Here is a 223,577-nt window from a genome sequence, read left to right as displayed (position 1 = left end):
CGGGCGCTACCATCTGTACGTGTCCCTGGCCTGCCCCTGGGCCCACCGCACCCTGATCATGCGCAAGCTCAAGGGCCTGGAAAGCCTGATCGAGGTGTCGGTGGTCAGCTGGCTGATGGGCGAGAATGGCTGGACCTTCGACAAGAGTCACGGCTCCAGCGGCGATGCCCTCGATCAGTTGGACTTCATGCACCAGCGCTACACCGCCGATACCGCCGACTACACCGGCCGCGTCACGGTGCCGGTGCTCTGGGACAAACAGCAGAAACGCATCGTCAGCAATGAGTCGGCGGAAATCATCCGCATGTTCAACAGTGCCTTCGACGGCCTCACCGGCAACACCCTGGATTTTTATCCGCAGCCCCTGCGCAGCGAGATCGATGCCCTCAACGAGCGCATCTATCCGGCAGTGAACAATGGCGTGTACCGCGCCGGGTTTGCCACGTCACAACAGGCCTACGAGTCGGCTTTCGATGATGTCTTCGCCGAACTGGACCGCCTGGAGCAGCACCTGGGTACCCATCGCTACCTGGCAGGCGAGTACTTGACCGAGGCCGATGTGCGGCTGTTCACCACGCTGATTCGCTTCGATGCGGTGTACTACAGCCACTTCAAGTGCAACCTGCGGCGGATTGCCGACTACCCCAACCTGGCGAACTGGCTGCGGGAACTGTACCAGTGGCCGGGGATTGCCGAGACCGTGGACTTTACCCACATCAAGGGGCACTACTACGCCAGCCACACCACCATCAATCCGACGAGGATTGTGCCCAAGGGGCCGCAGCAGGATTTCAGCCGCGGCCATGATCGGCAACGGTTGAGTGGACTAGGGGTTTGGTGCAGGGATTGAGGACGCTCTCGCTGGCAAGCCAGCTCCTACATCGTGCCTGTAGGAGCCGGCTTGCCGGCGAAGCTTTTCAGACCTCGGACTGGGCGCCTTCGAACCAGGCCAGCTTGTCCCGCAGTTGCACCACTTCACCCACTATCACCAGGGTCGGCGCATGCACTTCATGCTCCGCCACCAGTTGCGGCAGGTTGGCCAGGGTGCCGGTGAACACCCGCTGGTTGACCGTGGTGCCCTGCTGGATCAGCGCCGCCGGGGTATCCGCGCCGCGACCGTGCTTGATCAACTGCTCGCAGATCACCGGCAGCCCCACCAGGCCCATGTAGAACACCAGGGTCTGGGCCGGGCCCACCAGATCGTGCCAAGGCAGGTTGGTGCTGCCGTCCTTGAGGTGACCGGTGACAAAACGCACGGATTGCGCGTAGTCGCGGTGGGTCAAGGGAATGCCGGCATAGGCCGAGCAGCCGCTGGCCGCGGTAATTCCCGGCACCACCTGGAAGGGAATGCCATGGGCCGCCAGTTCCTCGATCTCTTCACCACCACGACCGAAGATGAACGGGTCGCCGCCCTTGAGCCGTACCACCCGCTTGCCTTGCCGGGCCAGGTCCACCAATTGCTGGTTGATCTGGTCCTGAGGCACTGCGTGATCGGCGCGACGCTTGCCGACATAGATGCGTTCGGCATCACGCCGGCACAGTTCGAGAATCGCCGGCGCCACCAGACGGTCGTAGAGCACCACATCCGCTTGCTGCATCAGGCGCAGGGCACGGAAGGTCAACAGGTCCGGATCGCCCGGGCCTGCCCCCACCAGATACACCTCGCCCGTTGCCTCGGCCGCCTGCCCGTCGACCTTGGCCTGCAGCAGACGCTCGGCTTCGGCGCCCTGCCCGGCCAGTTGACGATCGGCGATCGGCCCCTGGAACACATCTTCCCAGAAGGCCCGACGCTGCTGCACGTTGGGCAACAGTTGCTTCACCTGAGTACGGAAACGCGCGGCCAGGCCGGCCAGTTGGCCGTAGGTGGCGGGAATCCAGGTTTCCAGCTTGGCCCGGATCAAGCGCGCCAGCACCGGCGCATCGCCGCCACTGGAGACCGCGATCACCAAAGGTGAACGGTCGACGATAGCCGGGAAGATCACGCTGCACAGGGCCGGGGCATCCACCACATTGACCGGCACGCAACGCCGATGGGCATCGGCCGAGACCTGAGCATTGAGGGCCTGGTCGTCAGTCGCTGCAATGATCAGGGTGCAACCGTCCAGATCCGCCTCGACATAGCCGCGCAGCAGCGACTCACCGCCACTGGCGACGATCAGTTGCTGCAATTGCGCTTCTATTTCAGGTGCAACCACCCGCAGCTGCGCACCGGCATCGGCCAGCAGGCGGGACTTGCGCAAAGCAATCTCCCCGCCGCCGACCACCAACACACGACTGCCGCGAAGCGTGTGAAACAGCGGCAGATATTCCATTTAGCCGATGACCTCAAGGCCAGCCATGTAAGGCTTCAGCACGTCCGGCACGCGGATCGAGCCGTCGGCCTGCTGGTAGTTTTCCAGCACGGCCACCAGGGTGCGGCCCACGGCCAGGCCGGAACCGTTGAGGGTGTGCACCAGCTCCGGCTTGCCGGTTTCCGGGTTGCGGAAACGCGCCTGCATGCGCCGGGCCTGGAAATCGCCACAGTTGGAGCACGAGGAAATCTCGCGGTACTTGTCCTGGCTCGGCACCCAGACTTCCAGATCGTAGGTCTTGACCGCGCTGAAGCCCATGTCACCGGTGCACAGGGCCAATACCCGGTACGGCAGTTGCAGCAGTTGCAGGACTTTTTCAGCGTTGGCGGTCAGGCCTTCCAGCGCTTCCATGGAAGTCGAAGGCTCGACCACCTGGACCATCTCGACCTTGTCGAACTGGTGCTGGCGGATCATGCCGCGGGTGTCGCGGCCCGAGGCACCGGCTTCACTGCGGAAGCACGGGGTGTGGGCGACGAACTTCAGCGGCAGTTGCTTGGGATCGAGAATCTCGCCGGCGACGATGTTGGTCAGGGACACCTCGGCGGTCGGGATCAGGTACAGATCGGCCTCGCCTTCGCGAGTGATCTTGAACAGGTCTTCCTCGAACTTCGGCAGCTGGCTGGTGCCCACCAGCGCCGGAGCCTGCACCAGGTACGGGGTGTAGGCCTCTTCGTAGCCGTGCTCGCCGGTGTGCAGGTTGATCATGAACTGCGCCAGGGCGCGGTGCAGACGGGCGATCGGGCCGCGCAGCAGGGCAAAACGTGCGCCAGACAGCTTGGCCGCGGTTTCAAAGTCCAGCCAGCCGTGGGTTTCACCCAGGGCCACATGGTCCTTGATCGGGAAATCGAAGGCCGTCGGCGTACCCCAGCGGCGCACTTCGACGTTGCCGTCTTCGTCTTCGCCGACCGGCACCGATTCGTGCGGCAGGTTGGGAATGCCCAGCAGGATCGAATCCAGCTCGCTCTGGATGGTTTCCAGGTCGGCCTTGCCGGAGGTCAGCTCGTTCCCCATGCGCTCGACGTCAGCCATCAACGGGGCGATGTCTTCGCCACGCTGCTTGGCCTGGCCAATGGACTTGGAGCGCGCGTTACGTTCAGCCTGCAGTTGTTCGGTGCGGGTCTGCACGGTCTTGCGCTGTTCTTCCAGCGCTTCGATGCGTGCCACATCCAGGGCAAAGCCGCGGGATGCCAGACGATCCGCTACGTCCTGGAGGTTGCTACGTAACAGTTTGGAATCGAGCATGTCGTTCTCTCGTTTATCAAAGTTTGGTCAAGGACAGGCCGGCCCAGGTAGCAAGCAGCCCGCCGAATACACTCAGTGCCGCATAGCCCAGGGCCAGCGCCACTTGTCCGCTTTCCAGCAGACGCACGGTATCCAGTGAAAAGGATGAAAAAGTCGTCAGGCCACCGAGGAAGCCCACTATCAATCCGGCACGCACTTCGATCGGCACTTCCGGACGGACCAGGAACAGCCCGTACAACACGCCGATCAGCAGGCAGCCCACGATATTAACGGCCAGCGTCGCGGTATAGAAGTGCCGCGGCCAATTGGCGTTGATCCAGTTGCCGGTGGCAAAGCGCAACAGGGTGCCGGCCACGCCGCCGGCGGAGACGGCAAGGATCAATGGGATCACGGTTTTCTCCGCTGCAGGGGGCTGGCTCGGTCTAGGGCCGCCAGGTGCTTGAGCTTCTCGCCGATCTTCAGTTCCAGGCCACGAGGCACCGGCTGGTAGAGCGGCAAGGGTTCGAGTTCTTCGGGGAAATAGTCTTCACCGGCGGCGTAGGCATCCGGCTCGTCGTGGGCGTAGCGGTATTCATCGCCATAACCCAATTGCTTCATCAGCTTGGTCGGGGCATTGCGCAGGTGGATCGGCACTTCCAGGGAACCGTGCTCGGCGGCGGCGCGCATGGCGGCCTTGAAACCCATGTACACGGCGTTGCTTTTCGGCGCGCAGGCCAGGTAGGTGATGGCCTGGGCCACTGCCAGCTCGCCTTCGGGGCTGCCCAGGCGCTCCTGCACATCCCAGGCCGCCAGGCACAAGCTCAAGGCGCGGGGGTCGGCGTTGCCGATGTCCTCGCTGGCCATGCGCACCACGCGCCGGGCCAGGTACAGCGGGTCGCAGCCGCCGTCGAGCATGCGCGCAAACCAGTACAGGGCGCCGTCGGGGTTGGAGCCGCGCACGGACTTGTGCAACGCGGAAATCTGGTCGTAGAACGCCTCGCCGCCCTTGTCGAAACGCCGACGGGTATCCTCCAGCAGGCTCTGCAACAGGTCGACGCTGATTTCGCCACCGTCTTCCGCCAGGTCCGAGGCATTTTCCAGCAGGTTGAGCATGCGCCGGCCATCGCCATCGGCCGCCGACAGCAGCATCTGGAACCCCTCATCGCTGAGGCTCAGCTGGCGCTTGCCCAGGCCCCGCTCTTCGCTCAGGGCGCGCTGCACCAGGCTGCCCAGGGCCGCTTCATCCAGGCTCTTGAGCACATAGACCCGAGCGCGGGAGAGCAAGGCGTTGTTCAGTTCGAACGAGGGGTTTTCCGTGGTGGCGCCGATGAAGATCAGCGTGCCGTCTTCCACATAGGGCAGGAAGGCGTCCTGCTGCGACTTGTTGAAGCGATGCACTTCATCGACGAAGAGAATGGTCCGCCGACCGTACTGCCCGGCCTGCTGCTTGGCGATCTCCACCGCCTGGCGGATCTCCTTGACCCCGGCCAGCACCGCCGAGACGGTTTCGAAGTGGGCGTCCGAGACTTCCGCCAGCAGCCGCGCCAGGGTGGTCTTGCCGACCCCCGGCGGGCCCCAGAAGATCATCGAATGCAGGGCGCCCTGTTCCAGGGCCTCGCGCAGCGGCTTGCCCCGGGCCAGCAGGTGCTGCTGGCCGACGTACTCGTCCAGGTTGGTGGCACGCAAGCGTGCAGCCAGGGGCTGGGCGATCGGGGCACTACGAAACAGGTCCATGGACTACCTTCGAAACCTCGCGGTTGCGGCTACTTACTCTTGGATCACATCGGCACCCTTGGGGATGTCGAACTTGAACTTGGACGCCGGGATCGATTCGTTGGCCTTGACCCCGGTGAACAGGATATTGGTGCGCTGGCCAACGCTGTCAATCAGTTGCATGTCGTTGATCATGCCGTTGCGAAACGACAGGCGCAGGCTGTCGAACAGCGTGTCCTTGGTTTTCGGCTTGAGGGTGAAGTCCATCACGCCACCGGCCTCCTTGGAGGTGATGTCGAAGCTTTCGCTGATCTTCGACACATCACCGGACAGCAGCAGCGCCGGAGTCTGGGTCAAGCGCTGGTCGAGCTTCTTGATGGTCACCTGCTCCAGGTCCGGGTCCCACAGGGAAACTTTCTGGCCATCGGAGACCATCAGTTGTTCTTGCGGTGCATCGGTGTGCCAGTAGAACAGGCCCGGACGCTGCAGGGACATCTCACCGGCGGTTTCCTGCAACTGGGTGCCGCTGCCATCCAGGGTCAGCTGGGAAAAGCGCGCGGTCAGGGTCTGGGACTTTTCCAGCAACTGGGTCAGGCGCGCCACGTCTTTCGGATCGGCGTGGGCCGACAACGTGGTCACGGCCAATACCGGCAGCAGCAACATGCGAATCAGGCGCATGGAATTCCTCATAAATGGATGGGTAGGCGAGCGGCGTGAGGTCACGCCGCGGGTGTCAAAACAGGGATCAGTCGCGCATCGGACCCGGCGCCAGCACTTCGCGTGAGCCGTTGGTGTTCATCGCGGTGACCACACCGGCCATTTCCATGGCCTCGATCATCCGCGCGGCGCGGTTGTAGCCGATCTTTAGCTTGCGCTGCACCGCCGAAATCGAAGCCCGGCGGCTTTCCAGGACGAACTGCACGGCTTCATCGTAGAGCGCGTCGGCTTCCGGATCATCGCCGTCGCCACCGCCGCTGCTGCCTTCGAAGCCGCTGCCGGCCTCTTCGACGCCGTTGAGGATGTCGTCGTTGTATTCCGGCGCGCCGCGCAGCTTCCAGGCTTCCACCACCCGGTGCACTTCATCGTCGGAGACAAAGGCGCCGTGGACACGGATCGGCAGGCTGGTGCCCGGCGGCATGTAGAGCATGTCACCGTGGCCCAGCAGCTGCTCGGCGCCCCCCTGGTCGATGATGGTCCGCGAGTCGATCTTGCTCGACACCTGGAACGCCATGCGGGTCGGGATGTTGGCCTTGATCAGGCCGGTGATCACGTCCACCGACGGCCGCTGGGTCGCGAGGATCAGGTGGATACCGGCGGCCCGGGCCTTCTGTGCGATACGGGCGATCAGCTCTTCGACTTTCTTGCCGACGATCATCATCATGTCGGCGAATTCATCCACCACCACCACGATGGTCGGCAGCTTGCTCAGCAGCGGCGCTTCGTCATGAATGCTCTCGCGGTTGTACAGCGGGTCGGTCAGCGGCGTGCCGGCGTCGATGGCTTCCTTGACCTTGGCGTTGAAACCCGAAAGGTTGCGCACGCCCATCTTGGCCATCAGTTTGTAGCGCCGCTCCATCTCCGCCACGCTCCAGCGCAGGGCGTTGGCTGCGTCCTTCATGTCGGTCACGACCGGGCACAGCAGGTGTGGAATGCCTTCGTAGATCGACAGTTCGAGCATCTTCGGGTCGATCATGATCAGCTTGGCGTCTTCCGGGCCGGACTTGAACAGGATCGACAGGATCATGGCGTTGACCCCCACCGACTTACCGGAACCGGTGGTACCGGCCACCAGCAGGTGCGGCATCTTCGCCAGGTCGGTGATGACCGGCCGGCCACCGATGTCATGGCCCAGGGCCAAGGTCACCGGGGACTTGAAGTTGTCGTATTCCGGGGTCGAGAGAACCTCGGAGAAGCGCACGATCTGCCGGTCTTCGTTGGGAATCTCGATGCCCACGGTGGTCTTGCCGGGAATCACTTCCACGACCCGCACGCTGGTCACGGCCAGGGAGCGGGCCAGGTCCTTGGCCAGGTTGGCGATACGGCTGACCTTGACCCCGGCCGCCGGCTGGATCTCGTAGCGGGTAATCACCGGGCCCGGGTGGATGGAGTCCACCGAAACCTCGACACCGAACTCCTTGAGCTTGATCTCCAGCAAGTGGCCGACGGCCGCCAGGGATTCGGGGGAATAGTTGAGCTGCTTCTTTTCTGCCGGGTCGAGGATCGAGATCGGCGGCAAGGTGCCTTCCACGGCGCTGTCGATGAACAACGGCACCTGCTTCTCTTTCTGCACGCGCTTGCTCGGCTCCGGCGCCTTGGTGGCGATCGGGGTGATCACCGGCGGCACCTGCTTCTCGCGCTCCGACATGTGCTTGCTCAGGGCCTGTTCGCGCTCGATGAGGCGTTCCTTGACCTTGGCCTGCTCACGCTTGTCGGCGACGTTGGGGGTCACCACCTCATCGACCCGGGCATCCACTTCACGCAGTTGCGCCACCAGTTGCTTGCGCTCCACGCGAGCGTCCCACCAGCGATTGGCGGCGCCCTGGAACAGTTCGAACAGGTCGAGGGTGATCTTGCCGGTGATGTCCATCACCTTGAACCAGGACAGGTCGGTGAACACCGTCAGGCCGAACAGGAACAGGGCAATGAACATCAGGGTGCTGCCCTGCACGTTCAAGGCATTCTTGGCCAGGTCGCCCAGGCTTTCGCCGAGGGCACCGCCAGCACCCGCCGGCAGCCCGGTGGCGGCATGGAAATGGATATGGGCCAGCGCAGCACCGGACAGCACCAGGAACACCAGGCCGATCAGCCGCCAGGAAAACAGCCAGCCGCTCCACTGCCAGGGCTCATGGCGCTGACGGAAGATCTGGTAGGTCTTGATCGCCAGCAGCAACGGGAAGATATAGGCGAAGTAACCCAACACCATAAACAGGATATCGGCGCTGTAGGAACCGGCGGGACCGCCGAAGTTCTGCACGTCTTCAATCTTGCTGTTATGACTCCAGCCCGGATCATCTTTCCCGTAGGTCAGAAGTGCCATCATCAGAAACAGGCACAGGGCTCCAATGGCAATCAACGCACCTTCCTTGAGTCGGTAGTGCAATTGTTGACGCCAGAGCGGAACAACAGGTTTAGGTGCTGCGGTGGATTTCTTCAAAACGCGTCTTTTCCTGCGCCATGGGCGCGTCCAACGGGTGATTGACTACAAGATACTGCTCAATCCGAGCAGGTAAATAAAGTTGACCGGCGTAACTGGGGCTACTTTTAACACTCTGCCCCTTGCTTCTGAAACAGTGCAATTCTGAATAAGCCTGGTACAGCGTCGTATTGTACGGGTTTGTTCAGGCCATGCCACTTCGCGACCGTTTGCCAAGCATAGTCAATTGCGCTGTACGGACTGTTCAATTGGAGCATGCATTCTCTTTTGTGACAAAGGCTTATGAGGTGTTTTTATGAACCAAGCGAAGCATTCACGCCTGATCATTCTGGGCTCCGGCCCTGCCGGTTACAGCGCTGCCGTTTATGCCGCTCGCGCCAACCTCAAACCGACGGTCATCACCGGCCTGCAGGCCGGCGGGCAATTGACCACCACCACTGAAGTCGACAACTGGCCCGGCGATGTCGAAGGCCTGACCGGCCCGGTGCTGATGGAGCGCATGCAAAAGCACGCCGAGCGTTTTGACACCGAGATCGCCTATGACCACATCCACACCGCACAGTTGCAGCAACGGCCGTTTGTCCTGATCGGCGACAGCGGCACTTATAGCTGCGACGCATTGATCATCGCCACCGGTGCTTCCGCCCAATACCTGGGCCTGCCCTCCGAGGAGGCCTTTGCCGGCAAGGGCGTCTCCGCCTGCGCCACCTGCGACGGTTTCTTCTATCGCAATCAAGTGGTGGCGGTGGTCGGTGGCGGCAACACCGCCGTGGAAGAAGCCCTGTACCTGTCCAATATCGCCAGGGAAGTGCACCTGGTGCACCGTCGCGACAAGCTGCGGGCAGAGAAGATTCTCCAGGACAAACTGTTCGACAAGGCCGCCAACGGCAATATCCGCCTGCACTGGAACCAGCATCTGGATGAGGTGCTCGGGGATGCCAGCGGCGTCACCGGTGCCCGCCTCAAGGACAGCCACACTGGCGCGACCACGGAGCTGGCCCTGGCCGGGGTGTTTATCGCCATCGGCCACAAACCCAATACCGACCTGTTCCAGGGCCAACTGCAGATGCGCGACGGCTACCTGCTGGTCAAGGGCGGCAGCGAAGGCAATGCCACGGCCACCGGGATCGAAGGAGTGTTTGCCGCCGGCGACGTGGCCGACCACGTCTACCGCCAGGCCATCACTTCAGCCGGCGCCGGCTGCATGGCCGCCCTGGACGCGGAAAAATTCCTCGACGACCACTGATCTCACGCCCTAGGCTTGTGGCGGGCCGCAATGCAAAGGCCTGCCACCGCCCTCCCCTGCCGTAAGTCTGGATGCCATGCTGACCTGGTTACAACGCAACTCCCTGGATTTCCCGCCACTGGAAAAAGCCATGCGCGTGCCCAATGGCCTGCTGGCTGCCGGCGGCGATCTTTCCGCCGATCGCCTGATCCGGGCCTATCGCCACGGCTGTTTTCCCTGGTTCTCCGAAGGCCAGCCGATCCTCTGGTGGTCCCCCGACCCTCGCACCGTGCTGTTTCCCGACGAGCTGCACATTTCACGCAGCCTGAACAAATTGCTGCGCCAGCAACGCTACCAGGTCACCTTCGACCAGGATTTCGCGGCGGTCATCAGCGCCTGTGCAGCCCCTCGGGCCTATGCCGATGGCACCTGGATCACCGAAGCCATGCAGCAGGCCTACCTGCAATTGCATCAACGCGGCCTCGCCCATTCGGTGGAGGTCTGGGACCAGGGCACGCTGGTGGGTGGACTGTACGGCTTGGCCATGGGCCAACTGTTTTTCGGCGAGTCGATGTTCAGTCGCGCCGACAACGCCTCAAAATTCGGTTTCGCCACCCTAGTGCAGCAGCTGCGTGACTGGGGTTTCGTGCTGATTGACTGCCAGATGCCCACCGAGCATTTGCACAGCCTGGGCGCTCGCTCCATCCCCCGCCCGGAATTTGCCGGTTACCTGGAGCGCCACCTGGACCAGCCGAGCCGCGCCATATGGGTTTCCTAGGCGGGTTTCACCGCTGTGGCTTACACTTAAACCCAAAGCTTATTCCGAGGGTTGACTCATGACCGAGTTGGCGCGCCTGAAGTTTTATGCCACTCAACCCCACGCTTGCAGCTACCTGCCCGACGAACAGGCGACCACCCTGTTTCTCGATCCTAGCCAGCCCATGGACGTGCATGTCTACGCTGATCTGTCGGAAATGGGGTTTCGTCGCAGTGGCGATCACCTGTATCGCCCCCACTGCCAGAACTGCAACGCTTGCGTCCCGGCGCGCATTCCGGCGGCGCAGTTCATCCCCAATCGCCAGCAAAAACGCATCCTCAAGCGCAACAGCGACCTGACGGTGCAGGCCGCCAAGCCTGGTTTCAGCGAAGAGTACTTCGATCTGTACCAGCGCTATATCGAGCAGCGTCACGCCGATGGCGACATGTTCCCCCCCAGCCGCGACCAGTTTTCCACCTTTCTGGTGCGCGACCTGCCGTTTTCGCGCTTCTACGAGTTCCGCCTGCACGGGCGCCTGCTGGCGGTGGCGGTCACCGACCTGCTGCCCAATGGGATTTCGGCGGTCTACACCTTCTATGAACCGGACGAAGAACGCCGCAGCCTGGGACGCTTTGCGATCCTCTGGCAGATCGGCGAGACCCTGCGCCTGGGCCTGGATGCGGTCTACCTCGGCTATTGGATCAAAAACTGCAAAAAAATGAATTACAAGACCCAATATCGCCCCATTGAGCTGCTGATAAACCAGAGATGGGTGATCCTCAACTAGAAGGCCTTGGCTTGAACCCCACTTTTCGGGCACAATGCACGCCGCTTTTGCCTGGCGCAGTTGCACCGGGCCATTCATTGGACACCGAGGGCTTTACTGCATGTCGAAAGAAGACAGCTTCGAAATGGAAGGCACTGTCGTCGACACCCTGCCCAACACCATGTTTCGCGTGGAGTTGGAAAATGGGCACGTCGTAACCGCGCATATTTCCGGCAAGATGCGCAAGAACTACATTCGTATTCTTACCGGTGACAAAGTGCGCGTCGAGCTGACGCCCTATGACTTGAGCAAAGGGCGCATCACTTACCGCGCTCGCTAAGCAAGTCAATACAAGACGCCCGGTTATGCCGGGCGTTTTTGTTCGCCTGAAGAAAACCCACAGCAGCTGGTTTGCCAGCGACTTCAAGCTCAAGAACGGTGCAAGGCGTGAAGGCCTGTTCGCCGGCAAGCCGGCTCCTGCAATCCGGCCCCTCCCTGCGAAGGTGCAAGGCTCGCAAGCCGAGCAAACCCCAGACAGCACAAAGGCACCCTCCGGTGCCTTTGGCGGTACTGCTGCGTTACGCGGCTATCAAGCCATCTCCGCCGTGGTTTCGAAATCGAAGGTCAGTTCGCCGTCCTTGATGTCGATGTGCACCACACCGCCATGGTCGGACAACTCGCCAAACAGGATCTCTTCGGCCAATGGACGCTTGATCTTGTCCTGGATCAAGCGTGCCATCGGACGCGCGCCCATGGTCACGTCGTAACCACCAGCGGCCAGCCAGCTGCGAGCGGCATCGGTCACTTCCAGCTGCACGCGCTTGTCTTCCAACTGCGCCTGAAGCTCGGTAAGGAACTTGTCCACCACGCTCTTGATCACTTCGTGGCTCAGGCGACCGAACTGGATAATGGTGTCCAGGCGGTTGCGGAACTCCGGAGTGAAACTCTTCTTGATCACTTCCATGGCATCGGAAGAGTGATCCTGATGAGTGAAACCGATGGAGGCTCGCGCCGCGGTTTCAGCACCGGCGTTGGTGGTCATGATGACGATCACGTTGCGAAAATCCGCCTTGCGCCCGTTGTTGTCGGTCAGGGTACCGTGGTCCATCACCTGCAGCAGCAGGTTGAAGACTTCCGGGTGGGCCTTCTCGATCTCATCGAGCAACAGCACACAGTGCGGCTGCTTGGTGATGGCCTCGGTCAGCAGGCCACCCTGGTCGAAACCGACATAGCCGGGAGGCGCACCGATCAGGCGCGAAACGGTGTGCCGCTCCATGTACTCGGACATGTCGAAGCGCACCAGCTCGATCCCCATGGCCTTGGCCAGTTGCCGCGCCGCCTCGGTCTTGCCGACACCGGTGGGACCGGCGAACAGGAAGGAGCCGACCGGTTTGTCCGGCGACTTGAGCCCGGCGCGAGACAGCTTGATCGCCGTCGACAGCGAATCGATCGCCGCGTCCTGACCAAACACCGTCAGCTTGAGGTCGCGCTCAAGGTTGCGCAGCAGCTCCTTGTCGGAACTGGTGACGTGCTTCGGTGGAATACGCGCGATCTTCGCCACAATGTCCTCGACCTGAGCCACCTCGATGCGCTTCACGCGCTTCTCGGCTGGTTGCAGACGCTGGTAGGCACCCGCCTCGTCGATGACGTCGATGGCCTTGTCCGGCATATGCCGGTCATTGATATAGCGCGAAGCCAGTTCCGCCGCAGCGCGCAGCGCCTCATCACTGTATTCGATGTTGTGATGGGCCTCGAAACGCCCCTTGAGTCCGCGCAGGATACCGATGGTGTCCTCGACCGAAGGTTCGGACACGTCGACTTTCTGGAAGCGTCGAGCCAGGGCCCGATCCTTCTCGAAAATGCCACGGAATTCCTGGAAGGTGGTCGAACCGATGCAACGGATATCACCCGAGGACAGCAGCGGCTTGAGCAGGTTCGAGGCATCCATCACCCCACCGGAAGCCGCACCGGCGCCGATGATGGTATGGATTTCATCGATGAACAGGATTGCCTGGGGGCGCTTCTTCAATTCGCCCAGCAGCGCCTTGAAGCGCTTCTCGAAGTCGCCGCGGTACTTGGTACCCGCCAGCAAGGCACCGAGATCCAGCGAATACACGACACTGTTGGTCAACAGGTCGGGCACCTGGTTGTCGACGATACGCTTGGCCAGGCCTTCGGCAATGGCCGTCTTGCCCACGCCCGCCTCACCCACCAGCAGCGGGTTGTTCTTGCGCCGACGAGCGAGGATCTGCGCTACGCGCTCAACCTCCTGCTCGCGCCCGACCAGCGGATCAATGCGCCCCTGACGGGCCAGTTCATTGAGGTTGCTGGCGTAGGCATCCAGTGGATTGCTCGAAGAAGACGATTCGCCGCCCTCTTCGTCCTGCATATCCTGCTCACCTTCGGAATGATCACCATGCCCCGGCACCTTGGAGATGCCATGGGCGATGTAATTGACCACGTCAATTCGGGCAACGCTCTGCTGTTTCAGCAGGAACACCGCCTGGCTCTCTTGCTCACTGAAGATGGCTACCAGCACATTGGCGCCGGTGACTTCACGCTTGCCCGAGCTCTGTACATGAAAGACAGCACGTTGCAGTACACGCTGGAAACCCAGGGTTGGCTGAGTCTCGCGATCTTCGTCATGAACGGGGATCAATGGCGTGGTGGAGTCGATGAACTCCTGCAGGTCGTGCTTGAGTTTGTCGAGGTTGGCTCCGCAGGCACGTAAAACAGTGGCGGCGGCCTCATTATCCAAAAGAGCCAACAGGAGGTGCTCGACAGTCATGAATTCATGACGCTTCGAGCGGGCCTCCTTGAAGGCGAGATTGAGGGTGACTTCGAGCTCGCGGTTTAACATAGCTTCACCTCATACCCAAGTGGTCGGCGTTAACCGTCCTTCTCGATTTCACAGAGTAGCGGATGCTGGCTTTCCCGGGCGTACTGGTTGACCTGCATGGCCTTGGTCTCGGCGATGTCGCGGGTAAACAATCCACACACTGCCCGCCCTTCGGTATGGACGGCCAGCATGACCTTGGTCGCCAGCTCGCGATTCAGGTTAAAAAACATCTCGAGCACTTCGACGACGAAATCCATCGGGGTGTAGTCATCGTTGAACAAAACCACCTTGTACATTGGCGGTGCCTGTAACGCAGGCTTGGCCTCCTGTACCGCCAAACCAGCGGAATCGTCGTCGTGCAAGTCCGGGCGATCCTGATTGAATGTTAGTCGAATCTGGCTGATTGCATGCATGGAAAGAAAGGTTCGTCAGTTGTGCAAATACAGTGGTGGGGGCGCCCTGGAAGGAATTCAACTCCGACCGCCGGGTCACCTTGACTATCGGCAAAACGGTGTTACAACCAATAGGGCCCACATTGGGTAATAAACGTCCGCGGCGTCAACCTTTTTACCAAGTTTGTCGGCGGATGAACTGGATGATACTCCAGTGATGGAGTCAGTTGCAGAGGGATATGAGTATGGCTAGCGGTAAGGTCAAGTGGTTCAACAATGCCAAGGGGTACGGCTTTATTAATGAGGAGGGCAAAAGCGATGATCTGTTTGCCCATTACTCGGCCATCGAAATGGATGGCTACAAGACCTTGAAAGCCGGACAGGCTGTGAGCTTCGAGATCATCCAGGGCCCCAAGGGCCTGCACGCGGTCAACATCAGCGCCTTGAAGGTTCCCGGCGAAATCGTGACTGCCGAGGTACAGCCTGAGGGCGCCTTGAGCTGATTGACCCAACATCCAGTCATTAAAAAACCGGCCGACTCAAGGGATTGAGTCGGCCGGTTTGCTTTGTGCGTGAATCAACCGCTTACATGTGCGAGATCAGCGCATCGCCGAACGCCGACGACGACAACAGGGTCGCACCCTGCATCAGACGCTCGAAGTCATAGGTCACGGTCTTGGCCGAGATCGCGCCGTTGGTGCCCTTGATGATCAGGTCCGCGGCTTCGGTCCAGCCCATGTGACGCAGCATCATCTCGGCCGAGAGGATCAGCGACCCCGGGTTCACCTGGTCCTTGCCAGCGTACTTCGGCGCGGTGCCGTGGGTGGCCTCGAACATGGCCACGGTGTCGGACAGGTTGGCACCCGGCGCGATACCGATGCCGCCCACTTCCGCCGCCAAGGCGTCGGACAGGTAGTCACCGTTGAGGTTGAGGGTGGCGATCACATCGTATTCGGCCGGGCGCAGCAGGATCTGCTGGAGCATGGCGTCGGCGATGGCGTCCTTGACGATGACGTTCTTGCCGGTTCTCGGGTTCTTGAACTGCATCCACGGACCGCCATCCAGCAGGGTCGCACCGAACTCTTCGGCCGCCACTTCATAGGCCCATTCCTTGAAGGCACCTTCGGTGAACTTCATGATGTTGCCTTTGTGCACGATGGTCAGCGAGTCACGGTCGTTGTCCACTACATATTGCAGCGCCTTGCGCGCCAGACGCTTGGTGCCCTGCAGGGAAACCGGCTTGACGCCGATACCGCAGTTCTCGTCGAAACGGATCTTGGTGACGCCCATTTCTTCTTTAAGGAACTTGATGACCTTGGTCGCTTCCGCCGAGCCGGCTTTCCACTCGATGCCAGCGTAAATGTCTTCGGAGTTTTCACGGAAGATGGTCATGTCCACGTCGCCAGGCTTCTTCACCGGGCTGGGCACGCCTTCGAACCAGCGCACCGGGCGCAGGCACACATAGAGATCCAGCTGCTGACGCAGGGCCACGTTCAGGGAACGGATGCCGCCACCGACCGGAGTGGTCAGCGGGCCCTTGATCGAAACCACGTAATCCTTCACTGCGTCCAGGGTTTCCTGAGGAAGCCAGGTGTCCTGGTCGTACACTTGAGTCGCCTTTTCCCCGGCATACACTTCCATCCAGGAAATCTTGCGTTCGCCGCCGTAAGCCTTCTTAACCGCAGCATCGACAACCTTGATCATGACCGGGCTGATATCAACGCCAATACCGTCGCCTTCGATGAAAGGGATAATCGGATTGTTAGGAACATTGAGAGAATGGTCTGCGTTGACGGTGATTTTGTCGCCGACTGCTGGAACCTGAATCTTCTTGTATCCCATGCTGAACTCCGTTGTGTGGATTGAACATCTGGCTGCGTTCGAGCGTAACCCAGTTGAATCTGGACGGGAACCTCATGTTCCACTCATCGACCGCAAAGCTGCGCAGTTCGCGGCCTACAAGCCTGAAAGCAAAGGGAAAAGTGCCAAAATCGAGCACCTCGAACGACTCTACGCCTGCCCCCTGCCTGCGACCTTTAGACCAATGGACGAGAACCGGTGCCCATGAAGCATCGGCGTTTTGCTAGCTACCTATGTATAATGCCGCCGCTGACCACAGAGTCACGACGGCCGAACCGCTCTGCTACCGAAAAAACTAGCCGAGACTGGCCGCCCAAAGCCGGGCTGCTACCACAGCCCACCCGCTTGACGCTCGACTGATGCACCCAACATCACCGCGAAGAAACCTCGACATTCGGCTCATGGACGACCTTTGAACGAAAGCGCTTACCCGGCGCACCTCGAGTTTCTGCGCACGCTTTAGCAAAGAAGAGAGTTAATCCGAATATGCCCACCCGCTCGAAGATCATCTATACCTTCACCGACGAAGCCCCGGCCCTCGCCACCTATTCCCTGCTGCCTATCGTAGAAGCCTTCACCGCTTCGGCTGATATCGCCGTGGAAACCCGTGACATCTCCCTTGCCGGGCGCATCCTCGCCAGCTTCCCCGAGCAGTTGGGTGCCAAAGCGGTGCCGGACCACCTCGCCGAACTGGGCGAGCTGGCGGTCACCCCAGAAGCCAACATCATCAAGCTGCCGAACATCAGCGCCTCGGCCCCACAACTGCAAGCCGCGATCAAAGAGCTGCAGGCCCTGGGCTACGCCCTGCCGGACTACCCGGAAACCGTTACCAGCGATGCCGACAAGGACGCCAAGGCGCGTTACGACAAGGTCAAGGGCAGCGCCGTGAACCCGGTCCTGCGTGAAGGCAACTCCGACCGCCGCGCTCCGCTGTCGGTGAAGAACTATGCGCGCAAGCACCCGCACAAGATGGGCGCCTGGGCCAAGGACTCCAAGTCGCACATTGCCCACATGAACAATGGCGACTTCTACGGCAGCGAGAAGGCTGCCCTGATCGACGCCGCTGACAGCGTCAAGATCGAGCTGATCGCTCAAGACGGCACTGCCACCGTACTGAAGGAAAAGACCGCCGTGCAAGCCGGCGAGATCCTCGATTGCGCCGTGATGAGCAAAAAGGCCCTGCGCGCCTTCATCGCCGCTGAAATCGAAAGCGCCAAGCAACAAGGCGTGCTGCTGTCGGTACACCTCAAAGCCACCATGATGAAGGTTTCCGACCCGATCATGTTCGGCCAGATCGTTGCCGAGTTCTATCAGGACGCCCTGACCAAGCACGCTGCCGTGCTCAAGGAAATCGGCTTCAACCTGAACAACGGCATCGGCGACCTGTACGCCCGCATCAAGGCCCTGCCGGCCGACCAGCAAGCTGCCATCGAAGCCGACATCCAGGCCGTCTACGCTGCCCGCCCGGCCCTGGCCATGGTCAACTCCGACAAAGGCATCACCAACCTGCACGTACCGAGCGACGTGATCGTCGACGCCTCGATGCCAGCCATGATCCGTGACTCCGGCAAGATGTGGGGCACCGACGGCCAGCTGCACGACACCAAGGCGGTGATCCCGGACCGTTGCTACGCCACCATCTACCAGGCCGTGATCGAAGACTGCAAAGCCAATGGCGCCTTCGATCCAACCACCATGGGCAGCGTGCCGAACGTTGGCCTGATGGCCAAGAAAGCCGAAGAGTACGGCTCCCACGACAAGACTTTCGAAATCAAGGCTGACGGCGTGGTTCGCGTCACCGACAGCAAAGGCAGCCTGCTGCTGGAGCAGAAAGTCGAAGCCGGCGACATCTTCCGCATGTGCCAGACCAAAGACGCGCCGATCCAGGACTGGGTCAAGCTGGCCGTCAACCGTGCTCGCGCCAGCAGCACCCCGGCGATCTTCTGGCTGGACCCGATGCGCGCCCATGACGGCGTGATGATCGAGAAAGTCCAGGCTTACCTGAAGGATCACGACACCAGCGGCCTGGACATCCGCATCATGTCTCCGGTCGACGCCATGAAGTTCACCCTGGCCCGCACCCGCGAAGGCAAGGACACCATCTCGGTAACCGGCAACGTCCTGCGCGACTACCTGACCGACCTGTTCCCGATCATGGAACTGGGCACCAGCGCCAAGATGCTGTCGATCGTGCCGCTGATGAACGGTGGCGGCCTGTTCGAAACCGGCGCCGGCGGTTCGGCTCCGAAACACGTGCAGCAGCTGCTGGAAGAGAACTTCCTGCGCTGGGACTCCCTGGGTGAGTTCCTGGCCCTGGCCGCTTCCCTGGAGCACCTGGGCAACACCTACAACAACGCCAAGGCCCTGGTACTGGCCAAGACCCTGGACCAGGCCACCGGCCAGTTCCTCGACAACAACAAGTCGCCATCGCGCAAGGTCGGCAACATCGACAACCGCGGCAGCCACTTCTACCTGGCGCTGTACTGGGCTCAAGCCCTGGCCGCCCAGACCGAGGACGCTGCCCTGCAAGCGCAGTTCAGCACCCTGGCCAAGACCCTGACCGAGAACGAGGCGACCATCGTTGCCGAGCTCAACGCCGTACAGGGCAAGCCCGTGGACATCGGTGGCTACTACAGCGCCAACCCGGAGCTGGTGAGCCAGGCCATGCGCCCGAGCGCCACCCTCAACGCAGCCATCGCTGCGCTGGTGTAAGCACCACCGAACACACAAACCCCGGCCCCGCGCCGGGGTTTGTGCTTATAAAGCCTGTAGCAGCCGGCTTGCCGGCGAATGCCCCCACGCCCAATATGCGGCGCTCGCTTCGCCGGCAAGCCGGCTCCTACAATGCTCTTCCTTTATGAAGGAGTGCCTTTATGGAATGGCAACCTCACATCACCGTCGCCACCATCGTCGAGGACCAGGGTCGCTTCCTGTTCGTCGAGGAGTATCAGGGCGAACAAGCCGTGCTCAACCAGCCCGCCGGGCACCTGGATGCCAATGAAAGCCTGCTTCAGGCGGCCGTGCGTGAAACCCTGGAAGAAACCGGCTGGGACGTGGAATTGACCGGCGTGGTCGGCATCTACCTCTACACCGCCCCGAGCAATGGCGTCACCTACCAGCGCGTGTGCTTTGCCGCCAAGCCATTGCGCCAGCGTCCGGACTATCAACTGGACGACGGCATCATCGGTCCGCGCTGGCTGAGCCGCAGCGAGCTGCTGGAGCAGCGGGCCAACTGGCGCAGCGAGCTGATCCTGCAGTGCCTGGACGATTACCTGGACGGCCAACTGCACAGCCTGGCGCTGATCCGTCCGTCGCTTTAACCGCAGTTTTAGCCTTGCGGGCCTCAGCCTGTTAGAATCGCGTCCTTTTTCAAGACACCCATTGAATTCCTATGCGTGATCCAGCCCCTTCTGACACCCAAAAGAAGCGCGTCATCGTCGGCATGTCCGGCGGCGTGGATTCTTCCGTTTCCGCCCTCCTGCTGATGGAGCAGGGATACCAGGTGGAAGGCCTGTTCATGAAGAACTGGGAGGAAGACGACGGAACGGAATACTGCACCGCCATGGACGACCTCGCGGACGCCCAGGCTGTGTGCGACAAGATCGGCATCAAGCTGCACACTGCCAACTTTGCCGCCGAGTACTGGGACAACGTGTTCGAGCACTTCCTGGCTGAATACAAGGCTGGGCGCACGCCGAACCCGGACATCCTGTGCAACCGCGAAATCAAGTTCAAGGCGTTCCTCGACTACGCCCTGATGCTCGGCGCCGACCTGATCGCAACCGGCCACTACGTGCGCCGCCGCGACATCGATGGCCGCACCGAACTGCTCAAGGGCCTGGACCCGAACAAGGACCAGAGCTACTTCCTGCACGCCGTTGGTGGCGAACAGATCGCCAAGACCCTGTTCCCCGTCGGCGAACTGGAAAAGCCCGAGGTGCGTGCCATCGCCGAGAAGTACGAACTGGCCACCGCGAAGAAGAAGGACTCCACCGGCATCTGCTTTATCGGTGAGCGGCGCTTCAGCGACTTCCTCAAGCAGTACCTGCCGGCCCAGCCTGGCGAGATCAAGACCACTGAAGGTGAAGTCATCGGCCGCCACCACGGCCTGATGTACCACACCATCGGCCAGCGCCAGGGCCTGGGCATCGGCGGCCTGAAGGACGCCAGCGACGAGCCGTGGTACGTGCTGATCAAGGACCTGGAGCACAACGAGCTGATCGTTGGCCAAGGCAATGATCACCCCTGGCTGTTCTCCCGCGCCCTGCTGGCTTCGGAAATCTACTGGGTCAACCCGATCGACCTCGACCAGCCACGCCGCCTGACCGCCAAGGTGCGCTACCGCCAGAGCGATCAGCCCTGCACCCTGGAACGGACCGCCAGCGGCTACCGCGCCACCTTCGACGACCCGCAGCGGGCGGTGACCCCCGGCCAGTCCGTGGTGTTCTACGACGGCGAAGTCTGTCTCGGCGGCGGTGTGATCGAAGTGGCCGAGCCCTGGAGCAGCAAGGACGTGCGTCCATGAGCCCGATTCAGGAGCAACTGACGGCGCTGGGCGGGGTATTTTTGGCCGCAGTCCTGGTGGACCGCATCGCCAAGACCGGCCAGGTCAGCGAGGCAGCCCTGAGCTGCATGCTCGGCAGCCTGCTGATCCGCGATCCGAAGGACACCCTGGAAGTCTACGGCGGTGACGACATCAACCTGCGCGAAGGCTACCGGGCCCTGATCGGCGCCTTGGAACGCGACCCCAGCACCCTGCAACGCGAGCCACTGCGCTACGCCCTGTCGATGCTCGGCCTGGAGCGCCAACTGGCCAAGCGCGAGGACCTGCTGGAGACCATCGGCAAGCGCCTGCCGCAGATCCAATCCCAGGTGGAACACTTCGGCCCCGCCCATGAAAATGTGATCGCGGCCTGTGGCGGCCTATACCAGGACACCCTGAGCACCCTGCGCCAACGCATCCAGGTGCACGGCGACATGCGCAACCTGCAGCAGCCGAGCAACGCGTCGAAGATCCGCGCCCTGCTCTTGGCCGGCATCCGCTCGGCACGCCTGTGGCGCCAGCTGGGCGGGCATCGCTGGCAACTGGTGATCAGCCGGCGCAAATTGCTCAAAGAACTCTATCCATTGATGCGCAGCAGCTGAGCTGCGCTGGCTCTACCTGCTTTTTTCAAGAGCTGCGCGTAAGACGCTGGTCAGTTGGCAACGGACCGGCGGATATTTTCATGTATGATACGCGCCCCATTTCGTTGCCCGACTGTCCGAGAACACCCCATGCAGCTCTCTTCGCTCACTGCGGTTTCCCCTGTTGACGGCCGCTACGCCGGCAAAACCCAGGCCCTGCGCCCTATTTTCAGCGAGTACGGCCTGATCCGTGCCCGCGTTCTGGTTGAAGTGCGCTGGCTCCAGCGCCTGGCCGCCCACAGCGCCATCAGCGAAGTGCCGGCGTTTTCCGCCGAAGCCAACGCCGTCCTCAATGCCCTGGCGGAGAACTTCTCCCTGGAGCACGCCGAGCGCGTCAAAGAGATCGAGCGCACCACCAACCACGACGTCAAGGCCATCGAGTACCTGCTCAAGGAACAAGCTGCCAAGCTGCCTGAGCTGGCCAACGTCAGTGAATTCATCCACTTTGCCTGCACCAGCGAGGACATCAACAACCTGTCCCACGCCCTGATGCTGCGCGAAGGCCGTGATGAGGTGATGCTGCCCCTGATGCGCCAGACCGCCAACGCCATCCGCGAACTGGCGATCCGCTTCGCCGAAGTGCCGATGCTCTCGCGCACCCACGGCCAGCCGGCTTCGCCGACCACCCTGGGCAAAGAGCTGGCCAACGTGGTTTATCGTCTTGAGCGCCAGATCGCCCAGGTGGCCGCCGTGCCGCTGCTGGGCAAGATCAACGGCGCCGTGGGCAACTACAACGCCCACCTGTCGGCCTACCCGCAGATCGACTGGGAAGCCAACGCCCGCGCCTTCATCGAAGACGAGCTGGGCCTGGCCTTCAACCCCTACACCACCCAGATCGAACCTCACGACTACATCGCCGAGCTGTTCGATGCCATCGCCCGCTTCAACACCATCCTGATCGACTTCGATCGCGATATCTGGGGCTACATCTCCCTGGGCTATTTCAAGCAGCGCACCATTGCCGGCGAGATCGGTTCCTCGACCATGCCGCACAAGGTCAACCCGATCGACTTCGAAAACTCCGAAGGCAACCTGGGTATCGCCAACGCGCTGTTCCAGCACCTGGCGAGCAAACTGCCGATCTCCCGCTGGCAGCGCGACCTGACCGACTCCACCGTGCTGCGCAATCTGGGCGTTGGTTTCGCCCACAGCGTCATCGCCTACGAGGCCAGCCTCAAGGGCATCAGCAAGCTGGAACTGAACGAGCAGAAAATCGCTGCCGACCTGGACGCCTGCTGGGAAGTGCTGGCCGAGCCGATCCAGACCGTGATGCGCCGCTACAACATCGAAAACCCCTACGAGAAACTCAAGGAACTGACCCGCGGCAAGGGCATCAGCCCTGAAGCGCTGCAGACTTTCATCGACGGGCTGGACATGCCTGCCGAGGCCAAGGCCGAGCTCAAGCAACTGACCCCGGCCAGCTACATCGGCAACGCCGTGGCCCAGGCCAAGCGCATCTGACCGATTGCTCGACCTTTTGACGCCCGGCCGCGCCGGGCGTTTTTATTCCTGCTAGAAAAGTACACTTTTTCAATAGGTTACACATGAATCCTGATACTCCTCTGCAACTTCTGGGTGGCCTCACCGCGCGAGAATTCCTGCGTGACTATTGGCAGAAGAAACCCTTGCTGGTCCGCCAGGCGATGCCCGACTTCGAAAGCCCGATCGATGCCGACGAACTGGCCGGCCTGGCCCTGGAAGAAGAAGTCGAATCACGCCTGGTGATCGAGAACGGTGAACGCCCCTGGGAGCTGCGCCGCGGCCCGTTCGCCGAAGACGAGTTCAGCAAGCTGCCGGAACGCGACTGGACCCTGCTGGTGCAGGCCGTGGACCAGTTCGTCCCGGAAGTCGCCGAGCTGCTGGAGCACTTCCGCTTCCTGCCGAGCTGGCGCGTCGACGATGTGATGATCAGCTTCGCCGCCCCTGGTGGCAGCGTCGGCCCGCACTTCGACAACTACGACGTGTTCCTGCTGCAGGGCCATGGCAAGCGCAACTGGAAGATCGGCCAGATGTGCGATTCCGAGAGCCCGCTGCTGCAGCACGCGGACCTGCGCATTCTCGCCGAGTTCGAAGAAACCGAAGGCTGGGTCCTGGAGCCGGGTGACATGCTCTACCTGCCTCCGCGCCTGGCCCACTGTGGCGTTGCGGTTAACGACTGCATGACTTACTCGGTGGGCTTCCGTGCCCCAAGCGCCTCTGAGGTGCTGACCCACTTCACCGACTTCCTCAGCCAGTTCCTGTCCGACGAAGAGCGCTACACCGACGCCGACGCCCAGCCGGTCAGCGATCCGCACCAGATCCAGCACGATGCCCTGGACCGCCTCAAGGCTCTGCTGGCCGAGCACATGAGCGACGAGCGCCTGCTGCTGACCTGGTTTGGCCAGTTCATGACCGAGCCGCGCTACCCGGAGCTGGTGGTAGGGCCGGAACTGGAAGAGGAAGACCTGCTGGCCGGCCTGGAACAGGGTGCGGTGCTGATCCGCAACCCGAGCGCGCGCCTGGCCTGGTCCGAGGTCGATGACGACCTGTTGCTGTTCGCCAGCGGCCAAAGTCGCCTGCTTCCCGGTAAACTGCGTGAACTGTTGAAAATGGTTTGCGCGGCCGATGCCCTGCATGTCGACAACCTCGGCTCCTGGCTGGCGGATGACGATGGGCGCAGCCTGCTGTGTGAACTGGTCAAGCAAGGGAGCCTGGGGTTTGCCGATGAATAAGATTCGCGTACGTGTCGCAGACTGGCAAAAGGACAACGCCGAGATCCGGCGCATTCGTGAAGCGGTGTTCATTGCCGAGCAGGCAGTACCGCCCGAACTGGAATGGGATGCCGACGACGACAGCGCCGTGCACTTCCTGGCCTTCGAGGGTGATTTCCCTATCGGTACCGCGCGCCTGCTGCCCGACGGGCATATCGGCCGGGTCTCGGTACTCAAGGACTGGCGCGGCCTCAAGGTTGGCGACGCACTGATGCGTGCGGTGATCGACGAAGCCGAGAAGCGCGGCCTGCAGCAACAGATGCTCAGCGCCCAGGTTCAGGCCACGCCGTTCTACGAGCGCCTGGGCTTCTCGATTGTCAGCCAGGAATTCCTCGAAGCCGGGATTCCTCACGTCGACATGGTGCGCGGCGCCTGACCCGAGTGCCCGAGCCACGCGTTGGATAAAACGCCCCAGCGCCCTGGACCTCAGCCAACTAGGCTGGAGTTCAGGGCGCTGGGGCGTTTTGCCATCCGCCATTCAACTTGCCCCACTGCGCGCCGACAAAGTGTCAAACTCAAGGCTTTACCCCAGCTATTCGCGGAGATAACGGATATGTCCCTACGCACCTTGCTCACGACGCTGCTGCTGACTTTCAGCTGCGCGGTCATGGCCGCCACCGAGATCGTGCCCCTCAACAACCGCACCAGTGCCGATCTGCTGCCGGTGGCGCAGAACTTCCTTGGCAAGGACGGCAAGGTCAGCGCCTACGGCAACCAACTGATCGTCAACGCCGAACCGGAGAAGATCGCCGAACTGCGAGCCTTCATCGCCCAGCTGGACACCGCCGCCAAACGCCTGCTGATCACTGTCGACACCAATGAAAACAATTTCCAGGACAACCAGGGCTACTCGGTCAATGGCGCGCCTCAGACCCGCATCATCAATCGCAGCACCGAAAGCCGCGACGGCGGCATTCAGCAGATCCAGGCCAGCGAGGGCGTGCCGGCACTGATCCAGGTCGGCCAGAGCGTGCCGCTCACCACCACCCAGACCGATCCCTACGGGCGGCTGCAGAACCAGACCCAGTACCGCAACGTCACCCAGGGCTTCTACGTCACTGCCAGCGTGACCGGCGAGACCGTGCACCTGAGCATCAGTACCAACCGTGACCGGATGAGCCAGGAACGTCCCGATGTAGTGAACGTGCAAAGCACCGACACAAGCGTCAGCGGCCGCCTCGGCGAGTGGATTACCCTGGCCGGTGTCAATCGCCAGACCCAGGCCGATAAACAGGGGCTTGGCCGCAGTTACTCGACCCAGGGCCGGGATGACATGACCTTGCGGGTCAAGGTCGACACCCTGGACTAAAGCACCAAAAACTGACTGATAAGTCGTATTAGACCAAAGATGTAGTGCTGCAAAAAAAGCACTACAAAACATTTGACGAGCCAAAAAACCGCGGGCATGATGGCCTCGCTCCCGCTAATCAGGGGCCCTGGCAAGGGCCTTCGGATCGCGCTCTAACCTACCCGCCTGAGCCGATTCGTGTCTGTACCGCCCACAAGGTGTGTTTGACGAGATTGCGACTGGAACGAAGTTGTCCCGAGGGACGGAAGCGTAATTAGGTCGATCGGCAACACACTGATGGAACGTATGAAGGCCCACGACGCCGGAATGCGCCCGCAGCTCGCCTTCACCTGCTCACTCTCCTCCTCGAGCCCATCGTTCACCCGTCGCCATCCCCGCCAAACCCGACTTGGCCGCCTAAGCTTCCTGGTCAGCGAGCAGCCTTCTACGCACTTTTCACCTGCGTAAGTGGCGAGCCGGAATTTTCCGCCCAAGAACGACTTTTTACACAAGACGCGACGAGGTTTATCTCCATGGCACTGACACGCGAACAGCAAATTGCAGCCCTTGAAAAAGACTGGGCTGAAAACCCGCGCTGGAAAGGCGTGACTCGCACTTATTCCGCTGCCGACGTGGTTCGTCTGCGTGGCTCGGTTCAGCCCGAGCACACCCTGGCACGCATGGGCGCCGAGAAGCTCTGGAACCTGGTCACCCAAGGCGCCAAGCCGTCCTTCCGTCCTGAGAAAGACTTCGTCAACTGCATGGGCGCCCTGACCGGCGGCCAGGCTGTGCAACAGGTCAAAGCCGGCATCCAGGCAATCTACCTGTCCGGCTGGCAAGTGGCTGCGGACAACAACTCCGCCGAATCCATGTACCCAGACCAGTCGCTGTACCCGGTGGACTCGGTTCCAACCGTGGTCAAGCGCATCAACAACTCGTTCCGTCGCGCCGACCAGATCCAGTGGAAAGCCGGCAAGAACCCGGGCGACGACGGCTACATCGATTACTTCGCGCCAATCGTGGCTGACGCCGAAGCCGGCTTCGGCGGCGTGCTGAACGCCTACGAGCTGATGAAGAGCATGATCGAGGCAGGCGCCGCCGGCGTTCACTTCGAAGACCAACTGGCTTCGGTGAAAAAATGCGGCCACATGGGCGGCAAGGTGCTGGTTCCGACCCAGGAAGCCGTACAGAAGCTCACCGCTGCTCGTCTGGCGGCCGACGTTGCCGGTGTACCGACCATCATCCTGGCCCGTACCGACGCCAACGCTGCGGACCTGCTGACTTCCGACTGCGACCCGTACGACCAGCCATTCGTGACTGGCACCCGTACCCAGGAAGGCTTCTACAAAGTCAAAGCCGGCCTGGACCAGGCAATTGCCCGCGGCCTGGCTTACGCTCCGTACGCCGACCTGATCTGGTGCGAAACCGCCAAGCCGGACCTGGACGAAGCCCGCCGCTTTGCCGAAGCGATCAAGAAGGAATACCCGGACCAGATCCTGTCGTACAACTGCTCGCCTTCCTTCAACTGGAAGAAGAACCTGGACGACGCGACCATCGCCAAGTTCCAGCGCGAACTGTCCGCCATGGGCTACAAGCACCAGTTCATCACCCTGGCTGGCATCCACAACATGTGGCACAGCATGTTCAACCTGGCGCACGACTACGCCCGCAACGACATGACCGCCTACGTGAAGCTGCAGGAGCAGGAGTTCGCTGACGCTGCCAAGGGCTACACCTTCGTGGCTCACCAGCAGGAAGTGGGCACCGGCTACTTCGACGACATGACCACCGTGATCCAGGGTGGTTCGTCCTCGGTAACCGCCCTGACCGGCTCCACCGAAGAAGAGCAGTTCCATTGATTCTAGGCCTCGCGCCTTGATCGAGCGGCCAATGCAGACCCGGTAAAAACAACTGCATTGCTGTAAAGCTGACGCCCCGACTGGTTCGGGGCGTTTTTTTTTGCCCCACCCCACCCCATCGACGGGATCGACCTGTCGACAACCTGACAGGCCTACCCCCTCGCGCAGCACAAACGTACGCCTGGCAGCCGGCACCTGCAGAAAATCGGCAAAACATTGATCCAGGGCGGTGTCATCGAAGACCAAACCGGTTAAAAGGTGCGCCCCTGCTACTTGCAGTAACAGCCATGTAAGAAGCAACTTTCCCACTTACCAGAGGAAAGCAGTTTAAAAAGCCGTCCAAACAATATTGATTATCATTTAGCTAATGTAACTTTCGTTACAGCCGCAACAAAACATAATTAACAAAACCCTCGCTAATGCCCGCAGGCCGCGGCTTACGGGGCTGAGCAGGTGAGCTATGTCCTTATTACGATAAACAATTTCGCTTTAGAAATTTTACTTGCCCGGTGTTTAGCCATAAAATCAGCGCGATTGATTGCGCTGCGACATATCGTCACTGCTTTATTTCTTTATCAAGCTCAGAGACTCTTGCTCTCTGTTAAGGATTACCAGCATGCCCGAAGCGACAGGACTCATGGCCCACAACTGGGGCTTTGCCATTTTCCTTCTGGGTGTTGTCGGCCTTTGCGCCTTCATGCTCGGCGTCTCCAGCCTCCTCGGGTCAAAAGCCTGGGGCCGCAGCAAAAACGAACCGTTCGAGTCCGGCATGCTACCTACCGGTGGCGCCCGCTTGCGGCTCTCAGCCAAATTCTATCTGGTCGCGATGCTCTTCGTGATCTTCGATATCGAAGCCCTCTTTCTCTTTGCCTGGTCTGTGTCCGTCCGCGAAAGCGGCTGGACCGGATTCGTCGAAGCTCTCGTTTTCATAGCAATTCTGTTGGCAGGTCTTGTCTACCTTTGGCGGGTGGGGGCTCTTGATTGGGCTCCGGAAGGTCGTCGTAAGCGGCAGGCGAAGCTAAAACAATGAGGCTTTGGCGATGCAATACAATCTCACCAGGATCGACCCCGATGCTCCTAACGATCAGTACCCGATCGGCGAACGGGAAACCGTTTCCGATCCGTTAGAGGATCAGGTCCACAAAAACATCTTCATGGGCAAGCTCGAAGACGTGCTGAGCGGCGCGGTCAACTGGGGGCGTAAGAACTCCCTGTGGCCGTACAACTTCGGCCTGTCCTGCTGCTACGTGGAAATGACCACTGCTTTCACGGCGCCCCACGACATCGCGCGCTTCGGCGCCGAGGTGATCCGGGCATCGCCGCGTCAGGCAGACTTCATGGTTATTGCCGGTACCTGCTTCATCAAGATGGCGCCGATCATCCAGCGTCTCTACGAGCAAATGCTCGAGCCCAAGTGGGTCATCTCCATGGGTTCGTGCGCCAACTCCGGCGGCATGTACGACATCTACTCCGTGGTTCAGGGGGTGGACAAGTTCCTGCCCGTGGACGTCTACGTACCTGGCTGCCCGCCCCGCCCTGAAGCGTTCCTGCAAGGCCTGATGCTTTTGCAGGAGTCGATTGGCAAGGAGCGTCGCCCACTTTCCTGGGTCGTCGGTGATCAAGGCGTGTATCGCGCCGAGATGCCGTCGCAAAAGGAGGCGCGCCGCGAACAGCGAATTCAGGTCACCAACCTGCGCAGCCCTGACGAAGTCTGATCCAGCTCCGTTCTCGAAACGACACTGGCTTCACTCTTTACGTTGACCGAAAGCGATAAAAAATCATGACTACAGGCAGTGCTCTGTACATCCCGCCTTATAAGGCTGACGACCAGGATGTGGTTGTCGAACTCAATAACCGTTTTGGCCCTGAGGCGTTCACCGCCCAGGCCACCCGCACCGGCATGCCGGTGCTTTGGGTTACCCGCGCCAAACTTGTCGAAGTCCTGACCTTCCTGCGCAACCTGCCCAAGCCGTACGTCATGCTCTATGACCTGCACGGTGTGGACGAGCGCCTGCGCACCAAGCGCCAGGGCCTGCCAGGTGCCGACTTCAGCGTCTTCTATCACCTGCTGTCGATCGAACGTAACAGCGACGTGATGATCAAGGTTGCATTGTCCGAAGGTGATCTCAGCCTGCCGACCGTGACCGGTATCTGGCCCAACGCCAACTGGTACGAGCGTGAAGTCTGGGACATGTTCGGCATCGACTTTGCCGGCCACCCTCACCTGTCGCGCATCATGATGCCGCCGACCTGGGAAGGTCACCCGCTGCGCAAGGACTTCCCGGCCCGTGCCACGGAATTCGATCCGTTCACCCTGAGTCTGGCCAAGCAACAGCTGGAAGAAGAAGCCGCGCGCTTCCGTCCGGAAGACTGGGGCATGAAGCGTTCCGGCGCCAACGAGGACTATATGTTCCTCAACCTGGGGCCAAACCACCCTTCGGCTCACGGTGCGTTCCGTATCGTCATGCAGCTGGACGGTGAAGAGATCGTCGACTGCGTCCCGGACATCGGTTACCACCACCGTGGCGCCGAGAAGATGGCCGAGCGTCAGTCGTGGCACAGCTTCATTCCCTACACCGACCGTATCGACTACCTCGGCGGGGTGATGAACAACCTGCCGTACGTGCTCTCGGTCGAGAAGCTGGCGGGCATCAAGGTGCCGGAGAAGGTCGACGTCATCCGCATCATGATGGCCGAGTTCTTCCGGATCACCAGCCACCTGCTGTTCCTGGGTACCTACATCCAGGACGTCGGCGCCATGACCCCGGTGTTCTTCACCTTCACCGACCGCCAGAAGGCCTACACGGTGATCGAAGCCATCACCGGCTTCCGCCTGCACCCGGCCTGGTACCGCATCGGTGGCGTCGCCCACGACCTGCCACGGGGCTGGGACAAGCTGGTGAAGGACTTCGTCGAATGGCTGCCCAAGCGCCTCGACGAATACACCAAGGCTGCCCTGCAGAACAGCATCCTCAAGGGACGTACCATCGGCGTCGCGGCCTACAACACCAAGGAAGCCCTGGAATGGGGCGTCACCGGTGCCGGCCTGCGTTCTACCGGTTGCGATTTCGACCTGCGCAAGGCCCGCCCGTACTCCGGCTACGAGAACTTCGAGTTCGAAGTGCCGCTGGCGGCCAATGGCGATGCCTACGACCGTTGCATGGTTCGCGTCGAAGAAATGCGCCAGAGCATCAAGATCATCGACCAGTGCCTGCGCAACATGCCGGAAGGCCCGTACAAGGCGGATCACCCGCTGACCACGCCGCCGCCGAAAGAGCGCACCCTGCAGCACATCGAAACCTTGATCACGCACTTCCTGCAGGTTTCGTGGGGCCCGGTCATGCCGGCCAACGAATCCTTCCAGATGATCGAAGCGACCAAGGGCATCAACAGTTATTACCTGACGAGCGATGGCGGCACCATGAGCTACCGCACCCGGATCCGCACTCCAAGCTTCGCCCACCTGCAGCAGATCCCTTCGGTGATCCGTGGCAGCATGGTCGCGGACTTGATCGCGTACCTGGGTAGTATCGACTTCGTTATGGCCGACGTGGACCGCTAAGCATGAACAGCACGCTTATCCAGACAGACCGTTTCGCCCTGAGCGAAACCGAGCGCTCGGCCATCGAGCACGAGATGCATCACTACGAAGACCCGCGCGCGGCGTCGATCGAGGCCCTGAAGATCGTCCAGAAGGAACGTGGCTGGGTGCCTGACGGCGCGGTCTACGCCATCGGCGAGATCCTCGGCATCCCCGCCAGCGACGTGGAAGGCGTGGCGACGTTCTACAGCCAGATCTTCCGCCAGCCCGTGGGCCGCCACATCATTCGCGTCTGCGACAGCATGGTCTGCTACATCGGCGGCCATGAGTCCGTGGTCAGCCAGATCCAGAGCGAGCTGGGCATCGGCCTCGGCCAGACCACCGCCGACGGCCGCTTCACCCTGCTGCCGGTGTGCTGCCTGGGCAACTGCGACAAGGCCCCGGCGCTGATGATCGACGACGACACTTTCGGCGACGTGCAGCCTGCTGGCGTGGCCAAACTGTTGGAGGGCTACGTATGACCCTGACCTCTTTCGGTCCTGCAAACCGCATCCAGCGCAGCGCAGAAACCCACCCCCTGACCTGGCGCCTGCGCGACGACGGCGAGCCGGTATGGCTCGACGAGTACCAGGCCAAGAACGGCTACGCGGCAGCCCGCAAGGCTTTCGCCGACCTGTCCCAGGACGACATCGTGCAGACCGTCAAGGATGCCGGCCTCAAGGGTCGCGGCGGTGCGGGCTTCCCCACCGGCGTGAAGTGGGGCCTGATGCCCAAAGACGAATCCATGAACATCCGCTACCTGCTGTGCAACGCGGATGAAATGGAGCCCAACACCTGGAAAGACCGCATGCTGATGGAGCAACTGCCCCATCTGCTGATCGAAGGCATGCTGATCAGTGCCCGCGCACTGAAGACCTACCGTGGCTACATCTTCCTGCGGGGCGAGTACACCACCGCTGCCAAGCACCTGCGCCGGGCCGTGGAAGAAGCCAAGGCCGCCGGCCTGCTGGGCAAGAACATCCTGGGCAGCGGCTTCGATTTCGAGCTGTTCGTCCACACCGGTGCCGGGCGTTACATCTGCGGTGAAGAAACCGCGCTGATCAACTCCCTGGAAGGCCGTCGCGCCAACCCGCGCTCCAAGCCGCCCTTCCCTGCCGCCGTCGGCGTGTGGGGCAAGCCGACCTGCGTGAACAACGTCGAGACCCTGTGCAACGTGCCGGCGATCATCGGCGACGGCGTGGAGTGGTACAAATCCCTGGCCCGCGAAGGCAGCGAGGACCACGGCACCAAGCTGATGGGCTTCTCCGGCAAGGTGAAGAACCCTGGCCTGTGGGAACTGCCCTTCGGCGTGACCGCCCGTGAGCTGTTCGAGGACTACGCCGGCGGCATGCGCGACGGCTACAAGCTCAAGTGCTGGCAACCAGGCGGCGCCGGCACCGGCTTCCTGCTGCCGGAGCACCTGGACGCCCAGATGTATGCCGGCGGCATCGCCAAAGTGGGCACCCGCATGGGTACCGGCCTGGCCATGGCGGTGGACGACAGCATCAACATGGTGTCGCTGCTGCGCAACATGGAGCAGTTCTTCGCCCGTGAGTCCTGCGGTTTCTGCACCCCGTGCCGTGACGGTCTGCCCTGGAGCGTCAAGCTGCTGATGGCGATCGAAAAAGGTCAAGGCCAGCCCGGCGACATCGAGACCCTGCTGGGTCTGGTGGGATTCCTCGGCCCAGGCAAGACCTTCTGTGCTCACGCACCGGGCGCCGTGGAACCATTGGGCAGTGCCATCAAGTATTTCCGTCCAGAGTTCGAAGCCGGCATCGCGCCCATCAGCGCCGCCGTCCCGCCTCTGGCGCGTCCGATCGTAGTCGGCGCGTAACACCGATAAAGGCGCCGGGCCCGTGCCCTGCGCCTGACGTGCGATGACGCCGTGAACGGCTGTGTTGACTCGTACGGATAACAAGATTCCATTAGCCACGCCCGCTGACACCGGGCCAACGAAGAACTTTGAACCATGGCCACTATCCACGTAGACGGCAAAGCGCTCGAAGTCGATGGGGCGGACAACCTGTTACAGGCATGTCTGTCACTAGGCCTCGACATCCCGTATTTCTGCTGGCACCCCGCTCTCGGTAGCGTCGGTGCCTGTCGCCAGTGCGCGGTCAAGCAGTACACCGACGAGAACGACACCCGTGGTCGCATCGTCATGTCCTGCATGACCCCAGCCACCGACAACACCTGGATCTCCATCGACGATGAAGAGTCCAAGGCCTTCCGTGCCAGTGTTGTGGAATGGCTGATGACCAACCACCCCCACGACTGCCCGGTCTGTGAGGAAGGCGGTCACTGCCACCTGCAAGACATGACGGTGATGACCGGCCACAACGAGCGCCGTTATCGCTTCACCAAGCGTACCCACCAGAACCAGGACCTCGGCCCGTTCATCTCCCACGAGATGAACCGCTGCATCGCCTGCTATCGCTGCGTGCGTTTCTACAAGGACTACGCCGGCGGCACCGACCTGGGTGTCTACGGCGCCCACGACAACGTGTACTTCGGTCGCGTTGAAGACGGCACCCTGGAAAGCGAATTCTCCGGCAACCTCACCGAGGTCTGCCCGACCGGTGTGTTCACCGACAAGACGCACTCCGAGCGCTACAACCGCAAGTGGGACATGCAGTTCTCGCCGAGCATCTGCCATGGCTGCTCCAGCGGTTGCAACATCTCCCCGGGCGAGCGCTACGGCGAGCTGCGCCGCATCGAGAACCGCTACAACGGCTCGGTCAACCAGTACTTCCTCTGCGACCGTGGCCGCTTCGGCTATGGCTACGTCAACCGCGAAGACCGTCCACGCCAGCCACTGCTCAACGACGGCACCAAGCTGAGCCTGGACCAGGCGCTGGACAATGCTGCCGACCTGCTGCGCGGACGCAACATCGTCGGTATCGGTTCGCCTCGCGCCAGCCTCGAAAGCAACCACGCGCTGCGTGAACTGGTTGGCGCCGAGCACTTCTACTCTGGGATCGAAGCCTCCGAACTCGAGCGTATCCGCCTGGTGCTGCAAGTACTCAAGGACAGCCCGCTGCCCGTACCGACCATGCGTGACATCGAAGACCACGATGCGGTCTTCGTCCTCGGTGAAGACCTGACCCAGACCGCTGCACGCATGGCCCTGGCCCTGCGCCAGTCGGTCAAGGGCAAGGCCGAGGAAATGGCCGACGCCATGCGCGTTCAGCCGTGGCTCGACGCTGCAGTGAAGAACATCGGCCAGCACGCGCTGAACCCGCTGTTCATTGCCAGCCTGGCTGAAACCAAGCTCGACGACGTCGCCGAGGAGTGTGTACACGCCGCTCCCGACGACCTGGCACGCATCGGCTTCGCCGTGGCCCACGCCATCGACGCCAGCGCACCCGCCGTCGAAGGCCTGGACAGCGAAGCCCTGGAGCTGGCCAAGCGCATCGCCGATGCCCTGGTTGCCGCCAAGCGCCCACTGGTGATCGCCGGCACGTCCCTGGGCTCCAAGGCCCTGATCGAAGCCGCGGCGAACATTGCCAAGGCCCTGAAGCTGCGCGAAAAGAACGGCTCCATCAGCCTGATCGTGCCGGAAGCCAACAGCCTCGGCCTGGCCATGCTCGGCGGCGAGTCCCTGGACGCCGCCCTGCAAGCGGTGACCGACGGCCGCGCCGACGCCATCGTGGTGCTGGAAAACGATCTGTACACCCGCACTGATGCCGCCAAGGTCGATGCGGCCCTGAACACCGCGAAAGTGGTGATCGTTGCCGACCATCAGAAGACCGCCACCAGCGAACGCGCCCACCTGGTTCTGCCAGCGGCCAGCTTCGCCGAAGGCGACGGCACCCTGGTCAGCCAGGAAGGCCGCGCCCAGCGCTTCTTCCAGGTCTTCGACCCGCAGTACCTGGACGCCAGCATCCTGGTTCACGAAGGCTGGCGCTGGCTGCACGCCCTGCGCGCGACCTTGCTGAACAAGCCGGTGGACTGGACCCAACTGGACCATGTGACCGCCGCTTGCGCCGCCAGCAACCCGCAGTTGGCCGCCATCGTCGATGCCGCCCCGTCCGCCGCGTTCCGCATCAAGGGCCTGAAACTGGCTCGCGAACCGCTGCGCTACAGTGGCCGTACCGCCATGCGCGCCAATATCAGCGTGCACGAACCGCGTACCCCGCAAGACAAGGACACCGCGTTCTCCTTCTCCATGGAAGGCTACTCGGGCTCTGCCGAACCGCGTTCGCAAGTGCCGTTTGCCTGGTCGCCAGGCTGGAACTCGCCGCAGGCCTGGAACAAGTTCCAGGACGAAGTCGGTGGTCACCTGCGTGCCGGCGATCCGGGCGCCCGCCTGATCGAAAGCCAGGGCGACCGGCTCGGCTGGTTCGCCAGCGTTCCCCGCGCCTTCTCCCCTGCTCAAGGAACCTGGCAGGCCGTGCCGTTCTACCACCTGTTCGGCAGCGAGGAGAACTCCTCCAAGGCTGGCCCGGTACAGGAACGCATCCCGGCGGCCTATGTGGCCCTGGCCAAGTCCGAAGCCGATCGCCTGGGTGTCAACGAGGGCGCCCTGCTCGCGGTGAGCCTGGCCGGCCAGACCCTGCGTCTGCCGCTGCGCATCAACGAAGAACTGGGTGCCGGCCTGGTAGGCCTGCCTGCTGGCCTGGCCGGTATTCCTCCGGTGTTCGCAGGCTTTTCCGTTGACGGTCTGCAGGAGGCGGCGCAATGAGTTGGTTTACCCCTGAAGTGATCGACGTGATCCTGACAGTCGTCAAGGCCATCGTCATCCTCCTGGCCGTGGTGATCGCCGGCGCGCTCTTGAGCTTCGTCGAACGTCGCCTGCTGGGCTGGTGGCAGGACCGTTACGGTCCGAACCGCGTTGGCCCGTTCGGCATGTTCCAGATCGCCGCCGACATGCTGAAGATGTTCTTCAAGGAAGACTGGACCCCGCCGTTCGCCGACAAGGTGATCTTCACCCTGGCGCCGGTGGTGGCCATGAGTGCCTTGCTGATCGCCTTCGCGATCATCCCGATCACCCCGACCTGGGGCGTGGCAGACCTGAACATCGGCCTGCTGTTCTTCTTCGCCATGGCCGGCCTTTCGGTGTATGCGGTGCTGTTCGCCGGCTGGTCGAGCAACAACAAGTTCGCCCTGCTGGGTGCCCTGCGGGCTTCGGCCCAGACCGTGTCCTATGAAGTGTTCATGGGCCTGGCGCTGATGGGCATCGTGGTGCAGGTCGGTTCGTTCAACATGCGCGACATCGTCGAGTACCAGGCGCAGAACCTGTGGTTCATCATTCCGCAGTTCTTCGGCTTCTGTACCTTCTTCATCGCTGGCGTGGCCGTGACTCACCGTCACCCCTTCGACCAGCCGGAAGCGGAACAGGAACTGGCCGACGGTTACCACATTGAATACGCCGGCATGAAATGGGGCATGTTCTTCGTTGGCGAGTACATCGGCATCATCCTGATCTCGGCACTGCTGGTCACCCTGTTCTTCGGTGGCTGGCACGGTCCGTTCGGCATCCTGCCGCAACTGTCCTTTGTCTGGTTCGCCCTGAAGACCGCGTTCTTCATCATGCTGTTCATCCTGCTGCGTGCCTCCATCCCGCGCCCGCGCTATGACCAGGTGATGGACTTCAGCTGGAAATTCTGCCTGCCGCTGACCCTGATCAATTTGCTGGTGACCGCTGCGGTTGTGTTGTTGAACACGCCTGCGGGCGCGGTTCAGTGAGGATTTGACCCATGTTCAAATATATTGGCGACATCGTTAAGGGTACTGGTACCCAGTTGCGCAGCCTGGTGATGGTCTTCGGCCATGGCTTTCGCAAGCGCGACACCCTGCAATACCCCGAAGAGCCGGTGTACCTGCCACCGCGCTACCGTGGCCGCATCGTGCTGACCCGCGACCCCGATGGCGAAGAGCGTTGCGTAGCCTGCAACCTGTGCGCCGTAGCCTGCCCCGTAGGCTGCATTTCGCTGCAGAAAGCTGAAACCGAAGACGGTCGCTGGTACCCGGACTTCTTCCGCATCAACTTCTCGCGCTGCATTTTCTGCGGCCTCTGCGAGGAAGCCTGCCCGACCACCGCGATCCAGCTGACACCGGATTTCGAGATGGCCGAGTTCAAACGTCAGGACCTGGTTTACGAGAAAGAAGATCTGTTGATCTCCGGTCCCGGAAAGAACCCTGACTACAACTTCTATCGTGTTGCAGGTATGGCCATTGCCGGTAAGCCAAAAGGCTCCGCGCAGAACGAAGCCGAGCCGATCAACGTGAAGAGCTTGCTGCCTTAAGGAAGAACGATGGAATTCGCTTTCTATTTCGCGTCAGGTGTTGCGGTGGTCTCCACGCTTCGAGTGGTCACCAATACCAACCCTGTGCACGCCCTGCTCTACCTGATCATTTCGCTGATCGCCGTGGCGATGACCTTCTTCAGCCTCGGCGCACCGTTCGCCGGTGCCCTGGAAGTGATCGCCTACGCCGGCGCCATCATGGTGCTGTTCGTGTTCGTGGTGATGATGCTGAACCTGGGTCCTGCCGCCGTCCAGCAAGAGCGCATCTGGCTCAAGCCGGGCATCTGGATCGGCCCGGTGATTCTCGGCGCCCTGCTGCTGGTTGAACTGCTGTACGTACTGTTCAGCCATCAGAGCGGTGCCGGCATCGGTCAAACCACCGTCAGCGCCAAGGCCGTGGGCATCAGCCTGTTCGGCCCTTACCTGCTGGTGGTCGAACTCGCCTCGATGCTGCTGCTCGCTGCAGCCGTCACGGCGTTCCACCTGGGCCGCAACGAGGCGAAGGAGCAACCCCATGCCTGATATCTCTCTGGGTACTATCCCAATGGAACATGGCCTGGCAGTTGCCGGCATCCTGTTCTGCCTCGGTCTGGTCGGCCTGATGGTCCGCCGCAACATTCTCTTCGTATTGATGAGCCTGGAAGTGATGATGAACGCCGCAGCGCTGGCGTTCATCGTTGCAGGCGCCCGCTGGGCGCAGCCGGATGGACAAGTGATGTTCATCCTGGTGATCAGCCTGGCAGCCGCCGAGGCCAGTATTGGCCTGGCAATCCTGCTGCAGCTGTATCGCCGCTTCCACACTCTCGATATCGACGCTGCCAGCGAGATGCGCGGATGAACCTTATCTTTCTGACCTTCGTGTTTCCCCTGATCGGTTTCCTGCTGCTGTCGTTCTCCCGTGGACGTCTCTCGGAAAACCTCTCGGCCCTGATCGGCGTCGGCTCCATTGGCCTGTCGGCCATCGTGGCGGCCTACGTGATCTGGCAATTCAACGTCGCACCGCCTGAAGGCGGCCACTACACCCTGGTGCTGTGGCAGTGGATGGCGGTAGAAGGCTTCACTCCCAACTTCGCCCTGTACATCGACGGCCTGTCGATCACCATGCTGGGCGTCGTGGTCGGTGTCGGCTTCCTGATCCACCTGTTCGCGTCCTGGTACATGCGCGGTGAAGCCGGCTATTCGCGGTTCTTCTCCTACACCAACCTGTTTATCGCCAGCATGCTGTTCCTGGTCCTGGGCGACAACCTGTTGTTCCTGTACTTCGGCTGGGAAGGCGTGGGCCTGTGCTCCTACCTGTTGATCGGTTTCTACTACAGCAACCGCAACAACGGTAACGCGGCGCTCAAGGCCTTTATCGTCACCCGTATCGGCGACGTGTTCATGGCCATCGGCCTGTTCATCCTGTTCCAACAACTGGGCACGCTGAACATCCAGGAACTGCTGGTGCTGGCACCGCAGAAATTCCAGGCCGGCGACTTCTGGATCACCCTGGCGACCCTGATGCTGCTGGGCGGCGCTGTCGGTAAATCCGCGCAACTGCCCCTGCAGACCTGGCTGGCGGACGCCATGGCCGGTCCAACCCCGGTATCGGCATTGATCCACGCCGCCACCATGGTCACCGCCGGTGTCTACCTGATCGCCCGTACCCACGGCCTGTTCACCCTGGCGCCGGAAATCCTCCACCTGGTGGGCCTGGTCGGCGGCGTGACCCTGGTACTGGCCGGCTTTGCTGCGCTGGTGCAGACCGACATCAAGCGCATCCTCGCCTACTCCACCATGAGCCAGATCGGCTACATGTTCCTGGCCTTGGGCGTTGGCGCCTGGGATGGCGCGATCTTCCACCTGATGACCCACGCCTTCTTCAAGGCCCTGCTGTTCCTTGCGTCCGGTGCGGTGATCGTTGCCTGCCACCACGAGCAGAACATCTTCAAGATGGGCGGCCTGTGGAAGAAGCTGCCACTGGCCTACGCCAGCTTCATCGTCGGTGGTGCGGCCCTGGCGGCCCTGCCGCTGGTGACCGCGGGCTTCTACTCCAAGGACGAAATCCTCTGGGAAGCCTTCGCCAGCGGCAACCATGGCCTGCTGTACGCCGGCCTGGTGGGTGCGTTCATGACCTCGCTGTACACCTTCCGCCTGATCTTCATCACCTTCCACGGTGAAGCCAAGACTGAAGCCCACGCCGGTCACGGGATTTCCCACTGGCTGCCCCTGTCGGTGCTGATCATCCTCTCCACCGCCATCGGCGCCATGATCACCCCTCCGCTGCACGGCGTACTGCCGCAAAGCATTGGGCATGCCGGTGGCGAAGCCAAGCACAGCCTGGAAATCGCCTCGGGTGCCATCGCCCTGGCCGGTATCCTGCTGGCCGCCCTGTTGTTCCTTGGCAAGCGTCGCGTTGTGACCGCCATCGCCAACAGCGGCATCGGGCGTCTGCTCTCGGCCTGGTGGTTCGCCGCCTGGGGCTTCGACTGGATCTACGACAAACTGTTCGTCAAGCCATACCTGGCCATCAGCCATGTACTGCGCAAGGACCCGCTCGATCAGACCATCGGTTTGATCCCGCGTATGGCCAAGGGGGGCCACAACTCCCTGAGCCGTACCGAGACCGGTCAACTGCGTTGGTACGCCGCCTCGATGGCAGCCGGTGCCGTGCTGGTCATCGGCGCCATTGTGCTGGTAGCGGTCTGATATGAACCTTGCGAACTTGCGAAAGGAATTGAGCCCGTCATGATTCTGCCTTGGCTAATCCTGATCCCCTTCATCGGCGGCCTGCTGTGCTGGCTGGGTGAGCGCTTCGGCGCCACCCTGCCACGCTGGATTGCGCTGTTGACCATGACCCTGGAACTCGCTCTCGGCCTCTGGCTGTGGGCCCACGGTAACTATTCATTTGCTCCGGCGCCCGGCGCCGATCCAACTTGGGCCATCGAGTTCAAGCATGTCTGGATCGAGCGCTTCGGCATCAACGTGCACCTGGCCCTCGACGGCCTGTCGCTGTTGATGATCCTGCTGACCGGCCTGCTGGGTATCCTCTCGGTACTCTGCTCCTGGAAAGAGATCCAGCGCCACGTGGGCTTCTTCCACCTGAACCTGATGTGGATCCTGGGCGGCGTGGTCGGCGTGTTCCTCGCCCTCGACCTGTTCATGTTCTTCTTCTTCTGGGAAATGATGCTGGTGCCGATGTACTTCCTCATCGCGCTCTGGGGTCACAGTTCGGCAGACGGCAAGAAAACCCGGATCTACGCGGCAACCAAGTTCTTCATCTTCACTCAGGCTTCCGGCCTGATCATGCTGGTGGCGATCCTTGGCCTGGTGCTGGTGAACTTCAACAACACTGGGGTCATCACCTTCGATTACGCCCAGTTGCTGAAGACCAAGATGTCCACCACAACCGAGTACATCCTGATGCTCGGCTTCTTCATCGCCTTCGCCGTGAAGCTGCCCGTGGTGCCGTTCCACTCCTGGCTGCCTGACGCTCACGCCCAGGCACCGACTGCCGGTTCCGTGGACCTGGCGGGCATCCTGCTGAAGACTGCGGCCTACGGCCTGCTGCGTTTCGCCCTGCCGCTGTTCCCCAATGCCTCGGCAGAGTTCGCACCGATCGCCATGACCCTGGGCCTGATCGGGATCTTCTACGGTGCCTTCCTGGCGTTCGCTCAGACCGACATCAAGCGCCTGATCGCCTTCTCCAGCGTGTCCCACATGGGCTTCGTGCTGATCGGCATCTACTCCGGCAGCCAACTGGCCCTGCAGGGCGCCGTGATCCAGATGCTGGCGCACGGTGTTTCGGCAGCCGCGCTGTTTATCCTCAGCGGCCAGCTGTACGAGCGCACCCATACCCGTGACATGCGGGAAATGGGCGGCCTGTGGTCGAAGATCGCCTACCTGCCGGCCATCAGCCTGTTCTTCGCGGCCGCGTCTCTAGGCCTGCCGGGCACCGGCAACTTCGTCGGCGAGTTCCTGATCCTGATCGGCACCTTCGCCAGCGCGCCATGGATCACTGCGATCGCCACCTCTGGTCTGGTGTTCGGTTCGGTCTACTCGCTGATCATGATCCACCGTGCCTACTTCGGCCCGTCCAAGTCGGACGCGGTGCTGCACGGCATGGATGCTCGCGAACTGATCATGGTGCTGGGACTGGCGGTACTGCTGATCTACATCGGCGTGTACCCGCAACCGTTCCTCGATACCTCTGCCGCCACCATGCATGGCGTGCAGCAATGGCTCGGCACCGCCTTCACTCAACTCGCTTCGGCCCGGTAAGAGCGCTATGGACTTTACCATTCAACACTTTATCGCCCTGGCGCCGCTGTTGATCACCAGCGCCACCCTTGTGGTGGTGATGTTGGCGATCGCCTGGCGTCGCAACCACGCCCAGACCTTCCTGCTTTCGGTGGCGGGTCTGAACCTGGCATTGCTGTCGATCTTCCCAGTCCTGAAAGTCGCCCCCCTGGCGGTGACTCCCCTGCTGCAGATCGACCAGTTCGCCTGCCTCTACATGGCCCTGATCCTGGTGGCCACCCTGGCCTGCGTTACCCTGGCCCACGCCTACCTGGGCGACGGCAGCAGCGGTTATCCGGGCAACCGGGAAGAGCTGTACCTGCTGATCCTGCTGGCCGCCGCCGGTGGCCTGGTACTGGTCAGCGCGCAGAACCTGGCCGGCCTGTTCATCGGCCTGGAACTGCTCTCGGTACCGGTCTATGGCCTGGTGGCCTATGCCTTCTTCAACAAGCGCTCCCTGGAAGCCGGCATCAAGTACATGGTGCTGTCGGCCGCCGGTTCGGGCTTCCTGTTGTTCGGCATGGCCCTGCTCTACGCCGAGGCCGGCAGCCTGAGCTTCAGCGGCATCGGCCACGCCCTGGCCGCCACCGGCCTGCCAAGCCCCCTGGCGCAATTGGGCCTGGGCATGATGCTGATCGGCCTGGCGTTCAAGCTGTCGCTGGTGCCCTTCCACCTCTGGACCCCGGACGTCTACGAGGGCGCTCCTGCTCCTGTAGCCGCCTTCCTGGCCACCGCCAGCAAGGTAGCGGTGTTCGCGGTGCTGGTGCGTCTGTTCCAGCTGTCGCCAGTGGCCAGCAGCGGTGTCCTGAGCAACGTGCTGACGGTCATTGCCATCGCCTCGATCCTGGTGGGCAACCTGTTGGCGCTGACCCAGAGCAACCTCAAGCGTCTGCTGGGTTACTCGTCCATCGCCCACTTCGGTTACCTGCTGATCGCCCTGGTGGCGAGCAAGGGCCTGGCCATGGAAGCCATCGGTGTGTATCTGGTCACCTACGTGATCACCAGCCTGGGCGCCTTCGGCGTGATCACCCTGATGTCCTCGCCTTACAAAGGCCGTGACGCCGACGCCCTGTACGAGTACCGCGGCCTGTTCTGGCGCCGTCCGTACCTGACCGCCGTGCTCACCGTGATGATGCTGTCCCTGGCCGGTATCCCGCTGACCGCAGGCTTCATCGGCAAGTTCTACATCATCGCCACTGGTGTCGAAGCGCACCAATGGTGGTTGGTGGGCTCGCTGGTCATGGGTAGTGCCATCGGCGTGTTCTACTACCTGCGGGTGATGGTGACCCTGTACCTGATCGAGCCGAACCTGCGTCGCGTCGATGCCCAATTGCACTGGGAACAGAAAGCCGGTGGCGTGATGCTGCTGGCCATTGCGGTCCTGGCGTTCTTCCTCGGCGTCTACCCGCAGCCGCTGCTGACCCTGGTCCAGCACTCGGGCCTGGCCGGTTGATGGCTTAGGCTTCAACGCAACAAACACAACGGCACCTTCGGGTGCCGTTTTGCATTTCAGGGCCCCGCCCTCCCCTCTTCCCGCTACAACTCGGAATTGCCCTTCCTGTCGCTGCGGCCTGGTCCGACATTCAGCCCGAGGCTGGCGGCATAAACTGTTGCCAGATCAAACGCAGCGCTCAACGGGACTTGACCACAGCTGCGGCGCCCTCCAATGTATACGCAGGAAGCGTAGGATATGCATGCTCTGTTTATTGAACTGCCGGCATTTCAGCGATACCGAAAGGACTTCCTTGATGACGAGCTGTTCTGCGAACTGCAGATCGAGTTGCTGCAACACCCCCATGCAGGTGTCCTCATTCAAGGCACCGGTGGCTTGCGCAAGATGTGTTTCGTCGATGAGCGACGCAACAAGGGCAAGCGTGGCGGGCTGAGGGTGATTTATTACTGGTGGTCCGGAGGAGCGCAGTTCTGGCTCTTTACCTTGTTCGACAAGGACCAGCTGGACGACCTGCTAGCACCGCAGCGACAACAGCTCAAACAACTGCTGGAACGTGAAATCGAGGCCAGAAGACATGACCAAACGTGACATCTTTTCCGAACTGGTAGAAGGCGTCGACGCCCTCACCCAGGAACGCCAGGGCAAGATCACCCTGCGCAGCCATAAAGTGAAGCTCGACAAGCTGCCGCCCATCACCGCCGCCGAGGTGATGAACATCCGCCAGCAACTCAACCTCTCGCGGTCGGTGTTCGCCATGTACCTGCGAACCAACACCCGCACCCTGGAAAACTGGGAACAGGGCCGGGCCACGCCCAACGCCCAGGCCACCACCCTGATCCGCCTGGTGGAGCGCTTTCCCGATACCGTGGAGCGCCTCGCCTCACTGGCCTGAGCAACCCACCCTTTTCCATGGGCAACAAAAAACCCGCACCAGGCGGGTTTTTATCTGTACGCCGAAATGCGTAACTGTGCGCTAACCCCAGTAAATACAGCGATGTAAGATGGCGTAATGTGCGTAGCGGTATGTAGCTATACGCCAAAATCCGTGTAGAAATGTGGAGCTGAGTGTGGGGCTGTTGCAATGAGGGAGCTAAATCCGAAGCAAGTCGAGCACCTAACCGAGCCGGGTAGATACTCGGACGATGACGGGCTTTATCTGGTAATTAAGGCAGGAGGAAACAAGTCTTGGCTGTTGCGCTACCAACTCAACGGCAAGCGCCGAGATATGGGCTTGGGACCGTATCCAGCGGTAAAACTCAAAACAGCAAGGCAGGCAGTCGCATTACTACAAAGCATTCCGCGCATTGCTGGCAGCCCATATCTATTTCCTGGCTCCGGCAGCAAGTCTGGCGTCATGCACATCGGTGCAACCTTCAATCTGCTTTGCTCAATGGGACTACCCGACATAACCACCCATGGTTTTCGCGCTACCTTTCGTACCAGGGCGATTGAATGCACCGACTACCCGCGTGAAGTATGTAAGTTTGTGCTAGCACACGATGAACGCGACCAGACAAAGGCTGCCTACAGTCGTAGCAACTTGCTGGAAAAACGCCGGGACCTGATGCAAGCATAGGCTGACTACGCCACCACCGCGCCATCGGAGAACGTAGTGCATGGCATTTTCGGGAGGGATGGCGCATGACTGACGCCCCAATGTGGATGATCGAGTTGATATGATTTTGGCTCAAGCCAAGTTCGCCCCCGAAGCAGCAGCGGAAGCGGTACGGTGGATGGTCATGAGTCTGCGTAAGAGCGGAATGATGTCGCAAGGGCTGGCCGATCATCTAGCCGACGCAATAGAAACCAGCATGGGCAAGGCCATCAAGTACCGCGCCAAAGCGCTCACAAACGAATTGGGACTGTGAATCGATCCGACTCACATGCCTAAAAAAAGCGACGGCGGAGCGGCCGGATATTCCGAACGCGCTGGATCGGGAGTTCACCGTGTCTGCGCCGAATGAGGTCTGGTGCCGTGATATCACTTATGTCCGGACAGAAGGTCGCTGGCACTACGTGACGGTCGTGATCGACCTTTTCACCCACCGCGTAGTGGGCTGGGCGCTTTCATCGAGGCCCGATACCTACCTGGTAATCAAGCCTTTGGACATGGCATATGAACAGCATAGTCGCCCCAGAATGTACTGTTTCACAGAGACCAAGGAAGCCAATACAGTAGCCGAAGCTTTCGCCAACGACTGTAGCGTTATCGCCTCACATAAAGCATGAGCCGGCGTGGAAACTGCTAAGACAACGCATCGATGGACCGGTTGTTTCGCAGTCTGAAAACGTAGTGGATACTGAGCGTGGGCAACATGAGCGCATCGCTGGCATAGAGGATATCGGTCGTTTTTTGATGCAGAGGTGCAACTGGCAACGGCCATATCACTTCAACAGCGGGCTGGCACCCGCCGTGGCCGAGGAAAACTTAACGCAGTATCCGGGATTAGTTGACCACTACACTTTCACCCGGGGGCTGTAGACAAAAACACTAAAGCGAGCGGTTCCCCGACAGCAAAGTTCCGAAGTATTCTACCGAAGTAGCTTGCGGTCGATATTCAGGTACCTAGCGTAACCGCGTATAGTGCTCCCGGGCGTTGGTTCTGCGCGCTAGCCGTAGCCCCTTGCGCGTAGCTGAACAACTATTTTTTGTGATCGACAAAGGGCTTGATCCGGCATTAATGTCCAGCTAGGCAGAGCCAGCCTGAGAGGGGTGGAGACCTTATTATTTCTTACGTAATTGATTACCTCTTTAAGGCTTTAGCCTATCAACATCAGTACTATTTTACTGAGGCGGCCCACTGTATCCAACAGCAGAGCGAATTCTACCAAAACTCTAGGAAGAGCCCTTGCTGCCCGAGTATCAACTATAATTATAGACCGCCACGAATTACTGAACCACCACAATACAATCCGCCTCGGAATGTACTCTAAAACAAATATTGACCACGGTAAATTCGAATGCTACCAAGCCCTAAAATCGCAGTTGTTATACCAAGCTACAAGGTAAAAAAAAACATCTTAAGCGTAATTGAGGCGATTGGCCAAGAAGTTACCAGAATCTATGTAGTCGATGATTGTTGTCCGGACGGGACAGGTGATTTTCTAGAGAATAACTGCAATGATGGGCGTCTTCTGGTAATTCGTCATATTGAAAATCAAGGCGTTGGTGGCGCAGTAATGACCGGGTACCAAGCAGCCATAGATGAGGACGTGGATATCATCATCAAAGTGGATGGTGACGGGCAGATGGATCCAAGACTAATCCCGAGTCTAATTTCCCCCATCATTGATGGCAGAGCCGACTACACTAAAGGAAATCGATTCTTTGACCTTGAAGAAATTCGTGCTATGCCAAATTTACGCTTATTCGGTAATGCCGCTCTATCGTTTATGACGAAGCTGTCATCTGGATACTGGAACTTATTCGATCCGACCAATGGGTTTACTGCCATCCACACTAATGTTGCGAAAAGCTTGCCATTTAACAAAATAAGTCGTCGTTACTTCTTTGAAACTGATATGTTATTCCGATTAAATACACTGCGTGCTGTAGTCGTGGACATACCCATGAGTGCTAAATACGGCGACGAAATCAGCAATCTAAAAATATCTAAAATTATTGGAGAATTCTCTATTAAGCATGCTAGAAATTTTGCCAAACGGATATTTTATAATTATTACTTGAGAGATATGTCTCTTGCCTCAATTGAACTTCCGCTGGGTTTGGGATTTTTATTATTTGGACTAATTTTCGGAACTTATCAGTGGGCAAATTCCGCAAGTACAGGTTTACCCTCATCAGCTGGGACCGTAATGCTTTCCGCTTTACCCGTAATTATCGGACTGCAACTTACACTAGCCTTTCTGGGTTACGATATAAACTCCGTCCCAAACAACCCACTACAAAAGTTCAAAACCAGTTCCAGCGTTAGAAAAAACAATGGAGTACAAAATGCAAAATGAAGATAAAGCCTGGATTGAATACAAGAAAAAATTCTCAGAGCTTTATGATGACTCAAACTATTCGAGCCCGCTCCAGTCGTTGGTTATGCGTGCAAGTCATAAACTTGTCGAAAAAGCATACGGCGACCAATCGCAATTTAAACGAGTTCTGGAGATTGGCGCCGGTACAGGCGAACATGTTAATTTCGTTCGTCACAAATTTGAAGAATACACGCTATCTGACCTAGACCAAAAAACGCTTGATGTCGCAAAGAACAAACTTTTAAAAAAACACAGCAATAAATTGAAATTCGAATGCCAAGAAGGTAGCGAATTAAAATATGAAGATAACAGTTTTGATAGGCTGATAGCGACTCATGTCCTAGAACATATCTACCAACCACACCTCGTATTGAAGGAGTGGACCAGAGTAGTGAAAGACGGAGGTGTGCTATCAATTTTGATTCCAACAGATCCTGGTCTTGCTTGGCGACTTGGTAGGCACCTAGGACCACGAAGGAATGCAATGTCTCAAGGCATCGCATACGACTACATTATGGCAAGAGAGCATGTAAACTCATGTCATAATCTTATTGCAATTCTGAGGCACTACTTCCCCGACGCTAAGGAATCTTGGTGGCCATTTTCCGTGTCGTCAATTGACCTGAATTTATTTTTTTCATTTCACGCCACCATTCACAAACAAGAGACTATAAAATGATTGCCTATGTTGTCGCTTTTTTCTGCGTATTAGGCTTGGCCATCGGGCAACTGCTATTCAAACTAAGCTCTACGGCGCTTGCTTTGACTGGTACTTTATTCTCATTAAGATCGGCCATACCATTAATTGCTGCTATGTTTATTTATGGCATCACATCCGTAGCATGGGTTTGGGTTTTACAGAAGGCAGAGCTTGGTCGGGTATATCCAATGATGGCATTGGCTTTCGTTTTTGTGCCACTGGGCAGCCATTTCATATTTGGTGAGCGCTTTCAGGCACAATACTTCATTGGGTTAGGAATGATCGTGGCCGGAATTATAATTACTATTCGAAGCTGAGCCACTTTGACAGTTCATGATGAGGGTACATATTTTTATATTTCTGGATTTTTAGTAATCTCTCTACTCACCACCCCATCTTGTGCTTTTTTACTCGTTAAGAATATTTTTTATTGGCCAATTTCTTATGAAAAATAACGTCTTCAAAATTGATAGCCCTCGTCAAGACCCGAGAAAAAACAGCCAAGGTCTGGGGGCAGAATCTTTCAATGATCCCTGCGAAAAGATATTACGCACCATCATTTCTGCTTTCTTAATTGCATTTGCTGGGTGGACCATCTCGGCACAAGCTTGCGTATTGCTTGGTTGGAATATAAAAGACCTTCTGATTCTCGCTCCTCTCGTAATCACTCCGTTATTTGCAATATACGTTTTTTTGCCGAAGAGACACAAGCCAGATGCTCCCAGCAGAACTGCGATATCAAAGCAGTACAAACTAAATTGCAAACATGCACTCCCACTCACTCTAACACTTCTTATTGCGTTGCCAGCAACCCTATACTGGTCATGGATAGTATTCTGGGCCCTCTCTATATTACTACTAATAGCCAGCCTTATTTCGCCAGAGTTAGAGCGGCCATCAAAAACCTTAAAAACCACTAAAACAGAAAGCAAACTCTCTCCCCTAATAATTTCACTAATTGTAATTCTTGCGATTTTAATTTCTTACTCAGTTTCGAGAAATGACTTGGATGACTCATTTTACGTAGCAATTGCAGCATTTTCATCGTCAAATCCAGAGCACAGTCTTCTTGCAGGTGACCCAATGCTTGGGGAAACTGGGCTACCTTTAATTTTTCCAAGTTATCGCTTTGCTTCTTTCGAATTACTTTCGGGCGCTTTGGCGTACTTACTTTCAGTTCCATCAATGGATTTTTATTATATTTACTTTTTGCCTGTATGGGTTATTGCAAGCATAGCTGCAACTTTTTTATTAACAAAAGAGCTAATCCCCAAGAGTTGGATTTTAGCTGGATCAATAACTTTTCTCCTGACTTTACTGCTCGGAGAGATGCATCGCAGCGCAGCAAATTTTTCATTTGTTCGTCTTTTTCAAGGGAAATCTGTTTTCTTATCTGTAGTTGTTCCAGCCATTTTCTACCTTACAGCGCGCTTTTTTTCCAAGCGAGGCACTAGTAATGATTTATTTTTATTGGCTTGCTGCCAAGTGACAGCTATCGGCTTATCTAATTTTGGAATGCTCGCAGGCCCAATCGCAGGTTTTGGAGCTTTAGCATCTAACATTCCGCTGGCGTTAAAAGGCGAGAAGAGCAAAGCCTATTATGCACTAGCTATATTATTTATCCCTCTACCTTATCTGATTAATATTGCCCTGCAACTCAAGGGATCACCAGTGATGGACTTTGGGACAGAAACAGCAGAGGACGTATGGACTTCTGTATTCGGAACCCATCAGCAATATTTGGTAGGAATTCTCCTTTTGGCCGGCCCAATTCTGGCCAAGGATAATATAACAAAATGGAGATTGGCTGTTCCTCCTTTTATATTTTTTGCGATCTACCTTAACCCGTGGCTATCCGACTTCATATCAAAGCATGTAACAACTCCTCCAGTTTATTGGCGCATTGCTTGGTCTTTCCCTATCATAATTTTTTCTGCAGTATCTTTCTGCATGATTGCAACCGAGCTATTTAAACAAAAGCCGTACCGATTGCTTCTTGCGCTACTGTCAGCAATTGTACTTGGCTTGATATTTTTATCGCTCCCATATAATACACTTCGTTCGGGTAACATCGGTACAATTGAAAATTTTGCAGCTTGGAAAATTCAAAGCTCCGATCTTATTGTTGCCCAGAAAGCCGTTGCTATAGATCAAAGGGATGGAATGTTGCTCGCACCAGATGAAATAGCTGGTGTCATTTCGAGATTTGAAGAGCATCCTCGACTCGTGAGTACCCGGGGGCTATATTTAGATCTTTTGAGACCCGCCATAGGAGATGAAAAATATAAGAGAAGGCGTGCCTTGTATGATTTTGTGACAGGTAAAATCGAAGGAAATGGTGAGTTCGTACAGACCGCCCTCCAATCTTTAGATATTTCATTAATCATATTACACTCAAATAACGCAAGCTCCTTAGCTATCAACCTTCTAAGCAAAGAAGGATACAAGAAGAAAGACTCGATTAATGGCTATTCTTTTTGGATGAAACAAAACTAATTGATAGCCGACAGCTCTATGGGGGCACATATGAAAAATAGCTGTCCTGTTTGCAATGGAATTCTTGCACCGGGAATCCAAGCCTGGCACTTCGAATGCACAACTTGCTGTTACGAGAAAGGCAATTTACAGCCAACAATTAATGACTCATCATCGCATGAGCTTATTAATGAGACTGAAAGAGAAATAGGCCTTCGTGAAATTCGGGTTAGTAATTTCAATAAATTACTTGGTGTCATCTCTAAGCTTCAGCCTACAGGGGGGAAGTTGGTGGATGTTGGCTGTGCACATGGCTGGTTTGTAGAGGCCGCCATGATGAAGTTTGATGTACTTGGCATTGAACCTGACGAGGTGGTATTTAAATCTACCGCCGCAAAAGGTCTTCCAGTTCGTAGAGGTTATTTTCCCGACGCGCTGGAACGTTTTGAAACTTTCGACGTGGTGGTTTTCAATGATGTGATTGAGCACATACCGGATATCGACAACGTGCTGACGGCATGTCATGAGCGCTTAAACGAAGGCGGCCTATTAGTCCTTAATTTGCCAAGTAGCGCCGGGATTTTTTACAGACTATCCAGGCTTTTTTGTCGGATAGGTAAGCTCGGATTTTTCGAAAGACTCTGGCAGAAGGATCTGCCCTCGCCTCACGTTCACTATTTCAACAGCAAGAATCTTTCGGACCTACTAAAAAATAGAAATTTCGCTGTGATCAAGTCCGGGACGCTCCCTACTCTTGGACTAGAAGGTCTTTACACCAGAATTTCCTATACCGGAAAGCTGGGAACAATCTCCAAGGTTTTGATTTACTGCACGATCGCCACTGCTTTGCCGATTTTGCGGCTCCTGCCGAGTGATATCATCTATGTCGTCGCAAAAAAAATTAGGCCAGGTCGCTACTGATAGAGTGTAGCTTGATGCCGATGTGCAGCTAGACGGGCACTGCTATCTGCTTGGCAAGCCATCAGCTCTTCACGCAAGTAATCCGTGTGAGCCTCAGTTTGGGGCTGACACCTAATGCATAATTTTAATTAATATAAAACAATATATTAAAATACAAAAAACCCGCACCAGGCGGGTTTCTTGTTGCAACGAAGCTAGGCTCAGTCAGCCAGGCGCCAGGTCGTACCGCCCTTGCCGTCTTCCAGGATCACGCCCATGGCGGTGATCTGGTCGCGGATCCGGTCGGACTCGGCCCAGTCCTTGTTGGCACGGGCCGCCAGGCGCGCCTGGATCAGCGCATCCACTTGTGCCGCATCCACCCGACCTTCAGCACCCGCCTGGAGGAAATCTTCGGCTTCCAGCTGCAGTACGCCCAGCACGTTGGCCAACTCCCTCAGGCGCGCCGCCAGACCGGCCGCTGCGTCGAGATCGCTCTCACGCAGGCGGTTGATCTCGCGCACCATCTCGAACAGCACGGCACAGGCTTCCGGGGTACCGAAGTCGTCGTTCATCACCTGGGTGAAACGCTCGACAAAGACTTCGCCACCGGCCGGGGCAACTTTCGGCAAGCCCTTGAGGGCGTGATAGAAACGCTCCAGGGCGCCCTTGGCGTCCTTGAGGTTGTCTTCCGAGTAGTTGATCGCGCTGCGGTAGTGGCTGGCCACCAGCAGGTAGCGCACCACTTCCGGATGGTACTTGTCGAGCACGTCGCGAATGGTGAAGAAGTTGTTCAAGGACTTGGACATCTTCTCGCCATTGATGCGAATCATGCCGCAGTGCATCCAGGCATTGGCGTAGGTCTTGCCAGTGGCCGCCTCGCTCTGGGCGATCTCGTTCTCATGGTGCGGGAACTCGAGGTCGCTGCCGCCGCCATGAATGTCGAAGGTCTCGCCCAGGCAGCAGGTGGACATCACCGAGCACTCGATGTGCCAGCCCGGACGCCCAGCGCCCCACGGCGACTCCCAGCTCGGCTCGCCCGGCTTGGTGGCCTTCCACAGCACGAAGTCCAGCGGGTCCTGCTTGGACTCGTCGACCTCGATCCGCGCACCGATGCGCAGGTCTTCGATCTTCTTGCGCGACAGCTTGCCGTAGCCCATGAACTTGGCGACGCGGTAGTAGACGTCGCCATTGCCTGGCGCATAGGCATAGCCCTTGTCGATCAGGGTCTGGATCATGCTCAACATGCCCGGGATGTGATCCGTGGCGCGCGGTTCCATATCCGGCTTGAGGATATTGAGGCGTGCCTCGTCCTCATGCATCGCCGTGATCATGCGCTCGGTCAGCGCGTCGAACGGCTCGCCGTTCTCCTTGGCCCGATTGATGATCTTGTCTTCGATGTCGGTGATGTTGCGCACATAGGTGAGGTTATAGCCGCTGAACCTCAACCAGCGGGTCACCAGGTCAAACGCCACCATGCTGCGGCCATGGCCGATGTGGCAGTAGTCGTACACGGTCATTCCGCAGACGTACATGCGCACATTGTTGCCATCGAGCGGTTTGAAGACTTCTTTGCTCTTGGTGAGCGTGTTGTAGATCGTAAGCACGTTAGTTCCTTGACTGAATCACTGACCCCAGGAGTCGCGCAGGGTCACGGTACGGTTGAATACCGGCTGACCTGGTTTCGAGTCCTTGAGATCCGCGCAGAAGTAGCCTTCGCGCTCGAACTGGAAACGGTCTTCCGGCTGTGCGTTGCCCAGGGAGGGTTCGGCACGACAACCAGTGAGCACTTGCAGGGAGTCAGGGTTGATGTTGTCCAGGAAACTGGCGCTGTCTTCGGCTTTCTCGGGGTTCGGCGAACGGAACAGGCGATCGTACAGGCGTACTTCGCACTCGACGCTGGCAGCCGCCGGCACCCAGTGGATCACGCCCTTGACCTTGCGCCCTTCAGGGTTCTTGCCCAGGGTGTCCGGGTCGTAGGAGCAGCGCAGCTCGACGATGTTGCCGTCGGCGTCCTTGATCGCTTCGTCGGCACGGATCACGTAGCTGCCGCGCAGGCGCACTTCACCGGCCGGCTCCAGGCGCTTGTAGCCTTTTGGCGGCTCTTCCATGAAGTCTTCACGGTCGATGTAGATTTCGCGAGCGAACGGCAGCACCCGCACGCCCATTTCTTCTTTCGGGTGACGCGGCAGTTCGAGGTTCTCGACCTGGCCTTCCGGATAGTTGGTGATCACCACCTTGAGCGGACGCAGCACGCACATGGCGCGCGGGGCACTGTGGTCCAGGTCGTCACGGATGCTGAATTCGAGCATGCCGAAGTCCACCACGCCGTCGGAACGGTTGGTGCCGACCATTTCGCAGAAGTTGCGGATGGACTTGGGGGTGTAGCCACGACGCCGGAAGCCCGACAGGGTCGACATGCGCGGGTCATCCCAGCCATTCACGTGCTTCTCATCCACCAGTTGCTTGAGCTTGCGCTTGCTGGTGATGGTGTAGTTCAGGTTCAGGCGGCTGAATTCGTACTGGCGCGGGTGCGCCGGCACCGGCAGGTGCTCGAGGAACCATTCGTACAGCGGACGATGGCTTTCGAACTCCAGGGTGCAGATCGAATGGGTGATGCCTTCGATGGCATCCGACTGACCGTGGGTGAAGTCGTAGTTGGGGTAGATGCACCACTTGTCACCGGTCTGGTGGTGATGAGCGTGGCGGATGCGGTACATGATCGGGTCGCGCAGGTTCATGTTCGGCGAAGCCATGTCGATCTTGGCCCGCAGCACCCGTGCGCCGTCCGGGAACTCGCCGGCCTTCATGCGTGCGAACAGGTCCAGGCTCTCTTCCACAGCGCGTTCGCGGAACGGGCTGTTCTTGCCCGGCTCGGTCAGGCTGCCGCGGTATTCCTTGGCTTGCTCAGGGGTCAGGTCGCAGACATAGGCCTTGCCCGCCTTGATCAGCTCCACTGCCCAGTCGTGCAGTTGGTCGAAGTATTGCGAGGCATAGCGCACTTCGCCGGACCATTGGAAGCCCAGCCACTTGATGTCGCGCTCGATAGCGTCGATGTATTCCTGGTCTTCCTTGGCCGGGTTGGTGTCGTCGAAGCGCAGGTGGGTAACGCCACCGAATTCCTGGGCCAGACCAAAGTTCACACAGATCGACTTGGCGTGACCGATGTGCAGGTAGCCGTTGGGCTCCGGCGGGAAGCGGGTCACGATCTGCGTGTGCTTACCCGAGTCCAGGTCCGCCTGGATGATCGGGCGCAGGAAGTTGACCGGAACGGCCGGTCCAGTCTTGGAATTCGAGGTAGGGTCGACAGTGGGCTTGCTCATAGGATCCTTGAACGTACAAGTGCGCGGCCGGGTGCGGCCTGACAAATCAAAACGGATATCATAGCCGATGCTGTCAAGTGCCTGACAGAGCGGAACTTTAAAACTGCGGCTATTAATAGCAGGCAAGTGAAAAAACAGCCTCGAATTTCGTGGCTGTCACGCTAAACTGCGCACCTTGGCTGTTGGATGGCCAAACCGGCCCGGGCCGCTTGCCAGCCCCAGAGCCCGAAGTTTTTCTTGAAAACGCTTTTCCTTATATAGAGTACCGACCATGACCCAAGTCAAACTGACCACCAACCACGGCGAGATCGTGCTGGAACTGAACGCCGAGAAAGCCCCGTTGACCGTGGCCAACTTCGTCGAATACGTGAAAGCCGGTCACTATGAAAACACCGTATTTCACCGCGTCATCGGTAACTTCATGATCCAGGGCGGCGGCTTCGAACCTGGCATGAAAGAAAAGAAAGACAAGCGTCCAAGCATCCAGAACGAAGCTGACAACGGCCTTTCCAACGACAAGTACACCGTCGCCATGGCCCGCACCATGGAGCCGCATTCGGCGTCCGCGCAGTTCTTCATCAACGTTGCCGACAACAGCTTCCTCAACCACAGCGGCAAGACCGTGCAAGGCTGGGGCTACGCAGTATTCGGCAAGGTGATCGCCGGCACTGAAATCGTCGACAAGATCAAAGGCGTGGCCACCACCATGAAGTCCGGCCACCAGGACGTACCTGCGGAAGACGTGATCATCGAGAAAGCCGAGATCATTGAGTGATACTGCTGATTTCAGATCTGCATCTGGAAGAAGAACGCCCGGACATTACCCGGGCGTTTCTGGATTTACTCGGTGGGCGCGCCCGCGCCGCCGAGGCGCTGTACATCCTCGGGGATTTCTTCGAGGTATGGATCGGCGACGATGCCATGACCCCCTACCAGCTTTCCATTTGCCAGGCATTGCGCACGCTCAGCGACAGCGGTACGCAGGTTTTCCTGATGCATGGCAATCGCGACTTCATGCTCGGCCAGGCCTTCTGCAAGGCGGCCGGTGCCACCCTGCTCAAAGACCCCAGCGTCGTCGACTTCTATGGCGAGCCGGTGCTGCTGATGCACGGTGACAGCCTGTGCACCCGCGATGAAGCCTACATGCGCATGCGCCGTTACCTGCGTAACCCGCTGAGCCTGTGGATCCTTCGCCACCTGCCCTTGCGCACCCGGCGCAAGCTCGCGCGCAAACTGCGCAACGAGAGCCGCGCTCAGACCCGCATGAAAGCCAACGACATTGTCGACGTGACCCCGGACGAAGTGCCACGGGTGATGCAGGAACACGGGGTGCATACCCTGGTTCACGGTCATACCCACCGTCCGGCGATCCACAAGCTGCAGATTGGCGAACAAGCCGCCAAGCGCATCGTGCTGGGGGATTGGGACCGTCAGGGATGGGTATTGCAGGTGGATGAGCAAGGCTTCCAGCTGACGGCGTTCGATTTCGTACCGACGCAACTGGCGTTACCCAGTTCGCCCTGAACGGATGTCTTCCCTACCGTAGGAGCCGGCTTGCCGGCGAAGGGGCCAGCAAACCTTACGCTGCCCGGTCGCACGCCAGCGCCTGCGACGAAGACTATCAATGCCCTGCCGACGCCGGCCCGGCCTTGGCGGCGAACGGCGGCTTGGCCAGCCAGACCAGCAGAATCAACCCCATGAACACCCAGCCGAGCAAGGTGAAATAGTCCACCGTCGAGAGCATGTACGCCTGGCTGGTCAGGACCTGGTCCAGCTGCGCGTAGGCCTTGGTGCTGGCACCACCGAGGTTGTTCAACGCCTCCCGGGTGACCGGATCGAAGGTGCTCATGCTTTCGCTCATGTAGGCATGATGCTGATCCGCCCGGCGAATCCAGATCCAAGTGGTCAGGGACGCCGCGAAGCTGCCCCCCAGGGTCCGCAGGAAGGTGGCAAGGCCCGCACCATCGGCAATCTGGTGCGGCGGCAGGTCGGACATCAGGATGCTCAGGGTCGGCATGAAGAACAGCGCCACGCCGATCCCCATGAACAGCTGCACCAGGGCAATGTGCTGGAAATCCACTTCATTGGTAAAGCCGGCACGCATGAAGCAGCTCAGGCCAATGGCCAGGAACGCCAGGCCGGCCAGCAGCCGCAGGTCGAACTTGTGGGCGTACTTGCCGACAAAGGGCGACATCAGCACCGGCAGGATACCGATCGGCGCCACTGCCAATCCAGCCCAGGTGGCGGTGTAGCCCATCTGGGTCTGCAGCCATTGCGGCAGGATCAGGTTGATCCCGAAGAATCCGGCGTAGCCGCCCACCAGCACGATGGTGCCGATGCGGAAGTTGCGGTGGGCGAACAGCCGCAGGTTGACCACCGGATGACGGTCGGTCATTTCCCAGATCACGAACACCGCCAGGGCGATCACCGAGATCAGGGTGCCGATGACGATGAAGTTGGATTCGAACCAGTCCAGGTCATTGCCCTTGTCGAGGACGATCTGCAACGCTCCGACGCCGACGATCAGGCTCAGCAGGCCGATGTAGTCCATGGGCTGGCGACTGGTCACCACCGGACGCGCCTTCAACTGTTGACGCACCACCCAGGCGGCGAACACCCCGATGGGCACGTTGATGAAGAAGATCCACGGCCAGCTGTAGCTGTCGGTAATCCAGCCGCCGAGGATCGGCCCGGCAATCGGCGCCACCACCGTGACCATCGCCAGCAATGCCAGGGCCATGCCCCGCTTCGCCGGTGGATAGACGGCGATCAGCAAGGTCTGGGTCATCGGGTACAGCGGGCCAGCCACCACCCCTTGCAGCACCCGGAAGCCCACCAGCTCCGGCATCGAGGTGGAGATACCACAGAGAAACGAGGCCAGCACGAACAGCAGGGTGGCCCAGATGAACAACTTGACCTCGCCGAAGCGCCGGCTCAGCCAGCCGGTCAGGGGCAAGGCGATGGCGTTGCTCACGGCGAACGAGGTGATGACCCAGGTGCCCTGCTCCGAACTCACCCCGAGATTGCCGGAAATGGTCGGCAGCGCCACGTTGGCGATGGTGGTATCGAGCACCTGCATGAAGGTCGCCAGGGACAGGCCGATGGTGCTCAGCAGTAGGCTGGGGGGCGTGAAAGACGCGTTATTGCTCATCGCGAATCCTTTGGAACAGGGCTGGCACTCCGGCCTCTAGAGGAGGCCGGAGTTGACGGATTGGCGAATCAGCGCTGGGCGGTCTTGCCGATGGCAGCACTGTTGTCATGGATCAGCCGCGCGATCAGGGCATCGGCCTCACCCAACTGACGGTCATAGACATTGGTACTGAAAGAGGCCTTTTGCGGCGGCTGCTGGGCCAGTACCGGACCACTCTGGTCCCGCAGGTTGACGTTGACCACCGTCGACAGGCCGACCCGCAGTGGGTGCTTGGCCAGCTCTTCGGCATTGACGTGGATGCGCACCGGTACCCGCTGCACGATCTTGATCCAGTTACCCGTGGCGTTCTGTGCCGGCAACAGGGCGAAAGCGCTGCCGGTGCCGGCGCCGAGGCTGTCGATGGTACCGCTGAACTTCACACCGCTGCCGTAGATGTCCGCCTCGATGTCCACCGGCTGGCCGATGCGCATGTCCCGCAGTTGGGTTTCCTTGAAGTTGGCGTCGATCCACAGCTGATCCAGGGGGATCACCGCCATCAGCGCAGTGCCCGGCTGGACCCGCTGGCCCAGTTGCACGGTGCGCTTGGCCACGTAGCCGGTCACCGGGGCGATCAGGGTGCTACGGGCATTGGTCAGGTAGGCCTGGCGCAGTTGGGCAGCGGAAGCCTGCACATCCGGATGATTGGAAACCACGGTGTCGTCCACCAGGGCGTTGGTGGTGTTGAGCTGCTGCTGGGCGTTGGCCAGGGCGTTCTGCGCCGAGGTCAGGTCATCCCGGGCATGGGACAGCTCCTCCTGGGAAATTGCCCCGCTGGCCGCCAGGTTCTTGCGTCGGTTGAAGTTGTCCAGCGCCTTCTGCACCTCGGCCTTCTGCGCCGCCACCTGGGCACGCATGCCATCGACATTGCTGTACAAGCCGCGCACCTGACGCACGGTACGAGCCAGATTGGCCTCGGCACTTTGCAGGCCGACCTGGGCATCGTTGGGGTCGAAATTGATCAGTACCTGGCCTTCATGTACCAGATCACCGTCATCGGCGCCGATGCTGACCACGGTACCGGTGACCAGCGGGGTGATTTCCACCACGTTGCCGTTCACATAGGCATCGTCGGTGTTTTCATTCCAGCGCCCATAGAGTTCGTGCCAGGCAAATACGCCCAGGCCGCCCAGGACGACAATCGCCGTCAGCCCCAGCAGCATGACTTTGCGCTTGCGGGAGTTACTGGCGTCCGGGGTGTTTTGTGTTGCTTGAGTGTCGGCAGTGGCCATGACAAATACCTCGAATTATTGGGGCTGCGGGGCTGGGGACGGGGTGGCCGAAGCCAGGTTCTGGGCATTGAAGCCGCCCCCCAGGGCCCGCATCAGTTGGATCGACAGGTCAATCTGCTGAGCATTCAGCGTGGCCAGCTGGCGCTGGGCCTGCAGCAGTTGCTGCTCGATGCTCAACACATCCAGGTAATTGCCGATACCCGAACCGAACCGCTGGACCACCGTGTTGTAGGAGTCCTGGGCGATGTCGGTGGCATGCTGCTGGGCGGTGATCTGCCGGCCGATATCACGCAGTTGGGAAATGCTGTCGCTGACGTCCCCCAGGGCTGTCACCAGCGTCTTGTTGTACTGCGCCACGGCCAGGTCATAGTCGGCGTCTCGCGCATCCAGATTGGCCCGCAGGCGACCGCCGTCGAAGATCGGCAAGGAAATCGTCGGTGCAATGCTGAAGAAGCGGCTGGCGGAGCCGAACATCGCATCCCCCAGCAACGACTCGGCACCCGCGCTGGCACTCAGGTTGAGGTTGGGGTAGAAGCGGGTCTTGCTGGCATCGATGTCCTTGCTCGCGGCCTCGACCCGCCAGCGTGCGGCGATCAGGTCCGGGCGCCGGCCCAGGAGCTCGGCAGGCAGGGTCGACGGCAAGGCCACCGCGCTGGCTTGCAGCACCTTGGGCCGGGGCAGATCGAGGGTCCGATCCGGCCCTTTGCCCAGCAACACCGCAAGGGCGATCTTGGCGCTCTGCAGTTGCTTTTCAGCGTCGATCAGGCTGGCCTGGGCAGTGGCATCGAGGCTTTCGGTCTGTTGGTACTGGTACTGGCTGTCGATCCCCGAGTTCAAGCGGCGCTGGCTCAGGTCGAGCATCTGCCGGGTGCGCTTGAGGTCTTCGGCCGCCAGATCATGGACGATGTGTGCCCGTCCCAGATCGCTGTAGGCCCGCGCCACATCGGCGGCCAGGGTCAGGCTGGCAGCCTGGCGATCGACTTCCGCCGCCCGCGCCTGGCCCAGCGCCGCTTCCCAGGCGGCACGCTGGCCGCCCCAGAGGTCGAAGTTGTAATTGAAGCTGGCGCCGATATTGCGCACGGTGGCGTAGGTTCCACCGACGCCCGAAGGGTCCTGGTCACGGGCCAGGCGCGAACGGCTGATACCGGCGCTGGCATCCAGGGTCGGCATCCGCTGCGCATCGGCGGCATAGGCCGCGGCGCTGGCCTGGTGGGCACGGGCGCTGGCAATCTGCATGTCCGGGCTGTCATGCAGGGCTTCCTGAATCAGCCCGTCGAGCTGTGGATCACCCAGGCTTTTCCACCAATCGCTTTGCGGCCAGGCCGCCGGTGACAGGCTCACCCCCGTAAGGGATTGTCCGGCCTGGAGGCTTTTCGCCTCCAGGCTGACGCCCTCGGTATTCAGACCGCTGTAGTTGGCACATCCGGCCAGGGTCATGGCCAGCAGCACCAGACTGGTCCGCGCACGCAAGGTTTTACTGCTCATTTATCACCTACCCGCAAGACGGTGATCGGGTCACCGGCTGCCAGCAAAATTTTCTTGAGAATGTGTTCCAGGGTCCGCAGTTCCTGGGGAGTAATCGCCCCGGCCAGCTCGTTCATCGCATCGGCGCCGATCTGCGGCAAGCGATCGGCGAGCTTCTGCCCTTCTTCCGTCAACACCAGTTGCACCTGGCGGCGGTCACCTTCGGAACGGCGCCGGGCGAGAAAATCCTTTTGCTCCAGGCGGTCGAGCATGCGGGTCATCGAGCCACTGTCCAGGGACAGGTGGCGGCACAGTTCGGCCGGGGTGTCGACGCCGAACTGGGCCATGATGATCAACACCTTGAACTGCGCGGCAGTGATGCCGTGAGGTTCCATGTGGGTGTCGATGATCCGGTCCTTGAGCAAGGCCGCACGGCCCAGCAGCAGGCCGAGATGGCAATTGTGAAAGTCGTCCGGTTCGAAGTGTTTCATCTGACCACCAATTAGCTGCCTAGGCAGAGAGAGTGTGTCGAGATGTTACTGCCTAGGCAGCGAATGTCAAAGTAATAATTAGCATGCTCTTTATTTTAACGATCAAAGGTCTGGCGCCGCAGGGCTGCAGCCGAAGGAGGTCGTGCTCGAGAAAGGAAAGCCTGATGCTCAGGGCCGTGGCCGGCCTCGCGGGCGCTGATTGGCAGTGCCGCAGCGACACCCACCAGGACCTCGAAGCCTTTTCATGGCGAGCCCGCCGCGACTGCTGGCGGCGGGCGGCGGTGTACTTCACCCCCCATGTGCTGGGTCAGAAATCGCGCTTGTAGAAGATGTCCAGGGAACTGGCGAAACCGCTGGCGGCTTCCAGGTAGACCTTCTTGCTCAGCTTGTAACGCAAGGCGATGGTGCTGGCCGGTTCGAAGACCCCAACGCCATAGCGCAGGCTGAGCTTTTCGGAAATCGCCCCGCTGGCCACCACACTGGTGTTGTTGCCACTGCCCTGGGTGTCCAACTGGAAGTCCTGGATGCCCAGGTTCTTGGCGATGCCGCCCGTGAGTTCCGCACTGCCCATCAGCCCCAGGCCAAGCGCCGCCTGGGCCAGCATGTTGTTGTCCTCGCCGGTGGAACTCAGCGGCCGCCCCAGCACCAGGTAGGACAAGGCCTGCTCCTGACTCATGGCCGGCTCGGAGAAGATCCGCGTCGCCGGTTGCTCGGCGCTGCCGCTCAGGCGGATGCCGGCAATCACGTCATCGGTCTGGCGCACCGCCTCGATGTCCAGGTACGGCTGGTCGATCGGGCCGGCGAACAGCAGCCGCGCACGACGCACGGTAAGTCGCTGGCCATAGGCCCGGTAACGGCCATCGTTGAGCCACAGCTCTCCACGGGTGTCCATGTTGTCGCCGATGTGCACATGCCCCTGCAGGTTGGCGGTCAGGCCGAACCCGGCAAAGCCGAGCTTGTCCTGGCCTACCTCCACGTCGATGTTCATCGCCATGGCCATGGGAGGTTTGCCCTCGTCAGTCTGCTGGCCGACGATGACCGTGTCATCGGACACCTTGACCGTCGACGGCGGCAATTCACGCACGGTGATCTGGCCCTTGGGAATCAACACTTTGCCGGCAATCGCCAGTTTGTCGTCCTGCAATGAAATCTTCAGGTCCGGCGCAACTTCCAGCGCCGCATAAGGTTCGACCGTAACCGGCAGCTGCGTGCCCTTGAGGCTGAGATCCACCAGCAAGGCGCGGCCCCAGGCGATGTGGCCGTTGAGGCTGCCCTGCCCGGCCTTGCCACTTTTCCAGCCGCCGTTGAGCTGCACGCTCTCGCCGGCAATCTGCGCGGTCAGTTGCAGGTCTTCAAGGCTGATGGGCAACTCGGAACCGGAGACCTGTCCACCACTGAGCTGCAGGTTGCCGTTGACCTGGGGCGCCAGCAAGCCGCCAGACAAGCGACCACTGCCGTTCAGGCTGCCCGTGAGTTTTTCCACCATGGGCACGAATGGCCGTGCCACCGACAGATCAAGACCGCTGAGGCGGAACTCGCCGGACAGCGGTTTGCTTTTCGGCAGCGGATTGATCTGCGCCTGGACCATCAGTTCCCCCAGCTTGCCGCCGTCGAACTGCAGTTGGCTGTCGATGCGCCGCGGGTTGAGGCTGGTGCTGAGTTTCAGGGTCTGATAGGGGAAATCCAGCCACTGCTCCTTCTCCTTGACCCGCAAGGTGCCGCCGCTGACATCCAGCATGATCTGCCCCTTGGGGCCGCTGGCCGGAAGATCCAGTTGCACATCGGCATTGAGCATGCCCTTCCAGGCGAAATCCTTGGGCAGCCACTGGGCCAGGCTTTCCATGGGGAAACGCTTGAGGTGATAGCGCAGTTTCGGATCGGGCATCAGCCGCTGGTCCTCGCCACACAGGCTGGCATCGCCGCTGGCCCAGCAATGGGCGGCAAAGTTCAGCGTGCCATTGGCCAGGCGCTCCAGCTTCGCCGGGTTCTGCAGTTTCCAGTCCTGGCCTCCGCTCTGTACCTCGCCGCTCACCAGGCGCCCACGCCAGTTGCCCTGGTCCAGGGCGCCATCGAGGGCCAGGGCCAGTTTCACCAGCGGCCCTTGCAGGTCCAGTTGCAGCGCCTGCTTCTTGATATCGCCCCGGCCGGCCAGGGTCAGGGTGCCCAACTGGGTGTCGCCCAGTTGAATACCGCTGCCCTTGAGGTCCACCTGGCCCTTTTGTGCGCCATCCAGGGTGGCATCCAGCTTGAGGTGCTGCAGGCGATTTTCGGCAAAGGCCAATTGCTGCCCGGCAAGGTCCAGCTTGCCCTGCGGCGCCTTGAGGCTGCCGGCCAGGTCGAGCCGGCCATTGAGCTGGCCGCGCAACTCGGGCCAGAGTTGACCCAGCCGCGGCATCTTGATCTCCAGCTGGCCGGCGATCTTCTGTTGCAGGCTGCCGGCACCGCTGATCCGGTTGTCCCCCAGGCGGATATCCAGCGCACTCAGGTTCCACTGCTCACCCGCGCCATCGGCCTTGGCCTGGAGTACCGCCGGTTGCCCGCGCAGGCGCCCCTTGAGGTCGAGGTTGGCATTGAGCTTGAGCTGCTGGTTCTTCATTTCACCCTGGCTGCGCAAGGGGCCGGCCAGGGTACCGGGCAACTCCGCCAGCCAATAGGCCGGGTTGATGGCCGAGAGGTCCAGGGCCGTGTCCCAGGCGATGCCGTCGGCAAACTGCAGGTTCAGGTGGCCTTCGGCCTTGCCCTGGCCCGCGGCCAGCTTGAACTGGGGCAGGAAGATTTTCGTCAGGTCGCCGCTGAAGGGGCTGCTCAGGCTGAACGCACCGGCCGGGCCGTCCAGGTCACCCTTGAAGTTGCCCAGGTAGTTGCCGTCGCGGTACGCCACTTCGGCATTGAAACTGCGGACCTTGACCGCCGGTTCCTCGATCAGCGGATACAGGCGATGCCAGGGAAAGTCCAGCCAGGCCAGCTTGGCCTCGGCCGCGAATCCGTCACTCCAGTCCAGCTGCCCACTGAGCTTGAGGCTCTGCTGGTCGCTGGCACTCAGGTCCAGGGCGGCAATCTGCGCGCCCTTGGCGTCGACCTTGCCTTGCAGCAGCAGGACCACAGGCCCCTGCTCCGCCGGCAGGCTGGCCTTGCCCTTGAGCTGATAGCCGTTTTTCAGATCACCCTCGCCGGTAAGTTCCAACTGATCCAGTTGCAGGGTGTCCGGCAGATCGGCGCTGGCCTTGAAGCCATCGGCCGTGATGCGCACCTGGGCTGGCAGGTTCTCCACCAGCGGCTGCAACTGGCCACTGAGTTGTCCTTGCAGATAGCCACTGCTGTCGGCGTGCAGCTTCAAGGTCTTGAGCAAATCACCCTCGACCTTCAGCGCCAGGGACCAGGGGCCGCCGCCCGGGGCCGGCAAGCCGAGGTTGCCCTGGGCCGTCAGGGGCCAGTCGCCACCGGGCTGCAACAGACCGGACAGCGCCAGGCTCAGGTCGTCCCGCTGCAGTCGCAGCGCATCGATCTGCAGACCCTGGGCGGTCCAGTGCGCCGCCAGTTGCAAGCCCTTGAGCTCTTCGCTGCCGTTGAACAGCAGGCTACCGACACGCACCTGCCCCAGTTCGATGGCCACGGGCAGCTTGAGGTCCGGCAGGCTGATCGGGCCGCTGCTGTCTTGCGCCTCGGCACTGGGTGGGAACAGCAGGCTGACCTGCTCGGCTTCCAGTTGTTCGATGCACAGGGTCATGCGCAGCAGGCAAGCGGGCGACCAGGCGAACTTCACGGCATCGAGTTCGACCCGGTTGCCCTCCTGCTGCCAGAGCAGATGATCGGCACCCCACTGCCCGCCTAGGCGGCCATCGAAATTGTCCAGGGTCAGCCCCGGCACCAGGCCCAGCGCCCAGCGACTGCCGGCCTGGGTCCCCAGGACCGTCGTCACGGCCAGAATGATCAGGATCACCAGCGCAAGGATCGCCAGCAGCGTTATCTTCAAACCGCGCTTCAAAGCTCTGGCCCCATGGAAAAGTGCAAACGAATACCGCCGTCATCATTCATCGCGTGGGCCAGGTCGACCCGGATCGGGCCCACCGGCGATACCCAGCGCACCCCCATCCCGACCCCGGTCTTGAGGTTCGGCAGTTCCAGCTTGTTGAAGGAGTTGCCCTGGTCGACGAAGGTCGCGATCCGCCATTTCTCGGCGATGGAGTACTGATACTCGACACTGCCGGCCACCATGTAGCGCCCACCGATACGGTCGCCTTCGGAGTTTTCCGGGGACAGGGTCTGATAGTCGTAACCGCGAACGCTCTGATCACCACCGGCGAAAAAGCGCAGGGAGGGCGGGATGGATTTATAGCCGTTGGTGGCGCTGCCACCGAACTGCACCCGCCCGAGAAAGCGGTGGTTGTCCCAGACCGTGGTCAAGCCCTTGAGCAGGACAGTGCCATACAGCAGGTTGGTGTCGGAGCCCATGCCCTCCTTGGCCAGCTTGGTGTCGAACTGGATGCGATAACCGTTGTGCGGATCGATACGGTTGTCACTACGCAGGTAGGAATAGGTCAGGCCGGGCATCAGCAGGTTACTCAGGCCGGAGTCATCCCCAAGCCGATACTCTTCGCGCTGGTACTTCAGCGACACTACCCGCTGCCACCCGCTGGGCAACTTGCTGTGCCACTCGGGTCCGATGGTGAGCAGCTTGCTCAAGGTGTCGGTGCCGGCAAGTTCTTCGTTCTGGTAGCCACCGGCAAAGCGCAGCTTGTCGGTCAGCGGCGGGTCCAGGGGAATGTCGTACCACAGGCCAACGTTCTGCCGTGGCTGCGAGACTTCCGCTTCCCAGCCGTAACTGTGGCCTTGGGGGTTGACCCAGTGGCGGGTCCAGTTGGCCTTGACCCGGGGCCCCACGTCAGTGGAGTACCCCAGGCCAAGCCCCATGGTCCGGGGCTTGCGGGTTTCCAGCTGGACCGCCACCGGAATGACCTCGTGCTCGGCGGCGGTGGGGGCGGCGTCCACCCGCACGCCTTCGAAATAGCCACTGGATTGCAGGGCCTGGTTGAGTTCGGCGATCAGTTCGGAATCATAGGGAGCACCGGTCTTGAACGGCACCATGCGCCGCAGCAGGTCTTCGTCGAACAACGAATCGCCGGTAAAGCTGACCTTGCCCAGGGCATAACGCGGACCGCTGTCATAGACCAGCTCGATATCCGCTACGCCGGCCTGGGGATCCACCGCCAGCTGCTGGCGGGTGAAGCGCCCGCTGAAGAAACCATAGCGTGAGGCCTGGTTCTGGATCAGGCGCTTGGCGTCTTCATAGTGGCCATGATTGAGCACCGCGCCGGGCTTGAGCTGGTCGCTGCTGGGGGTGCGAAAGGACTTGAGGGAGGCAGCCGGGCCTTCGACCCGGATCGTCACATTGCGCAGGTGCACCGGCTCGCCGGGATCGATGCGCAGCAGCAATCGGGGCTTCTCGCCACCGCGCACTTCGCTTTCGATATGGGCCTGGTAATAGCCCAGGGCCTGGGCAGCTTTCTTCGCCTGCTCTTCAGCTCCCCGGCTGAACCGCAGCAGGGCCTCTTCATTGCGATCACCGACACCGCCAATGTAACCCTCCACATTGGCCTTCAGCTCGTCATTGGCGGGTTTTACCCTGACATCCAATTCGCTCTGCGCCAGCGCCGCACAGCTTGTGAACAACAGCAAAAAACCGCTGGTAAATCTTCCTGGAAACTTCATAGGCGCGGATGCTATCACGAGCTTGAGAGGGCGATAGAGCGCTCATGCACAGAGAAAGTTCTATATCAGGCTGTTGCACTTTGTAAGAGCTGCGGATTCGGATGAAAAAAAACGTGTTCGCGCACTGGCCCTACCGCAATCTCACCGATCTCCTCATAACCCTGGCGTTTATAGAACTCCAGATAACGCGGATTGCCAGTGTCCAGCACCACCCCCTGGGAATGCTCGTCCACTGCGCACCAGTTGTGGACGGCCTCGAGCAACTGCTCGCCAAAGTGCTGGCCCTGGAACTGCGGGTGCACCCCCAGCAGCGGCAACACGTGCACCGCATCGCTGGGCAGGCAGGCCTGCACCGCTGCGTGGTATTCCAGGTAGCGCCGGGTGCAGCGCAAACCGGTACTCAGGACCATCCGCAGCCGCCAGGCCCAGCTTTCGGTGATTCCCAGGCGCCGTTGCGGCGGTGCGATCAGGGCGATGCCGATCAATCGATCGTTGACCAGCAAGCCGATGGCCGGCAGTTCCTGCAGAAAATGCTGTTTCACGAGTTCGCGCACCGTGGCCCGCACCCGCTGTTCGTAACCGCTGCGCTCGGACTCGAAGATGAAACCGAAGGTCGGCTCATGGCGATAAGCCTGGTAAAGCAGCGACCGCGCCTCGCGGGAATAGCCGCTGTCGAGCCTGTGGATATCGGCGATGGCGTTGGAGGTATCAGGCATGGTGGTCACTCTCCCCTGGACCCGGCTCAAATGGCCGCGTTCTTGTTAGTACGAGCCCTGCGCGCCGCTGATCGTTCCCGCGCCCAAGGGACATTAGCAGTGCATCGCCAGTGCCGCCACGCTGGTCGACCCGGGCGTAGTCAGCTAGCATCGCAGTTTTGCCAGGACCGCCGACCATGAAGATCGTCTCGTTCAATATCAACGGGCTGCGCGCCCGCCCCCATCAGTTGGCGGCACTGATCGACAAACACCAGCCGGACGTCATCGGCCTGCAGGAAACCAAAGTCTCCGACGAACAGTTCCCCCTCGCCGATATCGAGGCCCTGGGCTACCACGTGCATTACCACGGCCAGAAAGGCCATTACGGTGTCGCCCTGCTTTCGCGCCAGGCGCCGCTGGCCCTGCACAAAGGCTTCGAAGGTGACGACGAAGACGCCCAACGACGGTTTATCTGGGGCACCTTCGCCGACGCCCATGGCACGCCGGTGACCATCATGAACGGCTATTTCCCCCAGGGTGAAAGCCGCGACCACCCGACCAAGTTCCCGGCCAAGGAACGCTTCTACAGCGATTTGCAGCACCTGCTGGAAAGCCGCTTCAGCAATGATCAGCCCCTGGTGGTCATGGGCGACGTGAACATTTCCCCGGAAGACTGCGACATTGGCATCGGCGCCGAGAACGCCAAGCGCTGGCTGAAGACCGGCAAGTGCAGCTTCCTGCCGGAAGAACGCGAGTGGATGGCCCGCCTGAAGAACTGGGGCCTGGTGGACAGCTTCCGCCACCTCAACCCTGAGGTGAACGACCGCTTCAGCTGGTTCGACTACCGCAGCCGCGGCTTCGAGGATGAGCCCAAGCGCGGCCTGCGCATCGACCTGATCATGGCTTCCCAGGGGCTGCTGCCACGGGTCAAGGACGCCGGGGTCGACTATGAACTGCGGGGCATGGAAAAGCCTTCCGACCATGCGCCGATCTGGCTCGAACTGAGCTGATCGACAGGCACAAAAAAGCCCATCTGCCGATGGGCTTTTTTTGTCGCGGTTACAGCTGCACGTGCTCGACCCGGTCCGTGGTACCGGCACCGACGATGGCGCTGATGGCGCTGTCGAGGGTGGCTTCCGAATCGTACAAGTGGCTGACCAGAATCACTTCCTTACCGGACTTGAGCTTGAAAAAAGGTTTGCCGCCCGACGAAATTTTCTTGACGTAGCGTTCCGGGGAGGCGCAGTGTGCGCGGAACAGACCGAGAGCAGCCTCGGCACTGTCCCGGCAAGGGTAGCGGTCGCTTTGAAGCATGGTCTGCGCCTCCTTTGTCTTCAGCAAGAATCTGCATGCACCACTGCCATACTGCTTCAGCTCGAACCAGGCACTCATTTGTAACTCCTTTGCACACTACGAAATAGCAGCTCAACACTGCCGAGGCATCCGTGGGGGATGACGCGTTGGCAGTCGCCCCAATCCCCGCCAGACAAAGTTGCCCACTCTACGCGCCGTTCCGAGGCCGGTCTTTAGGACAAATCTCAAAAAATCTAGAGAAAACAGCTATTTATGGTGTAGGACTTTCGCCATTTATAGTCAGAAAGCTCCTAGCGTCACATCCCTGTCACCTCCCTGACTTAATCTCGCCAGCACTTACTTCTTCCCTCTATATAGAAGGCCAGTGCCGCCATGCCCCGCGCTTCCACCGTCAGCGAACGAGATCTCTGGTGCCGGACCATCAGCCTGTTTCTGATCGGCTTCGTTTGCTATGCCCTGCCCTGGTCGGTGTTCGCCGCCCTGCCCCTTACCCCAGACAACAGCGCCGTGCTGCGCATTCAGGGCTCCAACACCATCGGTGCCCAGCTCGGTCCGGCCCTGGTCAAGGGCTTGATGGAGCAACAAGGGTTGCATGACGTGCGGATCGAGGCCGGTGGCAAGGTCAACGAACAGCAGGTCGTGGGGCAGACCGCCCAGGGTCGGGAGGTGCGAGTGGAGGTTGCGGCCCATGGATCGAGCACCGGCTTCGCCGCCCTGAAAAATGCCCAGGCCGACCTTGCCGCCGCCTCGCGCCCGATCAAGGACAACGAGCTGGTGGAACTTGAAAACCTGGGGGATTTGAAGAGCCCGGACGCCGAGCAGGTGATTGCCATCGATGGCTTGGCAATCATCCTCCATCCGCACAACCCACTGAGCCAGCTGAGCACCGAACAATTGGCCAGGCTGTTCAGCGGCGAGATCAGGAACTGGGAGGAGCTGGGGGGCATGGAAGGTCCCGTGCACCTGTATGCCCGGGACGATCAGTCCGGCACCTATGACACCTTCAAGGAACTGGTCCTCAGCCGCCGCGGCAAGCCCTTGAGCCCCACGGCCCAGCGCTTCGAGTCCAGCGAGCAGTTGTCCGATGCCGTCAGCCGGGACCCTCAGGGCATCGGCTTTATCGGCCTGCCCTACGTGCGCCAGGCCAAGGCACTGGCCATCGTCGACGGCGACTCGCAACCCATGCTACCGCTCAACAGCCTGATAGCCACCGAGGACTATCCGCTGTCGCGGCGCCTGTACCTGTACCTCCCTCCCAACGGACAGAACCCCTGGGCCGACGCCCTGGTGAGCTTTGCCCAGAGCGCCAAGGGCCAGGGCATCGTTGCCGCCAATGGCTTCATCGCCCAGACCCTGCAAGCCATGCGGGTGCTACCAGGCCCGCAGATGCCTACGGACTACCAGGCCTTGACCCGCCAGGCCCAACGCCTGACGGTGAACTTCCGCTTTGAAGAAGGCAGCGCCAACCTGGACAACAAGGCCCGCCAGGACCTGAACCGGGTACTGGACTACCTTCGCCAGCACGGCAAGATGGACCGGAAAGTGACCCTGGCCGGATTCGGTGACGCCAAGAACGACCCTGCACGCGCCGCCCTGTTGTCCAAGCTGCGGGCCATGGCCGTGCGCCGGGAACTGGTGAAGAGCGGTGTGGTGTTTCGCGATATCCGTGGCTTTGGCGCCGAACTGCCTGTGGCCGCCAACAACGCCGACGAAGGCCGGATCAAGAACCGGCGGGTGGAAGTCTGGGTGTATTGAACATCACACCGCCAGCCTGCCCGGAATATCCCCCGGCAGGCCGACGGCGTGACCATCAGTGGCCGCTGCGCAACAATTCCTTGGGCACGTACTTGCCGATCTCGTACTTGCCGATGGCTGCCCGATGCACTTCATCCGGGCCATCGGCCAGGCGCAGGGTCCGCTGCATCGCGTACATGTAGGCCAGCGGGAAGTCGTTGCAAACCCCGGCGCCACCGTGCATCTGAATCGCCCGGTCGATCACCCGCAAGGCCACGTTGGGCGCGACCACCTTGATCTGGGCAATCTCGCTTTTCGCGACCTTGTTACCCACGGTGTCCATCATGTAGGCGGCCTTGAGCGTCAACAGCCGGGCCATGTCGATCTCCATCCGCGAGTCGGCGATCTTGTCGATATTGCCGCCCAGGCGTGCCAGCGGCTTGCCGAAGGCGGTGCGATTCACCGAGCGCTTGCACATCAGTTCCAGCGCACGCTCGGCCATGCCGACCGAACGCATGCAGTGGTGAATCCGTCCCGGGCCCAGGCGGCCCTGGGCGATCTCGAAACCGCGCCCCTCTCCCAGCAGCACGTTCTCGTAGGGCACGCGGACGTTGTCGAACAGCACCTCGGCGTGGCCGTGGGGCGCATCGTCGTAGCCGAACACCGGCAGCGGCCGCACGATCTTCACCCCGGGGGTGTCCACCGGCACCAGGATCATCGAATGCTGCTGGTGACGCGGGGCGTCGGGGTTGCTCAAGCCCATGAAGATCAGAATCTTGCAGCGCGGGTCACAGGCACCCGAGGTCCACCACTTCTTGCCGTTGATCACCCACTGGTCACCATCACGCACCGCCCGGGCGGCCATGTTGGTGGCATCGGACGAGGCCACGTCCGGCTCGGTCATGGCGAACGCGGAACGGATCTCGCCCCGCAGCAGCGGCTCCAGCCAGCGCTGTTTCTGCTCTTCATTGGCATAGCGCACCAGCACTTCCATGTTCCCGGTGTCCGGTGCCGAACAGTTGAACGGCTCGGGGCCCAGCAGCGAGCGCCCCATGATTTCGGCCAGCGGAGCGTATTCGAGGTTGGTCAAGCCGGCACCCAGCTCCGACTCAGGTAGAAACAAATTCCACAGGCCTTCGGCCTTGGCCTTGAGTTTGAGCTCTTCCATGATGGCGGTCGGCTGCCAGCGATCGCCCTCGGCAACCTGACGCTCGAATACCGCTTCGGCTGGATAAACATAGGTGTCCATGAACGCGGTCACGCGCTCACGCAGCTCCTGAACCTTGGGGGAATAGGCAAATTCCATGGGCAGCTCTACCTTTTTGAAGATCGGGTGTTTGGGGACTGAAATTGATGCTAGATCAGCTACGAAAATTTACCTAGCCTATTCTCGGCGTGTATTAACATTCATCACCGATATATGATCGGTTGATTTCACAGGCTTTCCAGCCCCTCCCTCACAGGCCCTAACAACACCTTCACAGGTCTTGAAAACAAGAGTGCAGCGCCATGAATCTGAGCAAGGTCGACCTCAACCTCTTCATCGTTTTCGACGCGATCTACACCGAAGCCAACCTGACCCGCGCCGGGCAGATCGTCGGCATCACACAGCCGGCGGTGTCCAACGCCCTGGCGCGTCTGCGTGAAACGTTCAACGACCCGCTGTTCGTCAGGACCGCCCAGGGCATGGTCCCCACCCCCATGGCGCAGAACATCATCGGCCCGGTGCGCAATGCACTGTCGCTGCTCAGGGTGTCGGTGCAGGAAAGCCGGATCTTCAACCCGCTGCAGGCGGTCAAGACCTACCGCATCAGCATGACCGACCTCACCGAGGCAGTGATCCTGCCCCCACTGTTCCAGCGCCTGCGCCGCCTGGCGCCTTCGGTGATCATCGAAAGTTTCCTGTCCAAGCGCCGCGAGACCACCAAGGAACTGGCGGCCGGACGCCTGGACTTTGCCGTCGACGCCCCGCTCAACACCGACCCGCAGGTGCGCCACGTCAAGCTCATGGAAGACCGTTACGTCTGCGCCATGCGCAAGGGCCATCCCTTGGCGGGCAAGGAAAAGTTCACCCTCGACGACTACCTGTCCCTGACCCACATCCATATCTCCAGCCGGCGCAGCGGCCTGGGGCATGTCGATCTGGCCCTGGGCAAGATGGGCATCCAGCGCAAGATCGCCCTGCGCTCCCAGCATTACCTGATGGCCTCGCAAGTGCTGCAGCAGACCGACATGGTGATGACCGTGCCGGAGCGCTTCGCCCGTCGCCATGAACTGCACGCCTTCAACTTGCCCGTCAACGATGTGCCGCCGGTGGAAACCCATCTCTACTGGCACGAAAGCACCGACCAGGACCCGGCCAACCGCTGGATGCGCGAACAGATGATCGAGCTCTGCCAGCAGGTCACCGCCCATGAGAAGAAGCTCGACCAGCAAGCCGGTTAACTGCTTTCACCGGCAAGCCGCTTGCTGCCGCTCCCTGCGGGAGCCGGTTTGCCGGCAACAGTGACAGCTGCAGATTGCTTGACGTATACGTCAACCTGCCATTAGCTTAGCGCCAAGCCCCTTCTTGAGCGCCTCCATGAGCAGCCAGACCTACAGTATTTCCGACCTTGCCCGCGAGCTCGACATCACCACTCGGGCCATACGTTTCTACGAGGAACAAGGCCTGCTGTCACCTGAGCGTCGAGGTCAGGAACGCATTTATTCCCCCCGCGACAAGGTCAGCCTGAAACTGATCCTGCGGGGCAAGCGCATCGGTTTTTCCCTGGCCGAGTGCCGCGAGCTGATCGAGCTCTATGACCCCACCAGCGGCAACCTGAAGCAACTGCACAGCATGCTGGCGAAAATCGCCGAACGTCGCGAACAGCTCGAACAGCAGCTACTCGATATCGAACAGATGAAGCTGGAACTGGACACTGCCGAGGAACGTTGCAGCCAGGCGCTGGAGCAAACCATCCAGAGTCAGAAACACATCGCCCAATAACACAGGTCGCCGGGCAACACGCGCCGGCATCTGCCATCACTCATAGAAGGTGAAGCTGAATGTCCCTCCCAAGTCATGTACGCCTGATCGAAGTCGGCCCGCGCGACGGCCTGCAGAACGAAGCCCAGCCCATCAGCGTCGAGGACAAGGTGCAATTGGTGGACGCCCTGACAGCGGCGGGCCTGGGCTATATAGAAGTCGGCAGTTTCGTATCGCCCAAGTGGGTGCCGCAGATGGCCGGCTCGGCAGAAGTCTTCGCCCGCATCCAGCGCAAACCCGGAGTGGTCTATGGCGCCCTGGCACCAAACCTGAGGGGGTTCGAAGATGCGGTGGCCGCCGGGGTCAAGGAGGTCGCGGTGTTTGCCGCCGCCTCAGAGGCGTTCTCGCAGCGCAACATCAATTGCTCCATCAGTGAAAGCCTGGAGCGCTTCGTGCCCATCATGGACGCCGCCAGGCAGCACGGCATCAGCGTGCGCGGTTACGTGTCCTGCGTGCTGGGCTGTCCCTATGAAGGTGATGTAGCTCCCGAGCAGGTCACCGTGGTGGCTCGCGAGCTGTACACCATGGGCTGCTATGAAGTCTCGCTGGGCGACACCATCGGCACCGGCACCGCCGGGGCCACCCGCAAGATGTTCGAGGTGGTGGGCGCCCAGGTGCCACGGGAGAAACTTGCCGGGCACTTCCACGACACCTATGGCCAGGCCCTGGCCAACGTCTACGCCAGCCTGCTGGAAGGCATCGCGGTGTTCGACAGCTCCATCGCCGGGCTCGGCGGCTGCCCCTATGCCAAGGGCGCCAGCGGTAACGTCGCCACCGAGGATGTGCTGTACCTGCTCAACGGCCTGGGCATCCACACCGGCATCGACATGGACCGCCTGATCGATGCCGGCCGGCAGATCTGCAGCGTCCTCGGGCGCCCCAGTGGCTCACGGGTAGCAAAGGCACGTAACGCCGGCTGACCCTCGTGTGCGGCCGGGTGTTACCGGCCGCTCTGATCTGAGGCACGAACGAGTAACACGGAAACAGTTTGTCGATTTTCTTGCGGTACAGATTGTCCTACAAAACCATCAAGCCATTGATTTTAAAAGGATTTAAAAAGTTGGCACGGCTCCTGCTATCTCTATGGCATAACAAGAATAAAAAGCAGCAAACCTAATAAAAATAAGACGTAACGACTCTGACATAACAAGAACAACACGGCAGAGACGCAGCTAACAGATTTTTTTGGAGAGGATGCAGTGTGCAGGAAGGCTTGCAAGAGCCACCCGCAATCAGTCAGAGAACAATAAAACTACCTTCAGGTAGCTCCCGAACTGGTTGGATCGCCCTGGCGACACATTGAATCAGCGCTCAAAAAAATACGTTTGCTCTTGATCCCGGATGGGGATCGCCAAAAACAGCGGTAAAGGGCAACGGTTGCCAAAAACAACAATAGACCGCCCCTCAATAATAAAAAAAGAGCACGCAACGACAAATTAAAGGGGAGCTTCGGCTCCCCTTTGTGCTTTCTGTGATTCACCTTTCCTGCCCTTTTGCGCCCCTCAAGCGTGCACCCGTGACGATGCACGCCTCATCAGGGTTCAGCGTTCGCGCAACTCCTCGATGCTGATTTCACGCATGCGGAACTTCTGGATCTTGCCAGTCACCGTCATCGGAAACTCTTCGACAAACCTGAAGTAGCGCGGCGTCTTGAAGTGCGCGATGCGCTCCTTGCACCAGGTCTGCAATTCCAGTTCGTTGGCCGAATGCCCGGGGTGGAATTTGATCCAGGCGACGATCTCCTCACCGTACCTGGCGCAGGGAATGCCGATCACCTGTACATCGGCCACGGCGGGATGGGTGAAGAAGAATTCTTCCAGCTCACGCGGGTAAATGTTCTCGCCACCGCGGATGATCATGTCCTTGTTGCGCCCGGCGATGCACACATAACCCTGCTCATTCATGGTGGCCAGGTCTCCGGTGTGCATCCAGCCGGCCTGATCGATGGCCTCGCTGGTGCCCTGCGGGTTGTTCCAGTAACCGAGCATGACGCTGTAGCCCCGGGTACAGAGTTCGCCAGTGGCGCCCCGTGGGGCCACATTGCCAGCCTCGTCGATGATCTTGCTTTCCAGGTGCGGCTGGGTTCGCCCCACGGTGGTAACCCGCAATTCCAGGTCATCGTCGGGGCCGGTCTGCAATGACACCGGGCTGGTCTCCGTCATGCCATAGGCGATCTGCACCTCGCTCATGTGCATTTCATTGATCACCCGGCGCATCACTTCTATCGGGCAGGTAGCACCGGCCATGATTCCGGTACGCAGGCTCGACAGGTCGAACTCGCCCCGTCGCGGCTGATCGAGCATGGCGATGAACATGGTGGGCACGCCATACAGCCCGGTCGCCCGCTCCTCGGCCACGGCACTCAAGGTCAGCAGCGGGTCGAAGGCATCGCTGGGGTAGATCATGGTGGTGCCATGGGTGATGCACCCCAGGTTGCCCATGACCATGCCGAAGCAGTGATACAGCGGCACCGGGATCACCAGGCGATCACCTGCCGTCAGGCCGAGGCTCTCTCCCACCATGTAACCGTTGTTGAGAATGTTGTGGTGGCTCAGGGTCGCCCCCTTGGGGAACCCCGTGGTGCCGGAGGTGTACTGGATGTTCACTGGCTGGTCGAAGTCCAGGCTGTCCTGGCGCGCCTGCAGTTGTTCGACCGAGGCGCCAGCGGCAAGGGCGGTCAGCTGCGACCAGGGCAGAAAGCCGGACGGCGGCTGCCCATCCAGGCTGATGACTCCGCGCAACTCTGGCAGGCGCTCGCTGCACAATTGGCCAATGGATTGCTCCGCCAGCTCCGGGATCAGCCCCTGGAGCATGCCGTGATAATCGGAAGTCTTGAAGGCACCGGCACAAACCAGCCACTGGCAACCGGATTGCTTGAGCACATATTCCAGTTCGGAACTGCGGTAGGCCGGATTGATGTTCACCAGGATCACGCCGATCTTGGCGCTGGCGAACTGGATGATGCACCACTGGGCACAGTTGGGCGCCCAGATCCCCAGGCGATCACCGGTCTTCAGACCCAGGGCAAGCAGCGCCCTGGCATGCAGGTCGACGGCTTCGCGCAATTGCTGCCAGGTGTAGCGCAACTGCTGATGACGCACTACCAGGGCCTCACCCTGGGGGTAGGCGGCGACCGTGTTGTCGAAGGCCTGGCCGATAGTCAGGGCGAGCAAGGCCCGGTCTTGCGTACCACGGGTGTAACTGCGATCCGGCTGGAAACCCGAGTGTTCCATGACGACCCCTATTGTCTTTATTAGTGGGTGTTCAAGAGCCTGGCCGATGGTGCGATAACGCCTGGCTCCAATCGAAAGCCTCGCTACTCTGGCGCAAGTTGACGTTTACGTAAAGGGTGATTGACAGCCTCCTGTCGCAGGCTTACGTTAACGTAAAGGTGAGAGCCAGGCAGCGCCGCGCTCCCCGCAAGATTCCCTCAATAAAAACAAGTTTGAAGGTGCCCCGCCATGAGTTACCCGACCCTGAACTTCGCCCTCGGTGAAACCATCGACATGCTGCGCCATCAGGTCCAGGCCTTCGTCAAGGCAGAGCTGGCACCGCGGGCCGCGCAGATCGATGTCGACAACCTGTTCCCTGCCGATATGTGGCGCAAGTTCGGTGACATGGGCCTCCTGGGCATCACTGTCCCCGAGGAGTACGGCGGCGCCGGCCTGGGCTACCTGGCCCATGTGGTGGCCATGGAGGAGATCAGCCGCGGCTCGGCCTCGGTGGCCCTGTCCTACGGTGCCCACTCTAACCTCTGCGTGAACCAGATCAATCGCAACGGTACCCATGACCAGAAGAGCCAGTACCTGCCCAAACTGATCAGCGGCGAGCATATCGGCGCCCTGGCCATGAGCGAGCCCAATGCCGGCTCCGACGTGGTGTCGATGAAGCTGCGCGCCGACAAGCGTGGCGACCATTATGTGCTCAACGGCAGCAAGACCTGGATCACCAACGGTCCCGACGCCAACACCTACGTGATCTACGCCAAGACCGACCTGGAAAAGGGCCCCCACGGCATCACCGCGTTCATTGTCGAGCGCGACTGGAAAGGCTTCAGCCGCAGCAACAAGTTCGACAAGCTGGGCATGCGCGGTTCGAACACCTGCGAGCTGTTCTTCGACGACGTTGAAGTACCGCAAGAAAACATCCTTGGCGTACTCAATGGCGGGGTCAAGGTACTGATGAGCGGCCTGGACTACGAGCGCGTGGTGCTCTCCGGCGGCCCTACCGGGATCATGCAGGCCTGCATGGACCTGATCGTGCCCTATATCCACGATCGCAAGCAGTTCGGCCAGAGCATTGGCGAGTTCCAGCTGATCCAGGGCAAGGTCGCCGACATGTACACCCAGCTCAACGCCAGCCGTGCCTATCTGTACGCCGTGGCCCAGGCCTGCGAGCGTGGCGAGACCACCCGCAAGGACGCCGCCGGGGTCATTCTCTACAGCGCCGAACGCGCCACCCAGATGGCCCTCGACGCCATCCAGATTCTGGGGGGCAACGGCTACATCAACGAATTCCCCGCAGGCCGCCTACTGCGTGACGCCAAGCTCTACGAGATCGGCGCCGGCACCAGCGAAATCCGCCGCATGCTGATCGGTCGCGAACTCTTCAACGAGACCAAGTAAGAGCAGCCGCAAGTTGCGAGCTACAAGCGGCAAGCCATAGCTGCCGTAACGCCGATTTACTCTTGCAGCTTGAAGCTTGTCGCTTCGAGCTGCGCTGGGAGCCCCAATGATTCTGAAGTCTCAGTTAAACCCAAGATCGCCGGAATTCGCGCAGAACGCCGCCAGCATGCTGGCCCAGGTCGACGCCCTGCACACCCTGCTCGCCCAGGTCCAGCAGGGTGGCGGCGCCAAGGCCCAGGAACGCCACACCTCCCGGGGCAAGCTGCTGCCGCGCGAGCGCATCAACCGCCTGCTCGATGCGGGCTCGCCGTTTCTTGAAATCAGCCCCCTGGCCGCCCATGCGGTGTACGGCGAGGATGTACCTGCCGCCGGGGTCATTGCCGGCATCGGTCGGGTAGAAGGCATCGAGTGCATGATCGTGGCCAATGACGCCACGGTGAAAGGCGGCTCCTACTACCCGCTGACCGTGAAAAAGCACCTGCGGGCGCAGACCATCGCCCAGCAGAACCGCCTGCCCTGCATCTACCTGGTGGACTCCGGCGGCGCCAACCTGCCGCGCCAGGATGAAGTGTTTCCCGATCGCGAGCACTTCGGGCGGATCTTCTTCAACCAGGCCAACATGAGCGCCCAGGGCATCCCGCAGATCGCCGTAGTCATGGGTTCCTGCACCGCTGGCGGTGCCTACGTGCCGGCCATGGCCGACGAAGCAATCATGGTCCGTGAACAGGCCACCATCTTCCTCGCCGGCCCGCCGCTGGTGAAAGCCGCCACCGGTGAAGTGGTGAGTGCCGAAGACCTCGGCGGCGCCGACGTGCACTGCAAGATCTCCGGAGTCGCCGATCACTACGCCGACAACGACGAACACGCCCTGGCGCTGGCCCGGCGCAGTGTCGCCAACCTCAACTGGCACAAGCAGGGCCAGTTGCAGAGCCGCACCCCGATTGCCCCGCTGTACCCTCGGGATGAGCTGTATGGCGTGGTTCCAGCCGATCCCAAGCAGCCTTTCGACGTTCGCGAAGTCATCGCCCGGCTGGTGGATGGCTCGGTCTTCGATGAGTTCAAGGCCCTGTTCGGCACCACCCTGGTCTGCGGCTTCGCCCATTTGCACGGCTATCCCGTCGCCATCCTCGCCAACAACGGCATCCTCTTCGCCGAAGCCGCGCAGAAAGGCGCGCACTTCATCGAACTGGCCTGCCAGCGCGGGATTCCCCTGGTGTTTCTGCAGAACATCACCGGCTTCATGGTCGGCCAGAAATATGAAGCCGGCGGCATCGCCAAGCACGGCGCCAAGCTGGTGACGGCAGTGGCCTGCGCCCAGGTGCCGAAGTTCACGGTGATCATCGGCGGCAGTTTCGGTGCCGGTAACTACGGCATGTGTGGCCGTGCCTATGACCCGCGCTTCCTGTGGATGTGGCCCAACGCGCGCATCGGTGTGATGGGGGCCGAGCAGGCCGCCGGGGTGCTGGTGCAGGTCAAGCGCGAACAGGCCGAACGCGGCGGGCAAAGCTTCGACGCCGCCCAGGAAGCGCAGATCAAGCAGCCGATCCTCGACCAGTACGAATGCCAGGGCCACCCCTACTACTCCAGCGCCCGGCTGTGGGACGACGGCGTCATCGACCCGGCGCAAACCCGTGATGTACTGGCCCTTGCGCTGTCCGCGGCCCTCAACGCCCCCATCGAACAGAGCCGCTTCGGCGTGTTCCGCATGTAATCCTGCGCGAGAAGAACATGAGCGACTTCAATACCCTGGAACTGCTGCGTGACCCTCGTGGTTTTGCCACCCTGTGGCTCAGCCGCGAAGCCAAGAACAATGCGTTCAACGCCGAAATGATCCGTGAACTGATCCTGGCCCTGGATCAGGTCCAAGGCGACCCCAGCCTGCGCTTCCTGCTGTTGCGCGGCCGCGGCAAGCATTTCAGCGCCGGCGCCGACCTGGCCTGGATGCAGCAATCGGCCGAACTCGACTATCACACCAACCTCGACGACGCCCGGGAACTGGCGGAGCTGATGTACAACCTGGCGAAGCTGAAGATCCCGACCCTGGCGGTGGTCCAGGGCGCAGCGTTCGGTGGCGCCCTGGGCCTGATCAGTTGTTGCGACATGGCGATAGCCGCCGATGACGCACAATTCTGCCTGTCGGAAGTGCGCATCGGCCTGGCCCCGGCAGTCATCAGCCCATTCGTGGTGCAGGCCATCGGCGAGCGTGCGGCCCGCCGCTATGCCCTGACCGCCGAGCGCTTCGGCGGCCAGCGTGCCCGGGAAATCGGCCTGTTGGCGGAGAGCTATCCGGCCGCCGAACTGGAGCAGCAGGTGACCCACTGGGTCGACAACCTGCTGCTCAACAGCCCCCAGGCCATGCGCGCCAGCAAGGACCTGCTGCGGGAAGTGGGCAATGGCGCACTGACCACTGCCCTGCGCCGTTACTGCGAAAATGCCATTGCGCGGATTCGTGTCAGTGCCGAAGGTCAGGAAGGCCTGCGGGCCTTTCTGGAAAAACGTCCGCCCAGCTGGCAGACCGAGACCACGACCAAGGAGTCCCGCTGATGAGCGCGCCCGTTCTAGACACCCTGCTGGTGGCCAACCGCGGCGAGATCGCCTGCCGCGTCATGCGTACCGCCAAGGCCCTGGGGCTGACCACCGTGGCCGTGCACAGCGCCACTGACCGCGACGCCCGGCACAGCCGGGAAGCGGATATTCGCGTGGACCTGGGCGGCAGCAAGGCTGCCGACAGCTACCTGCAGATCGACAAGCTGATTGCCGCCGCCCAAGCCAGCGGCGCCCAAGCCATCCACCCCGGTTATGGGTTTCTCTCGGAGAACGCCGGTTTTGCCCGGGCTATCGAAGCCGCCGGGCTGATTTTCCTTGGCCCTCCCGCCTCGGCCATCGACGCCATGGGCAGCAAGTCGGCCGCCAAGGCGCTGATGGAAACCGCCGGGGTCCCCCTGGTGCCGGGCTATCACGGCGAAGCCCAGGACCTGGAAACCTTCCGCAATGCTGCCGAGCGCATCGGCTACCCGGTGCTGCTCAAGGCCACTGCCGGCGGTGGTGGCAAGGGCATGAAGGTGGTCGAAGAGGTCAGCCAACTGGCCGAGGCCCTGGCGTCTGCCCAGCGTGAAGCCCAATCGTCCTTCGGCGACTCGCGGATGCTGGTGGAGAAATACCTGCTCAAGCCGCGTCATGTGGAGATCCAGGTGTTTGCCGACCAGCACGGCAATTGCCTGTACCTCAACGAACGCGACTGCTCGATCCAGCGCCGCCACCAGAAGGTGGTCGAGGAAGCCCCGGCCCCGGGCCTGAGCCCCGAGTTGCGCAAGGCCATGGGCGAAGCTGCGGTACGCGCGGCCCAGGCCATCGGCTACGTGGGCGCCGGCACCGTCGAGTTTCTCCTCGATGCCCGCGGCGAATTCTTCTTTATGGAGATGAACACCCGGTTGCAGGTAGAGCACCCGGTCACCGAGGCCATCACCGGCCTGGACCTGGTGGCCTGGCAGATCCGCGTGGCCCGCGGCGAAGCCCTGCCCATCAGCCAGGAGCAGGTGCCGCTGCGCGGGCATGCGATCGAGGTGCGCCTGTACGCCGAAGACCCGGCCAACGATTTTCTACCGGCCACCGGGCACCTGGAGCTCTATCGCGAATCCGCCGCCGGCCCGGGTCGGCGCGTGGACAGCGGCGTCGAGGAAGGCGATAGCGTTTCGCCCTTCTACGACCCGATGCTGGGCAAGCTGATTGCCTGGGGCGAAGATCGCGAGCAGGCACGCCTGCGCCTGCTGAGCATGCTCGATGAATTTGTCATCGGTGGCCTGAAGACCAACCTGGCCTTCCTGCGGCGCATCATTGCCCATCCGGCATTTGCCGAGGCGCAACTGGATACCGGCTTCATTCCTCGCTATCAGGAGCAGTTGCTGCCAGCCGCGAGCGAGCTTGGCACTGATTTCTGGCAGGCAGCCGCCCACGCCTTCAATCAGAGCCAGCCGCAACGGACCCGCAGCGATGATCCCGATTCACCCTGGTCTGCCGTCAACGGCTGGCGCAACGGCCTGCCGGCCCAGATCAGCCTGCACCTGAGCTGCGCCGGCCAGGACCAGGCCATCAGCCTCGGCGCCCGGACAACGGCCTTTGATCTGCAAGGTGAACACCTACGGATAGAGCAGCAGGGGCTGCGCCGCGAGCATCGGGCCATTCGTCGTGGCGATACCCTGTATCTGCACTGGCAGGGCGACACCCATGGCATCACCGCCCATGACCCGATTACCGCAGCGGCAGCCAGCCACAGCCAGCAAGGCGGCCTGACTGCGCCGATGAATGGCAGCATCGTCCGGGTATTGGTCAGCCCGGGGCAAAGTGTCGAGGCCGGCGCGCAACTGGTGGTGCTGGAGGCGATGAAGATGGAGCACAGCATTCGTGCGCCCCAGGCGGGGATCATCAAGGCGCTGTATTGCCAGGAAGGCGAGATGGTCAGCGAAGGCAGTGCATTGGTGGAGTTGGAATAAACACTGGAAAAACAGATGCCCTCTCCGGCCCTTTTCGGGCCCGGAGAGTGCTCTGCCACAGTGGTTTCAAGAGCAAGTCCAGCTAAGCCAGCGTTGGCCGCACCAATGATCGTGCCAATCGGAAACCCAGGTCTTCGATACGGAAAGTCGGATGACTGCGGCGGCGGTTGGAGGCCAGGCAACCGCGACTCTGATCACTCCAGCCTCCCCCGCGAAAAACTCGATAGCTGCCGTAAACCTGCGGATCATATTGATCCCAGCACCATTCCCAGACGTTCCCCAGCATGTCGTGCAAGCCAAAACCATTGGGCGCCTTCAGCCCCACTGGATGAGTGCGCTCGCCGGCATTCTGCGCATACCAGGCAATCTGGTCCAAGTCACCGTATTGCACAGGACCGTCCCCGGCACGGCAGGCGTACTCCCACTCGGCATCGGTTGGCAGTCGAAATCCGCAACGCTGCCGATCCCAGTGCACAGCCTCGTCAGCCCACCGAATGTCGTACACCGGCTCAAGACCCAACAGGCTGGATAAACGATTGCAGAACACCACCGCATCAAACCAGGAAACGCATTCCACCGGGGCGTCCTGGTGCTCAAAGCACGCAGGCGATGCGTGCATCACCTCAAGGTAGAGCGCCTGGGTGGTGGGAAACCGACAGAGCTGGAATCCCGCGACTTCACTGTTCCATTGGCTTTTTTTCCGGTCATCTCGCTGATTGATTCGACCGGCGGGCAGCGTAAGCATCGAGCCAAGCAGGTGCTGGACGCTCAGGCGTGGCTCCTCAATGTCAATGAACATGCATTCGGCCTGATAAAAAGGAGCAGGGACACAGGCATAAAACCTGCGCCATGCATCGACAGAAGGGGGATTGCTGCATTGGTTCAATCTGCCGCCTTTCCTACATAGGTTGTAAGAAAGAGCGTGGCAGTTAGTTAAAATTTCGCAGTTGCTTGTACGACTACACCAATAATCCGGCACTCGTCGCTGTAGAGCATCTTCGGATAGGTAGGATTGAGCGGAATCAAGTAACGCAAACCGCCCTCTTGCACCAACTTGCGGAAGATCGCCTCGTCACTGCCGGGACACTGTACGACCACCAACTTACCGGGTTCGGCGGCAATCGCCGGATCCACCAGGATCAGCATGTCCTGGCCGATGCTCAAACCGCTGGGCGCGATCATCGCGTCGCCAACCACCACCAGCCAGAATGCCGCGCCCCGAGCCTGATAGTCGGAAAGCTCGTAGCGCTCCGGCACGTAGACCGGCTGGCCGTCTTCGCGAACTTCGCCGGCCATACGCCAATCGCTTACCGGGTAACGGAAGTACGGGTTGTACTTGTTGAGCAACGCAGGCCCGTCTGCCAGAGGCTCGCCGTCGTCACCGACCAGCGGTTTCTCGCGGACCACCAGAGCCACTTCGAGAAAGCCCATGCCGATCTCTTCCAGCACGCGGTTCATGTCTTCGATCTTCGGTTGGCGACGCTTGCTCAACCAGTGACCGATACCACCTTGAGACATGCCCAGACGCTCGGCGAGCTTTTCCTGTGTGACCTTGCGGCCTTTCATGTTGGCTTTGACCAACTCGATCCATTTGTCCATGGGCCGAACAATACGTTGTGTATTTCCGCCCTCAACACACAACTTGTAGTATTTGAAATCTCGTCACAATTACAATACGTATTAATATTGTTCCACCCCTCTTTCCTTTCTCCGACAGGGCAGAACACTCCATGAACACAAGCAGCAAGGACGTGCCGGAACTCGATACAGAAACCACATTAAGCGCGCTCAAAGACAGCCAAGCCGCCCGACGCGCAATGGACTACTACCTGAAGCCGGCCATTACCGAATCAGACAAGGAAGAGAAGTTCTTCGAGATCAGGCGCAGCCTCAGCAGAGAGGAAGCCATGATTCATGCTTCCGACCTGCTGCGCTGTGCGGCGGCCACCGCCTATGACGCCGCGAACAACCTGCGGGGGGCCAATCGCGACTTGGCGTTTTCGGTGGTGCACATGATCGACATGGCCAAGGCCCTGGTGGACAGGTCCCTTGAAAGCCAGCGTTATGAGGCGAGTTGAAGCACCGCACACGGCTGGGCGGGAAATCAACGACGGAAAAAAACGGAAGTGGAAAAAAAATTTCCAAAAGGCGGGGAAAAACATTTGACTTGCAAATGATAATGATTATTATTGCAAGCAACTGGTCGCGAGATCAGTCGATAGCCCAAAGGACCTTAGGTCGGACCTTTGGATTATCTCCTCATCAGGCTAATCACGGTTTTTGACCCGGCTTTTTGCCGGGTCTTTTTTTTTGCCAGTTTTTCTGGCTTGGCTTCAGGCTAATGAAGACTGTAGGTGCCGCTAAAAATAATGGCGGCGATGATAGCAAAAGAATGTCCTTTTGCAAGAGAACGCCCGTCGTAAAGCCTCGGAAAGCAAAAAGTAGCGCTTGAGAATCAATCGCATAGCCACTAAGCTTCGTCTGCGTCAAGGACGACGCCCCCCTTCTTTTACCCCCCTTCTGTGTAGAGTAGCGCTCATAACAATCCTGATAAGGAATCGATTATGACCGTGGGCAATCACACCTCTTTTCAAATTTCCGCCGATTTCGACAGTGGCAACATCGACGTACTGGACATCAGCAACCCCTTGCAGGCACTGCTGGCGATCCGCCCGGATAGCCAGAGCCCGCACTTCCAGTGGTTTCACTTCAAGGTCAGCGGCCTGCATGTCGGCCAGGAACACTGGTTTCGCCTGACCAACGCCAGCCAGTCCTCCTACAACAAGGCCTGGACCGGCTATCAGGCCGTTGCTTCCTACGACCATGTGAACTGGTTTCGCGTACCGACCATCTTCGAAGGCGACGCCCTGCGCTTCAACCTGGAAGCCACCCAGACCCACGCCTGGTTCGCCTACTTCGAGCCCTACAGCCGCGGCCGCCACGACTGGCTGATCGACCAGGCCCTGACCAAGGCCGGCACCGAGTTGCTGGCGGTGGGCAAAAGCGTCGAAGGCCGGGACATCCAGTTGCTGCGCAAAGGCAGCGGCGCGTCGGGCCAGCGCAAGATCTGGATCATCGCCCAACAGCATCCCGGCGAGCATATGGCCGAATGGTTCATGGAGGGCGTGATCGAGCGCTTGTTCCATCGCGATGACCCGGAACTCAACGCGCTACTGGCCAAGGCCGACCTGTACCTGGTGCCGAACGTGAACCCGGACGGCGCATTCCATGGCCACCTGCGCACCAACGCCAAGGGCCAGGACCTGAATCGTGCCTGGCAGAGCGCCAACCAGGAGCTCAGCCCGGAAGTGCTGTTCGTCCAGCAGCAGATGGAAAAATACGGCGTCGACCTGTTTCTCGATGTGCACGGCGATGAAGAGATTCCCCACGTGTTCACCGCCGGCTGCGAAGGCAACCCGGGCTACACCCCGCGCCAGGAGAAGCTCGAGGAACATTTTCGCAGCCACCTGAAACGCCAGACCCGGGATTTCCAGACCACCCACGGCTACACCCGTGACAACCCCGGCCAAGCCAACATGACCCTGGCCTGCAACGCAGTCGGGGAAAAGTACGATTGCCTGGCGCTGACCCTGGAAATGCCGTTCAAGGACCACGACGACAACCCCAACCCGGTCACCGGCTGGTCCGGCAAGCGCTCCATGCAACTGGGCAAGGATGTCCTGAGCACCCTGGCCGACCTGGTGGATCACCTGCGCTGAACCCCACTGACGGCTGCGCACCCCTTTGCCCAGCCGTCACTCCTCCTCCCCGGCCGGCACTCGCCGGCAATCATCCGGCCCCAGCAAGCGGCCATCCGCCGAGCGCAGCTCCAATGCGCGTAACGGCTGCCCGGTTTCCCGGTCGACCATCCGTGAATGGGCTTCTCCCTCCTGGTAGAAAAACGCCTCGCCCCATTGGCGCAAGCCGATGATCAGGGGAAACAGCCCCCTGCCCTTTTCCGTCAGCACGTACTCCTGGTAGGCACTGCCATCAGAGGCCGGGACAACCTCCAATACCCCATGTTCCACCAGGGTACGCAGGCGCGTGGCGAGGATGTTCTTGGCCATGCCGAGGTTGCGCTGGAACTCGCCAAAACGGCGGATCCCGTCAAAGGCATCCCGCACGATCAGCAACGACCACCAGTCGCCAATGGCGTCCAGTGAACGGGCAACCGGGCACTCGGCATCTTGCAAGCTGGTGCGTTTAACCATGCTGGGCATTCTCCGATCAAGCCGCAGGAAAGTGGTTGCAATATAAAACCACGATCTTTACCGTACAACTGGTTTCATTATGAAACCTAACTCCGGAGCCCAACATGCCACACCCTTGCGCCCCACACGCGGCACCCGCCCTTCCAACAAAAGTGGTGCTGCTGTTCGCCATCGCCTGCGGCCTGGCGGTGGGTAATGTCTACTACGCCCAGCCACTGCTGGATGCCATGGCCCACACCTTCGGCCTGGCGCCAGCTACCGTGGGGATCGTCATCACCCTGACTCAGGTCGGCTATGGCCTGGGCTTGCTATTGCTGGTGCCCCTGGGAGACCTGCTCGACCGTCGACGGCTGATCGTGACCCAGACCCTGCTCTCGGTACTGGCCCTGCTCACCGTGGCCCTGGCCCCCAGCAGCGCCTGGCTGCTGCTGGGCATGGCCTGCACCGGGCTGCTGGCGGTGGTGACCCAGGTACTGGTGGCCTATGCCGCCAACCTGGCCCCGGCAGAGCAGCGCGGTCGCACGGTGGGCATGGTCACCAGCGGCGTGGTGATAGGCATCCTGCTGGCCCGCACCGTGGCCGGCACCATGGCCGACCTGGCGGGCTGGCGTTCGGTCTACCTGCTGTCCGCCGGGCTGACCTTGCTGGTGGCCCTGGCGCTGTGGAAAACCCTGCCAGCCGTCGAACACCACCGAGCCACCCAGGGTTACGGGCAATTGCTCGGTTCGTTGCTGCAGTTGTTCAAGGAGGAAAAGGTGCTGCGGGACCGGGCCGTGCTGGCGATGCTGATCTTCGCCGCCGGCACTGTGCTGTGGACCCCACTGGTGTTGCCATTGAGCGCCCCGCCGCTGTCCTTGTCCCATACCGAGATCGGCCTGTTCGGCCTCGCCGGCGCGGCGGGCGCCCTGGGCGCGGCACGGGCCGGGCACCTGGCCGACCGCGGCCTGGCGCAGTGGACCAGCGGCCTGGCCCTGGGCCTGATGCTGCTGTCCTGGCTGCCCATCGCCTTTACCCAATCGTCCCTGTGGGCCCTGCTGTTCGGGGTGATCAGCTTCGACCTGGGCCTGCAGGCCGTGCACGTCACCAGCCAGAGCCTGATCTACAGCGTGCGCCCCGAGGCCCAGAGCCGCCTGGCCGCCGGCTACATGCTGTTCTATTCCCTGGGCAGCGCCCTCGGCTCCATCGCCGCCACCGCCACCTACGCCTGGGCTGGCTGGACTGGGGTCTGCCTGCTAGGTGCCGGGATCAACGGCGTGGCGCTGCTTTACTGGCTGTGGAGCCTGGCCCCGGGCAAAGCCGCGGCCAGGGTTCGTTGCACCACTTAAGCCCGGCGGCGCAGGCGTCACTCAACTGCGGCCACGCAACATGCTCTGCAGCACACCATCGCGGCGCACCCAGCCATGGAACAGCGCCGCGGCCAGATGCAGCAGCACGGTGAGAAACAGCAGGTACGCCAGGTAACCGTGAGCCTTGCGCAGCAGGGCAAACAGCGTGGCATTGGCCGGCAGGATGGCCGGCAATTGCAACGCGCTACCGAGCATCACCGGGTCGCCGGCCGCCGAGATCATCCCCCAGCCCAGCAGCGGCAGGCTCAGCATCAAGGCGTACAGCAGCCCATGGGAGGCCTTGGCCGCCAGCGCCTGCCAGCCCGGCAGGTCTGCCGGCAGTGGCGGTTGCCGGGTGGAGAAGCGCACCCACAGGCGCACCAGCACCAACAGCAGGATGGCGATCCCCAGGGGCTTGTGCAGGTGGATCAGCCATTCATGACGCGCGGAAACCGAGGCCACCATGCCGGCGCCGATAAACAGCATGGCGATGATCATCAGCGCCATCAGCCAGTGCAGCAGGCGCGCCAGGGGCGCGAAGTGTCGGGGGTGGCTGTTCATGGACGTGGCTCCTGGGCGCCGGGCAATTGGCTGACTTCGCTGGTGCGACGCAGATAGGAACTGGCGTAGGCCGCAGAGCGCGCCGCCAGCAGGGGGTCGTCGGACGCCTGGATGCCGCTGGGCAGGATCAGCGGGTCGTAGTTGATGTCCCGACACTCGCCGCTGTTCTGCGCCTGGGTGCTTTGCAGCACCAGGGTCCCGGCGTTGATTACCGGGCGTTCTGCCGGCCAGGCCTTGCTGGCGTCGTTGGTCGGGTCGCCGGGCGCCGCCAGGGTAAGCTGCAGACGCCAGCGCAAAGGCCCGTCTGCCAGCCGTCGGGTCAGGTCCTGCTGCAGGTAGTCGGCGCCTTGCGGGGCACCGCCTGCGCCTGGCGCATCGCGGCTCTCGGGCACTACCCCCCAGCGCACCGCCTGGCGCTTGCCGTTGCCATCCACCAGGTAGAAAGCATTGATGCCGTTGTAGCTTTCGCTGGCATAGCTGGCCGAAGGCTTGGCGCCCTTGACCCATTGCAGGAACGGCGCCGCCTCGGGATGGCTGGCGAAGAATGCCGGCACTTTGCTCGGGTCCGGCTTGCCGGTGGCCGGATCGGGAGAGCCGGCCTGCTGCAACTGATAAAAGGCCTCGGGGGTGCCCACCGGGAACACCGGCATGCTGTTCATCCCGGTTCGCCACTGCTGGCCGTTGGCCTGGAGAAAGCGCAACGCCAAGCTGCGGATCGGCACGCTGCTGTCCGGCGCGTAAGGGTTACCGCTGGGCAAGGCGAAGCGCCCCACCACCGGCGTGCGTGCCTCGTTGAACACCTGCGCCGTGGAATAGGCTCGGGCCTCGCCGCTGCTCTCGAAGTAGCCGATGACGCACACCCCCTTGGCGTGGTTGCGACGGAACCCCGGGTGCACACCGTTATTGGTTTCCAGCACATCCACCAGGGCCTTGGGGGTCAGGCGCTGGGGATCGAGGCTGCCCTGCACATAGGCCATGGCCGCTGCGGCAGCGGCCACCACCAGGGCAATCGCCCCCAGGCGCAGGGTCAGGCTAACGGCGCTCAGAGGTGGGCGGTCGGGCGTTGATGAAGGATCAACCATGGGACATCTCCAGTACGCATAGCCATGAGGGCAAGGACCTGTCAGACGCAGCCCGACCAAGGTTATTCCACGGCCGGTATTTATTTTCCCGAGGCTGGAATAACCTGCACTGCGGCGCGTCTTCCTAGCCTCAAGCCTAGTGACTGGCCCAGCATCCGCAGGATTTCATGAACGATCTCGACCAACAGCTACGCCTGCTGATTCCAAGGCTCCGGCGTTTTGCTCTGTCCCTGACGCGCCAGCCCAGCAGCGCCGACGACCTGGTGCAGGCCTGCCTGGAACGCGCCCTCGCCGGCTGGGCCGAGAAACGCCCGGAAGGCGACCTGCGGGCCTGGCTGTTCGCCATTCTCTACCGGCAGTTCCTCGACGCCCACCGACGCTCCCGACGCTACGCGCGGATGCTGGAGTTCTTCACCGGCCGCGACGACAGCCAGCCCTCGGTGGAACGCACGGTGATGGCGCAATCGACCCTGCAAGCCTTCGACCGCCTGAACCCCGAACAGCGCGCCCTGCTGCTCTGGGTGTCGGTGGAAGGCCTGAGCTACAAGGACATCGCCGCAATTCTCCAGGTGCCCACCGGCACCGTGATGTCGCGTCTGTCCCGGGCCCGCCAGGCTCTGCGCCAACTCAGCGACGGCGAAATCAGCAGCCCTTCTCTACGGATACTCAAATGATCAGCCTGCCCCCCAGCGACAGCGACCTGCACGCCTATGTCGATCACCAGCTCAGTGAAGAGGACCGCCGGCTGCTGGAACACTACCTGGCCAGCCACCCGCAGGCGGCGGCCCAGGTCCAGGCCTGGCAACAGGATGCCCAGCACCTGCGGGCCGCCCTGGGTGGCGCCCTGCTGCTGCCGGCCAACCCGGCGCTGGACCCGGCGCAGATCCGCACACGCCTGAAGCAACGAAGCCTGCGCCGCCTGGCCAGTGCCGCAGTGCTGCTGATGGCCGTCGGCGTGGGCGGCCTGAGCGGCTGGCAGGCGCGGGAGCTGACCCTGGCCGGCAGCAGTGTGCTGCCCATGACCGACGCCTTGCAGGCGTACCGCCTGTTTGCCGAGCAAGGCATGCTCCCGGCGGACTTCAAGGTGCAGGACAACCGGACCATGCAGGCCTGGCTGGATCGCTACTTCACCCAGGCCAGCCCAATGCCGGATTTGCAGGGTGCCGGGTTCAAGGCCGTCAGCGGGCGCCTGCTGAGCACCGAGCAAGGGCCGGCGGCCATGGTCCTGTATGAAGACCCTGAGGGGCGCAAGGTCAGTTTCTACATTCGCCCGCCAGGCCCGCAGAACAAGCTGTTGCCCCGAGGTATCCGCCACGATGGTGCATTACAGGCGCAATACTGGTCCGACCAGGGCTACAACTACGCCATGGTCGGCCCGTCGGAAATTCCCCTGTAGCCGTCAGAAACCCACGTCCAGCACCACGTTATCGATGTAGGTACCGGCCGGCGGAGTGCTCTGGTCGGTGTAGATCTTGGCGTTGTAGTTGAAGATCTGGCTCCCGGTGCCCAGGCCGTTGCCGGGGTTGACCTCAGCATCGGTGCTGGAGCGCCGGGCGCTGCCGACACTGCCCCAGCGGGTGCTGCCGGCGCTCTTGAAGATGTCGTAGGCCAGGTAGTTGCTGCCGGAAATCATCTGCCGTCGCCCACCCGTGCTCACCGGGTGCTGGCCATCGCTCAGGCCCACGGTGTAGGCACTGCCCTTGGTACAGGCCAGATTGATGGTCTGCCCGGTCACCGTGGCAAAGGCGCTGATCACCGGTGCGCTGCCGAAGCTGATGTTCGGCGCGGTGATCAGGCAGTCGTTGGACACCGTCATGTTCACGGTCAGGCTCTGGGTGCCGCTGCCGATGTCCCGGCCCAGGCAGATCCCCAGGGCACCGATGCCGGAGCAATAGTTCCAGCTCCAGAGAATGCTCAGGTTTTCGGTGTAGACCCCTGCTGCGACGTTGCTGCCGGTGAGGGTGCCGAGGTAGATCGGCACGGTCTTGGCCACGGTCGGGCTGCCCAGCAGGCCCAGCAGGTCGATGATGGAATTGCGCGCGAAGTCGAACTGCACCCCCCGGGTGATCGGGTAGCTGGTGCTGTTGTTGGCGTACAGGGTGTAGCTGATGACATCGCCGGTGGGCCCCACCATGCCGCTGGTGGTGGAGGTGATGGTGGCGTAGAAATGGTCGTTGCTGGCCAGAATGCTCAACAGCGAGCCGGTACAGCTCAGCCCGGCATTGGTGGTGGAGGCCGGCTGCGAGGTGGTGCGCACCAGGATCGAGCTGACGGTACCAAAGCCTGCCGGCGAGGTCGGAACCGTCGTGCACAGTGCCTGGGCCGTGAACGACAGCACGCTCGCCAGCAGCCCCAGTATTGCCTGTCGCCATCCCTTGTACCCATCCACGTCCCGCGCTCCTTATCTGCTGAGACCGCCATTACTGACAAACCAGCGGGCCGATCAGCGGCACCTGCTGCTGTTGCATGTCGATGTCGAACTGCGCCCGGCAGGTCTTGCCGTCGGCCAGTTCCACGTGCAGGGTGTTTTGGGCCGCAAGGTTTTCCAGGTAGACCAGCCCATCCCAGCCGACCACCGTGCGCGCCCCGCTCTGCTCATGAGTGACATTGCTGCCCAGGGGCAGCTCACGCTGCTGGGCGTCCACCAGCACCACGCTGGCGGCGACGATCCGGGTCAGCGGAAACTCCAGCAGGTAGCCGCTGCCACGGCGCACCGCGACCCGCTGCTCGACATTCGGGCTCTGCACGTTGGCCGGCAGGTTCAGCGGGTCGATCTCGTACTTGCCGCGGTAATAGGCGCTGCTCCAGGGCACCAGCAGATGGCCGTTCTTGTCGGTCTGGCCCACCAGCTGGTTTTCATAGCGCACCGGGATGTCCTTGTAGCCATCGGTGCTGATCACCACGAAGGCATCGTCGATGCGGTTCGCGGCGAACACCTGATGGTCCATCCACACCAGCGAGCCGCTGGCATCCGCCCAGCGGGTCTCAGCGTCGCTGGTGCCATAGACCCCGGCCTGCAGGCGCACCGACTGCAGGCGCCAGGTCACGTCGGCCTGGCGGTAGTCGACGCCACTGCCGGTGGCGTAGCCGAGGTTGTAGCCAACCCCGCCCTCGATCGGCACCGAGCGGCTGAAGTTGACCCGCTGGCGGCTTTCCCCGGTCTTGCTGCGTTCGTTGCTCAGGCTCAGGCTGCCGTGCAGGTCGAAGGGGATCACCAGTTGCGCCTGCATGGCCCAGTGGCTGTCGCCGATCTCGCGGTTGGCCGACAGGTAGAAGCTGCTGCTGTGCCACAGCGGCTTGCTCCAGGTCAGGTTCAACAATCGGGTGCGGGTCGAGTCGGCGGCGCGCACGTCGAAATAGCCGGCGCCCAGGCTGCCGAAGCGCTCCAGGTTGAGGCTCAGGGTCAGTTGTTCGCTGCGCTGGCTGAGGCTGGTGTAGGGGCTGTCGACCACTGTCAGGTCGGCGTACTGGTCGCGCCGCTGCATCCGCTGGTAGGCAACGCTGTAGCGCTGGCTGCTGTACTGGTAGCCAAAACTCAGCTGCTGGCCGCCGTCACCGTCGAAACGGCTCTGGCTGACGGCGGTGTTGATGACCCCGAACTGCCCCAGCCGCAGGTTGCCGCCAAACCCGCCCAGGGTCAGGGAATCCGAGGCTTCGGCGTGGCCTTCCAGGGTCAGGCTGTCACTCAGGCCGTAGCGCAGGCTGCCGGACGTCACCCCGGGGCCATAGCCGAAGTCCCGTAGCGTGTAGTCCCGGCGCAGGGTGCCCGCGGCCACCGAGAAGTCCGTCAGGCCCTTCTGCAGCAAGGTGCTGGTGACGTAGAACGGCACCGTGGTGGAGACCTGCCGGCCCAGGGCGTCGGTGGTGACCACCACCGCTTCGCCGGCACCGTTGATAAACGGAATGTTGGTCAGGGTATAGGGGCCGGGCTGCAAGTCGGTGCTGCTGGATTTGTAGCCGTTGATGAACAGGTCCACCGAAGACGGTACCGCCGCCTCCCCGGCGAACTGCGGCAAGGGGTAAGTCACCAAGTCCGGACGTACCGAGAAATCCCGGGACAGTTGCACCCCGCCCAGGCGCACCGAATTGCTCCAGGGCAAGGCGCCACTGATCAAGTCGCCGGCTTCGTAGGTCAGCAGGCGCTCGTCGTCGGAAAAACGCCAGGTGGTGTCGTAGCGCCGGTATCCGTTGTTCAGGGAACTGCTTTGCACCCCGGACAGGGTCCGGCGGTATTGCCCGGTGTTGGACAGCGTGCCCCAGGAGTCGAACAGTCGCACTTCATTCCAGGCGGCCAGGTAAGTGCCGCCGTCATCGGTGTCGTTGAGGTACAGGTCGTAGTTGAGCAGCCCGCCAAAGCTGCTCAGGGCCGGGGTCCGCGGGTAGGCCTGGCGGCTGCCGATCAGTTGCTCCGGCAACCAGTCCGGCGGCACGTCCAGCAACAGGCGCTGGCCCTGGCTGTCGTATTCGCTGTGCAGGCCCTTGAGGCTGTCCAGGTCGACCTCGGCGCCCAGGCCCTCGGGCAGCTTGATCCCGGTTTCACGCAGGGTCTGCGCCGGCACGAACAGCCGGCCGGAGCGCTGGTCCACCGCCACCACCTTCCCTGTGTTCATCTGATTGATCACCAGTTCCAGAAACAGCTGTGCATCGGCCATCGACTCCAGGCTGCTGGGCGGCGGCGGCAGTTCGCCCGCCGGCACCTCGGCGGCCAGCATCAGGCTACACAGGCCGGTCACCAGCCCTTGCCACCTGCGAAAACGCCGAGCCGGGTCCTGGCTCATTGCGGGCTCAAGTCCATCTATGGACATCTCCATCCCAGGACGGATGCGCCACCGCGCTCACATCCGTCCGTACCTCTCCCCACCGGCGGTCCAACTGGCCGCCGCGTTGCGCCTGAGGCTCAGTGCGTAGGCGCCAGGTCCTGTACCTGCGGTGCTCCATTGACCCGCAGTTGCAGGGTCGACTCGGCCGCCAGGGTTTCCGGCACCGGCCAGCGCATCACCGCCCCGGGCAACACATAGCCCAGCAGCCCAGGCGCCACGGGCCGAGCCTGCCCGCCCTGCTTGAAGGCCACATCGGTCAGGCGGGCGTGCACCGCACCCTGGTTGCGCAGCTCGAAAAACGTCTTGCCGTCCACTGCCACCTTGCGCCAGCTCAGGTCCGGCACGCCGGCGCCCTTGGGATCGCGTGGACGGGAGGCGTCTTCCTTGCTCCACAGCCCGGCGCCATAGGCGAACAAAGGCACCGAGTAGCGCATCTGGAAGCGGATCGCCGCCGCGCTCTTGGCATCCCCTTCCGGGGTGACGGGCTTGGCCGAGGGAATCTCGTCGATGATGATCCGGTACGCCAGCTCCTGCCCCGGTGGCACCTCGCGGGTGCGGGTCAGGCGCACCAGTTGCTTCTGCCCCGGCTCGATCTTCGCCACCGGCGGGCTACCGATGACATCGCGCTGGTTCTGGTACTGGTCGGCAAAGCCGCTCTGGCTCCAGGCGAACACCCGGATCTGCAGGTTGGCCGTCTCGCTGCCGCGGTTCTCCAGCCACAACGCGCTGGCCTGCTGATCGGCCTCCAGTACCGGGTCGATCGGCCAGATCAGCACCGAACTGGCGGCCTGGACCCTGGGTACAACCGCCAACAGCCCCGCCAGGATCAGATAACCGGTCCCCCGCATGCCCTGCAAAGGTAAATGCATACTGCTACTCCTTGTCCGCCTGCCGGCTGGTTATGAATGCGCCCCATCACCACGACAGCTGCACCTGCAGCACATCGCTGTACGTCCCCCCAGGCTGATTGCCCGGCAACTGCACCTGCCCGTAGATCGGCAGGCTGATGTTATTGGCATCGCTGTAGGCCACGGCCACGCTCTGGCCTATCCCCAGGCTCTGGCTGTAGCCCGCATCGCGAAACAACTGATAGGCCACCCGCGCACTGCCGCTATTGAGCTGCATGTGCCGGCCGCTGCTGTTGTACTGGCCTCCGTCCACCGTCATGTTCAGGGTCACCCCCGGCGTGCACTGCAACTGCACGCCCCCGGTGAGCGCCACTCTGACCGTGCTGGTGGACAGCGCCGACTGGCTGCCGAAGGCCAGGCTGCCGTAGTTGCTGACGCCCCCCACCACCAGGCACCCGGCGGTGATGGTGGCGCTGACCTGGAAGCTCTGGCTGGTGGCCGCAGCGATCCACCCCGGCCAGGTACTCGCGCAGGCCAGGAGCAGCAGCGCACAAGCGTGGCTGGCCATGGCATCAGAAGGTCAGCTGCACGGACACCGTATCGGTGTAGGTGCCGGCCGGCAGCCCCGCCTTGCCCACCGCCTGGCCATAGAGGTTCACGGTCTGCGCCACCCCGGTGCTCGGCGCCAGGTTGATCACGCCGTTGATCGCCACAATCTGCGAATGCCCGGAGTCGGTGTACAGGTCATAGGGCACATAGTTGGCCACCCCGTCGAACAGCGCCCGGGTGCCACCGGTGGACTTGCCGTCGTTGGCGCCGCCCTGAATGGTCAGCGACGGCGTGGTGCCACTGGAGCAGAGGATCGACAGCGCACCGCCACCGCCGCCCAGCACCTGGCCGGTGGCGGTGGTGAACAGGCTGTTGGTGGTGCCGAAGTTCAGGGCACCGAAGTTCAGGCCGGTGCTGCCACCGACGCCGTTGACCTGGCAACTGCTGGTGAGGATCAGGGTCGAGCTGATCTGCCCGGTGACGGTAGTCGCGGCATTGGCCGTGGTGGCCATGACCAGCCCCAGCAAAGGCCAGCCGATTCTGGATACAAGCGCGTGCATGGTGTGCGTCCTCTCATGGTTTACCAATCCAGCGTGATGGTCAGGGTGTCGGTGTAGACCCCTGCCGGAACCGCGCGGGTATTCGCGACCACAGAGCCGAACACCGGAATGGGAATCCGTCTGCCGCTGCTCACTGCGAAATTGCGCTGCTGGCCGATGCTGTAGCTGTCGCTACCGGAAGCATCGACGAACAATCGATAGGGAATGGTCTGGCGGCCATTGCTCAAGCGCCGGGTGGTGCCGTCGCCGTTGAGGCCGCCATTGATGGTCACGGTAAAACCGGTGACCGAGGAATTGCAGGCCACCTGCAGCGGGCCTTCGGTGCTGTCGGTGAGGCTGGCCTTGATCGGGTTGACCCAGGTCGGTCCCTGCTGGCCGAAGTTGAGCATGCCCGGGTCGCCGATCGGGCTGGCGGACGGGTCGCCGCCGCTGCTGACCTGGCAGGCAGCGGTTATCACCAGGCGCGCCTGGATCTGCCCGCTGATCGCCGCCTGAGCGTCGTCAGCCAGCAGACACAGCGACCCCAGGGCGACAATCGTCCAGGTCCTGCCTTTCATCACAGCCATCCCAGTTCCATCAGGACTCCCACATGGGCCGTTCACCATGAACGGCCATCCCTGCTCTGCCCCGTTACTGGTGGCAGCATTCGTGCCCCCGGCCCTACCAGGTCAGGGTCACCTTCAACACATCGGAATAGCCCCCGGCCCGGGGAATCTCGGCCAGAGGTTCGATACGCCCGTACAAGGGCAGGTCCACCGTGCCGGAGTCCGGCACCCGGCCGCTGACCGGTACATTCACCGGCAGCGGAATCCGCCGGGCCGGGTCCTGGTAAAGGCGGTAGGGAATGGGTTTGCCAGCCTGAGTGTTGCTGGCCAGGTAGCGGACTTCACCGACGCCGCCGTGCAGGCCGCCATCAATGCGCATCTGATAAGGGGTATCGGGGTTGCATTCCAGGCGCGGCTGGCGGCTGCCGGGCAAGGCCGCCGACAGGGGCCCGGCCGGGTCATCCAGGCGCGCGGTGCTGCCGAAATCCAGGGTTCCGAGCTGCTCGATCCCCGCCTCGCGCTGTTGGCCGACCAATTGACAGCCACGCAGCACATCGACCCGGACCTGCACCTGCAAGTCTGCGGCCCCTGCGGTCGCGCTAAGCAACGCGCTCATGACTGCCACACCCTTATATCCATTCAAGGCCTCAATCCTTATGAGGAGCATTCGCTGAAGTCAGGTTAGCAACCCGCGGGGAAACCGCCAGTTAGCGTATTAATCGCCCGGGGCGCGGTTACTGCACTGGAACGGCCGCTGCCATGCCTTTTCGAGATGACTGGCCGGGGCATTTTCTATTGGTTAAATTGGCGCGCCGCTCTTAAGGTGAGCGGCCTGGAACCATCGGGGTAATCAACATTGGCCGCTTTACCGCCAACACCTGCACAGACTCGATCTCCCTGGCGTCGCCTGTTCGCCAGGGCCGCCCGCCGCCCGAGCGCCGCCGGCACGCTGATCCACGACTACTTTCGCCACAAGGCCCTGGAGCTGGGCTACACCCTGAGCCACGGCCAGTTGCAGGTGATCGAGCGCATGGAGCAACTGGCCGCCGCCCTGGAGCAGGCCACGCCGCAGGCGCCGAGCCTGTACCTGTACGGCGCCGTGGGCCGGGGCAAGAGCTGGCTGCTGGACGGCTTCTTCCGCGCCCTGCCGATCGCTGAAAAACAGCGCCTGCACTTCCACGATTTCTTCGCCCAGCTGCACCAGGGCATGTTTCGCCACCGGCAACAGGAAGATGCCCTGGAAACCACCCTGGACGAGCTGCTCCGTCAGTGCCGGGTCCTGTGTTTCGATGAGTTCCATGTCCACGACATCGGCGATGCGATGCTCATCACCCGGCTGTTCAAGGCCTTGTTCAAGCGCGGCATCGTGCTGCTGGTGACCTCCAACTACGCCCCCGAGGGCCTGCTGCCCAACCCGCTGTACCATGCTCGCTTCAAACCGGTAATCGAGCTGATCAACGCGCGCATGCAGGTCATGGAAGTCGGTGGTGCCGAGGATTACCGGGCCCACGCGCCAACCCACGAACAACAGGTCTTTACCCGGGGGCAATATGTCTGGCCCGGTACCGCGGCCCAGCGCCAGGCGCTCAAGCTGCCCGAACGCCATGCCCCGGCCGCACAGCTGCAAGTGGGCAGCCGCCAGCTGACCACCCGCCAGCGCCAGCAGCGCAGCATCCGCTTCGAGTTCAACGACCTGTGCGAGCAGCCCACGGCGGTCATGGACTACCTGGAACTGAGCCGCCAGTTCGACACCTGGATCATCGACGAACTGCCAGAACTGGGCGAATGCTCGATCGCCGCCCAGCAGCGCTTCATCAACCTGATCGACGTGCTCTACGACCAGGACAAGCGCCTGCTGCTGATCGGCCAGCGCCCGCTGGCCGACAGCCTGGGCGGCCACGCCATCGACCTGGCCCGCACCCGCAGCCGCCTCGGGCAGTTGCAGGAAATCGGCCCCGAGCACCCGCTTGAGCGAGTAGCCACATGAGTTCGATCAGCTTTTGCGAGCTGGTGTGCCTGCACCTGCAAGATTCAACCCTCCAGCACTCCCGGCTATTTGGCCTGGAGAGTTTCTCGGCCGCCGAACTGGCGGCCAAAGGCTATGAGCGGATCGGCGCGCCCCAGGACTTTCACCTGTACGAAAAAACCTGCACGACGCGCTACCACCAGCGAACCCTGGAGGTGCTGTTCAAGTGCTACTTCCTTGACCGGCAACTGGTCGGCAGTGGCTTCAGCCTGGCCCCCGGGGCCCGCCTGACGTCCGTGCTCAAGTACCGGAAACGCCTTGCCACCGAGCAAAACCTGCCCGCTTCGCCCTTGGCTTTCCATTTCTCGGACGACAAGCAGGAAGGCGCGGTGATTCTGGATGACCGGCACGTCATGCGTTTCAACCAATGGCGCCACCAGGGCGCCTACCTGCTTGCAACCCTGGAGAGCGACTTCGACCTGGAAAACCCGCTGGGCAGAGCGGCCACCGGGTCGGTAAAAAACACCCTGGAGCACCACAGCCTGGAGTCGATGCTGGCTGAAGCCGGGAACCCCAGGCACCCCGCAGCATTTCGTCGCTTGGCTGGAGCACTGCAAGATGCACGCATTTGACCGCAAGGAGATTTACCGACTGGCAGAGGCGCTCTTGCGCGCCATTGAAAATGCCCAGCCGGCGGCATTGGCGGCCGTTGGCGTGAGCCCGGCCATTTATGCAGAAATCCTCGAAGAGTTGCACCGCTCGGGAGAACAGCCCGGGGACCTGGCCCTGGCGCCCTATGATCGGGCCTTCCAGCCGGACCGCAGCGGCCGGGTCGCCCTGGACCTTTACCCGCTGGACAGCGAGCCATGCGCCATGAGACTGGCCTGCCAACTGTGGTGCAAAGGCCGCAAGACCGACCTCACCCTGATTGCCGACCACATCCAGGGAGCGGGCGCGCTGACCTTCAGGCTGCTGGAAACCCAATAGCACTCATCCCATGGCCGCTCAGGCAGCAAAACCGGCCGTTCTGCTTTATCCTGCCCGCCCTTCTCCTTCTTTCGAGTGTTGACGCTGTTCATGGATACCCTTGCCCAACTGCGGGCCGGCCAATTGGCCGGCATCAAGCGCCTGGACCTGTCCTGCGGGCTGACCGAGTTCCCCCGGGAGATCTTCGACCTCGCCGAGTCCCTGGAAATCCTCAACCTCAGCGGCAACGCCCTGAGCAGCCTGCCCGAGGACCTGCACCGGCTCACTCGCCTGCGCATCCTGTTCTGCTCGGACAACCAGTTCAGTGAAATGCCGGCCTGCCTCGGCCAGTGTGCGCAACTGAGCATGATCGGCTTCAAGGCCAACCGCATTGAACATGTACCGGCCGCCGCCCTGCCGCCGCAGCTGCGCTGGCTGATCCTCACCGACAACTGCATCAGCGAACTGCCGGAGGAGCTGGGCAATCGTCCGCTGCTGCAAAAACTCATGCTCGCCGGCAACCGCCTGAGCCGCCTGCCCGAGAGCCTGAGCCAGTGCCACCGCCTGGAACTGCTGCGGATCGCCGCCAACCGCCTGACCGAGCTGCCGCCGTTCCTCCTGGCCCTGCCACGCCTGACCTGGCTGGCCTACGCCGGCAACCCGCTGGAATCGGAAGCCGATGCCACGGCCCTGGAATCCACGCCGAGCATCCCCTGGAGCGAACTGACCCTGGAGCAACGCCTGGGGGAAGGCGCCTCGGGGGTGATTCACCAGGCGCAATGGCAGCCCGCCGGGCAACCGGCACGAGCGGTGGCGGTCAAGCTGTACAAGGGCGAGATGACCAGCGACGGCTCGCCGCTGCATGAAATGAACGCCTGCATCAGCGCCGGGCTGCACCCGAACCTGATCCGCGTCGAGGGCCGGATCCTCGACCATCCCCAGGGGCAGAACGGCCTGGTGATGCAGTTGATCGACAAAAGTTTTGCCAACCTCGCGGCGTTGCCGAGCCTGGATTCCTGCTCCCGGGACATCTACCCGGACCAGGCCGGCTTCAACGCGGGCGTAACCTTGGGCATCGCCCGGGGCATTGCCTCGGTGGGCGCCCACCTGCACGCCCAGGGCATTACCCATGGCGACCTCTATGGCCACAACACCTTGTGGAACGCCCAGGGTGACTGCCTGCTGGGGGATTTTGGCGCGGCGTCCTTCCATGCCCAGGACGACACCGAGCAAAGCCGGGCGCTGCAACGCCTGGAAGTGCGGGCCTTCGGTATCTTGCTGGAGGAATTGCTGGAGCGCGGGGATGGCTCGCTGAGCCTGGAACAGCGGCAGAAACTGGCGGCGCTGGTGCAACGCTGCTGCCAGCCCGAAGTGCTGGCGCGACCGGGTTTTGCTCAGGTCTGCGAGGAATTGGCGGGGCTTTGAAAAAAGCCTCAAAGGCCAGCCGGCTCCTACACCATCCGGTAGGAGCCGGCTGGCCGGCGAATCGCGGTCTTAGCCCGCCAGGCCGACGAACATGTCCTGCACGTCGTCATGGTTGTCCAGGCCTTCGAGGAACGCCTCGACTTCAGCCATCTGCTCATCGCTCAGGCCGCTGACCGGGTTCTTCGGCTGGTAGCCGAGCTTGGCCGACAGCACGGTGAAACCTTGTTCTGGCAATGCCTTCTGCACCGCATCCAGGTCCGCAGGTTCGGTCAGGAACAGGGTCGCGCCCTCTTCGCCCGGCTCGAAATCCTGGGCACCGGCCTCGATGGCCGCCAGTTCCGGATCGGCGTCCGGGCTGTCCGGCGAGGCTTCGATCATGCCCACGTGGTTGAAATCCCAGGACACCGAGCCCGAGGCACCCAGTTGGCCCTTGCGGAAGGCCACGCGGATTTCCGCCACGGTGCGGTTGATGTTGTCGGTCACGCACTCAACGATCAACGGCACCTGGTGCGGGGCGAAACCTTCGTAGGTCACGCGGTGGTACTGCACGGTCTCGCCCAGTTGGCCCGAGCCTTTCTTGATCGCGCGTTCCAGGGTCTCGCGGGGCATCGAGGCCTTTTTCGCTTGCTCGACCACCAGCCGCAGGTGGGCGTTGGTGGCGGTGTCAGCGCCGTTACGTGCGGCGATAGTGATCTCTTTCACCAGCTTGCCGAAGATCTTGCCCTTGGCATTGGCTGCTGCTTCTTTGTGTTTAACCTTCCACTGTGCGCCCATTACTCACTCTCTTGATCGATGGCGTCGAGTTGGATTTGGCCGACGCGATGGGCAAGTTTATACGTCCTCAAGGCCCTGATCGACCAAAAACTCAGTGGCCGCCAGGCTTCAGCCCTTGTCGGCCTTGCCGGCCGCCGCCGCGAAGCGCGCCAGGCGCACATCCAGACGACGCGGCCGGCGCTCCTGATCTTCGGCCCGCTCCTTGCGGCGGATAGCATTGCGCACCATCAGCGAGCCCAGGTAGCGGATCGGTTCCGGGGGGAAATAACCCAGGGGGCCGTTGACCAGCGGCGAGCGGGTCCAGGGGTTGTCCAGCCCCTGGACCAGGGACGCGAGGATCTGCCCGCCCATGTGGCAGGGGCCGACGCCGCTGCCGGAATAGCCGAACCCGTAGAACACATTGCCCGCGCGGCTCATCTGGCCGAAGAACGGCAGGCCGGTGACCGAGCGATCCGACGGGCCATTCCAGGTGGCCGCCACCGGCACCTCGGCAAAGGCCGGGAAGAACTGCCCCAGGCTGCGCTGGAGCAGCCCGGCGTAGGGCGACGGCTGGTCGAACACCGGCAGCATCCGCCCGCCGTAGGCGAAGGTATTGCCGCCCTTGCCGAGCATGATCCGGCCGTCCGGGGTGTTGTGGTAGTAGTGCACGAAAATCCGTGAGTCGAGCACCGTCACCCCGCTGGTCAGGCCGATCTGCTGCAACAGTTGCGGGCGCGGCTCGGTGATCAGCATGTCGCTGGAGACAATCGCCACGCTGCGCTCGAACTGCGGGAAGGCTCGGGCCATCCAGGCATTCATCGCCAGTACCACCCGCTCGGCGCGGATCTGCCCGGTTGCGGTACGCAGCAGCGCCGGACGGCCCTCCTCCAGGCCGGTCATGGCGCTGTTCTCGTGGATTCTCACCCCCAGTTGCAAGGCCACTCTGCGCAACCCGCGCACCAGCAATCCGGGCTGTACGCTGGCGGCGGCCGGGGAGTACCAGCCTTCCAGGTGCTGGCTGGAACCGGCCATGCGCCGAACCTCGGCCAATGGCCGTTTCTCGAAGGAGTTGATGCCCCGTCGCTCCAGCGCGGCAATCACGCCATCGGTGGAGCCGACCTGGGCCGGGTTGGTGGCCGTGTACAAAGTGCCGTCGAGGCGGTACTGGGCATCCACCCCGTAACGCTCGCAGAAGGCGCCGATGGCATAGATGCTCTGCTCGGATTCCTTGACCAGGCGCACCGCCTCCTCGACCCCGAACAGCCGCTCCAGGGTGAAGTACTTGGCCGACCAGGACAGCGCACAGCCGCCGTTGCGCCCACTGGCACCGGCGCCGCAGATATCCGCCTCGATCAGCAGTACGTCGAGCCCGGGGTTCTGCTCCTTGAGCATGATGGCGGTCCACAGCCCGGTGTAGCCGCCGCCGACAATCGCCACCTGGCAGGTGGTGTCGCCCGACAAGGGCGGGCACGCCGCTGAGGGTTGCTGTTGCAGGGCCTGTTCCAGCCAGAAAGGTCGCATGGTGAATCTCCAGGTAAAAAACGGCGAGTGGGTCCTCTGGCAAGCCAGCGCCTACAAGACTTCGCAGGAGCCGGCTTGCCGGCGAAGAGGCCCGAAAGTCAGGTACGCAGCGGTTTGATCAACAAAGGTCCATTGGGCACCAGGGCGCACACCGGCTCGAGCCCAGTGGGCCGGCTGTTCCAGTACGGCACCAGCACCAGGGCCGAGACCAGGGCGCAGGCGGCAAACACGATGAACACCGTGACCGTGTCGAAATAACCCGGCAGCAGGCCACCCAGCACCGCGCCCACCGAGCCGCAGCCATTGACGAAACCGGCCGCGGTGGCCCCGGCCTTGGCCGAGCCGAAGTCGATGGCTGCTGCGCCGCAGATCATCGAGTCCGGCCCGTACAAGGTCAGGCCCATGAAAAACAGCAGGGCCATCACCAGCACCACGCTACCGGTATGCAGAACGCCCATGAACAGCGCCAGGGACACCGTCAGCGCCAGCAGGCTGATGACACAGGCCGGCATGCGCCGGGCGCCGAACAGCTTGTCCGAGGCCAGGCCGATCATCACCGGCCCCAGCAGCCCGGCCAGTTCAAAGCTGGTGGGCACGATCGCCGCCCCCACCTTGCCCACCGACGGCATCTGTTCGTAGACGATCACCGGCCCCCACAGCAGGATCGCGTAGCGCGCCGGCTTGAGCAGGAAGTACGACAGCCCGAGGATCAGCACCGTGCGGTTGCGCAGGATCTCGCGCAGCGGTTCCCAGACGCTCATGCGCCGTTCGGCGGCGTCTTCTTCGGCGCTCTGCGGGGGCAACGGCTCCACGGCCGGCAGGCCCACGTCCTCCGGGGTATTGCGCTGGAAGATGAAGAACAGCACCGCGGTCAGGCCCACCACCACCCCACTGGAAATGAACGCCGCGTGCCAGGTGCCGATCAGCGTATAGGCCCACCAGCCGGCAAAGGGCGAGGCCACCAGGCCGCCGAAGGCATAGCAGGAGCTCCACAGCCCCAGCACCCTGCCGCGCTGCACGGCGGGAAAGAAACTGCCGATGTTCTTGCACAGCCCCGACCAGCCGGTGGATTGCGCCAGCCCCTGGATCAGCATGCAGGTGGCAAACACCGGCAAGGTGGCGAAGCTGCCCATCACCAGGGCCGCAGCGGCGGAAATCAGCAGGCCGCCGAGCACCACCACCCGCGGGCCGAAGCGGTCGGCGAAGATCCCCCAGGTGAACTGCCCCACGGCGTAGGCCGCCAGATAGATGGCGTCGAGGTTGGCCATGGCCATCTTGTCGAGGGTGAAGTCGGGATCGTCGGCGATCCCCAGTTTGGCGACGGAAAAGGCTTTGCGGGTGAAGTAGAACGCCGCGTAGGCGATCCAGGTGATGGCGAAAATCTGCACGCGCCAACGTTTGATGGTGCCGATCTGCTTGTTCATTGTGGTTCTGACCTCAGGGTGAGTGTGCCGGCAGGATGCGAAGCAAACGCCTGTGTTTTTTATTCTTGAGCACTGCAGCAAGGCCCGCGCGGCGGGCGCTGCTGGTCAGATGAGTCCTGTTGCCGGCCCGTTTCGGGACCGAAGCTGCACGCACAGGCATCAGGGCCCGGTGCCGGTCGACCGACCGGTCACGGGGCTTGCAGGGATGGAAGCAATTACTGACTAATAAATGAAATCGATTTATCGTATTTCAAATATAAGCTCAGCTTGTAAGAGGATTGGCCCATGTCGGTTTCCCACGCCCAATTGAAAGCCTTCCACGCCGTGGCGGTGCACGGCAGCTTCACCCGGGCCGCCGAACGCCTGTACCTGACGCAGCCGGCGATTTCCGACCAGGTGCGCAAGCTCGAAGAGCGCTTCGGGGTGCTGCTGTTTCATCGCAACAAGCGCTCTGTGCGCCTGACCGACCTGGGCGAGCGCCTGCTGGCCATCACCCAGCGCCTGTTCGTGGTGGAGGCCGAAGCCAAGGAGCTGCTGCAAGAGTCCCGGGCCTTGCAGACCGGCAGCCTGGTACTGGCGGTGGATGCTCCGGTGCATGTGCTGCCGCAGATCGCCCGGTTCTGCGAGCTGTACCCCGGGATCAATGTGAAGATCGAAACCGGCAACACCGATGAGTCGCTGCTGCGCCTGTTCAATTACCAGGCCGACCTGGCTCTGCTGGGGCGGGCGGTGGACGACGAGCGCCTGCTGTCTCTGACCCTGCGCAACGACCCGATGGTGGCGTTCGTCTCCCGCCACCACCCTTGGGCCGGCCGCCAGTCCATCTGCCTCGCCGACCTGGACGACACGCCCCTGGTACTGCGGGAGGTCGGCTCGGTGACCCGCCAGACCCTGGAAGAGGAAATGAACCGCGCCGGCCTGCGCATCCGCCCGACCATCCAGGTGGAAGGTCGCGAAGCCGCGCGTGAAGCGGTGGTGGTGGGCATTGGCGTGGGCGTGGTCTCGGCGGCGGAGTTCGGCGCCGATGCCCGGGTCTGCGCCCTGCCGATCGTCGACTGCCAGCGGCGCCTGACCGAAACCCTGGTGTGCCTGCGCGAACAGAGTTCACGACGGATCGTCGCCACCTTCCTCGACCTGGTACGCGAAAGCCTGGCCTCCCCCACCGCCCCGTAGGAGCCGGCTTGCCGGCGAAAGCGATCGCCCAGACACCGCCACCGCAGGAGCCTGGCTTTCCGGCGAAGGCGATCTTTCGGGCCTCTTCGCTGGCAAGCCAGCTCCTACAAGAGTGAAGCCGGGCTCAGGCTGGAGCCAGGGCGAAAAACGCCTGGATCAGGCGCAGATCACGACGCCGTTCCACGCAGCCGATCATGTGCCGGTTGACCAGCCCCGCACCGCGGATCGGCACCGTGCGCACCCGCGGGTCGTGGCCCACCTCCACCGAACTGACAATGCCAACCCCCAGGTGCGCCGCCACCGCCTCGGTCACCGCTTCGCGGCTGTCCAGCTCCAGCAGCACCCGGGGCTGGACCCTGGCCAGCACGCAGGCCTCGTCGAAGGTGCGGCGGGTAATCGAGCTCGGCTCGCGCAGCACCATGATCACCTGGTCCAGTTGCTCGATGGCAATGCCCTCGGCCAGTTCCAACCAGGGATGCCCCTGAGGCACCAGCGCGCACATCCGCGACTCCCCCAGGCTTTGCAGGTGCAGGCCCTTGCGCGGCTCGACCTCGGTCAGCACTGCCACGTCGGCATGCTCGGACAACAGCGCCGCCAGGGTTTCCTGGGCATTGCCCAGGCGCAGGTTGACCGTGACCCCCGGGTAGCGCGCCCGCAGGCTGGCAAGCATCGGCATGACCAGGTGCGGGCCGTCCGCCGCCACCTCCAGGCGCCCGGTCAATAGCTGCCGATTGGCCTCGAGCATTGCCTGGGCCTCTTCCGCCAGGCCGAACATGGCTCGGGTGATCGCCGCCAGCTTGATGCCTTCCTCGGTCAGTTCCACCCGGCGCGCGGTGCGGCGCAACAGGGTGATCTGGTAATGCTCCTCCAGGGCCTTGATGTGCCCGGTCACCGCCGGCTGGCTGATGAACAGCCGCCCGGCGGCCCGGGTAAAGCTGCCTTCCCGGGCCACGGCGTCAAATGCGCGGAGTTGAAACAGGTTCATAGCTATCGGCCTCACTGATGGCTGGCATAACAACAAACAATTTGATTGATGACAAGGCAAACTGCAATTTAGTCCCCGTAGCGTCATCCCCACCTTTTCGAGGACACAGCATGAGCATCGCCGAGCCAATCCTGCTTACCCCCGGCCCCCTGACCACGTCTGCCCGTACCCGCCAGGCGATGCTGGTCGACTGGGGTTCGTGGGATGACCGCTTCAACCAACTGACCGCCAGCCTGTGCCAACAGCTGCTGGCCATTGTCGACGGCGCCGACACTCACCACTGCGTGCCCCTGCAAGGCAGCGGCACCTTCGCCGTGGAAGCGGCGATCGGCACCCTGGTGCCCCGCGACGGCAAGGTTCTGGTTCTGATCAACGGAGCCTATGGCAAACGCCTGGCGAAGATCTGCGAAGTGCTCGGCCGCGACTTCAGCACCTTTGAAACCGCCGAGGACCAGCCAACTACCGCCGCCGATGTCGAAGGCCTGCTCAAAGCCGACAACGCCATTACCCATGTGGCACTGATCCACTGCGAAACCAGCACCGGCATCCTCAACCCGCTGCCGGAGATCGCTCAGGTCGTCGCCCGTCATGGCAAACGCCTGATCATCGATGCCATGAGCTCCTTCGGCGCCCTGCCCATCGATGCCCGGGAAATCCCCTTCGATGCGTTGATCGCCGCCTCCGGCAAATGCCTGGAAGGCGTGCCGGGCATGGGCTTCGTCTTCGCCCGCAAGGACGCCCTGGCCCAGGCGGCGGGCAACGCCCACTCCCTGGCCATGGACCTCTACGACCAGCACGCCTACATGGCCAAGACCGGCCAGTGGCGCTTCACCCCACCGACCCACGTGGTCGCCGCGCTGCATGAAGCCCTGCTGCAATACACCGAGGAAGGTGGCCTGCCGGCGCGCCATGCACGCTACGCCGACAACTGCCAGACACTGCTCGATGGCATGGGCGCACTGGGCCTGCGCAGTTTTCTGCCGCAAGCGATCCAGGCGCCGATCATCGTCACCTTCCACGCCCCGCAGGATCCGCGCTACCAGTTCAAGGATTTCTACGAGCGGGTCAAGGCCAAGGGTTTCATCCTCTACCCGGGCAAGCTGACCCAGGTCGAAACCTTTCGCGTAGGCTGCATCGGCCATGTCGACCGCCGCGGCATGCAGGCTGCCGTCACCGCCATTGCCCAGGTGCTGCAAGAGATGGAAGTCCTCGATATCTGACTCCCCACCGAGCCTGTAGGAGCGAGCTTGCTCGCGAATCAGGCGACGCGATCCCGAACCTTTTTTCGCGAGCAAGCTCGCTCCTACACAGGCATCGAAACCATGAACTACAGCAACCCTTCTCAGCTGCAAGCGGCGATCCTCGACTGGGCCGGCACCGTGGTCGACTTCGGCTCCTTCGCCCCGACCCAGATCTTTGTCGAAGCCTTCGCCGAGTTCGATGTGCAGGTGTCCATCGAAGAAGCCCGCGGCCCCATGGGCATGGGCAAGTGGGACCACATCCGCACCCTGTGCAACCTGCCGGAGGTGGCCGAGCGCTACCGCAAGGTCTTCGGCCGCACCCCGACTGACGCCGACGTGACCGCCATCTACGAACGCTTCATGCCGTTGCAGATCGAGAAGATCGCCGAGCACTCGGCACTGATCCCCGGCGCCCTGGAGGTGATCACCAAACTGCGCGAACAGGGGATCAAGATCGGCTCGTGCTCCGGCTATCCCAAGCAGGTGATGGACAAGGTGGTAGCCCTGGCTGCCTCCAACGGTTACATCGCCGATCACGTGGTGGCCACCGACGAAGTGCCCAACGGCCGCCCATGGCCGGCCCAGGCCCTGGCCAACGTGATCGCCCTGGGCATTGACGACGTGGCCGCCTGCGTGAAGATCGACGACACCGTGCCGGGCATTCTCGAAGGCCGCCGCGCCGGCATGTGGACCGTGGCGCTGACCTGCTCGGGCAACGCCCTGGGCCTGAGCTACGAAGGCTACCGGGCCCTGGCCAGCGACACCCTGGCCAGCGAGCGCAAGCGCATCCACAAGCTGTTCGAGGCGTCGCGCCCGCACTACCTGATCGACACCATCGCCGACCTGCCCCAGGTGATTGCCGACATCAACCAGCGCCTGGCCCGGGGGGAAATGCCCCAGGGCAACTGATTCAGGCCCAGGGCAACAACAAAAACGGCGGTGCCTTCGGGGCCGCCGTTTTTTTATACCCGCCCACCGCCCCAGCGCTGCGCAGGGATGCAATAAAAGCCGCCACAGCCCCAGGCAGACCGGCATAAAGCGGATTACAGTTAAAGCACTCCGTCGCTCAAGAACGGAGGCTTCAGACCTGATGACCGAGGATGTCCGGTATGCCCTGGAAAAACACTGAGTCTCGCTACAGCACCATGACGATCGCCCTGCACTGGTTGATGCTGGTGCTACTGGCCGTGGTTTATGCCTGTATCGAATTTCGCGGCATCTTTCCCAAAGGCAGCGGTGGGCGCACGCTGATTGTCGAAGCCCACTTCATGCTCGGCCTGACAGTGTTTGCGCTGGTCTGGCTGCGTCTGTTCGCTTGTGCCCAGGGCGTAGCGCCGAAGATCCTGCCCACCCCGCCCCACTGGCAACGGCTGCTGTCGACCCTGATGCACTGGGCGCTGTATCTGTTCATGATCGCCATGCCGATCCTCGGCTGGCTGACCACCAGTGCCAAAGGACATCAGGTGATGTTCTACGGGCTCGATCTGCCGCTGCTGCTGGCGGAGGACAAGGCTCTGGCCAAGCAGCTGCAGAGCTGGCACGAACTGTTGGGTACTGTCGGCTACTGGCTGATTGGCCTGCATGCCCTGGCCGGGGTCTATCACCACTACGTGATGCGCGACAACACCCTGCAGCGGATGTGGCGCAGGCGCGGTCAGGCCTGAGCCAATAACCCACGGCGGCCCTGCAGGCCGCCGGTATGGACGAAGATCCAGCGACTGCCCCGGGCAATCCGTCCGGCCAGGACCTGCTCATGCAGGGCCAGCAGCGCCTTGCCGGTGTACAGCGGCTCCAACGGCACCGCGCACTGTTGCTCGCTGCTGCGGATAAACGCCAGGAGCGGCTCGTCGACCTTGGCAAAACCGCCACGGCTGGCATCCAGCAACTGGTAACCCTGCGCCGGCCGGCCGGCGGCCCTGAGAATACTCTCAACCTGCTGGGCCACCCCATGATCGTCCGGCACCGCCAGCGCGCCATGCACCGGGTGCGCGCCGTCTTCCGCCAGCACCAGCCCGGCCAGCGTCGTGCCGGTGCCGGCGGCCAGCCACCAGCCGTGATAGTCATCCCAGCCAAGGGCCGGCAACTGCTGCTGCACCTGATCACGCAATGGCAGGCAGCCCAGGGCACCGGGCAAACCGCCACCGCCCTCGGGCACCGGATGCAAGTGCGGGTACTGCGCCTGCCAGGGCCCCCAGAATCCGGCCTCGTGGCGGGCTCGATAGCCGCCGTAACCCAGCCAGTGCAATTGCATGCCGAAGCGTTGCAGATCGAGCACGGTCGGCGTGTCCTGGGGATGGCCGCGCAACAACCCGACCGTGGGAAAGGCGAAGCGCTGGCCAGCGGCGGCCAGGGCATGCAGGTGATTGGAATGCGCCCCGCCAAGGCTGATGATGCCCTGGGCACCGGCCTGCCGCGCCGCCGCCAGGTGTTGCACCAGCTTGAACCACTTGTTGCCGGAAATCAGTGGATCGATCAGGTCCAGGCGCAACAGTGCCACCTCGACGCCGGCCTGGCACAGCCAGTCCAGCTCCAGCCGGTGCAGCGGTGCATGAGGGAGCCAAGCAAAGGAATCAGGAAAAGACATCGACACACTACTGGGGGCAAAGGAGTGCCAGTGTAACCACAGCGGCAAGGGGGCAGCCAGGAGCGGCAAGCAGCGGTGGCGGCACTGGGAACGGCAAGGCTGGAGGCCCAGGAAAGGGCAGAGCCCAGGCAGTGAAGCGAACGCCCGAAACCTGTTCAGGACCGTTCCAGCTGGCTCCTGCCAGGTCCGGAATGGTGCGCAGACGCTCATTCGACAGGCGCCTGAACGGCGCCTTTGCAGCCGTTTCCCGCCCTGTTCAGAGGATCGTGAACAGGGCGAATCAGCGCCCGATTACAACTCGGCCGCCAGGCGCGAGCCCTGGTTGATGGCCCGCTTGGCGTCCAGCTCGGCCGCCACATCGGCGCCGCCGATCAGGTGCACGTTCTGTCCTGCGGCCACCAGCCCATCCTGCAGTTCGCGCAGCGGGTCCTGCCCGGCGCAAATGACGATGTTGTCCACTGCCAGCACCTGGGGTTCGCCAGCCTCACCAATGCGAATGTGCAAACCGGCATCGTCGATCTTCAGGTATTCGACACTGTTGAGCATCTGCACCTGCTTGTTCTTCAACCCGGTGCGGTGGATCCACCCAGTGGTCTTGCCCAGGCCGTCGCCGACCTTGGTCTTCTTGCGTTGCAGCAGGAACACCTGGCGCGCCGGCGCATGGGGTTCGGCCTTGATCCCGGCCACACCGCCGCGGGCTTCAAGCTGGGTGTCGATGCCCCACTCCTTCCAGAACGCTTCGCGATCCTGGCTGGTGGCCACGCCCTGGTGTACCAGGAACTCGGATACGTCGAAGCCGATACCGCCGGCGCCGATCACCGCCACGCTCTTGCCCACCGGTTTGCGCTGCAGCAGCACGTCCAGGTAGCTCAGGACCTTGGGATTCTCCACCCCGGGAATCGCCGGCACGCGTGGCGCGATGCCGGTGGCCAGGATGATTTCATCAAAACCGCCGGCCACCAGTTGCTCCACGTCCACCCGGGTGTCGAGGCACAGTTCGACATGGCTGGTCTGCAGCTTGCGCTTGAAATAGCGCAGGGTCTCGAAGAACTCCTCCTTGCCCGGCACCCGCTTGGCAACATTGAACTGGCCGCCGATTTCACTGGCGGAGTCGAACAGGGTCACCTGGTGCCCGCGCTCGGCGGCCACGGTGGCGGCAGACAGCCCGGCCGGGCCGGCGCCGACCACGGCGATCTTCTTGATCTGCTTGACCGGCAGGTAGTTCAGCTCGGTTTCGTGGCAGGCACGGGGGTTGACCAGGCAACTGGTCAGCTTGCCGCCGAAGGTGTGGTCCAGGCACGCCTGGTTGCAGCCGATGCAGGTGTTGATCTCGTCCGCACGCCCTTCGGCGGCCTTGTTGACGAAGTCCGGGTCGGCCAGGAAGGGCCGGGCCATGGAGACCATGTCGGCATCGCCTTCAGCGAGGATCTGCTCGGCGACTTCCGGGGTGTTGATGCGGTTGGTAGTGATCAGCGGAATGCTCACCGAGCCCCGCAGCTTGGCCGTGACCTTGCTGAACGCGGCACGCGGCACCTTGGTGGCAATGGTCGGGATCCGCGCTTCGTGCCAGCCGATCCCGGTGTTGATCAGGGTCGCACCGGCCTGCTCGATGGCCTGGGCCAACTGCACGATCTCTTCCCAGGTGCTGCCGCCTTCCACCAGGTCGAGCATCGACAGGCGGAAGATGATGATGAAGTTCGGACCCACGGCCTCACGCACCCGGCGGACAATCTCCACCGGCAGGCGCATGCGGTTTTCATAGCTGCCGCCCCAACGGTCGGTACGGTGGTTGGTGTGGGCGGCCAGGAACTGGTTAATGAAATAACCTTCCGAGCCCATGATCTCGACACCGTCGTACTCGGCCTTCTGCGCCAGGGTCGAGCAGGTGACGAAATCACGGATCTGCTTCTCGATGCCTTCCTCGTCCAGCTCCTTGGGCTTGAACGGGTTGATCGGCGCCTGGATCGCGCTCGGAGCGACCTGCTTGGGGCTATAGGCGTAGCGCCCGGCATGAAGGATCTGCATGCAGATCTTGCCGCCGGCCTCGTGCACCGCGCGGGTCACGATCTGGTGCTTGAGGGCCTCTTCCTCGGTGGTCAGCTTGGCCGCGCCGGAGTAGACCCCGCCCTCGTCGTTGGGACCAATGCCGCCGGTGACCATCAGGCCCACGCCGCCCCGGGCGCGCTCGGCAAAGTACGCCGCCATGCGTTCGAAGCCGCCGGGCTTCTCTTCCAGGCCTGTGTGCATCGAGCCCATCAGGGTGCGGTTGCGCAAGGTGGTGAACCCCAGGTCGAGGGGGGCCAGCAGGTGCGGGTAAGGTGCGGCAGCCATGGTGTCACTCCAGATCGGGCAATCACGGAAAAATGCGGAAGCTCTGCGGCTTCCATCAGTAGTGCTGCAAAGACTAAGAGCACATCATCCGAGGCTCAATGACCGTAACTGACAACTTGATGACCAAAACGCACAGCCATTGACCGCAACGACCTCAGCGCCAGGGGAGGTCCAGCCAGGTTATCGGCCTCCATGCAGGACACCGATCAATGGCAGCAGAGTGCAGGCTTCAACGGTACAAACCGGGAGCCTGATGCAGCCTCGCCGCGACCGCGAAGACACCCCTCGTGGCCACGGCGCAGCACTGCAACCTCTAGAGCGCCGCGTACGCCAGTTCGGCCAGTTCCCGCGCACGAGGGTCGATCATCATGTGACGGCCCGAGGTGGTGGTGACAAAACCAAAGCTCACATCGCGATCGGGGTCGGCGAAACTGATAGGCCCCCCCAGCCCGATATGACCAAAGGTATTGGGTCCCATGCCATGGGAAGCCGCCGGGTCGTCCGGCTGCTCCATCATGCAGCCCAGCCCGTAGCGCATGGGTCGCATCCAGATGCGGTCCATGCCATTGCTGTGCTCACGGGTGAACTCACTCAGCAACTCAGGCCCGATCAGCCGCCCACCCAACAGCGCGCTGTAAAAGCCGGCCAGGCCGTGGGCTGTGCCGTATCCACTCACGCCGGGTTGCTGATAGCCCCACCAGCGAGGATCGGAGGTTCTTTTGGGCACCATGCCCGGATTGGTGAAGGCCAATGTCGCCACATGGGATGGCTGGCTGATCAGCACTTGGCGTAAATCCTCCGCATAGCGATCCCCTACCCGGCCTTTGGAATCGCCATAGTGGGCGATGCGATGAAAGTGCTGCTCATCCACTCCCAGATGCACATCCAACTCATTGGGTTGCGAGATCTCCTCATGGATAAAGGTGCAAGGATCCCGACCGTCGGCCCGACGGATCATCTCGCCAACTATCCAGCCGTAGACGGTGGTGGCATACCCCATGTCCGTCCCCGGCTCCCACCACAATGGCTCCGCCGCCAGGACTTCAGTCATGTGCTCCCAGTCATACATCTTGGCGTTATGGTTTGGCGCTCGAAGTGCGGGAATGCCCGAAGTGTGAGCCATGACCTGGCGCAGGGTGACCTGGCCTTTGCCGCCCTGAGCGAACTCAGGCCAGTAATGGGCCACCGGTTTATCCAGGTCCAGCTTGCCCTCCTCCACCAACATCAGCAGCGCTACCGCAGCAAAGGGTTTTACCGTGCAGAAGGTATTGCCCAGGGTATCGCGGTCCCAGGGTTTTTCGCCCTGCGGATCTGCCACACCGGCCCATAAGTCGACAACCGTCTCGCCGCCGACTTGTATGCAAACCGCCCCACCAAACTCATGGGAATCATCGAACATTGCTTCAAAAGCGCGTTGAACGGCTTCGAACCCATTAGCACACGTCCCTTTTGCTTCCATTACCAAGACTCCATTCGTTTAAAATACCGACCCAGGCGGTAACTCTCATCCACAATAAAACTGACTGCTGGCCTTCGAGTCATATGGATACAGGCAAATCGCGCCCAGGAATTAGCCCGCCTCCTGTATTACAAGGAAGCTCGCCCCAACCATTAATATGCTGTTGTGTATTACAAGCTGACTCAGCCTCTTGACGAGAACTGGGTAGTATTCATCGCAAAACGATTTGCGCGTCGATAAGTTCCGAGGTCATTAAACCTGACCCCCGCCTCCGCCATAACTTTATGAGCATAGGGCGCTGTCATCTGGCGCAAATAGAAAGGATCCCTCACCACAAAGTGGTGAATACTGTGAGTACTGCCAAAGTTGAAACAGAACAACTGGAACGGCCACAACAACCAATGGTTCATCACTTGAGTCTGCTGCAGCACATTTCGCGGCATGACATCACCGTAGTAGTGCATGTTGGAACTGATGAAATACAGACAGAATTGTCGAATCATATTGGGTGCAACAACAATGACCACTGCGCTATCGACTACATTCATCACCTGCAAGGTCGCGGCTGAAATATGCAAGTCCATACCCAGCAACGGCGCGGCCAAGGTGTATAAGTGATAACCCAGGAATACGTACCAGCACCCCCAGTACAAAAACCCCAGAGGCGTATTGAGGCGAATGATCTTGCCTAGCAGATGCATCTTTTGCCGCCAACCCGGGGCACGCACGGCATTCGCAAAGCCGAACAGGAAACCATCCACCAGCTTCAGCAACCGCAGCAGGCCCCAGGGGTTGCCGCTGGTGGTGATCCAGGCTTCGACATCGGTATTGGTTCCCGACTCCTTGTGATGATGAAAGTGCAGATTGCGCCGAACCCAGGGGCTGGGCATCCCCGGGCGGGCCAGCCAGCACAGCAGCATCATGAAGTTGTGCGCCAAAGGCTGCTTTCTGAAATACAACCGGTGAATCAGATCATGTTCAAGTTCATGAATGAACGATGTCATTAATGCGTTCACCAGAATACATAACCAGGCCGGTATGATGCCTTTCACATACAGACTGCCGGAGACCAGCATCCCGAGTATCGAAAAAGCCATGACACTTGAACCAATAGCATTTTGATAACTCAAGATCGGATAGCGCTTTCGCAAGTCGTTACTGTGTTCGGTGATTTTCCTGCTGACCTCTTCACTTAGTTGCTGATCGGTCATTGGATGATCACCGTCATACTCTTTTTCTAAGAGATTCATCATTTCATCCTCTTGAATAAAATGGCTGGGAACGAGCTCGATTAGGGAAGCACAGCTTAATGGCAAAAAAAATTAAAGGCCCGGAAATAAAGTTACACCTGCTAAGCGGCGGCCTGACCCGCCAGATAAAACTACATCTGTTATGAATGACCAGCCAGTCTAAACCCGCACTATAAAGTCCAGGAAAACTCGACACTTACGTCAATTAACCGAAAACTTTCAAAGCAACTTTCTCTAAAAAGTCACATCCCACACTACTTTTAAGCTCAATAAGAAAATGTGGAACAGGAATAACCCCGTAGAATCCGTAACATCACACTAGATACCGTCAGAACCCGAACCCAATGTGGAATACCTCGCTGGACGGGTTATTCGCTGCGCCTGTGCCCCCAGGAAAGACTGCCGGCATCCCAGGCCTGGTTTTCCTGCGCCGACAAACAGCAGAAAGGGCCCAGGTGGCCAGCAACACCGACCTCGATCAACCTGACGGCGAAAACCCGGCGCATTGCTGAAAAACTTGCCATTTCAGCCAAAAAACGTTCTAACATGTTGTTTTGCTGTACCTTTGGTACAGATTTCAGAGAAATGTCACGATCCAGCACTCGGCCGCTGACTGTTTTCCCATGCGCAAACTTCTCTACACCATCCTCACCCTGGCCTTGCTCGCCGCCCTCACCAGTTACGGAGTCTGGACCCGCGACCGCCCAGGGGCGCACTACCTGTCGGACCTGCGCATCCAGCTCGCCGTCGACCAGGGAGTGCCTGCCGATCACGGCAACCTGCTGGCGATTCAGCCAGAGCTGTTCCCCACCGACTACCAAAGCACCGAGCGCCTGCATCGCAAGCTCGCGGCCTACCTGCAACAGGCCCGTGACCAGGGCCTGGTGAATGACAAGACCATCGTCGTGCTGCCGGAACACGTTGGTACCTGGCTGATGGTCAGTGGCGAAAAGAACGAGCTGTACCAGGCCACCTCCCTGAAGGAAGCAATGAACTGGCTGGCGGTGAGCAACCCGCTGCCGTTCCTCAAGGCATTGCTCATGGCCAAGGGTGACAGCCGCCTGGACGACGCACACCTGCGCATGAAGGCGAAAAAGATGGCCAAGGACTACCAACAGCTGTTTGGCGGCCTGGCCAAGGAATTCCATGTAACCCTGGTGGCCGGCTCGATCATCCTGCCGGAACCCAGCGTCAGCCAGGGCAACCTGCAAATCGGCAGCGGCGCCCTGTACAACAGCAGCCTGGTATTTGGCAGCGATGGCCTGCCGATCGGCCAGCCTCAGCGCCAGATCTACCCGACCTATGCCGAAAGTGGCTACGTACAAGGGGATGCCAAGCAAACGGTGCAGGTCATCGATACCCCGGCAGGCCGCCTTGGGGTGCTGATCGGCAGCGACAGTTGGTACCCGGCCAACTACCGCAAGCTCGACGAGCAGAACGCCCAGTTGATAGCGGTACCGGCCTTTATCCTCGGCAAGGACAGCTGGGACAAACCTTGGCGCGGCTTCAAGAGCATTACCACTCCCAGCGAAGTCAGCCTCAAGCCCGAGGAAGCCAGCGAGGGCGATGCCTGGCACCGCTTGACCCTCACCAGCCGGGCTCCCAGCAGTCTTGCCGGCGCGGGAGCCAGTGTGTTCCTGCGTGGCCAGTTCTGGGACCAGCACAGCAGCGGCAACAGCTTCATCAACCGCAACGGCCAGACCTTTGCCGATGAAGATGCCCGAGGTGCCCGCTTGCTGAACATCTGGCTGTAACCGATGAAAACCCCGCCGATGCGCCTGGGGGACTTGTCGGTGGGCTTTGTCCACAGCCTGGCGGACGCGGTGCGCAGCCATGGCCTGGACCCGGACCCGCTGCTCGAGCAATACGCCCTCGACGCGGCACGGCTGGCGCAGGCTGGGGCCCGGCTGTCGATCCCCCGCTACATGCGCCTGGGGCATGCGGCGATCCTGCTCACCGACGCCCCGGCACTGGGCCTGCGCATGGGCCGCCTCAGCCGGCTGAGCCAGGCTGGGCTGGCCGGAGTCACCGCCGCACAAGCCCCCACCGTGCGCGAAGCCGCCCGCTGCCTGACCCGCTTCGAAGCCTTGTACGGCTCCAACTACCGTGGCCAATCGAGCTTTCACGAGGACGCCGACGGCGCCTGGCTGCGCTTCTACTCCATCAGCCCGTACAACGCCTACAACCGCTTTGTGGTGGACTCGATCATCTCCGGCTGGCTGCAGCAGCTGTCCAGCGTCGCCGGTCAGGTGATCCACGCTGAACAGATCGATATCGAATTCGAGCGCCCCGACTACCACGACGCCTACGCCGTGCTCGGCCCCACGCCCATCCACTTCGGCGCCGAACAGAACCAGTTGCGCCTGAGCCAGGCCAGCCTGGGCCTGCGCAACCCGGAACATTGCCCGAGCACCTGGCGGCATCTGGTGCAACTGTGCGAAAGCGAGCTGGAGCAACTGACTCGCACCCGCAGCCTGCGCGAACGCATCATTCAAATGCTGGGGCCGTTGCTCAACGGTGGCCGCGAGCCTGACCTGGAAGAAGTGGCGATGCGCCTGAAGCTGCCGACCTGGACCTTGCGGCGCAAGCTGGCGGAAGAAGGGACGCAGTTCCGGGCGATTCTCAATGACACCCGCCGCGACTTGGCCACGACCTATATTCGCGATACAGAACTGGCGTTCGGGGAGATTGCCTATCTGTTGGGCTTTGCCTCAGCCGAGGCGTTTCAACGGGCGTTCAAGCGCTGGACTGGCCAGACCCCTGGGGAATTTCGCCGCAGCCAGCGGCAGCTCGGCTAGAAAAACGGCAAAAAAAAACGCCACCGGCGTTACAGCTCGGTGGCGTCGTCTGCGGGTTCCAGAGGATCCAGCTCGAAAGCTTGATACTCCAGCAGTTCCTCTTGGTATTCGTCCATGGCGGACTCCTTTTTCCGTTATTGACTGACCTTGTTGAATAACCCTGGACCTAATGACCATCGGGATCAGCATAAAGTGCCGGGATGACAGAAAAAATACTACCCCCCAAGTCAGGATTTCTACCATTAAAACGTAACAGCCCATGAGAAATTTAACCTTCGGACACAGATGCAACTGCAATGATTGCAATTGCAATAATATTTGCCAATCCGTTAGGGTAGCCGCTCTCCCCCCTGCGGACGGCGCCAAGCATGAACCCATCCTCACTGTTCTCCACTCGCCACACGGCCCTTGCTCAACAGGCGGCCCAGGCCTGCCTGGATCTGCTCAGGAGCGTGCGCAACCCTGGCGGCTCGCCACTCAATACCGTGCTGGAGATGGCCAATACCCTGGAGCTGGACCGGCGCACCGCGCGCCAGTCCTTTGTGGTGCGCAGCCACGGCGCGCCACCGCGAAGTACCCGGATCAGCGCCTGGCCGCTGTGGTTCTGCACTGATAGCGCGGAAAAGCCGCTGCTTTATCTGCACCGTTCCAGTTCCTCGGCGCAGTTGTGTGCGGTCAGTGCCGAGACGGCAGCGCGGGGCATCCTGTGCAACGACAGCGAGACCCGGACCTCCCCATGGCCCAAGGGTGCCGACCCATCGCTGGCGTTGTGGCTGGCCCACAACCCGCACTGCCTGCCCTTCGATCCGGCCACTGGCGCGGAGGCCGAAGCGATTGTCCTGGAGGCCCTGCAACGCCTGTATGTCGAGGGCCAGCCAGGCTTCTACTACCTGGCCTTGCATGACCATGAGCTGCAACTGGAACTGACGCCCGAGCAAAAGCAGGCCGCGTTGCAGGGCATGTACAAAGTGGCGGACACCGCTGCGCATGCAGCAGGTAGGCACGTGCGCCTGCTGGGCGCCGGCCGGGCGCTTGCCCAGGTCAGGGCCGCGGCAGATCTGCTGCAGCGGGATTGGAACGTGGCCAGCCAGCTCTGGAGTTGCCCCAGCTACACCCGCCTGGCGCGGGAAGCGGCTGCGGCACAGCACTGGAACCACCTGCATCCTGGCCAGGAAAAGCGCGATTCACACCTGCAGCGCTGCCTGGCGGATGATTCGGCACCGGTGCTTGCAGTGACCGGCTACGGCCAGGCGGTGGCCGAACAACTGCGCCCTCACCTCAGGGCCGAGCTGGTGGCCCTGGGCACCGACTCCTTCGATGCTGCCCGCGACCCACGACGCGGACGCTGCCCCGAGGCACGCTGGATCGCCGTACTGGCCCTCAAGAGCCTGGCGGACGCCGGGCAACTGCCCATGCAGTGTGTGGAACAGGCGATGGCGACCTACGGCCTGCCATGACGGCGCCAGGCTCAGGCCTTGGAGCGTGCCTCGCCACCGCTGGCCGCCGCCCGGGCCAGGGCCGCGGTGCGTTCCAGTGCATCGGCAAAGGCGTGTTTGTGCTCGCTGTCCAATTGCGAGAGAAACAGCTCGGCGACTGTCGCTTCGTAGATTTTCCACATCTTCTTGCGCAGTTTTCGCCCTTCGTCGGTGATGCTGACAAAGGCCGCACGGCCATCGCCCTCACAGCGCGAGCGCTGCACCAGGCCGTCTTTTTCCAGACGGTCCACCAGGCGCGTGAGGTTGTAGCGCTCGATGGCCAGCACATCGGCCAATTCATGCATGCGCCGCGTGCCTTCGGCGCCGCTTTCCAGGCCCCACAGGGCGTCGTACCAGGCATAGGCCGGCAATCCGGCCTGGGCCAGGCGGCGCTCGATTTCCCGAATCACCGTCCTGTGAGCCCTGACAAAACGGAACCAGACATCGGGCTCTTTTGAAGACATGCCACACCATCCGCGGGTTTGAAGAAGGGTTGCAATAGTAGCGCATGCCGGGATAAATTCGCTCATGCAGTTGCAATTGCAATTACTTTTTCCGGTGCCAGAGACCCTCCGATTCCACAAGAATCCACGCGCTGGAACCCGCCCAACACGGAGCCAGGTATGACCCAGAACAACACTGCAAGCCTCGATAACGATCCCCAGGAAACCCGCGAATGGCTCGACTCCCTGGAGTCGGTGCTGACGGTGGAAGGTCGCCCGCGGGCCCATTACCTGATCGACCAGTTGCTGGATTTCGACGTGGCACGCCACGGCGACTTCCATGGGCGGGTGACCACCCCCTATATCAACACCATCGCACCTGAGCGGCAGCAGCCCTATCCCGGCGACCTGGAGACCGAGCGCAAGCTCAACGCGATGATCCGCTGGAACGCCATGGCCATGGTGCTGCGCGCCGGCCAGCATTCAGGCGTCGGCGGCCACATCGCCACCTACGCGTCGGCGGCCGTGCTCTACGATGTCGGCTTCGACCATTTCTTCCGTGGCCGCAGCGACAGCTTCGACGGGGACATGGTGTACATCCAGGGCCACTCCTCCCCCGGCATCTACGGCCGCGCCTACCTCGAAGGCCGGATCAGCGCCACCCAGCTCGACAACTTCCGCCGTGAAGCCGATGGCCAGGGGATTTCCTCCTACCCGCACCCAAGGCTGATGCCGGACTTCTGGCAATTCCCCACCGTGTCCATGGGCCTGGGGCCAATTACCGAGGCCTACCAGGCGCGCTTCATGCGCTACCTGGAACTGCGCGGGCTCAAGCAGCACCAGGGGCGCAAGGTCTGGGCCTTCCTCGGCGACGGCGAGATGGACCAGCCCGAATCCCTGGCGGCGATTTCCCTGGCCGGGCGGGAGAAACTCGACAACCTGATCTTCGTCGTCAACTGCAACCTGCAGCGCCTCGACGGCCCGGTGCGGGGCAACGCCAAGGTGATTCAGGAGTTCGAAAGCCTGTACCGTGCCGCCGGCTGGAACGTGATCAAGGTGATCTGGGGCAGCGGCTGGGACGCGCTGCTGGAAAAGGACCGCAGCGGCCTGCTGCGCCAACGCATGATGGAATGCGTGGATGGCGACTATCAGAACTACAAGTCGCAAAACGGCGCCTATGTGCGCGAGCACTTCTTCGGTAAGTACCCGCAGCTGCTGGAGCTGGTGGCCGACCTCTCCGATGAGCAGATCTGGAAGCTTTCCCGGGGCGGCCACGACCCGCTCAAGGTCTACAACGCCTACGCCGCGGCGGTACGCCACAGCGGCCGGCCAACGGTGATCCTGGCGAAAACCGTCAAGGGCTTTGGCATGGGCGAAGCCGGCGAAGGCCAGAACATCAACCACCAGCTGAAGAAGATGGGCGCCGACGCGGTCAAGGCTTTCCGTGATCGCTTCGAATTGCCGGTCAGCGATGACCAGCTAGCCGACATGCCCTACCTCAAGCCCGCTCCGGACAGCGAGGAAGCCCGCTACTTCGCTGCCCGACGCAGCCGCTTGGGCGGTTGTGTGCCAGCTCGCTTCAACGACTGCGCGCCGCTGCAGATCCCGGCTCTGGAGACCTTCGCCACCCAGCTCAAGGACACCGGCGACCGGGCGATATCCACCACCATGGCCTTTGTGCGCATTCTCGGCACCCTGCTCAAGGACCCGGAGATCGGCAAGCGGGTGGTGCCCATCGTGCCCGATGAGTCACGCACCTTCGGCATGGAAAGCCTGTTCCGCCAGATCGGCATTCACTCGGCGGTGGGCCAGCTCTATACCCCGCAGGACGCCGGGCAACTGAGCTACTACAAGGAGAGCAAGGACGGCCAGATCATGCAGGAAGGCCTGAACGAATCCGGGGCAATGTCTTCCTGGATCGCCGCCAGCACCTCCTACAGCAATCACCAGTTCATGACCTTGCCCTTCTACATCTTCTATTCGATGTTCGGCTTCCAGCGGGTCGGCGACCTGGCCTGGGCCGCCGGCGATGCGCGGGCCCGGGGCTTCCTGCTGGGCGCCACTTCCGGACGCACCACCCTGATGGGCGAAGGCCTGCAACATGACGACGGCCACAGCCATATCCTCGCGTCGGTGATCCCCTGCTGCATCTCCTACGACCCGACCTTCGCCTATGAACTGGCGGTGATCATCCACGAAGGCATGCAACGCATGTATGTGCAGCAGGAGGACGTGTATTACTACATCACCCTGCTCAACGAAAACTACCCGCAGCCGGCCATGCCCGAAGGCGCTCGCGAGGGCATTCTCAAGGGCCTGTACTGCTTCAGCTCAAGCACCGCCAAGGACGCCAAGGCGCCACGGGTGCAACTGATGGGCAGCGGTTCGATCCTGCGCGAGGTGATCGCCGCCGGGCAGTTGCTGGAACAGGACTTCGGCGTGCACTGCGACATCTGGAGCGCCACCAGCCTCACCGAACTGCGCCGCCAGGGCCAGGCGGCGGAGCGTTGGAACCTGCTGCATCCGCAGCAGCCCCGGCGAGCGGCCTATGTCGAGCAATGCCTGCAAGGCCATCAGGGCCCGCTGGTGGTGGCCACCGACTACATGAAACTGTTCGCCGACCAGATCCGCCCCTTCGTCGAGGGCCGGCGCTTCGTCGCCCTGGGCACCGATGGCTTTGGCCAGTCCGACACCCGGGAAAACCTGCGGCAGTTGTTCGAAGTGGACCGGCATTTCATCGCCGTGGCGGCGTTGAAAGCCCTGGCCGATGACGGAAAAATCCCTTACAGCCAGGTCGGCGAAGCCTTGAGCCGCTATCGGATCGACACTGAAAAAGTCGACCCGTGCTCGGTGTAGGCGCCTTAGTGCCCGCTGCTCGGCAGGGCCGGAATCGGCTCGCTGGGCGGTGGCAGATGGCTGGCCGGTGGCGGGGTGATGGTTTCAGGCGCCGGTGCCGGCTCGCTGGCCGGGGCAGGGCTTGCCGGAACGATCGGAGCGGCCTCGGCGGGCGGCGCCAGCGGCTGGGATGCCGCAGGCTCGGGCTCGCTGGCAGGAGTGGCCACAGCGGCCGGTACTGGCGTCGGCGCTACTGCTGCCGGTTCGGCCACCGGGGCCTGGGGCTTGGCCTCGGGCTTGACCTCAGGCACCCCGAGGTCGGCCTTGGGCTTCTCTTCGATATGCGCGGCCTTCTTCACTTCCTGGGGCAGGAACAGCTCCACCAAAGCGAAATAACGGTCATAGAACTTGGCCGACGACACCGTTTCGCTGGCCACCTTGACCATCGAGTCGTCGGTGGAACCGATCGGCATCGAGACCGAGCCCAGCACCCCTACCCCGAGGCTTGCCGAGTTGTTCACCTTCTTCAGCGCATAACGGTCCTGCAGGGCGTTGGCGAACATCGTCGAACGCTGATCGCCGCTGCCATCCTGGGCGCAGACCACGTTGAAGCTGATTTCCAGGTGGGTCTCGCCGGTCTGCTGGAAGCTCTTGTGGCCGCTGACCAGTTTCGGATCGTTGCTGGTGATGATGTAGCCCTGACTGAGCAGCGCACGCCGCGCGGCTTCACAGGAGGCGGCATCGCTCACCGGGTAATTGCGCGAAAACGTGCCGGAATCATCGAAGCTTTCATGTTCGTAGATGGCGGTCTTGTGCGACGAACAGCCGGCCACCGCAGACAGCAGCAACACCCCGGCCGTGGCGCGCAGATGAAATGATTTAAACATCGAAAATCCTGAGGAAAACGCTCCGGCGCGTATTGTGCAACAGATCAAGGTCCCGCAGCGCGGGTAATTGGTGCCTTAGATTGCATACCCCTCTACTGACCACCGTTTGCCGGAAAAAGTCGCTCGCTCAAGTGCGCGATCAGCACCCGCAACTTGGCCGCCGCATGCCGGCTCGAGGGCCACAGCACCCAGAAGGCACCGTTGTGCTCCAGGTATTCGTCGAGCACGGTTTGCAACTCGCCACGGCGCACTGCGGCCTGGACCATGAAGTCCGGCAGGCAGGCGATCCCCAGTCCACTGCGCGCGGCATGCTCCACCGCCTCGATGGAACTGCTGGTCAGGCGGGTCGGCAGCACCGGCTCCGGCGCATCGGCCTGGGCCTTGAACGGCCAGGCCTCAAGCTTGCCGGTGTGGTGAAAGGTATGTCGCAGGCAGGCATGGCTACGCAGATCCTGCGGGGTGTGCGGCACACCGCGCTGCTGAAAATAATCGGGGCTGCCCACCAGCACCATGCGAAAACGCCCCAACTGCCGGGCCAGCAATCGCGAATCCTTGGGGTTGCCGGTGCGCACCACCAGATCAAACCCCTCCTCCACCACATCCACCATGCGATCGGAAAGGTCCACATCCAGCTCGATCTGCGGATAGCGCTGCATGAATTCCGCCAATACCGGCATCAACAGGCCATGGACCTGTGGCGCGCTGATACGCAGCTTGCCCACCGGCGCGCTGGCGGAATCGCACAGCTGGAACTCGGCGGACTCGACCTCGGCTGCGATCCTTCGGCAGCGCTCAAGGAAGCCGGCGCCTTCGGCAGTCAGGCTGATACTGCGGGTGGTGCGATGGAACAGTCGGGTTTCGAGGCGCTCTTCCAAGCGCGCGATACTCTTGCCCACCGCCGAGGAGGACACCCCCAGAAGACGCCCCGCTTCGGTGAAGCTGCGGGTTTCCGCGACCTGCATAAACACCGGGATGCTGCCCAGCCAGTCCATAGTGCGCTCCAAGATTAAGGACATCTGTGTCCGATAAGTTCGGAACCTTAGCCTATTTTTCCGCCATGCACAGCGCCCTACCCTAGGCCCCTCACTTCTGAGCCAACCCATCGGGGCCCTTCAATGAACAACTCCGTCAATGCCTGCGAACTGTCGCAAGCGCCTGCCGAACCCTGCGAGCGACTGCCTGTCGGCGGCCTGCTGGCCCTGGCGACTGCCGGGTTCATCACCCTGATGACCGAGACTTTACCCGCCGGCCTGCTGCCGCAGATGAGCCTCGACCTCGGCGTGTCGCCGGCACTGATCGGCCAACTGGTGACCTTCTACGCCCTGGGCTCGCTGCTGGCTGCCATTCCACTGATCCTCCTCACCCAAGGCTGGCGGCGCCGGCCTCTCCTGTTGATCGCCATTGGCGGCTTCGCCGTGGTCAACAGCGTGACCGCGCTCTCCACCGAATACAGCCTGATCCTGGTGGCCCGTTTTTTTGCCGGGGTCTTCGCCGGGCTGCTCTGGGCCCTGCTGGCCGGTTATGCCAGCCGCATGGTGGCGCCGCACTTGCAGGGCCGGGCGATTACCCTGGCCATGCTCGGCGCGCCACTGGCCCTGTCGATCGGCATGCCTGCCGGGACCTGGCTGGGCAGCCTGCTGGGCTGGCGCATGAGCTTCGCGGTGATGACCCTGCTGACCCTGGGCCTGATCGGCTGGGTGCTGCTACAGGTGCCTGACTTCCCCGGGCTGCGGGCGCAGAAGCGCCTGTCGCTGGGCCGGGTCCTGGCCCTGCCGGGGATCAGGTCGGTGCTGCTCGTGACCTTCGCCTATGTGCTGGGGCACAACATTCTCTACACCTACATCGCGCCCTTTCTGGAGCCGGCCGGGCTTGGCGGGGAGATCGAGCGGGTGCTGCTGGTATTCGGCCTCGCCGCGCTCTTGAGCATCTGGCTGGTGGGCCTGTTGATCGACCGCTGGCTGCGTGAGTTGGTGCTGGCCAGCTGCCTGCTGTTTATCGCCTCGACCCTGCTGCTGGGGCTGCTCGGCGACAGGCCAGTGGCGATCTATGGGGCGGTCGCTATCTGGGGGCTGTCCTTCGGCGGCATGGCCACCTTGCTGCAGACCGCCCTGGCCAAGGCTGCCGGCGAGCACGCCGACACCGCGCAGTCGATGCTGGTGACCCTGTGGAACCTGGCGATCGCCGGCGGCGGTCTGGGCGGCGCCCTGCTGCTGCAAGGGCCAGGGGTGGCGACCTTTCCCTGGGTGATTGGCGCCCTGTTGCTGGTGACCCTGCTGGTGGCGCTGAACGCCCGGCGCCAAGGCTTTCCGGCACGAGGCTGAAACCCGGCCCCCGGCCCAGGCGGCCACGGGCCCTACCCCGCCAGGTCTCTAGCCCTCTGCCGAAGAACCTGCGGGCAAGGCCCCGTTAACCTTTGAGGGCACACTGGAGTGGGCCTTGCGGCTGCGTACCAGCGGCCAGAACAGCTCTTCCTTCCAGTTCACTGGCGCCAAGTGCTCGATGCCGTAGGTAGCGGGCCGGCGCCGGGTGATCTTGGCCGTACCAAACAGCACATCCCAGAGGAACAGCAGATTGCCGAAGTTGCCCTTGTAATGGGTCACGCCATCCTCCGCGCTCAGGCCGTGGTGCGCCGAATGGGTGGACGGGGTAGAAAAGACCCGCTCCAGCAACCACATCAGCGGCCGCAGAAAACCGATGCGATACAGCCTGTCATCCCAGGCCACGCTGCTGTGGGCGGCGAAGATCACCGTCATATTGAGGATCAGATAGCCATAGTAGACCGGCGCCAACCCCAGGTAGATCAGCACCCCGGAAAACCAGATGCCGGGCATCAGCAGGTAATAGAAGCTGTTGTTGCGGTAGACGATGCGAATGCTCATGTAAGGCGCTGAATGGTGAGCGCGGTGCAACGCATACAACGCCGGAACCCGATGGGTCAGACGGTGCCACCAGTACTGGGTCATGTCATCGAAGACCAGAAACAGCAGCAGGCCCAGCACCCAGGGTATATCCGCCAGTGCGCCCTTGGCCTGAGGCAATCCCAGGTCCATCAGCGCGCCGCTGGTCCACATCACCAGGGGAAAGGTTACACCTAGCAACAGGCTTGAGCCCACTGCCTCGATCAACACATCGCGGCGCTGGCCGCGAGGTTGGCGAAAGGCCGAGCAGGCGATTTCCAGGAGGATGAAAAACACAAAGATCGCCGAAACGATCAACAGCGGGTTGTTGGTCAGCAAGTCGTGGTTCATGGCATTCTCGCTCTTATCCTTATGGGCAACGCCCGACCATTAGAGATCAGCAAGGCAGCCCTCTCTATGCGCGAAATGGACAGAATCCAGCGAGATCCGGCCAACCGCGTGGCCCCGCGCTTCCATCGCGGGCGCCTGGGTGAAGTCCTGCAACGCTTTCTCGATGACCAGAACGCCACCCCCCGGCAGGATTACGACCTGCTGCACCTGGAGCAACTGTGGCGCGCCGCGGCAGCAGTGGAGCCGGCCATTGGCCTCAAGTTGTTCGAACGCTTCACGCCCCAGGACTGGCACGTGATCGCCCACGCCAGCCTCTATTGCGCGGATGTAGCCGCGTCCATGGCGTTCTGGGTGCGCTATGCGCCCTTGGGCTCGGATACTGACCGCGTGCAGTGGGTGGCGGATGCCAGGGGGGCGGGTGTCGAGGTGCATATCGACACGTCGGTGGAACTCGGTCGCTACCTGATCGAGCACTATGGCGTCATGTCCATCAGCCAGTTGCGCCGTGGCACCGGCGTTGCTGTGCGGCCGGTCCTAGCCTGCTTCAGCCACCCGCGCCCGGCCTATCACGCGCACTACCCTCATTGGTTCGGCGAGCGGATCGAGTTCGATTGCCCGGCCAACCGTTTCTACTTCGACCCGCACAGCCTGCAACTGCCGTTGCAAACCCGTCACGCCGGCATGCTGGAACTGCTGAGCGAGGAGCTGGATCGGCGGGTGGCCCTGCACCGACGCCTGAGCGGTTGGGCTGGCAAAGTGGCTGCGGCCTGTCGCCAGGCCCTGGCAGGCGGCCAATCACCGACCCTGGAAAGCCTGTGCGCGCGCCTGCACCAAACCCCGCGCACCCTGCGCCGGCGCCTGGAGGAACAGGGGCTGAGCTTTCGCGAGTTACTGGACCAGACCCGCGCCGAAGTGGAAATGCACCTGGAATTGCAAGGCGAGTCCCGGGCGCAGATTGCCCTGCAGTTGGGTTACAACGATCAAGCCGCCTACCTGCATGCGCGCAAGCGCTGGAAAAGCACGGCCAGCTGAGGTTTATTCGAGCCGAAAAAAAGACCCCGGCCTTGCGGACGGGGTCTTTTCAACACTGCGGATCAAGCATCAGTAACGCTTGATCTCCGCCTGGTTTTCCAGCTGCTTGCGGTAGGCGGCAAAGTCTTGCTGCCCTACACGCGAGGCCAGGAAGCGACGGTACTGGGCCTTCTCTTCCTCGGTCGGCGCAGCGGCCTCATTGACGCCATTGAGCTGCAGCACCAACAGATTGCCGTCAGGCAGGGTCACGCTGGTGAAGGTCGGCTTGTCCTTGGACTCAGGCTTGGTCATGCGGAACAGCGCCTGCAGGACCGTCGGATCGATACCGTCCTGGCCACGGGTCACGGCTTGCGAGACTTTCCAGTTCTGGCCATCCACCGGCTTGTTCAGTGGAGTCTTGCCGTCACGCAGGCTGGCGATCAGCTCTTCAGCCTTGGTCTTGGCCGCAGCACTGGCGTGCTCCTTGGCCAATTGCGTGCGAATGCTGCTGGCCACGCTTTCCAGTGGCAGCTGCTCGGGCTTGCGATGCTCTTTGGCACGCAGCACCACCACCGTTTCCGGATCCAGTTCGATGGCAGTGCTGTTGGCACCCTCATCGAGGACTTCGGTGCTGAACGCTGCCTGCACCACCGCACGATTGGCCGCGATGCCGTCTCCCCCTTCACGGCCGAACGGCGCGGAAGTGTGGACGGTCAGCTTCAGGTCCTGTGCCGGCTGTGCCAGGTCGGACGCTTCGAACGACGAGTCTTCCAGTTGCTTGGTCGCCTCGACGAAACGCTGCTCGACCTGCTGGGTTTTCAGATCACGGGTCAACTTGTCCTTGAGGCTGGCGAAGCTCGGGACTTCCGGTGCTTCAACGCCCAGCAGCTTGATCAGGTGGAAACCGAAATCGGTACGTACCGGTGCCGAGACCTGGTCCTTGTTCAAGGCATACAGGGCTTTCTCGAAGGCCGGGTCGTAAACGCCAGGACCGGCATAACCCAGGTCACCACCGTTGTTGGCCGAACCCGGATCCTGGGAGAACTCCTTGGCCAGCGCCTCGAAGCTTTCGCCTTTGGCCAGACGCGCCTGGATCTCTTCGATCTTGGCCTTGGCCTGGGCCTCGTTCACCTTGCCGTTGACTTCGATCAGGATGTGCGCAGCACGACGTTGCTCGGACAGATTGGCGATCTCTTTCTGATACAACGCTTGCAGGTCTTCGTCCTTGACGCTGACCTGGTCAAAGAAAGCCGCTTTCTTCAACTCGATGTAGTCGATCACCACCTGATCCGGAGTCATGAACTCCTTGGCGTGCTTGTCGTAGTAGGCCTTGACCTCTTCATCGGTCAGCTTGATCGCTGCCGGATCGGCCTTGATGGTCAGGGAGGCGAAATCACGGGTCTGCTTTTCCAGACGAGCGAAGGCCAGCACCTGAGCGTCGGTGACAAAACCGCTGCCAGCCAGACCGGCACGAACCTGACCGATCAGCATTTCCTGCGCCAGCATCTGGCGGAACTGCAGACGGGTGTAACCCAACTGCCGGATCACCTGGTCGAAACGTTCGGGGCTGAACTTGCCGTCAACCTGGAATTCCGGCGTCTGCAGGATCACCTGGTCCAGTGCGCCCTCGGAGAACGCGAACTTGGAATCCTCGGCGCCTTGCAGCAGCAGCTTGCGGTCGATCAGCCCTTTGAGAGCGGCTTCGCGCAGCATCTTCTCATCCAGCAGGGAGGCATCGAAGTCTTTGCCCAACTGTTGCATCAGCTGACGGCGCTGCATGTCGACGGCTTGGCTCAACTCGTTCTGAGTGATTTCCTCGCCGTTGACCTTGGCCGCGTCCTGGTTATGGGTAGTGGCCTTGAAAATGGCATCGAAACCGGTCAACGCCAGCAGCGCGACGATGACCCCGATGATGGTTTTGGCAATCCAGCCTTGTGAATTGTCCCTGATATTCTGCAGCATGCGTCCCCCAGAAACGGCTGTACTTCAATTCAAGCAGCCGTGGAGCGTGGGTAGAGTCCGGATAGAAGAAAGGCGCATCCGAGGATGCGCCTTCTCGTAACTGGCGGAGCGGACGAGAGCTGAACCTGCGACCCTCGGTATAAGCCGGTGATACACCGGCCTACTGGCGCCCCGCTGCCAGATCAGGCATGACCCCGACCCGGATGGGCAAAGACCCTGAAGAAACTTAGTTAACGGCTTCTTTCAGTGCTTTACCGGCTTTGAAACCTGGCTTTTTAGCAGCAGCGATTTCCAGAGTCTTACCGGTCTGTGGGTTGCGACCGATACGAGCTGGACGATCAGTTACGGAGAAAGTACCGAAACCAACCAGCACAACAGAGTCACCGGCCTTCAGAGCGCCAGTAACGGATTCGATTACTGCGTCCAGCGCACGGCCAGCAGCAGCTTTCGGGAGATCAGCAGATGCAGCGATAGCATCAATCAGTTCCGACTTGTTCACTCTAAGTCCCCTTATATATCTATGAGTATGATTCTAAGTTTTTTGGTGAAAGCAAAAACGAGTGCTGAATGGCCTACAGACTCTTAAGAGCCGCTTTATAACAAGGGCTCTAAAAAGCTGTCAAGGAAGCCCCCCAGGCTAATGCGTATTAATGCGTGCTAATTCTTTCCTTAGAGTCAGACTCGCGTTTTTCGTCCTTTGCAACTATCTCGGGAGCCACATCCGGCAAGGGCTCCGGCGCGTATTGCAGCGCAATTTGCAGGACTTCGTCAATCCATTTAACGGGTTTAATCTGCAGATCCTGCTTGATATTGTCAGGAATTTCTTTCAAATCGCGAACATTCTCTTCCGGAATGATCACCGTCTTGATGCCACCCCGGTGAGCGGCGAGCAATTTCTCTTTCAACCCGCCAATGGCCAGCACCTGGCCCCGCAGAGTGATCTCGCCAGTCATCGCCACATCAGCCCGCACCGGAATGCCGGTCAAGGCCGAAACCAGCGCCGTGCACATGCCTACGCCTGCGCTAGGGCCGTCCTTGGGGGTCGCCCCTTCAGGCATGTGGATATGGGTATCGCGCTTCTCATGGAAGTCCAGGGGAATGCCCAGGCTCTTCGCCCGGCTGCGCACCACGGTCAAGGCGGCAGTGATCGACTCGACCATCACATCACCCAGCGAACCGGTCTTGATCAACTGGCCCTTGCCAGGGACCACAGCCGCTTCGATGGTCAGCAACTCGCCACCGACCTGGGTCCAGGCCAGGCCTGTAACCTGACCGATCTGATCCTGCTGCTCGGCCAGGCCGTAGCGGAATTTACGCACGCCGAGGAAGTGCTCCAGCAAGTCGGGGGTGACCTTGACCGAGAAGCGTTTTTCCATCGCGTGCTCTTTCACCGCCTTGCGGCAAACCTTGGCAATCTGGCGCTCCAGGCCCCGCACACCGGCTTCCCGGGTGTAATAGCGGATGATGTCGCGGATCGCGTCCGGGTCGAATTCCAGCTCGCCTTTCTTCAGGCCGTTGGCCTGGATCTGCTTGGGCGACAGGTACTTGACCGCGATGTTGATCTTCTCGTCCTCGGTGTAGCCGGGCAGACGAATCACCTCCATCCGGTCCAGCAAGGCTGGCGGAATGTTCATCGAGTTGGAGGTGCAGAGGAACATCACATCGGACAGGTCGTAATCGACCTCCAGGTAGTGATCGTTGAAATTGTGGTTCTGCTCTGGGTCGAGAACCTCAAGCAATGCCGAGGCCGGATCACCACGCATATCGCTGCCCATCTTGTCGATTTCATCGAGCAGGAACAGCGGGTTGCGCACGCCAACCTTTGTCATTTTTTGAATCAATCTTCCCGGCATCGAACCGATGTAGGTCCGACGATGGCCGCGGATTTCCGCCTCATCACGCACGCCACCGAGGGCCATGCGGACAAATTTACGGTTGGTCGCGTTGGCGATCGACTCGGCCAGGGATGTTTTACCCACCCCGGGAGGACCGACCAGGCACAACACCGGGCCGCGAATCTTCTTCACCCGCTTCTGCACGGCGAGGTATTCAAGAATCCGCTCTTTGACTTCTTCCAGACCGTAGTGGTCGGCATCAAGGATGTCTTCGGCACGCGCGAGATCAAGGCGTACCTTGCTCTGGGCCTTCCACGGCACCTGGACCAGCCAGTCGATGTAGGAACGCACCACGGTGGCCTCGGCCGACATTGGCGACATCTGCTTGAGCTTGTTCAGCTCGGCCTGGGCCTTGGTCATTGCATCTTTTGGCAAGCCGGCGGCATCGATACGCTTTTTCAGCTCTTCGATTTCGTTGTGACCTTCGTCACCGTCACCCAATTCTTTTTGAATGGCCTTCATCTGCTCATTCAAGTAGTACTCGCGCTGGCTGCGTTCCATTTGCTTCTTAACGCGGCCACGAATGCGCTTTTCCACTTGCAGCAGATCGATCTCGGCGTCCAGCAATGCCAGGACATGCTCGACCCGCGCCGTCAGATCGATGATCTCGAGGATTTCCTGCTTCTGCTCGATTTTCAGCGCCATGTGCGCGGCCATGGTATCGACCAAGCGGCTTGGCTCATCGATGCTGTTGAGGGAGGACAACACCTCGGCGGGGACTTTCTTACCCAGTTGCACATACTGCTCGAACTGGGACAACAGACTGCGAACGAACACTTCCGACTCGCGATCAGGAGCATCCACTTCGTCAATCAGGGAAACTTCGGCACGGCAGTGCCCATCAACTTCACTGAAACGCTCTACAGCGCCACGCTGCTCGCCTTCAACCAGCACTTTGACCGTGCCATCAGGCAGTTTGAGCAACTGCAGGACAGTGGCAATGGTACCTACGCGATACAGTGCATCTTCACCGGGATCGTCATCAGCAGGGTTTCTCTGTGCCAGCAAGAGAATCTGCTTGTAGCCCGTCATCGCTGCCTCGAGGGCTTCGATCGATTTCTCGCGCCCCACGAACAGCGGGATAACCATGTGCGGATAAACCACAACATCACGCAATGGCAGGAGAGGCAATTCGATGGTTGTCTTCATGATTTCGCCTCTACGGCGGCCGTACGGCCGTAAACAGATGGAAGTAAGCTTGAAACCAAGATGGGGGCTGCCTGCAAAAAAAACAAGCTCAAAGACAGCACTTTAAAGCGCTAAAAACAAAGGGGCCCGAAGGCCCCTTCTTTCAATCCAACAGCGTGACGCTTAGGCGTCTGGCGCTGCCTTGGCCGTCGGCTCACTGTTCTCATAGATGTACAGTGGCTGAGACTTGCCTTCAATGACGCTTTCGTCGATCACTACTTTACTCACCTCGGACTGCGAGGGGATTTCATACATAGTGTCGAGCAGAACGCCCTCGAGAATCGAACGCAGGCCGCGAGCGCCGGTCTTGCGTTCCAGTGCCCGCTTGGCCACCGACTTCAATGCGTCGGTCCGGAACTCCAGATCGACACCTTCCATCTCGAACAACTTGGCGTACTGCTTGGTCAAGGCGTTCTTCGGTTCAGTAAGAATCTGAATCAGAGCGGCTTCATCCAACTCATCCAGGGTTGCAAGAACCGGCAGACGACCGACGAATTCCGGGATCAGACCGAACTTGACCAGATCGTCAGGCTCGACTTCACGCAGGGACTCACCGACTTTCTTGCCCTCTTCCTTGCTGCGCACCTCGGCATTGAAACCAATGCCGCCACGGGTGGAACGGTTTTGAATAACCTTTTCCAGACCGGAGAACGCACCACCGCAGATGAACAGAATGTTGCGAGTATCGACTTGCAGGAATTCCTGCTGCGGATGCTTACGACCACCTTGAGGTGGAACCGAAGCGACCGTGCCTTCAATCAACTTCAACAGGGCCTGCTGGACGCCTTCACCGGAAACATCCCGGGTAATCGAAGGGTTGTCAGACTTGCGGGAAATCTTGTCGATCTCATCGATGTAGACAATGCCCATCTGGGCTTTTTCCACGTCGTAGTCGCACTTCTGCAGCAACTTCTGAATGATGTTCTCGACATCCTCACCCACATAACCGGCTTCGGTCAGGGTGGTGGCGTCGGCGATAGTGAAGGGGACATTCAACAGACGAGCCAGGGTTTCCGCCAGCAGCGTCTTACCCGAACCTGTAGGGCCGATCAGCAAGATATTGCTCTTGCCAAGCTCGACTTCGTCATTCTTCTTGTCACGCTGGTTGAGGCGCTTGTAGTGGTTGTACACCGCTACGGCCAGAACCTTTTTCGCGCGCTCCTGACCAATCACATACTGATCAAGGATGCCGCTGATTTCTTTGGGCGAAGGCAATTTATGCGCGCTGCTTTCGGCCTGGGCTTCCTGCACCTCCTCACGGATGATGTCATTGCACAGGTCGACGCACTCGTCGCAGATAAAGACCGAGGGGCCGGCAATCAATTTGCGTACTTCATGCTGGCTTTTGCCACAGAAGGAGCAATAAAGCAGTTTGCCGTTGTCCTCGCCGTTGCGGGTGTCAGTCATTCGATCGATCCAAATCCGATAGGCTTGCAACACAAGATGAAGGCTATTGCGGGCTTTTTCAAGTCCGCAGGCAGCCAGTTAAACCAGCCACCTACATTTGAGTTGCTTAGGCAGGCATTTGACGCTTGTTGATCACGGAGTCGATCAGACCGTACTCCGCGGCGCGTTCGGCGCTCATGAAGTTGTCACGCTCGGTATCACGCTCAATGGTTTCAAGGCTCTGGCCAGTGTGGTGAGCCAACAGCGAGTTCAAGCGCGAACGAATGTGCAGGATTTCCTTGGCATGAATATCGATATCCGACGCCTGGCCTTGGAAACCGCCGAGCGGTTGGTGAATCATCATCCGCGAGTTAGGCAGGCAATGACGCTTGCCTGCAGCGCCACCGGCGAGCAGGAATGCGCCCATGCTGCAGGCCTGGCCGATGCAGATAGTCGAAACATCAGGCTTGATGAACTGCATGGTGTCGTAGATCGACATGCCTGCAGTCACCGAACCACCTGGCGAGTTGATGTAGAGATGGATGTCCTTGTCCGGATTCTCCGCTTCAAGGAAGAGCAGTTGCGCGGCTACCAGGTTGGCCATGTAGTCCTCTACCGGGCCAATCAGGAAGATCACCCGCTCCTTCAAAAGGCGCGAGTAGATGTCATAGGCGCGTTCGCCACGGGCGGACTGCTCGATAACCATCGGGACCAGGCCGCCTGCGGCCTGGATGTCAGAGCTCTGCTGATAATAAGAATTGCGGGACATGTCCTGCAGTCACTCCCAAATAGTCATGTCTTGAATACGCATAAGCCAGCGCGAAGGCTGGCTTATGGTGTGTGCTTCGAACGAGAAGAAAATCAGTCGGCTTGAGGTGCTTCTACCGGCTTGACCGCTTCTTCGTAAGAGACCGATTTGTCGGTCACGCTAGCTTTCTGCAGAACAGTATCCACAACTTGCTCTTCCAGCACAACAGAACGGACTTCGCTCAATTGCTGCTCGTTCTTGTAGTACCAGGACACGACCTGCTCAGGTTCCTGATAAGCCGAGGCCATTTCCTGGATCAGCTCGCGAACACGCGCTTCGTCTGGCTTGAGGTCGAATTGCTTGACCACTTCAGCAACGATCAGACCCAGCACTACACGGCGCTTGGCTTGCTCTTCGAACAGCTCGGCCGGCAATTGATCTGGCTTGATATTGCCACCAAACTGCTGAACAGCTTGAACGCGCAGGCGGTTGACTTCGTTTTCCAGCAGCGCCTTAGGCACTTCGATCGGGTTGGAGGCCAGCAGACCGTCCATTACCTGATTCTTGACTTTGGACTTGATGGCCTGGCGCAGTTCGCGCTCCATGTTCTTGCGAACTTCGGCACGGAAACCTTCCAGACCAGCTTCCTTGATACCGAATTGAGCGAAGAACTCTTCGGTCAGCTCTGGCAGCTTAGGCTCGGAAACGCTGTTGACAGTAACGGTGAACTCGGCAGCCTTGTTGGCCAGATCCAGGTTCTGGTAGTTCTCTGGGAAAGTCAGGTTCAGAACACGCTCTTCACCTGCTTTAGCACCTACCAGGCCTTCTTCGAAGCCAGGGATCATGCGACCGGAGCCCAGCACCAACTGAGTACCCTTGGCCGAACCACCGGCAAAGACTTCACCGTCAACCTTGCCCACGAAATCGATGTTCAGCTGATCATCATTCTGCGCAGCGCGATCAGTCACTTCGAAGCGAACGTTCTGCTTGCGCAGGATTTCCAGCATGTTGTCCAGATCGGCATCAGCCACTTCGGCGCTCAGGCGCTCGACAGCGATGTTTTCGAAGCCGGCAACGGTGAACTCTGGGAAAACTTCGAAAGTTGCGACGTATTCCAGATCCTTGCCCTTCTCCAGCACTTTAGGCTCGACCGAAGGAGCGCCAGCCGGGTTCAGCTTCTGCTCGACCACAGCTTCATAGAAGGAAGCCTGGATCACATCACCCACTGCTTCTTGACGTGCATCAGCCTCATAACGCTGACGGATCACGCTCATTGGAACCTTGCCCGGACGGAAGCCGGCAATCTTGGCCTTTTGGGCAGTCTGCTGCAGACGCTTGTTGACCTGGCTCTCGATGCGCTCAGCCGGCACGGTGATGCTCATGCGGCGCTCAAGAGCAGAAGTATTTTCAACAGAAACTTGCATGGATATTCCTCGTTGCACAGACGTTAGCCGGCCGTTTTCCGACCCCAGAATCAAGGGCATGCATTCTAGTGGGTCAAACTCAAGAAGTCACCCTACTGGAAACGAGTAAAAAACAGCCGGCCATGTGAAGGCGGGGACAAAGGATTGAGCCTCGCCATGAGAGCAAATACTACGAATCAAACCAGGGCCTCTACACCAACCCTTCTATATATAGAAGGAGCAGGACAGCACCCCCTGACAACCACCAGCCAATGACTACATCCCGACACCCGGCGACCAAAGGACAAATAATTTGCCACTCGGCCAACCCGCTAGATGCTGTCACACCGAAAGCATCGGGCCCGGAAACGAAAACGGCGCAGCCCTTTTCAGGTGCTGCGCCGTATTCTGCTATTAACTAGCTACTTTATTGGTGCGGACGAAGAGACTCGAACTCTTACACCTTGCGGCGCTGGAACCTAAATCCAGTGTGTCTACCAATTCCACCACGTCCGCTTGACAAGCTTTTAAAGCAAAGGCGCCAGACTATTAATCTGGCGCCTTCTTCGAATATGGGGTGGACGATGGGGATCGAACCCACGACAACAGGAGTCACAATCCTGTGCTCTACCAACTGAGCTACGCCCACCATATTGCGTTGTTGCGTTACTTGTGCCAAAGCTGCCTAATGGCGCACCCGGCAGGACTCGAACCTGCGACCATCCGCTTAGAAGGCGGATGCTCTATCCAGCTGAGCTACGGGCGCCTTATTAATCTGTATTCTTTAACGATTACAAACTAAGTGCTTTCAGTCGTTACGAGTTAACCATCAACTCTGCCCGACCTTCTTAACCAGTGCTAGGCTGTGCCCGACAAGTGCGACGAATGTTATAGACGGTCGGTTAGGTCGTCAACTCTTTTTTGAAAAAAATTCATTTAATTAAAGGAGTTAGGGGAATTCACAGACCAAGCGCCTTTGCCCTCACGTTTCGACATGCGAGAATGCGTTCTCTTTTTCTCACCCTCTCGATGGTTAATCACGCGTCATGACTGCACAACTAATCGACGGCAAAGCGATCGCCGCTAGCCTGCGCCAGCAGATCGCCAAACGTGTCGCCGAGCGTCGCCAGCAAGGTCTCCGTACTCCGGGCCTCGCGGTGATTCTGGTCGGCAGCGACCCGGCCTCTCAAGTTTATGTCTCGCACAAGCGTAAAGACTGCGAAGAGGTCGGCTTTCTTTCACAAGCCTACGACTTGCCCGCCGACACCACCCAAGAAGCCCTGGCGGGCTTGATCGACCGCCTCAACGATGACCCGAACATCGATGGCGTCCTGCTGCAACTGCCACTGCCCCAGCATCTGGATGCCTCTCTATTGCTGGAACGCATTCGTCCGGATAAAGACGTGGATGGTTTCCATCCTTATAACGTCGGCCGCCTGGCCCAGCGCATCCCTCTGCTGCGCCCTTGCACCCCCAAAGGGATCATGGCCCTGCTGGAAAGCACCGGTGCGGATCTGTACGGCATGGATGCGGTGATCGTCGGCGCTTCCAATATCGTCGGCCGCCCGATGGCCATGGAGCTGCTGTTGGCCGGCTGCACCGTGACCGTGACCCACCGCTTCACCAAGGACCTGGCCGGCCACGTCGGCCGCGCCGACCTGGTAGTGGTTGCCGCCGGCAAGCCAGGCCTGGTCAAAGGCGAGTGGATCAAGGAAGGGGCAATCGTCATCGACGTTGGCATCAATCGCCAGGATGACGGCAAACTGGTAGGCGATGTGGTGTATGAAACCGCCCTGCCCCGTGCCGGCTGGATCACACCCGTGCCTGGCGGCGTAGGCCCCATGACCCGCGCCTGCCTGCTGGAGAACACGCTGTACGCCGCTGAATCGCTGCACAACTGAGTGTTCCGCAGTGCGCCCGAAAGCCCGCCATTGGCGGGCTTTTTTTATTCCACAATGACTGACCCTTTCCCTTCTCGTTATCGCCCCTGATTCTTAGCCTTCGGCACCGCCACCGGACTATCCTGCCAGCGCCCTACCGTTCAGGAAAAATCGGTGTTTTTTCTTTGTTTTTAAGGGTTTTCGGCTGACAGCGGAAGAACAATCGACAGTTCTTCAGCCATACTCATAAGATGTTTTCTGCGGTTTCCAGCGGGCCGCAGCGGAATAAACCCCAGCGTTTACTGGGGTTCTACCCACCACCGCTACGCACCAAGCACCCACGCCCCACCCCCAGTGGTACAAAAATTGGTACAACCAGTTTTCCCGCCTACGGCGTTCTGCCGACCGCACACCGCACCCCAACACCTACAGTTCGTCGGCGCAAATCGCGCCTCGTTCAAGCCTCGATTACTGTATGTACATACAGCATTGGATTCGAGGTAGTACCGTGCACACCGAAGACACCTACGCAGCCGACGACTGGCTGGGCATCCCCACGCCCCTGGAAACTGCCCGGCAGCATGCCTTGCTGCTGGAAAATGAAGTGGCAGAGCTGAACCTGCAACTGCGCGCTGCCCGAGAGAACATCTACAAGCTTGTCCGCCTCCATGCAGCTGCTGTGCACGACAGGGACGAAGCCGTGGTGAGAGTTCGCAGCAAGGCAGCCGAAGCTACACAGCACCGTCACCGTAATAGAGTTATCGAGCTTGAGGCATCGTGCGAGTTCCTGCGGCGCACAAACGAGGATCTGCGAAGGCAGATCCCTGTTGGCGCCTGGCGCCGGTAATTACTCGCAAGCATCTACTGCGGCAGCCAACACTCGCTCATATCCGATCCACTGATCGCGCTCCGCCAGCATCGCCCGCACCTTCAGCTCCAAGCTATCGGCTTTCTTCAGGCTGCCCGTGGCCCAGGCGGGCCCTGTTATGGCTACAAATAATTGAGCGCTGGCCGAGCCTGGGATAGATTCACTCTTTGAATATGCCCGGTGCCATAACTTGTAGGAGCGATTCATGCCGCTCACCAATCCGAACCAGGAACTGCGCCACGATCTAGAAGAGGCTGCCAAACTGCTTAAGCGGTCAGGCGTCGATCTGTTCGAAGTTGCAAAACGACTTCTCGCTGCCGGAGATGAAATCAATGCGGACGAGTTGATGATGATCGCACTGAGCTACCAAAAGATTGAGGATAGGCTGGCGGGGTATGCGGAAGAGGTGAAAGCGGGCCAGATAAATCGACACAACCCCGAATAGGCGCGTGGTTTGGCGCGGCGGGATGCTTTAGGAGCCTATATGCCCCTCACTAAACCCAACCAGCAGCTGCGCCGCAACCTGAAAGAGGCTGCTGCCACCCTCAAGTGGGCAGGCGTAGATCTGTTCGGAGTGGCAAAGCGAATGCTGGCCGCCGGCGACGAGCAAGGAGCCAACGAACTGATGAAGATCGCCCTCTCCTTCCAGGAGACCGAGGACAAGCTGGCGGGGTATGCGGGTGAGGTGAAGGCGGGATGGGTTGTGCGGCAAACGTGACCCGGCAAGGTAAAATGGAAAGGTTGAACCAAACGCCAAACAGGAGGCGGGCGCGCCTAGGAATATTTTTTGGAATAATTTGACTATATTTTTGTAGTTACTCTATGATTCTCTCAAGCCTCTGAGAGAATCACTGCATGACCGCCCATTTATCCGACTCCGAAATCAGCAATCTCCTCAAACCCTACGAACAGGTCATCGCAGAAGCCGTACTAAAAGGCTGGAAGCAATGGCTGGAGGTGCCAAATCGAGCTCAGTTCTATAACAGAACTCGGGCAAACGTCGTTTGGGACTATACTGTTGGCGCTCTGGAAGAGGCGCTTGACCCGCTCCCGGGCGTCCACGTTAATAGAGCGGGAAACACTTGTATTTTCATGATTGGCCAGCAATTGGCCTTTCGCTTCAAAAAAGGCGACGAAAAGGGGTTTAGCAGCAATTACCCTACGCCTATGGCTCTTGCATTTCATGACCCCGAACAGCAGGTCCTAGGAATTCCAGAGGCAGTAAAGACCGAGATTATTTATATCCTCAACAAGCTTGAAACCGAGATTTTTCAAGTCCGCATGGTTCGCAGGGATGGGGAGTCGGTAGCTTGGTCTCACCCAATTTATGAGCGACCAGTTGCGCCCGTCAAAGCTATACCTGCTGGACTCCCCGCGGCACCATCGAAGGATTCGCAGGATACCCAGCCCGCGAAAAGGCGCCGAGCAACGGTCAAGACAGAGCTGGCACCAGCTAAACCTACTGAAATCAAAGTACCCCGGCCATCGTCATGAGCAACACATTCAACCCCGAGATGCTTCAGCTAGCCAGGCAATTTCGAGGCTTCAGCCAAAGCGCTCTATCCAAATCCATGAATATCACACAAGGCTACCTATCAAAGATTGAAAATGGATTAATGGAACCTGCCGAGGAAATGGTTGAAGCTTTTTGCAAGGGCCTTTCCTTTCCTAGGGAGTATTTTTTTAATCAGGATCGGGTCTACGGGCTGCCGGTTAGCGTTCATGCTTATCGCAAGAAGGCCACTGTCCCGCAGAAGACGCTTGACGCCATCCAGGCCGAAATGAATCTGCGGATCATGCACTACCGAAAGCTTCTTAAATCCGTCGACCTCGCAAAGGATTATGAGCTCCCTTATCTAGACATCGACCAATACGGTGATGCCGATGAAATCGCATTCTTGGTCAGAAGATCGTGGATGATCCCTGATGGACCGATCAAAAATCTCGCCGATTTCGTGGAGCGCGCCGGCGTTTTGATATTTGTTTGCGATTTTCCTGCTGGAAAGATTGACGGCGTAACCCTTGCCATCCGTGGGATGCCGCCTTGTATTTTTCTGAGCAAAAATCAATCTGCAGATAGAATGAGATTTTCACTTGCTCATGAGCTCGGCCATTTAGTGATGCATCGCCAACCCAGTCCGACGATGGAGGACGAGGCGAACAAATTTGCAGCCGCACTGCTGATGCCAGAAAAAGATATTTTCTACCAGTTGAAGAACGTCAGCATCCAGTCGCTGGCCGCGCTGAAGCCTGTATGGAAAGTATCTATGGGCGCCTTGCTCTATAGGGCAGCCACGATCGGTGCAATTACAAAGTCCCAGAGTGATTATATGTGGAGGCAAATCGGCAGTCTCGGCTATCGATTGAGGGAGCCCGCTGAACTGGACTTTCCGCATGAGAAAGCTCATCTGACCTCAGAGATTCTGGAGCTGCACATGGAAGATCTGGGGTATTCGCTTGAAGATCTAATGAGCATCCTTGGATTGGCGCCTGAAGACTTTGGTAATTTGTATAATTTCAAGCAAAAACCACGCCTTAGCATCGTGAAATAATCAGAGCCAGCCCGGCCCTGCGCCGGGCTTCTTGTACTGCCCTTCTCGATCCGAGCGTGCTACTGAACATCGCTTCTTTGCCTGGCCGATTTGCTTAGGCGCAAGATCGTTCTACAATTTTCATGCCGGGCTACTACTCTACTCCCCTCCCGGCTTTAGCCCGCTTCGGCGGGCTTTTTCATTTTCCACTCAGCGCTTGCTCTCGCTCAATAGCAGCCACCAACCAGTCTCCCGCCTGTTGGATCTGCCTATGCCACTCCTTACGGTCAACTAGCCCCAGTCGTAACATTTCATTGGCGGTGGAGATCAGTTGACAGTAGCGGTCTTCGATATATTCATCGGAGCTATCAAGCGCAGCTAGCAGATACTGCCATTCAATCAATTCTGCATTTTTCATGACCTCTACCTCATCAACTGCCGATCACTGCGTTTAGTTATAGCAATTCTCGACGAGATCAGAAGCCATCAAATAAGCATAAGCTCAGCGTCCAACTGACGTTTTCAGGCCCTCATAAGCCTGCTCGCACGTTACTCCCCTTGCCCCGCGTTGATCAGCAGTTGCTGCCAGATCTTCCGCTCTTTGATCAGCGCGCTTGAGCACGTCGGCAAGCACCAGGACGGCGCGGGAAGCTGCCGCGCTTGCGGCGGCAGTGCAGGAATTGCCGCCGACCTGACTTGCGGTACGGCTGGCGGTTCGGTCTGCCTGTTCCCGCATGCTGAGATCAGCCCGAGCAGCGGCAGCATCAGCAACAGCTTCGTCAATTGTCCGTTGTCCATCTTGCACCGCCTTATTGATTGAGTTCTGCCTCGCCTGCTCCTTGTCGCGCTCCTCAGCTTCAGCCAGGCCCCAGGCCTGTTTGTCGCCGGCGTCACGGGCATTCCAGCGCGTTTGCCACTCGGCCTTCTCGACCGCCCTGCCGTGGTCGTAGACGCTGGACAGTGCCCAGGCTTCCAGGCCGGCCAGCAGCAAGGCAGCCAGAGCAATTCCGCCAATCTTCAGTGCGAGGGCGTTCATGCCAACACCTTCGCGGCCAGGTCGCGCAGGGCCACTCGCTCGGCCTGGCCAGTCAACCCGCCGTTGATAGTCCGAGTGATCTTTGCGAACTGCCCCGAGTCGGCCAGCTCATTAAGCCCATTCGATTGCCAGAACCAGCCTGCGACCAGGGCAGCAGTCTCGGGCTGCTCCACCAGCTCAGGGTGATTGACCAGGTCCAGGCCCAAGGCAGCGCTGGCGGCGCGGTAGTTGTTCGCTCCGGTCAGTTGGATAAGGCCGCGTCCCCGATACTTCCAGCCGTCCCCTGGCAGCGCGTTACCCATCCGACCGCCATACACAATGTTTGCGATCTGCTCGGGCTTGCGGGCCACCTGAGCAGCCAGGGCAGCGTTGAAGCGATTAGGCCAGACTGCCTGGAGTCGTTCGGCGCTGTAGTTCAGGTTCTCGACCATGCGCGTCAGTTGGCCGGACTCATGTCCAACCTGGGCAATGAACGCAGCCATCCGCACAGGCGAGTTGATCTTGAATCGAGCCATCGCAGCATTCAGTGCAGGCACAAAAAAGCCCGCGACTTGGCGGGCTTGGGAGAGGATCTGCAGCAACTGCTGCTCGGTGATCGGCATTACTTTTCTCCAGGCAAAAACACCAGCTAACAGAAAGCCGGCTAGTTATTTAATTAGTATATCGGCGAGCATTTAATAACCGGTCACGTCAACTATCAAATAGGTCCCCCAGGGGGATGTATATAGAGTGTTGCCAACGTTTCCGCCCACGGCACTAGCAACTGCTCGATGTTCAATAACACACGTAGAACTGTCAGGGCTTTTCATCACTCCACTAAAAAAACCGAACAACCCTATAGGCTGGTTGGGTGGTCCGCCAGTATCAGTCTTTCGAGCGTAAGGCCTAACACTTTGAACGATTGCTATATTCCTCCCTGAATACGTTGTACTGAAAGACTGATTTGGACCGAGGGAAACCGGAGTAAAGCCTAGTATTCGAATGTACTTATTATTGGAATTGTAGACGACATTACCTGTCACCCTATTTCTCACAACCAGCCCTATACCGCCACCGGAAGTATTAACTGGGTCTGCAAAAATATAAACTTTCACAGTCCTTGTTTCGTCAAGATTATTGCCGGAGTAAATTCGAAATACGCTAGAGCTCATCTTCTTTACATACACGCCCTGACTGGATCCGCTCACAGCAACAAGAGGGTCTGTCCGGCCGCTTGGCACGCTGATCGCCGCGTAGTAGCCGAGGATGTCGTTATCCTTGGACGACATCGCGTATGTGTTTACAGACACAAGTTCCTGGCACTGGTAGCTCCCATCAATCTGTAAGATCTTGTCTTTATTCCTGACCCTGAACCCAACAACATCAGCCATCTAATACACTCCATACATAATATCGCACGGAACAACAGTTGCGCCTGTCGGCCCTGGAAAGTCCCAAGACAAGACATTCCCACTTATCGACAACCTTGGAAATTTCCACTCATTAGCAAGGTTCTGGTTCGGCGTCGGTACTTCAAGAACTGTGGCCCAACCTTCACCCAGCGAGAAATCATTGACAGTAATAGAAGACGCGAAAGACCCGCTATTAACCACCCCAATCCTTCTTGTCAGTCTATCAGTGATATCAAGAGTAACTTGCCCGGTAATCCTATCTCGCACTCTCAACCCGATTACGTCTGCCATTATGAGAGAACTCCAAGTTCTACAAGTGGAGGCGCAAGCCCATCGACATATAGCCTCCAGTACTTGTTGCTTTGAGTTATACGATACCCGTCGCCTGCGCCATTGTTCTCCATGTTTCCGCTCTTACCCATCTTCCAGCCACGCTTGCCTGGGTCGTAATCGTCAGACTGTAGGTTGTCCCCGATCTTAAGCATCGTGATGCTTGCGTTGCGGATAAACGTGGTATCGATGTAGGCGGCGTTGCCTTGAACTACGAACGGGTAGAAAACATCGGTGGTGTTCGGGTCGATAATCGCAAACCGGCTGGCAGCGATCAGCACCTGGCTGGTGATGATGCCTTCGTTGTTTTCTACTCCAACGCCTATACCTGCCAGATAGGGCTTGTTGTCGACCGTGAGCTGGGTCTTGATCGAGTACATGGCCGCGAGCTCTGTCTTGACCTGTTCGATCTCAACCGACGCGCCACCGCCGGAGTCAATCTTCTCGAGCAGGTGCTGGCTCAACTGCGTCTCTGTGATCTGGTCATTCAGGTACTCGAGGATCGGCCCAGCATCGGAGGACGACTGCCCGGTGACCGGACCGCGAAAATCCCCAACGTTGCCGATGCGGTCCACCAGGCGCGCCCAGAAGTAGAACCGAGCCCCGGAAGCCAGGCCCATGATTGTCAGGTCTGTTTGCGGATAGGCGTAGTCGCCGAACTTGGTCGCCGTGGTCACCTGGTTGGTCTGGCTGTACCAGATTTCGGTGCGCTGCACGTCTGCGGTACTGAGCCCCGCGGGGATGCCCCAGGACAACTTGATGCCGAACACGATCGAGGCCGCTGTAAAAGAGGACGGCACCGGTGGCGGTGTTGTCTTGCCGTTCAGCACGGTCTCTACCGAGGTCGCGAACACTGAGCCGATGTCCAGGGAGTTGATGGCCCGCACCTTAGCCACATACCGGCCCGCGTAGATCCCGCTCACATCGATGGACGTGGTGCCCGTGCGGCCGGCAAAGATCCAATCGCCGTCGTTCTTGCGCCAGTAGACCTCGTAGGCAATCGCCGCCTCGGGCTTCTCCCACTCAATCGTCATGACGCTGACCGCGCTGCCCTGGTCAACGAAGTGGTCATTGCTCACCGTCACGTTCGTCGGTGGCCGCTGGACGCTCGGCGGGATCACGGTTACCGGCGGCCGCTCGATGCGCGTGCCGTTGTCGATTGCTCCGTATTTACTGGCGTTGTGGCGTACCGCGCTGATGGTGAACTTGATCTCCGAGTCGGAAAAGTCCTCGGCCACGGACATGACGCGGAACAACTGGGTGGCCAGGGTCGGTGAGTCAATGGCCCACATCGAGTGCTGGGGCGGCAGCTCCTCCAGATCCTCAGTCAGCACGACCTGCTGAACCTCTGCAGGAAAGCCCGTGGTGTCCATTGTCACCCTGCCGCTGGACCACTTGATGCCCTTGGACGACCACTTGACCGGGTAGCCCACGGACTTGATCACCCGAGAGACCGCCTTGCCGGTGGGCATGATCACTGTGATGGTGTCGCCGGGGTATGCCTTCACATCGGCATCCAGCACCAGGCTGTCGAGCGTAGACGAGCGCAAACGTCCGCCGATCCTGCGCCCTGCCCTGTCGTTGTCCGCAATGCGGATAATCTGCCCGGGGCGCGCCAGGGTGCCATCAAGGCCCACGGAGAACCCCACGCTTTCGGTTTCCAGGCGGTTGGTCAGCAGCGCCCACTTGCCGATGCGCTGAGCTTGAGCCTGGGACGTGCAGCCGGTGGCGGTGATCTCGGTTTGCTGGATGCCGTAGCGGGTGATGCCGGCCTGGTCGTCGACATACTCAACCTTTTGCCGGTAGAAGTCGGCCGGATCGTTCCAGCTCACCAGAGCCACGGTGTAGCGGGTCTTCTTCGCAGAGCCGAAATAGCCAAACTTGCCGTCGATCACGTTGGCGTTCGAGTAGGTGTAAACCGGGTCCTCGGGTATGTCGGCAATAGCCATGACCGAGCCGCCGGCCCAGTAGGACATTCCGCGGAAGGTGGTGGCCAGGTCCTGCAGCACGTCGAGAGCGTTCGACCTGGTCTGCAGGAACAGATTGCAGGTGAACCGCGGCTCCATGCCGCCCTTCCCGTCCGGCACCGGCTGGTCGCAGTACTGGCCGATTCTGTACAGCTCCCAGCGGTCTACCTGGCCCTCGTTCAGCAGGTGGCCCAGGCCATAGCGGAAGTGCAGAAGCAGGTCGTAGAAGATCCAGGCCGGGTTATCAGTCCAGGCTGACTTGAACGAACCATCCCAGACGCCGGAGTACAGCCTGGTTTCCGGGTCGTAGTTGCTGGGCACGCGGATGATCCGGCCGCGCAGGTCGAAGGACCTGGTGGGGATCGACTGGAACTGGGAGGCATCGAATTGCAGGCCAACGATAGCGGAACCTGGATAGCGCAGCTTGGCGTCGATGATCTCGGTGATGGCGTCGATGTTCGTGGTGTCGGCGATCACGCTGCTGGTGCTGTTCGGAGTTAGGCGCGTCACTCGCACCTGCCAGTTGCTGCTCGCCGGCGGCAGGTCCACCCGGTGGGAGCGCTCGTACTTCGTCGAGGTCTTGCCGCTGAATGCCGCGGCCAGCACCTGGACATAGGGCCCACCATCGGTGGAAACCTCGATCTTGTACTGCACAGTGTAGCCGTTGGTGTCGCCATTCTCGGTGTTGGTCTGGGCCAGGCGCGGGGTGGACAAGCGCACACGCACGGCCGACAGCTGCAGGTTCTGCACAGCACGAACCCAGGGCTGACTTGCCCGCAGCTCAACACCCACCGCAATCTCGCTCTCGACCGCCGGAAAGCCCGGGATATGCAGCTGATCCTGGCTGCCGGTGCGGGCGTCCAGGGTGACGCCGCTGAAATTACGGATGCCGTCGGCATTGGCCAGGGGCGTCTCGTCGAGGTAGACCGAGCGCTCGCCCGCGACCAGGCCCTGGATCTCGCCTTCGCTCACCAGGTCAAGGATCCGCGCATACGCGGTACTCTGCAGGCTGTCGGGGGCCTCAACGGACGGCCGCGGCTTCGACTCGCCGCCCTTGGCGCCGGTGATGATCTGGTTGTTCATGGCTTTCCTTCAGGCAAAAAAAAGCCCGCTCATGGCGGGCCTGGTGGCGGGTTCGGTTTACATCTGGTCTTCGGAGTAGATCCCGGCGCTGATCACCGCACTGCCGACGATCATCCGGCCATAAAGCAGCGGTACTGGGTTGCCCTGGACGCTGGTGTTCACGGCACCGTTGAAGCTGTAGCTGGGCCGGTTGTTGGGGCTGTCCTGGGTGCCCAGGCCCTTGGCTTGCGGGCTAAGCATTTGGATCACGCCGCCGGCGACCAAGGCGAGTCCCGGGGCCAATGTTGCACCGCCAGTGATGTATGAAGCAGCGATCAGCACCACCCCCACAATTGTCTGCAACAGGCCGGCCCGCTTTGACCCAACGATCACAGGTACGATCCGGATCACGTCGCGGCCAGTTGGCTTCCCTAGGTCATTCTGAGAAACATTCTCCCTGCCATTGAAGACCGCATAGCGCAGCCCCTTACTGGAGCTTTCGGCCATGTGTGTTTCAAATCCTGGGAACTGCTTGAAATACCCCATGATGTCCCGCCACCCGCCGCGGGTGATCATCCTGTGCTGGCGGCCAAATAGCTTTGCCAGGGAGCCGGACAGCATCACTGTCTGCATTTTTTCAACTGATTGAGCCATTGCCATTCCTCATTGTTTTATGTACCGCCAGTAGCTGACCGTAACTTCGCGCCAGTACCCACCGTAGGGGTCGCGCTTACTGTCCCGGTTGTAGAGGTGGTGCAGGATCGAACCGGGCGCAGGGAAGTGTTCGGGCTCGGTCTTCAGGATGCCGTCGGCCAGGTATACCCCGGCATGGTTCGGCACCTTCGACCGGATCTGCATCAGCACGATATCGCCGTGTTGCGGGGCGCTTACCTGCTCGAAGCCAGCCGCCGGCAGGTTCTCCAGATACAGGTTTCCGCCCTTCTCCCACCAGCCATCCTCACGCTCGTACTGGCCCAGGTCGATGTCTAGTTCGCGCCGGTAGTAGTCGAGGATGATGCTCAGGCAGTCGTGCACACCGTGGGCGAACTTGCGGCCGATCAGCGGGGCCTGGTAGCCCTCCGGCGCGAAGCTCACAAGCTCGCCTGGGCGCACCTGCTCGTCATCGCCCTTGCGGACCTCAAGAATGTGCCAGGGAAGCTCGGAAGCCTCGCAGGAGACACGGTCGGCCTCGCTGGGTGCTGCCGGGCAGTCTGGGTGGCTGTGCACGACCGCCAGCACCTGGCCGCGATCCTCGGCTGCCGCGAAGTCCTCCGGCGCCAGGCGGAAGTGCTCGCTGGGGGTCGAGGCCGTGTTACGGCAAGGTACATAGACCTCCTTACGCCCCTCACGAATCACAAGGCCGCAGCACTCACGCGGATACTCGGCCAGCGCATGCCGCTCGATGGCGGCGCGGGTTGACTTGTTCATGATCAGCTCCGAAGCAGGCCGGCGGCCGGGAATGAACCGAAGGGCAACGGATTGTTTTCGCCGAAACGCAGCTTGCAGCTGCTCAAGCGCCCGCCGCATTTATCCTTGGCGGCATCGGTGGTGATGATGTCGTTCTCATCGGCCACGGGCCCGCCGTTGTAGCCGCAGTAGGGCCCGCGATAGCCGCCGCAGCTGAGCCACCAGCAGACGTTGGCCACGATCTGCCGGCGCGGCAGCTGAACCCCGGCGAAGTCCAGGGCCGAGGCCAGTTCGAACTGCACCGTCTCGTTGTTCTCGGCGGCCTTGCGCTCGACGTACCAGATGTCCGGCGGCAGCTCCTCGTCGGGATCCGCCTCCGGCTGGCCGTCCAGGTACTTGCCCAGGGTCCGGTGGCGGGTCAGCTTCGCCCCCACCAGATCCTCGAAGTACAGCACCAGCGCCGTGATGAACCCGCCGACGTTGCCGACAGACAGGGTCGGCATCGGCTGGGCGCCCTGCCCGGTCATTTCAAAGCCTTCAGCCTTGATCGGCCAGGGTGAATACTCGAGCCCCTGCCAGAAAATCGACGACTGCTGGGGGTAACCGTGAAAGCGGTAGAGTTCGGCGCCGAGGCTGGTGGCGTCGAGCTCGAAAAGCTCCACCCACGCGCCAGGCTCCAGGGTCTGGATATCGGCCGTGATCGGCATGGTGTTTCCTCAGGCAAAAATAAACCCGCTCGCTGGCGGGTGGGATGGGCGTGGTTGCGCTTAGACCAGGCGGCGCGCCTCGGCACGCTTCTCTGCAACATCTGCTGGGAGGTCCTTGTCGGTTTCCAACTTGCGGACTACGAGCCAGTCGGTCTGGCGCAGGTATTCCCGGGCCTCGTTGGCTTTCTGGTCCTGCTCAGTGAAGGTTTTCTTGCTCTGCGAGAAGTCCATTGTCTTCCTCGATAGTTTCGATGGTTGGAGTCTCTGGAGGTGGCGCCGGGTGATCGGTAGGAATGTCCACCAGGCCATCGGCGGTCACGGTCACAGGCTCGGGAAAGCGAATGGCGTCGGTGGCTGTGGCCTCGTCGTAAGGCATCTGGAGCGTGATCGACAGCACACCGTCAGTCGACATGACGGCTTTGTCGGCGAAAAGCTCGGAGCCGATAGCCTCAAGCGGCAGATCGTATCCGGGCTGAAGCGGCGAGAAATCAAATGACGAGCCATTGATTATGATTCGATACCCATCAACTTCGACCGATTCCAGCTGCCTCCAATTCGGAGCGTCTAACGGAGAAAATCTAACTATAACCATTAGCGCCACCTCCCGATGGCTGTATAAAAGATGAATGCAGCTCCGTTGCTGACAGGTGAATACACCGAAGCAGTGATGTAACTCAGTGCCACGTTTTGCACCGAAGACCAACTATTGACGTTCTCAGAATATGGCGCCGAGACTGAGACGGCAGGCGACCCACCAACGAACGGAGCCGCAAAGTTCAAGGTTTGCAACGAAGACTGGAAGATGCTTCCCGTCGCCAGATTTGTTTGCACACGGCCGGCTGACACACCCCGGCAAATCATCGTGCCGTCAGGGAACTTTATCGCGTCGCCGTTAGCGTTTGCGATTGCTTCTACAAACGTTCTCTGCCATGCCGTCCATGCACCGCCGGATTGGGAGCGTTCATATCCCCTGGTTGAGCCCGCCGCTCGGAATGCCTGAAGGCAAATAGAGCTATCGGACCCACCCTCAACAATTAGGAATCCAGTTGTCGGCCCACCCGGTGTTCCAGGGCCAGTAATATTGAACTGCCCTACAAAAGTCCCTCCCGCACGGAACGTATCCGGATTCAAGTTTGATCCTTGCCACGTAGCGTTATCCTTCGCCCCAACCCCGAAGTCACCGACCTTAACCAACTTGCCCCATGGACCTGGCGCCCCATCAGTCGCCCCCCTTGTGTACATTGCCGCGCCAGCTCCGATTCCTACGGCTATCTGTGACCAGTTGCCCGGGCTGTGCGGGACGTGAATCATTGATACTGAGCTATCGCCGATATTGTTAGCAGAGCCTGGTACCAGCGCGTGGAACCCGCCTTCCTTGATTAGGTTCGCATCAACAACTGGCAGGGCAGTATCCCCGGCGAGGCCGTAGTCCCCAACCTTGATACGGTTGTTCAGCTGAGCTTGCACTTTGCCGAAGGCCGCAAGAATGCTGTCAGCGGCAGTGACGGTGGAGTTGGACAAGCTCAAGCCAGCAAGTGTGACCGCTCTGACAGCCGCTGCCAGGTCACTGATGGTTGATGCAGGCTGTGTGCCCGTGTGGTTTGCACGCGCCAGAAGCTGAGCGTCCGGGCGGTTCTTAGTTGCACCTGTTTCGACCGTTGCGAGCTTGTTGTTGATGGTGTTGATTTGAGATGTCGCATCGCTGGTCCGGCTATCCAACTCCGCGAAGTTCTCGTTGATGATGATCCCGCCGTCGCGCAGCGTGTCGCCGGTTTCATCGTTCGGCTCCTCGCCGACGCCGATTGTTCGGATGGTCATGGGTGGAATGCCTGTTCGAAGGTTGCGGTCAGGGTGTAGTAGTCGCCGCCACTACCGCTGAGTCTCACGCTGTTGCCCCGGTAAAGACCTTGCGTGCCGAGCGGCGGCGTCCAAAGGAATGGGATTGCTCCTGCATGATGATCGAGGAATGCCTTGATAGCAGCGATTACGACCCCCTTGTCGCTTACCGATATGCTCCACTCGCTGGAGGCGTTATTGATGCCGTTGGCCACAACCTGCTTGTAGCCATCTCCGAACTTGGCGGATTTTGTCGCGTACTCGGCTGCCCCTGAAGACTGGGCCTGAATACACCAGGTGAATGTCTCGGTCGCCATACTCTCTCCCAAATCGTGAGCGGCACTGTTATCCGCGTCCTCTGATGGCCATGTAGATCGGGCCGCCTGGAAGAAGACCTTTACGGATTGCCATTTCCGCCTCGCCCTTGGCGGCGCTTTGAATAACCTTCCCAGTCTCGACGGCATCTCTTTCTGATCCTTGAGACTCAGAAGAGGCGCCTGAAGCGTCGACCTGCACGATGATTGGGAAGTTGTAGGTATTGCCACCTCCGCTGGTTTGAGGTCGCACCCCCTGCATGCTTTCACGCGTCAAAGGGGTCACGCTCCCGCCATTTGCGCCGGTCATCAAGAATGAGCGCCCTCCCTGATTGTAAAGCTCAGGGCCGCGCTCGTTGACCTCGTACAGAGAGTTAGGCGCAACGGGACCACCAGTGGCGCGCTGACCGGCAACCCACGACGAGAAACCGGACCCGGTGTACCCGGCCTGGGTAGCTCCGGTAGCACCGCCGAAGTACGAACTGGCAGCAGATGCCGCCATGCCGAACAACGAACTTAGCGCCGAAGAGGCTGCTTGCCGCGCAGCGATCCTGGCCATATCGGCCAGAACCGACTTTGTGAAGTCAGCGAACGACAGCTTCCCAGTCATCGCGAACTGAACAATCGCGTCTTCCATCGAACTGAAAGCGTTGCTGAATAGGCTCCGCGTCTGCCCAGCAACGTCTTTGGCGCTGTTCAGGTAGTCCTGAAACGCCCCCCGGGCGCCGTTGCTCCAATCGGCCTGCGCCTCGTCTATCTGGCGCCAGCCTTCACGCTGTGCAGCTATGCGCTTTTCCAGGTACTCGCCTTCGATGTCGATCTGAGCCTGCAGGTCTTGGCGCTGCTTCTCGGTGGTGGCGTTGGCCAACTCAGTACGCAGCTGAAGAATCCGATCATTGGATTGCTGCTCGATCTGGATTCTGTCCTGGGCCCGCTGCGCCTCCTTCTGCCCCATTCCGACCGCATCTGCTTCGTTTGCAAAGCCTTGGCGGAAGGTTCCAAGCTGCCGCTCCATCTGCGCCCGATATTGCTCGGCCTGGGTGAGACCTTGGGCGCCCTTGATAGCTGCGGCGTAGTTGGTGGACGCCTGAGCCAGCGCCTTGCCGTACTCTTCCTGGCTGATATTTACCTTGTCCAGAGCCAACTGCAGCTGGGCTTGCTCTTTAGTCAGGGCACGGGCGGCCTGGGATGCTGGATCGTACTGGGCGTAGAGGCGGGAGAAGGTGTTGAGCGACTCTGATAGCCCATTGCCGGTCGCGGCTTGAGCCTTGGCTGCCTCCGCAGCGGCTTTCTTTGACGCCTTCTCTGCTGCGGCCTTTGCATCCTTTTCTTGGGCGTATTTCAGAAGTAGCTTTTCTTGCTCGGGAAGCAGCTTCCCAAGCTCGCCAGCCTCAATTGCATACCGCACCTTTGCGGCTTCAGTGTTTTCGCCCTCGAGCGCAGCCTGTTTTTTCAGGTTGGCGAGAAGTTTCTCGTACTCAGCATTCACCTTCTTGCCTGGGTCATCCCCTTTCGGCGTCTGGAGAGATGGCTGCGCTGCAGTCTTCTGCATCTGCGCAACTACTGCCCTGACAGAGGTGGCTCGGCTCTCCAGCCCTGCAATTTCCTTGTCCAGCTCCTCGCGGTTGTAGAACTTGAACTTGAAGAAAACCGTGTCACTCGAGTCGGTAGAGGACAGCTTTGACCTCGCATTCTGCAGGTCTCGAATACCAGCCAGAGTGACGCTGAGTTCATTGTTCAGCCCGGCCACTGTCTGCTTGTCGTCCCGGAAGAAATCCAGGAACTCGCCCGAGTTGAACCTATCCATAGCCTCTGCCATGGATACGATTCCACGAGCCAGCCGGGCGCTAGCGCCGGTAGCCTCATCAAGCTTCCCGACCGTAGTCACCAGCGAGTTGTTGAATGCCGTTATCGACTGACTGACCGTGACCTGAAGGCTGCCGCTGAGCTCGTCCACTTTGTCTTTCTGGCTCTGCAGCGCCTTGACGACAGCCTCGGACGTCAGCTTGCCCTCAGCCCCCATGGCGCGCAGTTGCCCAATAGAGACGCCGAGACCACGCGCAATCGCCTGGGCGAGCGCCGGTGTTTGCTCCATTATGCTGTTTAATTCATCGCCGCGAAGGGTGCCAGAGGCTAGAGCCTGGCCAAACTGGACCATGGAGGCCTCAGCGGCCTGGGCACTGGCGCCACTCAGTGCCACGGTCTTCGATACTGTCTCGGTGACGCTCTCCACGTCAGCAAAACTAAGCCCAAGCTGCCTCGCATTCTGGGCCACCCGCTGATATACCTCAGCGGTACTTTGGAGCGACTGCCTAGAGTTCTGAGCAACCCTGTAAACGGAATCCTGAGCAAACGCTAATTGCTCCGTGCCTTCGGTCACAAGCCTCAGGCGGTTCGTAAGGTTGGTGTACTGCTCTGAATACTGCGCGATCTTGGAAACGCTGAACGCCGCTGCAAACGGGGCGGCCAGCCCACCAACCACACCGAGAAGCCTATCGGTCTCGGCAGCGAGCCCGCCGACCTTTCTCAAGCTTGCATCAGATCTTCGACCTGCACCTTCAATGGACGCCCCGGCTTTATCCATTGCCGGAGCTACACGATTTCCAGAGGACTCAAGAGACTCGAGCTCTTTTCTCATAGATGCTGCGTCACGCTGCGCGCCGCGTGAGTCGATGGTTACGGCAAGGCGCGATTCTTGGGCCATGCAATATCTCCAGGCATAAAAAAACCCGCGCAAGGCGGGTTTAGATTCGTTCGGTCTCAGATCATTCTTTGACCGGCTCTAGGTCAGACTGGCAGTGTTTGCACTTGATTGCTTCCCTTTGGACAACCTCGGCGCAGAATGGGCACTTTCGATAAAGGGAGGAGACACCAAACTTCCTGGCGATCTCGATACTCTTCTGCTCGTCCACTCCCAACGGGTTTACCAGCCATACAGCGATAAGTCCGATGACCGGTAAGACAAATCCAAGGATGAACCAACCTACAGGATTTCTGCCCTTCTGCTTTGCGAAATAGGCAGTCACGCCAGCTAACGCCAGCCAAATGATGAACAGTTCCATGAACCCTCCTTGTTTGATGGGGCAATCTACCATCGCCCGGCTCCATCACCAAACCGAGTGATTCGACAAAAAGAAAAGGCACCCAAAGGTGCCCTCTCGATGCCGTTTACGGCCCATGCCCCACCCCACCAAGCCATACCTCAGCTTGCCATACCTGAGCCCGCCCCGCCTGACCTGAGCAAACCAAGACACGCCGTGCTGGTTGGTGGCTGTCGCCACCGCAATGCCCCCTCATTGAAGGGGCATTACGCTGTTTTCAGCCCATGCCGGACCGAGGCGCCCTTGATGCTCAGGGTCAGCAATTCCATGCTCATGCTGCAGCCCTCCCCTTGGGAGTATCTACCGCGTAACGCTGAGGCTCCTCCATAGCGCGGCCCAGGCCTTTAACAAAGGAGGTAATCTCGCGCAGCTTGTTTCGGTAGGTGCGAAGCTCCCACCAGGCGCCGCGAATGTCGAACCCGGCCTTTTCAAGATCCCACAGCAGGCTTTCCAAGGGCGTAGTGCCGTCACGCGTATCGCGAATGTCGTCGAGCGTCACGTCCAGCCATGCCTGCTTGTCGTTTCGGATAGTCAGCATGCCTTCGCGCAGGGCTGCCAAAGCCTCGATTGGGTAGTGAATGTTCAGCGGAAGCTGTTGCTGCGACGGCTCCTTGGCGATGAACTCGCCTTCCAGCACGTTGTAGGCTGCGATGAAGTTGCAGGCGGCTTCGAACTGGCCAGCCGGGATCAGCTCGGTGCGCGGCACATTGAAGCGGGTATGAAGCCGGTTGTGCATGGTTAGCGCGAAGCTTTGACGCTTGTCTGCCGCTATCGCCTTACCCTTGTCCCTGATCAGGCCCTTGATCACGCTCAACTCGCTCATTCCGATCAATTCGTCAATGAGGGTTGGCATCTTGGCTTGATGGTCTTCGTAGCGGCCATGCTTACGAATCGCGGGAAGGACCTCATCGCACACCCAAGACTCGAAGCGCTGAGCCTCTTCCTTCCGGCTCTTGATGATCAGGCGGTAGAGGTTGCCCTCATTGATGAAGGTCAGGGCCTGCCTGCCTTTGGAGGTAAGGGTGTAACTGCTGGTTACACCCTTCTCGCGGCAATTGTCGGAAATGGCCTTGCTGGTATTCGCGTATCCAAGAGCCAAACACACATCGGCTGCGCAGAACCAAGGTTCGCCCAATGCATCGCTATAGACCCGGACTTCCTTGGCTTCAAAGCTAAATGGAATAACATTTGAATTTTTCATGATCAGGCTCCGTTCTTAATCGGATTGGACACCATGAAATATGGTGGCCGGGAGGTTAAGAACCGTGCCTGCACGGCGGACTTCTTTCCCTTGCGGGTCTTGTATCCGTCACCCTCCCGGCCATAAATCGGCTGGAGCTGCCCACCATCCAGACGGATTGCGGGCATAAAAAATCCACGACTTTCGGGCGCGGAGGTGTCCGGCAGGCAATTCGAGTTCTTACGCTCTTGCCGCGAATTCTCTACTGCAACGCTGATTTCGTCAATCAGCAGCGTGCGCACCTGCTGCTCGCCGAAATTGAACGGGATGACATTGGATGCTGCTGTGCTATTATTCGACATGACGATTTCTTCTCCGAAGTTGATCTCGTTTCCCAAAGCCCTGACGACTCTCACCTCGCCGGGGCTTCTTCGTTTCAGGCTGCCGCCTGCTTGCTCTGCATTTCTCGCCACTTGAAGCCGTCCTCTATCAGTAGGTCGATTTCAATGTTCATGCTGTGCCGATTTCTCTTGGCCTCACCACGAACACGGTCTTTTTTTTCGTCACCCAATCGCAATCCGAAGGGCTTGATATCGCGCACCCTGGAACTCATTACCCTCTCCTTATGACTACACGGTGTAACGATAACACCGTGTGTCTATGAGTCAAGTGGAAAAGTGACTACATTGTGTAGCTATGAAAAATGAAGAACCCATGCGCAACATCAACCCTTTTGGCCTACGCCTCCAGCCCGACCTGAAGGCAAGGATTGAGGCTGCCGCCGAGAAGAATCGCCGCTCAATTAACGCGGAAATCCATGCTCGCTTAGAGGAAAGTTTCGCCCAGGAATCAATAACTCAGCCTCTGTCGGAGCACGAAGCTGCTATGCAGGTGTTGGCCCAGATGTACCAAGAAACCCTCGACAACATTTATGAACTGAAGTCACGGTCCAGCTTGAGCCCGATGGAGCAGGTCGAACTGCAGCATGAGGAAGCTACCGCAAAGTATCTCCGCCAAGCGGCTGCGCGAGCATCGATGGCGCCAGAAGATCGTCCTGCTCGAGGTAAAAGGAAATCGATGCCTATAGGGATTGACACCAAGATCCACCTTGCTGCTTTGGCAGCAGAACACACCCCTAAAAAACCGAAGGAATAACCCTGAGGCCGGCCCAAGCACCGTGATCCTCAGGCCGCGACGAAGGACCGCCATGCCGTCAGACTTTTCCATCGACGCCCTCAATCTCCAGACCAAGGTCGGAGAGACTCCTACACATGACCTTGCTGAGTCAGGTAAGCATGACCCAGAGATCATGAAGGCTTGCTGCGAGGCAGAGGCTGCCGGCTATTGGAGGCAGCCTGAAGGCACTCGTATTTGCGCGGCACCATATTACTTTGAGCGCCTAGCCATCCTGCATCGAAAGGCTAAGGACTATGCCTCCGAAATCGCGATATGTGAGCAGTGGAAGGTCATCATCAATGACTATAAATCCCAGCCCATGGTCAAGAACGGGCGTGCAGCGCTCGTGCATAAAGGGCCCAGGTCGGAAGCCATTCTGGCCAGGCTGAAGAAAGCTCGCGAGCTTCTGAAAAAGCAGTAACCCAAGCCCGGCCCGCCCGGGCTTTTCCCGCCTGTACGAATCCCCAGTAACGCCAGAGCATCGGCTGGTAGTAGCCTCCTGCCACACGCAAGGATTCCCCAGTCCTACGCCTGCAAGCCCAAGGACTGGGGTTGCGCCAATATCGGCGCGTTTATGACCTGGAGGTCAATGTGAACGACGGAAAAATAAATCCACTTGAAGGACTGAGCTCGCCAATTGGTATGGGGACGTTGGCAGTCACGCTGGCGTTAACACGAGCAGTTCAGGCCATTGCGGGCAAGGATAGCAAGGTAATCGATACCTTTTTGCAGCAAGCTTTGACCTCAGAACTATTTGCGAACTGTAGCGAAGAAATTCAAACGAATTTTAAAGCGCCAATCGAGAAAGCGCTCAAGGCCACCGCCGAAACAAGGGAGCTGCTTGCCAAAATCAATCAGAGCTGATCAAGGTCCGCCGCAAGGCCAGATGTAGACCCAGCTGTTTCACTGATCCCGAGCGCATGCTCAATTCTCAAAAGCCGGCGCTCCAGCAGGTCGGCTTTCTCTTGAGCATCCACAGCAATCTCATCTGGTAAACCAATGCCAATGCCAGCGAACCGGCCAGCATCAATAATAACTGCGCCGCTGATGCGGGTCTCACGGTCACTTACTTCAAAAGGCTGATTCATACACTGCTCCTGCGGCCTGGCCGCGTCATGTTGAACTGCTGTTCTGCTCCGCCCAGTGAGAGCGAAACTCATCATCCAACGCGAAAATTACCGCTTCGAATTCTTCGCGGCATATCGCTGATGGGTAGTGGTTTAGATACTCGGCAATGGCTGACAGTGATATCGGGGCTGGGGCCCCGATCATTCCAACGTATTGCCTTGCCTTGCTTATGACGTTGTAGGCCCTGAGCAGCTCGGCGGTTACCGCATCAATCTCAGGGGGGCTTGGCACTGGCTCAACGCCACTTAGTCGCTCGCGCTTCCAGCGCTTTTTGCTGTTTTCTTCCCCTGCCCAGTCGCGACTCCACCGGTAGGTTTCGACGGCTTTCCCACCGTTTCCTTGGTTTTCTCCTCGACCCGAGTGGCGATGTCTGATGCCACCTGTAAGGCGGTGAAGTACACATCTGGGCGGACTGCGATAAGCAGCTTGCCGCGCTCCTGGGTGTACGGAGTGTTCACCCCCGGGGCCTCGGCCTCCTCCACCCCTTCCCAATCCAGAATCAGATGTTTGCAAACCAGATCGACCAGCATGCCATCCATGCTTTCGACCTCTGCAATTTCCGCATTAGCCGGATCAAACCCCTCGGTTCCAACACCATAGCGCGAATCGACGATCGATTGATGCCGAAGGATAAGGGCGTGGTGGGACTTGAACTTTGGGTTACCGGCCGATCCGACCTTGATCTTTACGCCGACATCAATTTCAACCCAGCGCGTACCCTCAAGATCAAGCTTTGGGGCCTGAGTAATGACGATTGCCATAAATTCCTCTTCGTTAAAAGACCCGACGCACACCTCAGGGTGCGCCGGGCAAAGGGTTAAGCGGTGACAGTGACTGTGCAGGTTCCGGTCTTGGTGCCGTCTACGGTGCTGGTCGCTGTGATCGTTGCGCTGCCAGCTGCGACACCGGTAACGACACCGGCGACGCTAACGCTGGCTTTTCCAGTGGCAGAGCTCGACCAAGTAACCGCCTGGTCGGCGCCAGACGGCGTTACGGATGCTGACAGGTTTGTTGCTTCGCCAACTGCCACGCTGACGGTCGAGGGGGTTACATTCACGCCAGTTGGTGTTGGCGATGCCGGGCGGCGGGTAATGGTCGGCGACACTCGGCGGGCGGTGTAGGCCAGCTCCACCTGGATGATGTCAGTGGCCCCGCCGTCCGGCCAGGATCCGCTGATTTCCATTTCAGGAATAAGGAAGTCGTAGGATCCGTCAGCGTTGCCGATGGTGAACTCGAAGCTGATCGCATCGCCGGTCTGCTGCCTCTTCCACAGCTCATACGCTGTTTTCGACCAGCTCAGGGTAATACTGCCCGACGGGGTGAACGTGGTCGGGATGATATTGCCGGCGAATGGGTTGCCGTTGCCGATGCAGCGCTGGGTCTGAACGGCGTTGTCGAACTGCAGGTTGAAAGTGTCGACGCAAACGTTGTTGTCACCAACCTGCACACCGTTAAGCTTCAGGCCAGAAACATCCTTGAAGCCATAGCGGCGCTGGAACTGCTCGGTCGTCGGCGTGATGATGTAACTCGCATTGTCCGCCTTGTCTTTCCAGCCAGTGGCGGCGAAGGTGGTGGTTACTTCAATCTCACCGTCGTTCGGCACCTGAATGTTCATCGTGGAAACCTGGGCGCCAGTGGCCACGCCAGCGATACCAACGTCCGAAGCGTAGTAGCCCAGGCTGAAACTAATGCGGTCGTTGCCCATGGTCAGGACGTCGTTTTCCCAATCCTTGCCGAAGCAGGAGGCCATGAACTCGTCCAGCGCGCCGTAGCGCATCTTTGTGCCGACATCACCGGCCACGTCCACCGTAGTCTGCGAAGTGCCTTGAGACATCCTGTCTTCGCCGATCTCGTTGTTTTCCGATGTGTTGTACGAAGGGATCACGCCGAAACTGGTGCGGGTAAGCACGTTCCAGGCGCCAGCCGGTGTTACACCTGGCGTGACTTCACGAATCCAGGCGGTTGAGACTTTTGCACCGCTCGACATGGGGTATATCTCCTAAAACAGGCGTAAAAAAACCGCCATTTGGCGGTGGAGTGTTCTGGCTTCGATCAGGCCGCGTCTAAGCCTAGGGTCAGTTGCAACTGGTCGCGCCAGTATTCGACCTGATGTTCAAGCGCTGGCTTGCGTCCTTTCCACTGGGCCAACTGGCGCCCAGAAATACTGGCGATCTGCTGGCCGTCGCTGAGCGCACGGCAGGCGCGGTCAAATTGCTGCTTCTCGTTCAGTTCGCCGCGCAGAAGCGCATCGATGTGCAGGTCGGCCCAGACGGCGAAGTCCACATCGAGCCAGCGTGCAAACGACACGGCCAGTTTTGGGTGAAGCCAAGTCCCGCCAGCGCGGCCTTTACTGGTCCGCACCAAATGGTGGGATTCCCCCACATTTAAATGCCGGGCCAGGGCCTCCATGTACTTGATTGATTCGGGAAGCCTGAGCCACTCGACCGGCCTTTTTCCGAATCGCTTGGCCACATCGGTCGCGTTGATCCAGCCGTCGCTGTTGAAGCGCACAGCTTTGCCTTGATAGTGAAACGGAATGACGTTGTTCTCGATCATCTGCGACACCTCGTTCATCAGTCGAATAGAAACGCAGCCGGGGCGGACGGATGAACGAACATCCACCGTTCGGCTGTACGGGCCTAGGCTGCGTGTTTGGTTGCCTTTCGGCAGAAATTGGCGGGATCAGTAGGCCCGGTACGGGATCGACACGTTCACCTGGTACCATCCTTTGCCGTCGTCGCCGATGACGCTGGCCGAGGCTGCGAAGAAGTCCAGCGGGCCTTCTGGCGCGCTGTAGTACTCGAAGTGCTGCACAAGGGTGTCGGCAGCCTTGGTGATCGCCAGCGTGCCCTTGTAGGTCGGAACAAACAGCTGAATGACGAGAATGCCGGTGCGACGCACGCTCGGCCCGTTGCCAACCTCTGGTGTGCTGCTCAGGCCTGGGATATTGGCCAAGCGCGCCCAGATGGTCTTGCCAGCCGGGTCAAAAGGTTCGTCGTTGTTGGGGTAGTCGACGTTCGCGGCCGGGATGCCGGCCCACTGCTGCATGCGACCTATGACGACGGATCGGATCTGTTCGAAGGTCATGAGCTATAGGCCTGGGAAACACCGTTGAACGACACCGCGTAGATACCACCAGGCGCCTGCTGCGAATGGCCGTCTTCAAGAGCGGTGGCGTACGGAAGGTTATTCTGGATGTAGACCACGGCATAGGGCTCGACGGACCGGAGCACGGCCCCACCATTGCTGATGGTGGTCGCGCCGGATGGGTCAACGGTGTCGAGTTGCGCGAAGCTTGGTGTGCCCACTGTAACGATGTTGTTGGCCCGGAATCTGCCGCCGACATAGCCCTGCCCTGCTGCTACCTGGTTGACAAAGAAGTTCTGCTCCCGCTCTCGCTTCGTCAGCTTCTTGTTGCCCAGTTGTGCCGCCTTGGCGTCGTAGGCATCGGCCATGGCGACGTTTCGGGACTTCAGCTCCGTGTTGGCCTTCCACAAGCTTGGATTGCCGACGGGCGAGCGCAGTACGATATCCTGCAGCATGGCCATGGCGATGACGCGCACGCGCTGCGCCAGCTGTTCCTCGACAACCCCGGCGAAAGCGCTGGGCGGTGTACTCCATCCACGATTGGCCATGGTCACTTCCTCAGTTGGATCTCGTAATGTGCCCTGGCTGGATCTATGCCTGGGCTAACGATGCGATACGTGGCCTGCTGGCCAGTGATCAGGTCAGTGACCGTGATCTGGTGGCCAACGGCCGGCCTGTCGTCTACCTCATTGGCCAGGCAGATCAGCAGAAGATCGCCAATCATGATGTTCAGGCCGTCAATGCGGCGACTGTCGTAGCTGTCGAGCACGCCGCGCCCGGTATAGGTCACCGGCTGGGCTGTGGTCGTCTCGCTTACCGGATCCCACATACCCGGACCCATGTAGGTACCGGTGAATGCCGATACCGCATCGGCCAGATCATCGTCGAAGGCCTCGGCCAGGTCGGCCTGGATGTCATCGAGCAGCCCCATACCTACCCCCGTTTCACTGCGAAGGCGAATGGATTGCTACGCCAAGGCGTGAGCAGAGACAGGGCCAGTTGCACGCAGGCCGGTTGGGCTGCCGTGCTGGTCTTGTCGATCGAGCCGAAGCTCTTGCTGGTCGATACCGAGCCGGCCTTGACCGTCTTGGCTTCGAGCGCCCCCTCGGTCTGCTGCACGTACAGCTTTCCTTGGGATGCGCACTTGGCCAGGCGGGCGCCGGCCTGCTTCACGTCGCCCGGGATGTCGTCCATGTCGATGCCAACCAGGTTGAGCGCGGTCAGGTAGGCATTCGCCTCGAACGCCGCCTCTTCCTTGTGCTCGTCAGCCGCCCAGCCAGCCCCGAGGATGCTATCCACGTCGGCCACAGTGATGTAGGTAGCCATCAGGCCTCCGCTTGAATGATTGGGGCCGAAGCCCCGGTATTACTTTGGCAGGTCGTCGACCAGCTTCTGCAGCGACTCTTTCGAGGCGTTGGCGCGGTAAGTCACGCCGGCCTTGTCCAGGGCAGCCTTCAGCGCCTCGACCTCAGGGTCTGCGGCAGCAGCTTTGAGGGCCTCGATCTGCTTCAGCAGGCCGGCCTTCTCTTGCTCCAGGTCGATTACCTTCTGGGCTTCGCCGTCGCGCTCACGCTGCAGGCTGGATACGCCGGCATTAACTGCTTCGAGCACTTCGAAGAGGCGCGATGCGGTTTCGCCCAAGTCGCCTTCTGGGCGCTCCAGACCCTGAGCGGCGAACGATTCGACGATTACGCCAACCGACGTCAGTTCAGCGTAAAGCTTGGCGACAACGTCCTGGCTGATGCCACTGTCATCAATCACCAGCTCAGGCGACAGAAGCTCTGGCCGGATGGTCACCTCGGGAACGTCCTTGGCCTCGTTCTTGCGGTTCAGAGCCACGTTTGCGTCGACGATTACCAGGCCGGCCTCCTTGGCCAGCGCTTTCACGTCTTCCTGGTACTGGTGAAACGGGCCTGGCAGGTACCAGATGTTGTTCTTGCTCATGCGCTTGTCCTCAGCGGGCCGGGCCATACGCCCAGCCCACCGTCAGGGGTTACTTGGAGGCGTCACCGATCAGAGCCACACCGGCGGTGTGCTTGATGCTGGTGGCGGTGCGATCCCAGTTGGTCCCAGTGGCCAGCTCGGCATCGGTCGGCGACTTGCCGCCGTTGGTGACGTCCCAGGTGTAGCCCTTGAGGCCGACGCCGAAGGTGTAATCCACCTGCAGGGTCGTCTCGATGCGCTCCTTGCCGTTGTTGGTCTGGACGTTGCTGATGATGTCGCGGCCGTCGTGCACCAGTGCAGCGCCCTGAGCCAGAGAGAGGATGATCTCCTTGTTCGGGGTGCCGGCCTGCATCAGGGCAGGCGAGTCGGTGACCACCGAGATCTTGCCCAGGATGTCGATCACGCGAACGTTGCCGGCTTCGAACAGCTGGTTGCTGTTGGTGAGGGCCTGGCCGATCAGCTTGTGATAGGTGGTGCCCTGCATGACCTGGGTGATCAGGGTCTGGCTGGCGTCGCCGAACTTGGCGTGGGCGTTGTTCAGCGCGCCCTGCGAGATGCCGGCGGTAGCCGAAACATCGTTGACGGCGGCAGCCTGGGCGGTGATCGCGGCAACCAGTGCGGCGATTGCGGTGTTCAGCTGGTCCTTCAGCAGGATCTCGGCGAACGCGCGGGATGCCACCTCGACGCCTTGGGCGGTCGGGCGCTCCAGCCACGTCATCTGCGATGGCTCGTAGCGGACCGGACCGAAACCGCCGGCAACCTTCACCGAGGAGTTTTTCAGCTCGGTCAGGTCGGTGATCGGCGCGGTGCCGTTGGCTGCGTAGCGGTCCACGCGGCGCTGAGCAGCGGCCAGGGTCTGGAAGAACGACTCTTGGAGGAAGTCGCCGGTGAAGCCGTCCGGGGACAGCACGATGGCGCCGCGGCTGGCGGCGTTGAACGCAACGAGCATCTGATCCAGCGTCTCGATGGTCGCCGGCATGATGTATTCGTTGAAAACCTGCATTTGCGACAGGGACATGGGTGTATTTCCTTATTTCAATGGGAGGTCTGGGAACCGGCTGGCCAGTGCCGCCGTGCGTTCCTCTTTGGTGCCGCCGATGTTGCCTCTTGCGGCCCCGCCGCCTTTTCCAGCACCCCCGGCCCCGCCGCCGGATGCCTTGCTACCAGCAATCAGCGGACCGAAGGCCGGATCGTTGGTGAATTCTGCTTTCAGCTCGTCCAGCGTTGCCGCCGAGAGCTTGCCGGCGGCGTCCAGCACGACGACGGTGGGCTTACCGTCGCGCTGCTCGACGCTCAGCCGGCGTTCGATGTGAGGAAGCAATGCCTTGGCGCTGCCAGGGACAGCCAGGGTGGTCGCGATCTCGGTAGCGGTGCGGCCCACGGTCAGATCCCGGATCTGGCCTTGCAGGGTGCTGTTGGTGCTTTCGAGCTGGCCGGTCAGCTCAGCCTCACGGCGCGCGTACTTCTCGGACCAGGATTTTTCGAGTTCTTCGACGTTTCCGGACTTGCGAGCAGCCTCCTCGGCCTCGGCGCGGGCCTTTTCTTCAGCCTCGCGACGCGCCTTTTCGGCAGCCTTCTTCTCGCCCAGGAGCTCTTCCACCTTGGCCTTAAGGCCGGTGACGTCCTCCTGCTGCGGCAGCCCGTCAATGCCGAGGATGAACTTTCCGTCCTTCTCGACATACAGTGCTGCTACCGATTCATCTACGCCTTCAAGGCTGTCCAGTTGGAATTTCAAGGTCATTGCTGTCTCCCAGAGACGTTGGGCAGGCCCAGCCTGCGGATACAAAAAAGCCCCGGCTCAGCCAGGGCTTGGAAAACGTGCTGCGGTTACTTGGCGTCGTGCAGGCGCTGCTTCAGCTCATAGCCCATCAGAGGCCAGATCTTTTGCTCGGCGTTGCGTCTGGCGACCTTGCGACCAATCTCAGCGTCGAAGTTTTCCGGGCTGGCACAGGCAGACTCACCGGTAACAGTGAAGCCATTGCGAAGCACCAATACGCAGAATGTCAGCAGGCTAAGAGCCTGCGCATTCCTTACGCCTTGCGCTTCTGGGCCGCCACGGAAGTGACCATCCACGCCATCGAGTGCGGTGAAGTAGTGCTCGCTGGAGATGTTCGACTCGATGTCAGCAGGCGTGATGCGTGGCGCAGTCATGCCCTTGTCTTCAATCATCTGGCCAATCGATTTGTCGCTCATGGTGCTCTCCAATTAATGTCGCGCCACGAAAGCGCGATGATGTGTTTTGTGGCGCTAATCAGTTCATGCCGGCCCTCTCAAAAGCCATCGGCTCACGCTTCTTGAGCTGCTCCAGAGTCAGTGTCTTGCCGTTGTCGTCGACAAACCTGTCAATGGGCAGCTCGCCCTTGCTGAACAGTTCGTAACGAGACGGCCCGAGCACGTCCTTTTGGAACGCAGCCGGCTGCCTAGCCAGCCACTCGCTGTAGCTGGTCTTGCTGCTCACCTGCTCGACGCCATCAGGACCCACCGATGGCCGGGTTGACCCAGGGATATCCCTGGCGAACTCGTCTTTCAGCACCGGGATGAGCGTGGTCCGGCACCGCCAGTGATATGGCGGCTTCGGCCCATCCAGCGGGATGATCGTCTGGTCGATGCTCATGCAAAACAGCGTGGTGCGGCTGTCCAAGGTGGCAATCCGGCGCATCCCCTTGAGGATGTCGTCGTTGTCCTTGAGGACTTCGACGCGCGCAGTGGAGGCGATGTGGTTGGTCATGGTGTTGACCAAGGCCTGCGCCTGATCGCGCTGCTGGACGCCAAGGGAGGTCAGCCGCCGGCTGATCTGCCCAGATGTCTCGCCCAGCGCGGACCCCATGCGAATCTCGCTGATGATCTCAGCGCTCTTCTTGGTGCCGTACTGGTCGAGCGCGCCATTGATGCTGATGCGCTGGCGACCCTTACCGACCTCCAGGTCGAGCGGGTCGGCTAGTGCCGCCGCGGCGACCTGCTCGATGCTTGGCCTGTTCAGTTGGACGACTGCTTTCACGACCTTGCCCAGCAGGGTCATGTTGAATTCAGCCTCGTAGCCGCCGAATTCGGTCAGGTCTAGCACGGCCTGCTGCTTCATCTCTCCATACACGCCCGCCAGCTCGCCCAGCAGCTCTTGGATCTGCCGCTCGTAGCGCTGGGTGCCGTACCGGCTCAATCCCTCCGATACGCGCGATTTGGCGATCCCAATCGCCTTTGTGATGAACTTGGCCAGCCGCTTGAGACTGCCTCCGGCATAGCGCTGCACGTGCACCTGGTGGCGAGTAGCTGCGTCGGACAGGTAGCCGTCACTGCTCATTGCCGTTATCTCCGGCGTCGTTGCCAGTCACGGGCTGCTGCTGGGCCAACTCATCGTCGATCAGCTCGTCGGTGCGATCAGCCTCCAGCACACCACCTTGGCGTAGGTTCGTGCGCAGGTCTGACTTCGCAATCAGTCCCTGCTGCCACAACTGCACTTGAGCCAGGATATCCTGGGCAGTCATCGTCTCGTCAAAGAACGACTGGTTGAGCCAGAAGACAGTGCCATCCTCGTCAGGCTCTCCCATCATGAAGCGCTCGGCGTCGAGAATGGCCATTTTCAGGGCCTCGGACACGTTGCCTGCGATGGTACCCAGCACGCTGTTGTCGGAGCTGTACCGGATGCGTACCGCTTCAGCTGTCTCGGCACCACCCGCCTTCTGGACGATGCGAGCGCCGATCATCAGCATCTGCTCTTCCTTGTCCTTCATCAGTGTGCGGGCCAGCTGGCTCTCGGTTGCCTGGACAAGCTTTGCATCCCCCGACTTCCCGAGGTTGTAGCCCCGGGTCGAGCCGATGTGCATCCCGTTCGGGTTCACCTTGGCGAACTCGTCGGCGGTGATGTCCGTAGTGATGAACAGCGTGGGCTGGCTGCTGATGAACCCGCTCTCCTCCACTGTTGCGCTGTTGCCGTAGTGCAGGATGTTCACGTCGGCCAAGTCTTCCAGCGGCGACTTGTCGATGCTGCCGTCGTTGTTCTGGGCGCCGTAGAAGCTGAACAGGATATGGTCAAAGGGGCGGCCATTCTTGTCGAGCGGCGCAACCTCGGTGTAAGAATTGCCGTCCTCGGCGTAGACGCGCTGAACGTAGCGGCCATCAACCAGCAGCAGCACGCGGTATTGGGTGCTCGTTGTGCGCTCCAGGCTGTCCGGACTGAACACGGACACGCACTCCAAAAGACAGACATAGACCAGGCGCTTCACGCCATCGACCACTTGCTCATCCCAGTCGATTATCGACTCGGCGCCGTAATGGTGAATCAGCGCGCTGCGGCCCTGCATGTCAGCCATCGATGACACGCCCTCAACCGCCGGGAAGTCAACGAGGAACCCGCCGCGACCAGCGTCCAGGCATTCGCCCACGGCGTCCTTGGAAAGCTGTTCCAGGCTCGTACCGTCGCCACTGGCGTTCTCCTTGAGGTACTCGACCCCGACGGGAAGCTCCAGCTCTGCAGTCTTGCGGAACACGGCGCCCAGCAGGCCGGTGCGCGTACGCCCAGTGATGTTCAGGAACATAGCCCGCTTCTTGTACTGCTTGTACCGCGCCTGGTTCTCGGGAGACTTGTTCTCCGGGTCAGGCATCGGCAGGTAGATATCGTGCTTGCGCACCTCGCGGGCGCCCGCCACGCAGCGCTTAACCAACTGCCATCCGGGCAAGGCCTCCGAGTACTCTGCCCGGGGAATGAAGTTCGGCATGGGTGGCCTCAGAAAGTGAACGAGATCGGCACGTGAGTGACCGGCCTGCTGATCGGATAGTCGTGATGGATGAAGTAGCCGGCTGCGTCGTTCGCGTGGTCGACGCCGGATTTCTTGTCAGGCTCACCATTGGGGGCCCACACCTGCTGCTCCAGCCCGTCTGCATAGGTCGGGCATCTCAGCGGGTTGATCAGGTAGCGGCGTTCGCCATTCGCATTGCAGAACATCGCATTCATGGCGTTGATCCGATCCTTCACCGGAGGGTTGGCATCGGGCGCGATAACGCTGAAACCGGCCTGGCGCAGGATGGCGATGTCCGTCTCGCTGGCATTCACCGACTTGCGCGACCCGCCCGAGGCGTCCGGGTAGATCCTGATCTCGCAGGTTTTCTCATACCCGTTGCCGTTGTGCCGCCAGTAGCGTTCCTTGATGCGCCGGATCATGTCCGGGGTATCAAAGCCATCAATCAGCTCATCCACCGCCCTGGGCTTGCCGTCTGCGCGCTTAACGTGCGTGATCGCCGCCATCTTGCCGACGTTGAAGTCCATGCCGATGAACAGGGGCTCTCCAGGCTCTACGGTGTCGAAGCAGGAATTCAGCTTCCGGTCGTAGGCGTGGTAGATCGACCCGGAGTTCAGGTTGACGAACTGGCCGTTCAGGTAGGCCAGGATCAACTGAGCCGGGTACGACTCCATCAGCGATGGGATGTAGTCGGGCGGCAGGTTCAGCTCGTTGTCGAACGTGCTGGCCTGCACCAGGCCGTACATTCCCTGCAGGGCTGGCTTCTCGCGCAGCTGTTTCACGAACTGCTGGTAGACGAACTTGAAACCCTCAGGGGTGGTGGTCACGTCTACGCCGTTCTTCAGCCCGGGGACGTTGTAACGCATTCGGGCAATGATCTTGCGCCAGGCATGCTCAGCCTTCAGCGCGGGCAGAACATCGAGCTCATCGACCAGGGCGTGCCCGATCTTGAAGCCGACGATGGTCTGCGGCTTCTCCATCGAGCGGCAGATGGTCGTGCTGCGGTACTGGCCGCCACTGTAGAACTCGACCTCCTTGTCGCTCTCCTTCGTCTTGACCTTAAGGCCCCAGTCGAAGGCGACTTCATCGATGGTCGGGAAGAAGATGTCGCGGATCTGCGGGTAGGTCGGAGCGAAGTAGCCGGAGTCGATCCGTGGCCATTCCCATACGTGCTTGCACAGCGCAGCACAGCCTACCCAGGTCTTGCCGGAGCCGAACCCGGCCACGAAGCCGCGGAACTTGTTCTCCATCCGCAGGAAGTTAGCCTGAGGTACGTTCAGCGATGGCATCAGGCTTCCTCGCATCCACCACGTCGACCTGCACCCGCGTGGGCGGCACGTTGTCGTGTGGATTCTCGTTCTTGGTCTGGCGGTTCACGTACACGTCGCCGACCTCTTTGGCCGCCTGCTCCAAAAGCTGGGCAGTCAGGGCCAGATTCTTCATGTGCTCGGCCTTCTCGGCCATCCTTCCCAGCGTGCGCAACCGGTAGGCTCGGTTAGCGATAGGGATCTCTGCTGTCTCCTCGCGGAAGCGCTTGCGAGTGTCTTCGAACAAGGTCACCCAACGCTTAGCCAGGTTGCGCCCCTGACGCTTGGTCGGGTCATGGCTTTCCGCGGTCTGGCGGCTGATCTCAATGCCGAATTCTTTATTGACGGCCTCGGCCACCTGAGATGGTGTATCGAAGCAGGCCAGCGCCTGAACGATGAAGGCCTTCACCTCGTTGCTCAGGACTGCCATAAGTTGGATTCCGTCAAGCGCCTGTCAAATATCAAGCCGATTTAAGCAGGCAGGTTCCGCAGGCCCTCGAAATGTTGATCTTGGCCACCTCGGGCGGCCGGCTTGCAGCGTCGATCAGCTGCTGTACGTCGTGACTGGCACCGTAACGGCGAACCACACCGACGAACTCCTCGACGTCGTGGCCACGCATCTCAAGCTTGGGCATGCCGTCATCGCCGAAGGCTGGGGCGCCGTACTTATCGGCCTTGTGAGCGATGTGATACAGCTCATGCTCAACCAAGGCGCAGAATTCAGCCTCGCTGCACTGGGCGCAGTAGTCCGCGGCCAGGGTTATGAGGAACTCAGGCTCTTCGCCAAACCATTCCCGCATCTGCTGCTCCTGGCGCGCCTTCTGCCACCCGCCTGCGCGGATCATCAGTTGCTCGGCCTGGCCAAGAACGGAACGGCCCTTCTTGTTGAAGGCAGACGATGCCCACAGCACGCCGATATTGACGTCTATGAGGTGAGCATGCTCGGGGTTATGGATGCTGCCGGTTTCGGCCAAGATCTCTTGCTGAATCCACTCCCACACCTCGGGAGCAGGTCGTAGGGTCAGCCAGACTGAATCAAGCAGATTTGCTGGGGGAGTTGGCCGACTCATGCGCGATTCTCACCGTCCTGATCTTCCCGCCAGTGCAGCTATCGCGCTTGGCAGCCATACCGACAGCCTCTTCGGCAGTTGCACCCATGTCCATGGCAGTCAAGGCGAATGGCGAACCACTTCCGATGGCATCGGCATTGCCGAGACTGAGGCGCGTCTTCCATGGGCCGGTCTTGTCGTCATGCCCGATCATCCAAAGTGATCCATTTGCAATCGCATAACCTGAAGCTTCGACTGGGCTCGGAGAGTGCTCGCCGAAGTAGCCGGCGATCAGCGCGTCGAAGTCACAGGTCGCGCCAGTGCACAGGAAGCGAACGCCCTTGCACTCTTGGAGCTTCTCGCAGTCGTCGTCAGTGATGACCGTGCCTCGGGTGGCTCGGGAGTCGTAGGCGATAACGCCATCCTTGTAGGCAATGGTGGTCATGCGGCTCTCCGCGCCACGAAGCGGCGCATATCGATTTTGTGGCGCGGATTACTCCGCCTTTCGACCAGGCAGCTTGAAGTCGGTGAACCGATCAGCGTAGGCACGGATCTTATCCACCCCCGACAGACCGATCATCCCGCCAACCAAGCCTGCGGCTGACTGGGGGATCCCGAGCAGTTCCAGGCCGGACAGTGCAGCAAGCGTAATACAGCCGCAGAGCAGACTTTCGAGGAAGGCCGCTTTCTTGGTTCCTCCCCCGTAGATGATCCGCAGGGCAGAAATCGACACGGCCAGCCCGGCAGCGTAGAAGGCCGGAGCGTGCTGGCTCAGCCACGCAAGCAGCACGAGCCAGGTGTCTGGTTTGTCTGGCATGTTGGACATACTCGATATCCCCTCTCCGGGGCAGGAATAAAAGGCCCTGTGGAGGCCCTAATTAGGGTCGGGGCAAGCGTGCGGAGCAGCACATAACGAAATTGGAGCGGATACGGGGAACCGAACCCCGATCGTCAGCTTGGAAGGCTGTCTAGCGACCTGCGCTACCCGCTTGGAGCAGACGGCCGGCACTGATCTCCGGCATTCTTTGAGCTATGGCACCCATCTAGGTCTTTAAAGCGGGGCCATCCTTCGGAAGGTTAACCCGGACCTCCCCCATCTTGCAGGGGCGCTCTACCTTGCGGAATCCCTAGTATCCGGCGCATCAGTCTGCGCATTCGTCTGCATAACGCGCGGGTCTTTCCCCGCCTGTCCGCCAAAGACTATCACGACGCTGGCACCCAACTGCACCAGTCTCGCCGATCCAGTCTCGCGCCACCCACAAGCACAGTGAGGGTATGGGTGCGCGGGCTGCCGGTGTTTTTCCGTATCACCACACTACCGGCTAGCAGTGTCCAGGCCGTCCCGTTAGGGCCTGCCCTGGCTGCAGTTGCATCAGGAAGCTGGGGAGATGTCCACGTAGTAGGCCTTGCCGACCTCAAGCTTCTCGGCAACCTCGGTGACGATCCCGGCGCGCAACGTGCCGTATGGCGTGTACTTGCCGTAGATCGAATCCTCGGTGTCGGGCTCGCTGGAGTAAACGGCGCCGAACTGGACAGTGCAGAGCTGCCCTTGGCTGTGTTCGTTCGGAGTGACTTCGTGGCAGATCATTTTGCAGCGCATGCGAGTAGGCATGATGACTCTCCTGATTGTGCAGGTGGGCCTATCAGTCTTTCGCCTGCTGGAAATGAAAAAGCCCAGCACTATGGCCGGGCTCTTGGTGATGTTTGCCAGAGGCAAAATTGTCACGATGGGGGGAAATGATGCCCCAGCCGGACATTTGTCGTCAAGCAGCATTTTTCATGATTTTTATCGCCAAAGAGACAGGCACCAAAGCCGCCTTGTCGAGGTCGTTGCAGGCGTTGAAACAGGCCTGAATGAAAGCCTCCCACTCCCTGGACCACTGTTCGGATACCAGCTTAAGGCCGTACTCCATGCGAAGCCACAAGCGGAAGGATTCAGGAGAAGGACATGGGTCGATACCCTCGCTCTGGCCGCCCTGGTGCATACGGCGGTACCGGTGCAGAACGCCACGAGCGACATCTCGCGCCTTCTCGAATTTCTTGGCGTACATGCGCGGGCCAGCGGCATAGGCCGTTGCGAATACCGCAGACTCAGCCTCGTCCTGATCATCGGCGGTAGCCATCGGGTTATACATGTGGTCACCGAAGGCCTTGAGGTGCGCCGGCAGCGTATCTACGGCCTGCTGAATGCGCCCGGCCATAGCCTGGTGCATCTGGTGGCCGCAGGTCTTCTGCTTCTCCGTGCGCTGCACCATGCGACCAAGCAAGCCCATCTCATGGATCATTGCGCCCTGGCCACCTTGAGCAGCATGGTAGGCGTCGTGCCATGCCTGTCGTGCGCTATTCAGTTGCATGGTCCGCTCTCCACGTCATCGTTACCCGGAAACAGGTTTCGCCCTGCCGCCTCGCTCAAGTCATAAGCCGATCTGGCATTTGCATGCCGGTCATTCCAGCGCTCGGCCGCTATGCGCATCAACTGCATCACTGTGAGCCCGAATTGATGCTCGAACGTGCCCAGGGTGCAGGAGTTGATGTCCGGGCCGCGTGCGCCGCAATCGTGGCACCAGACATGCGCGGAGTAATATTCATCGAGGTCTTCGGATTGAGGTCGATCCTCAGCCAACAACTCCCCGGTAATGAAGTCGAAAGCATCAATGCATGGTGGCCCCTCGCAGAATGGGCAGGGAGCCAACTTGATTTGCTCGGTCATGCTGCTGCCCTCTTGAGTTCTTTGGTCTTTGCCCGGTATTCGGCGGTAATGGCCTTGATCTCTTCCATGTCTCTAGGCCCTCAAGTGCGGCAGGTCGTGAGCTGCCAAGTAATCGTTGCGGGCTTTAACTGCGTCCTTGATGTCCTTGAAGCGGCCGAGGTGTATTTGCTTTTTCTGCCACTGGACCTTTGCCGACCACTTGCCTCGATCCCAAGAAACACCGACATGGCCGCTGGTATTCTTGTCCGTGAGGCGACGATTTGCCGCCTGGACGTTGTAATCGGCGTAACGGCAGTTACCCGGTTCATAACCCTTCGAGGACTCGATTCGGTCAAGAGTCAGGTCATCGGTGTAGCCATTCGAAAGCGACCATTTCATGAAGGGCTCGAAGCTCATCCACTCTTCACAAAGCTTCACGCCGTGGTATTTTTGGATTTCAGAACCACGAGGCCTCAGGCAGCGGCGCTTCATGTTCGCCCACGTCACATGCAGCCGGCTGTTCGAGTTATTGAGGCCGTGGGTTGCGCGCTTCTTACCCGCCGCCTTGTTTGAGCATGGAATGCAGAGCCCCGTCATGACCTTGGCACGCTCCATTCGGGTTTCGAATTCGACCAAGCACTCCGGGCACCGAAACACTCCGATCGACCTTCTTGAACCAGAAATCTCGACGAGCGTTTTTCGAACAAGAATCACATTGCTACCCATGACTGCCCCCTTTCATATCTCTGCTCTATCCGTTTCACCTTCTTCGTGAAAACAGCCTTGAGGCGCTTCAAGTAAGGGATTTCATGGCGGACCAGATCCTGATTGCACTCCAGCCAGGCAACCTTTTCCGCGCCGATCTTCTCGACCAGGCGAGGCCGGTAAACCATGATATTTCCGCTCAAGTGGGCGTTGCACTGGGAGCAGGACTTGTTCATGTTCCAGAGGTTGAAGCGCAGATGTGCGGCGGCACCGACGCTGCGGAAGTGCGAGCAGTGCCACTGACCGCCCCAGCTCGCCGGCTTGTCACAACTGATGCAGCCCAGATGAGCGTCACGCAACCGCACGTAGCGATTGATGACCGCCTGGGCTTCCTTGGCGTGATCCGCCCTGCTCTTCAACTTCTCCTTCCGCACCTTGATCTCGCGGCGTTCGATGCTAGCCAGGGACTTGCGCTGCCTGTCCTGCTTGTTCCGCGCGATGACAACGGCACAGTCCGGCGAGCACCAGGACTGAAAACTAACCTTCGGGACGAATGAGGCCCCGCACTCTGGGACTCGGCACTTCTTGGGCTTCCGCGGCTTGGCGATCATGCTGCCTCCCCGAACTGGATCCGCATCTTCATGTACTCACTGTCCTCTGGGTGAGATAGGTAGATCCCATGCTCATTGGCCCAGAGGTCTACGCAAGTCATGAAGGCGTGCATTTCCCCTTTGTCCAGATGGCTGGTGTGGCGGAGCTCATAGCGCTCAGTGACCTCGCCGGTTTTGAGGTTGATGTCGGTGATCGGCGTTTCGCCCAGGAACGTCTGCTTGAGATTTCGCTTGATGTTGGTCTCATTCATCGGGGCGCCAGTGGCGAAGGTCGTCTTGCCCATGCGGACAAAGAACTGAGCAATCTCGTCGCACCACTTGTGGAACAGGGCGTTCTGGGGGAGGCTACGGCCGGCGCCCGTGATTGCAACATTGCAGGGGAAGCCCTTCTTGCGGATCGCAGCCTGCAGCTCGGCCAGGTCGCTGATCTGGTTGAGGCGGATTTTCTCAGCCATGAGATGCCTCCAAGCCAATCGGCGCCATTGGGGTAATGCCCGGGATCATGTTGGCGCGACGAATCTTCACATTGGCGTTATCCCGATGACGATGCGTCCTGTCGTCAACCCCGTTCTCGTACCCGTGCTTGTAGGCTGCTGTTTGCATGGTTTTCCCTAATCCACGCAGCCCGTGCATGTAGCCTTGAACCATCTGCCAATCTGCATCCGTGTAGATTTCTGGCTTGGGATAGTTTGGGTAGGTCATGGCTGCTCTCCTTTGCCCAGGGCGGTGCGGTATCCGGCAAGCTCGGCCATGTCTCGGTCGTAGTCGCGGCGCGTCACTGGGTGCATGTCTTCCGGCTGCTGGCCGGCAAACTTCTGGAGCATTTCCCCGTGCAGTGAATCAGCGCACTCGGACAGCGCCTTGCGCAGCGCCTCGTTCTCGGCCTTGAGCCGGTCGATGTTTACTTCCTGCCGCCGGATACGTGATGCAGCCGCAAGGAGAACGATGGCAAACGGATCATCTTCGCCATGATCAGAGTTATTTTGGAAAGCCTGGGCGTTGTCGACTAGCTCCTTGATCAGGTCTTCAGCAAGCCAGTCATGCGGGCCTTTCAAGGCCTCAATCTCTGCGACCATTTCTGCAACCGTCTCAGGGTCGAGATGTTCGTACAGGTCGGAAATCCTGCGCCCGAAGTCTTCTTCATCTGCGCAGTTCGATTCTTTGCAGCCATCCAGCAGCCGCTTCAGTTCGCTGTAGTCAGTCATCAGAAACCCTCCTTGCCGCGCTGCGATTCCCATTCGAACGGGACAACGATCAGCCCGCCCTCCCGCAACCGGTCGACGCAGCGGTCGCCCATGGCTCGGCCCAGGTCATTCGCTTCCAAGTTGGAAATGATCACCGTCGGCGCTTCACGCTCGTATCGGCCGTTGATGATTGCGAAGAGCGTGGTCAGCTCGAAGTCGCTCGGCTGCTCCTTGCTCACGCCGATCTCGTCCAGCACCAGCAGGTCGGGATTTATCAGGCTGGCCAGGATGTCGCCCTCGGTACGTTCGCTGTGACGGTCGTACGTGCCACGGATGTCCTGCAGGACAGCCCCAACCGTGCGGTACACCGCCGACCGGGAGGTCTTGTGCAGCAGTTCATTGGCCATGGCCGCGCCGAGGTGGGTCTTGCCGGTACCGGGCTTGCCGATCAGCACCATGCAACGCCCTACTTCGCGGATCTGCTCAAACGTCGCGACGTAGTGGCGACAGAACTTCAGGGCCTTGCGCTGCTGGTCATGCTCGACCCGGTAGTTATCCAGCGTGCGAGTGAGGAAGCGTTTCGGGATCAACGCATCGCCCAGCTTGCGAGCAAGGGCCATGCGGAGCTCCATCGCCTTGTTGGCCTGCTCGGCAGCTTCGGACTTCTCGCGTGCGATGCGGCTACACTCAGGGCAATTGCTTCTCAGCTCTCGACCCAGCACCGCGAATACCTTCTGCTCGTAGGCGCCGTGGGTTTCACAGTCAGCCGGCTGGATGCGGGTTCCCGGTGGTAGTTCTGGAGTCGATTGGACTGGCTCAGAGCGCATAGCTGCCGTCCTCCCGCTGTTTCAGGCCTGCGGTGTAGTCGCGGCCAGCAAAGCCGGTGTGGCGCGATTGTGGGAACGGATGCACATTGGTCGGCACGTCAGGGATTTCGTCCTCCCAGCGCTTGCCGTTGAGCCACGTTGAAGGGTGAGGAATGAACTGGCCCTTGTCCTTGGTCCAGTCAGGTGTCAGGACCTGCTTGGCAAGGGCGGAGATCATCAGGTCGTACAGCGCCTGATTTACCTTGAGCTTCGTCCACGCCTTCTCGGCCTTGTCTTTTCCGACCTTGCGGGGATAGAGCTTCCAGAACTTCGGGAACAGATCCTCGCTCGCCACCGGAGCCTGCGACGGAGTGAGGGAATCAGGAATCAGGTTAAGGGAATCAAGAGAGAGGGAATCAGCAGGGAAAGAACCATGCTCGCCCGGTGCTTGTATGGTGCTTGCACCGTGCTCGCCTTGAATAGGTGGTTCCTGGCCCTCTGCTGGAATGGTACTGGCAGCCTCCTTGACGTGGGGATTCTGGTGCTTGGACCAGTTCACCACCTGGATTGCCTTGATACCGCTGGCCTCATAACGACGAATGAAGCCCTTCGACTCCAGAGCATCGAGCATGCCATCGATGTCGACGTTATCAGCCGGGAACAGGGCCATTTTCAGCCGCTTGGGGCGATCTTCCAGGCGCCCTTCCCTGTCCGCCTCGGTCCACATACCGATGAACAGAAGGCGTGCAGAAAAATCCAAGTCTGCCAGGTCTTCGTTCGAGAAGAATCCTGGTTTGATATTTCTCGAGCGGGCCATCATTGGACCTCCAGGTTGTACTGCGCCCACAGTCCGGCCACCCAGGTGACGCCCTTGGGAGTGAACTTGGATTGGTTGAAGGCATGCCCGTTGTCCCCGGTGCCGGTCCTGACCTCAAAGCGCCCAGCGTCGATATGGGGCTGATAGGCCTGCCATTCCCCGCCCATGCGGTACATGATCTTTTTGTCGAGAAGGAACTCGCGGAAGCGGGCTTCATTGGCCCTCAGCAGCTTGGCGGTCTGGCGGAAGCCCTTGAGGCCAGTCGATTCGACGTACTTGTCGACGAACTCAACCTTGGGAGCGGCGATGGCCAGGGCCTGCTGGGCGATCTGCTTCTGCTCCATTTCGTCGGCCCAAGCGCGAGCCGCGGCCACGGGATTGGAAAAGTCCGGAAGTGTTGCGATGACGCGAGGTGCTTCGAGGGATTTGAGCTTGGCCAGTACACTTCTGCGAACAGCCTTCGACTCACGCATGCCAACCAGCATGCATTGATCCAGCGTCAGGCTGTAGGTGGCGACCTGGTTGCCGTGAACAGGGGTGTAATATTTTTGCACCCCCTCAAGATCATCGCCTAGCTCGTCTTCTACCCGAGAGAGGAACTGGTCATTTCTGACTTTCGGCTCGCCAGCTGTAAGGCGTGCATAATTGATGAGGTCACGAAGCTCGATGCTGCTCATCGTGCGCGCCACGTTTTCATGGCTCGCATTTTGTGGCGCGGCCCTCGACAGGGCCTGTACACTTTGGGTCTGCATATGCATAATTCTCCTACAGAGTTTTGTATTGCAGAGAGCCGGGCCGCGAACCCGGCTTTTTTGTCTCTGTGATTTGGTGTTGCAGTGCTGCATTGGGTGTCCGGCGCTTCCGTGGTAGCTTTTTGCTTCCACACAACAAGGTCCAAGGAGACCGGACATGACTGAGAAATCTGTCGAGCAAATGGCTCGCGACACGCTGAACTCCCTCATTGCTGGCGGCTATTTCAAAACCGCACTCGTCAATCTCACTTCAGACGGCCTAACCCTGGATAAAGAGGCCTTGTCGACTATTGAGGGTCAGCTTCGGAACTACTACTCAACTGGCATGTACGCTCCTGTGCCGCCGGCTAATGTGACGTTCCGTCTGTGAAGTAGCGCGCCATAAAGACGAAGGCCGAGGCAAACGCTTCTCCGTGAGCCCTGGCCTTCTCCTCCTTGAGGTCGTCACGCAAGATGCCGCCGACCGACTCCTTCAGCGACTCAGCACATGCCCGCGCAAAGATCAGCTGCATTTCTTGCTTGAACTGTTCTGGTGCCATGCCCTTCTCCTGCTCTACTTAGGCCCTATCGAGGCCCTTTTTGTGTCCTACAAGCTCCAGTACCGGGGCTTTGCGGGAGTTCTGAACAACCCGTCCTGATGCAGCAATCGAGCTGGCTGCCAACAGGTACTCTTCCGTCGCCAAGCTAAGGCTCCATCCGAGTTCTCGGGCTAGTTCTCGAATCTCCTGCTGCGCCCCCTCAGGGAGCGAACTAAATTCGCAGTCAAATTCGGGCACATGACCCTCCTGAGGGCCCTCAGGCCGACTTATGATTGTCTTGGGCGCTTACACCATGAATCTCGCGAACCACTTCGGCTGCACGATGTGCGCGACCAAGCTGAGCAAGTTCGAATAGATAGGTAGCCAGCTGCATCCCGGCCATCTTTGCCTCCATCTGGAGTTGGCGCTTCGTGCGCTGTGTAAAGCGGAGCTTGCAAACGGCATCACGCTTGTTCGCTGGATCTTCGTGCATACGGGTACTGCTCCTTGTGGCTGATGGATGGGTTTAAGCGGCTTGCTGGGGGATGCTTGGGCGCAGATCGCGGGCCTTAATCGCGCCATTGGTGGCGATCTCGGCCTTGATTGCGATCTCAGCAGTGCAGCCGTGAAGGCCACGAACCCAGCCACTGACAGTCCCCTGCTTTACGCCGAGGGCCTCTGCGGTGGTCTGCTGCGAGCCGAAATGCTTAACCAGCGCGTCAAAGTATTTGTTCATGATTCTCCGCCCATATAAAGGGATGCCTTTATGTTATTTGAAAGGAACACCTTTTTGCAAGACTAAAGGCTGACCTTTAAATTGATGAGCATGGAACTCAAAGATCGCCTCAAGAAGGCAAGAAAAGATGCAGGACTAACCCAGGCTGAGCTTGCTGAACGCGTTGGCATAAAACAGGCGTCTGTATCCGAAATCGAGCGCGGACTTACCCGGACCAGTGGCTACCTTGTTCAGCTCGCCCAAGCATGCGGCGTTGACCCTGTCTGGCTGTCCGGCGGAAGTCTCTCGCAAGGTGAATCTCGACCGCTAAGCAATGCAACCATGCTTGGTCCAATCTCCCTGTGGGATGACGACACCCCGCTGGACGACGATGAGGTGTATTTGCCATTCCTGAAAGAGGTCGAATTGTCGGCTGGCTCAGGCCGCACAGCTGTCCAAGAGTCCAGCGGAAGGAAGCTCAGATTCGGTAAGCAAACGCTGCGAAATCAGAATGTCCAAGCCGGTCATGCCGTGTGCGTCACAGTTCACGGGAATAGTATGGATCCAGTATTGCCGGACGGAAGCACCGTTGGCGTTGATAGGTCAGCGACCACTGTGAAAGACGGAAAGATGTACGCAATTGATCATGGCGGTGAGTTGCGAGTTAAGACACTTTATCGAATCCCCGGAGGCGGCCTGCGCTTCCGCAGCTTCAATCTAGATGAGCACCCGGACGAAGAATATTCCGCGCAGGACTTAGCAGAAGCCGGTATCACAGTTATTGGGAAGGTGTTCTGGTATTCCGTTTTACTTTGAAGGATGCCCATTAATGCCCCTCACCAAACCCAACCAGCAGCTGCGCCGCGACCTTAAAGAGGCTGCGGCTCTACTCAAGTGGTCTGGCGTCGATCTGTTCGGAGTGGCAAAGCGCATGCTGGCCAATGGTGATGAGCAAGGAGCCAGCGAACTGATGAAGATCGCCCTCTCCTTCCAGGAAGCAGAGGTCAGGCTGGCGGGGTATGCGGAAGAGGTGGAGGTGAGGCGTACAGCGCGCTCAATGTCAAAATAGGCTATACGTAGCGATCTTAAAGCAACACCACAAGGAGGTAAGTGTTGATCCCGCAATGGAATCATCAAGGGATAATTCCCCCAATTGATGAAAACAATCCGACGGCTCTAGAGCGAGCTCCATACACGGTGACCGTTGAGCAGGTTGTTGAGCGCTTTTCTACTACTCTTGAAAGGTGCGAGATTCTTGATGGCTTTCTCTCTCACCGAGCTGAAATGCACCGTATAGGCGTTATTTCTGGTTTTCAGTGGCTGAACGGAAGCTTTATGGAGCACGTTGAGTTATTGGAAGGGAGGGCGCCGAACGACATGGATGTTGTTACTTTTGCGGAGATTCGACCAGAGGTAGAGGCCGCCCTATCGCCAGATGAAATCAAGGCGCTAACTGACAATCCCTGGATCAAGCAAACTTACAAGGTTGACTTCTACCTTCTCCCTCTGTCGGAACCTGCTGAATTTTTAGTCGAGATGTCAGCATACTGGTACAGTATGTGGTCTCACAGAAGGTCTCAGCAGTGGAAAGGCTTTTTGAGCGTCAGGCTCGAGCCGGACCATGATGATAATGCCAGACGCCTTTTGGAGAATCGCAAGCGGGAGGTCCAGAATGAACAGAACTGAATTCACCCACGCGCAGGCTGAAATCAATTTCTTGGATCGCATGTCTCGCAAGTCTGGGCTAAGCAAGCTCGCACAACTATCGATGAACTCAAGAAAGGAGCAAGTAGAATCACGTCTGCTGGATCCTGGCCGAGGAGCATTTTCCCCAGCCAAAGCAGTAGTGACCTATCGAGGTGCTCCCGTTTGGGGTGTGCATGGTGTTGTCGCTGAGTTTGGCGCCATAGCAACTGCGAAATTCTCAGAGGCCATTACTGCCGTAGCCGCGTCTATTGGCGGTGTTCTGAATGATTTTGGTCCTATACCGAACAAAGCCCAGAATCAGATACTTATAACCGGCACTGCTATCGGTTCTTTCGGCTTTGAGTTCGAAGAAGCGCCATCACTTGATGCGCAGCTACCTCTGGAGGGAACCACCTCCGTTTCGCAAGCATTTGAGTTGGTAGCTGAGTTACTAGAGGCCTCCACCAAAAGTGATGAGGAACTATCCGAGCCAGCCTCTAGAGTTGGAACGCGAGCGATCGCAACAATTTCGGATTATCTCGAAAAACTGATTTCCTACGAAGCGTACTGCTCGGTGACAACCCGTGACCACCTGTTCTCGTTTACGAGTGTTGACCAAGTCAGAATTAGCAGGTCCCGTCTCAGTCCTGAAAACATTGTAGAGAAAGACGTTGAGTTTTCTGGTGAGTTCTTGGGTGCCTTCCCCGCCGAAAGAAGATTTGAATTCAAGACCCAGGATGGGACGGTTATTCACGGGAGAATTGCCTCTGCCATTGAAGACCCGGCAGTTATCAATATGCATCTAAACAAAGCCTTTACCATCCAGGTAAGCGCTAGAACAGTCGGCAAGGGCAGGCCGCGATACACCATTTCCCAACTACCTTGGTAATCAAGCCCGGCCCAGCGCCGGGCTTCTTGTATCTGCCCTACCGCATTACCCCGGCTCTGAAGCCGCTACAGAGCCGACCTGCCCCGACATGAAGCCAAACCCCAGGCCACACTAACGAGCAATGAGCCCGCCACTGAGCGGGTTTTTTCATGCCTAACGAAAAATAAAGGATTCCCTGTTGACTCAAAATAAAGGCTAGCCTATATTTACTCCATCGAGTCACCGAACAGGTACTCGCCAGGCCCTCAAGCCGACCGCTCTTTAGCGACACCCCTTGCCGGATCACCACCGGCCCAGATTCAAAGGCAGCGATGAACCGGCCTCAACGGTTCAGAGGGTTGGCAACTGACCCGGGTGTGCAGCTTAAAGCACCGAGAACAGTTATCCAGCGGGAGAACAAGCCGAAAGGCCCGCGGCTGGAAGAACAATCAGAAGATAGCCGGAGGCCGACGCAAGCAGCGGGCCCCGACTGGAAAGTTTCAAACGATACGAATCACCGCTGACGCAACAACCCCGGTCTGACGCCAGTAGCGGGACCGGGATTAACCCAGGAGATGACCATGATCTACAAAGTTTCCGAGATCACCGCTGTAGCTTTTTTGCTTGCGCCGGTTGTTGCGGCGGCCTTGAAGATTGCGGGTGTTCTCTGACATTCGATTCAAGCCGATGACCGACGCCAGTAGCGGGTCACGGAAGATTTCCTCGATGCCCTTCTCACGAGGGGTATCAGGGAAATCAAACGCCCTGGAGGGCGAGGATATGCCCACAAAAGCTTATCAATGTGGATCGTGTTACGAGGTCCACGAGTTCTATCACGAGGCGGAAAGCTGCTGTCAGCCGGCAATCGATGAGGGCTGGCAATGCGATGTATGCGGCGATTTCCATAGCGAAAAGGAAGACGCGGCGAAGTGCTGCATCGGGCTGGTCAAGGCGAAATCCGAAGAGGCGGTCCAGTGCCCAGCATGCTTGCGTGACCAGTCACTGGTGCAGTTGGTGTCTGAGATTGAGGTAGCCGGCCACTGCTCAGAGTGCAACCCGCATTTCTCGATAGACGACGCCTTCAAGATTGCCGACCTGGTAGATCAGCAGCTCGCCGAAAATCTAGATCGCATGTTTTAGGGGTGCTGATTCACCCCTCTTCCTGGTTTTACAAATGCCTCTCAAACCCCGGGAGGCATTCGAAAGCCACTGGAGGAATACAAAATGAACAAGGTCCTTCGCATCACTCTGCGCGGCGAGCTGCAGGTGTTCTCCGATTGCAACCTGGATACCTGCATCCGCGAAGCTAATCGGCTCAACACGGAACGTGGCTATACCAACGGCGTGTACGTGGTCGAACTTGAGGACGGCCGCCGCATGACGGCAGCTGACTGCAAGGCTGCTGCATGAGCCTGCGCGACCAGGGCTTCAAGTTCTGCATCAGCCCGGACAAGAAGCAAGGCCGCTGGCTTCACCCGGCTGAGTTCAAGCAACTGCACCCCGACTGGATCAACGTCACGGAATGGCCAAGCGAGAAGCTGGTGGCATTCCTGATGCCTGTGCCAAAGCAGCAAGACCTTTTCGCAGCATGACGATTTCACTGGCTGGCCTTGGCGACAGGGCCAGACGGGAAATCAACCGGAGCAACAGCCATGAACGAAGTTCTCGTGCAACACCTACTGGCAAAGGCACGCAAGAGCCTGGCTGCCGGCGACAAGAATCAAGCAACCGTGTGGCACACCCTGGCGAAGTCGGCCCGGGGCGCTGATCACCGCATCTGAATCAATCCCGACAAGGAAAACCACCATGCAAGCAGCAGAGAAATCACAAGTCACCATCCCTGAAATCGGCACTGTATGGACCGGCCAAGGTGGTATCTACGCCGGGTTCATGCCGGCTCGTAACGGCGCTGATGGCTACCACCTGGTCCTTGGTGAAGAACTTGGCCGCTTCGAGTGGGGCCAGTATGGCGATGAGTCGCCGGCCACCAGCTTGACCGATGGTCGCGCTAACACCGAAGCGCTGGTTAATGCTGATGGCGAATACCCGGCAGCGATTGCAGCATATGAACACATCGCTGAAGGGCATGGTGATTTCTATCTGCCCGCCACTGCCGAGCTGTACGAAATCTGGCTGAACCTGAATGGCAAGCTAAGTGGTTTGGTGTGGTCGAGTTCGCAGTACTCAGCCCACAACGCCTACCTCATGGACTTCGTAGATGGCTGGCTCTACTACTACGGCAAGTACGCCGAGCGTCTTGTCCGTCCTGTCCGCAGATTCCTTCAGTAATTCATTCCTTCAATTGCTTCTGACAACCAGCGCCAAACGACAGCCTGTCGCAAACTGCCCGATCCCTGGTACTCCCCAGCACCAGGGCAGACATGCTTTGCCGCGAGGCCAATTATGAAACTGAATCGACTTGTATATGGGGTTGGCGTCAAGGACTTACCCTATAAAACGGTGAAGTCGGAAGATGGTCAACCTAGACATGACCCGTTTTATTCCAAGTGGTCCGACATGCTGATGCGCTGCTATTCGCTGCGCTACAAAGCAAAGTATCCGACCTACGAAGGTTGCCAGGTTGTAGAAGAATGGCTGTATTTCTCTGGATTCAAAGCTTGGATGGTTAAGCAGCCTTGGGAAGGCAATGCTCTAGATAAAGATATTATCATTCCAGGAAACAAGACCTATTCGCCAGACGCGTGCGCGTTCGTTCCGAGATGGCTAAATAACTTCCTTTGCGACAATGCTGCTCAGCGTGGCTCCTGGCCACTCGGGGTTTCGCTACTGCCAGGAGGAAAGTTCTCTGCGACCATTGAATCGGGAGGGAGGTCGGTGCATCTCGGTCGATTCAATAGTCCTGATCAGGCTCACAAGGCCTATCTGATCGCGAAAGCCGAAGAGACCTACAAAAGGATTCAGCGGTACATAGCTGATGGCGGTTCAGATGATCGCGTCATTTTGGCTTTATCGGATCGAGCTAAAAAAATGGTCTCGCAATAATCGAAAGCATCACCCCTGCCCATTCGTAGAGTGGGCAGAAGGATGCGGACGAGTACACACCGCGAGAGCGGCCCCCTGCATCAACGCAACACAGCAGATGAATGCGCAGGCTGATGCGCAAGCAGGTTTGATCCTGACAAGCACGTAAGGCAGGCGCTTCCGTACGCACAAACAATCGGGAGCTGTTTTGCGACTTGAAGTAATACGAATCTGGCCGGGCGGTTGTGCGCTACGGTAGAGCCCAAGGTACAAGGGCCTTCAGGTAATCGGGAATGCCGGAGATCAGCACCGGCCATCTGCACCACCGAGCAACAGCGTCTTCGGGGCGCTGACGCTCACAACCTCAACCGGAGATCACCATGCTCCTACTGTTCCTGATCGGCGCAGCGCTTCGCCATGTGCGGCCAGAACCGCCAATTGAGGCAACGCTGCCCACCGGTCCACTGCGTACCGTGCGCAAGCCCTGGCGAACGATCAGCGGGGCACCGGCGTTCTGGCGCTGACTGTCCCGCCCAAAACCTGAAACCACTGCATCTGTGAAAGCCCCGAACGTCCAACGGGGCTTTCTTTTTCCCGCCTATATCCGTCAGCACTCCCCGGCGCCCATTGGCAAACAGCCGTGCGTGAGTGTTGACGAATACAGGTGAACAACCCGCCACCTTGGAGGCGACCATGCAAACAGCAATGCAGATCTGTCAGGAGCGGCACGACCGCCGGCTGCCACCAGAGGACTACACCGAGGATCTGGTGGACGCCGAGGTTGCCCGGGTGATGTTGCTCGAGTCGAAAGTTGTGCCCTTCTTCGATCAGCGAGTAGGTGCCGGTCACATCCCAGGCTTCGCGCTCAATGCGAGTGAGACGATAGCCCAGGCCTGCGACCACGAATGCATGGACGCCCAGGTTGTGCTGGCGGTCCTGGCCGGGGAGTTCGAGCGGGCCCAGAGGATAGCCGAGAAGGCGTTCCGGCAACCCCTGGAGTCGAAAGCCCGGGCCATGGTGGTGAAGTCCATGGGCCTGGCGAGGGTCTGCCAATGATCGCCCATCACGACATGGCCCAGGGCATGCTCGAAGGATATCTGGAGAGCATGAAGGACCCGCAGTGCTCCGACATTGCAGTAAAAGCCTCTGCCATGACCGCCGTTCTGGTCTTCCGAGCTCTGGGAGTCATCAGCGCCCAGGAGGACGCCAATTACACCGAACAGCTGCACCGCCTGCATGAGCGACGCCGAGCTGGCGAATTTGGGAAACCAACTCATGAATGGTAACTGCGTGGCGATCATCGCCGCTAATCGAAAAGCTGTTATTCAAGCCCTGCAGTCGCGGGGCTTTTCTTTGGTTGCCGATCTTCCAGAGCCCATCAGGATCGAGCGGACACCTCGGGGCATGCTTAGAGCGAGGTCTTCACGATGAGCGGCGAAGGCGCAAAGAAGCGCCAGCAGGCCGCCGCCAAGCGTTGTGCTCGGCTCCGCCAGCAGGGGCTGACCCTAGGCCAGATCGCCGAGATAACCGGCGTGGAACGGGAGCGGGTCGCAACACGGATCACTCTCGGCGAAAGGCTGATCAGTCTGGAGGTTGACCAATGACCTCCCGCCAGCGCGCCCGGAGAATCCTGATCTAGCGCGGCGCCCTCCCCGTCCTGCTCCTTTTCTCACTCCTGATGCTACTCGGCGCTCTTGCTGATCGCGTCACTCAGTAATCAACGAGGCCCCCAATGAGCCAACTAGCCCGTGTCGAACAGGACCAGGCGCCCGCTGTCGTGGGCGAGTCAGCAACAATAATGCAGGTTGTTCTCCGTGCCGCATCCGACCCTCAGTGCGACATCGAGAAGATGGAACGCCTGATGGCAATGCATGAGCGGATGCAGGCGAAGACAGCTGAAACCGAGTTCAATGCCGCGCTGTCTCGCGTTCAGGGCGAGATGGGGCGCATTGCGGCTGATGCTACCAACAACCAGACCCGCAGCCAGTACGTCACGTACGGGAAGCTCGATAGCGTTTTGCGACCGAAGTACACGAACGAAGGACTTTCGCTGTCCTTCAGCACCGAGCAAGCTCCGGAAGGAATGGTGGGCATGGTGTGCTTCGTCAGTCATGTCGGCGGCCACACCCGTGAATATCGCGCCCACATTCCATCCGACGGCAAGGGCGCCAAGGGCGGCGATGTTATGACCAAGACCCACGCCTTTGGCTCCGGAACCTCCTACGGCATGCGCTACCTGCTGAAGATGATCTTCAACGTCGCTATCGGCGAAGAAGACGACGACGGTAATGGAGCCAGCGGTGACGAATTCCGCAACGCGATCCTTTGCGACCTGACATCGAAGGTGGCGGCAGCAACAGACAAGGCAGTGTTGCAGGAGGCCTGGCAGCACGGCCTGAAGGTTTTGCACGTCGCTAAGGACGCAGTAGGCGCCGAAGAGTTACGCGCCGCGGTCAATAAACGCAAGGCTGAACTGGAGAGCGCGCCATGATCCTTATCAGTTGTGAACAGGGCAGCCCTCAGTGGCATCAAGCCCGCGCAGGCTGCATCACTGCCAGCATGTTTGGCATTGCTCGGACCAAGGTCGGGGGTCTGGACGAAAAACAGCAGATGTATGTCTCTGCCATCCAGGCTGGCATGACCGAAAAGGAAGCTATGGCTGAAGCGGGCTACAAGGCCGCGCCTAAGGCAGAGTCTGTGCGCTTGGCACTCGCTGGCAAGCCTGTTGGTCAGCCATCCGAGGCTGCCATGAACTACGCCTTCAACTTGGCCGTTGAGCGGATCAGCGGCACACCAATGGACCAAGGTTTCGAGACTTGGCAGATGAAGCGCGGTCATGAGTTGGAGCCGATAGCCAGGATGGAGCATGAGCTGAAAACAGGCTTGATGGTCCAGCGGGCCGGGTTCGTCACTACGGACGATGGCGCGTTCGGGGCAAGTGCTGACGGCCTGATCGGCGACGACGGCGGCAGCGAATACAAGTGCTTCATTGCCCCTGACAAGCTCCGCACCTTCCACATCGATAACGACGCCAGCGGCGTCATGGATCAGGTCCAGGGCTGCATGTGGGTCACTGGACGGAAGTTCTGGCACGTAGGCATGTATTGCCCTGCTCTCGAGCCTGTAGGGCGTCAGCTTTGGTGGCAGGAGTTCAAGCGAGACGACGACTACATCGAAAAGCTCGAGGAAGACCTCTGGCAGTTCAAGCTGCTGGTGGACGGCTACGAGGCCAAGCTGAGGAGTAACGCAGCATGATCAGCAACCACACAACCTTGATCGAGCAGCGCCATGACAGCGCGGCAGAAATTGCCTATGCAGTTGAGCAGTTCCTTGCGGCTGGCGGAAAGCCTCAAATCATCGCCCAGGGCGTCAGTGGCGAGGTTGGCATTTCAGGTACATCCAGCCACCACGACCGCCTTCGCGCTGAGCGAGACAAGCTTGCGCCGGCGGTGCGGCCAAAAAAGGCGCTACAGCAAGCGAGGCAGCAAAGAACCTAAATATGCATATCAAGCGCGTCCTGCTGATTGCCCGGGAAAACGGGTTTCAGTTTCGGCAGCAGAAATGAAGGGATAGGCCATGGCTGCGACTCAGGAAGAACGATCGGCCAAGCTTGCCGAGAGACGGCAGGAGCTGGGCGAGCAGGAATTGCGGCACACAGTCCCGTATGGCGCCCGGCAGATGCTCGACGAGCTGATGCTCTGGCGTGAGATCCAGGAGGTCAGCGAAGCTGTGCAGTTGCTGGTGATCAATGCCGAGCCCAAGGTACTGCCGCCGGCGTCTCCAAAGGTAAAGGGACCGTCCGACATCATCAGGCACTACTTCCGCCAGGGAATGCGCGACCGCCTGGCAGCGCTCACTGCCGCCCTGGGCGAATCAAAGGACCGAAACACGATCTGGCGACTGATCGCATATGCCAATTCGCTAGGCCCAGATGGATCCGCGCCACTCTTCGAAATCAAGCGCCACGGATACGAGATAACAGAAAACGTGGCGCGCAAATTACGGCAAGCAGGCTTTGCCGAATCGCTACAGATGAACGCCGAAGACGACGGCGAAGCATAACCCACCCTACTCGCTGCATCCGGTACCCGGAGGGCGGCACACACCTGGAGAAAACCATGACTCAACATGTACAACAGACCGTCGCCGCTTCCGAACTCCCTGAGCGTGGCCAGCTATTGGCCGGGGGCACCTTCGTCACCCGCTACTGGCTCAACGGCGTTGAACGCGCCCTGATCCTGCTGCCTGACGAACTCAGCGGCGCCTGGGGCGAGTATGGCGTCGAGATAAAAGGTGCCGCCAGCTACAGCGACGGCGAAGCCAACACCCGCGCCATGGCCGAGGCTGGCAGCGTGATCGCAGTCAAGGCTCTTGAGCTTGGTGGCTTCATCCCGTCCTGCTTGGAGGGTCAGCTGCTGATGGCGGCTAAGGCTGACGGCCTGGTGGAACTCCGCGAAGACCGCTGGCACTGGCTGAGTTCGCAGTCCTCAGCCAACGGCGCCTACCTCATGTTCTTCGACGATGGCTGGCTCAGCAGCACCGACAAGACCAGCGAGCGTCTTGTCCGTCCTGTCCGCAGCCTTCCTATTCAGTGATTCATTCCTTCATTGATTTTTCAGCAGGCGTTTCCCGGGAGCGTCAGGACGAAGCCCAGACCAGAAGCACGCCGGGCAGCGCCGGCCGAGGATCTGCGCGAGACAGCCAACAGCTACTTCGGCCTGCTAAGCCAGGCCAGCCACAGCGCAAAAGACCGGGAGAAGCTTGCCCGGGTCGTGCTTAAACGCGGCCATGTCGTCAACGGCTCCCTGACCAAGACCTACCCAAAGAACGAACGTGGAGAACGACATGGTACGCACTTACCGATTCTGCGAACTGATGGATCGACTCATGAGTGACAAGGTCACCGTTGTTCAGGACGACGTAGGCCAGTTCATTTTCATTCCGGTGCAATACCTGGGAAGGCGTTTACGAGCATGTGCGACTGCAACCTGGGGCGCCTGCCCTGCACCTGTAAGCCAATTGATGGAGAAAGAGTGATGAGTAAAGATCTACGGTTTTACGCTGGCGAACTTCGTGCAAATGACTACGTGGTCAAGGCGAAGATGAGTAACGAAATGATCAGCGTGCCGCATGACTATGTGCTGCGCCTCACACCCGAAGCGCATTCGACGATGCTTGGAATGGTCGAGCACTGCCTGAATGTACGTGCCTGCATGGGCATGGATGAAGGTTTCAAGGACTTCGACACAGAAGAAGAGCATGGCTTCGTGAAAGAGCTGCGCGCCCTTCTCGCCAAGCCTGCCGAGCAGCACCAGGGTGAGCCGGTGTATATGGTCCGAACGCATGGCTCGTGCTGCTGGGTAGAAGTCGGCAGCGGGTCACTGGAGGATTTCCAGTCCATGCCGGAGGAGTACGAGTTGCGCGCGCTCTACACCCGCCCAGCCGAGCAGCCCGCGCCGGCTGCGCAGCCAGAACTGCAGCTCGACGACCCTGAGCGCCAGAGGCTGATCGCCTGGGGGCGCAACTGCGGGCTTGAGGAGGCATCGCAAGTCTGCCAGCGCATGGCTCATGAGGCGTACTACCCGCCTGGAACCAGGTTCAAACACTTCACGCCCAAAGCCCAGATGCGCCTGGGCGACATCCTGATCAAGGCGGCGAATGCAATCGGCGGCCTACCTGACGGCCCCTACGAGCGCTTTCATGCGCGCCAAGGCAACAAAACCCGCTAGGAGTACATTTGTACTCCACCCGCGAAAACATCACCCCTCCCCCACATTCAAGTCAGCCGCAGCAGCGGAATGGCGGAGCTATGCCATGAATATCGACAAAGAAAAGCTGAAGGCCCTGGCCGAGGCAGCACAGAACGACAGCGGCGATTATGCAGCACTGAACGATTACGGAATGGCTGTACCGTCAGCTGTAACGCTGGCTCTGCTCGCGGAGATCGAACACGCCCGCATGCGGATCAAGGAACTGGATCTGCTGTTCGGACGCTACATCCTCGCCATGCGCTCGGCTCTTATCGAGGAAAAGCATGGCAAAGGCCCGGCAGCGGGAATGGAGTGGATTTACAACTCGCTGGCTGGTCCTGGCGAGCTGCCTCCAGAGGGTGAGACTAACAGCCAAGCCTACTTCGACCGGGAGATTGTTGCCGTGGATCGTGCGATGACTGAAGTTTTGGCGTTCTACGATGCTCGCCGCGCCGCCCTGGCCCAGGAAGTGCAGCCATGATCCTCCCCGCCCTGCTCTACCTCGCATGGAACATCTACACGGGGCCAAGGCCATGAGCGAACCATTCAGAATCCTTACAGGCGACTGCCTGGAGCTGATGCGCCAAATGCCTGACAACTCTGTCGACAGCGTGGTGACCGATCCGCCCTACGGCCTGGGCTTTATGGGCAAGAAATGGGACGCGTCCGTACCGGGCGTTGAAGTCTGGGCTGAATGCCTTCGGGTGCTCAAACCTGGCGGCCATCTGCTGGCTTTCGCTGGTACCCGCACACAGCACCGAATGGCGGTAGCGATCGAGGATGCCGGCTTCGAGATACGCGACATGATCGCTTGGGTTTATGGCTCGGGATTCCCAAAGTCACGCAACATCGGGAATGATGTCGACGGAATGGATGGCTGGGGTACGGCGCTCAAACCATCGATAGAACCGATAACTTTTGCTCGCAAGCCACTTGCGGAGAAGACAATAGGTGCCAACGTCATAGCTTTTGGCGTCGGTGCGCTCAACATCGATGGATGCCGGATCGAGACTAACGACAACCTGAATGGAGGCGCCTATTCCGAGAATGGTCGACAGTCAGTATCCGATTCCTTGCGGCAAGGCGGAGGCATGAATGCAGTCGGCGCTACGGCTGGCGATTATATCCAGCCCTCGGGCCGATGGCCTGCCAATCTGATTCACGACGGCAGCTCTGAAGTCGTGGCGCTATTCCCTGCTGAAGCAGGCGCCTGTGCACCTGTGATGGGCACCGAACCAACGTCAAATGGATTCAGCGGCTCTGTAAAATACAGCGGCATGATGGGACGCACGAAAGGAGCTTTCCACGCAGATAGCGGAAGTGCTGCCCGGTTCTTCTACTGTGCTAAGACGAGTCGAGAAGATCGAAATGAAGGGCTCCACAGCAGCATGCAACCATCTGTTGTTACTGGAGCCACTATGCGTGATCGCGAGACTGCGGACTGGCCTGCACGCAATGGCAACCACCATCCGACAGTGAAACCGACTGACCTGATGGCCTACCTACTGCGCCTGATTACGCCCCCAGGTGGTACCGCACTCGACCCATTCATGGGTTCGGGCAGCACCGGCAAGGCAGCAATGCGCGAAGGGTTTCGGTTCATCGGCTGCGAACTCGACGAACAATACGCGGCGATCGCTCGAGCACGAATTGAGCACGAGCTCACCAAGCCGAAACAACTTCAGCTCTGAAAAGAGTCCGCCCGGCCCGGGATCGGTCGTCTTCTTCCTTGATGAGCAAGACATAGACCGGGCGAACGCAGAGACAGTGCCACGGCGCAACGCCGACGGCGATCAGCACCATCTGAAACACCCCACTCAACAATCGGAGCCTGCCGGCGATGGCGGGCGGGATAGACAAATGTCCGAGAAAGACGAACTACCCGAAACGTACCCCTTCGACAAAGTGCCCGAGAAGCGTATGGCGCAGCTTATCGGCAAAACTCAACGCGCCCTGGAAAGCAAGCGAGCCCGCGGGGGCATCCCCGAAGGCGTCTGGAACAAGATCGACAACCGCATTTTTTACAGCATCAGGAGATACGAGGCATGGCAAGAAAGCCAATGGGACTGCCCACAGGAGTTGAATTTGCTGGTGATTCAATCCGAATCCGATTCACCTGGAAGCATCGCCGGTGTGAAACCCTCGCCTACCCACAGACGGCCAAGGGGATCAAAGCGGCCGCAGATCTCCGTGCTCACGTAATCAGCCTGGCCAAGCACGGGGCCCTGACGGACGAGAAATACACCGAGCTTTTCCCTAACTCCAGCTACGTGACGACGACTGAGTCAGCCGTCGTCACTTTTGGGGAATATGCGCAGACCTGGCTCGACAGTCGGGAAGTCGTAGAGGGCACCAGGAGCAACTACAAGGGCAGCCTCAACCTGTACTGGATGCCTGCGCTTGCCGGCATCCCCATGAACGACATCACCCCAATGGCGCTGCGCAAGATCATAGCGGCCACCGAGTGGAGCAGCCCCGGGGTGAAGCGTGCGGCGATATCTCGAGTAAACGCCCTGTTCAATGTCGCAGTGCAGGACGAAGTGATTGCACGCAACCCCACAACATCGATTCAACTGCCGGCGAGGAAGAAAAAAGTAGTAGATCCGTTCACAGCGGAAGAGGCCGACGCGCTTATTGCGTGGCTGTATGCGAACTTCACTCGACCGGTGGTCAGGATCTACGCGGCCTATTTCGAGTTTGCCTTCTATACCGGCATGCGTACTGGTGAACTGCTGGCGCTGCGCTGGGACGAGATCGACCTGGAGGACAGAACAGCACACGTCTGTCGGATTGTCGTCAAGGGTAAGCTGCAGGAGCGCACTAAAACAAAGTACGCCAGAACGGTAATGCTGAACTCCCGCGCCATGAACGCCCTGGCCCAGGCAAAGGAAATTGCCCAGGTCCGCGACAGTGAGCGGCGCCGCGTGCGCAAGTCGTCGCCTTACGTGTTCCAGCCGTCCGGCAGTTCGCCGTTTATCAAGGGCCCAACGACCCCTGCCGGGCACTTTGCAACAGCTCTAGAGGCCTTGGGGATCAGGCCCCGGAACCAATATAACTGCCGTCACACCTACGCTACGATGTGCCTCATGTCTGGCATGAATCCCGCTTTCATTGCCGGCCAACTCGGGCACAGCGTGCAAGTGCTGCTCTCGACTTATGCGCGGTGGCTGAACTCGACAACGGACTGGACGGAGATAAGTAAGCTGGAAAGCAAAATTGGTACAAAAACGGTACAGGATGAAAAAAAGTTTAATTAAGAGCCCGTAGTTAAAGGCGTGTAGCAAGTTTCTGGCACATACTCATAAAATGTAACGTTTTTCCGAAAAAGCCCGTTGCCAAACGGCATATCCATCTCTATCGAGTCCGCCCGCGTGAAAATTCGTCTCTCCATCCTCAGCTTGTTGTTTGCTGTGTCCGGCACCTTGACCGCCCATAGCGTCGACGCCAGCGAAACCACCGCGGCGCCAAGAGACACGTCACAATTGCACATCGCCTCCGGCAGCGCGTTGCTGCTGGATCTGCAGACCAACAAGGTCATCTATTCGAGCAACCCGGACGTCGTGGTGCCCATCGCTTCGGTCACCAAGCTGATGACAGCCATGGTGGTACTGGATGCCAAGCTGCCCATGGACCAGTACATCGCCATCAACATCAGCGACACCCCGGAAATGAAAGGTGTGTTTTCCCGAGTCAAGCTCAACAGCGAGCTGAGCCGCCGAGAGATGCTGCTGATTGCCCTGATGTCCTCGGAAAACCGTGCCGCCGCCAGCCTCGCCCACCACTACCCGGGAGGCTACGCAGCCTTCATTGCAGCGATGAACGCCAAGGCCAAGTCCCTGGGCATGATCCACACCCGCTACGTGGAGCCCACGGGCCTGTCGATCCACAACGTTTCCACCGCGCGCGATCTGAGCAAGCTACTGGTAGCTGCCCGCAAGTACCCGCTACTGAGCGAGCTGAGTACCACCAAGGAAAAGACGGTGGCATTCCGCAAGCCCAACTACACCCTGGGCTTTCGTAACACCGATCACCTGGTCAACAAGGAAAAATGGGACATCAAGATCACCAAGACCGGGTTTACCAATCAGGCCGGCCATTGCCTGGTGCTAGTCACCAGCATGGGTAATCGTCCGGTGGCCCTGGTGATTCTCGATGCCTTCGGCAAGTACACCCATTTCGCCGATGCCAGCCGTATCCGCAATTGGGTCGAGACCGGCAAGAGCGGATCGGTGCCGGACGTCGCCTTGCGCTACAAGGCCGACAAGAACCTCAAGAATCGCCAGGTAGCTCCTCCCCAGGCTTCACACTGATACAGCAGAAACGACAACGGCGCCCGCAGGCGCCGTTGTCTTGAGCGGAGCAATCAATGGCTGTCGAGCGCCTTGCTCGCTCTGGCGGCCGCCTTCTCCTGGCCAGCCTGGGCCAAGTCGTTGACCGCTTTCAGCCAGCGCTGGCGATCAACCTTGGCCGGTAGCTGGTCGGGAGCCTGAACCAGCACCGCAAAGCTTCCGGCACTCTTCCACGACGATTCGAACTCACTGAAGCTCATCAACTGCCGGCGACTTTTCGCCCCTCGCAACAACACCGTCCGCTTGTCCCGGTTATAACCGGCCAGTACCGCGTAACGCGGCTCGGCCCAGAACGTCGAGCCCTCGGTGAAACGCACCAGCACTGGATACCCCGCAGCAACCTGGGTCAGCAAGGCAGGCAGATTGTCGTCCAGGGGATAGACCACCATCCCGTATTCCCGCGCCAGGTTCTGCATGTTCTGCTGCAACTGCGCCTCAGCGCCCGGCAGGTGCAAGGGTTTGTCCAGCAAGCCCGGAGTGATCACGACCCCTTGCTGCGAAAGCATGCTGGCCAGGGCACCAGGAGCGCTCTGATACATCTCCCCACGAAAGAACGGCACGCTATTGAGCTCCACCCGCTCTGGTAGGCGCTGGATCTCCAACGGCACGCTGCCCGCGCAACCCGCGAGGCCCAAGACACAGGCGCTGGCCAGCAGCGCTGTACGAAATCGAGAAAATACCCGCACCATCATCGCTCTCTATATTCAATCGCCGGACCGACTGACTCCCGGCTGGGGGCTTGATCATAGGGCCCTCTTGGACGAGGGTATAGCGTTAGACGGCAGTTAGTTGAAAACCATAGAGCGAAGTGTTCGAAGACTCTCGACTATTGGTCAATAGCTTGAAACACAGAGGCTACTAGACTGTCCATTGGTAAGAGTAGGTGCCCGGTATCGGGCACGAAAGGAGGCACTCATGAGCCTGACAACGACGATCCTGATGCTGATCCTGGGCTGGCTGGCGGTTGCCGCCGCCATGCTTTGGGGCGTGCTGCGCATCACTCGCCGCCACCACTATCAACCCCCGCAGTCAGCCCCTGGCCCCAAGGCAGAAAAAACCACCGGCCGGCCCGCCACTGCCCATTGATTGACCGTTTCAAATCACACCAACAATACGGCCGCCTGACTCCAACGAGTACAGGCGGCCGTTTGCTGTGGCTGTGAATCAGGCGTCGTGCTGCGTCGCCTGGTGCTTGCGCCGAGCCCGGCGGGCGAGCATGTTCAGGCTTTCAATGGCGGCCGAGAAAGCCATTGCCGCATACACGTAGCCCTTGGGTACATGGGCGCCGAAACCTTCGGCAATCAGGGTCATGCCGATCATGATCAGGAAGCCCAGGGCCAGCATCACCACGGTCGGGTTGTCGTTGATGAACTTGGCCAGGGGCTCGGCCGCCAGCAACATCACCAGCACCGACACCACCACGGCGATGATCATGATCGGCAAGTGCTCGGTCATGCCCACGGCGGTAATGATGCTGTCGATGGAAAACACCATGTCCAGTAACAGGATCTGACCGATCGCGGCGGCAAAACCGATGGCCACGCCCGGCGTCTCGGTTTTGCTCTCCTGGGGCTCGGGATCCATGCTGTGGTGGATTTCCGTGGTGGCTTTCCACACCAGGAACAAGCCACCGGCAATCAGGATCATGTCTTTCCAGGAGAAGCTCTGGCCCAGCACCTCAACCACCGGCTCGGTGAGCTGGACGATGAAAGCGATGGTGCTGAGCAACGCCAGGCGCAGGAACAACGCCATGCCGATGCCGATGCGCCGCGCCTTGGCCCGATGCTTCTCCGGCAACTTGTTGGTGAGGATGGAGATGAAGATCAGGTTATCGATGCCGAGCACGATCTCCATCACCACCAGGGTGGCCAGGGCAACCCAGGCGGTGGGGCTGGCGGCGAGCTGTAAAAGGTAATCCATGGGTCAATCCTGACTCGGTTGTATGAAAGATCAGATTTCCTGGGACGACTCAGGCTGCTTGGCAGCCTCGTCCTGGCTTTTTTCCTTGCCGGTCACGCTTTGCGTGGCGTCACTCAGAGCCTGCTCCGCAGCCTTGTGGGTGTCGTCGATGGCCTGCTTGGCCGACTGTGCGGCCTTGTCCAACGCCTGCTGAGCGCTCTTTTCCGCTTGCTCGCAACCCGCCAGGGTCAGCATAGACAGGGCCAGCAACGACGCCGCGCCCAGGGATTTGAATGACATAGTTTTTTCCTCGATAGAACGGACGGGGCCAAGCAAGGCCCCATCGATAGCGAGGCATTCTAAGGAGCCTGATACTTCAGGAAAATTCGTATTTTTAGCAGTTATACTTCGGTTTTTACGAACAGAAGCTCAGCATGCTCAACTACCGCCAACTGCATTATTTCTGGGTCGTGGCCAAGACTGGCAGCATCGTCCGCGCCTGCGAACAGCTCAATCTGACCCCCCAGACCATCAGCGGGCAGATCAGCCTGCTGGAGCAGACCTATGGCATCGAGCTGTTTCGCCGGGTCGGGCGCCAGTTGGAACTGACCGAAACCGGACGCCAGGCCCTGACCTACGCCGAACAGATGTTCCAGCTCGGCGGCGAACTGGAGGCCATGCTTCGCGCCCGCCCCGACGAGCAACAGATCCAGTTCCGGGTCGGCGTGGCGGACGTGGTGCCCAAATCCATCGTCTACCGCCTGATCGCCCCGACCATGGAACTCAGTGAGCCAATCCGCCTGACCTGCCGTGAAGACAAACTCGAACGCCTGCTGGCGGACCTGGCCATCCAGCGCCTGGACCTGGTGATTTCCGACAGCCCGATGCCCTCGCACCTGGACATCAAGGGCTACAGCCAGAAACTTGGAGAATGCGGGATCAGCTTCTTCGCCACCGCGGAGCTGGCCCGGTTGCACGGCGCGGACTTTCCCCAAGGCCTGCAAGGGGCCCCGTTATTGATCCCCGGCCAGGAAACCGTGGTCCGCAGCCGGTTGCTGCGCTGGTTTGCCGAACAGCAACTGCAGCCGCGGATCATCGGGGAATTCGACGACAGCGCCCTGATGCAGGCCTTCGGTCAATCCGGCAGCGGGATCTTCATCGCCCCCAGCGTGATCGCCGACGAGGTCCGGCAGCAGTACGGGGTGCAGCTGATTGGCCAGACCGATGCCGTGACCGAGTCCTTCTACGCCATCTCCGTGGAACGCAAGGTCAAGCATCCCGGCATCCTGGCCATCACCGAAGGCGCACGCCGGGAGCTGTTCACGGCCCTGCCCCACTGATCAGGAGGCGCAGGTATCCGGCGCCTTCAGTTTCATCAGCAACAGCGCCAGGGCGATGGACAGCAGGATGAAGCCGGACGCCGCAAGCCCCAGGCTGCCCAGGCCCAGGGTGTCGATAACCCGACCGCCGACCATCGCCCCCAGGCCGATCCCCAGATTGGCCCCGGCGATGTTCAGCGAAGCGGCAAAGGCAGGTGCCTGCGGGGCGGCCTTGATCAGCCGCACATGGCTGACCAGGAACAGCGCCGCCTGGGTCACGCCCCAGATGCCCATGGCTGCCGCCAACCCCAGGGTCGAATGAATGCTCGGCACCAGCGCCACCATGCCGCCGATCATCAGCGCGCAGAACACCATGGAGGCAATCAGCGGATGCCGGTCCACCGCCCGGCCGCCCAGGGAGTTGCCGATCAACCCCACCGCGCCAAAGCCCATCAGGCACCAGCCCACTAGCGTGCCGTTAAAGCCGGCCAGGCGCTCGAGAATGTCCGCCAGGTAGGTGTAGGCAGTGAACATGCCGCTGAACACCAGGATCGACAACAGCACATGCCCCTGCATCAGCGGGCTGCGCAGGATACCGAACTGCGAACGCAGGCTCGCCTGCTCGTTGTGCGGCTTGGTGACCGGCAAATAGATGAACAGCAGCAACGCCTTGGCAAAAGACACCAGGGCCAGAATGCCGAAGGCGCTGCGCCAGCCGAAGGCATCGGCAATCAGGGTGCCCACGGGAATCCCGAATACCGTGGCACAGACGATGCCAAAGCCGATCTTGGCAATCGCCCGTCCGGCGTAGTCCGGGCCGACGATGTCCACTGCCGTCTCGCTGGCCAGGGCCCAGAACACCGGCAAGCCCAGGGCCGGCACCAGCCGTGCCAGGGACATCACCCAGATATTCGGCGCCAACGCCGCCAGGGCATTGGCCAGGCCGAACATCACCAGCACGCTGATAAACAGCTGCTTGCGGGGGAACCGCGCGAAATAGGCGGTCAGGAAGGGCCCGAACGCGGCGACGGTAAAGGCGAACAGGGTCACCAGCAGGCCGGCCTGGGACACACTGACCTGCAAGTCCCGGGCGATCGACGGCAACAGGCCGACGATGATGAACTCCGTAGTCAGCACGGTGAACCCCGCGGCCGACAACAGCAGGATGGGCAACAACATGGGGAACTCCAGAAACGGCGACAGCAGCGACAGCCCGAAGGGCCCGCTGACTGGATAGGAAAAGGGGATGGCGAATATTAACAGAGTGAGTACGGGTCAGGGCAACCAGCATGGCAGTGACAAGTGGCAGATCGTCACATCGACGCAGGAACCGTAAACAGCTGTGATAAAGTCCGCTCCCTGCCAAAACAGGCGGTTTCGCGTGCGCTTGCCACCCAGGCCACCCGATCGCCCGTTGCCCTTTTCGAGCGTTCCAGCGCCTGTTGGTTCAACCCCGGTCATCTTTCGGCCAGGGGCTTGCGGCAGGTAGGCTTCGCCCATTAAAAAAAACAGAGATACCGTCATGAGCGCTTCACCCCCTTCCTTTCTGCAGTCCCTCAAACGTCTCAGCCTGGTCACGCAGATTGTCATCGGCCTGATTGCCGGTATCGCCCTGGCGCTGTTCGCCCCTGAACTGGCGAAATCCACCACCTTCATCGGCAAGGTGTTTGTCTCGGCGCTCAAGGCCGTGGCGCCGATCCTGGTGTTCGTGCTGGTGATGGCGTCGATCGCCAACCACAAGCACGGCCAGGAAACCCACATCCGGCCGATCCTGGTGCTCTACCTGCTGGGCACCTTTGCTGCCGCGGTAGTGGCGGTGATTGCCAGCACCCTGTTCCCCTCCTCCCTGGTACTGGCCACCCACGATGTCGCCATCAGCGCCCCGGGCGGCATCACTGAAGTGCTGCAGAGCCTGCTGCTGAGCGTGGTGGACAACCCGGTGAGCGCCCTGATGAACGCTAACTTCATCGGCATCCTGGCCTGGGCCATCGGCATGGGCGTGGCCATCCGCCATGCCGGCGAGACCACCCGCACCGTGCTCGATGACCTGTCCAACGGGGTGACCCTGATCGTGCGCGTAGTGATCCGCTTCGCGCCCCTGGGGATCTTCGGCCTGGTGGCCTCGACCCTGGCCACTTCGGGCTTCGACGCCCTGCTCGGCTACCTGCACCTGCTGGCGGTACTGATCGGTTGCATGCTGTTCGTGGCCCTGGTGATGAACCCGCTGATCGTGTTCTGGAAGATCCGCCGCAACCCGTTCCCACTGGTGCTGACCTGCTTGCGTGAAAGCGGCATCACCGCCTTCTTCACCCGCAGTTCGGCGGCCAACATCCCGGTCAACCTGGAGCTGAGCAAGCGCCTGGGCCTGCATGAAGACACCTACTCGGTGTCCATCCCCCTGGGCGCCACCATCAACATGGCCGGCGCGGCGATCACCATCACCGTGCTGACCCTGGCTGCCGTGCACACCCTGGGCATCGCTGTCGACCTGCCCACTGCAGTGCTCCTGAGTGTCGTGGCTGCGGTCTGCGCCTGCGGCGCTTCCGGTGTCGCCGGCGGCTCGCTGCTGCTGATCCCCCTGGCCTGCAGCCTGTTCGGCATTCCCAGCGAGATCGCCATGCAGGTAGTGGCCGTGGGCTTCATCATCGGCGTGTTGCAGGATTCGGCGGAAACCGCGCTGAACTCCTCCACCGACGTACTCTTCACTGCGGCGGCCTGCATGGCCCAGGAAGACAAGGCGCAAGCCAGCGCCTGATTGCCAGGCACTAAAAAGCCCGGCCAGGGTCAACCTGGCCGGGCTTTTTTTGCGCTACGAAAACTGCCTGAGCGTCGCTCGACAGTCGCTCATGTCGCTCGTAGCCGGGGTTTTAGAACGCGCCCATGTAGTCGCGCTTGCCCACTTCCACACCGTTGTGACGCAGGATCGCGTAGGTGGTGGTGACGTGGAAGAAGAACTGCGGCAGGCCGTAGGTCAGCAGGTAGGACTGGCCACTGAAGCGCTTCTCTTTCGGGGTGCCCGGGCGAGTCACGATCTCGATGCCTTCCTTGCCGTCGATCTGCGCCGGCTGAATGCCGTCGATAAAGGCCAGAACCTTGGCGATCAGCGCCTGCAGGTCGGAGAAGGTCACTTCAGCGTCGTCATACTTGGGCAGCTCGACCTCAGCCAGGCGGGCCGACACGCCCTTGGCGAAATCCACCGCGATCTGCACCTGGCGCACCAGCGGGAACATGTCCGGGTACAGGCGCGCCTGCAGCAAGGCGTTGGGCTCGATGTTCTTGGCCGTGGCATGAGCTTCGGCCTTGTGCAGCACATCGCTCAAGGCGTTGAGCATTTGCTTGAAGACAGGAACGGAAGCAGCGTACAGGGAAATAGTCATGACAGTCTCGACATGGATGGCAGGAATACAGCGAGCAGGGATTATAGCCACAGCGGCCCGGGCCGGGGCGTTTATCCCGGCGCTGGCCGGCGTGCGATGCCAGGGCGATAGGCGCTGGGGGGCACGCCGAACCAGCGCTTGAACGATTGGGAAAAACTCGACAGGTCACTGAACCCCAGTCGTTCAGCAATCTGCGTCAAGCTCAACCCGGAGTTGCCCAGCAGCTCCAGGGCCCGGGCGCTGCGCTGGCGAGCCAGCAACTGCCGATAGCTGGTGCCCTCCTCTTGCAAGCGCCGCTTCAGGGTGCGCACGCTGGTCCGGAGCAAGCGCGCCATGCCCGGCAAGTCAGGCATCGGGCCGGCCGGCAAGGCATCAAGATACTGGCGCACCTGCTCCGCCGCTCGCGGATGCGCCTGCCGGCGTTCCAGCAACTGTGCACACATCTGCTCGCACATCGACACCGTCAGCGGATTGGCCTGGGGCAGGGGCCGGTTTAGAAAGCGCCGGTCAAACGCCAGGCTATGGCAGGTGGCCCGATATTCCGGGCGTACCCCCAGAATGCACGGCGCCGGGACATCGCCAGGCACGCCGGGGGCTGCCCCGCAGCGAGTCACACGCAGCAACTGAAAGTCCTGGCCGACGATTTCCTGCATCAACACCGCTGCAGCCGCCATGTCTCGCGCCAGCAGGAACTCGCGCAACGCAGGGTCCGCCACCTGTGGCTCATCGAAGACCAGCCTCCCCACACCAGGCTCCAACCGATAGCCGATCGAGGCAAATGCGTAGGTCAGCGGCAGAAAACGCAACGCCAGGTTCAGGGCATCCGCCGGCGTCGCGCTGCTGATCAGGCCATAACCGAACAGGCCATACGTGGAGAAGTGGTAACGCGCGCCCACTTCATAACCGAGCCCCGGTGGCTGCCCGAGTAAGGCCAGCAGGTTGCTCACCAGACGCAGCTCCTGCGTGGCCGAAAGCAGACTGTTGGGGTCCTGCAACTGCTCCAGGGTCAGCCCGGCCCCCGCCAGGAGCGGCACCACCGCCAGGCCCTTTTCCCGGCCGAAGTTCACCAGCAGCAACGCACTGGACGGTCCACGGGTGAACGACTGGAAGCTCATGGGGCAGGCTCGTGAAAGGCTGAATTGGCCCAAATACTAAAACACTTGTCCCGTTGCAGCATGGGGTCCACGAAGGTTTACCTGCATGCTTCACTGATCGGGGCTGCACCGCAGTCACATGGAAGTGGCCCAAGATGAACCAACCCTGCGCCGCACAACAATAACAACGAGGTCGTCATGCCCGAATCCGCACCCGCTTCGCACCCGCAGTCCCAATCCGGCGCGCCTTTGGAGGCCATCATCATCGGCAGCGGCTTCGGCGGCCTGGGCATGGCCATCGCCCTGCGCAAGGCCGGCGTCAGCCGCTTCATCATCCTCGAGAAGGGCCAGGACGTCGGTGGCGTCTGGCGTGACAACACCTACCCCGGAGCCGCCTGCGACGTGCCCTCGCACCTGTACTCCTTCTCCTTCGAACCCAACCCGCGCTGGACCCGAGTGTTCGCGCCCCAGGCGGAAATCCACAGCTACCTGCAGCATTGCGCCCGGACCTATGAGCTGGAGCGGCATCTGCGCTATGGCGCCGAGGTGCGCCTGGCCGCGTTCGATGAGGCCAGTTCCTGCTGGCGGGTGACCTGCACTGACGGTCAGGTGTTCATGGCCCGCTTGTTGATCAGCGCCACCGGCCAGTTGAGTCGCCCTGCCCTGCCCAACCTGCCGGGCATGGAAAGCTTTCGGGGCCACGTGTTCCATTCCGCCACCTGGGATCACCAGCATTCCCTGACCCAGCAGCGGGTGGCGGTGATCGGCACCGGCGCCTCGGCCATCCAGTTCGTCCCGCAGATTGCCGACCAGGTGGCAACGCTCAAGGTTTTCCAGCGCTCGCCGGCCTACATCATGCCCAAGGCCGATAGGGCCTACAGCGCCAGGGACCTGCAACGCTTCGCCCGGCATCGGTGGTGGATGAAACTGGTCCGCGCCGGCCACTACCTGTACTTCGAATCCCGGGCGCTGGGCTTCACCCGCCTGCAGGGCCTGACCAAATGGGCGGTGGGCGCGCCCTTTCGCAAGCTGCTGGACGCCTCGGTCTCCAGCCCCGAGCTGCGCCAGCGCATGACCCCGGACTATCCCATCGGCTGCAAACGCATCCTGCTGTCCAACGACTACCTCAAGACCTTCGACAAACCCCAGGTCGAACTGCTGACCCAGGGCATCCAGCGCATCACCGAACAAGGCATCCAGACCCGGGACGGCCAGCAGCACCCGGTGGACACGATCATCTACGGCACCGGTTTCGCCGCCACCGAGTTCCTCTCGCCGATGCGCATCATCGGTCGCAACGGCCTCGAGCTGAACCAGGCCTGGCAGCAGGGCGCGGCAGCCTACCTGGGGATCAGCGTGCCGCAGTTCCCCAACTTCTTCATGCTCTACGGGCCCAACACCAACCTCGGCCACAACTCCATCATCCACATGCTCGAAAGCCAGATTTCCCATGTGCTGAAGTGCCGCCAGGCGCTACAGAAGAGCGGCGCGAGCACCCTGGAAGTGGACGAGCAGCCGCACCAGCGTTTCCAACAGCGCATCCAGCAACGCCTGGCCACTTCGGTGTGGAGCGGATGCCAGAGCTGGTATGTCGATGCCCGCGGGCACAACAGCACCAACTGGCCGGGCTTCACCTGGTCCTATCGCTGGCTCACCCGGTATGCCGGACTGCAGGCCTATCGACTGGCCAGCCCCCTGGACCAACCTTCATCGGCTCAGGACGGGCAACGTGTGGCAGCACCACAGGACTGGCTGGAGCGCAGCAACGCGGCCTTCCTGCGACTGTTCCTGCGCGCCAGCTTCAAGGCCCTGATCGGCCCGCCGCGGGCCCTCGCCAGCCAACGCCGGCTGGTCAACCGCCTGTCATGGCTGATGCCCGGCTGCCTGGGCGTCACCCGACAGCGCACACAACTGGGCCAACGGGGATTGCAGATAATCGAACCCAAGGCGACGGCGGCCAAAGGGGTCATTCTCTACCTGCACGGCGGGGCCTTCTGCCTGGGCAATCCGGACACCCACTACAGCGTCACCAGCCACCTGGCCAGGGAAAGCGGCTGCAGTGTCTGGGTCCCCGACTATCGGCTGGCACCGGAGCATCCCTACCCGGCGGCACTGGAGGATTGCCTGGCCTGCTATGACGCGATCCGCGCCCAGGGCTGCCCGGCCGAATCTCTGCTGATTGCCGGCGACTCCGCCGGGGGCGCTCTGGTACTGGCCCTGGCCCTGAGCTTGAAAGAGCGCGGGGAAACCATTGCCGCCGGGCTGGTGCTGCTGTCGCCAGTCACCGACCCCGACCTTGGCGGGGCCAGCCTGCACACTCGGGCGGGGGCCGACCCGATGATTCGCCGCGACTGGCTGGAGCAGGCACTCAAGGCCTATGCGGTGCCACCCGCAACGCTTTGCCACCGCCCCCTGGAAGCAGACCTGCGCGGCCTGCCGCCGATGCTAATCCAGGTCGGCGATGAGGAACTGCTGCTGTCCGATGCCACTCGCCTGGCGGCGCGCGCTCGGCAATCGGCGGTGCCTTGCCAACTGCAGATCCACCAGGACCGCTGGCACGTGTTCCAGCTCCAGACCTTCTACCTGCGCTCCGCCAGGGATGCCCTGCGCCAGGTGGCCCGGTTCGCTCGCCAATGCCTGGAACACCCCACCGATACCGCCGCACGCCCGGCTGCGCAACACACCCGGGAGCCGGCAGCAGACCCGCAACTGAACTGAGGTACTGGAACCGCGCCCGTCCCTGGTGGCGGGCGCGACACCCGGGTATGCCGGCAAACCCTGCGTTTGTTTCTTGCACCACCAAGTTCTGATGGTCAGAAGCGGGTTCAGCAGGTAAAACAGAGCCCCTCGACGGCGGCCGCAGCGGCCACGCAAAGCCCGAGGCAGCCATTGCACGCAATGCGCCCGGCTTTCCACGCACCCTCCATCAGTGACCAAGGGACCCGCACTCATGAGCAGCGAGCACGACACCCCCAGCGAAGCACTACGCCTGGGCAGCACCGACATCCGCGTCCTGGGATCGTTGATCGAAAAACAGGCCACCAGCCCGGAAACCTATCCCCTGACCCTCAACGCCCTGGTGATTGCCTGCAATCAGAAAACCAGCCGCGAGCCGGTGATGAACCTGACCCCGGGCCAGGTCGGCCAGAGCCTGCGGGCCCTCGAAGCCCAGGGTTTTACCCGCCTGGTAATGGGCAGCCGGGCCGACCGCTGGGAGCAGCGCCTGGACAAGGCCCTGGAACTGGTGCCGGCGCAACTGATCCTGTGCGGCCTGATGTTCCTGCGGGGCCCGCAGACGGTCAATGAACTGCTGACCCGCAGCGGGCGCATGCATGACTTCGAAGACAGCGAACAGGTCCTGCACCAGCTCGAACGCCTGATCGCCCGGGGCCTGGCCCTGCACATCCCGCGCCAGGCCGGCCAGCGCGAAGACCGCTACACCCATGCCCTGGGCGACCCGGCGGACATCGAGGCTATCCTCGCAGCTCGCGGCAACCCGGCCGAACGCAGCAGCGCCAGCGCTGTTTCGGTGGAACGCATCGAAGAACTCGAAGCGCGGATCGCCGCCCTCGAAGAACGCCTGGCCCAGCTCGAAGGCTGACCTGGCAGCGCAGCCTCCAGAGGCCGTAGCGTCACAGGCCCCTGGAGTCGCCGGCGCCAGCAAGCAAAGCGGCGTCGAGCCATCAGCGGCACACGCGCCGGAACCCGACGCCCGCCTTCTCGCCCTCCGCTCAGGCTTGCGGCTGCAGTTTTGCGCATCACCCCCGGGCGAAGGCCACGGCTTTCTGGAATTGCTCGTCGCTCGGACGCACGCCGGTGTACAGGACAAACTGCTCCAGGGCCTGGAGGGCAATCACCTCAAGCCCCGTGATGACCTGCTTGCCCTCGGCCCGCGCGCGGATGATCAGAGGGGTTTCGGCCGGCACCGCCACCACATCGAACACCCTCTGCGCGGCCTTGATCGCCTCGGGCTCAAAGGCCAAGTGTTGCGCTTCGGGGCCCCCGCTCATGCCGATCGGCGTCACGTTGATCAGCATCTGCGGCCGCAGGCTACCCAGCTCCGCCTGCCACGAATACCCCAGCGAATCGGCCAGGGCGCGCCCGGCCAGAGGATTGCGGGCCACGATCACGCCCTGGGTGTAACCACCATCGCGCAAGGCACTGGCCACCGCCTTGGCCATGCCGCCGCTGCCACGCAGGGCAAAACTCGACTCCCTGGGCACCCGGTGGCTTGCCAGCAACTGCGCTACGGCGATGTAGTCGGTGTTGTAGGCCTTGAGATGGCCGTCGGTGTTGACGATGGTGTTGATCGAGGCAATCACCCGGGCCGATGCATCCAGTTCGTCCACCAGGGCAATGCAATCTTCCTTGAACGGCATGGACACCCCGCAACCGCGAATCCCCAGTGCACGAATCCCGCGGACCGCGCCGGGCAGGTCCTGGCTGCTGAAGGCCTTGTAATAGAAGTTGAGCCCCAACTGCTCATACAGGTGGTTGTGAAAACGCAGGCCAAAGTTCCCCGGGCGCCCGGACAGCGACATGCACAGTTGCGTGTCCTTGTTGGGGTTCATGTGCATCGTCATCTCCTCGCTGGGCTCTTTCGGATAGACGGGATTGGTCAGCCACCCCGCCGTGCCTGATCATGTCGGCGTTGGTTTACAGGCCTTCGCCACCGCCCAGGGATGACGGTAAAGAGGCCGGTACAGACCTTACACAATATTTACTCAGCGGCTGTGCAGTTTTTGCCAAAAGCGCTGTCTTAGAAGTATCCCCGCGTCAGTTCTTGAGTCTGGTGCAGACCATAAACGCTGGGGTTGAACCGAGGAACAACCATGATTTCCAAAATCCCCAAGATAGCCTTGCTCATCGGTGCACTCGCTGTCGCAGGCCAGGCGTCGGCCCACGGTGGTGGCGGCTGGGTCGGACCCGCCGCGTTGGGTGCTGTTGTCGGCGCCGCCGTGGTGGGCTCGGTGATCGCCAGCCAGGCTCCTCCGGTCTACGTGCAGCAACAACCGGTGTATGTGCAACCCCAGCCGGTGTATGCGCCACCACCGCCACCGGTCTATTACCAGCCGGCACCGGTCTATGTGCAGCAACCGGTCTATTACCGTCCGGCGCCGGTCTACTACGGGCCGCCCCGTGGCTACTACGGCCACCCCCATTACTACTACGGTCCCGGCCGCTGGTAATCGGCAACAGGATCCAGACACAGGCCCCGCCCCCAAAAGGCGGGGCCTGTTGCATTTTTCCAGCAGCCAAATGTCTGAATAATTCTGCAGGATGTCGCGACTGGAACAGTATTTGCTATTTAATCGGGCAATAGTGTGTTCACCCATCGAGCGCCCAGAGCGACATGCGATTGTCATGTTTGTGTCATTCAAGGACTGCAAGATCGACACAGTCCGCTCGCCACAGGCCCATAACAACAAGGACGCCCCCACATGCCCACGCAAAACCCGCACCGCGTCGCCGGCCTCTGCACCTCCAGCCGCGTGTATGACGCCCTTACCGAGCTCAAGCACCTGGAAGGCCACCGCAGCGCCAAGTTTCTCTCGCTGCTGGCAGAAAACCTGGTGCGCAAGGGCCTGCTCAACGAGCACGAAGTGATGCACATGCTCGATCAGGTAGTGGATTGACCCCTCACCCTCGTCAATGTCCACTATCAACTTGGGTGATTTTTCGTAGCACTGGGCGCTTTGTAAGGTAACCCCTCGAATTGAGGAGGTTCCCATGCCAAAGGTTCAGATCATGTCCGTTGTCGGCAGCGCCGTTCCAGCATCGCTCAGGGCCATGGGACTGCTCGCCTGCTGGTACCTGGTACGCGATGGCGAAGCCGTCAGCGGCCCTCTGCCTTCCCTGCCGGCCGCCCAGGCCCTGTCTCGGGAAATGACGACCCGGCAGCTATACGCCTGCTAAGGCAACTGCACCCGCGGCCGGGTCTCGATGAACAGCGCCCAGCTGGACATGAACAGCGCCGCGATCAGGGGGCCGATGACAAAGCCGTTGAGGCCGAAGACCGCCAGCCCGCCCAGGGTCGAGATCAGGATCAGGTAGTCCGGCATCCGGGTGTCCTTGCCCACCAGGATCGGCCGCAGCAGGTTGTCCACCAGGCCGATCACCAGTATTCCGAACAGCGCCAGCACCACCCCTTGCCAGATCGCTCCGCTGATCAGGAAATAGGCCGCCACCGGCCCCCAGACAAGCCCCGCCCCCACGGCCGGTAGCAGCGACAAAAAGGCCATCAGCACGGCCCAGAGCAAGGCGCTGGGAATGTCCAGGACCCAGAAGATCAGCCCTCCCAAAGCCCCCTGGGTCACCGCCACCAGCACATTGCCCTTGACCGTGGCTCGCACCACCCGGTTGAACTTCAGTTGCAAGCGACGTTTCTGGTACTCGGCCAGGGGCACTGCGCTGCGGATCTTGCGCACCAGCTCGGCGCCGTCGCGCAAAAAGAAAAACAGCAGGTAGAGCATGATGAAGAAGCTCACCAGCCACTCGAAGGTGCCCTGGCCAACGCTGAAGGCCTGGGTCGCCAGGAACTGGCTGCCCTGCATCGCGCTCTTGACGATCTTCTCCTGCAGGCCATTGAGCTCGCCCAGGCCAAATCGGTCCAGCAAATGCTGGAAGTACGGTGGCAGGCTGTGCTTGAACTGCACCAGATAGCCGGCGATATCCAGCTGGCCGCTTTCGATCTTCTTGTACAGCTCGGCCCCTTCTTGGACCAGCAGCACACTGGTGATGACCACCGGCAGGATGGCGATCACCAGGCAGATGGCCAGGGTGCACAAGGACGTGAGGTTGCGCGGCCAGCCGAACTTGCCCTGCAGGCGGCGTTGCAGCGGCGCAAAGACAATGCCGAGGATCACCGCCCAGAACAGCGCGCCGTAGAACGGCAGGAGGATCCAGATAAAGGCGCAGGTCACCAGGACCAGCAACAGCAGCAGGCTTTTGTTTTGCAGGTTGTTCTGAGTCATCGTCGATCTCTGTCAATCGACGCCGGCACCGGCGTCCTGATGTTTAGTCCGCCACCGGCGCGCCGAGTGCGTTTTTTTCTGCAGTGAACATAGATCCAAATCAATGAACACCCCGCGGCACTGGCTTACCCTCGCGACCTTTTGCGATCGACAGCCCCATGACGCTCCTCGCCAAACCCGAACTCCTGGCCCCCGCCGGCACCCTGAAGAACATGCGCTACGCCTTCGCCTATGGCGCCGACGCGGTCTACGCCGGCCAGCCGCGCTACAGCCTGCGGGTGCGCAACAACGAATTCGATCACGCCAACCTGGCCCTCGGCATCCGCGAGGCCCAGGCCCAGGGCAAGCGCTTCTACGTGGTGGTCAACATTGCCCCGCACAACGCCAAGCTCAAGACCTTCCTCAAGGACCTGGCGCCGGTGATCGAGATGGCCCCGGACGCACTGATCATGTCCGACCCCGGGCTGATCATGCTGGTGCGCCGGCATTTCCCGGCCATGCCGATTCACCTCTCGGTACAGGCCAACACGGTGAACTGGGCCAGCGTCGAGTTCTGGCAGCAGCAGGGCCTGGAACGGGTCATCCTGTCCCGCGAGCTGTCGCTGGAGGAGATCGAGGAGATCCGTCAGCAGGTACCGGACATGGAGCTCGAAGTCTTCGTCCATGGCGCCCTGTGCATGGCCTACTCCGGGCGCTGCCTGCTGTCGGGCTACATGAACAAGCGCGACGCCAACCAGGGCACCTGCACCAATGCCTGTCGCTGGAAGTACAAGGCGCAGGAGGCCACCGAAAACACCCTGGGCGAGATCGTCCAGACCTTCGAGCCGGAGCCGACCCTGGGCCTGGGCGCCCCCACCGACCAGGTGTTCCTGCTCCAGGAAGCCAACCGGCCGGACGAACTGATGCCGGCCTTCGAGGACGAGCACGGCACCTACATCATGAATGCCAAGGACCTGCGCGCGGTGCAGCACGTCGACCGCCTGACCCGCATGGGCGTGCATTCGCTGAAAATCGAGGGACGGACCAAATCCCACTTCTACTGCGCGCGTACCACCCAGGTGTATCGCCGGGCCATCGATGACGCTGCTGCCGGCCGCGAGTTCGACCGCAGCCTGATGAGCGACCTGGAATCCCTGGCCCAGCGCGGCTACACCGAAGGCTTCCTGCGGCGCCATGTGCATGATGAGTACCAGAACTACCAGAACGGCAGCTCGGTGTCGGAGCGCCAGCAGTTCGTCGGCGAGCTGACCGGTGAGCGCCGCGATCGCCTGGCGGAAGTGAAGGTGAAGAACCGCTTTGCCCTGGGCGACCACATGGAACTGATGACCCCCAAGGGCAACTTCCACTTCGACCTGCATGAACTGCACAACACCAAGGGCGAGCGCATCGACGTGGCGCCGGGCGACGGCCACACCGTGTACCTGCCGATCCCCGACCAGGTGGACTTGCGCTTCGGCCTGTTGATGCGCGACGTCGGCGCCTGAGCCCTGCGGGGCATTGCCCCAGCATCCGGGTTGCGGCGGCTGTCCGGCGGGGCCGGCGCGCATCCGGAGAATCGATAGGGGCGGTATATCAACGATCCAGGCAACAGGCCTTCAGCAACTCGAAGGCTAGCTACCTGAGCCAGGCGTGCGGCAGCGGTCAGTCCACGCCCCTGCCGCCGGAAAGCCGTGCAGCACAGCCCCTCTCAGATCCGGAACTGCCCCACAAGACGCCCCAACCGCTGACCGAGGTCGGCCAGGCTGCGGGAAGTCTGGGCGCCGCGCTGGGTTTCATCGGCCACGCTGTCCACCGCCACCGCGATCTGGTGCACGCTGCGGTTGATCTCTTCGGCCACGGCGGTCTGCTCTTCCGCCGCGCTGGCGATCTGCGCGTTCATTGAATTGATGGTGCCGATCAGCTGCGCCATGGTGTCCAGGGAAGCCCCGGCCTCGTTGGCCTTGACCGAGGTGCCATCGCCGGCATCGCTGGAGCGACGCATGGCGTCCACAGCCACTCGGGTGCCCTGTTGCAGACGGTCGATCATGCCCTGGATTTCCTGGGTACTCTGCTGGGTCCGGCTGGCCAGGGCCCGCACTTCGTCCGCGACCACCGCAAAACCGCGCCCGGCTTCCCCGGCCCGCGCCGCTTCAATGGCGGCGTTCAAGGCCAGCAGGTTGGTCTGCTCGGCGATCGAGCGGATCACGTCCAGCACACTGACAATCGACGACACATCCTGCTGCAGACTGTCCAGGGAGGTGCCGCTGTCGCGGATATCACTGACCAGGGCATGGATCTGCTGGATGCTGCCATCCACCACTCGCTTGGCGGCCTGGCCTTCTTCGTCGGTCTGCTGGGCGGCGACGGCCGCGCCCTGGGCGCTGCGGGCCACTTCGTGGGCCGCCGAGGACATTTCATTGATCGCCGTGGCCACCTGGTCGGTCTCGTGGCGCTGGCGTTCCATGGCCTGTTCCGAACGCTGGGCCTGGTCGGACACCTGGGTCACCAGCTCGGTGAGCTGGCCGGTCATCTCGGTGATCTGGCGCACCAGGCCGTGGATCTTGTCGACAAAGCGGTTGAACGAACCGGCCAGTTCGCCAAGTTCATCCTGGCTGGTGATCGCCAGGCGCCGGGTCAGGTCGCCCTCGCCGGCGGCGATGTCGTCGAGGTTGGCTTTCATCAGGTTCAGCGGGCGCAGCATGGTGTTGGCCACCAGCATGCCCAGGGCAGCGATCACCAGCAGCACCACCGCGGCAATCCCGAGAATGCTCAGGACCATGCCTTCCATGCGCTGGTTGACGCTGCTCTGCACCGCTGCCACCTGGGCATCGATGCCGTCGAGGTTGACCGAGGTGCCCAGCACCATGTCCCACTTGGGCAGGTATTCGGTGTAGCCCAGCTTGGGCACCAGCACGTCGCTGCCGGGCTGGGTCGAGCTGTATTGCACGTAGTGACTGCCGTCCTTGCCGACCCGCACCAGCTCGCGGTTGACGTACACCCCGTTGGGGTCGCGGTTGTCCTTGAAGCTCTTGCCCACGCCGTCCGGGCTGTTGCCCTTGAACAGGCGCACAGTCTCGGAGTCGTAGCCGAAGAAATAGCCGTCCTTGCCGTAGCTGATGTTGGACAGCAGCTTGACCACCTCGGCCCGGGCCGCCTGGTCCCCCTGCGCTGCCGCGTCGTACAGCGGCTTGACTGTGCTCAGGGCCACCTCGACATAGCTCTGCAAGGTGGCCCGGGCTTCGCCCATCAGGCGCTGGCGGGTTTCCTCGACTTCTTTCTGGGCTTGCTGGCGCAGCATGAACACAGTGCTCAGGCTGATCACCAGGGCAAACAGCAGTACCGGGAGTACCGCCAGGGACAGGACTTTGGCCTTCAGGCTCAAACGCATGGTGGGCTCACTCTTGGCTTTTTATTGGCGTGATACCCGCGTTAACGGCACCCCAAAACAAAAGTTGAGCCTGAACCCGAAGGAGTCGGCTTGCCGGCGAAGAGGCCCTTGAGCCTTGCACCGACCTTGCCGGCGCCTTCGCTGGCAAGCCAGCGCCTACAACCACCCGCGGTTGCTAGGAGAGCAAGAGAATCAGAGCACCATTGCCGCAACCCAGCCGAAGGCCAGCAGCGGCAGGTTGTAGTGCAGGAAGGTCGGGACCACGGTGTCCCAGATATGGTGGTGCTGGCCGTCGATGTTCAGGCCCGAGGTTGGCCCCAGGGTCGAATCCGAGGCCGGCGAGCCGGCATCGCCCAGGGCGCCGGCGGTGCCGACGATGCTGACAATCGCCAGGGGGCTGAAGCCCAGCTGCACGCACAACGGCACGAAGATCGCCGCAAGAATCGGCACCGTGGAAAACGACGAGCCGATGCCCATGGTCACCAGCAGGCCCACCAGCAGCATCAGCAGCGCACCCACGCCCTTGCTGTGGCCGATCCAGCCAGCCGAGGTCTCGACCAGGGTCTGCACCTGGCCGGTGGCCTTCATCACTTCGGCGAAACCCGAGGCGGCGATCATGATGAAACCGATCATCGCCATCATCTTCATGCCTTCGGTAAACAGCCCGTCGGTTTCGCGCCAGCGCACGATGCCCGACACCGAGAAAATCAGGAAACCGCACAAAGCCCCGATAATCATCGAGTCCAGCAGCAGCTGGATCACGAATGCCGCCACGATCGCCAACGCTGCCACCAGCAGGGTCCGCGGGTTGTACTGCACCTCTACCTGCTCGACCTTCTCGATCCGCTCCAGGTCGTAGACACGTTTCTTGCGGTAGCTGAAGAACGCCAGCAACAAGCCGCAGACCATGCCCAGGGCAGGAATGCCCATGGCGTGGGTGACGTTGATCTGGCTGATGTCGACCCCGCTACGAGCGACGTTGGCGAGGAGGATCTCGTTGAGGAAGATGTTGCCAAAGCCCACCGGCAGGAACATGTAGGGGGTGATCAGGCCGAAGGTGATGACACAGGCGATCAATCGGCGGTCCAGTTGCAGCTTGGTCAGCACATAGAGCAGCGGCGGCACCAGCAACGGGATGAAGGCGATGTGGATCGGCAGGATGTTCTGCGACGCGATCGCCACCACCCACAGCAGGCCGATCAGCAGCCATTTGACCTGGCCGCCGCCATGGGCGTCCTGGCGATCCACCAGCAACAGGATCTTGTCCGCCAGGGCATGGGCCAGGCCGGACTTGGCGATGGCCACGGCGAAGGCACCGAGCAAGGCATAGGACAGGGCCACCGTGGCACCGCCACCCAGGCCACTGTTGAAGGCCTTGAGCGTGGCCTCGATCCCCAGGCCGCCGGTCAGACCGCCCACCAGCGCGCCCACGATCAGGGCGATCACTACATGCACGCGGGACAGGCTGAGCACCAGCATCACGCCAACCGCGGCAATTACTGCGTTAATCATCGTTACCTCATTACTGCGCCGCCAAATTTGGCGCAAAAGCCTGGGACCGACCGGAAGGCAGCGGGCTGCCGACATCGAAATGAAAGAGGTTCTTATTAGAGGTCGCGCACTTTGCAGCAGCGCGCCCGGCTTGTCAAAAAGAGCCGCCCGCAGCCTGTGCCCGCGCTCGGATCGGCCTGGCCGCACACGTCAGGCAAGGGCCAGGACACAGCCCCCCGGCCAGATCCTGGGGAGCCGCGCCGGCCACTGCAACCCACCACCAGCCACGGACCCAGGCCCCGCCCGCCCAGCAACGTCGCCCCCGGGCAATGCCAGGTTGGGCAAGGGCCGCACCTGCAACGCCAACCGCCGCAAGCCGGGCGGCCTAGGCCTGCCCCGCACCCGCCAAAAAACCGCCAAGACCCTCGTTTCAGAGCCATTCAAGGTTTTCGAACGGGCGTTTAAAGAATGCGCTTTCGCAGCCGTTACAGTGCAAAGTCTCAGATATTTATCGAATAAAGGACGTCTCCATGTCGCTCAGACAACTTTCCATCCAATGGAAAATTACCTTGCTGGCCGGACTCTGCCTCCTGGGCATCGTGTCACTGCTGGTGGGACTTTCGCTGTATCGCATGGAGCACAGCTCCGAGCTGGTGAAAGCCTCGAGCATGGAGATGCTCAACGAAGCCGCCCAGGCGCGGATCGAGGCCCAGGGCGAAGTCCAGGCGCTGGGGATTCGCCAGCAGTTCATGGACGCCTATCAATATGGCCACGGTTTCTCGCGCCAGGTGCTGTTCCTGCGTGAACAGGCCGAGAAGCGCTTTCTCGATGCCTTCGACCTGCGCGAGGACCTGACCCGCCAGGTCAAGTCGGCGCTGCAGGCCAACCCCGACCTCCTCGGCCTGTCCCTGGTGTTCGAGGCCAATGCCCTGGACGGCAAAGACCCATTGTTCGCCGGCCAGAGTGAACTGGGCAGCAACGAGAAAGGCCGCTTCGCCCTGTACTGGTCCCAGCCCACCCCGGGCAAGCTGACCTCGATGTCGCTGCCGGAAAGCGACATGAGCGACACCAGCAGCGGCCCCAGCGGCCAACCGGCCAACGCCTGGTTCACTTGCCCGCGTAGCACCCTCAAGCCCTGCGTGATCGAACCCTACTTCTATGACATCGACGGCCAGCGGGTGCTGATGACCAGCATCGTGTTCCCGCTGATGGTGGACGGGAAAGTGATCGCCTCGCTGTCGGTGGACATCAACCTCAACAGCCTGCAGGCGGTCAGCCAGAACGCCAGCCAGAGGCTCTACGCCGGCCAGACCAACGTCAGCATCCTCAGCCCGGTGGGCCTGCTGGCCGGCTACAGCCCGGACGCCAGCAAGCTCAGCCAGCGCCTGGACACTGTGGACAGCAGCAACGGGGCCGAGCTGATCCGCCTGCTGTCCAGCAGCAGCCAGACCCAGAGCCTGCACAGCAACAGCGAACTGAAAGTGCTGGCGCCATTCACGCCGATTCCGGGGGGCAAGTCCTGGGGCGTATTGCTGGACGTACCGGAACGGGTGCTGGTGGGCCCGGCCGAAGCCTTGAAGAACGAACTGGACGCCAGCAACAGCAGCGGCACCCTGATCGAGCTGGGCCTGGGCCTGTTGGCCGCCGTGGCCGGCTTGCTGCTGGTGTGGCTGATGGCCCGCAGCGTGACCCGGCCGATCCTCGGCGTCGCCGACATGCTGCAAGACATCGCCAGCGGCGAAGGCGACCTGACCCGGCGCCTGGCGTACAACAACAAGGACGAACTGGGGCAACTGGCCGGCTGGTTCAACCGTTTCCTCGACAAGCTGCAGCCGATCATTGCCGAAGTGAAACGCTCGGTGCAGGACGCCCGCGGCACCGCCGACCAGTCATCGGCCATCGCCACCCAGACCAGCGCCGGCATGGAGCAGCAATATCGCCAGGTGGACCAGGTGGCCACCGCCTCCCACGAGATGAGCGCCACCGCCCAGGACGTGGCCCGCAGCGCCGCCCAGGCCGCCCAGGCAGCGCGGGATGCCGACCAGGCCACGCAACAGGGCCTGACGGTGATCGACCGCACCACCAGCAGCATCGATCAACTGGCCGCCGACATGAGCACCGCCATGGCCCAGGTCGAAGGCCTGGCGGCCAACAGCGAACAGATCGGCTCGGTGCTGGAAGTGATCCGCGCGATTGCCGAGCAGACCAACCTGCTGGCCTTGAATGCCGCCATCGAAGCGGCCCGGGCCGGTGAAGCCGGGCGCGGCTTCGCGGTGGTGGCCGATGAAGTGCGCAACCTGGCCCGGCGCACCCAGGAGTCGGTGGAAGAAACCCGCCAGGTGATCGAACAACTGCAGAACGGCACCCGCGAGGTGGTGGGCTCGATGCACAACAGCCATCGCCAGGCCCAGGGCAGCGTCGAGCAGGTGGGGCAAGCCGTGACCGCCCTGCGCCAGATCGGCGACGCGGTTACGGTGATCAGCGACATGAACCTGCAGATCGCCAGCGCCGCCGAACAGCAGAGCGCCGTGGCCGAAGAGATCAACAGCAACGTGGCGACCATTCGCGATGTCACCGAATCGCTGTCGGAGCAAGCCAACGAATCGGCGCGGGTCAGCCAGTCGCTGAACAGCCTGGCCAACCAGCAGCAAAGCCTGATGGACCAGTTCCGCGTCTGACCTGCGGCAGGCCGGGTGATGCGGGGGCCTGCGCAACCGCAAAGCCTGCGCCTGGCGGGCAGCAGGCCCCGACCAAAGGGCCTGCCCCGCTGCCGCCCACTCAACGCCCGGGCAGCACAATCTCCACCCGCAGCCCGCCCAGCGCGCTCTCTTGCAACTCCAGCGTCCCGCCCCAGGCCTCGACGATGTCGCGCACGATCCCCAAGCCCAGCCCATGGCCATCGGTCTGCTCATCCAGGCGCGCCCCGCGGCTGAACACCTCGGAGCGCCGCTCTTCGGGAATCCCCGGCCCGTCATCCTCCACCGCCAGGCAAAACCCCGAACCCCGCGCCTCGACACTCAGGCGCACCTCGGCATCCGCCCACTTGCAGGCGTTGTCCAGCAGGTTGCCCAGCAGCTCCAGCAGATCCTCGCGGTCCCAGGGCAGGCGCAACCCCGGCGCTGCCTGATAGCTCAGTTGCAGGTGTTCGCCGTGGATCATGTTCAGGGTCGCCAGCAGCCCCGGCAGCTCGCTATCGCACTCCAGCAGCGCCCCGGGCAGTGCATCCCCCGCCAGGCGCGCCCGGTTGAGTTCGCGCCCGAGCCGCTGCTGCATCTGCTCCAGTTGCTCCTGGAGGATCCTGCGCACCTCGGGATGGCCCGACAGCTTCGGCCCCAAGGCCAGGCTCAAGAGCACCGCCATCGGTGTCTTCAGCGCATGCCCGAGGTTGCCCAGGGCATTGCGCGAACGCTTGAGGCTGTCCTCGGTGTGGCTGAGCAAATGGTTGATCTGCGCCACCAGCGGCTCCAGTTCCACCGGCACCTGGGCATCCAGCTGGGAGCGCTGGCCCTGCTGCAGCTGGGCGATCTGCTCACGGGCGGTCTCCAGCGGGCGCAAGGCCCGGCGCACGGTCAGGCGTTGCAGCAGCAGGATCAACAGCAAGCCCGCCAGCCCCAGCCCGAGGCCGATCTGGCGCATGCGCTGGAAGCTTTCACGCACCGGGGTGTAGTCCTGGGCCACGCTGATGGAGATCGACTGCCCCAGGCGCTTGTAGTCGCTGCGCAGCACCAGCAGTTGCTGGCCCTCCGGCCCCAGTTGCAGGTTGCCTTGCAGGCCGGCGCGCTCCAGCTGTGGCAGTTCCTGGTCCCACAGGGAGCGGGAGCGCCAATGCACGTCGGCAAAATCGATGCGGAAGTAATGCCCGGAAAACGGCCGCTGATAGGCCGGCGACAAACGCCGCTCGTCCAGTTGCAAACCCTGGGGCCCGCGCACCAGGGCCAGCAGCAGGCTCTCGCTGTCGTTGCGCAGGCCGGCTTCCAGGTAACGCTGCAGGCCGGCTTCGAACAGCCACAGACTGGTCTGTGCCAGCACCAGCCCGACCACCACCATCACCGTGATCAGCCCCAGGCTCAGGCGGCGCTGGATCGACCTCACGAATCACTTCCGCCGAACAGGTAGCCCTGGCCCCGGCGGGTTTCGATCACGCTGCGACCGAGCTTGCGCCGCAGGTGGTTGACGTGGACTTCGAGCACATTGGAGTCGCGCTCGGTCTCGCCGTCGTACAGGTGTTCGGCGAGGTGGCTCTTGGAGAGGATCTGCTGCGGGTGCAGCATGAAATAGCGCAGCAGGCGAAATTCCGCGGCGGTCAGCAACACGTCCTGACCATCACGGACCACGCATTGCCGGCCCTCGTCCAGGTGCAGCCCGGCGGCCTGCAGGGTCTGCTGGTTGGCCTGGCCGTGGGAGCGGCGCAACAGCGCCTGGACCCGCAGGTGCAACTCCTCCGGGTGGAACGGTTTGCTCAGGTAATCGTCGGCACCGGCCTTCAGGCCTTCGATGCGCTCGGCCCAGGAGCCCCGGGCGGTGAGGATCAGCACCGGGGTCGCCAGTCCCTCGGCGCGCCACTGGCGCAGCACGTCGAGGCCGGGGACCCCGGGCAGGCCGAGGTCGAGGATGATCAGGTCGTAGGGTTCGCTGGCACCCTGGTACAGCGCATCGCGGCCATCGGCCAGCCAGTCCACGGCGTAGCCCTGGAGTTTCAGGCCTTCGAGCAGTTCATCCGCCAGGGATACGTGGTCTTCCACCACAAGCAGGCGCATCAGTCGTCTTCCTCATCTTTCAACAGGCGCCCGGTGGCGGCATCCAGGTCCAGCTCGCGGACCACACCGTCCACGGTCAGGAGCTCGACTTCATAAATATACACATCGTGTTTTTCTTCCAGCTCGGCTTCCAGCAGCTTGGCCCCGGGATAACGGTCCATGGCCTGCTTGAGCAACTGTTCCAGGGGCAGGATCACCCCCTGCTGGCGCAGGCGCAGGGCTTCGTCCTGGTCCAGGTCGCGGGCCACCGCCAGGGAGCAGAATAGCAACAGCGCCAGGGCGGCCCGGGTGCCGGTACGCAAAGTCGAGTTCATTAAGTGTCCTGATGATCCTTGAGCACCTGGCCGCTCACGGCGTCCAGTTCCAGGTCCCATTCCAGCCCCTGGGCATCGCGCAGCTCAACCTGGTAGAGGTACTTGCCGTACTCCTCTTCCAGCTCGGTTTCGCTGATGCTCGCCCCAGGATGCCGGGACAGGGCCGTGGCATTGAGTTTTTCAAAGGACACAATGGTACCAGCGTCGCGCAGCCTCAGGGCCTCGTCGGGGCCCAGGTCGCGTGCGTGGGCCAGGCTGGCAGCCAAGCTGGCGGTCAGAGCAATCAGGCTGGTGCCGAACAGCGCGGTCAGGGTTTTCATCGCAGGTCTCCAAGGTCAGTGGCCAATGGCCGATGCCGCCGACGATACCCAAGGCAACTTAATTGAAACTGAATGGCCAGCATGGCCCTGACACAAGTTTCACTCGGCCCACGGCGCCAGGCTTCTCTATACTCGGCGGCTGATTCACGAGTGAGCCCGGTATGACCGCCATCCATATCAAGTTTCCCGCCCTGACCCTCAAGGCCGGCCCCCGCGCCCTGGCGCGCATCCGCCAGCAAGGCCTGCACGCCAGTGAAGTCGGCACCTTGCCGGGCGCCGCCGGCGGGCCCAAGGCCCTGGGCATCCAGGGCCTGGACCTGGCGCTGTTCGGTGAATGGCTGCCCGCCGCGCCGCGAGAGCGCTCGCTGATCGGTGCCTCGGTGGGCTCCTGGCGCTTCGCCAGCGCCTGCCTGCCGGACGCCGCCGAAGGCATCCGCCGCCTCGGCCAGCTGTACAACGCCCAGAGCTTCGCCAAGGGCGTGACCATGGCGCAGATCAGCCAGAGCTCGCGGCAAATGCTCGACGACCTGCTGGACGGCCGCGACGCCTCGATCCTCGACACCCCCCATTACCGCTTGAACATCATGGTGGTGAAGAGCCATGGCCTGCTCGCCGACGACCACCGCGCACGCCTGGGCCTGGGCCTGTCCTCGGTGATCGCCGACAACCTGCGGGGCCGCGCGCGCCTGTCCCGGCACTTCGAGCGCCTGGTACTGCACGACCCGCGCCTGGCGCCGCCACTCAATGCCCTGGAGGATTTCCCCTCGCGCTTCGTGCCCCTGGATCGCAGCAACCTGCGCCAGGCGCTGCTGGCCTCGGGCTCGATCCCCATGGTCATGCAGGGCGTGCGCGAACTGCCTGGCGCCGGGGCCGGCACCTTTCGCGACGGCGGCCTGCTGGACTACCACCTGGACCTGCCCTACAGCGGCAGCGACATCGTGCTCTACCCGCACTTCACCGACCGGGTGATCCCCGGCTGGTTCGACAAGACCCTGCCCTGGCGCCGGGCCAGCCCCGAGCGCCTGCGGGATGTACTGCTGCTGGCGCCGTCGAAGGAGTACCTGGCGCGCCTGCCCTACGGCAAGCTGCCGGACCGCAACGACTTCAAGCGCTTCATGGGCGACGACGCCGGCCGGCAGAAATACTGGCGCCATGCCATGGACGAAAGCCGGCGCCTGGGGGATGAGTTCCTTGAGCTGGCCAGCCAGGGGCGCCTCGGGGAACGCCTGCAAAGCCTGTGAAAGCCCCTGCCCGGCGGACTGACCCTTTAGTCAGGGTTTTTCCGCAGGGGGCCGATCAAGCTGATAAACTTGCCCGCTGCCTCAACTCGCCGCCCAGGCGATAGCCATCTGACAGAGCTGACCGACACTGTGGAAATCTTCAAAGAATTTACCTTCGAATCCGCCCACCGCCTGCCTTTCGTTCCCGAAGGCCACAAGTGCGGCCGCCTGCATGGCCACTCGTTCAAGGTGGCGATCCACCTCAGTGGTGAAGTCGACGCACACACCGGCTGGATCCGCGACTTCTCGGAAATCAAGGCGATCTTCAAGCCGCTGTACGAGCGCCTGGACCACAACTACCTGAACGACATTCCCGGCCTGGAAAACCCCACCAGCGAGGTCCTGGCCAAATGGATCTGGAATGAGCTCAAGCCCCTGCTGCCGGAGCTGAGCGCGATCCGCATCCACGAAACCTGCACCAGCGGCTGCATCTACCGCGGCGAATAGGCCGGCCGAAGAAACCACCCCACGGGGTGGTTTTTTTATGCCTATGATTGCCCCATTCCCGCCGCTGCCCGAGCACCTGTGCCCATGCCGCCGACCATCCGCCTCGCCGCCCTGCCCGACCTCGCCGCCATCGAAGGCATCGCCAAGCGCGCCTACGCGCCCTATATCGCGCGGATCGGCCGGGAACCGGCGCCGATGCTCGAAGACTATTCCTGCCTGGTGCTGGCCCAGCAGGTCTGGGTCCTGGAACAGGAGCAGGCGATTGCCGGCTTCATAGTCCTGCTGGACGCCCAGGAAGCCCTGCTGCTGGACAACCTGGCGGTCAGCCCAGAGGCCCAGGGCCGCGGCCATGGCCGGCAACTGCTGGCCTTTGCCGAAGCCCAGGCCCTGGCTGCCGGCCACAGTTGCGTGCGCCTCTACACCAACCAGGCCATGAGCGAGAACATCGCCCTGTATGGCCGCCACGGCTACGTGGAAACCCATCGCGCGGTGGAGCACGGCCTGCACCGGGTGTACATGAGCAAAGCGCTGGACTGATCAGCCCCGGAGGCCGCCCCATGCAACCCCGTATCTACCTCGCCGGCTTCGACGTGTTCCGCGCCGACGCCCAGGCCCATGGCCACTACCTCAAGCAACTGTGCCGCGCCCAGGGCCTGCACGGCCTGTTTCCCCTGGATAACCAGGCGCCGCCGGGCCTCGCGCCAGAGGCTACGGCGCAGTGGATCTACCGGCAGAACCTGCAGATGATCCGCGACTGCGATGCACTGCTGGCCAACCTGAATGACTTTCGCGGCCTGGAGCCGGATTCCGGCAGCGCCTTCGAAGTGGGCGTGGCGATTGCCCTCGGCAAACCGGTGTGGGCCTACTTCCAAGGCCCCGCCACCCTGCGCCAGCAGGTGCCCCATGACGCCGCCGGGCGCGACGCCCAGGGCTTGGCGGTGGAGGATTTCAACCTGCCGCGCAACCTGATGCTGGCCTGCAGCTGGAGCGGTTGCAGCACCTGCGTGGAAGCCGCCGTCAGTGACCTCGGGCGCTGGCTGAACGCTGCCCCTGCATCGGTCTGAGATAGCCAGCAGCGTCACTTTCTACGGAAAACGACCACCCCGGACAAAAGCCTTGTTTTGTCGCGAAAGCCGATGTTATGTTTCTAACACAGGATACAAAAATGAAACCTTAATAACATTTTCCGCGAACGCCTGGCGAGATGGTCATGGACAAGAACAGTTTCCAAATCACCCTGGAACAGCAGTTTGCAAGCCTGACCCCCACCGGCAAGCGCATCGCCACCTACCTGTTGGCCAACCTCCAGCAGTTGCCCTTCGAGACCGCCGACAGCATCGCCCAGCAA

The 223,577-nt window shown here is 60.8% G+C and carries 234 protein-coding genes, 4 tRNA genes and 5 pseudogenes (2 of these 243 running past the window's edge); 120 read left to right on the top strand and 123 right to left on the bottom strand.

The genetic code is table 11. From position 1 onward, the window contains the following. A protein-coding gene (locus tag U873_RS0101830) for a glutathione S-transferase family protein (protein ID WP_025126609.1) crosses the window boundary here: on the top strand, positions 1–850 show its 3' portion. Its footprint begins 152 nt before the window's first position; only the last 850 of its 1,002 coding nucleotides appear in the window; its start codon lies beyond the left edge, outside the window; its stop codon occupies positions 848–850. 67 nt (positions 851–917) lie between these two features. Here U873_RS0101830 and cysG read toward each other — a convergent pair whose 3' ends face one another. From cysG to U873_RS0101800, 6 genes are all read right to left on the bottom strand, one after another. Beyond that, positions 918–2,312: a siroheme synthase CysG gene (gene cysG / locus U873_RS0101825; RefSeq protein WP_025126608.1), complete on the bottom strand. Its 1,395-nt coding sequence runs from the start codon at positions 2,310–2,312 to the stop codon at positions 918–920. Next, positions 2,313–3,593 carry a serine--tRNA ligase gene (serS, locus tag U873_RS0101820; RefSeq protein ID WP_025126607.1) on the bottom strand — a complete coding sequence of 427 codons (1,281 nt, stop codon included), beginning with the start codon at positions 3,591–3,593 and terminating at the stop codon, positions 2,313–2,315. It abuts the gene before it with no gap. A gap of 16 nt (positions 3,594–3,609) precedes the next feature. After that, positions 3,610–3,984, bottom strand: coding sequence for a fluoride efflux transporter CrcB (gene crcB / locus U873_RS0101815; protein WP_011062165.1), 375 nt, complete (start codon positions 3,982–3,984; stop codon positions 3,610–3,612). Then, the gene (locus tag U873_RS0101810) at positions 3,981–5,306 is read right to left on the bottom strand and encodes a replication-associated recombination protein A (protein WP_025126606.1); all 1,326 of its coding nucleotides are present in this window, start codon (positions 5,304–5,306) and stop codon (positions 3,981–3,983) included. Before U873_RS0101810 ends, crcB begins: the two co-directional genes overlap by 4 nt. Positions 5,307–5,339: 33 nt before the next feature. Beyond that, on the bottom strand, positions 5,340–5,963 hold the full coding sequence (gene lolA / locus U873_RS0101805) for an outer membrane lipoprotein chaperone LolA (protein ID WP_025126605.1): 624 nt from the start codon (positions 5,961–5,963) through the stop codon (positions 5,340–5,342). Between the two features lie 67 nt (positions 5,964–6,030). Further along, positions 6,031–8,439, bottom strand: coding sequence for a DNA translocase FtsK (locus tag U873_RS0101800; protein WP_025126604.1), 2,409 nt, complete (start codon positions 8,437–8,439; stop codon positions 6,031–6,033). Positions 8,440–8,734: 295 nt separating this feature from the next. Here U873_RS0101800 and trxB point away from each other — a divergent pair, with 295 nt between their 5' ends. The 4 genes from trxB (at position 8,735) to infA (ending at position 11,527) form a co-directional block, all read left to right on the top strand. Continuing rightward, positions 8,735–9,685 carry a thioredoxin-disulfide reductase gene (gene trxB, locus U873_RS0101795; protein ID WP_025126603.1) on the top strand — a complete coding sequence of 317 codons (951 nt, stop codon included), beginning with the start codon at positions 8,735–8,737 and terminating at the stop codon, positions 9,683–9,685. A 76-nt stretch (positions 9,686–9,761) separates the two neighbouring features. Continuing rightward, entirely contained in the window at positions 9,762–10,442 is a 681-nt protein-coding gene (aat, locus tag U873_RS0101790) for a leucyl/phenylalanyl-tRNA--protein transferase (protein ID WP_025126602.1), read from the top strand. A gap of 58 nt (positions 10,443–10,500) precedes the next feature. Continuing rightward, positions 10,501–11,208, top strand: coding sequence for an arginyltransferase (locus U873_RS0101785; RefSeq protein WP_025126601.1), 708 nt, complete (start codon positions 10,501–10,503; stop codon positions 11,206–11,208). Between the two features lie 100 nt (positions 11,209–11,308). Continuing rightward, positions 11,309–11,527: a translation initiation factor IF-1 gene (infA, locus tag U873_RS0101780; RefSeq protein WP_002553999.1), complete on the top strand. Its 219-nt coding sequence runs from the start codon at positions 11,309–11,311 to the stop codon at positions 11,525–11,527. A 249-nt stretch (positions 11,528–11,776) separates the two neighbouring features. Here infA and clpA read toward each other — a convergent pair whose 3' ends face one another. Beyond that, entirely contained in the window at positions 11,777–14,047 is a 2,271-nt protein-coding gene (gene clpA, locus U873_RS0101775) for an ATP-dependent Clp protease ATP-binding subunit ClpA (RefSeq protein ID WP_025126600.1), read from the bottom strand. A gap of 29 nt (positions 14,048–14,076) precedes the next feature. Continuing rightward, the gene (gene clpS, locus U873_RS0101770; RefSeq protein ID WP_011062173.1) at positions 14,077–14,439 is read right to left on the bottom strand and encodes an ATP-dependent Clp protease adapter ClpS; all 363 of its coding nucleotides are present in this window, start codon (positions 14,437–14,439) and stop codon (positions 14,077–14,079) included. A 224-nt stretch (positions 14,440–14,663) separates the two neighbouring features. On the opposite strand from clpS, the gene cspD reads away from it, so the two are divergent. Then, positions 14,664–14,921: a cold shock domain-containing protein CspD gene (gene cspD, locus U873_RS0101765; protein WP_043274457.1), complete on the top strand. Its 258-nt coding sequence runs from the start codon at positions 14,664–14,666 to the stop codon at positions 14,919–14,921. Between the two features lie 82 nt (positions 14,922–15,003). On the opposite strand, the gene icd is transcribed toward cspD, so the two are convergent. Next, a complete protein-coding gene (gene icd, locus U873_RS0101760) occupies positions 15,004–16,260 on the bottom strand; it encodes an NADP-dependent isocitrate dehydrogenase (protein WP_025126598.1) in 1,257 nt (418 codons plus the stop codon). A 504-nt stretch (positions 16,261–16,764) separates the two neighbouring features. Here icd and U873_RS0101755 point away from each other — a divergent pair. From U873_RS0101755 to U873_RS34915, 32 genes and pseudogenes are all read left to right on the top strand, one after another. Then, positions 16,765–18,990, top strand: a complete 2,226-nt coding sequence (locus tag U873_RS0101755; RefSeq protein WP_025126597.1) for an NADP-dependent isocitrate dehydrogenase — start codon at positions 16,765–16,767, stop codon at positions 18,988–18,990. A 161-nt stretch (positions 18,991–19,151) separates the two neighbouring features. Continuing rightward, positions 19,152–19,598, top strand: coding sequence for an NUDIX hydrolase (locus tag U873_RS0101750; RefSeq protein ID WP_025126596.1), 447 nt, complete (start codon positions 19,152–19,154; stop codon positions 19,596–19,598). Positions 19,599–19,669: 71 nt separating this feature from the next. Beyond that, on the top strand, positions 19,670–20,803 hold the full coding sequence (mnmA, locus tag U873_RS0101745; protein ID WP_025126595.1) for a tRNA 2-thiouridine(34) synthase MnmA: 1,134 nt from the start codon (positions 19,670–19,672) through the stop codon (positions 20,801–20,803). Then, a complete protein-coding gene (hflD, locus tag U873_RS0101740; RefSeq protein ID WP_025126594.1) occupies positions 20,800–21,423 on the top strand; it encodes a high frequency lysogenization protein HflD in 624 nt (207 codons plus the stop codon). The genes mnmA and hflD overlap by 4 nt, the downstream gene beginning before the upstream one ends. A 129-nt stretch (positions 21,424–21,552) precedes the next feature. After that, entirely contained in the window at positions 21,553–22,923 is a 1,371-nt protein-coding gene (gene purB / locus U873_RS0101735) for an adenylosuccinate lyase (protein WP_025126593.1), read from the top strand. An 83-nt stretch (positions 22,924–23,006) separates the two neighbouring features. Next, positions 23,007–24,173, top strand: a complete 1,167-nt coding sequence (locus U873_RS0101730) for a cupin domain-containing protein (RefSeq protein WP_025126592.1) — start codon at positions 23,007–23,009, stop codon at positions 24,171–24,173. Then, positions 24,166–24,588, top strand: a complete 423-nt coding sequence (locus tag U873_RS0101725) for a GNAT family N-acetyltransferase (protein ID WP_025126591.1) — start codon at positions 24,166–24,168, stop codon at positions 24,586–24,588. The genes U873_RS0101730 and U873_RS0101725 overlap by 8 nt, the downstream gene beginning before the upstream one ends. Positions 24,589–24,765: 177 nt before the next feature. Further along, positions 24,766–25,521, top strand: a complete 756-nt coding sequence (locus U873_RS0101720) for a secretin N-terminal domain-containing protein (RefSeq protein WP_025126590.1) — start codon at positions 24,766–24,768, stop codon at positions 25,519–25,521. Positions 25,522–26,033: 512 nt separating this feature from the next. After that, entirely contained in the window at positions 26,034–27,359 is a 1,326-nt protein-coding gene (gene aceA, locus U873_RS0101715) for an isocitrate lyase (protein ID WP_025126589.1), read from the top strand. 616 nt (positions 27,360–27,975) lie between these two features. Further along, positions 27,976–28,389 carry an NADH-quinone oxidoreductase subunit A gene (locus U873_RS0101710; RefSeq protein ID WP_011062185.1) on the top strand — a complete coding sequence of 138 codons (414 nt, stop codon included), beginning with the start codon at positions 27,976–27,978 and terminating at the stop codon, positions 28,387–28,389. A 10-nt stretch (positions 28,390–28,399) separates the two neighbouring features. After that, positions 28,400–29,074, top strand: a complete 675-nt coding sequence (locus U873_RS0101705; protein WP_025126588.1) for an NADH-quinone oxidoreductase subunit B family protein — start codon at positions 28,400–28,402, stop codon at positions 29,072–29,074. Between the two features lie 65 nt (positions 29,075–29,139). Next, positions 29,140–30,921: an NADH-quinone oxidoreductase subunit C/D gene (nuoC, locus tag U873_RS0101700; protein WP_025126587.1), complete on the top strand. Its 1,782-nt coding sequence runs from the start codon at positions 29,140–29,142 to the stop codon at positions 30,919–30,921. Between the two features lie 2 nt (positions 30,922–30,923). Next, a complete protein-coding gene (gene nuoE, locus U873_RS0101695; RefSeq protein WP_011062188.1) occupies positions 30,924–31,421 on the top strand; it encodes an NADH-quinone oxidoreductase subunit NuoE in 498 nt (165 codons plus the stop codon). After that, positions 31,418–32,773: an NADH-quinone oxidoreductase subunit NuoF gene (gene nuoF / locus U873_RS0101690; RefSeq protein ID WP_025126586.1), complete on the top strand. Its 1,356-nt coding sequence runs from the start codon at positions 31,418–31,420 to the stop codon at positions 32,771–32,773. Before nuoE ends, nuoF begins: the two co-directional genes overlap by 4 nt. Before the next feature lie 135 nt (positions 32,774–32,908). Beyond that, the gene (gene nuoG / locus U873_RS0101685) at positions 32,909–35,623 is read left to right on the top strand and encodes an NADH-quinone oxidoreductase subunit NuoG (protein ID WP_025126585.1); all 2,715 of its coding nucleotides are present in this window, start codon (positions 32,909–32,911) and stop codon (positions 35,621–35,623) included. Further along, positions 35,620–36,627, top strand: coding sequence for an NADH-quinone oxidoreductase subunit NuoH (gene nuoH / locus U873_RS0101680; protein ID WP_025126584.1), 1,008 nt, complete (start codon positions 35,620–35,622; stop codon positions 36,625–36,627). Before nuoG ends, nuoH begins: the two co-directional genes overlap by 4 nt. Positions 36,628–36,638: 11 nt before the next feature. After that, a complete protein-coding gene (nuoI, locus tag U873_RS0101675) occupies positions 36,639–37,187 on the top strand; it encodes an NADH-quinone oxidoreductase subunit NuoI (RefSeq protein WP_003223795.1) in 549 nt (182 codons plus the stop codon). Between the two features lie 9 nt (positions 37,188–37,196). Further along, positions 37,197–37,709, top strand: a complete 513-nt coding sequence (gene nuoJ / locus U873_RS0101670; protein ID WP_025126583.1) for an NADH-quinone oxidoreductase subunit J — start codon at positions 37,197–37,199, stop codon at positions 37,707–37,709. 7 nt (positions 37,710–37,716) lie between these two features. Further along, the gene (gene nuoK / locus U873_RS0101665) at positions 37,717–38,025 is read left to right on the top strand and encodes an NADH-quinone oxidoreductase subunit NuoK (protein ID WP_025126582.1); all 309 of its coding nucleotides are present in this window, start codon (positions 37,717–37,719) and stop codon (positions 38,023–38,025) included. Beyond that, a complete protein-coding gene (gene nuoL, locus U873_RS0101660) occupies positions 38,022–39,875 on the top strand; it encodes an NADH-quinone oxidoreductase subunit L (protein WP_025126581.1) in 1,854 nt (617 codons plus the stop codon). The genes nuoK and nuoL overlap by 4 nt, the downstream gene beginning before the upstream one ends. A 39-nt stretch (positions 39,876–39,914) precedes the next feature. Further along, on the top strand, positions 39,915–41,447 hold the full coding sequence (nuoM, locus tag U873_RS0101655; protein ID WP_025126580.1) for an NADH-quinone oxidoreductase subunit M: 1,533 nt from the start codon (positions 39,915–39,917) through the stop codon (positions 41,445–41,447). Between the two features lie 7 nt (positions 41,448–41,454). Then, positions 41,455–42,918 carry an NADH-quinone oxidoreductase subunit NuoN gene (nuoN, locus tag U873_RS0101650; RefSeq protein WP_025126579.1) on the top strand — a complete coding sequence of 488 codons (1,464 nt, stop codon included), beginning with the start codon at positions 41,455–41,457 and terminating at the stop codon, positions 42,916–42,918. A gap of 237 nt (positions 42,919–43,155) precedes the next feature. Beyond that, complete coding sequence (locus U873_RS0101645; protein ID WP_025126578.1) at positions 43,156–43,506, top strand: toxin; 351 nt, start codon at positions 43,156–43,158, stop codon at positions 43,504–43,506. Further along, positions 43,493–43,810 (top strand): DNA-binding transcriptional regulator, encoded by a 318-nt coding sequence (locus U873_RS0101640; protein ID WP_025126577.1) that lies wholly within the window; start codon positions 43,493–43,495, stop codon positions 43,808–43,810. The genes U873_RS0101645 and U873_RS0101640 overlap by 14 nt, the downstream gene beginning before the upstream one ends. 189 nt (positions 43,811–43,999) lie before the next feature. Continuing rightward, positions 44,000–44,494, top strand: a complete 495-nt coding sequence (locus U873_RS34935; protein ID WP_081818588.1) for an integrase family protein — start codon at positions 44,000–44,002, stop codon at positions 44,492–44,494. A 100-nt stretch (positions 44,495–44,594) separates the two neighbouring features. Further along, entirely contained in the window at positions 44,595–44,786 is a 192-nt protein-coding gene (locus U873_RS0101635; protein ID WP_025126576.1) for a hypothetical protein, read from the top strand. Between the two features lie 22 nt (positions 44,787–44,808). Next, a pseudogene (locus U873_RS37120) lies at positions 44,809–45,400 on the top strand (IS3 family transposase); the annotation flags it as partial. 479 nt (positions 45,401–45,879) lie between these two features. After that, positions 45,880–46,884, top strand: a complete 1,005-nt coding sequence (locus U873_RS34925; protein ID WP_081818586.1) for a glycosyltransferase family 2 protein — start codon at positions 45,880–45,882, stop codon at positions 46,882–46,884. Beyond that, positions 46,874–47,584 (top strand): class I SAM-dependent methyltransferase, encoded by a 711-nt coding sequence (locus U873_RS34920; RefSeq protein WP_115658580.1) that lies wholly within the window; start codon positions 46,874–46,876, stop codon positions 47,582–47,584. Before U873_RS34925 ends, U873_RS34920 begins: the two co-directional genes overlap by 11 nt. Continuing rightward, positions 47,581–47,922, top strand: coding sequence for an EamA family transporter (locus U873_RS0101630; protein ID WP_029978061.1), 342 nt, complete (start codon positions 47,581–47,583; stop codon positions 47,920–47,922). The genes U873_RS34920 and U873_RS0101630 overlap by 4 nt, the downstream gene beginning before the upstream one ends. Before the next feature lie 127 nt (positions 47,923–48,049). After that, the gene (locus tag U873_RS36555) at positions 48,050–50,101 is read left to right on the top strand and encodes a DUF6077 domain-containing protein (RefSeq protein WP_157838051.1); all 2,052 of its coding nucleotides are present in this window, start codon (positions 48,050–48,052) and stop codon (positions 50,099–50,101) included. 30 nt (positions 50,102–50,131) lie between these two features. After that, positions 50,132–51,001 (top strand): bifunctional 2-polyprenyl-6-hydroxyphenol methylase/3-demethylubiquinol 3-O-methyltransferase UbiG, encoded by an 870-nt coding sequence (locus tag U873_RS34915; protein ID WP_081818584.1) that lies wholly within the window; start codon positions 50,132–50,134, stop codon positions 50,999–51,001. A gap of 200 nt (positions 51,002–51,201) precedes the next feature. On the opposite strand, the gene cysS is transcribed toward U873_RS34915, so the two are convergent. Continuing rightward, positions 51,202–52,584: a cysteine--tRNA ligase gene (gene cysS, locus U873_RS0101620; protein WP_025126573.1), complete on the bottom strand. Its 1,383-nt coding sequence runs from the start codon at positions 52,582–52,584 to the stop codon at positions 51,202–51,204. 18 nt (positions 52,585–52,602) lie between these two features. Next, the gene (locus U873_RS0101615) at positions 52,603–54,300 is read right to left on the bottom strand and encodes a glutamine--tRNA ligase/YqeY domain fusion protein (RefSeq protein ID WP_025126572.1); all 1,698 of its coding nucleotides are present in this window, start codon (positions 54,298–54,300) and stop codon (positions 52,603–52,605) included. Positions 54,301–54,571: 271 nt separating this feature from the next. Here U873_RS0101615 and U873_RS0101610 point away from each other — a divergent pair, with 271 nt between their 5' ends. After that, entirely contained in the window at positions 54,572–55,075 is a 504-nt protein-coding gene (locus U873_RS0101610) for a peptidylprolyl isomerase (protein WP_025126571.1), read from the top strand. Then, on the top strand, positions 55,072–55,824 hold the full coding sequence (lpxH, locus tag U873_RS0101605) for a UDP-2,3-diacylglucosamine diphosphatase (RefSeq protein WP_025126570.1): 753 nt from the start codon (positions 55,072–55,074) through the stop codon (positions 55,822–55,824). Before U873_RS0101610 ends, lpxH begins: the two co-directional genes overlap by 4 nt. A 97-nt stretch (positions 55,825–55,921) precedes the next feature. On the opposite strand, the gene U873_RS0101600 is transcribed toward lpxH, so the two are convergent. The 7 genes from U873_RS0101600 to U873_RS0101565 form a co-directional block, all read right to left on the bottom strand. Beyond that, complete coding sequence (locus U873_RS0101600; RefSeq protein WP_025126569.1) at positions 55,922–57,451, bottom strand: DHA2 family efflux MFS transporter permease subunit; 1,530 nt, start codon at positions 57,449–57,451, stop codon at positions 55,922–55,924. A gap of 68 nt (positions 57,452–57,519) precedes the next feature. Further along, positions 57,520–58,719, bottom strand: a complete 1,200-nt coding sequence (locus U873_RS0101595; protein WP_025126568.1) for an efflux RND transporter periplasmic adaptor subunit — start codon at positions 58,717–58,719, stop codon at positions 57,520–57,522. Positions 58,720–58,734: 15 nt separating this feature from the next. Then, positions 58,735–60,204 (bottom strand): efflux transporter outer membrane subunit, encoded by a 1,470-nt coding sequence (locus tag U873_RS0101590; protein ID WP_025126567.1) that lies wholly within the window; start codon positions 60,202–60,204, stop codon positions 58,735–58,737. Then, positions 60,201–60,674 (bottom strand): MarR family winged helix-turn-helix transcriptional regulator, encoded by a 474-nt coding sequence (locus U873_RS0101585; RefSeq protein WP_025126566.1) that lies wholly within the window; start codon positions 60,672–60,674, stop codon positions 60,201–60,203. Before U873_RS0101585 ends, U873_RS0101590 begins: the two co-directional genes overlap by 4 nt. 307 nt (positions 60,675–60,981) lie before the next feature. Then, positions 60,982–64,659 carry a translocation/assembly module TamB domain-containing protein gene (locus U873_RS0101575; RefSeq protein ID WP_025126565.1) on the bottom strand — a complete coding sequence of 1,226 codons (3,678 nt, stop codon included), beginning with the start codon at positions 64,657–64,659 and terminating at the stop codon, positions 60,982–60,984. Further along, the gene (locus U873_RS0101570) at positions 64,656–66,383 is read right to left on the bottom strand and encodes an autotransporter assembly complex family protein (protein WP_025126564.1); all 1,728 of its coding nucleotides are present in this window, start codon (positions 66,381–66,383) and stop codon (positions 64,656–64,658) included. Before U873_RS0101570 ends, U873_RS0101575 begins: the two co-directional genes overlap by 4 nt. A 65-nt stretch (positions 66,384–66,448) precedes the next feature. Beyond that, entirely contained in the window at positions 66,449–67,099 is a 651-nt protein-coding gene (locus U873_RS0101565; protein WP_025126563.1) for an N-acetyltransferase, read from the bottom strand. Between the two features lie 176 nt (positions 67,100–67,275). On the opposite strand from U873_RS0101565, the gene xthA reads away from it, so the two are divergent. Further along, positions 67,276–68,088 (top strand): exodeoxyribonuclease III, encoded by an 813-nt coding sequence (gene xthA / locus U873_RS0101560; protein WP_025126562.1) that lies wholly within the window; start codon positions 67,276–67,278, stop codon positions 68,086–68,088. A 49-nt stretch (positions 68,089–68,137) separates the two neighbouring features. Here xthA and U873_RS0101555 read toward each other — a convergent pair whose 3' ends face one another. After that, entirely contained in the window at positions 68,138–68,392 is a 255-nt protein-coding gene (locus U873_RS0101555; protein ID WP_256244242.1) for a DUF1508 domain-containing protein, read from the bottom strand. Between the two features lie 372 nt (positions 68,393–68,764). On the opposite strand from U873_RS0101555, the gene U873_RS0101550 reads away from it, so the two are divergent. Beyond that, on the top strand, positions 68,765–70,147 hold the full coding sequence (locus U873_RS0101550; RefSeq protein ID WP_025126560.1) for a substrate-binding domain-containing protein: 1,383 nt from the start codon (positions 68,765–68,767) through the stop codon (positions 70,145–70,147). Positions 70,148–70,202: 55 nt separating this feature from the next. Here U873_RS0101550 and U873_RS0101545 read toward each other — a convergent pair whose 3' ends face one another. Continuing rightward, positions 70,203–71,432, bottom strand: a complete 1,230-nt coding sequence (locus U873_RS0101545; protein WP_025126559.1) for an acyl-CoA dehydrogenase — start codon at positions 71,430–71,432, stop codon at positions 70,203–70,205. A 203-nt stretch (positions 71,433–71,635) separates the two neighbouring features. Here U873_RS0101545 and U873_RS0101540 point away from each other — a divergent pair, with 203 nt between their 5' ends. From U873_RS0101540 to U873_RS0101530, 3 genes are all read left to right on the top strand, one after another. After that, positions 71,636–72,571 carry a LysR family transcriptional regulator gene (locus U873_RS0101540; protein WP_025126558.1) on the top strand — a complete coding sequence of 312 codons (936 nt, stop codon included), beginning with the start codon at positions 71,636–71,638 and terminating at the stop codon, positions 72,569–72,571. A gap of 136 nt (positions 72,572–72,707) precedes the next feature. Next, positions 72,708–73,112: a MerR family DNA-binding transcriptional regulator gene (locus U873_RS0101535; RefSeq protein ID WP_025126557.1), complete on the top strand. Its 405-nt coding sequence runs from the start codon at positions 72,708–72,710 to the stop codon at positions 73,110–73,112. Positions 73,113–73,171: 59 nt separating this feature from the next. Further along, complete coding sequence (locus tag U873_RS0101530; protein ID WP_025126556.1) at positions 73,172–74,071, top strand: hydroxymethylglutaryl-CoA lyase; 900 nt, start codon at positions 73,172–73,174, stop codon at positions 74,069–74,071. A 621-nt stretch (positions 74,072–74,692) separates the two neighbouring features. On the opposite strand, the gene U873_RS0101525 is transcribed toward U873_RS0101530, so the two are convergent. Continuing rightward, complete coding sequence (locus U873_RS0101525; protein ID WP_025126555.1) at positions 74,693–76,384, bottom strand: AMP-binding protein; 1,692 nt, start codon at positions 76,382–76,384, stop codon at positions 74,693–74,695. Between the two features lie 228 nt (positions 76,385–76,612). Here U873_RS0101525 and U873_RS0101520 point away from each other — a divergent pair, with 228 nt between their 5' ends. The 4 genes from U873_RS0101520 (at position 76,613) to U873_RS0101505 (ending at position 82,266) form a co-directional block, all read left to right on the top strand. Continuing rightward, positions 76,613–77,776 carry an isovaleryl-CoA dehydrogenase gene (locus U873_RS0101520; protein ID WP_025126554.1) on the top strand — a complete coding sequence of 388 codons (1,164 nt, stop codon included), beginning with the start codon at positions 76,613–76,615 and terminating at the stop codon, positions 77,774–77,776. A 106-nt stretch (positions 77,777–77,882) separates the two neighbouring features. Further along, on the top strand, positions 77,883–79,487 hold the full coding sequence (locus U873_RS0101515) for a carboxyl transferase domain-containing protein (RefSeq protein WP_025126553.1): 1,605 nt from the start codon (positions 77,883–77,885) through the stop codon (positions 79,485–79,487). A gap of 17 nt (positions 79,488–79,504) precedes the next feature. Beyond that, the gene (locus tag U873_RS0101510) at positions 79,505–80,320 is read left to right on the top strand and encodes a gamma-carboxygeranoyl-CoA hydratase (protein ID WP_025126552.1); all 816 of its coding nucleotides are present in this window, start codon (positions 79,505–79,507) and stop codon (positions 80,318–80,320) included. Then, a complete protein-coding gene (locus tag U873_RS0101505) occupies positions 80,320–82,266 on the top strand; it encodes an acetyl/propionyl/methylcrotonyl-CoA carboxylase subunit alpha (RefSeq protein WP_025126551.1) in 1,947 nt (648 codons plus the stop codon). Before U873_RS0101510 ends, U873_RS0101505 begins: the two co-directional genes overlap by 1 nt. Positions 82,267–82,348: 82 nt before the next feature. Here the strand turns inward: U873_RS0101505 and U873_RS0101500 are convergent, their stop codons facing one another. Beyond that, positions 82,349–83,065: a formylglycine-generating enzyme family protein gene (locus U873_RS0101500; protein WP_051586049.1), complete on the bottom strand. Its 717-nt coding sequence runs from the start codon at positions 83,063–83,065 to the stop codon at positions 82,349–82,351. A 134-nt stretch (positions 83,066–83,199) separates the two neighbouring features. Next, a complete protein-coding gene (locus U873_RS0101495; protein WP_025126549.1) occupies positions 83,200–83,865 on the bottom strand; it encodes a LexA family transcriptional regulator in 666 nt (221 codons plus the stop codon). Between the two features lie 131 nt (positions 83,866–83,996). Between U873_RS0101495 and U873_RS0101490 the strand changes: the two genes are divergently transcribed. Then, on the top strand, positions 83,997–84,344 hold the full coding sequence (locus U873_RS0101490) for a DUF6124 family protein (RefSeq protein ID WP_025126548.1): 348 nt from the start codon (positions 83,997–83,999) through the stop codon (positions 84,342–84,344). Positions 84,345–84,537: 193 nt separating this feature from the next. On the opposite strand, the gene U873_RS34910 is transcribed toward U873_RS0101490, so the two are convergent. Then, positions 84,538–84,756, bottom strand: a complete 219-nt coding sequence (locus tag U873_RS34910) for a hypothetical protein (RefSeq protein ID WP_081818583.1) — start codon at positions 84,754–84,756, stop codon at positions 84,538–84,540. A 74-nt stretch (positions 84,757–84,830) separates the two neighbouring features. On the opposite strand from U873_RS34910, the gene U873_RS0101485 reads away from it, so the two are divergent. After that, positions 84,831–85,985: a M14-type cytosolic carboxypeptidase gene (locus tag U873_RS0101485; RefSeq protein ID WP_025126547.1), complete on the top strand. Its 1,155-nt coding sequence runs from the start codon at positions 84,831–84,833 to the stop codon at positions 85,983–85,985. Between the two features lie 36 nt (positions 85,986–86,021). Here U873_RS0101485 and U873_RS0101480 read toward each other — a convergent pair whose 3' ends face one another. Further along, positions 86,022–86,477, bottom strand: coding sequence for a helix-turn-helix domain-containing protein (locus U873_RS0101480; RefSeq protein WP_025126546.1), 456 nt, complete (start codon positions 86,475–86,477; stop codon positions 86,022–86,024). Between the two features lie 104 nt (positions 86,478–86,581). Here U873_RS0101480 and U873_RS0101475 point away from each other — a divergent pair, with 104 nt between their 5' ends. Further along, positions 86,582–87,802 carry an MFS transporter gene (locus tag U873_RS0101475; protein ID WP_025126545.1) on the top strand — a complete coding sequence of 407 codons (1,221 nt, stop codon included), beginning with the start codon at positions 86,582–86,584 and terminating at the stop codon, positions 87,800–87,802. A 21-nt stretch (positions 87,803–87,823) separates the two neighbouring features. On the opposite strand, the gene U873_RS0101470 is transcribed toward U873_RS0101475, so the two are convergent. Beyond that, complete coding sequence (locus tag U873_RS0101470; protein ID WP_025126544.1) at positions 87,824–88,363, bottom strand: cytochrome b; 540 nt, start codon at positions 88,361–88,363, stop codon at positions 87,824–87,826. Next, complete coding sequence (locus tag U873_RS0101465; protein ID WP_025126543.1) at positions 88,360–89,445, bottom strand: catalase family peroxidase; 1,086 nt, start codon at positions 89,443–89,445, stop codon at positions 88,360–88,362. The genes U873_RS0101470 and U873_RS0101465 overlap by 4 nt, the downstream gene beginning before the upstream one ends. 167 nt (positions 89,446–89,612) lie before the next feature. Here U873_RS0101465 and U873_RS0101460 point away from each other — a divergent pair, with 167 nt between their 5' ends. Together U873_RS0101460 and U873_RS0101455 are read left to right on the top strand one after the other, a co-directional pair. Then, on the top strand, positions 89,613–90,119 hold the full coding sequence (locus U873_RS0101460) for an RNA polymerase sigma factor (RefSeq protein WP_025126542.1): 507 nt from the start codon (positions 89,613–89,615) through the stop codon (positions 90,117–90,119). Further along, the gene (locus U873_RS0101455) at positions 90,116–90,841 is read left to right on the top strand and encodes an anti-sigma factor (protein ID WP_025126541.1); all 726 of its coding nucleotides are present in this window, start codon (positions 90,116–90,118) and stop codon (positions 90,839–90,841) included. Before U873_RS0101460 ends, U873_RS0101455 begins: the two co-directional genes overlap by 4 nt. A 3-nt stretch (positions 90,842–90,844) precedes the next feature. Here U873_RS0101455 and U873_RS0101450 read toward each other — a convergent pair whose 3' ends face one another. The 7 genes from U873_RS0101450 to U873_RS0101420 form a co-directional block, all read right to left on the bottom strand. After that, complete coding sequence (locus U873_RS0101450; RefSeq protein ID WP_025126540.1) at positions 90,845–91,834, bottom strand: spore coat U domain-containing protein; 990 nt, start codon at positions 91,832–91,834, stop codon at positions 90,845–90,847. Positions 91,835–91,865: 31 nt separating this feature from the next. Continuing rightward, positions 91,866–94,223, bottom strand: coding sequence for a fimbria/pilus outer membrane usher protein (locus U873_RS0101445; RefSeq protein WP_025126539.1), 2,358 nt, complete (start codon positions 94,221–94,223; stop codon positions 91,866–91,868). Between the two features lie 119 nt (positions 94,224–94,342). Further along, complete coding sequence (locus U873_RS0101440) at positions 94,343–95,134, bottom strand: molecular chaperone (RefSeq protein WP_025126538.1); 792 nt, start codon at positions 95,132–95,134, stop codon at positions 94,343–94,345. Positions 95,135–95,180: 46 nt separating this feature from the next. Continuing rightward, positions 95,181–95,681, bottom strand: coding sequence for a spore coat U domain-containing protein (locus tag U873_RS0101435; protein ID WP_025126537.1), 501 nt, complete (start codon positions 95,679–95,681; stop codon positions 95,181–95,183). A 4-nt stretch (positions 95,682–95,685) separates the two neighbouring features. Continuing rightward, positions 95,686–96,222: a spore coat U domain-containing protein gene (locus U873_RS0101430; protein ID WP_025126536.1), complete on the bottom strand. Its 537-nt coding sequence runs from the start codon at positions 96,220–96,222 to the stop codon at positions 95,686–95,688. A gap of 20 nt (positions 96,223–96,242) precedes the next feature. Beyond that, positions 96,243–96,779, bottom strand: a complete 537-nt coding sequence (locus U873_RS0101425; protein ID WP_025126535.1) for a spore coat U domain-containing protein — start codon at positions 96,777–96,779, stop codon at positions 96,243–96,245. Between the two features lie 103 nt (positions 96,780–96,882). Continuing rightward, on the bottom strand, positions 96,883–97,383 hold the full coding sequence (locus tag U873_RS0101420) for a spore coat U domain-containing protein (protein WP_029978055.1): 501 nt from the start codon (positions 97,381–97,383) through the stop codon (positions 96,883–96,885). Between the two features lie 240 nt (positions 97,384–97,623). Between U873_RS0101420 and zapE the strand changes: the two genes are divergently transcribed. The 4 genes from zapE (at position 97,624) to U873_RS0101400 (ending at position 101,124) form a co-directional block, all read left to right on the top strand. Continuing rightward, a complete protein-coding gene (gene zapE, locus U873_RS0101415) occupies positions 97,624–98,754 on the top strand; it encodes a cell division protein ZapE (protein WP_025126533.1) in 1,131 nt (376 codons plus the stop codon). Next, complete coding sequence (locus tag U873_RS0101410; protein WP_025126532.1) at positions 98,751–99,365, top strand: hypothetical protein; 615 nt, start codon at positions 98,751–98,753, stop codon at positions 99,363–99,365. Before zapE ends, U873_RS0101410 begins: the two co-directional genes overlap by 4 nt. Next, on the top strand, positions 99,352–99,720 hold the full coding sequence (locus tag U873_RS0101405) for a hypothetical protein (RefSeq protein ID WP_025126531.1): 369 nt from the start codon (positions 99,352–99,354) through the stop codon (positions 99,718–99,720). Before U873_RS0101410 ends, U873_RS0101405 begins: the two co-directional genes overlap by 14 nt. Positions 99,721–99,810: 90 nt before the next feature. Next, positions 99,811–101,124 carry a leucine-rich repeat-containing protein kinase family protein gene (locus tag U873_RS0101400; RefSeq protein ID WP_025126530.1) on the top strand — a complete coding sequence of 438 codons (1,314 nt, stop codon included), beginning with the start codon at positions 99,811–99,813 and terminating at the stop codon, positions 101,122–101,124. Positions 101,125–101,193: 69 nt separating this feature from the next. Here the strand turns inward: U873_RS0101400 and U873_RS0101395 are convergent, their stop codons facing one another. From U873_RS0101395 to U873_RS0101385, 3 genes are all read right to left on the bottom strand, one after another. Beyond that, positions 101,194–101,898, bottom strand: a complete 705-nt coding sequence (locus U873_RS0101395; protein WP_011062247.1) for a YebC/PmpR family DNA-binding transcriptional regulator — start codon at positions 101,896–101,898, stop codon at positions 101,194–101,196. A gap of 108 nt (positions 101,899–102,006) precedes the next feature. Beyond that, complete coding sequence (locus tag U873_RS0101390) at positions 102,007–103,398, bottom strand: FAD-dependent oxidoreductase (RefSeq protein WP_025126529.1); 1,392 nt, start codon at positions 103,396–103,398, stop codon at positions 102,007–102,009. A gap of 98 nt (positions 103,399–103,496) precedes the next feature. Beyond that, complete coding sequence (locus U873_RS0101385; protein WP_025126528.1) at positions 103,497–104,822, bottom strand: MFS transporter; 1,326 nt, start codon at positions 104,820–104,822, stop codon at positions 103,497–103,499. Between the two features lie 285 nt (positions 104,823–105,107). Between U873_RS0101385 and U873_RS0101380 the strand changes: the two genes are divergently transcribed. Continuing rightward, positions 105,108–105,995: a LysR substrate-binding domain-containing protein gene (locus U873_RS0101380; RefSeq protein ID WP_025126527.1), complete on the top strand. Its 888-nt coding sequence runs from the start codon at positions 105,108–105,110 to the stop codon at positions 105,993–105,995. A gap of 124 nt (positions 105,996–106,119) precedes the next feature. Here the strand turns inward: U873_RS0101380 and U873_RS0101375 are convergent, their stop codons facing one another. Then, positions 106,120–106,980 (bottom strand): LysR substrate-binding domain-containing protein, encoded by an 861-nt coding sequence (locus tag U873_RS0101375; RefSeq protein ID WP_025126526.1) that lies wholly within the window; start codon positions 106,978–106,980, stop codon positions 106,120–106,122. 110 nt (positions 106,981–107,090) lie between these two features. Between U873_RS0101375 and U873_RS0101370 the strand changes: the two genes are divergently transcribed. The 3 genes from U873_RS0101370 to U873_RS0101360 all read left to right on the top strand — a co-directional run bounded on the left by U873_RS0101370 (position 107,091) and on the right by U873_RS0101360 (position 109,885). Further along, on the top strand, positions 107,091–108,200 hold the full coding sequence (locus U873_RS0101370; RefSeq protein ID WP_025126525.1) for a 2-aminoethylphosphonate--pyruvate transaminase: 1,110 nt from the start codon (positions 107,091–107,093) through the stop codon (positions 108,198–108,200). 102 nt (positions 108,201–108,302) lie between these two features. Then, positions 108,303–109,130 (top strand): phosphonoacetaldehyde hydrolase, encoded by an 828-nt coding sequence (gene phnX / locus U873_RS0101365; protein WP_025126524.1) that lies wholly within the window; start codon positions 108,303–108,305, stop codon positions 109,128–109,130. Between the two features lie 200 nt (positions 109,131–109,330). Further along, positions 109,331–109,885, top strand: a complete 555-nt coding sequence (locus U873_RS0101360) for a cytochrome b (RefSeq protein WP_025126523.1) — start codon at positions 109,331–109,333, stop codon at positions 109,883–109,885. Here U873_RS0101360 and U873_RS0101355 read toward each other — a convergent pair. The 5 genes from U873_RS0101355 to U873_RS36550 form a co-directional block, all read right to left on the bottom strand. Continuing rightward, positions 109,876–110,805, bottom strand: coding sequence for a 1-aminocyclopropane-1-carboxylate deaminase/D-cysteine desulfhydrase (locus U873_RS0101355; RefSeq protein WP_025126522.1), 930 nt, complete (start codon positions 110,803–110,805; stop codon positions 109,876–109,878). The genes U873_RS0101360 and U873_RS0101355 overlap by 10 nt on opposite strands. Before the next feature lie 291 nt (positions 110,806–111,096). Further along, complete coding sequence (locus U873_RS0101350) at positions 111,097–113,136, bottom strand: NADPH-dependent 2,4-dienoyl-CoA reductase (protein ID WP_025126521.1); 2,040 nt, start codon at positions 113,134–113,136, stop codon at positions 111,097–111,099. 313 nt (positions 113,137–113,449) lie between these two features. After that, positions 113,450–114,595, bottom strand: a complete 1,146-nt coding sequence (locus U873_RS0101345; protein ID WP_025126520.1) for an EstA family serine hydrolase — start codon at positions 114,593–114,595, stop codon at positions 113,450–113,452. 182 nt (positions 114,596–114,777) lie between these two features. After that, positions 114,778–115,845: a fatty acid desaturase gene (locus tag U873_RS0101340; protein WP_025126519.1), complete on the bottom strand. Its 1,068-nt coding sequence runs from the start codon at positions 115,843–115,845 to the stop codon at positions 114,778–114,780. Between the two features lie 368 nt (positions 115,846–116,213). Next, complete coding sequence (locus U873_RS36550) at positions 116,214–116,393, bottom strand: hypothetical protein (RefSeq protein WP_157838050.1); 180 nt, start codon at positions 116,391–116,393, stop codon at positions 116,214–116,216. A 75-nt stretch (positions 116,394–116,468) separates the two neighbouring features. Between U873_RS36550 and U873_RS0101335 the strand changes: the two genes are divergently transcribed. The 3 genes from U873_RS0101335 (at position 116,469) to U873_RS0101320 (ending at position 120,100) form a co-directional block, all read left to right on the top strand. Further along, positions 116,469–117,599 carry a carbon-nitrogen hydrolase family protein gene (locus U873_RS0101335; protein WP_025126518.1) on the top strand — a complete coding sequence of 377 codons (1,131 nt, stop codon included), beginning with the start codon at positions 116,469–116,471 and terminating at the stop codon, positions 117,597–117,599. Positions 117,600–117,602: 3 nt separating this feature from the next. Further along, on the top strand, positions 117,603–118,643 hold the full coding sequence (locus U873_RS0101330; protein WP_025126517.1) for an AraC family transcriptional regulator: 1,041 nt from the start codon (positions 117,603–117,605) through the stop codon (positions 118,641–118,643). A gap of 368 nt (positions 118,644–119,011) precedes the next feature. After that, positions 119,012–120,100 carry a hypothetical protein gene (locus U873_RS0101320; RefSeq protein WP_025126516.1) on the top strand — a complete coding sequence of 363 codons (1,089 nt, stop codon included), beginning with the start codon at positions 119,012–119,014 and terminating at the stop codon, positions 120,098–120,100. A gap of 11 nt (positions 120,101–120,111) precedes the next feature. On the opposite strand, the gene U873_RS0101315 is transcribed toward U873_RS0101320, so the two are convergent. Continuing rightward, positions 120,112–120,582 (bottom strand): MarR family winged helix-turn-helix transcriptional regulator, encoded by a 471-nt coding sequence (locus tag U873_RS0101315; protein ID WP_025126515.1) that lies wholly within the window; start codon positions 120,580–120,582, stop codon positions 120,112–120,114. A gap of 159 nt (positions 120,583–120,741) precedes the next feature. Here U873_RS0101315 and aceE point away from each other — a divergent pair, with 159 nt between their 5' ends. Further along, on the top strand, positions 120,742–123,417 hold the full coding sequence (gene aceE / locus U873_RS0101310) for a pyruvate dehydrogenase (acetyl-transferring), homodimeric type (RefSeq protein WP_025126514.1): 2,676 nt from the start codon (positions 120,742–120,744) through the stop codon (positions 123,415–123,417). Positions 123,418–123,422: 5 nt separating this feature from the next. Here the strand turns inward: aceE and U873_RS0101305 are convergent, their stop codons facing one another. Both U873_RS0101305 and U873_RS0101300 read right to left on the bottom strand, forming a co-directional pair. Then, positions 123,423–124,283 (bottom strand): DUF2242 domain-containing protein, encoded by an 861-nt coding sequence (locus tag U873_RS0101305; protein ID WP_025126513.1) that lies wholly within the window; start codon positions 124,281–124,283, stop codon positions 123,423–123,425. A 92-nt stretch (positions 124,284–124,375) separates the two neighbouring features. After that, positions 124,376–125,275: a LysR family transcriptional regulator gene (locus tag U873_RS0101300; protein WP_025126512.1), complete on the bottom strand. Its 900-nt coding sequence runs from the start codon at positions 125,273–125,275 to the stop codon at positions 124,376–124,378. Between the two features lie 123 nt (positions 125,276–125,398). Here U873_RS0101300 and U873_RS0101295 point away from each other — a divergent pair, with 123 nt between their 5' ends. Continuing rightward, entirely contained in the window at positions 125,399–126,604 is a 1,206-nt protein-coding gene (locus tag U873_RS0101295; RefSeq protein ID WP_025126511.1) for an MFS transporter, read from the top strand. A 48-nt stretch (positions 126,605–126,652) separates the two neighbouring features. Here the strand turns inward: U873_RS0101295 and U873_RS0101290 are convergent, their stop codons facing one another. Next, positions 126,653–127,531: a sterol desaturase family protein gene (locus U873_RS0101290; protein ID WP_025126510.1), complete on the bottom strand. Its 879-nt coding sequence runs from the start codon at positions 127,529–127,531 to the stop codon at positions 126,653–126,655. Between the two features lie 66 nt (positions 127,532–127,597). On the opposite strand from U873_RS0101290, the gene U873_RS0101285 reads away from it, so the two are divergent. Further along, complete coding sequence (locus U873_RS0101285; RefSeq protein ID WP_025126509.1) at positions 127,598–128,563, top strand: AraC family transcriptional regulator ligand-binding domain-containing protein; 966 nt, start codon at positions 127,598–127,600, stop codon at positions 128,561–128,563. Positions 128,564–128,632: 69 nt separating this feature from the next. Here the strand turns inward: U873_RS0101285 and U873_RS0101280 are convergent, their stop codons facing one another. The 9 genes from U873_RS0101280 to U873_RS0101245 form a co-directional block, all read right to left on the bottom strand. After that, positions 128,633–130,504, bottom strand: coding sequence for a SurA N-terminal domain-containing protein (locus U873_RS0101280; RefSeq protein ID WP_025126508.1), 1,872 nt, complete (start codon positions 130,502–130,504; stop codon positions 128,633–128,635). A gap of 226 nt (positions 130,505–130,730) precedes the next feature. Continuing rightward, positions 130,731–131,003: an HU family DNA-binding protein gene (locus tag U873_RS34905; protein WP_011062271.1), complete on the bottom strand. Its 273-nt coding sequence runs from the start codon at positions 131,001–131,003 to the stop codon at positions 130,731–130,733. Between the two features lie 148 nt (positions 131,004–131,151). Further along, the gene (gene lon / locus U873_RS0101275) at positions 131,152–133,548 is read right to left on the bottom strand and encodes an endopeptidase La (RefSeq protein ID WP_025126507.1); all 2,397 of its coding nucleotides are present in this window, start codon (positions 133,546–133,548) and stop codon (positions 131,152–131,154) included. Positions 133,549–133,710: 162 nt separating this feature from the next. Next, the gene (gene clpX / locus U873_RS0101270; protein ID WP_025126506.1) at positions 133,711–134,994 is read right to left on the bottom strand and encodes an ATP-dependent Clp protease ATP-binding subunit ClpX; all 1,284 of its coding nucleotides are present in this window, start codon (positions 134,992–134,994) and stop codon (positions 133,711–133,713) included. Between the two features lie 106 nt (positions 134,995–135,100). After that, positions 135,101–135,742: an ATP-dependent Clp endopeptidase proteolytic subunit ClpP gene (clpP, locus tag U873_RS0101265; protein WP_016965272.1), complete on the bottom strand. Its 642-nt coding sequence runs from the start codon at positions 135,740–135,742 to the stop codon at positions 135,101–135,103. A 92-nt stretch (positions 135,743–135,834) separates the two neighbouring features. Continuing rightward, positions 135,835–137,145: a trigger factor gene (gene tig / locus U873_RS0101260; RefSeq protein WP_025126505.1), complete on the bottom strand. Its 1,311-nt coding sequence runs from the start codon at positions 137,143–137,145 to the stop codon at positions 135,835–135,837. 410 nt (positions 137,146–137,555) lie between these two features. Further along, a tRNA-Leu gene (locus U873_RS0101255) sits at positions 137,556–137,640 on the bottom strand. A gap of 57 nt (positions 137,641–137,697) precedes the next feature. Continuing rightward, positions 137,698–137,773 (bottom strand) — tRNA-His (locus tag U873_RS0101250). 40 nt (positions 137,774–137,813) lie between these two features. Further along, a tRNA-Arg gene (locus U873_RS0101245) sits at positions 137,814–137,890 on the bottom strand. Between the two features lie 280 nt (positions 137,891–138,170). Here U873_RS0101245 and folD point away from each other — a divergent pair. Next, positions 138,171–139,025, top strand: coding sequence for a bifunctional methylenetetrahydrofolate dehydrogenase/methenyltetrahydrofolate cyclohydrolase FolD (gene folD, locus U873_RS0101240; RefSeq protein ID WP_025126504.1), 855 nt, complete (start codon positions 138,171–138,173; stop codon positions 139,023–139,025). Between the two features lie 487 nt (positions 139,026–139,512). Next, a complete protein-coding gene (locus tag U873_RS0101235; protein WP_029978051.1) occupies positions 139,513–139,851 on the top strand; it encodes a hypothetical protein in 339 nt (112 codons plus the stop codon). Here U873_RS0101235 and U873_RS34185 read toward each other — a convergent pair whose 3' ends face one another. Beyond that, entirely contained in the window at positions 139,852–140,079 is a 228-nt protein-coding gene (locus U873_RS34185) for a hypothetical protein (RefSeq protein WP_025126502.1), read from the bottom strand. On the opposite strand from U873_RS34185, the gene U873_RS0101225 reads away from it, so the two are divergent. From U873_RS0101225 to U873_RS0101210, 4 genes are all read left to right on the top strand, one after another. Then, entirely contained in the window at positions 140,078–140,317 is a 240-nt protein-coding gene (locus tag U873_RS0101225) for a hypothetical protein (RefSeq protein ID WP_025126501.1), read from the top strand. The two genes, U873_RS34185 and U873_RS0101225, sit on opposite strands and share 2 nt — an antisense overlap. 39 nt (positions 140,318–140,356) lie before the next feature. Next, positions 140,357–140,590 (top strand): hypothetical protein, encoded by a 234-nt coding sequence (locus U873_RS0101220; RefSeq protein ID WP_025126500.1) that lies wholly within the window; start codon positions 140,357–140,359, stop codon positions 140,588–140,590. Positions 140,591–140,727: 137 nt separating this feature from the next. Further along, positions 140,728–141,366 (top strand): hypothetical protein, encoded by a 639-nt coding sequence (locus tag U873_RS34700; RefSeq protein WP_025126499.1) that lies wholly within the window; start codon positions 140,728–140,730, stop codon positions 141,364–141,366. After that, positions 141,363–142,424, top strand: coding sequence for an ImmA/IrrE family metallo-endopeptidase (locus tag U873_RS0101210; protein WP_025126498.1), 1,062 nt, complete (start codon positions 141,363–141,365; stop codon positions 142,422–142,424). The genes U873_RS34700 and U873_RS0101210 overlap by 4 nt, the downstream gene beginning before the upstream one ends. 178 nt (positions 142,425–142,602) lie before the next feature. Here the strand turns inward: U873_RS0101210 and U873_RS0101205 are convergent, their stop codons facing one another. From U873_RS0101205 to U873_RS35785, 17 genes are all read right to left on the bottom strand, one after another. Continuing rightward, positions 142,603–142,821, bottom strand: coding sequence for a hypothetical protein (locus tag U873_RS0101205; protein ID WP_025126497.1), 219 nt, complete (start codon positions 142,819–142,821; stop codon positions 142,603–142,605). A gap of 84 nt (positions 142,822–142,905) precedes the next feature. Next, entirely contained in the window at positions 142,906–143,439 is a 534-nt protein-coding gene (locus U873_RS0101200; RefSeq protein WP_029978046.1) for a DUF2514 family protein, read from the bottom strand. Further along, entirely contained in the window at positions 143,436–144,041 is a 606-nt protein-coding gene (locus tag U873_RS0101195) for a glycoside hydrolase family 19 protein (protein ID WP_025126495.1), read from the bottom strand. The genes U873_RS0101200 and U873_RS0101195 overlap by 4 nt, the downstream gene beginning before the upstream one ends. A gap of 72 nt (positions 144,042–144,113) precedes the next feature. After that, a complete protein-coding gene (locus tag U873_RS36545; RefSeq protein ID WP_157838049.1) occupies positions 144,114–144,809 on the bottom strand; it encodes a hypothetical protein in 696 nt (231 codons plus the stop codon). A gap of 311 nt (positions 144,810–145,120) precedes the next feature. Further along, positions 145,121–148,210, bottom strand: a complete 3,090-nt coding sequence (locus tag U873_RS0101190) for a host specificity protein J (protein WP_025126494.1) — start codon at positions 148,208–148,210, stop codon at positions 145,121–145,123. A gap of 57 nt (positions 148,211–148,267) precedes the next feature. Beyond that, a complete protein-coding gene (locus tag U873_RS0101185) occupies positions 148,268–148,843 on the bottom strand; it encodes a tail assembly protein (protein ID WP_025126493.1) in 576 nt (191 codons plus the stop codon). 9 nt (positions 148,844–148,852) lie between these two features. Continuing rightward, positions 148,853–149,617, bottom strand: a complete 765-nt coding sequence (locus U873_RS0101180) for a C40 family peptidase (RefSeq protein ID WP_025126492.1) — start codon at positions 149,615–149,617, stop codon at positions 148,853–148,855. A 2-nt stretch (positions 149,618–149,619) separates the two neighbouring features. Beyond that, positions 149,620–150,303, bottom strand: a complete 684-nt coding sequence (locus U873_RS0101175; RefSeq protein WP_025126491.1) for a phage minor tail protein L — start codon at positions 150,301–150,303, stop codon at positions 149,620–149,622. 60 nt (positions 150,304–150,363) lie between these two features. Beyond that, positions 150,364–150,534: a hypothetical protein gene (locus tag U873_RS36880; protein ID WP_177330217.1), complete on the bottom strand. Its 171-nt coding sequence runs from the start codon at positions 150,532–150,534 to the stop codon at positions 150,364–150,366. Continuing rightward, a complete protein-coding gene (locus tag U873_RS0101165; RefSeq protein WP_025126490.1) occupies positions 150,500–150,895 on the bottom strand; it encodes a hypothetical protein in 396 nt (131 codons plus the stop codon). The genes U873_RS36880 and U873_RS0101165 overlap by 35 nt, the downstream gene beginning before the upstream one ends. Further along, entirely contained in the window at positions 150,895–152,121 is a 1,227-nt protein-coding gene (locus U873_RS34695) for a hypothetical protein (protein WP_025126489.1), read from the bottom strand. The genes U873_RS0101165 and U873_RS34695 overlap by 1 nt, the downstream gene beginning before the upstream one ends. Continuing rightward, positions 152,118–152,456: a phage tail protein gene (locus U873_RS0101155; RefSeq protein WP_025126488.1), complete on the bottom strand. Its 339-nt coding sequence runs from the start codon at positions 152,454–152,456 to the stop codon at positions 152,118–152,120. Before U873_RS0101155 ends, U873_RS34695 begins: the two co-directional genes overlap by 4 nt. A 28-nt stretch (positions 152,457–152,484) precedes the next feature. Beyond that, the gene (locus U873_RS0101150) at positions 152,485–155,157 is read right to left on the bottom strand and encodes a phage tail tape measure protein (RefSeq protein ID WP_025126487.1); all 2,673 of its coding nucleotides are present in this window, start codon (positions 155,155–155,157) and stop codon (positions 152,485–152,487) included. Positions 155,158–155,218: 61 nt separating this feature from the next. Further along, positions 155,219–155,515, bottom strand: a complete 297-nt coding sequence (locus U873_RS0101145) for a hypothetical protein (protein WP_025126486.1) — start codon at positions 155,513–155,515, stop codon at positions 155,219–155,221. A gap of 310 nt (positions 155,516–155,825) precedes the next feature. Then, positions 155,826–156,755, bottom strand: coding sequence for a Bro-N domain-containing protein (locus U873_RS0101140; protein ID WP_025126485.1), 930 nt, complete (start codon positions 156,753–156,755; stop codon positions 155,826–155,828). Positions 156,756–156,757: 2 nt separating this feature from the next. Beyond that, complete coding sequence (locus U873_RS0101135) at positions 156,758–157,096, bottom strand: hypothetical protein (protein ID WP_177330213.1); 339 nt, start codon at positions 157,094–157,096, stop codon at positions 156,758–156,760. A gap of 74 nt (positions 157,097–157,170) precedes the next feature. Continuing rightward, a complete protein-coding gene (locus U873_RS35785; protein ID WP_115658577.1) occupies positions 157,171–157,347 on the bottom strand; it encodes an Arc family DNA-binding protein in 177 nt (58 codons plus the stop codon). A gap of 101 nt (positions 157,348–157,448) precedes the next feature. Between U873_RS35785 and U873_RS0101125 the strand changes: the two genes are divergently transcribed. The 3 genes from U873_RS0101125 to U873_RS0101115 all read left to right on the top strand — a co-directional run bounded on the left by U873_RS0101125 (position 157,449) and on the right by U873_RS0101115 (position 158,774). Beyond that, complete coding sequence (locus U873_RS0101125; RefSeq protein ID WP_025126483.1) at positions 157,449–157,889, top strand: Arc family DNA-binding protein; 441 nt, start codon at positions 157,449–157,451, stop codon at positions 157,887–157,889. A gap of 52 nt (positions 157,890–157,941) precedes the next feature. Next, entirely contained in the window at positions 157,942–158,331 is a 390-nt protein-coding gene (locus U873_RS0101120; protein WP_025126482.1) for a hypothetical protein, read from the top strand. Between the two features lie 170 nt (positions 158,332–158,501). Then, positions 158,502–158,774 carry a hypothetical protein gene (locus U873_RS0101115; protein ID WP_155717319.1) on the top strand — a complete coding sequence of 91 codons (273 nt, stop codon included), beginning with the start codon at positions 158,502–158,504 and terminating at the stop codon, positions 158,772–158,774. Here the strand turns inward: U873_RS0101115 and U873_RS0101110 are convergent. The 31 genes from U873_RS0101110 to U873_RS0100965 form a co-directional block, all read right to left on the bottom strand. Next, positions 158,765–158,998, bottom strand: coding sequence for a hypothetical protein (locus U873_RS0101110; protein ID WP_025126480.1), 234 nt, complete (start codon positions 158,996–158,998; stop codon positions 158,765–158,767). The genes U873_RS0101115 and U873_RS0101110 overlap by 10 nt on opposite strands. Positions 158,999–159,283: 285 nt before the next feature. After that, a complete protein-coding gene (locus U873_RS0101105) occupies positions 159,284–159,799 on the bottom strand; it encodes a hypothetical protein (RefSeq protein WP_025126479.1) in 516 nt (171 codons plus the stop codon). 56 nt (positions 159,800–159,855) lie between these two features. Then, positions 159,856–161,025: a phage tail tube protein gene (locus tag U873_RS0101100; RefSeq protein WP_025126478.1), complete on the bottom strand. Its 1,170-nt coding sequence runs from the start codon at positions 161,023–161,025 to the stop codon at positions 159,856–159,858. A 65-nt stretch (positions 161,026–161,090) separates the two neighbouring features. Beyond that, the gene (locus U873_RS0101095) at positions 161,091–161,594 is read right to left on the bottom strand and encodes a KilA-N domain-containing protein (protein ID WP_025126477.1); all 504 of its coding nucleotides are present in this window, start codon (positions 161,592–161,594) and stop codon (positions 161,091–161,093) included. A 126-nt stretch (positions 161,595–161,720) separates the two neighbouring features. Then, entirely contained in the window at positions 161,721–162,125 is a 405-nt protein-coding gene (locus tag U873_RS0101090) for a phage tail terminator-like protein (RefSeq protein WP_025126476.1), read from the bottom strand. Then, positions 162,122–162,673 carry a hypothetical protein gene (locus U873_RS37115; protein ID WP_025126475.1) on the bottom strand — a complete coding sequence of 184 codons (552 nt, stop codon included), beginning with the start codon at positions 162,671–162,673 and terminating at the stop codon, positions 162,122–162,124. The genes U873_RS0101090 and U873_RS37115 overlap by 4 nt, the downstream gene beginning before the upstream one ends. 2 nt (positions 162,674–162,675) lie before the next feature. Then, on the bottom strand, positions 162,676–163,056 hold the full coding sequence (locus U873_RS0101080; protein WP_025126474.1) for a hypothetical protein: 381 nt from the start codon (positions 163,054–163,056) through the stop codon (positions 162,676–162,678). A 2-nt stretch (positions 163,057–163,058) separates the two neighbouring features. After that, positions 163,059–163,451 carry a hypothetical protein gene (locus U873_RS0101075; RefSeq protein ID WP_025126473.1) on the bottom strand — a complete coding sequence of 131 codons (393 nt, stop codon included), beginning with the start codon at positions 163,449–163,451 and terminating at the stop codon, positions 163,059–163,061. A 39-nt stretch (positions 163,452–163,490) separates the two neighbouring features. Beyond that, positions 163,491–164,069: a hypothetical protein gene (locus U873_RS0101070; protein ID WP_025126472.1), complete on the bottom strand. Its 579-nt coding sequence runs from the start codon at positions 164,067–164,069 to the stop codon at positions 163,491–163,493. A 49-nt stretch (positions 164,070–164,118) separates the two neighbouring features. After that, positions 164,119–165,087: a major capsid protein gene (locus tag U873_RS0101065; RefSeq protein ID WP_025126471.1), complete on the bottom strand. Its 969-nt coding sequence runs from the start codon at positions 165,085–165,087 to the stop codon at positions 164,119–164,121. A 12-nt stretch (positions 165,088–165,099) separates the two neighbouring features. Then, complete coding sequence (locus U873_RS0101060; RefSeq protein WP_025126470.1) at positions 165,100–165,810, bottom strand: hypothetical protein; 711 nt, start codon at positions 165,808–165,810, stop codon at positions 165,100–165,102. Between the two features lie 86 nt (positions 165,811–165,896). Further along, the gene (locus U873_RS0101055; protein WP_025126469.1) at positions 165,897–166,262 is read right to left on the bottom strand and encodes a Gp49 family protein; all 366 of its coding nucleotides are present in this window, start codon (positions 166,260–166,262) and stop codon (positions 165,897–165,899) included. A 58-nt stretch (positions 166,263–166,320) separates the two neighbouring features. Beyond that, on the bottom strand, positions 166,321–167,367 hold the full coding sequence (locus U873_RS0101050) for a head morphogenesis protein (protein ID WP_025126468.1): 1,047 nt from the start codon (positions 167,365–167,367) through the stop codon (positions 166,321–166,323). Beyond that, on the bottom strand, positions 167,357–168,781 hold the full coding sequence (locus U873_RS0101045) for a DUF4055 domain-containing protein (protein ID WP_025126467.1): 1,425 nt from the start codon (positions 168,779–168,781) through the stop codon (positions 167,357–167,359). The genes U873_RS0101050 and U873_RS0101045 overlap by 11 nt, the downstream gene beginning before the upstream one ends. Before the next feature lie 8 nt (positions 168,782–168,789). Further along, positions 168,790–170,091 (bottom strand): terminase large subunit domain-containing protein, encoded by a 1,302-nt coding sequence (locus U873_RS0101040; protein ID WP_025126466.1) that lies wholly within the window; start codon positions 170,089–170,091, stop codon positions 168,790–168,792. Further along, the gene (locus tag U873_RS0101035) at positions 170,063–170,539 is read right to left on the bottom strand and encodes a DUF2280 domain-containing protein (RefSeq protein WP_025126465.1); all 477 of its coding nucleotides are present in this window, start codon (positions 170,537–170,539) and stop codon (positions 170,063–170,065) included. Before U873_RS0101035 ends, U873_RS0101040 begins: the two co-directional genes overlap by 29 nt. A gap of 31 nt (positions 170,540–170,570) precedes the next feature. Next, complete coding sequence (locus U873_RS0101030; protein ID WP_025126464.1) at positions 170,571–171,179, bottom strand: putative metallopeptidase; 609 nt, start codon at positions 171,177–171,179, stop codon at positions 170,571–170,573. After that, positions 171,145–171,603: a proteasome subunit beta gene (locus U873_RS0101025; protein ID WP_025126463.1), complete on the bottom strand. Its 459-nt coding sequence runs from the start codon at positions 171,601–171,603 to the stop codon at positions 171,145–171,147. The genes U873_RS0101030 and U873_RS0101025 overlap by 35 nt, the downstream gene beginning before the upstream one ends. Before the next feature lie 48 nt (positions 171,604–171,651). Continuing rightward, positions 171,652–171,984, bottom strand: a complete 333-nt coding sequence (locus tag U873_RS0101020) for a phage holin, lambda family (protein WP_025126462.1) — start codon at positions 171,982–171,984, stop codon at positions 171,652–171,654. A gap of 93 nt (positions 171,985–172,077) precedes the next feature. Next, positions 172,078–172,147: transfer RNA gene (locus U873_RS36540), tRNA-OTHER, on the bottom strand. A 383-nt stretch (positions 172,148–172,530) separates the two neighbouring features. Next, a complete protein-coding gene (locus U873_RS36535) occupies positions 172,531–172,770 on the bottom strand; it encodes a hypothetical protein (RefSeq protein WP_157838048.1) in 240 nt (79 codons plus the stop codon). Positions 172,771–172,921: 151 nt separating this feature from the next. Beyond that, positions 172,922–173,512 carry a hypothetical protein gene (locus U873_RS0101010; protein WP_025126460.1) on the bottom strand — a complete coding sequence of 197 codons (591 nt, stop codon included), beginning with the start codon at positions 173,510–173,512 and terminating at the stop codon, positions 172,922–172,924. Further along, positions 173,503–173,868, bottom strand: coding sequence for a Lar family restriction alleviation protein (locus U873_RS0101005; protein ID WP_025126459.1), 366 nt, complete (start codon positions 173,866–173,868; stop codon positions 173,503–173,505). The genes U873_RS0101010 and U873_RS0101005 overlap by 10 nt, the downstream gene beginning before the upstream one ends. A 72-nt stretch (positions 173,869–173,940) precedes the next feature. Beyond that, complete coding sequence (locus tag U873_RS34690; RefSeq protein WP_157838047.1) at positions 173,941–174,573, bottom strand: hypothetical protein; 633 nt, start codon at positions 174,571–174,573, stop codon at positions 173,941–173,943. Next, positions 174,558–175,163 carry a recombination protein NinG gene (locus U873_RS0100995; RefSeq protein ID WP_025126457.1) on the bottom strand — a complete coding sequence of 202 codons (606 nt, stop codon included), beginning with the start codon at positions 175,161–175,163 and terminating at the stop codon, positions 174,558–174,560. Before U873_RS0100995 ends, U873_RS34690 begins: the two co-directional genes overlap by 16 nt. Next, entirely contained in the window at positions 175,160–175,618 is a 459-nt protein-coding gene (locus U873_RS0100990) for a hypothetical protein (protein WP_025126456.1), read from the bottom strand. Before U873_RS0100990 ends, U873_RS0100995 begins: the two co-directional genes overlap by 4 nt. Then, positions 175,611–175,865 carry a hypothetical protein gene (locus tag U873_RS0100985; protein WP_025126455.1) on the bottom strand — a complete coding sequence of 85 codons (255 nt, stop codon included), beginning with the start codon at positions 175,863–175,865 and terminating at the stop codon, positions 175,611–175,613. Before U873_RS0100985 ends, U873_RS0100990 begins: the two co-directional genes overlap by 8 nt. After that, complete coding sequence (locus tag U873_RS34170) at positions 175,862–176,368, bottom strand: hypothetical protein (RefSeq protein WP_025126454.1); 507 nt, start codon at positions 176,366–176,368, stop codon at positions 175,862–175,864. Before U873_RS34170 ends, U873_RS0100985 begins: the two co-directional genes overlap by 4 nt. Continuing rightward, positions 176,368–177,174: an ATP-binding protein gene (locus U873_RS0100975; RefSeq protein WP_025126453.1), complete on the bottom strand. Its 807-nt coding sequence runs from the start codon at positions 177,172–177,174 to the stop codon at positions 176,368–176,370. Before U873_RS0100975 ends, U873_RS34170 begins: the two co-directional genes overlap by 1 nt. Continuing rightward, the gene (locus tag U873_RS0100970) at positions 177,164–177,970 is read right to left on the bottom strand and encodes a hypothetical protein (protein ID WP_025126452.1); all 807 of its coding nucleotides are present in this window, start codon (positions 177,968–177,970) and stop codon (positions 177,164–177,166) included. The genes U873_RS0100975 and U873_RS0100970 overlap by 11 nt, the downstream gene beginning before the upstream one ends. Then, positions 177,970–178,722 (bottom strand): phage antirepressor KilAC domain-containing protein, encoded by a 753-nt coding sequence (locus U873_RS0100965; protein ID WP_025126753.1) that lies wholly within the window; start codon positions 178,720–178,722, stop codon positions 177,970–177,972. Before U873_RS0100965 ends, U873_RS0100970 begins: the two co-directional genes overlap by 1 nt. A gap of 157 nt (positions 178,723–178,879) precedes the next feature. Between U873_RS0100965 and U873_RS34685 the strand changes: the two genes are divergently transcribed. Then, positions 178,880–179,092 (top strand): hypothetical protein, encoded by a 213-nt coding sequence (locus U873_RS34685; RefSeq protein ID WP_051586047.1) that lies wholly within the window; start codon positions 178,880–178,882, stop codon positions 179,090–179,092. Here U873_RS34685 and U873_RS0100955 read toward each other — a convergent pair. The 3 genes from U873_RS0100955 to U873_RS0100940 all read right to left on the bottom strand — a co-directional run bounded on the left by U873_RS0100955 (position 179,070) and on the right by U873_RS0100940 (position 179,976). Then, positions 179,070–179,261 (bottom strand): hypothetical protein, encoded by a 192-nt coding sequence (locus U873_RS0100955; protein ID WP_025126451.1) that lies wholly within the window; start codon positions 179,259–179,261, stop codon positions 179,070–179,072. The genes U873_RS34685 and U873_RS0100955 overlap by 23 nt on opposite strands. A 256-nt stretch (positions 179,262–179,517) precedes the next feature. Then, positions 179,518–179,733, bottom strand: coding sequence for a hypothetical protein (locus U873_RS0100945; protein ID WP_025126449.1), 216 nt, complete (start codon positions 179,731–179,733; stop codon positions 179,518–179,520). A gap of 33 nt (positions 179,734–179,766) precedes the next feature. Next, entirely contained in the window at positions 179,767–179,976 is a 210-nt protein-coding gene (locus tag U873_RS0100940; RefSeq protein ID WP_025126448.1) for a Cro/CI family transcriptional regulator, read from the bottom strand. 90 nt (positions 179,977–180,066) lie between these two features. On the opposite strand from U873_RS0100940, the gene U873_RS0100935 reads away from it, so the two are divergent. The 26 genes and pseudogenes from U873_RS0100935 to pbpG all read left to right on the top strand — a co-directional run bounded on the left by U873_RS0100935 (position 180,067) and on the right by pbpG (position 195,551). Continuing rightward, positions 180,067–180,771, top strand: a complete 705-nt coding sequence (locus U873_RS0100935; RefSeq protein WP_025126447.1) for a helix-turn-helix transcriptional regulator — start codon at positions 180,067–180,069, stop codon at positions 180,769–180,771. Between the two features lie 13 nt (positions 180,772–180,784). Continuing rightward, entirely contained in the window at positions 180,785–181,024 is a 240-nt protein-coding gene (locus tag U873_RS0100930; RefSeq protein ID WP_025126446.1) for a hypothetical protein, read from the top strand. Between the two features lie 41 nt (positions 181,025–181,065). Continuing rightward, positions 181,066–181,641, top strand: coding sequence for a hypothetical protein (locus U873_RS34165; protein ID WP_256244234.1), 576 nt, complete (start codon positions 181,066–181,068; stop codon positions 181,639–181,641). Further along, positions 181,628–182,530, top strand: a complete 903-nt coding sequence (locus U873_RS0100920; protein ID WP_025126444.1) for a hypothetical protein — start codon at positions 181,628–181,630, stop codon at positions 182,528–182,530. Before U873_RS34165 ends, U873_RS0100920 begins: the two co-directional genes overlap by 14 nt. Before the next feature lie 666 nt (positions 182,531–183,196). Then, entirely contained in the window at positions 183,197–183,649 is a 453-nt protein-coding gene (locus U873_RS0100910; protein ID WP_157838046.1) for a hypothetical protein, read from the top strand. Between the two features lie 84 nt (positions 183,650–183,733). Further along, on the top strand, positions 183,734–183,919 hold the full coding sequence (locus U873_RS0100905; protein WP_025126442.1) for a hypothetical protein: 186 nt from the start codon (positions 183,734–183,736) through the stop codon (positions 183,917–183,919). After that, positions 183,916–184,101, top strand: a complete 186-nt coding sequence (locus tag U873_RS0100900) for a hypothetical protein (protein WP_025126441.1) — start codon at positions 183,916–183,918, stop codon at positions 184,099–184,101. Before U873_RS0100905 ends, U873_RS0100900 begins: the two co-directional genes overlap by 4 nt. Before the next feature lie 60 nt (positions 184,102–184,161). Further along, positions 184,162–184,290: a hypothetical protein gene (locus U873_RS37110; RefSeq protein WP_256244233.1), complete on the top strand. Its 129-nt coding sequence runs from the start codon at positions 184,162–184,164 to the stop codon at positions 184,288–184,290. A 25-nt stretch (positions 184,291–184,315) separates the two neighbouring features. Continuing rightward, positions 184,316–184,798 carry a DUF1566 domain-containing protein gene (locus U873_RS0100890; RefSeq protein ID WP_025126440.1) on the top strand — a complete coding sequence of 161 codons (483 nt, stop codon included), beginning with the start codon at positions 184,316–184,318 and terminating at the stop codon, positions 184,796–184,798. A gap of 114 nt (positions 184,799–184,912) precedes the next feature. Then, entirely contained in the window at positions 184,913–185,512 is a 600-nt protein-coding gene (locus U873_RS36530) for a hypothetical protein (protein WP_157838045.1), read from the top strand. 359 nt (positions 185,513–185,871) lie between these two features. Then, on the top strand, positions 185,872–186,015 hold the full coding sequence (locus tag U873_RS36525) for a hypothetical protein (protein WP_157838044.1): 144 nt from the start codon (positions 185,872–185,874) through the stop codon (positions 186,013–186,015). A gap of 169 nt (positions 186,016–186,184) precedes the next feature. Continuing rightward, positions 186,185–186,547 carry a hypothetical protein gene (locus U873_RS0100880; RefSeq protein ID WP_025126438.1) on the top strand — a complete coding sequence of 121 codons (363 nt, stop codon included), beginning with the start codon at positions 186,185–186,187 and terminating at the stop codon, positions 186,545–186,547. After that, positions 186,544–186,777 carry a hypothetical protein gene (locus U873_RS0100875; protein WP_025126437.1) on the top strand — a complete coding sequence of 78 codons (234 nt, stop codon included), beginning with the start codon at positions 186,544–186,546 and terminating at the stop codon, positions 186,775–186,777. Before U873_RS0100880 ends, U873_RS0100875 begins: the two co-directional genes overlap by 4 nt. Before the next feature lie 141 nt (positions 186,778–186,918). After that, the gene (locus U873_RS36870; RefSeq protein ID WP_177330216.1) at positions 186,919–187,095 is read left to right on the top strand and encodes a hypothetical protein; all 177 of its coding nucleotides are present in this window, start codon (positions 186,919–186,921) and stop codon (positions 187,093–187,095) included. A gap of 128 nt (positions 187,096–187,223) precedes the next feature. Further along, on the top strand, positions 187,224–187,982 hold the full coding sequence (locus tag U873_RS0100865) for an ERF family protein (RefSeq protein WP_025126436.1): 759 nt from the start codon (positions 187,224–187,226) through the stop codon (positions 187,980–187,982). Beyond that, entirely contained in the window at positions 187,979–188,746 is a 768-nt protein-coding gene (locus U873_RS0100860; RefSeq protein ID WP_025126435.1) for a lambda exonuclease family protein, read from the top strand. The genes U873_RS0100865 and U873_RS0100860 overlap by 4 nt, the downstream gene beginning before the upstream one ends. Further along, a complete protein-coding gene (locus U873_RS34160) occupies positions 188,743–188,988 on the top strand; it encodes a hypothetical protein (protein WP_051586046.1) in 246 nt (81 codons plus the stop codon). The genes U873_RS0100860 and U873_RS34160 overlap by 4 nt, the downstream gene beginning before the upstream one ends. A 79-nt stretch (positions 188,989–189,067) precedes the next feature. Further along, entirely contained in the window at positions 189,068–189,553 is a 486-nt protein-coding gene (locus U873_RS0100850) for a hypothetical protein (RefSeq protein ID WP_025126434.1), read from the top strand. A 56-nt stretch (positions 189,554–189,609) separates the two neighbouring features. Continuing rightward, positions 189,610–190,086 carry a hypothetical protein gene (locus U873_RS0100845; protein ID WP_025126433.1) on the top strand — a complete coding sequence of 159 codons (477 nt, stop codon included), beginning with the start codon at positions 189,610–189,612 and terminating at the stop codon, positions 190,084–190,086. A 75-nt stretch (positions 190,087–190,161) separates the two neighbouring features. Next, positions 190,162–190,386: pseudogene (locus U873_RS37105) on the top strand (hypothetical protein); the annotation flags it as partial. Continuing rightward, the gene (locus tag U873_RS36520; RefSeq protein ID WP_157838043.1) at positions 190,379–190,528 is read left to right on the top strand and encodes a hypothetical protein; all 150 of its coding nucleotides are present in this window, start codon (positions 190,379–190,381) and stop codon (positions 190,526–190,528) included. The pseudogene U873_RS37105 and the gene U873_RS36520, both read left to right, overlap by 8 nt. Next, positions 190,528–191,220, top strand: a complete 693-nt coding sequence (locus tag U873_RS0100835) for a hypothetical protein (RefSeq protein WP_025126431.1) — start codon at positions 190,528–190,530, stop codon at positions 191,218–191,220. Before U873_RS36520 ends, U873_RS0100835 begins: the two co-directional genes overlap by 1 nt. An 85-nt stretch (positions 191,221–191,305) precedes the next feature. Beyond that, the gene (locus U873_RS0100830) at positions 191,306–191,722 is read left to right on the top strand and encodes a hypothetical protein (RefSeq protein ID WP_025126430.1); all 417 of its coding nucleotides are present in this window, start codon (positions 191,306–191,308) and stop codon (positions 191,720–191,722) included. 52 nt (positions 191,723–191,774) lie between these two features. Then, positions 191,775–192,932, top strand: coding sequence for a site-specific DNA-methyltransferase (locus tag U873_RS0100825; protein ID WP_029978021.1), 1,158 nt, complete (start codon positions 191,775–191,777; stop codon positions 192,930–192,932). A 354-nt stretch (positions 192,933–193,286) separates the two neighbouring features. Further along, positions 193,287–194,498: a site-specific integrase gene (locus U873_RS0100820; RefSeq protein WP_025126429.1), complete on the top strand. Its 1,212-nt coding sequence runs from the start codon at positions 193,287–193,289 to the stop codon at positions 194,496–194,498. A gap of 114 nt (positions 194,499–194,612) precedes the next feature. Then, positions 194,613–195,551 carry a D-alanyl-D-alanine endopeptidase gene (gene pbpG / locus U873_RS0100815; RefSeq protein ID WP_025126428.1) on the top strand — a complete coding sequence of 313 codons (939 nt, stop codon included), beginning with the start codon at positions 194,613–194,615 and terminating at the stop codon, positions 195,549–195,551. 53 nt (positions 195,552–195,604) lie between these two features. Here pbpG and U873_RS0100810 read toward each other — a convergent pair whose 3' ends face one another. Then, a complete protein-coding gene (locus U873_RS0100810; RefSeq protein ID WP_025126427.1) occupies positions 195,605–196,279 on the bottom strand; it encodes a peptidase C39 family protein in 675 nt (224 codons plus the stop codon). A gap of 226 nt (positions 196,280–196,505) precedes the next feature. Here U873_RS0100810 and U873_RS36865 point away from each other — a divergent pair, with 226 nt between their 5' ends. Beyond that, a complete protein-coding gene (locus U873_RS36865) occupies positions 196,506–196,676 on the top strand; it encodes a hypothetical protein (RefSeq protein WP_177330215.1) in 171 nt (56 codons plus the stop codon). A gap of 78 nt (positions 196,677–196,754) precedes the next feature. Here the strand turns inward: U873_RS36865 and U873_RS0100800 are convergent, their stop codons facing one another. Further along, positions 196,755–197,510: a TerC family protein gene (locus U873_RS0100800; RefSeq protein ID WP_025126426.1), complete on the bottom strand. Its 756-nt coding sequence runs from the start codon at positions 197,508–197,510 to the stop codon at positions 196,755–196,757. A 30-nt stretch (positions 197,511–197,540) separates the two neighbouring features. Then, positions 197,541–197,789: a hypothetical protein gene (locus U873_RS0100795; RefSeq protein WP_025126425.1), complete on the bottom strand. Its 249-nt coding sequence runs from the start codon at positions 197,787–197,789 to the stop codon at positions 197,541–197,543. Positions 197,790–197,923: 134 nt separating this feature from the next. Here U873_RS0100795 and nhaR point away from each other — a divergent pair, with 134 nt between their 5' ends. Next, positions 197,924–198,829: a transcriptional activator NhaR gene (gene nhaR, locus U873_RS0100790; RefSeq protein WP_025126424.1), complete on the top strand. Its 906-nt coding sequence runs from the start codon at positions 197,924–197,926 to the stop codon at positions 198,827–198,829. Here the strand turns inward: nhaR and U873_RS0100785 are convergent, their stop codons facing one another. Then, the gene (locus U873_RS0100785; protein WP_025126423.1) at positions 198,830–199,987 is read right to left on the bottom strand and encodes an MFS transporter; all 1,158 of its coding nucleotides are present in this window, start codon (positions 199,985–199,987) and stop codon (positions 198,830–198,832) included. Between the two features lie 343 nt (positions 199,988–200,330). On the opposite strand from U873_RS0100785, the gene sstT reads away from it, so the two are divergent. After that, positions 200,331–201,563, top strand: a complete 1,233-nt coding sequence (gene sstT / locus U873_RS0100780; protein WP_025126422.1) for a serine/threonine transporter SstT — start codon at positions 200,331–200,333, stop codon at positions 201,561–201,563. 112 nt (positions 201,564–201,675) lie between these two features. On the opposite strand, the gene U873_RS0100775 is transcribed toward sstT, so the two are convergent. Further along, positions 201,676–202,185, bottom strand: a complete 510-nt coding sequence (locus U873_RS0100775; protein WP_025126421.1) for a DUF1993 family protein — start codon at positions 202,183–202,185, stop codon at positions 201,676–201,678. Between the two features lie 71 nt (positions 202,186–202,256). Next, complete coding sequence (locus U873_RS0100770) at positions 202,257–203,300, bottom strand: AraC family transcriptional regulator (RefSeq protein ID WP_025126420.1); 1,044 nt, start codon at positions 203,298–203,300, stop codon at positions 202,257–202,259. A 177-nt stretch (positions 203,301–203,477) separates the two neighbouring features. Here U873_RS0100770 and U873_RS0100765 point away from each other — a divergent pair, with 177 nt between their 5' ends. Together U873_RS0100765 and U873_RS0100760 are read left to right on the top strand one after the other, a co-directional pair. After that, complete coding sequence (locus tag U873_RS0100765) at positions 203,478–205,997, top strand: alpha/beta hydrolase fold domain-containing protein (protein WP_025126419.1); 2,520 nt, start codon at positions 203,478–203,480, stop codon at positions 205,995–205,997. Between the two features lie 232 nt (positions 205,998–206,229). Next, complete coding sequence (locus tag U873_RS0100760; RefSeq protein ID WP_025126418.1) at positions 206,230–206,880, top strand: YceH family protein; 651 nt, start codon at positions 206,230–206,232, stop codon at positions 206,878–206,880. Between the two features lie 157 nt (positions 206,881–207,037). Here U873_RS0100760 and U873_RS0100755 read toward each other — a convergent pair whose 3' ends face one another. Then, complete coding sequence (locus U873_RS0100755; protein ID WP_025126417.1) at positions 207,038–207,856, bottom strand: shikimate 5-dehydrogenase; 819 nt, start codon at positions 207,854–207,856, stop codon at positions 207,038–207,040. Between the two features lie 255 nt (positions 207,857–208,111). Here U873_RS0100755 and U873_RS0100750 point away from each other — a divergent pair, with 255 nt between their 5' ends. From U873_RS0100750 to U873_RS0100740, 3 genes are all read left to right on the top strand, one after another. Further along, positions 208,112–208,468 (top strand): hypothetical protein, encoded by a 357-nt coding sequence (locus tag U873_RS0100750; protein ID WP_025126416.1) that lies wholly within the window; start codon positions 208,112–208,114, stop codon positions 208,466–208,468. Positions 208,469–208,720: 252 nt separating this feature from the next. Further along, a complete protein-coding gene (locus U873_RS0100745; RefSeq protein ID WP_025126415.1) occupies positions 208,721–208,915 on the top strand; it encodes a hypothetical protein in 195 nt (64 codons plus the stop codon). A 94-nt stretch (positions 208,916–209,009) separates the two neighbouring features. Then, positions 209,010–209,195 (top strand): hypothetical protein, encoded by a 186-nt coding sequence (locus U873_RS0100740; protein ID WP_025126414.1) that lies wholly within the window; start codon positions 209,010–209,012, stop codon positions 209,193–209,195. Here the strand turns inward: U873_RS0100740 and U873_RS0100735 are convergent. Further along, entirely contained in the window at positions 209,192–210,253 is a 1,062-nt protein-coding gene (locus U873_RS0100735) for an AI-2E family transporter (RefSeq protein WP_025126413.1), read from the bottom strand. The genes U873_RS0100740 and U873_RS0100735 overlap by 4 nt on opposite strands. A 158-nt stretch (positions 210,254–210,411) precedes the next feature. Here U873_RS0100735 and yegQ point away from each other — a divergent pair, with 158 nt between their 5' ends. Continuing rightward, complete coding sequence (gene yegQ, locus U873_RS0100730) at positions 210,412–211,737, top strand: tRNA 5-hydroxyuridine modification protein YegQ (RefSeq protein WP_025126412.1); 1,326 nt, start codon at positions 210,412–210,414, stop codon at positions 211,735–211,737. A gap of 203 nt (positions 211,738–211,940) precedes the next feature. Here the strand turns inward: yegQ and U873_RS37445 are convergent. From U873_RS37445 to U873_RS0100720, 3 genes and pseudogenes are all read right to left on the bottom strand, one after another. Then, a pseudogene (locus tag U873_RS37445) lies at positions 211,941–212,531 on the bottom strand (methyl-accepting chemotaxis protein); the annotation flags it as partial. A 315-nt stretch (positions 212,532–212,846) separates the two neighbouring features. Continuing rightward, a pseudogene (locus tag U873_RS37440) lies at positions 212,847–213,479 on the bottom strand (cache domain-containing protein); the annotation flags it as partial. Positions 213,480–213,812: 333 nt separating this feature from the next. Continuing rightward, positions 213,813–215,129 carry a Na+/H+ antiporter family protein gene (locus U873_RS0100720; RefSeq protein WP_177330219.1) on the bottom strand — a complete coding sequence of 439 codons (1,317 nt, stop codon included), beginning with the start codon at positions 215,127–215,129 and terminating at the stop codon, positions 213,813–213,815. A gap of 512 nt (positions 215,130–215,641) precedes the next feature. Here U873_RS0100720 and U873_RS37435 point away from each other — a divergent pair. After that, positions 215,642–216,931 (top strand): annotated as a pseudogene (locus U873_RS37435) (HAMP domain-containing protein); the annotation flags it as partial. A gap of 102 nt (positions 216,932–217,033) precedes the next feature. Beyond that, entirely contained in the window at positions 217,034–217,789 is a 756-nt protein-coding gene (locus U873_RS37430; RefSeq protein WP_371261277.1) for a methyl-accepting chemotaxis protein, read from the top strand. Between the two features lie 100 nt (positions 217,790–217,889). On the opposite strand, the gene U873_RS0100710 is transcribed toward U873_RS37430, so the two are convergent. The 4 genes from U873_RS0100710 to U873_RS0100695 are packed head-to-tail and all read right to left on the bottom strand — an operon-like array spanning position 217,890 to position 220,502. Then, positions 217,890–219,203: a sensor histidine kinase gene (locus tag U873_RS0100710; protein ID WP_025126408.1), complete on the bottom strand. Its 1,314-nt coding sequence runs from the start codon at positions 219,201–219,203 to the stop codon at positions 217,890–217,892. Then, positions 219,200–219,868, bottom strand: a complete 669-nt coding sequence (locus tag U873_RS0100705) for a response regulator transcription factor (protein WP_025126407.1) — start codon at positions 219,866–219,868, stop codon at positions 219,200–219,202. Before U873_RS0100705 ends, U873_RS0100710 begins: the two co-directional genes overlap by 4 nt. After that, positions 219,868–220,182, bottom strand: coding sequence for a PepSY domain-containing protein (locus U873_RS0100700; RefSeq protein WP_025126406.1), 315 nt, complete (start codon positions 220,180–220,182; stop codon positions 219,868–219,870). Before U873_RS0100700 ends, U873_RS0100705 begins: the two co-directional genes overlap by 1 nt. After that, a complete protein-coding gene (locus tag U873_RS0100695; RefSeq protein ID WP_025126405.1) occupies positions 220,182–220,502 on the bottom strand; it encodes a PepSY domain-containing protein in 321 nt (106 codons plus the stop codon). The genes U873_RS0100700 and U873_RS0100695 overlap by 1 nt, the downstream gene beginning before the upstream one ends. Before the next feature lie 161 nt (positions 220,503–220,663). On the opposite strand from U873_RS0100695, the gene U873_RS0100690 reads away from it, so the two are divergent. From U873_RS0100690 to U873_RS0100670, 5 genes are all read left to right on the top strand, one after another. After that, the gene (locus U873_RS0100690) at positions 220,664–221,743 is read left to right on the top strand and encodes a hypothetical protein (RefSeq protein WP_025126404.1); all 1,080 of its coding nucleotides are present in this window, start codon (positions 220,664–220,666) and stop codon (positions 221,741–221,743) included. Positions 221,744–221,872: 129 nt separating this feature from the next. After that, positions 221,873–222,229 carry a 6-carboxytetrahydropterin synthase QueD gene (gene queD, locus U873_RS0100685; protein ID WP_011062303.1) on the top strand — a complete coding sequence of 119 codons (357 nt, stop codon included), beginning with the start codon at positions 221,873–221,875 and terminating at the stop codon, positions 222,227–222,229. 84 nt (positions 222,230–222,313) lie between these two features. After that, the gene (locus U873_RS0100680) at positions 222,314–222,766 is read left to right on the top strand and encodes a GNAT family N-acetyltransferase (protein WP_025126403.1); all 453 of its coding nucleotides are present in this window, start codon (positions 222,314–222,316) and stop codon (positions 222,764–222,766) included. A 20-nt stretch (positions 222,767–222,786) separates the two neighbouring features. After that, entirely contained in the window at positions 222,787–223,293 is a 507-nt protein-coding gene (locus tag U873_RS0100675) for a nucleoside 2-deoxyribosyltransferase (protein ID WP_025126402.1), read from the top strand. 140 nt (positions 223,294–223,433) lie between these two features. After that, positions 223,434–223,577: the beginning of a MurR/RpiR family transcriptional regulator gene (locus tag U873_RS0100670; protein WP_025126401.1), read on the top strand. Its footprint extends 717 nt past the window's final position; only the first 144 of its 861 coding nucleotides appear in the window; the start codon lies at positions 223,434–223,436; the stop codon falls past the right edge of the window.

Origin of the sequence: Pseudomonas sp. PH1b (genome assembly GCF_000633395.1) — a bacterium.
Taxonomy (GTDB): domain Bacteria; phylum Pseudomonadota; class Gammaproteobacteria; order Pseudomonadales; family Pseudomonadaceae; genus Aquipseudomonas.
Note: the sequence above shows the minus strand (reverse complement) of the source record. Positions and strands in the feature narration are given on the sequence as shown.

Coding starts and splice junctions, on each gene's coding strand:
- cysG (WP_025126608.1), bottom strand. CDS start 2,312: ATGGAATATCTGCCGCTGTTTCACACGCTTCGCGGCAGTCGTGTGTTG.
- serS (WP_025126607.1), bottom strand. CDS start 3,593: ATGCTCGATTCCAAACTGTTACGTAGCAACCTCCAGGACGTAGCGGAT.
- U873_RS0101810 (WP_025126606.1), bottom strand. CDS start 5,306: ATGGACCTGTTTCGTAGTGCCCCGATCGCCCAGCCCCTGGCTGCACGC.
- lolA (WP_025126605.1), bottom strand. CDS start 5,963: ATGCGCCTGATTCGCATGTTGCTGCTGCCGGTATTGGCCGTGACCACG.
- trxB (WP_025126603.1), top strand. CDS start 8,735: ATGAACCAAGCGAAGCATTCACGCCTGATCATTCTGGGCTCCGGCCCT.
- aat (WP_025126602.1), top strand. CDS start 9,762: ATGCTGACCTGGTTACAACGCAACTCCCTGGATTTCCCGCCACTGGAA.
- U873_RS0101785 (WP_025126601.1), top strand. CDS start 10,501: ATGACCGAGTTGGCGCGCCTGAAGTTTTATGCCACTCAACCCCACGCT.
- infA (WP_002553999.1), top strand. CDS start 11,309: ATGTCGAAAGAAGACAGCTTCGAAATGGAAGGCACTGTCGTCGACACC.
- clpA (WP_025126600.1), bottom strand. CDS start 14,047: ATGTTAAACCGCGAGCTCGAAGTCACCCTCAATCTCGCCTTCAAGGAG.
- clpS (WP_011062173.1), bottom strand. CDS start 14,439: ATGCATGCAATCAGCCAGATTCGACTAACATTCAATCAGGATCGCCCG.
- cspD (WP_043274457.1), top strand. CDS start 14,664: ATGGCTAGCGGTAAGGTCAAGTGGTTCAACAATGCCAAGGGGTACGGC.
- icd (WP_025126598.1), bottom strand. CDS start 16,260: ATGGGATACAAGAAGATTCAGGTTCCAGCAGTCGGCGACAAAATCACC.
- U873_RS0101755 (WP_025126597.1), top strand. CDS start 16,765: ATGCCCACCCGCTCGAAGATCATCTATACCTTCACCGACGAAGCCCCG.
- U873_RS0101750 (WP_025126596.1), top strand. CDS start 19,152: ATGGAATGGCAACCTCACATCACCGTCGCCACCATCGTCGAGGACCAG.
- mnmA (WP_025126595.1), top strand. CDS start 19,670: ATGCGTGATCCAGCCCCTTCTGACACCCAAAAGAAGCGCGTCATCGTC.
- hflD (WP_025126594.1), top strand. CDS start 20,800: ATGAGCCCGATTCAGGAGCAACTGACGGCGCTGGGCGGGGTATTTTTG.
- purB (WP_025126593.1), top strand. CDS start 21,553: ATGCAGCTCTCTTCGCTCACTGCGGTTTCCCCTGTTGACGGCCGCTAC.
- U873_RS0101730 (WP_025126592.1), top strand. CDS start 23,007: ATGAATCCTGATACTCCTCTGCAACTTCTGGGTGGCCTCACCGCGCGA.
- U873_RS0101725 (WP_025126591.1), top strand. CDS start 24,166: ATGAATAAGATTCGCGTACGTGTCGCAGACTGGCAAAAGGACAACGCC.
- U873_RS0101720 (WP_025126590.1), top strand. CDS start 24,766: ATGTCCCTACGCACCTTGCTCACGACGCTGCTGCTGACTTTCAGCTGC.
- aceA (WP_025126589.1), top strand. CDS start 26,034: ATGGCACTGACACGCGAACAGCAAATTGCAGCCCTTGAAAAAGACTGG.
- U873_RS0101710 (WP_011062185.1), top strand. CDS start 27,976: ATGCCCGAAGCGACAGGACTCATGGCCCACAACTGGGGCTTTGCCATT.
- U873_RS0101705 (WP_025126588.1), top strand. CDS start 28,400: ATGCAATACAATCTCACCAGGATCGACCCCGATGCTCCTAACGATCAG.
- nuoC (WP_025126587.1), top strand. CDS start 29,140: ATGACTACAGGCAGTGCTCTGTACATCCCGCCTTATAAGGCTGACGAC.
- nuoE (WP_011062188.1), top strand. CDS start 30,924: ATGAACAGCACGCTTATCCAGACAGACCGTTTCGCCCTGAGCGAAACC.
- nuoF (WP_025126586.1), top strand. CDS start 31,418: ATGACCCTGACCTCTTTCGGTCCTGCAAACCGCATCCAGCGCAGCGCA.
- nuoG (WP_025126585.1), top strand. CDS start 32,909: ATGGCCACTATCCACGTAGACGGCAAAGCGCTCGAAGTCGATGGGGCG.
- nuoH (WP_025126584.1), top strand. CDS start 35,620: ATGAGTTGGTTTACCCCTGAAGTGATCGACGTGATCCTGACAGTCGTC.
- nuoI (WP_003223795.1), top strand. CDS start 36,639: ATGTTCAAATATATTGGCGACATCGTTAAGGGTACTGGTACCCAGTTG.
- nuoJ (WP_025126583.1), top strand. CDS start 37,197: ATGGAATTCGCTTTCTATTTCGCGTCAGGTGTTGCGGTGGTCTCCACG.
- nuoL (WP_025126581.1), top strand. CDS start 38,022: ATGAACCTTATCTTTCTGACCTTCGTGTTTCCCCTGATCGGTTTCCTG.
- nuoM (WP_025126580.1), top strand. CDS start 39,915: ATGATTCTGCCTTGGCTAATCCTGATCCCCTTCATCGGCGGCCTGCTG.
- nuoN (WP_025126579.1), top strand. CDS start 41,455: ATGGACTTTACCATTCAACACTTTATCGCCCTGGCGCCGCTGTTGATC.
- U873_RS0101645 (WP_025126578.1), top strand. CDS start 43,156: ATGCATGCTCTGTTTATTGAACTGCCGGCATTTCAGCGATACCGAAAG.
- U873_RS0101640 (WP_025126577.1), top strand. CDS start 43,493: ATGACCAAACGTGACATCTTTTCCGAACTGGTAGAAGGCGTCGACGCC.
- U873_RS34935 (WP_081818588.1), top strand. CDS start 44,000: ATGAGGGAGCTAAATCCGAAGCAAGTCGAGCACCTAACCGAGCCGGGT.
- U873_RS0101635 (WP_025126576.1), top strand. CDS start 44,595: ATGATTTTGGCTCAAGCCAAGTTCGCCCCCGAAGCAGCAGCGGAAGCG.
- U873_RS34925 (WP_081818586.1), top strand. CDS start 45,880: ATGCTACCAAGCCCTAAAATCGCAGTTGTTATACCAAGCTACAAGGTA.
- U873_RS34920 (WP_115658580.1), top strand. CDS start 46,874: ATGCAAAATGAAGATAAAGCCTGGATTGAATACAAGAAAAAATTCTCA.
- U873_RS0101630 (WP_029978061.1), top strand. CDS start 47,581: ATGATTGCCTATGTTGTCGCTTTTTTCTGCGTATTAGGCTTGGCCATC.
- U873_RS36555 (WP_157838051.1), top strand. CDS start 48,050: ATGAAAAATAACGTCTTCAAAATTGATAGCCCTCGTCAAGACCCGAGA.
- U873_RS34915 (WP_081818584.1), top strand. CDS start 50,132: ATGAAAAATAGCTGTCCTGTTTGCAATGGAATTCTTGCACCGGGAATC.
- U873_RS0101615 (WP_025126572.1), bottom strand. CDS start 54,300: ATGAGCAAGCCCACTGTCGACCCTACCTCGAATTCCAAGACTGGACCG.
- U873_RS0101610 (WP_025126571.1), top strand. CDS start 54,572: ATGACCCAAGTCAAACTGACCACCAACCACGGCGAGATCGTGCTGGAA.
- U873_RS0101600 (WP_025126569.1), bottom strand. CDS start 57,451: ATGAGCAATAACGCGTCTTTCACGCCCCCCAGCCTACTGCTGAGCACC.
- U873_RS0101595 (WP_025126568.1), bottom strand. CDS start 58,719: ATGGCCACTGCCGACACTCAAGCAACACAAAACACCCCGGACGCCAGT.
- U873_RS0101590 (WP_025126567.1), bottom strand. CDS start 60,204: ATGAGCAGTAAAACCTTGCGTGCGCGGACCAGTCTGGTGCTGCTGGCC.
- U873_RS0101585 (WP_025126566.1), bottom strand. CDS start 60,674: ATGAAACACTTCGAACCGGACGACTTTCACAATTGCCATCTCGGCCTG.
- U873_RS0101570 (WP_025126564.1), bottom strand. CDS start 66,383: ATGAAGTTTCCAGGAAGATTTACCAGCGGTTTTTTGCTGTTGTTCACA.
- U873_RS0101565 (WP_025126563.1), bottom strand. CDS start 67,099: ATGCCTGATACCTCCAACGCCATCGCCGATATCCACAGGCTCGACAGC.
- xthA (WP_025126562.1), top strand. CDS start 67,276: ATGAAGATCGTCTCGTTCAATATCAACGGGCTGCGCGCCCGCCCCCAT.
- U873_RS0101555 (WP_256244242.1), bottom strand. CDS start 68,392: ATGCTTCAAAGCGACCGCTACCCTTGCCGGGACAGTGCCGAGGCTGCT.
- U873_RS0101550 (WP_025126560.1), top strand. CDS start 68,765: ATGCCCCGCGCTTCCACCGTCAGCGAACGAGATCTCTGGTGCCGGACC.
- U873_RS0101545 (WP_025126559.1), bottom strand. CDS start 71,432: ATGGAATTTGCCTATTCCCCCAAGGTTCAGGAGCTGCGTGAGCGCGTG.
- U873_RS0101540 (WP_025126558.1), top strand. CDS start 71,636: ATGAATCTGAGCAAGGTCGACCTCAACCTCTTCATCGTTTTCGACGCG.
- U873_RS0101535 (WP_025126557.1), top strand. CDS start 72,708: ATGAGCAGCCAGACCTACAGTATTTCCGACCTTGCCCGCGAGCTCGAC.
- U873_RS0101530 (WP_025126556.1), top strand. CDS start 73,172: ATGTCCCTCCCAAGTCATGTACGCCTGATCGAAGTCGGCCCGCGCGAC.
- U873_RS0101525 (WP_025126555.1), bottom strand. CDS start 76,384: ATGGAACACTCGGGTTTCCAGCCGGATCGCAGTTACACCCGTGGTACG.
- U873_RS0101520 (WP_025126554.1), top strand. CDS start 76,613: ATGAGTTACCCGACCCTGAACTTCGCCCTCGGTGAAACCATCGACATG.
- U873_RS0101515 (WP_025126553.1), top strand. CDS start 77,883: ATGATTCTGAAGTCTCAGTTAAACCCAAGATCGCCGGAATTCGCGCAG.
- U873_RS0101510 (WP_025126552.1), top strand. CDS start 79,505: ATGAGCGACTTCAATACCCTGGAACTGCTGCGTGACCCTCGTGGTTTT.
- U873_RS0101505 (WP_025126551.1), top strand. CDS start 80,320: ATGAGCGCGCCCGTTCTAGACACCCTGCTGGTGGCCAACCGCGGCGAG.
- U873_RS0101500 (WP_051586049.1), bottom strand. CDS start 83,065: ATGTTCATTGACATTGAGGAGCCACGCCTGAGCGTCCAGCACCTGCTT.
- U873_RS0101495 (WP_025126549.1), bottom strand. CDS start 83,865: ATGGACAAATGGATCGAGTTGGTCAAAGCCAACATGAAAGGCCGCAAG.
- U873_RS0101490 (WP_025126548.1), top strand. CDS start 83,997: ATGAACACAAGCAGCAAGGACGTGCCGGAACTCGATACAGAAACCACA.
- U873_RS0101485 (WP_025126547.1), top strand. CDS start 84,831: ATGACCGTGGGCAATCACACCTCTTTTCAAATTTCCGCCGATTTCGAC.
- U873_RS0101480 (WP_025126546.1), bottom strand. CDS start 86,477: ATGGTTAAACGCACCAGCTTGCAAGATGCCGAGTGCCCGGTTGCCCGT.
- U873_RS0101475 (WP_025126545.1), top strand. CDS start 86,582: ATGCCACACCCTTGCGCCCCACACGCGGCACCCGCCCTTCCAACAAAA.
- U873_RS0101470 (WP_025126544.1), bottom strand. CDS start 88,363: ATGAACAGCCACCCCCGACACTTCGCGCCCCTGGCGCGCCTGCTGCAC.
- U873_RS0101465 (WP_025126543.1), bottom strand. CDS start 89,445: ATGGTTGATCCTTCATCAACGCCCGACCGCCCACCTCTGAGCGCCGTT.
- U873_RS0101460 (WP_025126542.1), top strand. CDS start 89,613: ATGAACGATCTCGACCAACAGCTACGCCTGCTGATTCCAAGGCTCCGG.
- U873_RS0101455 (WP_025126541.1), top strand. CDS start 90,116: ATGATCAGCCTGCCCCCCAGCGACAGCGACCTGCACGCCTATGTCGAT.
- U873_RS0101445 (WP_025126539.1), bottom strand. CDS start 94,223: ATGAGCCAGGACCCGGCTCGGCGTTTTCGCAGGTGGCAAGGGCTGGTG.
- U873_RS0101440 (WP_025126538.1), bottom strand. CDS start 95,134: ATGCATTTACCTTTGCAGGGCATGCGGGGGACCGGTTATCTGATCCTG.
- U873_RS0101435 (WP_025126537.1), bottom strand. CDS start 95,681: ATGGCCAGCCACGCTTGTGCGCTGCTGCTCCTGGCCTGCGCGAGTACC.
- U873_RS0101430 (WP_025126536.1), bottom strand. CDS start 96,222: ATGCACGCGCTTGTATCCAGAATCGGCTGGCCTTTGCTGGGGCTGGTC.
- U873_RS0101425 (WP_025126535.1), bottom strand. CDS start 96,779: ATGAAAGGCAGGACCTGGACGATTGTCGCCCTGGGGTCGCTGTGTCTG.
- U873_RS0101420 (WP_029978055.1), bottom strand. CDS start 97,383: ATGAGCGCGTTGCTTAGCGCGACCGCAGGGGCCGCAGACTTGCAGGTG.
- U873_RS0101410 (WP_025126532.1), top strand. CDS start 98,751: ATGAGTTCGATCAGCTTTTGCGAGCTGGTGTGCCTGCACCTGCAAGAT.
- U873_RS0101405 (WP_025126531.1), top strand. CDS start 99,352: ATGCACGCATTTGACCGCAAGGAGATTTACCGACTGGCAGAGGCGCTC.
- U873_RS0101400 (WP_025126530.1), top strand. CDS start 99,811: ATGGATACCCTTGCCCAACTGCGGGCCGGCCAATTGGCCGGCATCAAG.
- U873_RS0101395 (WP_011062247.1), bottom strand. CDS start 101,898: ATGGGCGCACAGTGGAAGGTTAAACACAAAGAAGCAGCAGCCAATGCC.
- U873_RS0101390 (WP_025126529.1), bottom strand. CDS start 103,398: ATGCGACCTTTCTGGCTGGAACAGGCCCTGCAACAGCAACCCTCAGCG.
- U873_RS0101385 (WP_025126528.1), bottom strand. CDS start 104,822: ATGAACAAGCAGATCGGCACCATCAAACGTTGGCGCGTGCAGATTTTC.
- U873_RS0101380 (WP_025126527.1), top strand. CDS start 105,108: ATGTCGGTTTCCCACGCCCAATTGAAAGCCTTCCACGCCGTGGCGGTG.
- U873_RS0101375 (WP_025126526.1), bottom strand. CDS start 106,980: ATGAACCTGTTTCAACTCCGCGCATTTGACGCCGTGGCCCGGGAAGGC.
- U873_RS0101370 (WP_025126525.1), top strand. CDS start 107,091: ATGAGCATCGCCGAGCCAATCCTGCTTACCCCCGGCCCCCTGACCACG.
- phnX (WP_025126524.1), top strand. CDS start 108,303: ATGAACTACAGCAACCCTTCTCAGCTGCAAGCGGCGATCCTCGACTGG.
- U873_RS0101360 (WP_025126523.1), top strand. CDS start 109,331: ATGCCCTGGAAAAACACTGAGTCTCGCTACAGCACCATGACGATCGCC.
- U873_RS0101355 (WP_025126522.1), bottom strand. CDS start 110,805: ATGTCTTTTCCTGATTCCTTTGCTTGGCTCCCTCATGCACCGCTGCAC.
- U873_RS0101350 (WP_025126521.1), bottom strand. CDS start 113,136: ATGGCTGCCGCACCTTACCCGCACCTGCTGGCCCCCCTCGACCTGGGG.
- U873_RS0101345 (WP_025126520.1), bottom strand. CDS start 114,595: ATGGAAGCAAAAGGGACGTGTGCTAATGGGTTCGAAGCCGTTCAACGC.
- U873_RS0101340 (WP_025126519.1), bottom strand. CDS start 115,845: ATGAATCTCTTAGAAAAAGAGTATGACGGTGATCATCCAATGACCGAT.
- U873_RS36550 (WP_157838050.1), bottom strand. CDS start 116,393: ATGTTAGAACGTTTTTTGGCTGAAATGGCAAGTTTTTCAGCAATGCGC.
- U873_RS0101335 (WP_025126518.1), top strand. CDS start 116,469: ATGCGCAAACTTCTCTACACCATCCTCACCCTGGCCTTGCTCGCCGCC.
- U873_RS0101330 (WP_025126517.1), top strand. CDS start 117,603: ATGAAAACCCCGCCGATGCGCCTGGGGGACTTGTCGGTGGGCTTTGTC.
- U873_RS0101320 (WP_025126516.1), top strand. CDS start 119,012: ATGAACCCATCCTCACTGTTCTCCACTCGCCACACGGCCCTTGCTCAA.
- U873_RS0101315 (WP_025126515.1), bottom strand. CDS start 120,582: ATGTCTTCAAAAGAGCCCGATGTCTGGTTCCGTTTTGTCAGGGCTCAC.
- aceE (WP_025126514.1), top strand. CDS start 120,742: ATGACCCAGAACAACACTGCAAGCCTCGATAACGATCCCCAGGAAACC.
- U873_RS0101305 (WP_025126513.1), bottom strand. CDS start 124,283: ATGTTTAAATCATTTCATCTGCGCGCCACGGCCGGGGTGTTGCTGCTG.
- U873_RS0101300 (WP_025126512.1), bottom strand. CDS start 125,275: ATGGACTGGCTGGGCAGCATCCCGGTGTTTATGCAGGTCGCGGAAACC.
- U873_RS0101295 (WP_025126511.1), top strand. CDS start 125,399: ATGAACAACTCCGTCAATGCCTGCGAACTGTCGCAAGCGCCTGCCGAA.
- U873_RS0101290 (WP_025126510.1), bottom strand. CDS start 127,531: ATGAACCACGACTTGCTGACCAACAACCCGCTGTTGATCGTTTCGGCG.
- U873_RS0101285 (WP_025126509.1), top strand. CDS start 127,598: ATGCGCGAAATGGACAGAATCCAGCGAGATCCGGCCAACCGCGTGGCC.
- U873_RS0101280 (WP_025126508.1), bottom strand. CDS start 130,504: ATGCTGCAGAATATCAGGGACAATTCACAAGGCTGGATTGCCAAAACC.
- lon (WP_025126507.1), bottom strand. CDS start 133,548: ATGAAGACAACCATCGAATTGCCTCTCCTGCCATTGCGTGATGTTGTG.
- clpX (WP_025126506.1), bottom strand. CDS start 134,994: ATGACTGACACCCGCAACGGCGAGGACAACGGCAAACTGCTTTATTGC.
- clpP (WP_016965272.1), bottom strand. CDS start 135,742: ATGTCCCGCAATTCTTATTATCAGCAGAGCTCTGACATCCAGGCCGCA.
- tig (WP_025126505.1), bottom strand. CDS start 137,145: ATGCAAGTTTCTGTTGAAAATACTTCTGCTCTTGAGCGCCGCATGAGC.
- folD (WP_025126504.1), top strand. CDS start 138,171: ATGACTGCACAACTAATCGACGGCAAAGCGATCGCCGCTAGCCTGCGC.
- U873_RS0101225 (WP_025126501.1), top strand. CDS start 140,078: ATGCCGCTCACCAATCCGAACCAGGAACTGCGCCACGATCTAGAAGAG.
- U873_RS34185 (WP_025126502.1), bottom strand. CDS start 140,079: ATGAATCGCTCCTACAAGTTATGGCACCGGGCATATTCAAAGAGTGAA.
- U873_RS0101220 (WP_025126500.1), top strand. CDS start 140,357: ATGCCCCTCACTAAACCCAACCAGCAGCTGCGCCGCAACCTGAAAGAG.
- U873_RS34700 (WP_025126499.1), top strand. CDS start 140,728: ATGACCGCCCATTTATCCGACTCCGAAATCAGCAATCTCCTCAAACCC.
- U873_RS0101210 (WP_025126498.1), top strand. CDS start 141,363: ATGAGCAACACATTCAACCCCGAGATGCTTCAGCTAGCCAGGCAATTT.
- U873_RS0101205 (WP_025126497.1), bottom strand. CDS start 142,821: ATGAAAAATGCAGAATTGATTGAATGGCAGTATCTGCTAGCTGCGCTT.
- U873_RS0101200 (WP_029978046.1), bottom strand. CDS start 143,439: ATGAACGCCCTCGCACTGAAGATTGGCGGAATTGCTCTGGCTGCCTTG.
- U873_RS0101195 (WP_025126495.1), bottom strand. CDS start 144,041: ATGCCGATCACCGAGCAGCAGTTGCTGCAGATCCTCTCCCAAGCCCGC.
- U873_RS36545 (WP_157838049.1), bottom strand. CDS start 144,809: ATGGCTGATGTTGTTGGGTTCAGGGTCAGGAATAAAGACAAGATCTTA.
- U873_RS0101190 (WP_025126494.1), bottom strand. CDS start 148,210: ATGAACAACCAGATCATCACCGGCGCCAAGGGCGGCGAGTCGAAGCCG.
- U873_RS0101185 (WP_025126493.1), bottom strand. CDS start 148,843: ATGGCTCAATCAGTTGAAAAAATGCAGACAGTGATGCTGTCCGGCTCC.
- U873_RS0101180 (WP_025126492.1), bottom strand. CDS start 149,617: ATGAACAAGTCAACCCGCGCCGCCATCGAGCGGCATGCGCTGGCCGAG.
- U873_RS0101175 (WP_025126491.1), bottom strand. CDS start 150,303: ATGCCGATCACGGCCGATATCCAGACCCTGGAGCCTGGCGCGTGGGTG.
- U873_RS36880 (WP_177330217.1), bottom strand. CDS start 150,534: ATGGACTTCTCGCAGAGCAAGAAAACCTTCACTGAGCAGGACCAGAAA.
- U873_RS0101165 (WP_025126490.1), bottom strand. CDS start 150,895: ATGGTTATAGTTAGATTTTCTCCGTTAGACGCTCCGAATTGGAGGCAG.
- U873_RS34695 (WP_025126489.1), bottom strand. CDS start 152,121: ATGACCATCCGAACAATCGGCGTCGGCGAGGAGCCGAACGATGAAACC.
- U873_RS0101155 (WP_025126488.1), bottom strand. CDS start 152,456: ATGGCGACCGAGACATTCACCTGGTGTATTCAGGCCCAGTCTTCAGGG.
- U873_RS0101150 (WP_025126487.1), bottom strand. CDS start 155,157: ATGGCCCAAGAATCGCGCCTTGCCGTAACCATCGACTCACGCGGCGCG.
- U873_RS0101145 (WP_025126486.1), bottom strand. CDS start 155,515: ATGGAACTGTTCATCATTTGGCTGGCGTTAGCTGGCGTGACTGCCTAT.
- U873_RS0101140 (WP_025126485.1), bottom strand. CDS start 156,755: ATGAAAAATTCAAATGTTATTCCATTTAGCTTTGAAGCCAAGGAAGTC.
- U873_RS0101135 (WP_177330213.1), bottom strand. CDS start 157,096: ATGTCGAATAATAGCACAGCAGCATCCAATGTCATCCCGTTCAATTTC.
- U873_RS35785 (WP_115658577.1), bottom strand. CDS start 157,347: ATGAGTTCCAGGGTGCGCGATATCAAGCCCTTCGGATTGCGATTGGGT.
- U873_RS0101125 (WP_025126483.1), top strand. CDS start 157,449: ATGCGCAACATCAACCCTTTTGGCCTACGCCTCCAGCCCGACCTGAAG.
- U873_RS0101120 (WP_025126482.1), top strand. CDS start 157,942: ATGCCGTCAGACTTTTCCATCGACGCCCTCAATCTCCAGACCAAGGTC.
- U873_RS0101110 (WP_025126480.1), bottom strand. CDS start 158,998: ATGAATCAGCCTTTTGAAGTAAGTGACCGTGAGACCCGCATCAGCGGC.
- U873_RS0101105 (WP_025126479.1), bottom strand. CDS start 159,799: ATGGCAATCGTCATTACTCAGGCCCCAAAGCTTGATCTTGAGGGTACG.
- U873_RS0101100 (WP_025126478.1), bottom strand. CDS start 161,025: ATGTCGAGCGGTGCAAAAGTCTCAACCGCCTGGATTCGTGAAGTCACG.
- U873_RS0101095 (WP_025126477.1), bottom strand. CDS start 161,594: ATGATCGAGAACAACGTCATTCCGTTTCACTATCAAGGCAAAGCTGTG.
- U873_RS0101090 (WP_025126476.1), bottom strand. CDS start 162,125: ATGACCTTCGAACAGATCCGATCCGTCGTCATAGGTCGCATGCAGCAG.
- U873_RS37115 (WP_025126475.1), bottom strand. CDS start 162,673: ATGGCCAATCGTGGATGGAGTACACCGCCCAGCGCTTTCGCCGGGGTT.
- U873_RS0101080 (WP_025126474.1), bottom strand. CDS start 163,056: ATGGGGCTGCTCGATGACATCCAGGCCGACCTGGCCGAGGCCTTCGAC.
- U873_RS0101075 (WP_025126473.1), bottom strand. CDS start 163,451: ATGGCTACCTACATCACTGTGGCCGACGTGGATAGCATCCTCGGGGCT.
- U873_RS0101070 (WP_025126472.1), bottom strand. CDS start 164,069: ATGAGCAAGAACAACATCTGGTACCTGCCAGGCCCGTTTCACCAGTAC.
- U873_RS0101065 (WP_025126471.1), bottom strand. CDS start 165,087: ATGTCCCTGTCGCAAATGCAGGTTTTCAACGAATACATCATGCCGGCG.
- U873_RS0101060 (WP_025126470.1), bottom strand. CDS start 165,810: ATGACCTTGAAATTCCAACTGGACAGCCTTGAAGGCGTAGATGAATCG.
- U873_RS0101055 (WP_025126469.1), bottom strand. CDS start 166,262: ATGAGCGACAAATCGATTGGCCAGATGATTGAAGACAAGGGCATGACT.
- U873_RS0101050 (WP_025126468.1), bottom strand. CDS start 167,367: ATGAGCAGTGACGGCTACCTGTCCGACGCAGCTACTCGCCACCAGGTG.
- U873_RS0101045 (WP_025126467.1), bottom strand. CDS start 168,781: ATGCCGAACTTCATTCCCCGGGCAGAGTACTCGGAGGCCTTGCCCGGA.
- U873_RS0101040 (WP_025126466.1), bottom strand. CDS start 170,091: ATGCCATCGCTGAACGTACCTCAGGCTAACTTCCTGCGGATGGAGAAC.
- U873_RS0101035 (WP_025126465.1), bottom strand. CDS start 170,539: ATGGCAGTCCTGAGCAACGAGGTGAAGGCCTTCATCGTTCAGGCGCTG.
- U873_RS0101030 (WP_025126464.1), bottom strand. CDS start 171,179: ATGAGTCGGCCAACTCCCCCAGCAAATCTGCTTGATTCAGTCTGGCTG.
- U873_RS0101025 (WP_025126463.1), bottom strand. CDS start 171,603: ATGACCACCATTGCCTACAAGGATGGCGTTATCGCCTACGACTCCCGA.
- U873_RS0101020 (WP_025126462.1), bottom strand. CDS start 171,984: ATGTCCAACATGCCAGACAAACCAGACACCTGGCTCGTGCTGCTTGCG.
- U873_RS36535 (WP_157838048.1), bottom strand. CDS start 172,770: ATGCCTACTCGCATGCGCTGCAAAATGATCTGCCACGAAGTCACTCCG.
- U873_RS0101010 (WP_025126460.1), bottom strand. CDS start 173,512: ATGCAACTGAATAGCGCACGACAGGCATGGCACGACGCCTACCATGCT.
- U873_RS0101005 (WP_025126459.1), bottom strand. CDS start 173,868: ATGACCGAGCAAATCAAGTTGGCTCCCTGCCCATTCTGCGAGGGGCCA.
- U873_RS34690 (WP_157838047.1), bottom strand. CDS start 174,573: ATGGGTAGCAATGTGATTCTTGTTCGAAAAACGCTCGTCGAGATTTCT.
- U873_RS0100995 (WP_025126457.1), bottom strand. CDS start 175,163: ATGATCGCCAAGCCGCGGAAGCCCAAGAAGTGCCGAGTCCCAGAGTGC.
- U873_RS0100990 (WP_025126456.1), bottom strand. CDS start 175,618: ATGGCTGAGAAAATCCGCCTCAACCAGATCAGCGACCTGGCCGAGCTG.
- U873_RS0100985 (WP_025126455.1), bottom strand. CDS start 175,865: ATGACCTACCCAAACTATCCCAAGCCAGAAATCTACACGGATGCAGAT.
- U873_RS34170 (WP_025126454.1), bottom strand. CDS start 176,368: ATGACTGACTACAGCGAACTGAAGCGGCTGCTGGATGGCTGCAAAGAA.
- U873_RS0100975 (WP_025126453.1), bottom strand. CDS start 177,174: ATGCGCTCTGAGCCAGTCCAATCGACTCCAGAACTACCACCGGGAACC.
- U873_RS0100970 (WP_025126452.1), bottom strand. CDS start 177,970: ATGGCCCGCTCGAGAAATATCAAACCAGGATTCTTCTCGAACGAAGAC.
- U873_RS0100965 (WP_025126753.1), bottom strand. CDS start 178,722: ATGCAGACCCAAAGTGTACAGGCCCTGTCGAGGGCCGCGCCACAAAAT.
- U873_RS34685 (WP_051586047.1), top strand. CDS start 178,880: ATGACTGAGAAATCTGTCGAGCAAATGGCTCGCGACACGCTGAACTCC.
- U873_RS0100955 (WP_025126451.1), bottom strand. CDS start 179,261: ATGGCACCAGAACAGTTCAAGCAAGAAATGCAGCTGATCTTTGCGCGG.
- U873_RS0100945 (WP_025126449.1), bottom strand. CDS start 179,733: ATGCACGAAGATCCAGCGAACAAGCGTGATGCCGTTTGCAAGCTCCGC.
- U873_RS0100940 (WP_025126448.1), bottom strand. CDS start 179,976: ATGAACAAATACTTTGACGCGCTGGTTAAGCATTTCGGCTCGCAGCAG.
- U873_RS0100935 (WP_025126447.1), top strand. CDS start 180,067: ATGGAACTCAAAGATCGCCTCAAGAAGGCAAGAAAAGATGCAGGACTA.
- U873_RS0100930 (WP_025126446.1), top strand. CDS start 180,785: ATGCCCCTCACCAAACCCAACCAGCAGCTGCGCCGCGACCTTAAAGAG.
- U873_RS0100920 (WP_025126444.1), top strand. CDS start 181,628: ATGAACAGAACTGAATTCACCCACGCGCAGGCTGAAATCAATTTCTTG.
- U873_RS0100910 (WP_157838046.1), top strand. CDS start 183,197: ATGACCGACGCCAGTAGCGGGTCACGGAAGATTTCCTCGATGCCCTTC.
- U873_RS0100905 (WP_025126442.1), top strand. CDS start 183,734: ATGAACAAGGTCCTTCGCATCACTCTGCGCGGCGAGCTGCAGGTGTTC.
- U873_RS0100900 (WP_025126441.1), top strand. CDS start 183,916: ATGAGCCTGCGCGACCAGGGCTTCAAGTTCTGCATCAGCCCGGACAAG.
- U873_RS37110 (WP_256244233.1), top strand. CDS start 184,162: ATGAACGAAGTTCTCGTGCAACACCTACTGGCAAAGGCACGCAAGAGC.
- U873_RS0100890 (WP_025126440.1), top strand. CDS start 184,316: ATGCAAGCAGCAGAGAAATCACAAGTCACCATCCCTGAAATCGGCACT.
- U873_RS36530 (WP_157838045.1), top strand. CDS start 184,913: ATGAAACTGAATCGACTTGTATATGGGGTTGGCGTCAAGGACTTACCC.
- U873_RS36525 (WP_157838044.1), top strand. CDS start 185,872: ATGCTCCTACTGTTCCTGATCGGCGCAGCGCTTCGCCATGTGCGGCCA.
- U873_RS0100880 (WP_025126438.1), top strand. CDS start 186,185: ATGCAAACAGCAATGCAGATCTGTCAGGAGCGGCACGACCGCCGGCTG.
- U873_RS0100875 (WP_025126437.1), top strand. CDS start 186,544: ATGATCGCCCATCACGACATGGCCCAGGGCATGCTCGAAGGATATCTG.
- U873_RS36870 (WP_177330216.1), top strand. CDS start 186,919: ATGAGCGGCGAAGGCGCAAAGAAGCGCCAGCAGGCCGCCGCCAAGCGT.
- U873_RS0100865 (WP_025126436.1), top strand. CDS start 187,224: ATGAGCCAACTAGCCCGTGTCGAACAGGACCAGGCGCCCGCTGTCGTG.
- U873_RS0100860 (WP_025126435.1), top strand. CDS start 187,979: ATGATCCTTATCAGTTGTGAACAGGGCAGCCCTCAGTGGCATCAAGCC.
- U873_RS34160 (WP_051586046.1), top strand. CDS start 188,743: ATGATCAGCAACCACACAACCTTGATCGAGCAGCGCCATGACAGCGCG.
- U873_RS0100850 (WP_025126434.1), top strand. CDS start 189,068: ATGGCTGCGACTCAGGAAGAACGATCGGCCAAGCTTGCCGAGAGACGG.
- U873_RS0100845 (WP_025126433.1), top strand. CDS start 189,610: ATGACTCAACATGTACAACAGACCGTCGCCGCTTCCGAACTCCCTGAG.
- U873_RS36520 (WP_157838043.1), top strand. CDS start 190,379: ATGAGTGACAAGGTCACCGTTGTTCAGGACGACGTAGGCCAGTTCATT.
- U873_RS0100835 (WP_025126431.1), top strand. CDS start 190,528: ATGAGTAAAGATCTACGGTTTTACGCTGGCGAACTTCGTGCAAATGAC.
- U873_RS0100830 (WP_025126430.1), top strand. CDS start 191,306: ATGAATATCGACAAAGAAAAGCTGAAGGCCCTGGCCGAGGCAGCACAG.
- U873_RS0100825 (WP_029978021.1), top strand. CDS start 191,775: ATGAGCGAACCATTCAGAATCCTTACAGGCGACTGCCTGGAGCTGATG.
- U873_RS0100820 (WP_025126429.1), top strand. CDS start 193,287: ATGGCAAGAAAGCCAATGGGACTGCCCACAGGAGTTGAATTTGCTGGT.
- U873_RS0100810 (WP_025126427.1), bottom strand. CDS start 196,279: ATGGTGCGGGTATTTTCTCGATTTCGTACAGCGCTGCTGGCCAGCGCC.
- U873_RS36865 (WP_177330215.1), top strand. CDS start 196,506: ATGAGCCTGACAACGACGATCCTGATGCTGATCCTGGGCTGGCTGGCG.
- U873_RS0100800 (WP_025126426.1), bottom strand. CDS start 197,510: ATGGATTACCTTTTACAGCTCGCCGCCAGCCCCACCGCCTGGGTTGCC.
- U873_RS0100795 (WP_025126425.1), bottom strand. CDS start 197,789: ATGTCATTCAAATCCCTGGGCGCGGCGTCGTTGCTGGCCCTGTCTATG.
- nhaR (WP_025126424.1), top strand. CDS start 197,924: ATGCTCAACTACCGCCAACTGCATTATTTCTGGGTCGTGGCCAAGACT.
- U873_RS0100785 (WP_025126423.1), bottom strand. CDS start 199,987: ATGTTGTTGCCCATCCTGCTGTTGTCGGCCGCGGGGTTCACCGTGCTG.
- sstT (WP_025126422.1), top strand. CDS start 200,331: ATGAGCGCTTCACCCCCTTCCTTTCTGCAGTCCCTCAAACGTCTCAGC.
- U873_RS0100775 (WP_025126421.1), bottom strand. CDS start 202,185: ATGACTATTTCCCTGTACGCTGCTTCCGTTCCTGTCTTCAAGCAAATG.
- U873_RS0100770 (WP_025126420.1), bottom strand. CDS start 203,300: ATGAGCTTCCAGTCGTTCACCCGTGGACCGTCCAGTGCGTTGCTGCTG.
- U873_RS0100765 (WP_025126419.1), top strand. CDS start 203,478: ATGCCCGAATCCGCACCCGCTTCGCACCCGCAGTCCCAATCCGGCGCG.
- U873_RS0100760 (WP_025126418.1), top strand. CDS start 206,230: ATGAGCAGCGAGCACGACACCCCCAGCGAAGCACTACGCCTGGGCAGC.
- U873_RS0100755 (WP_025126417.1), bottom strand. CDS start 207,856: ATGCACATGAACCCCAACAAGGACACGCAACTGTGCATGTCGCTGTCC.
- U873_RS0100750 (WP_025126416.1), top strand. CDS start 208,112: ATGATTTCCAAAATCCCCAAGATAGCCTTGCTCATCGGTGCACTCGCT.
- U873_RS0100745 (WP_025126415.1), top strand. CDS start 208,721: ATGCCCACGCAAAACCCGCACCGCGTCGCCGGCCTCTGCACCTCCAGC.
- U873_RS0100740 (WP_025126414.1), top strand. CDS start 209,010: ATGCCAAAGGTTCAGATCATGTCCGTTGTCGGCAGCGCCGTTCCAGCA.
- U873_RS0100735 (WP_025126413.1), bottom strand. CDS start 210,253: ATGACTCAGAACAACCTGCAAAACAAAAGCCTGCTGCTGTTGCTGGTC.
- yegQ (WP_025126412.1), top strand. CDS start 210,412: ATGACGCTCCTCGCCAAACCCGAACTCCTGGCCCCCGCCGGCACCCTG.
- U873_RS37430 (WP_371261277.1), top strand. CDS start 217,034: ATGGAGCAGCAATATCGCCAGGTGGACCAGGTGGCCACCGCCTCCCAC.
- U873_RS0100705 (WP_025126407.1), bottom strand. CDS start 219,868: ATGCGCCTGCTTGTGGTGGAAGACCACGTATCCCTGGCGGATGAACTG.
- U873_RS0100700 (WP_025126406.1), bottom strand. CDS start 220,182: ATGAACTCGACTTTGCGTACCGGCACCCGGGCCGCCCTGGCGCTGTTG.
- U873_RS0100695 (WP_025126405.1), bottom strand. CDS start 220,502: ATGAAAACCCTGACCGCGCTGTTCGGCACCAGCCTGATTGCTCTGACC.
- U873_RS0100690 (WP_025126404.1), top strand. CDS start 220,664: ATGACCGCCATCCATATCAAGTTTCCCGCCCTGACCCTCAAGGCCGGC.
- U873_RS0100680 (WP_025126403.1), top strand. CDS start 222,314: ATGCCGCCGACCATCCGCCTCGCCGCCCTGCCCGACCTCGCCGCCATC.
- U873_RS0100675 (WP_025126402.1), top strand. CDS start 222,787: ATGCAACCCCGTATCTACCTCGCCGGCTTCGACGTGTTCCGCGCCGAC.